The organism is Pseudocolwellia agarivorans (assembly GCF_002000085.1).
Lineage (GTDB): Bacteria > Pseudomonadota > Gammaproteobacteria > Enterobacterales > Alteromonadaceae > Pseudocolwellia > Pseudocolwellia agarivorans.
Map to the genome: position 1 here is coordinate 115,344 of NZ_MUZU01000003.1, position 230,686 is coordinate 346,029.

A 230,686-nucleotide genomic window follows, 5' to 3' on the forward strand; every position below is an offset into this window, starting at 1 on the left:
TTTTTCTATGAATGTTAGTAAAGAAGATGAAAACGCTTACTTAATGGTATTAGAAAACACAGAAACTAAAGAGATAATGGGCACTGCGGGTGTTTATAGCAATATAGGTAAAGAATCACCTTTTTATACTTTTCAAATACTGTCTCGCTATAAACACTCTTTTGAAACAAACAACAAAGTTCCTTCTAAAACACTACACGTAGTTAACGAATTTACTGGCGATACTGAAATAGGTACCTTAATTTTAGATCCTGACTATCGTGGACATGGCTACGGTAAACTTATCGCCAAATGTCGCTACATGCTTATTGCACAATTTAGCGAATTATTCGGATCGCGTCTTATTGCTGAATTACGTGGTTGGTCAGACGAAAAAGCCATATCTCCATTTTGGGAAAGTGTAGGTAAACACTTCTTTGGCGGCATGTCATACGATCATGCTGATTACTTATGCGCAACAACAAACAACCAGTTTATTGCCGATCTAATGCCGGAATACCCAATTTATATTGACCTGTTACCGCAAGACGCTAAAGCCGTTATTGGAAAACCACATAATCAAGGAAAGCCCGCTTTACAAATGTTACTCAACGAAGGTTTTAGGTATGAAAATTTTGTAGATATTTTTGATGCAGGCCCAACAGTACATGCCTACATAGAAAATGTAGACACCATAAAAAATAGCAAAATAGTAACCGTTGCTGAGTTTACCGAAAGCGAAGAAGCATCAACACATTGTTTAGTATGCAACACAGCAATAGACAACTTTAAAGTAACTTATATTCCTGTACATATATTACTTAATGGTACGGTGGCTATTAGCGCAAAAGCTGCTGAAGTTTTATCAGTTAACCTACAAGACAACATCCGTATTTACCCACTCAGTCATTAATATATTTACTCCAACTTATGAAGTCTGCAATACACTTGAATGGCAGACTTCATAACTTAATCCTCTCATAGATTAAAAGACCTGATCTTAGCATCATGCCTACCACATAAATAAATACCATTAAGTAAAAAAATTACATCATCACCACTTTTTTAAATCTATGTCTATACTCAGAATAACTGGCTGCACTAACCTCGCTGTGAATGCTTTATTTCAACCAGTAAACACCGTCAATTTATGAGTGGAATAGGTACTAACATCTTCTGTATACAGATACGGTAAGTTACGTACGAAATTTTGACATTTATCAATTACATTAAACTTTTACAGTATTAGTTGATTGTATACAGTGTTAGATTGATTAAAAAAACAACCACCACAATTTGTACGTACAAATTAAACATGAAAAGGTAGACCTATGAATTTTATAAGAAAAAGACTGGCTACAGGGATAAGTTTAGCGTTATTAACAACGGTTCATTGCGTAAGTGCTGAAGAAATTTCTTCGGAAGAGTCAGCAACAGAGCAAATAGAAAAAATTACCGTAACCGGTCGAAAAAAAGAAGAATTTCTACAAGACACACCCCTTTCAATCTCTGCATTTTCTGCCTCCGACATAGCCGACTCAGGATTAAGTGATGCTCGCGACATTGCTGACTTAACACCAGGGCTACAAATAAGTGGTGACTTTGGCCGAAATTCAGAGCGACCGGTAATACGTGGTATTTCAAACTTAAGACCTGAAACACCTCAACCTGTTGGTTTATTTATCGATGGCGTATTCATACGTACTGGTATTATTTCATCTATTTTAGACAACGTGCAACGAGTAGAAGTACTTAAAGGCCCTCAATCTGCCTTATACGGTCGTTCCACTTACGGTGGTGTTATTAACTACATTACTAAAACACCAAGCGATGAATTTAGCGGTAATTTTACCGGCAGTGTTGGCCAACATGGTCATCAAGATATTAGTGGTAATATTTCAGGCCCGCTATCAGAAAACGTAAAAGGTTCTTTTGGTGGTCGTATTTATAGCTACGACGGTGAATATGAAAACAGAAGTGAAAAAACAGCAGGCGCAAGAGATGTAGGCGAAGAAAGTACAACAGCCCTGCATGGCTCATTAAATATTCTAGCAAGCGACGACCTTGAACTAAACATTAGAGCTTTTTATTCAAAAGACGAAGACGGACAATTTGCAGGGTACCTATACGACTCAACTTATAATAATAGTGTTCCAGCAGGAGGAACAGCTTGTCCTAATGTTATTCGCTCATTTTTTTGTGGCGAAGTATCAGTACCTGATTTCACGAATATTGCCACCTCAATTGATAAAGGTGAAAACACAACAACCTTCTTCGGTGGTAGACCAGCACAATGGGATTTCAGAGCAGGCTTAGATCGCGAAGTTAAACGTATCACCGGTGATGCAACTTACGCATTATCAGATAACTTTGACGCACAATGGTTATGGGGATATACCTCAGAAGAAACAGAAATAGTAACCAACCAATCATACTCCGATGTATTTGTAAGCAACCCTTTTGGTTCATTTCCTGCCGATTGGACCTCACAAGATATATCAGAACGTGACTACTTTTCACATGAACTTAGAATTTACGGTGATATTACCGACAACTTAAGCGTTTTAGGTGGAGTATTCTTTTATAACGAACAGTTAGAAACCATCGACCGAGAACTTACCGCACCCGACTTAGAATTTGACGGCTCAACAGAAAACGAAGAAATTAAACTGTTTGGTTTAGCTGAATATAAATTTACTGACGACTTTAGCATTACTGCAGAAGTAGGTATTTATAAAGAAGATGTAAATACATTAACAGCTACCGCAGGACCTGATGGCGAAAAACTAACAGAAACCTTTGACGGCGCAGACTTTCGTTTAACGGCTGCATACCATGTTAGCGAAGACCTATTTGTATATGGTAACGTTGCTCGCGGACACAAAGCAGGTGGATTCAACGCAGGAATAGATCAAAACAACCCTGACGAAGCCCCACTATTAAGCTTTGATGAAGAAGTTGTTATTCAATATGAAGCCGGAATGAAATACTCGTTCGAAAAAGGTATTTTCAACTTAGCATTATACGCGCTTGACTTAAGCGACCAACAACTAAGCCAAGTAGTCGTATTACGCCAAGGGCAACCTGACCAAGTACAAGTCACTGTAGTACAAAATATTGGTGAGTCTGAAATTAGAGGGCTTGAAGCTTCATTTTCTTATTACCTAACAGATAGTCTCACTTTAAGTGCCTCTTATGCATTAGCAGATACAGAAATTACTGAAGGAACCGACGTAGATCAAGGCACCACTTTGGGTGATGAAAGCTTAGTAGGCTTTGAAATTCCAAGAGTATCTAAAAATACCGGTGTAGTGAGTGCCGCTTATAACGCACCTATTTCTGACAGCTGGAACTTTAAAGCCAAATTAGACGGTATTTATGCATCGTCTCGTTACGCACAAGTACATAACCTACAAGAAACCGGCGACAGCTTTAAAGTTAACTTAAGAGCAGGAGTTGAAAACGACAGCTACGAAGTAACCCTTTGGGCGAAAAACCTACTTGATGACGATACCGCAGGTAACATTTTCCGCTACGTTGATCCGGGCGACTTCCGCTTCTTTTCTAGAGCTCACATGGTATTTTTACCAAGAGGAAGACAAGTGGGTTTAACCGCCAAAGTTAAATTCTAGAAAAATAAAGCATTAAAAAAGGCACTTATAATAGTTAACTATTGTAAGTGCCTTTTTTTGTTTTTGAGAGATAATTATTCGATATTCTAAAGTTAATTATTCAAAAAATTCCTTCATAGAAGGTAACTCTTCAATTTCTTTATTTATCTCTTCAGCGGCTTCATTGATAATTTCAATACATAAATCGATATGCTCTATTTCTACTACTGATAAGCCTTGTTCTAATGCCTTACCTTTCGCTATGTTTACTCCGTTGCGTACTGACTTTACCACTTGGCTCATCAGTAATTGCATGCGAGATAATGATATTTTAAACTCATCAGCAAAGTCGGCTAACATATACGCTGAAATGGGAGAGTTAAAGTTACCTGCAGTTCCAGTATCACACTCTCCAATTGACATCGCATAGTGTTGTGGGATCCCGATGTTTTGAGCATGTCTGACGCCGATTTTTGACTTTTCTATTTCTCGAATAATCGCCTCTATATTCACAAGATCATAAAAAGGTGCTAGCTCTAATCCTTGCTTACCTACAAAAAAACTTATGTTTTTACCATGTGCATCATAGTTACGTACTAAAATATTAAACGTCATCCAACGAACAAGTTGGGCCTGATAAGCTGTAGAGTTAGTGGTTTCAACTGCAAATAATTTTGGGAACGAAGCACCATCCCGAATATAAATACCATCCCCTTCATCACCATATTGACGCTCATATTTATAAGATGGAGGAAGGTTAGTCGCTTGGCAGCCATCAATAACATGTCGGCGTAATACTCTGTTTCCTTCAGGCACAACACGTCTATCAAAACGCTCAATAACAAAGGCTCTCACACCACCATATGTACGCAGTTCAACAGAAGGGACATTAATGCCAGCCTCTCCAGCAAGTAACATGGTGAATAGTTCATTTACCGCAATGAATGGTGCTTTACCTGTTTCAAACTTAACAATTTTGTTAGAGCATAATTCGCCTTCACCAAAACCAAGCTTTCCGTCTATTTCCAATAAATTAAGTTTATCTTGAACACCAGCAACCGATAGTCGAGTTCTACCATCCCAATAGGTAATTGATTCACCAACATCTTTAAAACGAATAAGTTTTTCATTTAACTCCTCTACCGTAACTTCTCGAAAAGTAGTTTCTTTGACATCACTCTCTGGACCTCTGAAAGAAAGTGCACCAGAGGTTTCCTCGCCAATTATTTTGATCAATCCAAATGTATTATTTTTAGAAATAATAGTATTACTGGTGATTTCTTCAAACCCTTTACCTTCAGGTAATAAGTTTTGTAAATAATTTCTAACGGCTCGATGATCAAAGTTACCATCTACTGGAAGGTAAGGGATATTGCAAAGCCTTCTTCAACCCATTCAGGTTCATAAGTTAATGATATATCAGTGTCTGAGCCCACAGGAATACTAATTGTAGCAATTTTTTTATGAAGCCCTATAAACACATACAAATTATTTACATTAGTACCAATCGTCATCACTCACTCCAATTGTACTTTTATTTTTGATGAGTTCATCGGAGATAATACTGAATGACAAACCAAGATATTCCATCACTTTAAGTATATTGACGAGTTTAACGTTGATATCACCCTTTTCAATTTTTATCAAAGTAGGCTTTGAGAGTGAAAGAGCTTCAGATACATCAACCAATGTCAGCTTCATACCTGTGCGCTTAGCTGTAATCGCGTCAGCTAATTGTTCAGGTGAAAAATTTTTTGTTAAATCTGGCATGTTAGTACTTTTAACGACTCGACCTAATGTTTTCTTTACTGACATAGAACACCATAAGTTAACTTTAGATTACTTTTAAATACAAATTAATCAAAAAAAAACCAAAAGTCAACAGTGGTTGACTTTTGGTATGGATATGCTGATTTAAGACCTATAAGTAAACTATATTTAGCTTTTGATTAACTAAACTATTTGAACATACCTAAAGTAAATCATTATTTACTTTAGGTTACTTTATATCTATTCCGTAACTGGAAATTTTGCCATTGGAAGAATCAATTTCGCTACGAGCATATTCCCAAGAGTAAGTAGAGCTATCAAACTGAGCGACTAATTCATTTTGAACAAAATTTTCTGCGATATACCCTTTATAGTTAAAACGTTGATTTCGCTGTTTATCTTGATCCATCTAATAAAACAGGTTTTCTTGAATTTTGATTTTTCCAAGTGGCAGCTTATTTAACACTAATCGTTTCATTTTCATTCTCAATTCATCACTTAAAGAAAATACACTTTTATGCGCATAAAAAGTAAAATCAGTACACTTTATTGCGCATAAAAATGATGCATGAGAACTTTTATAAGTACAAATTAAAACTCCCCCTATAAAATTAGCAACTGAACTGAGAAATTAATCAACCATAAAATGCTTAGGATAAACAAATAGAACTATCAAAAAAAACAATAAAAAAAACACTTATCTGTACACTAAAAAATGCAATATCACGCAACATAAAATTTACTATGTTATTAACAAAAGACATAAGACACTAATAAATAACAATTTAAAACACCAATCCGACTCTACACAACACTATTCTATATTCTGAATTTGCTCTCTCATTTGCTCAATCAACACCTTCAATTCAACAGCTGAATTGGTAATGTCTGAGTTGATAGATTTAGAACCTAAGGTATTAGCTTCGCGATTAAACTCTTGCATCATAAAGTCTAAACGACGACCTTGAGCGCCACCCTTTTTAAGGATACTTTTGGTTTCTTTTACGTGGCTGTATAGGCGATCTATTTCTTCGTCTACATCCATTTTTTGTGCAAGCAGTACAAGTTCTTGTTCTACTCGGGTAGATTCTAGTTCTATTTTAGCGCTGGTAAATTTGTCGATTATGCGATTGCGTTGCCATTCAATAATTTCAGGCATGAAGGTTTTAACTTTTTCAGCTTCAGCCGTTATTCCATCTAAGCGCTGTTCAATAAGCACTTTCATGTTTTCGCCTTCACTTGCTCTTGCCGCAATAAAGTCGGTAAGCGCTTGATCAAAACCTGCGAGTATTTCCGTTTGAATTTTACTCATGTCAGCTTCTTCAGCTTCCATTACACCTGGCCAGCGCATTATATCAACAGGGTTAAGTTGGCTATTTAGCGTTTGTTCGTTAACCCAGCCAGCATGTTCAATTAATTGCAGGGCAAGGTCTTTGTTTAATGTTAGGTTGTTTTTTTCTGATGCGTTGGCGTTAAAGCGCAGGTTACATTCAACTTTTCCGCGATTAAGCTGTTTTCTAAAACGTTCTCTTAATACGGGTTCAATACTACGAAATTGCTCGGGCAGTCTAAAGTACGTTTCTAAGAATCGTTGATTTACGCTACGAATTTCCCAAACGGCGTTGCCCCAATCACCTTTTACTTCTACGCGTGAAAATGCGGTCATGCTGTGGATCATAATTTAACCTAATAAAGTATTTTGTATAATTATGCCCGAACAAGGTAGATGCTGCTAGTATCTACCTTGTTAATGTACCGTATTTACGGCGCTTGAAATTGTAAATCACCAAAGTTAGCGTTGAAGTCAATACACCACACGCTAAGGTATTCAAGATCATCTAATGTTTTATTGTTAGGTAATTTTAATGTGATACTTTCATTTTCATATGCAACACTGTCATCTCGTAAAATTCCACCGATTGTAAACGCATTATCTGATAAAAAGTTGCTACTTGTATCACCATAAAAGTACACAATAGGAGCACTGGCATCATAATTAAAGTTTTCAATTTGCAAAGTACAATTATCAAGAATAGTTACAGTGCCTGAAACATTGTGAGCAAAGGTGCTAAAAGTACCTGTGTAACCTACTTTTGCGTGGTCGTTACCACAGCCAGATGGCGTTGGCTTATTTAACATTAATGTATTACTAAAGTGCAGTACGGCGCTTTCTGCACTTATTAAACTATTGTTGATACCTGTGTATGAGGCTAACGCTGCATCAATCAAAGAGGTAAAATTGTTATCTGTAAAATTTACTGTTACATTTTCAGCTAATGTATGTGCTAACTCAATAATTTTAATACCATTTTCAGGCATACCATCTTCATCTAACGATTGCAGTAATCTCAGCATGTTTACTACACCTTGATCAGACAAGTCTTGAGTATTAAATATATCTAAAGGTGTTAATTGTGCTTTTACTGCAACGGGCGGAAAGCTAATACCACCAATAGAGAAAGTAACCATTTCACCAAGTTGATAAATAAACTCGCCTTTGTCGTTAGTTCTTCCTTCTTGAGTTTCTGTTTTGTATGTTAACCCTTCTACGGCGGAATCAATAAAAACTCCCGTATAAGTGGTAGGCGCTGGTGGAGGTGTTACAACAGGTGGTTTTGCTGGGGGAGGCGTTGGGGTAGCACTAGGAGCCGAATCTCCCCCGCCGCCACAGGCGGAAACAACTAAGCCAATAACAATAGATGGTATTAATTTATTTTTCATAACAGACTCAATTTATAGGATTATATGAGTAAATTGTGAACTATTAAAATCGTTAAGTCTTAACAAAAGTATCACAATTTAGTGTTAATTTTGCCTTAAAAAAATTAAACACCTCAATATCATCTACATGAAAATTTAACGCTATATTTTAAAATACTTAACCGTCATTATGTCAAAATTCTGATTGAACGATTATAATGCCCAGCAATTATTTAATGTTAGGAATTTAAACATGCGTCCAAGCGGCAGAACTCTAGGGCAAATTCGTCCTGTTACCATTACTCGTCAATTTACTACTCATGCTGAAGGCTCAGTGTTAATTGAGTTTGGCGATACTAAAGTTATTTGTACTGCCTCAGTTGAAGTAGGTGTTCCTCGCTTTTTAAAAGGCCAAGGTAAAGGTTGGGTTACTGCAGAATACGGCATGTTACCTCGTTCAACGCATACACGTATGAGAAGGGAAGCTGCAAACGGTAAGCAAAGTGGTCGCACGTTAGAAATTTCTCGCTTAATCGCTCGTTCATTACGCGCAGCGATTGATTTAAAAGCCTTAGGTGAAAATACAATTAGTATTGACTGTGATGTTATTCAGGCTGATGGTGGTACACGTACGGCATCAATTACAGGTGCTTGTGTGGCATTAGTTGATGCCCTTAACTACATGCGCGCTAAAGACATTATTAAAACAAATCCGTTAAAACATATGATTGCCGCTGTATCAGTTGGTATTTATAAAGGCGAAGCTGTAGCCGATTTAGATTACCCAGAAGATTCAGCCGCTGAAACGGATTTAAATGTGGTAATGACAGATACAGGTAAGCTAATTGAAGTACAAGGTACTGCAGAAGAAGAGCCGTTTAGCTTTGATGAGTTACAAGAAATGCTAGCACTTGCTAAAGCAGGCATTAACGAATTATTTGACGCACAAAAAGCCGCTTTAAATTAATTAGGACACGATATTCATGAAAAACTATCAACGCGAATTTATCGAATTTGCTTTAGCTAAAAATGTATTACGCTTTGGTGAATTTACTTTAAAGTCTGGCCGTACTAGCCCTTATTTTTTTAATGCCGGTTTGTTTAACACAGGTGGCGATTTAGCTAAACTAGGTCGTTATTATGCTTCGGCATTAACTGATTCAACCATTGAGTTTGATTTACTCTTTGGCCCTGCTTACAAAGGTATTCCTATTGCGACAACTACAGCAGTAGCATTAGCCGATCATCATAATATGGACTTACCTTATTGTTTTAACCGTAAAGAAGCTAAAACACATGGCGAAGGCGGCTCTTTAGTGGGTTCTCCACTTGAAGGTAAAATAATGTTAGTTGATGATGTAATTACGGCAGGTACCGCTATTCGTGAATCAATGGAAATTATTAAAGATCATGGCGCTGAATTATCAGGTGTACTTATTGCGTTAGACCGCCAAGAAAAAGGCCAAGGTGAGTTATCTGCTATTCAAGAAGTTGAACGAGACTTTGGTACAAAGGTAATCTCTATTGTAACGTTAGCCGATTTAATTAGTTATTTAGAAGAAAAAGTCGACCAAGACCCAAGCCTAATCGATAGTTTAAATAGTATTAAGCTATACAGAGAAAACTACGGTATTTAGCTTTTTATAACTAACCGGAACTTCTAATAAGAAACCCGCTAAATAGCGGGTTTCTTTTTATAAATAATAACTAAGCAGTTAATTCGAATTGATACGAACTTTGTTTCTCGTAAGCTTGCGTTATTCCTGAATAAAACCCTTCAATGCGTTGAGACCTTGCTTTTACGTCATTAGAAATTGACGGAGCTATTTCCTCTTGTGCTTTTAATGTTTGATTTATTTGCTCGTCAAACGACTTGCTTTGTACATTAGTGCTTTTTTCTTTATTAAACACTTCGCTAGCATCGTTATAAGGAGCCGATACACTTGCTTGATTTTCACTTTCAGAAAACTCTAAACCTAAAGCAATTAAATCGCTTTGCGCTTGAGTAATTAACTCTGCGGCTTTCGCTGCGACTTTAGTATCTTGAACCGAAGGATTTGCTGGCGCTAAAGCTGCTGCATGTACCTTCTGCATTTTAGCTATAGTCGCTTGAGGATTTCCCTCAACGGGAGATAAATCAACAGACACTTCACCGTTTACAGCATATTTTTTACCATCAGGTCCTACTTGAAATTCATACGACGGTGCACCAGTAGATGCTCCACCAACAGAAGCATGAGCGAGCTCGTGCGAACGTACTTCTTGATCACGTTGTTTAAGTTGCTGAATTTCTTTTTCGTGCTGAAATGCCTCTAAATTATTAGGCTCAGGAGATGTGTTTTCTGCACTTTCACCTTCTGTATTCTTTTTATCACTTTCTTGAGCACCTTGCTGATGCTCATTATTTTCTTGATGTTCTTGTTCTGCATTACCATTTATTTGGCTAGCATTTTTTTCAGCTGATTTTTGTAATTCAGCAAAATTAAATTGGTCACCCGTTTGACCTGAGGCTTTTTCTTTCTCTGCTGTACTTTTTTCTGCCGGTGATCCACTCGTTGCTGTAGGGGCAGTAATGATAGGTCGCTGAACATTTTCACGGCGCAAGTTATCTGTTGGCGGATTAACCGCTGTAGCAACAGGTAAGTTTTGAATATGCGGCGTAATGTTCATTTTATACTCGAACGTCTAATAGCGTGCCTAATGCTTCATCTGCTGTTTTTATAACTTCAGCAGAACCTTTCGCTTGGTATTCAGCTACTTTTAAATTAACAATTGATTGCGTTAAATTAGGTTGAGCCTCAGTGCTTTGTTGCGAGTTAGATTGAGTGCTAGGTTGAATAGCTTGTTGGCTTTCAGTAGCAGCCTGTTGATCAAGAACAGTACTCGATACTATATCAGACGCGGCTTTATTGGCGTCTTCAGTCGCTTTTTGAAAACCTTGTATCCCACTGTTAAATGCAGATTGAATTTCCACGGTTATCTCCTTCGTACAACATGAGTGTAAAACACTCAAAACAAACATATAAGCTAATGTTTAATTATTGACCATATATGCTAAAAAGTAAATGAATTAAACCCGTTTCATTATTGTTCTGTCCCCCTTTATACAAGGGTAAATCATCAAATACAGGCGTTTATTTAACTAACTCGCTGTTCTAATTATCAAATAAGTAACGCAACAGTTAATGCCTTTAACCAAAAAATATTAAACTATTTTTATGTATTACAACTGTCCCAACCATTCTAAAAGCACCTCATTAAACTCTTCAGGGTGTGAAATAAAGGGTGCGTGCGATGCTTTAGGAAAAATATGTTTTTGACTATGAGGCAATAAAGCATCAATGGGTTCGATTGCCGATTTAGGCACCAAACTATCGAGCTTTCCATATAGTCGTAAAAAAGGCATTTTTAGCGATGATAACTGCTCGCGTAAATCAACGGTTTCTAATAATTGTAACGAATCAGCTAACGTTTGCTCTGTAGGTAGCGAGTGTTGCATCACTAAGTCACGAATAGTTTTTATGTCTTGCCTAACATGAGGGCTACCCATGGCTTGAATTTTTAAAAAACCTTCAAGAGTTTTTTGTGTGTTTTGCGCCAGTTGCTGATAAAACATTTTCAACACGTTAGGTAATATACCTGGCCATATCGGTTCTTCATCAGATTTATTTAAAAAGCAAGGAGAGCTTGCCACAGTAACGCAAGCAACCACTTTTTCAGGAAAACTATAAGCTAATTGTGTGGCAACTAAGCCACCTAAAGACCAACCTAAATATATCGCAGGAGTATTAATAGCCGACTGAATTTCGTTAACAACATTGATTAACGAATAATCTGCTAATGGTTTATTTATATTTAAACCAAAGCCAGGTAAATCAACAGTAATAATATCAATATGTTGATGTAACTTTTGAATAGTCGGTTCCCAAACAGCAGAGTTAAGCCCCCAACCATGAATCAAAACTAAAGGTGTCTTTTGTTCTCGATTGCTGTGATTATTTGATATATATTTTTTCGTAATTAGCGAATTACTCATTTTATTTCTATACTGATTAACAATGGAATTAAGTTTACTTGAAGGGTATTAAAAATGGAATTTGATGCTGTAAATATTAAGCATGGCGCGTTTAGTTTTTTTGATAAAATTAAACAACTTATTCACGCATCAAAGCTTGCGCTATCGTCATGCGACTTATGTGGTAACCAATGTGAGGAACATCCTCTACTTTGCCAATTTTGCTTACGTGATTTACCTAAGTTTAATTATCAACTTATTTCTGCTGATTTACTTAATTGGCCAGCCATTAATAAAATAATTCCTAAACAATCATTCGATCACCTGCACAGTTTATCTCCACATACTTGGCCTTACACACAATGGATATCGTCATTAAAATATAAAGGTCGATTTGAGCTTGCCGATTTATTAGGTAAGTTACTTTACGAAAGTTGGAAAAAAGGCGTAGAGAGCGCCAATACACTTGATCAAACGGAGCAACCAGAGCTTATATTATCTGTGCCCTTATACATCACAAAATGGCAATACCGTGGTTATAATCAAGCGCATTTAATTGCCAAAAAATTCGCCAATTACAGCGGTATTAACTATCAGCACAATATTATTAGTCGAATATTGGAAACGGAAAGCCAAGTAGGTAAATCGGGAAGCCAACGACGCAATAACATGAAAAATGCGTTCGATATAAAACTCGATACCATAAAGTTACCTAAGCATGTCATATTAATTGATGATGTTGTAACAACAGGAACAACGGTTAATGAAATTTCAATTTTACTCAAAAAGCATGGTGTACAAACGGTAAGTGTTCTCAGTGTTACTATTGCATTACCTGACACAATATAAAACTATCATAACTTTTAATTAAGCTTCTCAGTTGAGATCATGTTTTTTACTTATTGATAAAATTTAAATGCTTGTTCTCAGGTCTGTTTATCTTCAATGTTTTAACAACAAGGCCATTATGAAAAACAATATTATTTTACTCATACTTATCGCTTTATTTACCAGCTTCAATCTATCAGCCAAAAACACCATTTTAACAGCTGGCTTTAATCATGTGGGTTTAACGGTAAAAGACCTAAAAGCCTCAACGCATTTTTTTGTTGAGACTTTAGGCTGGAACTTAAAGAAGGAAGATACAAGCTACCCTGCAAGTTTTGTAAGCGATGGCAAAATGTTTGTTACGTTATGGCAAGCAACTACACCTGAAAAAGCCATTAATTTTGATCGAAAAAATAATGTTGGTTTACATCACCTAGCAATATCAGTTGAAAACTCAAAAGATTTAGATGAATTATATCAGCGTTTTAAACGGGTTCCCTCGATTGTTATTGAGTTTGCACCTGAACTTGCTAATGGTGGTCCAGCTAAGCATATGATGATCAGAGAACCTAGCGGCAACCGATTAGAATTTAAATCGTTAAATTAATCAGCCGAAAATAACGTGTAGTGATGATTAAAACCACTACACGCTTAATTAAATTTAGCGTGTAGCAGGTGCATGAAACGCCTTGCCAAAGAAAATACTATTAGTTAATAACTTAACGCTACCATACCAGTAACCTCTAAAAGCTAAATTGTCTGTTGTTGCAATAACACGCCCTCTTCCCACATTATGTGCAACCAATGAAGAGGTGTTTGCAATTCGCTTAATTAAGTTTTTATCGGTATATCCACTCAATAAGGGCTCAGATGAATATGTGCCTACATTAGTAAATGGGTAATGTAGAGGCTCCATGATTAAGGTGTTATTTCTAAATACAGGTAATGTTTTTTTAGAAAACCCAAAGGCTAATGGATGCGTTATATCGAGTTGAGTTTCGTATATTGCCCCTGCAATGCGCTGTCTAGCGGCCAAATCACTTTTGTCTTCATAATTTAAGCTAGAACTATCAAATAACTGACGAAGCTGATTATTACTTACAAAAGAGGCTCTTAATATATCTTTTTCAGCCAACCATTTAGCCGCATGTTTTTGGGCAAATACAACGCCACCTAATTTCAACCAACTTTCTAACTTAATAACAACGCTTGGATTAAGAGATTGATAGTTACCATCTACCATTACAATATGTGTGTAAGTATTAAAATCGATAGCGCCTAAACGATCTTTTTCAACAACAGTAAGCGGTATATGTTGCGTATCGTCTAAATAAAATTTAACTTCTGCAGCTTCCCATTCAGAAACACCTTTCCCCCCTATCATTAACACTTTAACAGGGGGAGTTGTTTTTAAAGATGGACTACCAAAATCAACACCTTGGCTTGTATAACCAGACGATAAGGCAACAAGCTCAATATTGTTTTCTTGAGCTATGTTTATCGCCTGTTTTTGCCAATAAGTTTGTGTTTGAATGTTGGTAGGAATAATAATTGTGCCAGCTTTAAATTCTCGTTCTTTTCCTGCAACTTTAATAGCAAAGTTTTCCGTGGTTACTTTGGTTTTAATATTGTTTTGCTGTAATTGATTTAATAGCTTTGGCGCTAAAAAATGATGCCATTCAAAAGCATAAGCGTAGGCGTTATTGCCGTTTTCAACTTGAGTAATTTGATGTTCTTCTGTTTTAAAATCCCAAGCGTTTTTACTTAACTCTAGCCCCCAAGTGCTATCAACCTGATGATATTCAATATTCATCGCTAAGGGTAATGTCCAACCAGAAACATCATAAAAAGTGTTATCTTCAAACTCTTTTGGCGTATCGAATAACGCTTTAATCACTTTATATTTTGGCTGTTCCAGAGGAATGTAATAACTATATGATGGGCTAAACTCTTTAGACTTAAATTTAAAGCTTTCTGCTAAGCCGTATACTTCTATTTTATGCTGCTTCAGTTTGTCTAAAAACGCATTTAAACGATAATGATCATTTTTCTCTGTAATGATATATCCGCTAAAATTTTCTTTTTTCGCCTGCTTTTTAGCATTTTTGTAAAATGTTTTTCTATGCTCAATAAATTGTTCTTTATTATTCCATGCGCCTTCTATTGTTGATAAAGACGTTAACACATGGTTTTTAATACCATATTCGAAGGTTAACAACCCATTAATGGTGTCAACTTGCATACCTCGACTGGTAGCTTGCTCGAACAAAACCCCCACACTACCGTTAATATCTGGATAAGTAGAACCTTTGCCATAATAGAAGTCGTCAAAATTTTCTTCACTAAAATATAAACGATTTTCTTTATCTAAAGCTTTAGCGTGGTAGGTTGCGAGTAAATGCGTTAATTTAATATTATTTTTAGGCGTTAAAGGATTATTACGTGTAGCTACTCCTGGCTGAAAAAAATAACTGTTGTCTGACACCATTTCATGAAAATCGCCAACAACATGCGGCTGATAACGTTGAAAGAACGCCATTCTATTTTGTGTTTCAATTTGCGAAAGTGGTAACCAGTCACGATTTAAATCAAAACCAAAATGATTTGATCGCCCTGTTCTCCAATCTTGATGGTGTTCAATATGATTAGGATCAGCATTAGGAGCTGTTCCTCTATTATCGCTTACCCAACTTACAAAGCGATCCATTCCATCTGGATTTATGCTCGGCTCTAGCACAATAACCGTATTATCTAACCATGCTTTTACCTTTTCGTCTTCACTTGCCGCCAAGTAATAAGCTACCACCATAGCTGCATTAGCGCCGCTTAATTCATCGCCATGTACGCTATAACCTAACCAAATAACAAGAGGCTCGTCGCTGTTTTTACTCGACAAATTATTACGTGAATTTAAAATATTGTTAAGATTTTCAATATTTTTTTCGCTTGAAATAGTCACTAATATTTGATTTCGTAGCTGATGCGTTTGCCCCATAGAAGTTATTTTTAAACGATTAGAACTATCATCTAGCGCTTCAAAATAGTTTAGTAGTTGGTCGTAACGTACATGTCTGTCGCCCAAACCAAAACCTATAATACTCTTAGGAGTAGGAACTGTTTTATTGTATGTATGATTTTCAGGTAGATAGGTGGTTACGGATGCTGCTTGAGAAAAATAAACAAAAAAGAGGGTGAACATTAATACAATGGTTCGAAAAAAAGACATCTAATCATCCTAAAGTGATATTTATAGAAGGTATATAAAGTTGTTTTCTATCCAACGAGAATTTTATAGAGTTGAGTATTACAAAGCATTGCCTTTAATTGATATCACTCAAGTACTCTGAAATACGCATCTTGATTGGTAACGGTTTATATAAAAATACCAAACTATTAGCCTTGAAACTAGAACTAAAAACTAAATTAGAGCTTTTATTTTAATCTACCACTAGCACCAATCATCTTTGCAGAGTAAAATACACATACTTGAGTAATTTACTCGGGTATTTTTTACCTTTTTTGTTAACGTATATCTAGAGAGTAGAACACTGTTATGATCAATATTTCTGAAACCGCTCAAGAGCATTTTGTTAAGCTATTATCACAACAAGCTGAAGGCACAAGTATTCGTGTATTTGTTGTAAACCCTGGAACTGCTAGTGCTGAATGTGGTGTGTCTTATTGTCCTGCTGATGCTATCGAGCCTGAAGATATTGAAATACCTTTTGAAAAATTTTCTGCTTACGTAGATGGCGATAGCAAACTTTTCCTAGAAGATGCCGAAATAGATTTTACTACCGACCAAATGGGATCTCAGCTTACGTTAAAAGCACCTAATGCAAAATTACGCAAAGTCGGTGACGACGCTCCATTATTCGAACGTGTTGATTACTTTTTAAAAGCAGAGGTTAATCCTCAACTAGCCGGCCACGGCGGTGAATGTACATTAATGGAAATTACCGAAGACGGTTATGCAGTATTACAGTTTGGCGGTGGTTGTAATGGCTGTAGCCAAATTGATGTAACGGTAAAAGACGGTATTGAAAAACAGTTAATTGATATGATGGGCGATGAAATTAAAGGTGTTAAAGATATGACTGAACACGAACGTGGCGATCATTCTTACTATTAAACACTATTAGTTTTAGTTTATTAAGTAAAATTAATTGAATAGATTATTAGAAAAATTAGGCCGAAACCCACAACGCAGTTTGTCATTTTTTATGCGTGGGCTTGGCCTTTTTGCTATTGGCGCATTATTTATTTTTGTTGGTTACTATTTTCATTATTACTGGCAAATACTAGGACTGTGCTTTTTAGTACCTGCCATATTATTCGCCGCTTATGGATACATAGGAATGTTTGCTAATAGGTTGCTAAACATCTTTCAAAGAAATAAACCTTAACACTTATTCATTTAATCTAAACTTCTTATAGCGGACTCATAGAAAAATGATGACTCGCAATAATAAAGCCTTCACGTAAATAAAATTTATGCGCCATGTAGCGCTGCACACCTGAATCTATATGTAATTGCTGACAACCATTCGCTTTAGCATGTTCTTTCAGCCATTTAACGATTGTTGCTCCTGCAGATTTAGAGCGTGTATATTCGTTGGTAATAAGATCGTCAACATAAATGTGCTTACCCCAAGCGAGTTTTTGTCCAAATCTAAACCCTGCTACACAAACTACTTCATTATCTTCCTCAATGTAGGCAATTTGGTAACCTTCTTTCATCTGTTCAGTTATTTGCGTTTTAATATAGGCAACGGGAAATTGAGTACGTAACTGTTGTAAAACAACCGCAATGCCATATAAATCTGAATGACTATCAGCTAGCTTTACTTCCATTTTCATTCCTTAATTAGATTATGTAGGTTTGACACACTAAGAAAATAAACTGTAACGTTTATTTATATAAAAGTCCCTCTCATATGTAATATAATTTAAAGGTATTTCACCTTTCCTCTTATTTACCAGCTGAGATTATTATGTTTACAAAACTACTCACATTCGTTGTTTTTATATCTTCAGTATTATTTTCATTGCTTATAACATGTGAAGCTGCGGTAATTTTACAATATCATCACGTTAGTGATACAACACCTAAAAGCACTTCTATTTCGCCAAACCAATTTGAGCGCCATTTACAATACTTAACCGATCATCAATTCAATGTTGTGCCTTTACCTGAGTTGGTTAGCGCACTTAAAAGCAAGCAAACCTTACCGGATAAAACTGTTGCCATAACCTTTGATGATGCTTACAACGATATTCTCTTACAAGCGAAGCCTTTACTTGATAAGTTTGGTTTCCCTTTTACTATTTTTATTAACCCTAAACTACTTAGTAACAATGCCAATCATTATCTTTCTTGGTCGCAAATTACAGCACTAGCTAAGTTACCTAATCAACAAGTCACCTTAGCCAACCATGGTTTAACTCATGATTCGTTTGCAAGAAAGCCAAAAAACAGGACTAAAGATGAGTGGTTTGAACAACAAACTCAAGATTTACTACTCGCTGAAAAACTCATTGCAAAACACACAGGCCAAACATGGCGGTTTTTCGCTTATCCATATGGTGAATATACATTAGAACTGCAAACATGGCTGAGAGAAAATCAGTTTACCGCCTTTACTCAGCAATCTGGCGCTGTAGGTTTACATACTGACTTAACCATTATTCCACGCTTTCCAGCTTCTCAACCTTACGATCAATTAGATAGCTTAAAAGATAAATTATATTCATTACCTCTTAACATATCGGTTATTAATGAAACCATTAACAATAAAATAAGTGAAACAAAAACGATTGCACGTTACAACACCATAAGTAGTGTGAACTTTGAAGTACAAACTAAAGATTTTTATCCAAAATCTTTAAATTGCTATGTATCAGGGTTAGGAAAACAAAAGATAAAATGGCTAAGCCAAGAACGGTTCAGTATTGAATTTTCAGGGCCATTACCTATTGGCCGAGTACGTAGTAATTGTACAGCCCCAAGTATTAATAACCCTGAAAGATACTACTGGTTTTCACAACCTTGGTTTATTTTAAATACCGATGGTTCGTGGTATCCGTTGTAATAATTCAAAAAGGAATAAATTAATTCGCGTTAAAGCCACTCAGGTTAACTATTTTAGCGAAGTCGCTTACCAAGTCATCACCTTCAACGGTGGGTAATCTTCCTAACACTTGATGAGGCTGGAAAATAGCAGCTATATTGCCATTAGGGTTAATTAATACAATCGACGCACTGTGATCTACTGTGTACATGTTGTTTTCTGCTCGTTCGCCGTCATTCATGGCATACATGAGACCTAAGTTACGAGCGAATGGAAAGAGCACGTCATGCCCACTATTTAGAGCAATAAATTCTTTATTAAAATATTTAATGTAACCCGCTAGTTTTTCTGTAGTGTCGCGTTTCGGATCAACAGAAACTAAAATAACTTGCGTATTTGAGGCGATATTTTTCATATCATCGTAAACAAAATTTAGCTCTTGTAATGTTGTTGGACAAACATCGGGACAAGAAGTATAACCAAAAAACACCCACGACCACTTGCCCTTTAACTCTTCATTTGAAAAATTATTTCCGTTTTGATCTGTCATAACAAATGGTTTTATTTCTCTTGCTTGTTCATAAAATAAAGCATGTTCTGGCTGGTTCTGTTGGTTCAGCTGAGTAAATAATAAAACACCTGTTGTTAAGGCGGCTAATGCAATCACAACGTATATAATTTTAGTCATAACTTAAGTGGCTCTCATCATGTTTTATAGTAAATCATCAAGGTTATGATATAGGTAACATGTAATGATCTACTAATAAAATAATAAAAAGTAACATTAAATGTATGATAGAAAACTTAAACGTATCCATTGCTGTATTTTCATCGGCATTAAATTTAAGTTTCCATGCGTACATAAAGAAAATGAAATTTAAAGATACTGCCCCTATCAAGTACAACCAATTACACATACCAACCAAATAAGGTAATAACCCCACTACAAACAACAAAACGGTATAAAGTAAAATTTGAGTTTTAGTGAAGTTTACACCATGAGTTACAGGCATCATGGGAATATTTACTTTAGCGTATTCGTCTTTACGATGAATCGCTAACGCCCAAAAGTGTGGTGGCGTCCATGTAAAAACAATTAATACCAATAGCAAAGCATGCGGATGTATCTCATTTGTCATAGCGGTCCAACCTAACAAGGGAGGTATTGCTCCGGCTAATCCACCAATGGTAATATTTTGCGGAGTAGCACGCTTTAGGTACATTGTATAAATAAAGCTATAACCAACCAATCCCGACAAAGTAAGCCAAGCCGTTAACGGGTTAACCAAACCATATAAAACCACAAAACCGATGACCGCCATACTTACAGCAAAAATAATGGCATTTTTTGATGTTAAGCGTCCATTGGGTAACGGCCTATTATAAGTACGTCCCATTTCACTATCTATTTTTTCATCAACAATATGATTAATGGCTGCAGCGGCCGAAGAAAGCAAACCTATACCCAACATTGACGGGATCAATAATTGCCATGGAATAGTACCAGGAACCGACAAACTCATTCCCACCAAAGCAGTTAAAACAAGTAAGGCGACAACTTTTGGTTTAGTAATATCATAATAGTCACGCCATGTAGCATGTGAAATTTTAGCACTTAACTCGGTCGTAGCTGTATTCATATTAACCTCTATATTTTGCGCTGTAAGCCGTACGTGAGAAGGATCAAAGTTAGCATTAAACATGCTGCCACTACATTATGGGCAACAGCAACTCCTAGTGGTAACGAAAACCACACGTTACTAACACCTAACCCTATTTGACAAAATAAAACTGTAATTAGCCCTAAAGATGCCTGTTGAAAAAATTGTGAAGAAGCCCTGCGCATAACAGAAAACACAAGCCATAATAAATATATAGCCGTTACAATAGCGCCAAAGCGATGCATAACGTGAATAGTGAGTCTGGAAGCATGATTTAAATGACCAAATTCATAGGTGTCACGCTCTGGGGGAATAAGATCAAACGAGTTTTCAAACGTCAACTCTTGTTCCCACCCTGCTTGGCAAATAGGTAACTCTGTACAAACAAGTGCCGCATAATTAGAAGATGTCCAACCGCCTAGCGCTATTTGTCCTGTTAATATAACAATGCCAATAAAGCCAAATTTTGCAAATTTTCTTAAACTAGTATTACCTTCACGTACATGAAATCGTTTAAGTCTTAAATATAATAGAAACAATAAACTTAAAGTCGTTAATCCACCAAGTAAATGCCCCATTACAACAATAGGCATTAATTTCATTGTAACCGTCCACATACCTAATGCGGCCTGAAAAATAACAACTCCAAGTATCAATATGGGCAGAAAAACAGGTGTACCAACTTCTCTATTTTTAATCGATAAAAAAGTAATAACGAGTATCAGTAATCCTAAAGTACCAGCAAAATATCGGTGGATCATTTCATTCCATGCTTTTTCTGGCTCAACGGTTCTATCAGGAAAAGCCGCTTGTGCTTTTAAAATTTCTTCACTCGTATGAGGTACGTCATGAAAACCATAGCAACCAGGCCAATCTGGGCAACCTAATCCTGCATGAGTCAATCGTGTGTATGCACCTAAACTAACAACTACAATTGCTAATAAAATACTAACCAACACTAATTTTCTTATATTTTTAATGTTACGACTCATCACTGTTATCCACTTCTTAATAATTAACTAAATTCTTATTTAACCACTTTAATGTTTAACCAATTTTTGAATACTTTAATAACTTTTTCATGTCTGCCAGAATGTTTTTTCCAAACAGTGTTTGTTGTTCAAATAATTTAGGGGGTTGGTGCTCTAAAATAATATTGCCGAGAGGATCTACAATTAAAACTTTTTGTTGCTGAATAAGAGAATGGGGATTGCTTGGCGATAAGATAACGGACCATTTTGAAGGTTCTAAATGACTTAACTGTTTTTCTAATAAAGGTGATTTATAAAGGGCTACGTTTCTTACTTTTGGCATTTCGCGCCCTAACGCAATAAAAGTATTATTTACACTCAGTAGTGTTTGTTCACATTGCTCATTACAAATATCAGGTAACACATATAAAATCAGCCATTTATTATCAAGTTCAGAATTATTGATACCTATATCTTTTAAGGTTAACTCACTTTCAACTAACTTCCCTTTATTAGTAACTCCATAATCTAGCCAGTTTTGAGTTAAGGCGAGTTTGGCTAAAACAATGGGCAGCACAAACGCCCCTAAGACCATCAATAAATTACGACGAGATTTTGATTTTTGCGTTTCACTCATACATCTAAATCCTTAGTATTATTATTTTCACTCTTTGTTTTATTATTGTCGGTTTTATCAGCTTTATTAAATTTAATTGAAGCCCAAAACATCAATATTAACCATACTATGGCTAAACTAAACCACTGAAACGCATAAGCCCTGTGCTTCTCTGGTGGCATAACAATCGGCTGCCAATTTTTTTTATACCCTAAACTTTCATCTTCATTTACATAAACAACAAAAGGTAAAAGTGTTTTTTGGGCAACAAGCGACAATTTATCAATTTCAACTTGTTGTATTCTTAACGGCCACGACACGTTACTAAATTGCTGCTCCATCAACAGTATTCCTTTTTCAATCAAACGTATATGCCCATTCAATTCAAAAGAACCAGTAATCGCTTTAACATTAGGTAATTCATTCCTATTGATTGAACCTACAATCCAACCTAAATTCACTAATAATGATTGATTATTCGCATTAAATATTTGATAAACACGATAACCCAATTGCCCGTTGTTAGTTTGATTGTCTAACAAAAACAATACGCCCTTTTCAAATTCACCTTTAAGTTTAATGGGAAAGTCGTTGATATTGGTTAACGGGAGCTTTTGTATTTCTGACAAAGACAAAGCGGTGGTTTGGCTTAGTTGAGCAATATTATGTAAACGTTCTTCTTTTTCGATAGCTCTAGCACTTTGCCAAAACCCTAATTTTACTAATGCAGAAAAAACCAGTAGGGTAAAGATTAACCAAGGTAAACGAATGTTTGATAGTACATGTTTCAAACAACTACTTCCTTACAGCAAAAGATCTGGAGATTTAGCATTGATCATTAAAATAATACTCATTGGTTGCTTAATTTTTATGGTGTACAACCTTTTTAGAGCTTTGTTTATTATGAATAAAAACGATCCTAATCAGCCTTCGATGTCAAAATTTATAGGTCGTAGAGTTATGATTTCAGCATTTATTGTTATTTTAATGCTGATAGGCATTATGACAGGCCTTATAACCCCAAACCCAACGCCTTACTAAAAAGTACCTACTCGAAACAAGTAAGTACTTTGTTTTAACTCAATCAAACTTATAAAATATATACAAACACAAATAGCATTACCCAAACTACATCAACAAAATGCCAATACCAGCTAGCCGCTTCAAAGGCGAACGCGTTAGTTGATGTAAAGTGCCCTTTTAATACTCTCAAAAACACTACAATCAACATAATAGTACCAAGGGTTACATGCATACCATGAAAGCCCGTTAGTAAATAAAACGTTGAACCATATATCCCACTGGTCATATACAGCTTCATTTCTTCAGAATAACCATGAGCATATTCTTGTACTTGAAAAAACAAGAAAGTTACACCTAACAAAATGGTTAAACCTAACCAAATTTTTATACCTTTTCTGTTGTTTTTTTCTAATGCTGAATGTGCAAAATGAGCCGTAATTGAAGAAGTTAATAACAAAATCGTATTAATTAATGGTAAACCATACCAACCCATTTGAGTGGTTTCAGTTCCACCTGGTGTTTTAAGCAAAGGCCATGCTGCCGTAAATTCAGGCCATAACACTGCACCTGTCATTTCATTATTACCTGCACCGCCTAACCATGGCACCGACAATGTACGGGCATAAAACAAGGCACCAAAAAAAGCTGCAAAAAACATAACTTCTGAAAAAATAAACCAGCTCATGCCCTGTCTAAACGAATTATCCATTTGATGGCTATATTTACCTGCCATAGATTCATTTATAACATTACTAAACCATCCGTAAAGCATATAAACAACTAAACAAATACCAGCAAGTAAAAAGTACCCGCCCCTACTTTCTTCAGAGTTTAGTGTAGATACATAATTAGCTGCACCAACGGCAATTAAAAACAACGCGATAGCGCCTACTATTGGCCAATGACTTTGCGATGGTACGTAATAACTTTCATATTCTTTGGTAGTCATTAAATTTCCCCTCATTTATGCGTAAAACGCAATATTCTTTTTATGAGTCAACTTTGCCTGTTACATCGTACAAAGTATAAGACAAGGTAAGCGTTGAGATATCTTTAGGTAATTCAGGATCCACATAAAACTGTAACCCCATTTCTACTTCTTCATTACCTTTTAACGGTTGTTGGGTAAAACAAAAACATTCAATTTTTTGAAAGTATGCCGCAGCTAAACCCGGTGATACCGAAGGAACAGCTTGTCCGATAATATCTCGATTAGACTCATTTTTAGCGTAAAATTTTACAAATTTCGTTTCACCAGGATGAACAGTAATTTCGCGTTGAACAGGCTCAAATTTCCAAGGAATTCCTTGAGCGGTTCTACTAATAAATTGCACATTAACAGTGCGGCTTGTATCAATACCGTCGGTATACGTGGTCGCTGCAGACTCATTGGTTTTACCGTTTAGCCCTGTAATATCACAAAAAACGTCATATAAAGGCACTAACGCAAACCCAAAACCAAACATTCCAAAAACAATAAGCATTAATTTAGATAATACTTTTTTGTTATTTTTATTTCGTTCAGTTTGCTCTACAGTCACATTAATACCTTTATCAACATTAATTACTATTCAAACAATCACTAATCAATTTTTGGTGGTGTTGAAAACGTGTGATACGGTGCTGGGCTAGCCACAGTCCATTCTAGTCCTTCTGCTCCATCCCACGGTTTAGCTTCGGCTTTTGCTCCGCCCCTAATGCACTTAATAACAACCGCTAAGAATATTAATTGCGATAAGCCAAAGGCGAACCCGCCAATACTTACCCATTTGTTAAAATCAGCAAACTGTAAAGCATAGTCAGGTATACGACGTGGCATACCCGCTAAACCTAAGAAATGCATTGGGAAGAATAGTAAGTTTACTGAGATAAGAGAGCACCAAAAATGCCATTTAGATAATGACTCGCTATACATATGCCCCGTCCACTTAGGTAACCAATAATAAGCCCCTGCATAGATAGAGAATAACGAACCCGTAACTAAAACATAATGGAAATGAGCTACAACAAAATAGGTATCGTGATATTGAAAATCAACAGGCGTCATCGCTAACATCAAGCCTGAAAATCCACCAATGGTAAATAAAATAACAAAGGCAATTGAAAACAGCATAGGGGTTTCAAACGTTAAAGAACCGCGCCACATAGTCGCTACCCAGTTAAATACTTTTACACCCGTTGGAACCGCGATCAGCATAGTACAATACATAAAGAACAGTTCGCCAAATAACGGCATACCTGTTGTAAACATATGATGAGCCCAAACGATAAAAGAGAGTAATGCGATAGACGAGGTTGCGTAAACCATTGACGCATAACCAAACAGCTTCTTACGAGAAAACGCTGGAATGATAGTAGACACAATACCAAACGCTGGCAGGATCATAATATAAACTTCGGGGTGACCAAAAAACCAAAATATATGTTGGAACATTACCGGGTCGCCACCACCTGCAGCATCAAAGAAGCTGGTGCCAAAGTAAGTATCGGTTAAGAGCATGGTTACCACTCCGGCGAGCACCGGCATTACCGCTATTAATAAATAAGCTGTGATGAAAAATGTCCAAACAAATAATGGCATTTTCATGTAAGTCATACCTGGCGCACGTAAATTCATTATGGTTACAACAATATTGATTGCCCCCATGATGGATGAAATACCCATAATATGAACAGCAAAAACAAAGAATGCTGTACTACCATTTGAATACGTTGTTGATAATGGAGCGTAGAAAGTCCAACCAAAGTTTGGCGCACCTGATTCCATAAAAAACGAACTCAATAAAATAGCGAAAGCAAAAGGTAATATCCAAAAGCTCCAGTTATTCATACGCGGTAACGCCATATCTGGAGCACCGATCATCATAGGTAGCATCCAATTAGCAAAACCGGTAAAGGCAGGCATAATGGCGCCAAACACCATAATTAAACCATGAACGGTTGTTAACTGATTAAAAAAGTCTGGTTCAACAATTTGTAAGCCGGGCTGAAATAACTCAGCTCGAATTACCATAGCTAACGCACCGCCCGTAAGTAACATAATAAACGAGAACCACAAGTACAGCGTACCTATGTCTTTATGGTTAGTGGTATACAACCAACGTTTTATCCCCGTCATCTTGTGATCGTGATGCTCGTCGTGCGAATCGTGATCAGACTGTTCTGTTGTTATATTTTCTGTTGTCATGTCTACCTCCTACTTCGCACTGGCAGCATCAACTGCTGCGGGTTGCACTAAATCGCCTGTGTCGTTACCCCAAGCATTACGCTCATAAGTAACCACTGCAGCAATTTGAGTTTTAGTTAATTGACTACCGAACGCTGCCATCGCTGGATTTTTCTTACTACCATTAACAACCATATCGATATGAACCGCTACGTCGCCAAGAGCAATAGCACTACCTTTAAGGGCAGGAAATGCAGGTGGAATACCAGAACCCGTAGGTTGATGACAAGCAGCACACGAAGCTGTGTAAACTTCTTGGCCCATTTTCATCAATTCGTCTTTTGAATATTCTTTTGATAGGTCTTCTGCAGGAACTGCTTCTTCAACAAGCGCTGCTATATCTGCAACTTTGTCTTCAACTACAGCAGCCGCTTCTTTCGCCATATCTTTAACGTTATCAACAGAACCGCCAACCGCCGCTTGAACATCAGCCGCTTGCACAGCATCGCCCGTATTGTTACCCCAAGCATTACGCTCATAAGTAACAACAGCAGCAATTTGTTTTAACGAAAGCTGTTTGCCGTAACCTTGCATACCTGTACCAGCTTTACCATTAAATACCGTTGAGATATGAGTCGCTATATCACCCGTAGCAACTGGGCTGTCTTTAAGTGCAGGGAATGCAGGAGGAAGACCTGTACCACCCACTTGATGACACGCAGCACAATAAGCAACATAAGTTGTTTCACCTAACGTCATTAACTCTTCCATAGGAATAGAGGCATTTAACGAGGCTTTTTCAGCTTCAGCAGCTTGTGCAAGTAACTCATGTTGTTCATCAAGCCACTTGGCGTAATCTTCTTCAGATTTCACCTCAACCACAATGGGCATAAATCCATGGTCTTTACCACAAAGCTCAGCACACTGGCCTCGGTAAATACCTGGCTTATCAACATTTGTCCAAGCTTCGTTGATAAAACCGGGGTTAGCATCTTGCTTAACAGCAAACGCTGGCACCCACCAAGCATGAATAACATCGTCAGACGTAATTAAAAAACGCACTTTTTTATTAGCAGGAATAACAAGATGCTTATCTACCTCAAGTAAATAATGCTCGCCTTTAGCCGCTGAAGTACCTGATTGGTTTTCGTATTGATCGCGAGGTGTTGCTAAAACAGAATAAAACTCAATGTTTTGATCAAAGTATTTATAGTGCCATTTCCACTGAGAGGCCGTTACTTGAATGGTAACGTCTGAATCGTCGTTATTTTCCATTTCAATTAACGTTTTAGTGGCCGGAATAGCCATAGCAATTAGAATTACTATTGGAATAGCGGTCCAAAGTATTTCTACCTTAGTGCTTTCGTGAAAAGATGCAGCCTTTGCGCCTTTAGATTTTCGGTGAAAGACCATTGACCAGAACATGGCACCAAAAACAAAGATACCAATAACAGTACAAATATACATAACCAACATATGTAGATCATAAACATCTCTACTTACCTCGGTTACCCCCTTAGTTAGATTTAACTGCATATCTGCTAATACTGAACTCGAAAATAAACTCCCCAAGATCAGCCAACATAGGTTACGTCCCATAACTCGACATCCCCCTCACTCCTCTGTTAACGCAAAAAAGGCAAAACCTGCTCAATGAACAGTCATACTTTGAACGTTTTCGCTATTCTATATTTATTATTATTCGCTCTACGAGTGTATAAGTACCAAACATCAACTCAATATCATTTTGTATACTTTCTATTCTAGAATTACCCAAATATTAATCTAGGTCAAATTTTAAATTAGAGTGATTACATTAATAAATATTAATAAATACAATAGAGTAACAACTCTAAGGTGCTGAGAGCCTTACTTACAATGAGGCTAACGATTGTTTTATTTTTAAACAACCCTTTTATTTAAGACAATTATTTATTTTATTTCAAGAAATGCGAGGTGGTTGATTTTTAACCAGGTGGTAGGCAATTGCCTAATTTAAATGAATTGAAGTATTAAAACGAGGAACTAACCTCAAAAATAGGATTAAAAGGAGATAAAACAGAATTTACTTTCAATTAAAAACGATTAAAAAGCAAACTCTGCGGATTTATGAAACTAATAGCTTTGTGTACAAACAAAAATAAATATTACATCCAATCAGCTGATCGAATAACACCTACTGCAATACCCTCAACATTAAATTGCTGCGTAGTTAAATCAACAACAATAGGTGAAAACTCTTCATTTTCAGCATGTAAATACACAACATTACCTTCACGTTTAAAACGCTTAACCGTAACATCATCTTCTACTCTTGCTACAATTACCTGCCCGTTTTTTACATCAGTGGTTTGATGCACAGCGAGTAAATCGCCATCAAGAATACCAATATCTTTCATACTCTCACCATTTACACGGAGTAAATAGTCGGCGCACGGTTTAAACATAGTGCCATCAATTTTGTAATGCTCTTCAACATGCTCTTGCGCAAGAATTGGCTCTCCAGCAGCAACCCTGCCAATTAAAGGCAATCCATCTTGCTCTACAAATTGCTCGGTAAGTCGAATACCACGAGAAGTGCCCGGTAGCATATCTATATAACCTTTTTTAGCTAACGCTTTAAGGTGTTCTTCAGCAGCATTAGCCGACTTAAAACCAAAAAAGTCAGCTATTTCAGCACGTGTAGGTGGCATACCCGTTTCAGATATTTTTTCTTTAATCAGATCAAATATTTGTTCTTGTCTGGGAGTTAATGGGCGCATTATATTCCTTAGGTTATAACCTGTGTTTTTCAACAGTGATAACTGTTAGTATATACAGCCTGTAAATAAACGCAACCCTGTTGTATTTATTGGGGTTTGTGTGGAATTTAGATTCAGTGAGTTTTTCCAAATATGAGGTTACTCCCTTATTAGAAAAGGTCTAAAAATAAGTTAATAGCTCCAATCTTCATAAGCCAGAGGTAAACTATTGAGTAAATCTCTGCGTTCACGCCAATTAGGCATGTGTTTATTCATTAATAAACGAAAACGATCATTATGGTGCCGTTCAAGCAAATGAATTAACTCGTGTACCAAGATATACTCCATACATTCAGGAGGTTTTTTGGCGAGTTCAAGGTTAAGCCAAATTCGTTTAGATTGAATATTGCAACTTCCCCATTTGGTTTTCATCTTCTTAATGTTAAGAAAATCCGCTTCGACACCGAGTTTCTTTTGCCATAATGGAACCAACTTCTCTAATGAACGCTGCATTTCATCTCGGTAAAAGCGATTTAGCAGCTTTAGACGATTATCGGTTGAAGTCGCTTCACTCACTTTAAGTTCTAATTGACCATTTCCTTTTGCATTTACAGCATACTTACCTTGAGGCAGCTGAATGGCTAATCGATACTTCTTACCCCAAAGATAGTGGCATTCACCATTAACCATTTCACGAATAGATTGACGTTCTTGCCCAGCAAAATCCGCTTGCTGCTTTTTAATCCATGCAAGTTTATTAACAATAGCAAGTCTAATGGCTTGTTCTGTGGTTTTATTTGGTACAGATAGCCTAACTCTGCCGTTTGGCGGTAATACGCTCAAGTGAATATTTTTAATGTCTCTACGGTTAATATCGACATTAATACCGCCTATTTTTGTCACTTCAATATCAGCTTTAACCACTAACGATATTCCTTTTGCGCTTTTATAAGCTCCATTACATCAACAATATCCACTTGGTAACTAGCCGTTTCTTCTCGAATAGCATTGGCAATCTCACGTTCTTTAAATCTATCACCATTCCATTCAGCTTTTTTTGTATATCGCACAGCTGTATCTATTTTAGTTGTTAATACTTCATCATTACCAAAGTTATCGTAAATGGCCTGCTTGGCTGGCGTATCTACAGTTTCAGGGTAATTATGCGTACTATTTCCTGTCGGATTAACGACTTTTTTTGCTAAGGCTCTAATTTGTTCTAAATACTCTTGATAACTAATTGCTTGCTCTCTACGTTGCTTAATAATTGCATCAAGTAATGTTGCCATGCTATCAAAATACTTAGGGTTTACTGGATTTTCATCAACAATGGTTTTTCTAACATTATTCTCAATAGCTTCAGCCATTGCATCTTCATCTTCCCTAAGGCTTTCAGGTAAAGACTCAAGTCCTTTGCCGTTGTTATTTATCACTAAATCAATTAAACCAAGCTCCTCAAAGTCCATAAGCACCTCACTATCATCAGCGCGAATATACATATCAAGTAAATGACGCATTGCTGGTTCAAACTGTTTCATGTCAAGGTTATCGCCACTAGCCCACTTTACCTCATCTCTTACTTTTTCAAAATAAGCGACTTCTTTCTTAACCTTTTCTGACTCAGCTTGTGTATAACCAGCTTGTTCCATTTCATTTGCAACGTTGGTGTATGCACGAATAAGTTTGGCAACTGTTTGATAAAGCGTTAAGCGTAGTTCTTCTTTTTCATTTCGTTCATTTTCATCTTCAGGCTCTACACCCGATATACCACAGAAAAAATGAATGAAATCTTTAGTGTCTCTTGGTGCTTTTACTGGCTCACATAAAGTTCTAACGGCTTCCAAAGCATTGTCTAAATCCGATCTAGATTCTTTTAGTCGGTCTTTTAATAAACCAGCAACATCTTCTTCATCATAACCATCGAAAGCTTCTGCTGTGAAATCTTTTATGGCTTTATCTAAAGAGCGAAACAAATCTTTATAATCTACGATGTAACCGTAATCTTTATCTTCGCCATCAAGCCTATTAACACGGCAAATCGCTTGGAAAAGGTTATGATCAGCCATCTTTTTATCAATGTATAAATAGGTAGCAGAAGGTGCATCAAAACCGGTAAGCAACTTATCAACTACAATCAATAACCGCATTTGTCCAGGTTCTTCAACAAACCGCTTTTTAACCGCTTTTTCAAACTCTTCAACACGTTTAGCTGCTTCGTCTTCAGTTTGTTCAAAATAGTCAGCAAGCATTTTGCGATAAGTATCATACTTAAATAATTTTTCAGTTAATCCTTCGCCTGATTCTTCACCTTTTATAGTACTGGCTGTGGGCTGATAGCTTGTTACCACAGCACACTTACCCGCAAGATCTGTCTTGCTGAACAAATCATAAACAACACAAGCCTGATGAACACTTGCACAAACTAACATGGCGTTACCCCTGCCAGACATAAGGGCAGGTTTGATCTCCATATCCATTAAAATATCACTAACAATTTGTTCTAAGCGAGACTTGCTAGAGAGCACTTTTTGCATTGTGCCCCATTTCTGTTTGAGCTGCATTTTGGCAAGATTTGAAAGCCCTTTAGTTTTTGCTTCAAACCATTGATCGACTTTTTTCTCTGAGGTTAAATATTGGTCGATATCTCTTGCTTCATAGCGTAAATCGAGTACAACACCATCATTTACAGCTTCATCAAATTTATAAGTATGAATATAAGGTCCAAATACCTCTAAAGACTTTTTCTTATCCTTTTTCATCAAAGGTGTACCTGTAAAACCAACAAACATGGCTTCAGGACCTTTTCCATTATTGAGCAGAGCCTTCATGGCTTCGTGTAATTTTCCTGATTGTGTTCTGTGGCACTCATCAACAAAAACAAATAAATTACCTTTAGCAGCAAAGTCATTGGGTAAATTTTGGGTGAGGGCATCAAGGTAATCTTTAGTGGCGGCCTCATCATCTTCATCACTAGGAGCTTCACCATTACGTCCGAATTTATGCACCAGCGAACAAAATAACCAAGGGTTAGGTTGATTTAAGGTAGCAACCAGATCTCTACCACTTTTGGTACGATAAATTTCTTCATCAACGCCAGAGAACACCTTTTCAATTTGCTCATCAAGTTCTGTTCTATCCGTTACAATCAAAACACGAGAATCAGTGACATTTTCACGGATCCATTTAGCCAACCACACCATGGTTAGGCTTTTACCTGAGCCCTGCGTATGCCAAATAATGCCATCTTGTTTTGATTTAACATGCTTTTTCGCAGCTTGAATACCAAAAAACTGATTGTGCCGACAGGTCTTTTTAACCCCAGCATCAAATACAATAAAGTCGTGAATAAACTGTAAAAAACGTTTTTTATTACAGAGCTGAGCAATTTGAATATCTAATGGGGTTTCTACTGTTACACCAGCGCAACTGCTCTCTGGCTCTTTCCATTCTAAATAATATTTTTCTGAGGTTTCAATCGTGCCATAGCGAATACCTTGGGTATCGTTTCCCGCCATCACAAGTTGCATGGTGGTAAAGAAATTGCGGATAAACGCTTTCTTCTGGTTATCTAAGTTTTGGCGAATACCTTCACTGACTGATACCGATGAGCGCTTTAATTCAATCACGCCTAGCGCAATACCATTGACGTAAATCACAATATCAGGGCGTTTTCTTTTAGGTGAGAGCTGTTCGCCTTTTACGGTAACTTCTTCAGCGATGGCAAAGTTATTGGCTTCTGGGTTTTCCCAGTCAATTAGCCATACCGTTTGGTTTTGCTCACCCGTGCCTTCTTTTTCTTTCACGCCATAACGCAGCAGACGATATACTTCTTTATTGGCATCATAGAGCTTTTTACCTTCGCCAAGGGCTGCGGCAGCATCTAATTTTCTTAATGTGCGCTTAATAAGCGCATCGGATACTTTGCGATTTTTTAGCCACTTGGTAAGCAAGTCTGTTTCAATGTTGCTATTACCGTCACGGTATTCCCAATCACCTAAGTAATCATAATCAAGCTGTTCTTTAAAAAATTTAACAACTCGATTTTGGGTTTTACGTTCTAATTGGCCGACATTACTCATATTACTTCCTTTTAAAACTTTTCAATCAAGCAAGTATTGATTTAAAAAACACTTACTTTACAACAATTTAAGGACTTCGTATTAATGTAATACTTCCCTAATTGACAACTCAGTCAAGCAACGGTCAAGCAAATTAATACCAGTGTGGAACATAACGCATTGCTTTAGTTCCGGCATCGGCATCGTAAGGTTTAATTAGACCAGAATGGACTGTATCTTTTATTATTCTACTTACCATAGCGCTATTTTTTTCAGCAATAGCAAAGCGTTCACGCAAAGACTTGTTATTCATATGCTCCCTATTCACATGCTTCAAACAACAATGCTGATAACAAGCACGAATGCGATCTTCTTTATCCATTTCAGCAAACTCTCTATGGCCAAATAAAACGCTACGTGTGTGATTATCAGTTACTTCAAATAAAGGTGCGGGCAATTGATATAACTCAGTCTGAAATATCACTTTATCAATTCCCGTACCACGCTCTTCGCAAATATTAATGCGACGCATAAAAGAAGCTAAAGCTTCGTTTCTGCTTCGAGGTGGAGAATCTAAAAACCGATCGGTATCAACCAGCGGAATACCTGGGTTGGTTATTTCCATACGGGTATCGAATAACTCAACCATAGGCCCTGTTCCGGTTAACGAAAAGTCTTGATGGATAATAGCGTTAGCAGCTAATTCACGTATAGCAAGCTCAGGATACATAGGCACTTCTTTACGAAACGCTTTACCAATTTCTTCATTAGAGGGTAATAGGTTTTTTAAATAATCAATAAGTCCTTCAAAGCCAACGGCATAGCCTTTATTACCTTCAAGCTCTCGTACTGTTTCTACTCGGCTATTGCCCTTATATTGCACTAACCGAACAGCTTTACGAGCCAAGTGCTGAAAGTCTTGCAGTTTTTTGGCAAATAATATCGCACCAAGGTTCGTGATGTGCCATTTAGCTGATTCTGTTGCAATAATTAACTTATCAGCTTCAAGTGCATTTAAAATGCCTTGTCGTCCTTCAGGTAAAGGCAAACCAACTAAATCAAAATAAGCAGGGTAATCTATTAATTTAAGCACCTCTTCTACGCTACAGTTTTCAGCCGCTAATTGTTGCTCAAATGGGGTGTTATCAAACACACGCCATAATGCTCGCTCTTTCTCTGCAAACTCACGTAATTTCTTTTTATAACTACCGACACGAATATATTCTATGCCATCAAACTGAACAGGTGTATGAGTAGCCGCTTGAATCTCAACAATCACTACGTGCTTATCATTAGTATGAGTAAATTCATAAAACTGAAAGTGAATTTTGGGTGCGGTTTTTTGTAACAACCAGCTTTCTAACTCTTGCCCTTTGTGTTTTTGAATTAATGGCTTAAAAGTAGTACCAATTACCCCGTGGGTTTTATCATCAACACCATAAACTAAGTACGCAGTTTGCTTACCAAGGAGTGCTGCAGAGTTTGCTAGCGCTGAGATATATTCGCCAATTTTAATCACATCAGGATTATGTTTAAACTCCACCCATTCGGTTTCGTTAGGTAAATGACATAACTCTTTTAACAGAGCATGCAATTGTGTAAGGCTTTGTTCAGTTGGCATTTTCGACCTCCTGCTTGCCTTCAAAAGCATTTTCAAAATCACCTTTAGGGGCTGAATCAAATGGTAAGCGTGTGCGGCCTGTCAGTAGCTGTTGCATCATGCCTTGTTTGATTTGGCGGGTTTTCGCCAAGCGCTTTTCAAGGGTTTGGATTTCGTTATCCATATCCGAGAGGATAGTGGCGATAGCGGTTTGTTCTTCTTTTGATGGTAGTGTAATCAACATATCAGCAATCATTTCTCTGCGAACAGAATCCACAGACGACTTTGCTGTCATAGACATGATCCTATCGTAGAAAAAATTGCTAAAATAAATATAAAAGTAATAACCGTCAATTCGGTCACCAAAGTTATACATCAAATAAACTCTTTGGTGATAATCAAATTTTCCATTCATGTAATGAAAAATTTTGCCTGTACCAACCCCGTCACCAGCAGTAAGTACTGCTTCGCCATCAAAAGAGTAAGTATTAATACGCTCAATTGTTTGTGATCTCACAAAAAAAGGATATTGACCATCCGATAATTTATCCTGTGTATTTCTACTACCAGTGGTGATTGATAATACTGAGCCAATATTACTAACATCCCAATCCTCAGGTATTTCGCCTAGTTCACTGGATTTTGTGCCTTTAGGTTGACCTTGCTTTTCGCCTTCACTATAAGTAGCAAACTGCGGTAAACGGGTTTTACCTGTTAGCAGCTGCTGCATGGTGGCGGTTTTAATCGCTTGTTTTTTCGCAATCAGCTTTTCCAATTCCGTTAATAGTGCATCGACATCGGATAATGCATTGGCAATGGCGGCTTGTTCTTCACTAGTTTCAGGAAAAGATGCTACAACACTCTCAATAGTGCTCGCATTCAGGCTTGGTACTCCTGACGCTTCATTGTATTGCATCCAGTCAATCATGCAGAATTTGTAGTAAATAAACTTGGCTGATTCCTTTTTAGAGACTTCAGAGTAAAACAGTGTATCAACTGTCCAAAACGGAGTATCAATAAAGCGAGGTTTATTGATTGTTCCTTTTCTTCCAATAAGTACCGAAGGTTTGTCGTAAAGGGCTGTATTAGTTTCGCCCATCTTACCGCCAGTCCCAAATATTGGATAACGCCCATCGCTAACTTGCACTGCTTTTTGATCTTTACCATGCCTAATCTGCATTACCTGACCAAAAGTTTTTGCATTCCAATCATTAGGAATTACCCCAACATCAGTTTGCTTGTAACCATCAGGAATCACTTGCTCTAAAGCACTCATAACGACCACTCCAAGCCCATTGCTTTTAAGTGGTATGCGACTTTATCGCTTAAGTCATCAACCGATTTAGAAAGGGTTGGTAAGGGTGTGCTATAACGTTCTTCCAGCTCTTTAACTCGGTTTGCCATTTGTTGTGTGACACGTTCAATCTCAGCAACGATATTGGCTTGTAATGTGGCTAACCACTTATCATCAACAATCAGATTTTTAATTTCATTAATAGTCAGTTTTGGATATTGGTTAAATACGGCTAAATCCAAAGCCTCTTGCGCTTCTTTGACTGATTTTTTAGCGGCAGTTTCAGCGTTAAACAACTTAGTTGCTTGTTTAAGTACTTTAACTTCATCACTGTCAGTTGCTAGCTTAGCTCTGGCAGCAACACTGGCTTTAGTGATTTTGTCTTTGTCGTTGATGGCATCAACTAGTGAACCATCTTCACCACCATTTTCCTCTAGGTAGTTTTCTAGTACTTGAGTGGCTTCATCTTGTTTCGCTTGTAGCGCATCAACCTTGGCTTGTTCATCAGAAAAATAACGAGCGACAATAAGGCTTGGCGGAATAAGTTCAGCTTTGTACTTTTTCTTGTTAATGATTAAATCAGCCGTTTCTTTGAGCTTTTCGCCTTTTTTAGCAATCAGTTCTCGCAGGGTGTTGCCTGCTTGCCAATCATCTTGCGCCAATACATATACATCGTCTTGTAGGGTTTCAGCCCAGTAATCCATAAGGATTTGGTAAATGTCGTATTTACTTAATAAGTCGCTATTGGCATAAGCATTCAGTAAGTTTTCTGAAATGTTAAAGATAAAGTTTTTCGGGTTATCACCAACTTTAATGTCTTTAAGCTTTGCCTCAGGTATCCATTTTTTGAATGGTAATAAACTACGGCTGGCAAAGTCTTTAAACTCTTGATGAGCAAGAATGCTACTTTTAACTTGGCTGGCTTCAAGCATACAGAGACTGTAACCGTTGCGTTTAGGTTCTGGCGCTGGTTTGAATAGGGTTGCACGAATACTTGGGAATACTTGCCAGTAATGTTCTAGCGCATCAATATCACGGTTCGGAATGCCGCCTTGCAGGTGTGCGCTTAAATCGTGTAAATCTTCTGGCTCAGACGAGTCGATATAACGCGGAATATTAAGGTTGTAATCATTCTTAGCTATTTCATCAAGTGGCACTAAACGGCTAAAACGTTCAAGCTCTAACCCTTTGTTAAATACATCAACCACTTTATGAATGTCTTGGCTACGCAGGCGGTTTTTGTTGCCATCTTTAATAAAACCTTTAGAAGCATCAATCATAAAGATTGGGCGGCCTGAAATTGTTGGTAGGTTTTCATCATCTTCGTTAAAGTTAGTTACCGCTTGTTGCGCATGTTCTTTATCGATGATTATGATGCAAGCAGGAATACCAGTCCCGTAAAACAAGTTGGCGGGCAAACCAATAATGCCTTTTATGTAACCTTGCTTTATAAGGTTCGCGCGAATATTAGCTTCAGCGTTACCACGAAATAGCACGCCATGGGGTAAGATTACCGCACCTTTACCTGTGTTTTTTAAGCTTTTGATAATATGTAATAAAAAGGTGTAGTCACCATTTTTCTCTGGAGGTGTACCCCATGTGAAACGGTTATATTGATCTGCTGCGGGATTTAAGCCGCTGGTCCAGTTTTTGTTTGAAAATGGTGGGTTGGCAACAGCAAAATCAAACGTTTTTAGTTGTCCATCGGAGTTTTTCCATTGCGGGTCTGAAAGCGTATTGCCTTTCCAAATTTTTGCCGTTTCAGTATTATGCAAAATCATGTTCATACGGGCTAATGCGCTGGTGGCATTATCCATTTCTTGCCCGTAGATAGACAATCCACGAGGTGCTTCGTCACTGGCTTTTAATAATAAAGAACCTGAACCACAGGTTGGATCATAAGCGGTTGCATCTTGTGGTGTATTGTCTTTAATACCTACGACTTTAGCTAATATTTGTGACACTTCAGACGGTGTATAAAATTGACCTTTAGATTTACCTGACTCCGTAGCAAAATGACGCATTAGGTACTCGTAAGCATCTCCTAATAAATCATCACCGCCAGCGCGGTTGGCTGTTAGGTCTAAACCTTGAAAAATACCAACCAACTTGGTGAGGCGGTCAATCATTTCTTTGCCTTTGCCTAGCTTGTCTTCATCGTTGAAATCGGCAACGTCAATAACGCCTTTAAGGTCGTTTTCTTCGGCAAGGGCTGAGATGATTTTATTAATTTTATCGCCAATCTCTTTATCGCCTTTGGCTGCTACCATATCGTCATAACTTGCGCCTTTTGGTACAACAATCATACCGTAAGGGTCGCCTTTAAATTTGTCGCTCACGTACTTCATAAATAACATGGTGAGTACGTAGTCTTTGTATTGGCTGGCATCCATTCCGCCACGTAGCTCGTCACAGCTTGCCCATAATGATGAATAAAGTTCTGTTTTTTTAATTGCCATGGGAAATTTGTTTAATCCTTTTTAAGTTAGCCGTATTAAAGCTGGTTTGTGTTTAAACCAGCGGCTTTTAATCGCTGAGTGAGATTACGCATTTTTGAAAATTCAGTGCCGAAACTAGGTTTAAGACCAACACCTTCACAAAACTCTTTAGCGGTAATGCTTTTAAGATTATCAGCGTATTTGATCATTTGAAGATGCATTTCAGTGGTGAACTGATTGCGTGGTGCTTCGCCTAATGCATGTTTGATATTGTCGAATATTTTTTGTTCGTTCATAGGACGATTATTCTTTTTATGGAGATTTAGCTAATTTATCTAATTTATATAAATTAGCAAGAGAATAATTGTGAAACTTTATTTGCAGTTAATTATGAGTAAACAACGCGGCTATTCACAAACGGCACTGTGTCCTTATCTATTTGTGTTTTGTCCTTATCTCGACTAACATAAGGACAAAACCAAAAATAAATGTCCTTATCTTATGAATCTAAAAAAAAGATTACAGCAAGAATATAGCGTAATGCTAAATATTTTACGTAACGCATTTATTCCTTTGAGCCTTGGTGACATTAATACAGAAATAAATAAAAGCACTGAAAAAACAATACATAAAAAAACTATTCAACGCCGATTAAAAGATTTAATTGAAGAGGGTTTGGTACAAAAAGAAGGTAAAGGCCGTAATCAAAAATACTACGTAAATAAAAATAACAACTCTGTATTAGCCTATTCAAATAAGGACAAAGTGAGTTCTACTATAGGTGCATATGATATTGATGAAGACAAAAATCATCCTATATTTTCAAATAACGCCTTGTCTCTCTTAAGCTATTTAGAAACGCCCTCTTACGGCAGAATAAAAACCAGCTATCAAGTAAATTTAATTGAGAGTTATGTTCCTAATCAAACCCAATACGTTCCTGATGTTGTTCGTGAACAATTATTTCAATTAGGTAAACGCTTTGATCAAACGTTAGCGGCAGGCACTTATGCTAAGCACATTGGACAAAGGTTGTTAGTTGATCTTTCTTATCATTCAAGCCGTTTAGAAGGCAATACCTATTCAAAACTTGATACGCAAAACCTAATCGAAAATGGTTTTACGGCCGACGGTAAAATACATGAAGAAACTGTGATGATAATGAATCATAAAGAGGCTATTTTATTCTTAGTTGAAAATGCTGATGAGATTCCACTTTCTACATTCACTATACGTAATATTCATTACTTATTGGCACAAGATTTACTTAAAAACCCAAATGCCTGTGGCAGAGTTCGTGAGGTTGAAGTAAAAGTGGGTAAATCGTCTTATTTACCTTTAAATAACCCGCATCAATTAACTGAACATTTGGCGTTATTGTTAAGAAAGGCAGCTCAAATAGACGATGCCTTTGAACAAAGTTTTTTCTTACTGATTCATATTTCATATTTACAAGCATTTGAAGATGTTAATAAACGTACGGCTCGACTTACTTGCAATATACCTTTTATTAAAGGCAACCTTTGCCCCTTAAGCTTTATTGATGTACCGCAAGAAGATTACTTTAAAGCATTATTGTACTTTTATGAAAAGAATGATTTTCTTCCCGCGTTAGAGCTTTTTCAATGGGCGTATATAAAGTCGTGCGAGCAATATGATGTAGTTAAAGACTCGTTAGGAGAGATAGACAGCTATCGAATTCAGTACAGAGCCGAACGAAAAGAAGTGATTGCAAAGATCATTCGTAGCAGAATTCAGGGTAGTAAAATTGAACCTGCCATTACACGTTACTGCCACGAAAATAATATAGCCTCACCAGATAAGTTTATTACTATGGTATTACAAGAAATTGAAACTCTGCATTCTGGCGCTCTGGTAAGCTTGGGAGTAACAGAGTCGATATTTAAAGCGTGGAAGATTAGCTAGCGCTATATGTGAAAACGGCTCATGTAAGAGCCGTTCTGTTCAAGTTATTTAAATTTTATAACAACGAAATAAATCGCTTAGACAAACTATTTACCTGCTGAGTTTCTGCTACGTTGCCATCTTCTTAACGACATGGCAATACCGGTATACACCAATAAACACGCGAGTAATGACGCTAATCCCGCTAAGGTTTGCCCCACTAAACCGTATATTTCGCCTGTGTGTAAAAAACGTATGTAACTTCTTGCTTTGCGATAGGTTGAATAGTCTTCAAAGTTTTGCTCTGCAATAAAGTCTCCGTTTAAAGTGTTTACTAATACACTTTTACGCTTTTGTGGTTCGCCGCCATTACCCATATCTACTTGAAACGTTTGAATGCTTTGCGGTACGGCTGAAAGTGAAAGACTTACGGTTTGCCAATCAGGATTGTCTTTATTCACCTGTAACCATAGTGTTTGCATGCTAAGTTGTTGAGCTAAGCTTTCTTGCTTTAATGGTTGTGCCTTCGGCAGGGCTTCTTCATGTGAAGACACGTATGTTTTAAGGGTGTTACCCGGCCATTTAAATGAGAAAAAGAAGGCGGTAAATGTAATTACAATTAACAGTGGAGCCATATAAAAGCCAAAAGTATTATGCCATTGGTAATCTCTAGCTTGGCCATTTTTGTGATTTTTAGTGATTATAAGCTTTTGTTTAAAAGCTCTTTTTTTGAATTTAGCGGGTAACCATAAATATAACCCCGTTAAGGCAAGTAAACAAAAAATAACATTTGATATACCATTAACCCAACGACCGGTTTCGCTAAACTTTCCGTCAAGCGTTAACCACCGATGAAATGCTCTTAACTTGCCGAAAAACACCTTGGTTTGTTGGCCCGGTTCTAACATTTCTTTCCCTGTAAACGGATTTAAATAAGCCAGTGTTTTACGGCCTTCTTTAACAATAAAGGGTGCGTTGTTTTCGTTAGAAAAACTAATAGAGGGTTCTTTTTCAGTGTCATATGTTTTTGCTATTGCAATCACGTTATCAAGTGATAAGCGCGTGGCATTTTCGCTAGGTGCTACAGGAAAATCAGCCACTTGTGCTGATTGGATCATTTGTCTTTCGTAAGTAAGTCCAACGCCGGTAATCGACATAAGAAAAATAAAAATAGCTGCACTACAGCCAATAATAAGGTGGAACCAAAAAAAGAATTTTCTAATATTCATTTGCTTTTCTTACGTTAAAGCACCCCGAAGGGTGCTTGATTTGTTTAATAATAATTTACAGTATTTAGCTATTCTAGCATTAACAGCGACCGTTTTTAAAAAGAGGTTTTCACTTCAAAACGAGCCGTAGCACCATCGCCAATGGTTACGTTGTTAATACCACCGCCGGCAAGGTAGTCAGCATCAAATAAGTTTTCTACGTTTAGTCGTAAATCAACTTTTTTGCCCATTATTCTTGTTTGGTAAGTAGCACCAACATCTACTCGGCTGTATGAGTCTTTAGATACGGTATTATCGTTATCAGCAAAGCGTTCACCTTGGTAAAAAATACCTGCGTTTAACGCTAATTGTTCTGTTAATTCGTAACGCGACCATAACGATGCAGACCACTCTGGTGCATCAACAGGTGTGTTTCCTTGATACTTTGCATCTTCTTCGTAGTTAGCATCTAAATACATAACCGATGTGATCACAAACCATTTATCTGTAATAGCGCCTTGTGCTGAAAGCTCTACACCTTTATGTTTTTGAAGTCCGGCTTGCGTGGTAACCGTATCAAATAGCGGATCATCAAGTAGTCTTTCTGAAATTAACGTTCCACTTTTTTCAATATCAAAAATAGCCGCATTTAATAATAAGCGATTAGACACTTGCCACTTTGCACCTATTTCTATTTGCTTAGAGGTGGTTGCGTCGATTTTCATTCCGTCATTTCTATCACGAACATCATCTATATGTTCACGTGCTTGTGGCTCAAAACCTTCAGAATAGTTAACATAAATCGTACTATTTTCAGCAGGATGATACAGCACGCCTACTTTAGGTAATAACGATTCGTTGTCGGCATTTTCTTTATTTTGTTTGTCGTAACGACCACCAATAGCCACTTGCCAACGTTCGTTGAAAGACATTAGATCTTGAAAGTAAATGCCATAATAATCATATTCTGTAGTACTTAAACTTGTATCCGTTTTATAGCTAACATTAGGTCTCATTGGCTCAGTTTGACCTGGCGTATAACTAATGCTATCTGCTGATGTTCTTAACTGACCATAGTAATAATCAAGGCTGTTGGCACCAATTAAGATGTTGTGTTCAACACCACCAAAAGATACTTCACCGTTAATATCAATAAATGCTGTTTTGAATTTCCAATCATCGTGGCGATCATAAGGGTTAGATGAGTAACTATCACCTTGTTGGTAATTTGAAGGCATTTTAGGTGATGATTCAAAACGTTGACGTTCAAAGTCTTGTTCGTTGTAGCCTACTTTAACTTGCCATTCAGGGTTAACAAAGTACGTTAATTTAAGGCCTTTGTTTTCAACCGTAATATCTGTAAATGCCCAAGAGAAGTCATTAATGGTATGTTCATTACTGATCACATCGCCATCAGCATTTAACCATGCGCCGGTATCTAAACCTGCTTTGTCATTCGTTCGGTCGTAATAAGCATTTACAATAAAATTATCGCTAACTTGATGTTCAACAATAAGCGAACCTAAAAAACGATCACGCTCACGTTTTTCACCATTTTGGTATTCACGATCAAAATTTACGTCTTGCTTAACCAAAACCGCACGGTAATTGGTGTCAGCCATTATCTCTCCACCCGCATCAAGCATAAAGCGTGTTGAACCGTTTTGATCGGTGTCTGCACTGACTTCTAATAACGATGTTGACGTTGGTTGCTTGGTTACCATGTTAATCAAGCCACCTGGAGCCGATTGACCATATAAAATACTTGAGGGGCCTTTAATAACTTCTACACGTGATAAGGTTTCGATAGGTTGTTGATAATGAGACCAATGTTGATGACCATCGCGTAAATATCCGGTAGAAGAGCTTAATTCAAAGCCGCGCGAGCTAAATACTTCACGGTTTCTTTGCTTAGAACCCGGCGATAAACTTGCGTCGTTATTGAGTACTTCACCTAATGTCGTCGCTAGCTGCTCATCAATAATAGTTTCTGGAATAACCGTAACAGCCTGCGCAGTTTCAAGTAGTGAAACATTAGCACGCATAGCGCCTGAAGCATTATCGACCTGATAATTATTAAAGTAACTACCTTTAATTTTTATCACTTCAATATCTTTTTTATTATTGTTTTTGTCTTGCAGTTCGGCTGAACTTGATAGAGCAACCAGCCCTAAACTAACACCAATAAAAATTTGACTTAACTTCATTACGCTTCCACTAATTTGTTCAATTATGATAATTAGCGCAGATATTAACATAAACGCGAATGATATCAATTCTTATTTAGATATTATGATGAATTATCTTTAAATATTCTTAGCTTGGATATGAAAATAAAAATAAAAAAGCTCTGCGGCATATTGATATGCCGCACATAGTTACTGGAATACAAGCATAAAAGGTAAGCCATTAGGCGATATTAACCACGCTAATGCACAACAATTAATAATAACGGTAAGCCAAAAAACAAACCTAAAGTCTTTTTTCTGAGATTTATGCCTAAGTAATTGTTGCGCAATGGCTGCACCTGGCCAGCCGCCCACTAAGGCTAAGGCATGTAAAGTACTTTCTGGAGTACGCCACGCCCCTCGTTTTGCTTTAGACTTATCAAGCGCATACGCAAAAAAGGTAACAAAGCTCATACCTAAATATATAAATACAATATTTTCAGGTAAATATCCCATCATTAAAGCTAATGTTAAGCCCACTAAAAAGATCACAGATAAATAAATTGAAAACTTATTACTACCTTTAGCTTGTTTTACTTTTAACTTTTCGCCTGCATACGTTGCATCGTTTGCACAATAGCGACCTTGCTTATCTTTACTTATAGAAAAGGTTATAACATCGTTTATTTGAGGAGTGCGTATACGGTTTGAAAAACCCGTTCTGTGAATAAAAACCTGATCACCACCGCCATTAGGTGCAATAAAGCCAAAGGCTTTTTCGTTATTCCACTTTATTAACTTCCCTTTTAAACGCATTTTTAAGTCCTTATAAGCAATATAAACCGAGATAATATCATTTAGTTTGCAACTATCAATTTAGCTTTCTAGTAACGTCCACTCTTGAGATGATATGAGTATTTCTCAAGGTGGTATTCATTTATGTAAGAGCATAGTTAAGATATAGTTTCCTTATGTTATTTAAGCTTATATTTACAAGTCTCTAAGACTTTGCAGGAAATAAAATGAAGACCATATTAATCATTGCTTTATCAGCTGTGCTATTTACTCAAAGTGCAAACGCAACTAAAGCAAATAACTGGGAGCAATACGAACAGCTTGCAGAAAAAGTTGAGGCGAATATAACAACGGCTTCATTTAAAGAATTAACCGAAAAAAGTATTGAGCTTGTTAATCTGTCAAAACAACTATTACCTGAATTTATGAGTAAAGAAAGCGCATGTAAAAACTACTTATCAGCTGTTTTGTCTGCCTCTGATGAAATGCTCACCATTTCGCTTGATGACATTGAACGCGATTATCATTCTGACGGAAAACTACCTAAAGTAGATTCGCCTATTTGTTACTACGCTAAAGACTTATTAGTGCATCCAACCACCATGGCAATAGTGGCTAATACTCAAAACGATACAAAAAAAGCACGTGCTCAAATAAAACTAGAGCTTGAAGAAGTACTAACCCATTTTAGTTTTGTTAAACAAGCAGCGGGTTATAGATAACAACGGTTCGAGTAAGTTATTTAACCCTAAACACAAACCAAATCCCCTATAGGTTTAACTGTAGGGGAAATATTATTATCTCAACTTAACCAACACCGCACTTGCCGATGGTGTTACTACCTTTATTACCGTTACTTTTTCATAGCTATCCCCCTTATCATTAAGTTCCTTTAAAATAGATAGGTCAGCGATGCTTTTATGTTTCTCCCCTGCCCAGGAAAATATCGCTCATTCGTAAATAACGTGTAGTCAGCACGTTCGGCATAACGTTTGTCGGTTAAATTAAGAATATTTAGCGCAACAGATAATGAAGTTCCTATGTTGTAAGCAGCTCTTGCATGCATTAAAAAGTGCCCTTGATATTCATGTTCGTTTTCTACATCAAGAAAGTATTTACTGGTGTATTGACCATGAATTTCAGCGGTAAAGTCATTATGGTTATAGGTAATAAAGGCATTAGCCAGTTTACGAGGCGCTGTATCTACGTCATTACCCACAATGTTTTTGGCGCTAATGTTAGGATTGTTTCTATATTGATGAATATTATAAGTGCCATTAACCAACAGCGTAATTGACTCAGTTAACTTGTCAGAAACAGCTAGCTCTAATCCCTTATGTGATGTTTCTCCGCCATTAATATTAAAAAAGTCGCTGTTACGTACAATCACGTTCTTTTTATCGAAATAATAAGCGTTGGTTTCTACCTTAAAAGCATCGTTTATGTATTTCCACGATGCTTCTATGCCTTTAATTTTTTCAGGAGATAAATCTGCGACTTCTTGCTCGCGCTGTAATCTATACAACTCTGAAACTTGAGGTATTCTATAACCATGGCTGATATTGATAAACGCTGATTGTTGGCTATTTATTTGGTAAATAGCACCTAACTTCGGCGATACAACAGTAAAGTTATCGTCACTACTTGCAGGGCGCGTATATCTACAACCGCCAAAACCACAAGTATTGCCATTTTCATCAACGCGACCTGCGTTCATATTATTGGTGTAATCGAAGCGAGTATATTCTGCTCTTGCGCCAGCAATTAAACGCAATTTAGTAGTAAGCTGGGCATCAAACTGAACAAAAGGAGCGGCCGTTAAAGTGTTTACCGAAAAGTCGTAATGTTTACCGCTAGGAATAGTTGCCTGTAAAAAAGCAGAACCTTGTGTTGGGCTATTTTGATATTGCAGTAAATCGATTTTAGCGACTTCTGTATCTAACCCGTAGCTCATTGTTAAGGTATCAGAGATATCAGTACGTGTTTGATATTGAAAGCCTGCACTGGTTTGTTTGCTTTCTTCCGTTGGTTTACCCGGTAAAAAGTGCTGTAAAAATTCCATATTCGATGAGCGAAAATAAGGTTTGAAAGTAGCTCCTGAATCGAATTGATAAACTTGATGAACTCTTAACCCTTTTGCTTTGCGGTAAGCTTCTGGGTTTGGATTGGTTTTACTTAAAGTTTCGCTTTTATAGCTGTCTTTTCCTGTTAAATATCCTGCAGTGTCTTGGTCTAAATTAAACGCCGTAAAATAAGTATTAAGGTGTACATTATTGAACACGCTATTGTTAAGGCTGGTTTTGTGTTGTAACGAAAGCTTTTGTTGATCAAATCCTGAACCGTCTCTAAAACCCCCGTCATGTTTAATGGTTGTTGAAACCGCAAAGTTTTCGCTGCTGGCATTAACACCTAATTGCGCATAGTCGTTTTCACCTAACGAAACCTTTAAAGCATTTGAAGCGTCAAAACTAGCAGGTTCAACTATATTCACCACACCATGTAAGCCATTAGAGCCATAATGTGCAGTAGCTGGCCCACGTAAAATTTCAATTTGTTGTGCTTGCTCGCTGTGAGCTTCAAACAATTCATTTACGTTACATAGGCCATTCGGGCGTAAAGGAATACCGTTTTCTAACATTAAAAAGCTACCGCAAGATCCAGATCCAGTTAATACCGGAGAACGCACCGCAGGTAAATATTCTTGCCCATTATTACGCTGAAAATTTACCCCTGCCACACGGTTAAGTACTTGCTGAATATGATTAGCATCTACCGTTTGAATGGTACTGCTGTTTATAACAGAAATAGCGTTATTTACTTGAGTAATACTTTGCTTGGTTCGTGTTGCTGTAACGGTAATTACGTCATCTATTTCTTTAGGATTCGCGCTATCAACGTCGCTACGGGTTTGTATTTCTGCATAAAGTGGTGTGCTAACTAGGTTAAAAATAATAAGAGAAATAAGTTTTTTTTTCATGTTGTGCATGGAATAAGCTCGAGAAGAAGAATTAAGCCCTGACAATTCAGGGCATGAAGAAAATAAAGTATGAAGCTAAGCTATACGTTGTTATTTAACAGGGTCTAAACGATAAATTTTTCCGTTAGCCTTGCTGTTGTCGTTAACTACAATGTAAACATTACCGTCTGGCGAAACAGCTACATCGCGAACACGACCATCGTCTTGTAGTAAAATTTCATCTTCAATAACCTTGTCGCCTTCAATTACCACTCGGTGTAATTCTTTTGACACTAAACCCGTTGCAAATAAGTTGTTTTTCCATTGTGGAAATACACTACCTTTATAAAATTCGATACCGGCAGTTGCGATAGATGGCACCCAAAAATGTTTAGGTTGTTCCATGCCTTCTTGTGCTGTTTTTTCTGAAATAGGTTCGCCATTATAGTTAATGCCGTGGGTAATAATTGGCCAGCCGTAGTTTAAACTCGGTTTAATTAAATTAACTTCGTCGCCACCACGTGGGCCATGTTCAGTTGACCATAACTCACCCGTTTCAGGATGACGCGCCAAACCTTGAGGATTACGATGGCCGTAGCTCCAAATACTTTTAACGGCATCTTTTGTGTTAACAAATGGGTTGTCTTTTGGAATGCTGCCATCGTGATGAACACGGTGAATTTTCCCGTTAGGACGCGTAAGATCTTGCGCCATTTCCATACGACCACGCTCACCAATCGAAAAGAATAAGTAATCGTCATCAATGACAAAACGTGAACCAAAGTGAACACCTCGGCTAATTTGAAATTTATCTTGGGCAGAAAAAACCATTTGCTGCTCAGTCCATTCACCGTTTACAATTTTACCACGTGCTACAGCTGTCATGCCTGCAGGTTTACCATCTTCTTTCACGCCTTTATTTTCAGCGTAGCTAATATAAACCCAACCTTTTTTAGCGTAATCAGGATCAGCAATTACGTCGAATAATCCCCCTTGCTTAAATTGCCATGTGTCTGGCGTGCCTTTAATTAAACGTTTAGGTTGGTTGTTTTCTTTGTACCATAAGCGCCCTTCTCTTTCGGTAGCAAACCAACTGCCATCAGGTAAAAAGCTTAGCCCCCACACTAATCCTTCAAACGAATCGACTAACGATAAAGTAAAGTTATGTTTTTCAGTGTTGTACACGCCATTATTAGGTTTTAGGCTTTCTTTAACTTGTTCTTGTAATGAAAGAAATTTTTTCTCACTAATAAAAACCACCATCGCACGGATTTGATCTTCTGTGAGTGTTTTTTGCCAAGCTGGCATACCTGCATCTAAATTACCTAAACGAATACTGTTAGCAACGTCTTTGTCACTACTACCATGCAACCAAGTGTCATCAATTAAGTTAGGTCCCAAACCACCTTCTAGGTTGACACCATGACAGCTCGCACAGTAGGTTTCATAGCTTTTTTTAATTTCGCCTTGGCCTAAAACGCCTGCACTTGCAGATGCCATAAACCCAGTAACAAAAAATAACGGCGCTATATCAAGTAAACGGCGTGATAAAATATGTTTCATGTGTGCCTTCCTATATAAAAAGAACTGATTATGATTAATTTAGATTTATTCTCTATGCAAAAAACAATCAGCTACTAAAAATTAAATTGCTATACATCCTTTTGAATATGCCCATAATATACTCTAACTGGCTCCTAAAACAAATGTTCAAACAAAATTAGTTTTATCGACAAAAGTACTAAAAACCTCACAAAAACAAAACAAACCCCATAAAAAACAACAACAAAAATAAAACAAAATTTATTTAATGTAATAAAAAACACATTTATTAATTTATAAACATATTGATAAGCAATTCATCATATGTTTTGATGTATAACGTTCTAGGTTACTCGTTATTTAATATATTAATAAATCAAAATGAGTATAAATAAGTTTTAAAGGTTGGTTTTTAAATTTTTAATTAAAAGCCTGATAATTTTCACAATACTTAACCCCTTTAAATCATGCTATTTAACTATGCATTAAATACGCTGCTATATAGGTATCAAATGCAAGAATGTAATTTTTCAATCAAACAATTTCAGTTGGGGAAAGCTATGAAATTAAAAAAATTATTATTAGCAACTTGTGGCGCGTTGGTTATCAACTCTGCATGTGCATTAGAAAAAGGTATTGTAAACAATACCGATAGTCCGTACATCAAACTAAAAAGTATTAACATTGGCGACGCTCAATGGACCGAAGGTTTTTGGGCAGACAAGTGGAAAATGGCTGAACAAACCATGATCCCAAACCTAGGCGAAATATTTAAAGGGCCTGTAGGATTCGCTTACGATAACTTTAAACTACTTGCTTCAGGTAAAAAAGGCGAAGCAGGCGGTAAATATTGGCATGACGGCGACTTCTATAAATGGATGGAGTCAATGACCTATCTTTATGCACAAAATAAAGATGAAAAAATACTTGCCGAATTAGACGAAATTATTGCCGTAATAGGTAAAGCTCAAGCAGACGATGGTTACCTTTCAACGCATGTTCAAATTCGTGGTTTAAAGCGCTACGGTAACATTCATTATCACGAGCTTTATAATAGTGGCCATTTAATCACCAGTGCGGTAATTCATCATCGTATAACGGGTAAAACTAATTTTTTAAAGATTGCGTTAAAAAATGCTAACTTTCTTTATAAAACTTTTCAGCCGCAAGACCCTGAATTAGCACGCTTTGGTTTTAACCCATCTCAAATTATGGCTTTGGTTGAGCTTTATCGCGAAACAAAAGAAAGAAAATTTTTAGAGCTGGCTGAAATATTTGTCAACATGCGTGGCTCTGTACCTAACGAAGAACACCCTAGTGTTGCTGATCATTTCCGTGGCGACTTCAACCAAATGGCAACCCCTATTCGCGAAGAAAAAGATGCTGTAGGTCACGTTGTTTTAGCTATGTACTTATATGCGGGTACCGCTGATGTTTATGGCGAAACGGGCGAGCAAGCATTACTAGATGCTTTGGATCGTATTTGGTCGAGTGCGGTTGAACGTAAAATGTATGTAACAGGCGCTATGGGACAAGCACATCACGGTGCTAGCGGTAAATACGACATGGTACATGAGGCCTTCCAAGAAGATTACTTAATGCCAAACAAAACCGCTTACAACGAAACCTGTGCAAACATTTCAAATGCTATGTTTAACTGGCGTATGTTAGGTATTAAAGGGGAAGCTAAGTACGGCGACGTAATGGAACGCGTAATGTACAACAGTGCGTTAGTTGGCGTAAGTGTTGAAGGTAAAGACTTTTTCTACTCAAACCCACTTCGTATGATTGAAGGTGGAATTGACCCTACTAAGAAAGGCGTAACAACTGAGCGTGACGAACGTGTGCCTTATATTCCTGTATTTTGTTGTCCACCTAACTTAGCAAGAACATTGGCTAAGCTATCGGGTTGGTCTTACAGCTTATCTAAAGATGGTGTAGCCGTTAACCTTTATGGCGGTAACAAACTTAATACTAAACTGGTTGATGGTTCTGCTTTATCACTTACGCAAGAAACCAACTACCCATGGGACGGTAAAGTTAAAATTACCGTGAATAAAGCAAAATCTTCACCGTTCGACGTAATGTTACGTATTCCTGAATGGGCCGAAGGTTCTGTGATTAAAATTAACGGCAAAGCATTTAGCGGAAAAGTTGAAGCAGGCAAATTTGCAACGGTAATACGTAAATGGTCGAAAGGCGATGTAATTACCCTTGATATGCCAATGGAAGTTAACTTTATTGAAGGCGACCCACGTATAGAAGAAGTACGTAACCAAGTTGCTGTTCAACGTGGACCTGTTGTTTATGCAATAGAATCACCAGACTTACCTAAAAGCAGCGACATTCTTGATGTATACCTAAAAGAAGATACACAATTTAAAGTACATTACCGCCCTGACTTTTTAGGTGGTGTTGCAACACTTGATGGTACTTTAATGCTACGTAACGATGAAGGCACAGGCATGTACCGTAAGCTGAAAAAAGCTGAATTTACACCTTACGAAACTAAGCTAGTACCTTACTTTGCTTGGAGTAACCGCGGTAAAGCAGAAATGACTATATTCATGCCGCTAATGTGGGATAAATAACCCCTTCCCACTTTACTAAAAGCATTAATAAAGCAGTTAATAGCGTAAGTTATTAGCTGCTTTTTTATACTTAATATTGGGAATGTAATGCCAAACACATTAATAAATGATGAAATAAATTAAACAAGTACAAATGAGCGCTTGCTATAACACTTGTTTTTAATCAACCTCAACTCGGGTTAATGAATGTTAGATAATGAATTAAAAATCTTATTTATCAAAACCTTAATCTGTATCGTTGTTTTCCTAAGTTATATTAGTCTCTCAACATTGATATTTTTGTGTATAACAAGGCGAATTTAGGCATAAAAATAGCTTGTTGAGTAACTTTGCTTATCCCGAGCTGAGGTTAATCAGTATAATGTTAAACCATACCACCATTAACACGTAATGTTTGCCCATTAATCCACCCTCCTTCTTTGCTTACTAAAAAAGACACTGTATTAGCAACATCATCTGGTTCAGCTAAACGTTCTAATGGATTCATTTTAGATAATTTTTCTATTTGTTCATCAGATTTTCCATCAAGAAACAGCTTTGTCGCTGTTGGACCTGGAGCAACCGTATTAACCGTTATAGCACGTCCTCTCATTTCTTTTGAAAGAATTGCGGTCATTGTTTCAACGGCAGCTTTACTTGCAGCATAAATTGAATAGGTGGGTAAATTAACCCCAATAACTGAAGTAGAAAAATTAATAATTCGCCCACCGTTTTTCATTCTTTTTGCGGCTTCACGCAATGTATTAAAAGTTCCTTTAAAATTAACAGCCACTACTTTATCGAAAAGTTCATCGCTTGTTTCAGCTACAGTAGCTAGCTGCATAATGCCTGCTGAATTTACTAATACAGTAGGTATTCCTAACATTGCTTCAGTACGATCAAAAAGTTGTGTAACTTCATGCGGTTTTGATACATCACACTGAATAGCAACAGCTTCACCACCCAATACTTTAATTTCGTCTACCACATCAAGTGCATTTTTTTCATTACTCGCAAAATTAATTACTACAGAAAAACCTTCTTTAGCTAACTGTTTTGCAACAGCAGCCCCTATTCCTTTCGATGAGCCAGTAACAATTGCAACAGGGTTAATATTTAACATCGTTTTCTTCTTAATAAAAAGTTGTTATTGATAACCCGTATTTTATGTTTGCAAGCAACTTTTATTAATACACAAGCTAACTATATTATTGCCTAATTCTATTAATGAGGATTTTAAGTTATAAAAAGTATTTCATTTGATATACATTAAAGCCATATAAATAAAGGCATTTAATAATGGAACAAGAAAACACATTCATAGAGCTAGTCGAAATAATGACTAAATATTCTAAAAATGACGGTATTAATAATACTAAAATAGATGGTTTACATTGCTTTAAGATGTCTGAACTCCACATTCGATTACCTGTAATTTATCGCCCCTCTATTTTTATAGTCGCTCAGGGATCTAAGCAGGTATTACTTGAGAAAGAGATTTTCCAATATTCGCAAGGTCAATATCTTGTCGTTTCAGTTGACTTACCATTAATTGGTGAAGTAACCACAGCCAGTCAAAATAAGCCTTACCTATGCGCTCAAATAGATATTGATGCACAAGTCATGAACGAAATAGCGATTTCACTTAATTCAAAAAAATCATTACCGAGTACAACAGATAAAGGGATTTTTGTTGGCGATGTAAATAACAATCTAATGAGTTGCGTTTTGAGATTAATACGCCTGTTAGATACTCCTGAAGATATTCCTTATTTAGCACCTATGCTTTTTCAGGAAATATACTACCGTCTTTTAAGTGGGCCACACGGTGCAACAATTATTCAAACATGCTTACATGAGAGTAATACACAACGAATAGCTAAAGCCATTAACAAAATGAAGATGGACATCACAAAACCATTAGATATAAAAGAATTAGCAAGATTAATTAATACAAGTACCTCTAACTTTTACAGTATATTTAAAAAAGTAACAGGCTTAAGTCCTTTACAGTATTTGAAACGTTTAAGGCTAACAGAGGCACGTAACATATTAATATCGAATAATATTGACGTAACAAGAACAGCTTATTTAGTGGGTTACGAAAGCCCTACGCAATTTAACCGCGAATATGCCCGCCTATTCGGTACCCCACCGTTAAGGGACGTAAAAAATTTAAAGTATAAAACCCCTTATTAAACCGAGTTATATAAGGAGGGTTATATTTACTCCCTTTGATCTCTCGGATAAAATATCAGCAAATATTCAGCAAGGATAGCAAATGAATAAACGCAGAAAACGCACTTCTCTTTCTCGCCCTCGTTTTATCTTGTTATTACTTATTCCATGTATGCTTGCTTTTCCTATTATAAGTCAAGGAGTTGATATGTTTGGTTGGTTTAAAAAACAAGACGTATTTTTATGTTCTGAAGTCAATGGCATAGTCACCGAAAATGGCGAGCCTGTTGCTAATTTAGAAGTTATTCGTAAGTTAATATATACAGATGAAAAAGTAAGGAAAGACGTCGCTGTTACAGACAGCACAGGACACTTTTATTTTCCACAAAAAAATATTCGCTCTACTTTACCCAATAAGCCTTTTATTGAGGATAGTGTATGGCAAGAGATTTTTATTGACCGAGAAGGGAGACTTATTCCTTTTTGGGTTGCAAGCTCCCCTGGATCTAAAGAAACCCCAGAGTACTCCAAAAAATTAGCTTTTTTGAATTGTGAATTAACCAATAAACGCGTAAGTTTTCAGTTCAAAAATAACAAGAATGAACACCTTAACCATACAGCCTCTAGCATTTGCCGTTGGGATGAGGATTATATACCAACTTGGTTACATATTGATAATGAAACAAAATACCGCATCCATGATGGTAATTTTAATAAACTAACAGAACGCTATACAACGGAGGCATTATGACATACACCAGCCTATTTATAGGGTTTGTCTTACAACTTACCGTCGCTCCAATATGTGCCGTCTTTTTTTTAATAAGCGCAATCATAATATCGAGTAAATTTTCTTTACCGAGTATTATTTTAGATATTCTACTCAATGTAGGAATTTATACATTCCCAATCTCATGGTTTTTAAGTTTCTATATGATGTACGATACCTATGTGCGGAGTAACGATACATATAATACGCTTTGGCACGCTTTTCCATTTGCTGTCGTTTTTATTAGCTCAATTTTGGTGGGGATATATATAAAATTTATGCGGACACCTAGGTAACAAATTCAGTTTATTGATAGGCAAAAACTATCTATCAACATGAAGATTTTATAGAAACTACCTCAGGTAAATCAGGTAAAATAAAGGAGGGGCATATTTACTTTTTTTGATCTCTCGGATAAAATATCGGCAAATATTCAGCAAGGATAGCAAATGAATAAACGCAGAAAACGCACATCTCTTTCTCGCCCTCGTTTTATCTTGTTATTACTTATTCCATGTATGCTTGCTTTTCCTATTATAAGTCAAGGAGTTGATATGTTCGGTTGGTTTAAAAAACAAGACGTATTTTTATGTTCTGAAGTCAATGGCATAGTCACCGAAAATGGTGAACCTGTTGCTAGTATTGAGATTAAACGTTCGTTAATGTATATCGATGGCAAAGATCATATAGACACGGCTATTACGGATAATAAAGGGCATTTTTATTTTCCGCAAAAGAGTATTCGCTCTTCCATTCCGAGCAAACCTTTTTCAGAAGACAGGGTATCGCAACACATTACTATTGATCGTGACGGAGCCCCAATCCCTCTCTGGATAGCAACTCAACGAGGTTATCATGAGATACCCGAATTCACTAAAAAACTCAATTTTTTGAATTGTGAATTAACTAACAGACGCGTTCGATTTGATTTTAAAAATAATAACAATGAACATCTTAATCACGTAGCTTCAAGTATTTGCCGTTGGGATGAAGATTATACGCCTACTTGGCTTTATGGTGATGATGGTGAAGAGCAATATCGTATCCATGATGGTGACTTTAATAAACTAACAGATCGATTTACAGGGAAGGCAGTTAAATTATGAATGGAGTAATATCACCAAGCACAGCAGCGAGCGTTGCAGATAGAGTCTATGACATCAGAAAATCAGCCGATATTAATGGGGTATTTCATGATGACTTCCTTAATAACTTCAAAATCACCAACAGCCAAATACAAGGCATAAGTGGTGGCTTAGTTAATCAGTTACTTAACCGCAGTACGGGGTTTGCGTTAACCGCAGAAGGCACTTCACCACAATTTAAAAAACACCATATTATTGGTGTTCGCGGGACTAAATTTTCCGCCCCTGCTGACTGGTTAACTAACTTAAACGTAGGAGTTACCCTTGGGCCTAAAAATTTAGCAGTACATGCTGGGTTTCATAAAGCATTCAGTAGTATGCGCCCTGCATTTAATCAATATATAACTCAACACAAACCCCGTTGCTTACATGTTGTTGGGCATAGTTTAGGTGGCGCTATTGCTGAATTAACGGCTATTTGGGCAAGTGAATCGGGCATTAAAACAAAGCTCTATACCTTTGGCTCCCCTCGTGTTGTACTTCGAGATTCAGTTCATCGAGCAGCCATGAATATTGAGCACTACCGCGTAACTCATGGGGCAGATCCTGTACCTTGTGTGCCTACTTGGCCCTTTACTCATACGGTAGGTGAATATCAAACCGCGATGAATGATGGTTCCTTTTTTGCCTTTTCAGCACACTCTATGGCAAAGTCAGCACCGGGTTATATCAATACAGTAGCAGCTTATAAAGATTATAAGAGTATGGGTAGCTCACTTAAAACCATGCATTATAGACACACAGTACTTAAATATGAACAACGTCATAACGCCTCATTCTCTAAGCGTTGGCAGCAAATTATTACTGATGCATTATTAACGCTATTAAAAACAACAGGGCAATATGGGTTTATTGCTGGACAAGCAGCTCTAGGTGTTGGCTTGTCGTTTTACGACATTCTCGCACGTTGTTTACATGAATCTATAGTTAAGTCTCCTGAAGTTGCCGAAGAATTAAGAGGGGTTTTAGGACACATGTTAGTGTTTGTAGGAAAAAGAACACAAGCGGTTACAGAAATGAGTGCTAAGTTTATTCGTTGGGTATTAGGTTTAATGATAAAAACCTTATATACCGCAGCAAAACAAGCGATTGACCGTGTTTTTTAAAGATACACTACATTGGTAATTAATACTTTTAACTATTAATGTGAAAAAATCCGATGAGCCTGAGCCCATCGGATTTTTTATTTCTACAAGTTATTTATATACAAGACAATTAACTATCTATGTCGCTAACTTATTAATCGGATAACTTAGTAGTTTGCTAACTGAATATCGCCTTCGCCAATGGTATTACCGTCAGCATCTACTGCAAATATTTTAGCGGCATATCTATGTGTTTGGCTTGCTACAGAACACGGTGGTAAATACCCTAGAGATGTCCAAGCACCAAAACCTTTGTTGTTTTGTACTAAGCGTGTGCCTGTTGGATAACCTGTATCAATATCGCCCGGAACTTTAATTAACGTCGCTTCTGTACCGCCAGCATGCGTATAACCAATAATACCGTGGAAGCCTCCTGTTTCTTCACCTCTGAAATCTAGGTCGTTGTATTCAACCTGAAATTCAACTGTGCCAGCAGGTACGTTAGTTAAGCTCATTTCTGGTGTAGATCCGTCGCCGCCGTTTTTCTTACATTCTTGGCCTGCGGGTAATGTTACACCGTCCCAAATGGGATCAACAAAACTTACATTCATTGTTACTAATGTTAGTTCTTCAATTACAGGATCGGTTTTGCCCGAAAGCTCGCCTGATATAACTAACGAGTACTCATCAATACTTACCTGAGTCCCTACTGTTGGGGTGAATCCTCTAAACTCAGCAACCATAGGTGCAGGGCTGTCTTGAGAGAAACGTCTCCATGTTGTAGGAATGGTATACGTGTTACTTACCGGATCTGAACCTGAAACGGTAAACTCTTTATATACCCATTGGTTATTTTCAGCTGCTGTAATAGTAGCTTCTAAAATAACACCAGCTGCTCTACGTGCGCCAATATTACCACCATCAATAGATGACTCAGGGTAAATACCATGTAATAAGGTGTAGTCTGCCGCGGTTTCTTGCGTCACTTTAACCCATGCAGATATTTTAATTTGACGGCCTTGGTTTGGCGCTGTGCTTAATTGATCAAAAAAGTTAGCCTCGCTCCAATCACGGCTATTATTACTTAAGTCGTAATTAAAACCGTTGTTAAATGCATTAGCGCCACCTGCCGTTTTATTCCATAAAATAGCATTACCAATAACGCCTTCGTTACTTAATGAAACTTCACCAAACGCTGTACCGTTAATAGCGGTCCAAAGTGGGTCTAGTGTTGTAGTTTCAAAGTTAGCGTCTAATGTGTAAGTTGAGTCAACATCAGGTGCTGGTGTGTAACACGCTAAGTTTTCTTCAACGGTGTAAGTAAGTGTTTTTACATGCTCGTTGCTACCGTCGTTGTAAGTTGCAGTTACAATAATTTCTGTACCTGTAGTTACGTCATTCGTAGCAATTAGTACACTTTCGTTACCATTAGCTTTTACTTCAGAGTTAGCAACTACATTACCGCCTGTAGCAATGCTAAAGGTTACATCGTATTCAGCAACAAAACTTTCGCCTTCAATAGGGCTAGCGACTAATTGAATAGGTGTACATGAAGGAATAGTTTTGTTTGTTACGCCGCCATCTAGTTGTAATACATTAACAACGGGTGTTTCAGGCTCAGTAGGCGCTGGTGGTGTTACGGGTACTTCCGGAGTCTCAGGTTCAACAATTGAATCGGATGTTGATGAGCCGCCACAAGCGACTAACGTTAAAGCAACTAAGCTTACAATTATTTTTTTCATAGTTCTTCTTTTTTAAATGAGTTATTAACGGGCATATAACCCGCCAAAATATGGCTTACGTTAAATTTTGCCCGAATAAAAGCTCTCAGCCTATTCAATAAAATAGGCTAAGTCGCTCAAAATTACGGTGAGTCATACCAAAGAGGTTTGGCACCTGAATAACCTGAGTTCGGCTTAATAAATGTTCTTCTAGCGGCTATTTTTACTTACTTCGGCGTTAAATTTACTTGCAATAGGCCAGCTATTGACGCGTAAATTTGCCTTGAATTAAGTAAAAATATCAAGCTAGAAACAAGTCGAAATTTTAATGTTTATTTTTTCAAATAGTTAACTACTTATTAAACTGAACTCTGTTAAATTAGTATTTCGCTAGTTGAATTTTTCCTTCAGCAAGCTGCTTACCATTTACGTCTATAGCAAATACTTTTGCTTCGTAGGTGTGAGTTTGTTTCTTTGTAGAGCATGGAGGCATGTAGCCTTTATGTATTTTCCATGCACCAAAGCCACGGTTAGCTTTAACTAAGCGAGTGCCTTGTGGGTAACCTGTTACAATATCGCCCGGAACAGAAATTAAAGACGCTTTGTTTCCACCGGTATGTGTATGACCCACAACGCCATGAAAACCACCTTTTCCGCCTTCCCAACTGATATCACTATATTCAACTTGTAGCTCTACAGTGCCTGTTGGAACATTACTTACTGTCATTGCAGGTGTAGAACCTTTACCACCATTCTTTTTACATTGTTGCCCTGCTGGAAGCTTTATACCGTTCCAAGCAGAATCAGCAAAGCTAACGCTTAAAGCCGGTGCTTCGCTGCTATTAGCAACATCATTGCTTGCGCATGCACTTGTTAATGCAATAACAGCCAATAAACTCAGTGTTTTTTTCATATTGAAATCCTATTAATTTTATTTTTGATCAAATGTTTCAAGCATATATTTATGCGTTATATGTTTGAAAAACTCGTATTTTAAAATTATAACCAACTGAATTAATGAGCTAATTCAGTTGGTTTAGGATGTTTTACTTTCTTACGTCCTCAAACAGCTCTCCGCCAATACCCCAGTTCTCTTTTGGAACTTCTCTAATGAGTACACGAACAGCCTGTTTAGGCGCGCCTAAGCTTTCACAAATTGCATTAGTTACATTAGCAATTAAGGCTTTTTTCATTTCTTTACTTCGACCTTCAACAATTGAAATTTCAGCAATAGGCATGGTTATGCTCCTACTTTAAAGCCGACACTGCCTAAAGATTGAAATTGAGTTTCAATACTTTGGCCCGGCGCTAAAGCAATAGCTGCCGTAGCACTACCGGCTAAAACAATATCGCCAGCGTATAGTTTTTCACCTGCAGACGCGACAACACGTGCTGCTGAAACTAATGAACGGATAGGGTCACCTAAAATGGCCGCGGTAGACCCTACTTCAGCTGCGTGGCCGTTAACGGTCATCACAATACCTAAGTTACGAAAGTCTGTTTCTTTAGGAAACCAATTGCCTAATACAAAACCTGACGACGATGAGTTATCGGCAACTACATCACCTAAATCAAACTTAAAGTTATCGTAACGTGAATCAATAATTTCCATCGCTGGAGCAATAGCTTCAACCGCAGCAAGTGCTTCGGCTGGTGTTACGTCGCCCGATAAATCAGTTTTCAATAAAAATGCAATTTCAGGCTCTACACGAGGATGAATATAGTTAGCTAACGAAATTATGCCTCCATCTTCAACTCGCATGGTATTGGTTAAACGTCCCCAAATAAGGTCGTGTACACCCATTTGGATCATTTTAGCTCGGCTAGTAAAACCCATTTTAATACCAACACGCTTTTCGCCACGTGCGTAACGACGTTGCATAGACAGCGCTTGAACTGCGTATGCTTCATCAATCGAAAGAGGTTTTTCTGTCGAAAATTGTTTAATAGCACTGGCTGTTCTTGCGCCTTCGTCAACAATTTCAGCTATTTTTGCAAGATCACTCATCTTACGATTCCTTACTGTTTAATAAATCTAAAGCCACATCAACAATCATATCTTCTTGGCCGCCTACCATTTTACGAGCACCTAATTCGATAAGAATATCTCGTGTGTCTACACCATAAATTTTAGAGGCTTTTTCAGCATGACGAAGGAAGCTAGAATAAACACCGGCATAACCTAACGAAAGGCTTTCGCGGTCAACTCGCACTGGGCGATCTTGTAATGGACGAACTTGATCATCTGCCGCGTCCATTAATTTAAATAAGTCGCAACCTGTTTCAATATTCATACGGTTAAGTACGGCAATTAATACTTCTAATGGGGCATTACCTGCGCCTGCACCGTTACCAGCTAATGAAGCGTCTACTCGTACAGCACCTTCACGTATGGCAGCAACAGAGTTAGCTACCCCTAGTGATAAGTTGTGATGGGTATGAATACCAATTTCAGTATTAGCATTAAGTTCTGCACGTAATAGTTTAACGCGTGCTGTTACATCGTCGGGCAATAAATAACCTGCGCTATCAACCACATAAACACATTCTGCGCCGTAACTTTCCATTAACTTAGCTTGAGTCAGTAATTGCTCAGGCGTGATCATGTGCGACATCATTAAAAAGCCACAAGTGTCCATACCTAAATGTCGTGCGGCTTCAATGTGCTGTTTTGAAATGTCGCCTTCAGTACAATGCGTTGCGACACGAATTGATCGAGCGCCAGCGCTATAAGCTGCTTTTAAATCGCTAATAGTCGCGATGCCCGGAATTTGTAAAATAGTAACGCGTGAATGGTCAACAACATCAGCCACGGCTGATATCCATTCAAGATCTGAATGACTACCAAAACCGTAGTTGAATGAACTCCCCGCTAAGCCGTCACCATGGGTAATTTCAATAGCATCAACTTTTGCTTCATCTAACGATTTAGCAATAGACTGAACGGTGTCTAAGTCAAATTGATGACGTACGGCATGCATACCGTCACGTAATGTTACGTCTTGAACATAAAGTTTATTAGGATTTGAAATACTCATCTTAAACCGCCTTATTGTTCTGGTTGGAATGATTCAGTTTAATGTCTACCCAACGTTCAGCAGTCGATTTAGCCGCTGAAGTCATAATGTCTAAATTTCCAGCATAAGCTGGTAGGTAATGTGCCGCGCCTTCAACTTCTAAAAAGATGGTTGTTTTTAGGCCTGTCATTAACCCTTTACCCGGAATATTTACTGGTGCGTCAGCAGTAATATGCTCAAACTGTACCTCTTGCTTTAATCGGTAACCCGGCACATAGCTTTGTACTTTTTCAACCATGTCGTGCACGCTTTGTCGAATAGCGTCTTCATCACCACCTTGCGATAAAGTAAATACGGTATCGCGCATCATTACGGGCGGCTCTGCTGGATTCATAATGATAATAGCTTTACCAATTTCAGCGCCACCAATAAGCTCAATCGCTTTAGAAGTAGTTTCAGTAAATTCATCAATATTAGCGCGTGTACCCGGACCTGCTGATTTAGACGAAATTGAAGCAACAATTTCACCATAAATAACTTTATCAGTTGCTTGGCTTACCGCAGCAACCATAGGAATAGTGGCTTGTCCGCCACAGGTCACCATGTTTACGTTTGGCGCATCAATGTTTTTATCAAGGTTTACAACCGGAATGGTATACGGGCCAATCGCCGCAGGTGTTAAATCAATAACCTTTTTACCGTCAGCTTGTAAACGCTCGTTATGATATTTATGAGCGCCTGCCGATGTGGCATCAAATACCACTTTAATATCGTCGTAACACGGTAATTTAGTTAAACCTTCTAACCCTTCATGCGTAATAGCTACACCCATTCGACTGGCACGAGCTAAACCGTCTGATTCTGGGTCTATACCGACCATAGCGGCCATTTCTAAATTAGTAGAGTCGCGCAATATTTTGATCATAAGATCGGTACCAATGTTACCTGACCCTATGATGGCTACTTTAGTTTTCATCATCAGCTCCTATTTATCTTCACTTGAAAATACAGCACGAACAGAACCTAAACCTTCAATGCGCGCTTCATATACACCACCCGGTTCAGCAACAACCATAGGACCTAATGCGCCCGACAACACAACATCGCCTGCACGTAAGGGATAACCAGATTTAGCCATAACTTTTGCTAACCATAAGGTGGCATTTAGCGGGCTACCTAAACAAGCCGCGCCAGCGCCAACCGATACAGGTTCGCCATCTTTAAATATTGCCATGCCACATAAACGTGGATCAAAATCACCAATTAATACCGGCGTTTGACCTAATACGTAGAAGCCTGAAGAAGCGTTGTCTGCAATGGTGTCTGTAATTTTAATGTCCCAATCTTTTACGCGAGAACCTACCACTTCAATCGCAGGTAAGGCGTAATCAATGGCTGATATAATATCAACCATGGTTAATTGCTCTTCGGTTAAATCGTGTGCGATAACAAAAGCAATTTCAGCTTCAACTTTAGGTTGAAAACATTTGCTGTACGGGATTTCTTCACCGTCAGCAATGTCCATATCGGCATACAACATACCGTAATCTGGTTGGTCGACACCCAGTTGTTTTTGTACAACTTTAGCGGTTAAACCAATTTTTCTCCCCGTTAAACGACGACCACTTTCAACTAATCGTTTAGTATTAATTTCTTGTACGGCGTATGCGGCATCAACGTCTGATTCACCAATAAATTCACGAATTGGCGCAACTGGCGCTCCTGTTTCCCAAGCAGACCAAAGCTGATCGGCTGCTAGCTTTATATTTTCTTCTTGTGACATGTGTAAATAACCTCTATAACTTTGCTAAATTTTTCTACGTAAATAAGCGAGCCACATAAGCTCAGCTGCATAAAAACGGGTTTATTTCGATTTAACTAATGAATATCAGGATCTGGCACAGGTGCGCCAAAATCTGTTCTTAAAAAGTCAAAATCACAGCCTTTATCTGCTTGCTCAACATGCTTATTAAAAGCATAGCCATAGCCGCGTTCGTATCTCGGTGGTGGAGCTACCCAAGCTTTTTGACGTTTAGCTAACTCTTCTTCAGACACCTCCATATTTAAAATGCGTTTATCAACATCAAGGGTAATAATGTCGCCTGTTTTTAATAGGGCTAACGGGCCACCAATATAAGATTCTGGTGCTACGTGTAGTACGCAGGCACCAAATGAAGTACCCGACATACGCGCGTCAGAAAGACGAAGCATATCTCTTTGGCCTAATTTCAATAACGCTTTAGGCATAGGTAACATGCCCCACTCTGGCATTCCTGCACCTTGCGGGCCTGCGTTACGTAACACTAAAACGGTATCTGGTGTCATGGGATAATCAGGGTCATCTACAATAGCTTTTAACTCTTCATAACTATTAGCAACTAATGCGGGGCCTGAATGTTGATGATATTTTTTATCACAAGCAGCGGGTTTAATTACTGCGCCATTTGGCGCTAAGTTACCTTTTAATACCGCTAACGAACCTTCGTGATAAACAGGATTTTCAAGGGGGCGAATAACATCGTCGTTAAATACTTCAGCACCTTCGAGCTCAGTACCTAAAGTGCGCCCGCTCACCGTTAAGGTATTCAAGTCAAGCTTACTGCCTAAGGTTTTCATTAATGCAGGTAAGCCGCCCGCATAGAAAAAATCTTCCATTAGGTATTCATCACCCGTTGGACGAACATTAGCAATAACGGGTGTTGTACGACTTACCGCGTCTAAATCTTCTAAGCTCAGGTTAATACCAGCCCGTTGTGCCATCGCTAATAAATGGATGATGGCGTTAGTTGAACAGCCCGTAGCCATAGCAACAACAACTGCGTTATTAATCGCTTCAGGAGTAATAATTTTATTCGGTGTTAAGTCTTCCCACACCATGTCAACCGCACGGCTACCACAAGCTGCAGCCATGCGTTTATGACCAGAGTCAGCAGCAGGAATTGAAGAAGCGCCTGTGAATGACAAACCCATTGCATCGGCAATTGCCGTCATGGTGCTAGCTGTTCCCATAGTCATACATGTACCGTAACTACGGTTAATGCCGCCTTCTACGCCTTGCCATTCTTTAACTGAAATAGTGCCTGCTCGGCGTTCATCCCAATATTTCCAAGCGTCAGTACCTGAACCTAATGTTTTGCCTGCATAGTTACCGCGCAACATTGGCCCTGCTGGCATATAAATAAAAGGCAAGCCCATGCTTACAGCCCCCATAGCAAGTGCAGGTGTTGTTTTGTCGCAACCGCCCATTAACACTACGCCATCAACAGGGTGAGAGCGTAATAACTCTTCAGTTTCCATGGCTAACAAATTGCGATACATCATGGTTGTAGGTTTAACAAAGCTTTCTGATAAAGACAGCGCAGGGAGCTCCATAGGAAATCCCCCTGCTTGCCAAACACCACGTTTTACCGCTTCAACACGGTTTTTAAAGTGAGCATGACAAGGTTGTGCATCAGACCACGTATTGATAATGGCAATTATAGGTTTACCTACCCACTCTTCAGGTGAATATCCCATTTGCATTTGACGAGAACGATGACCAGAAGCTCTTAAATTATCAGGTGCCATCCAGCGAGCGGAGCGTAAATCTTCATATTTTTTATTTTTATCTGTCATCTTAGTTACCTGTATTAGTTCCTTTTTTTACATCCTGACGTCTTTGGAAAAGTATAATGACGAGAAGCACCGCCGAAAGCCCCAGTAAAGTTGCGCTGATAGGTCGCGTTAAAAACTGTGTCCAATCACCATCAAACAGCAACATGCCTCTTCGTAAATTAGATTCAACTAAAGTCCCTAGAATTAAACCTAAAATTACTGGCGCTGTACCAAAGCCATAGCGATTTAGAAAGAAACCTAAAACACCAAAACCTAGCATTAACCACAGTTCGAAAAAGTTACCGCTTACGCCATAAACGCCAATTACACAAAACATTAAAATAAGCGGTGTTAATATTTTTGCTGGCACTTTCAACACACGAACAAATAATTTAATACCCATTAACTGTGTTAAAAACATAAAGATATTAGCAATAATAAAAGCGAAGAATATGCCGTAAGCTAACGTTGTTTGTTGCTCAAATAAGGCCGGCCCTGGGCGAACACCTTGAATAGTTAACCCACCCATTAATACAGCCGTAGCGACTTCACCCGGAACACCTAACGTTAATACAGGAATAAGCGCTCCGCCTGCCATAGAGTTATTGGCGCTTTCAGAAGCGATAAGACCTTCGTCGTGTCCTTTACCAAATTTTTCAGGTGTTTTAGAAAAACGTTTAGCTTGGTCGTAAGCCATAAAAGAAGAGATTGAACCGCCAGCGCCGGGAATAGCACCCACAATAGTACCGATAAGCGTTGAGCTAGTGAGTATTTTCCACGAGCGCCCTAAAATGCCCCAATAAGGTTTTGCGTCGGCAACGTTGTTCGCTATGTTTAATTCTTTTTTGTCTTTTTTATGGGTGGCTAAATCTTGTAATACTTGCGCAACGGCAAACAAACCAATTAATGCAGGTAATAAACTAATCCCCATAATGAGCGCAGGTTCGTCGCCCGTAAAACGTAAATTAGCGTTAATACGATCAGCACCTACAGTTGATAACAGCAAACCAATTAAGCCAGCAACCAAGCCTTTCGACATTGAATTACCTGATACTGAGGCAATAATAACCAGCCCAAAAACACCTAAAGCAAAGAACTCGGCAGAGCCAAAACGTAACGCAAAATTAGCGATGGGCGGAGCAACTAACAACAAGAGTATGGCGCCAACTAAGCCGCCAACAAAAGATGATGAAATAGCAATACCTAAAGCCTTACCTGCTTGACCATTTTTTGCCATTGGGTAACCGTCTAAGGTAGTAGCCACTGATGAAGGCGTACCAGGAATACCTAATAAAATGGCAGGAATCGCACCACCAGCAACGGCGCCAACAAAACCGCCAAGCAACATACCAATACCTTGAATAGGCTCTAACCCAAAAGTTAATGGTATGAGTAATGCAATAGTCATCGCCGCGGTTAAACCCGGTAAGGCGCCCATAACTAAACCTAAAATAGTACCTGCTGCTATCATTAAAATAACGGTGGGGTCGAGTAACAGCTGAAAAGCGTCTACGTAATTAGTTAACATACTCATGATTAAAATTTACCTTTAAACATTTAATACAAACTCAAACCAAAACCGTGCACAAACACAGCATGGGTAAGCAAGGTAACGACAACAGAGGCAAGTGCTGCAGATAGTGTGTAACGTTTACTTGGAAGTAAATTTTTTAGTTGATCGTCATCGGCTTTCGTTAACGTGATATGGGATACCATCATGGCAGCAAACAAAAACACCATAGTGGCTAACCTAAAACCTATGCCTTCTATTAAAAAGATATAAATAACTAATAACGCCAATACAGCTAAGGCACCCAAAGCAGAACGCGGATCCATTTTTTCAACAGACTCACCATGGGTTCGTAACTCACGAAAGTCAGTCCACAGTACATTGAGCATCAGCACCATTAGCAAGCCACTGACAATGCTAGGAAAGAAAGATGACGTAATATGTTCTTGCATAAAAGACTCAGGGAATGCCTGAGCGGCACTAAAGGCCCAGCCCGTAATAGCAAGAATAACGACATCGAAAATAATTCGACCATTGATCATTTATGTCTCCTAAGACACGGTAAAAATGAATAAGCTTGAATCTAAAAGGTTATTTAGCCAGTGCAGTTCTTGTTAATGTAATCAGTTTTTCTGAACCGTCTTGTACAAAACGCTCAAGTTGCTCGCCGTAAGCTGGATTGACATCTACTCCAATATTACGAACCGCTTTTTTGAAATCTTCATCTTGAATAGCTTGAGCAATCGCATTTACCCATTTAGCTTTAACGTCAGGCGCTAAGCCCGCAGGTGCTGCAATACCACGCCACTGCAATGTATCTATTGAATAACCTTGCTCGGTAAATAAAGTAACATCAGGTAATTGAGTCGATGTACCCGTAGCAGCAATAGCGGTAAGTTTTCCGCTTTCTAAACCTGAAGCGACCCCAGCAGGAGTTAACACTACGCCGTCAATATGTCCGCCAAGTGTTGCTGCAACGGCAGCTGAACCACCACCAAAAGGAATAAGTTTGGCTTTTATGCCTAACTCGTTAGTGATTGCCTGCGCCATAATATGTGTTGAAGAGCCAACTCCGGCATAACCTAAAGTAATAGAATTTTTAGAAGCTGATTGAACGAAACGTTTAAGACTGCTCCATTCATCTCTTGTTTTAACTGCCAATACATAAGGTTCAGTTGCAACACGCGCGATTACATCAAGGTCTGAAGTTTTAAATTTCACATTCCCTAAACCTTGCAAGGTATACAGCGCATTACTCGTAATAGTAACTGTGTAACCGTCTGGTTTGTGGGCAAGTGCGATCATAGTACCAACCGCTCCACCGCCCCCCGAAACATTACGAACAACAATATTAGTACCAAAAGCTTTTTTTAAGGGCCTTGTTAATGCCCTAACAAAATTATCGTTACTTCCGCCCGCGCCATAAGGCACAATGATAGTAATAGGTTTACGGGGAAATTCTGCAGAAATAGCAGCAACAGGTAAGAAAGAAAAGCTTAATGCGATACTCATTATTATTTTGATACAGCTGCGCATATATTTACCTATTAAATAAATGATTAACTTTAAATGGTGTCAATTAAACAAGAGATAGTTGAATAAGTGATCGAACTGAAATCTACTACCACCACCTAACCAAGTCAATTATAAGTTTAAATAAATTCACAACTAAAAATAAATAACGAACAAAAACAACAAATTAAAAATAACACTTGACTAACACAAGAACTAATTTAAACTAATGACTACCAATTCAATGATTAAGAAGACTAAAAAACAATGACTGATCAATTAACTGAATTAGCCACTCAGAGGCTCCGTGAAGTAATAAATCACCCTAAATGGAAAACAGGTGGGCGTTTACCCCCTGAAGAAAAACTGGCACGTAGTATTGGTTTATCGAGATCGGCACTTAGGCGAGCACTTGTTCGTTTAAGGGAAGAAGGTCTTATTGTTTCTAAACGAGGTTCTGGCAATTACGTATTACCTAGCGTAAATAACGACAACAATGCCTTTATTGAACTGGGGATTGGTAACTTATCTGACGTAGAAAACTGCGTACGTTTTCGGTACGGATTAGAAGTGGCTATGTGTGGTGAAGCCGCAGAACGCGCAACTGACGAAGATATAGAAGCTATTATTGCAGCTAACCAACATCTGGCAGAAAATCAGGTAGATGGCTCTTTATTTGAGGCAGATTTTCAAGTGCATTTGAGTATTGCCAAGGCCACTCAAAACCCTTATTACCGTGCCGCAATGGAAAGCTTACGTACACCAATGCAAGTGTGTTATGAAATTGGGCGTCGCTTAAGAGATATTCCATTAAACGAAGCATCTCACCGTGTACACAATGAGCATGACCAGTTAATACAAGCGATTAAACAACGCAATCCTGTTGCAGCAAAAGCAGCAATGGACATACATTTAAGTGCTACCTTAAATCGTTTTCTTGGAAAGAGTGAAACTTGATCGTATAGCATTAACTCATTAAATAAACGGTTTACAGATGGGAAAACAGTTTATTTAGATAGGTTTTTAATTATGTTTTTTATTCCAGACTGTAACCCTGTCTTTGCCGTGGTTTTTAGAGTAATACATTGCTTCATCGGCACACTTAAGCAAGTCATCAGGGGTTACAGCATGCTCAGGAAAAAGACTAATGCCAATACTTAAAGTTACAATGCACTTGTTTCCTTCGAGTTCATATTTTCTATTGCATTTGGTCAGTAAGTTTTCAGCAACATTTTTTGCCTCGTCAGCATTGTTGATACCTTGCACAACCACCACAAACTCATCACCACCTATACGGTAAATTGAATCTTGCTTTCTAACACTGTTTGTTAATCGCGTGGATAGCTTTTGTAATAACTTATCGCCAATATCGTGACCATAAGTATCATTAACCCCTTTAAATCCATCTAAATCAATAAAAAGTAAAGAGAATTTCTGTCCATATTTAACATGTGAAGCCATAAACATGGGTAAGTTTTCAATTAACTTTTTCCTGTTGTATAAACCGGTAAGTGGATCTGTTATTCCTGCAGCTCTATGCTCATCAATAGTGCGGTATAACAAATAGAAGAGTAAAAACAAGGTCACCAGCGTAATAACAAGTATCAACGTGAATGTTAAAATTTGAGATTTAATCGTTTCATGCTTTGCATCGGTTTTAACGTAAATTAACGAGAGTTCATCAAACAAAGTTGTTAATAAGTCACTATGCTCAGCATTGAAAAATGCATCTCTTGCTTGGTGTGATAACACGATTTGATTATTCAATATTTTTAAATGCTTGTTGATTGCATTTACTGTTTTTATTTGCTGCTCAGTGCAATGAACACATTGATTAAAACTGTTCGGTTCTTTAAGGTTAATTCTTTGATTTAATGCTATTGATTTTGATAATTGATATTGCGCATCAGCAAGAAATTTAAGAATAAATTTGTCATTTTCGGCTTCTTTATTTAGAGAAAAAAGCAGAGTATCTAGATACTTTAAAGAATTTCGAATGATTGCGACTTCGGATAAATAATCATTCATTCTACTCTTTTTTTGTCGCGACAACGTAGGCAACAGCGTAGTGAAGTTATCGAAAGGTTCTTTAATATTTCTTGATATATCAAGGAACAACATCATTTCCTTGTGATAATGGTTAGCGGCTTTGTTAACACGATCAAAATGAGGAAAATTGTCACTATGAATACTATTTAATTCGTAATTCCAAACCGCGTCAGCCGATTTTAATTTAACTAACTGAAAAATAGTATTTTGAATATCCATTGTGTTTTGTAAATTACTGTAACGCTTGTAAGTACTGTAAATAGATATAATGAGCGTGCTAGACAATACAATTAATATGAGTATCAGTTTCTTTCTGTTCATAATACGCTACTCAATGATACTCGTTAGGGTTTTGAGAAAGTCATGTATTTGATCAACTTCAGTGTCTGTTAAGGTTTGACCCAACTGATACTTTGCCATGAGCTTTATAACCCCTTTTAATGATTTAACTGAGCCATCATGCAAGTACGGGGAAGTTACTGCTACATTTCTTAATGATGGCACTCGTAGCGTTTTAGTTGCGTAGTTACCATTCTCTCCTGAGAATGTATTAATAACACCAAGTTTTTGAAAAACATTTCCGCCAACATTAGCGCCTTGATGACAAGAAGCACAACCGTAATCTTTAAACTTTTCGTAACCTTTTTTTGCAGAAGCACTAATCGCGTTGATATCTCCTAATAAAAACGCATCAAATTTAGAGGGAAGAATTAAGTTTTCTTCATAATAAAGAAGTGCATTTATAATATTAGTTTTTGACACCCCTGTTTTATAAATTACCTTAAAAAGCTTCGTGTATACCACATCATTTGCAAGGGCATTGATTGTAAAGGCCCAATCAATGTTCATAACTTTAGGGTTATTGAGTATCATTTCTAAATGGGGTTTTAACTGATTATATTTACCCAACCAACCTAGGTAATAATTTTTACTCACATTAAAAACGGTTGGCGAATTAGTTGAAAGGTTTATAGAGGTTTTTAACCCGTCATCTCCTCCTGCTGTAAGGTTATGGCAAGAATAACAAGAGGTATTTTGATTTCCAGATAAACGATTGTCTTTAAATAATAATTCACCTAATTCAAATTTTTCTGTATCGATAGAGGGATTTTTAACGATTGGAATAATAGGCTCTATTGCTATGCAGCTAAAAGTAATACATGAGAAAAAAAAACATAAGTAAATACGTTTATTGATAAGCGTATTTAAAAGTAAATAGATCAAATTATAGTTTCCTAAACGACATCGCACACTCTAATTAGTATACAGTAAAGTTACAATCCGCAAGCAAAACTACATTTAAAGTTTAAACCTGATAGCTCAACACCTCCTTATTATGCCGCTTAACCACCTGACCACCAAATTAAATATTAGCGCTTTAGATAAAAAAAAGAGCTCCTAATTTTACTCAGAAGCTCTTTTACAGGGGGACTATTTTTACTAACGTAAGTGCTAACTAAAAGCTTGTACGAACACCAAATGCATAACGACGTCCGGTATCATCTAATTGTAAAAACTGGCTTTCGTAACGCCCATGTTGTTTAACAACCGAATCCGTTAAGTTAGTTCCTTCAATAAATATTTGTGTTGTTTCATTAAAGTTATAAGCAACACGTACATCAATTTGATCGTATTCTTCAGTAAACCATGGCTCTATGCCTTGGAATCGAGAGAAGAACTTAGAACGTTTGTTGTAAGCAATACGAGCTTCAATAGTTTCATCGTCATAAAACAATACAATGTTTTTCGAATCACCCAAGCCTGGTAACGCTAAGTTGTTATCAGTTTTAGATACATCAAAATCATGGTCTGAATCAACGTAAGTTAAGTTAGCTGAAACACCAATAGCATTGAATGGCGCAGGCAACATATCAAACACTTGTTGAAAAGCTATTTCAACACCATCAACACTGGTTTCTTCTAAGTTACGAGGACGTGTAACGTCTAAAAACAGAGTATTATTCGCAACATCTATTTTATTATCAGGGTCTGGATAACCGATAAGTGCGTCTAATTTAGGTATGGTTAACCCTTCTCGCTCAACGCCACTTACAATAAAACCATTGATGTCTTTACGGAAGAAACCTGCTGTTAAGAAACCTGTTTCGCTGTAATACCACTCTAACGATAAATCAAAGTTGTCAGCTACGAATGGTTCTAAATCAGGATTACCTGCTGTTGCCTCTAATCCTGTGTAACGAATTTCTTGAGCGGTAACTGCTGCTGGATTTAACATCGTCATTTCTGGACGCGTTAAAGTTTTAGAATAAGCTAAACGAGCCACAAAGTTATCAGTAATGTCTAAACGTGCATTAATGCTCGGTAAAAATTCACTGTAATCTGATGAAGCAATAAGAGGTGTTACTTCGCTCGACCGTTGTACTACCAATGAATCAGTTACTGACGGGCTTGGCTTAACTTCAACAAAAGCTTGCGCATAACCCAACGAGTCTAATTTAGTTTCGGTATAACGTACGCCAGCATTAATCACTAATGGCATATCAGCGACTTCCATTTCGAAAGTACCATTGACATAAGCTGACACAATGTCTTCTTCAATGTTATATGATCTTGGCGAGTCTTGAACAACATTGTAACCGCCCGGTAAAAAGTCACTTGCTGATGTGCCTGGTGCTAAGCCATTTTCTGTATCACGTTGAGCAAGTGTTTCTGGACGTTCTAAATATTCAAACCATGCTTCTTGGTTAAAATAAAGTGCATCAGATCTAAAGTCGCCTTTAGCGCCAGATAAGAAACCACTACGATTTACTGGCGTAAAAATATTAGCGGGTAAATCCACACGGCCATTTAGATAAAAGCCTGCATTAGGTGAAGTCGTATCATATTTAGATTTTTCTTGCGTTGATGTAATAGCACCAAAGGTAACTTCGGTAAGAAATTCACTATCAACAACCCAAGTAAAATCAGCTTTTAGCTCGGTAATATCATCTTTAAAATTTTCACCTTTACGTTTACCAAACCACGAACGTTGGTCATTAGGATCAGCAGCTAACACTTCAGAACCTAGCGTATAATCAAAACTATCAATATTGCCATCTTGATTCGTATCGGTTGAATTAGGCGTAAATTTAAATACTTGCATGATTGGTGCATCGCCACCTTGTGTATTATCTACACGTAAAATATGGTCGCTTGCACGAGATACTACGTAGTAATCTTTACCGCCGGCTTTCATTTCAGCCGTTGATTTTGATACATCAAATACAGCAGACAAATTATCAGAAAGCTCCCATTCTAATTTGGCACCAAATTGCTTAGCCGTTGACGGACGATTATTAGAGAACTGCACATACATAGGCGATTCAATCATGTCGTAACTAGTGATCACGTTATTTTCGTCGGCAACTAAATTATGTATAGCTGGTGGACTACGGTGTGAAAATCGGTCATTAATTGTTGATTCAACATCTAACTTCGAATAAAGCGCATCAATGGTTAATACCATATTATCGTTTGGCGTATATTGGAAAACCCCTGTAGCGCCTGTGCGGCTTCTATCTTCTAAACTACGAGCATAGTTATATTGTCTTTGGTAAGTATATTTACCGGCACCGTTACCTTGGTTATCTCTGAATTTCCATAAATCACTTCCAGTGTAATTTTGAGTATCCCAACGACCTGATTCCGGTGTTGTTCCCGTAAGAATTGAATCTTGAGTGGAAACACGCTCTTGATGAGAAACCGATAATAAAAGACCTACAGTATCATCAGCAAACGTATTGCTAATAAAACCGAAGATGTTAGGACTTAGCTCGCTCGATTTGTCTTCGTACATCCCCTTTGCACTAGCAACGGCTTTAAATTTTCCTATATCTAATGGCTTTTGAGTTTTTAAATTAATGGTTGAGCCAATACCTCCTTCTTGTAAAGCAACACTTGATGTTTTGAACACATCAGCAGCACCAATAAGCTCTGAAGAAAGTAAATCAAAATGGAATGCTCTACCTGGAGAGTCTGACGCCATACGACGACCGTTTAATAATACCGTATTAAATTCTGGACCAAAGCCACGCACTGTCACTTTTTGACCTTCGCCACCATTACGGTCAATTGATACACCAGAAATACGTTGTAAAGATTCAGCCACGTTTGAGTCTGGAAATTTACCAATGTCTTCTGACACTATGCTGTCTTTAATAAAGTTGCTGTCTTTTTTTAATGCGGCAACAGCAACCAAACTATTTTTAAGACCTGTAACGGTAATAACCTCAACATTTTCTTTAGCTTCTTCGGCTAGTAGTGGCGCGGTATTTAATGCACTCAATACAGTAATAACGGCAGCTGCAACTTTCGTTTTTTTAATGAACATATTGTCCCCTCGATGTCTTTGCTTTTTGTTGTATGTGTTTGTTGTATTAATTTTCAGATGCTGATGGTCTAAAGCTAAGCGACGCAAAACTCAAATTTCTATTCATTTAGCAGATAACAAACAGCACCTTTTTATTATTTTTTTTAGCAGGCTATTCATAACGTATTTAGTAAAAAACAGTTTATTAAATAGCTGTATAAAACTTACTCTTGAGAGATATATAAGTCAATATAAGTTAATTAAAATATTTAAAAGCACTAAAACTCAATAAGATACAATTAAACACAAAACAAAATAAAACCAATTAAAACTAATTTAAGTTAATCGTACGTGATTTAGTCAGAAAAATTAGCAGTAAAAATATAAATATTTGAGGAGGTTTTACAATGAATACGAAGATATTAGTAACAAGCTGAATTAAAAAAGGGAAAACGTAAATGAATAATAATGTGTGTTTTTATTAGAAATAAAAAAGGATAAACATAACGTTTATCCTTTAATACATATTTGGCTTAGTAAGCAGGTTATGAATCTTTAACGCTTTGTGTATTGCTGGTACATTTGCGATAAATCCACTTGATCTTCAAGGCTATTTTGTAATGTTATCAACTCTGAAAATAAATCATTAACTTTTGATAAATACATTGCGTTATTAGCTAGATCTTGCATTTCGTTAGGGTCTTTTTTCAGATCAAATAATTTCACTTTATTAGCGTCCGGATAAACAATCAGTTTATATCCGTCTTTTTTGATCATTCTTTGACTATTGATATAAGCACCATAAATAGCATCGTAATGGCTTTTAGTGGCATTCCCCTTAGCTAGGTCGATAATCGAATTAAAAAATACATACTCAGGCTTATCGGCACCGGCTAACTCTAAGCTGGTTGCCATAGCGTCTTGCAGGTAAATGTTAGCATCAACTTTATGTCCGCCTTCAATACCTGGCCCCCAAATAATGAATGGGGCTTTAATACTTTCTTCATACATGTTTTGCTTACCAAATAAACCATGCTCACCTACCGCTAAACCATGATCTGCAGTATAAATAATATAAGTATTATCCATTTTCCCGCTGGCTTTTAGGGCTGACATAATTTCACCAACTTGCGCATCTAAATGAGTAATAAGTGCATAGTATTCTTTTAGATGCGCACGCGTTGCATATTCGGTTCGAGGAAATGGTGCTAAAGCCGCGTCTCGTAAACTAGGACCATTACCTATTAAATCTTTATCTGGATAATTGTCTTGCCAGCTTTTAGGTAACGATAAATCTGCTGCTGTGTATTTGTCTTGATACGCTTTTGGAGCTTGTCGTGGATCATGAGGCGCATTAAAAGCAATATACATAAAGAATGGATCAGGTTTAGTTGCCACTTGTTCAATAAAAGATACCGCGTCATCTTTTAGTACTTCACTCCAATGTTTACCACCTTTATAAAATCCACCATGCTTTGGATCCGTTGGCGACCATGAGTGATCGTCAGGGCCTAATGGGCGGTTATAACCTACAGGCATAAACTCTTGTACTGATTTATATTGGGTTTTACCCGCGTAAAAATCGCTAAACAGCTGAACCATTTTATAATGGTCCCAGTGGTCTTTTGGCATGCCCGGCCTAACGTGAGTGCTGGTATTAAAAACTTTGTCTGCCTTTGCTGCAACATGCCATTTACCTGTCATGTAGGTATCATAACCTTGTGCTTCAAGTAGTTTTGCCCATGTTTGGTCTATCCCTTTGCCTTGGCTAAACTCCATATCCATTTTATGGGCTTGCCACACTGAACGACCAGAATTTAGCATGGTACGCGATGCTTGACATACCGCACCATTCCAAGCCCCCATATTATGAGCATTAGTAAAGTTAACGCCTTTTTGCGCAAGTTTATCTAAGTTAGGGGTTTGTATTTCGGTATTACCGTATGCACCTATTGTTTTAGCTGATTGGTCATCAGCGAATATAAACACAATATTAGGCTTTGTTGACTTAACAGATGCTTCGTTTTGCTCTCTATTTAATTCTGCCACTTTTTTAGCATTAACCGTGTTATTACTGCTAGGTTCTGAACACCCCATGAAAGTAAAAATAGCCGCTATCACAAGAGTAAACATGTTAATTTTTATAGTTTTATTTGGCATGGAGAGTAACCTCGTTACTTTTCAATTGTTCTGAATATGTAGATATTTAGCTAAGTCCTTGTGCATTTTTAGGTAAGGTAAATTTTTTACGCTACCAATCGCTTGCTAAGCACTGCCGTCGATTGTTGGGGATTAAGCGCCAGCTAAGCTCCCTTTTGAAAATACCGTGTCGTTATTAAAATCTTGTTTAACGCCAATTAACTCTCATGCATAAAGTAATCTAGAAAGCTTTATAATAATAAGTCCGATAAAAATAATGCTATACCATGTTAACTGCCTTGCCTCCCTTTAAGGGGGAAACTATTGGGCTATACATGTCATCTCTTTAAGATAAAATACAGTTCAATAATTAATTTATTGTATGACAATTTATATACTAAATAAATACATCAAATATAAAACAATATGTACAACCTAGTTTCTCACACAATTTAAAGCGAAATGAATAAATGCTATTAACGCCAAAAAATACAAATAAATTACAGCTCATAATTAAATTGCGTTTTATCGCCGTTTTTATTCAAATTATTTTAATTTTATTTGTTAATTTAGGTTTAGATTACCACCTACCTACTGTCCCTTTATTTGCCATTATTTGTGCTGAGTTGGTATTTACTAGCGCGAGTTTTTTCTATCACAAAAGTAATATTTACACCCTAACGGCACTTTCAAACACGAAAGCTATTTTTATTCAAATTTGTGCTGATTTGTTGTTTCTATCCTTAATTTTATATTTCAGTGGCGGAGCAACTAACGCATTTGTTTCTTTATTATTAATTCCTATTGCCATTGCTGCGGTGTCATTAACATCTACATTACTGGTAATAATCGCAATACTTGCCGCTGTATCATACAGCTTACTTTTATGGCAATTACCTATGAGTGTGATGCATGGCAACATGGAAGGACATTTCATAGGAATGTGGATCAATTTTTTACTGTCAGCCAGTGTCGTTGCATTAGTTGTAGGCAAAATGGCACGCAATATTAATCAACACAAAATTGCTATTGCCACATACCGTGAGAACCTATTAAAACAAGAGCAAGTAATGTCTTTAGGGGTTGCCTCTGCTCAAGTAACTCATCAACTAGCGACACCAATATCAACGGTTCAATTACTTGCCGATGAGCTTTTAGAAGACATGCCAGAAAATAGCATTGTTAAGGATATGCAAACGGAGTTACTCCGATGTAAAAAAAGTTTAGAGGCATTCAGGCAAATAACATTCAATATAAAAGCACAAACTTTATTACCTACCTTATGTGAAGATATTCTCAAACAAATTGCTGATCACATTGCGTTAAATTATCCCGACATAATATTAAAACAAACTCACAATAATAAGGTATTAACGGATAAGGCCATTGAAGCAGACGCTTCTTTACTCCCTGCTATTTTAAACTTGATGAATAATGCCATTAGGGCAACTAAAGCAAATAATAACAATACTATTGAATTATCAAGCGACATAAATACTCATTTATGGCAACTTGAAATTAGAGATTTTGGCACTGGGTTTAGTACAGAAAAAATGGCAGAATTAGGTACAAAACCTGTAGAGAGTAAGCAAGGTTTAGGCATGGCTGTTTTTTTAAGTTATACAACATTAGAAAGGTTAGGCGGTAAGCTAACACTTACAAACCATAAAGGTGGTGGCGCACTCGTCACCCTGACTTTACCCATATATGTTAAAAAGCGTTAAAGGAATCGTACTTGAAATTACTCGTTGTAGAAGATGATCAGATATTTGCTAATACCGTAAAACGAAGAGTTGAAAAAAACGGTTTTGCTTGTATACATGCAGATAATGTTTCTGATGCTTTATTGGCATGCCATAGAGAATTGCCAAGCCATATTTTACTCGATATGAAACTGCATACAGAAAGTGGTTTAAGCTTAATAACCCCCATTAGAAAACTATTGCCTAATAGCCGTATTGTTTTGTTAACAGGTTACGCCAGCATAGGTACAGCGGTAGATGCTATAAAACTTGGTGCAGACGACTATTTAAGTAAACCCATAGATACAAAAACCCTTTTAGCCACGCTGAATAACTGCAGTGTGAATAATTTATCGAGCATAACACAAGTCGAAGAAGACGAGCTCACCCTATCGCCAGAAGAAGTAGAGTGGCAGTATATTCAGCAAGCATTGAAAGTAAACAAGGGGAATATTTCGGCTACAGCAAGGCAGCTTTCAATGCACCGACGTACCCTGCAACGTAAACTACAAAAGCGTACTGCGCCTGCTGAAAGTTAAAGAATTATTAGGTTGTTTTATAAAAGCCACTTCCTAAGCAGAGCGGGTTCTACTAAGCCACTTTTACCATGAAACGTCCCTTTTGTATCAACAAAGTAACTGCGTGGTAACTCACCATACCATGTAGGGTCTATAACATAACGATTACGATCAGCGGTTCCTTCTTCAAAAAAATACGTGGTGATATCTAATAATTGATACTTTTCCATCACCTGATAGCTTTCAGCATTTGCTTCATCGTCACCATCGGTATTAACAATAATCACATCAATATTAGGGTTTTCTTTACGTAAGCTTTTAATTAACGCTAACTCTTTATAACAAGCAGGACAATCAACTGACCAGAGCACCATTAACCATTGTTTACCTAGATTTTTATTTTTAATTCGATTAAAAACATCACCATTAAAAGGGGCTACATTGGCCAGAACGCTATAACTACAAAAAGCGATACCACATATAATAATATTTAAAATTTTACTCATAATGCTTGTATCCAATGACCTTGGTTAGGACGTTGCCACGATACATAGTTCACCTTGTTGTGCTTAATAATAAAGGGTCTATCAATACCATTTTTTGCTGTTTGCAATACCTCAGCTTTACCAAATGATTGACCGTAATTGGTTGAACGTTGATGCCACAATGTATGCTCTATGCCGTTAAATTGTGTCCAAACAATATCAACAATATTCCCATTAGACATAACGTTACCATAAGCGGCTTGTTTAGATAATTCACCGATTGATAAAGGAATTGAATGCGTTGCGCCCATGTCATCAGTTTGTGCATAAAAAATACCTTTGCCTTTTTCACCTTGGTTAAACCAAACGGTGTGGTAAGTATTATTGTCATCAACTGAAATTCCCCCACCTTGGTGTGGGCAACCAGCTATATGCCAATAGTCTTGGCTATATTGCTGAATTTTTGGCTTTTCGTTTAGGGTTATCATGGCGAATTCTCGAATGTTATCTCCGAATACATGCCGCCACAAAATAGCTAAGTTGCCTGATTTGTTTTCGTCCATAGCAATTCGGCAACATTGACACGTACCGTCGGCAAGCTCTTCATTGGTAAAGCTACTTGATGTATTGTTTCTAAAATTAGCTTGAGCTAAATAAAGCGCAGATCCTTTCGATGATTTACCCTGTTTACGTAATGCGTGAGATTTACGACCATCTAACCAAACAATGCTTACATCTCCTTTTTTTGAAACATGCATTTCGTTAAAACTATGGCCCGCTAATAGGTTGTCGTTGTTCACAGTAATAGGAGCTGAAAAGCTTTTTCCGTAGTTGTTAGAATATGAAAAACGAACATTCGCGGTATATTTTTGAGACAACGGTGAAGCCCAAGAAAAATAAACACCATTAGCGTTATCAAAGGCTATTTTAGGTCTGTTTTCATTGCGTGCTGATACTTTTTCAGCCGGTATACCCACCTGCTTAGCTTGAGCAAAAGTAGTGCCTTTATCGAGCGATATTTGGTAGTAAATAGCACTGTCCGCCGCCCATACTCGCCATAAATCACCATTAGGTGCAAAAGCTAAAGTGACTGTTTTAGCGCATGTAATATCAACACCTTCACATACATTTTTATCTGGCTTTTCCATTGCTGCATGATTGTGTGCTGCCAGTACTGATGCAGATATACACAACAACAGCGATAACAAACTTAATACCTGTGTAATGCTTTTACTAACTGTATTCATGTGTTTTTCCATTTAAATAATTACGTTGTTGTCTATACCCGTTACCAATTGTAGTTAAACCCGACATACAAAGTACGAGGAGCACCTGCCGAAATTGAGTTTCTACCGTAGGTATATTCAATTTCTTGAATATATGCTTTATCGGTTAAATTAAGTACACGTGCATTTAATGTTAACTGAGGCGACACTTGGTAATAAGCTTTAAGGTTTGCAACGGTATAACCATTGTTAGTGCGTGCTTTATTGGTTGCGGGATCTGTTGAATTAGCATCGTCAAGCCAGTATTCACCAATAGATTGCACTTCTAACATGGTAGAAAGTTCAGGTAAGGTTTCAGGGCTGTATCTAAAACGCACATTAGCAATATATTCAGGTGCTGATTGCATTTTATTACCTGAAAGATCATTACCTGAAGCATCTATAAACTCATCAAATTCATGCTTACTTTTAGTGTAAGTTACACTCATATCAAAGGTATCGGTTACTTGCCAATCAACAGCAAATTCAATACCTTTATGAATAACACGACTGGCATTGGTTAAGTAGCGCTGTCCATTTGCCTTGTAAGCATGAACAATACCGTCATCTACGTCCATATAATATATAGCGGCATCAAATGTTACCTGCTCAAAATTCGCTTTATAGCCTATTTCAAACGTGTCTGATACTTCAGGATCTACCGACTGAGCTACACCATTATCTTTTGCTGTTAAGTGAAATAAGCTCCCTGCTGTAGGTAATCTAAAACTATTGGCATAACGAAAATAGGTACTGCTGTTAGCGTCAATATTATAATTTATACTTGCTTTAGGGCTTAAATGTGTGAAGCTGTCATCGGTATCTTCAATACTCCAATTTCCATGACCTATATCGCCGTAAACGCCTAACTTATTATCAAAATCATAGGTTGCGTAGTCAAAGCGAGCCCCTACAGTTAATACAATTTTTTCACTTAAATGTCTGGTGTGTTGAACATAAGGCGATATGCCTGTGTAAGTTGTTGTATCGTCATAAAACTTCTCACCTTTTACAAAAGTATCTGCTCCCCAGTCGGTTGTTGTAAAGTCTAATGGTTGATACGAAAATTGATCACCATTGGTGTATTCAGCATCAAACCCCACCGTTGTTTCACTGTTCGAATCATGTTCAAAATTAGCTAAACCTAACAAACCCAATGTAAGTACATTAGATTCAATGGCTGGCATGTTTTTGTTCCACGTAGCCGTGTAATTATTGGTGCGATAACGCGCGTAAGGAATTAATGAGTAAAACGCATCACCGCTTGATTTATCCCATTGTGTAGATAAACGCATGTATTGTGTTTTACGTAACGGGTCATTATTTAATACCGCTTCAGATAAACCTGAATTTGTGCGATCGTTCGCGTATAAGTCGTCGGTTAAACTACCCGCCATTTCTTGTTCTAAGTCTGATGCGATAAAAGACGTGGCTAGCGTTTCGTTATTATCAATATTGTATTCATGACGAATGTTAATCTCACCACGTTTTGAACCGGTATGATCACGCCAACCACCATTATTTAAATAAGACGCTGACACTCTAATAGCATTTTTACTGTCTATTTTTTGAGAATGACTTGCTTGAACTTTGCCGTAGTCGTCTTCACCTAAGGTTACGCCTAAACTGGTTTCAGTTTCATCGGCAATAGGTTTCGACAATATATTGATGGTTGCAGCAACAGCACCTGATCCATACAAAGCAGTACCGGCACCTTTAAGTACTTCCATACGAGAAACGTTTGAGTTAAAGCTAGACCACCACAAACCATTGTGATTAAAAAAAGCGGGTGACTGTAGAGGAATATTGTCTTGCAAAAAAAGGTAATAACCACTGGTATTCATGGGCATACGAATAGCCGTTTGATGACCTTGCCCACCTGATAACTGATTAACTAATACACCACTTATACTATTAAGTGATTCAGCAACATGCTGGCCGTTATCAATATTAAGTTCGTCTTGTCCAATTCCATGAACCGACATAGCTAAGTCTGTATCTAACATTTCTTTACGGTTTGACGTAACAGTCAATCGCTCAATTTGACTGGTTTTATTAGTATCAGCAATAACTTCAGGTGAGACATAAGCGAGTGTAGAGAAAGACAATGGGGCAAGAATAAGAGACAGCGCTGAGAGTTTAAATGATTGGTTCATAAGTAAATAACACGAGTTAACAAAAATAAAAAGTTAACGCTATGTTATCTACTTATGATCTATTTGAAATGTGACAAAATGTCTCACTTTTTCATTTAATTAATGAAATAGCTCTTTTTAAATCTAAAAACAGTATGAATAACCTAATCAATTAAATAAACAGCGTAGATATGTTGCACCACATCAATAGAACCAGCTTCAAACGCACCATCGACAACATTAGCAGGAGCTGATTTTAAGCTCGCCATTTCCATCATACCGCGACTTGAATACGGCGCTTCGCCTTGAATAGGCTCTTTTGATGCACGATATAATTGCCCTAAGTTTACTTCAAAGCCTTTTGCTAGATCTTTTGCTGACTGTTTAGCATCAGCAATAGCCAGTAGCGAGGCTTTTTTATTAAGCGCTTCCATATTTGAAGCAATAAGTTGTACGCCATGCATTTCGGTAACACCAGCATTCACTAAGCTTTGTACTAGGTGTGAATAACGTTCTAAATCTTTAAGATATAGCTGAACGGAACGAGTAACTTTGTGACCTATAAACACTTGTTTACGCGTTATATTGTCGTATTGAGTTTCGCGTTGAATATATAGCTCAGACGCTGAAATGTCTTTTTTATCAAGACGGTAATCTTTCGCTATTTTGATCACTTTAGCTGATAACGTATCGGCTTCTTTTTTGGCTTTGATCAGGTCTTTATCACGCGTAGTAATTGAAAAGGATATTTTTGCCGTATCAGGCACTACGGTAATTTTTCCCGTACCTTGTACGTAAAAATGTGGCACATTGGGTAATGAAGCTGCCGCAGTAAAAAAGCTCATACAACCTAAAAGTATGATGGTGTTTCGCAGTAAATATCGCATAGTGTTTCCTTTTTTATTAATGCTTAAATATCTTATAAATTATGACCCGTTTTATAACCTAGAATTCATTTAACAATTGTATCAATTTGTACATTTCATTCAGGCTCTGTTCATCTTTTTCCTTCAATTATTTCCGATTAAACTGAAACTCTACCTGCAATGCTTTACCTAAAGATGATTCAGGAGCATAACGCCATTGCGATAATGCTTCTTGAGCTGATCTTTCTAGATCTCGGTTCACGTTACTCTCTACCACGGCTATGTTTTCTACCGTGCCCTCGTCAGACAAAGTATACGTAAGTTTAACTCTCCCTGACTGACGTGATGCACTATGTCGGCTTAAGTCAGGCATCACCTTAAATGTAGGATGCACGAGATGAGGTTGTAATTTATTTGGCACTAGGGCTATTGCTTCAACATTTAGACTGTTTATGCTTATTGCCTTGGCAGGTTTAGGTTTAACTTGAATGTCTCTATTAATTTCAAAGTTTCTTGTTGGCTGCTCGGCTAGCGTTTGTCGTACCTTTTTTTGTTCTTTCGGCGGCGTTACATTAATAGGCTGATTCGCTTTATCAAATTTATCTATATCAATAACTTCAACAAGTGTCATTGATTCATTTGGCGACTGTGGTGTATTTTCGGGAAGCTGTGCTAAATGATTAATTACAGCAAAAATTCCAAACGAAGCAACGCCTCCTAACATTAATATCGAAATAACTTCTTTCATTCGATACCTTTTTTTAGGTGAATTTTCTGCCACAGCTCCTTCAAAGGTTATATGAGGTGCTTGAATGTTATTTTTTCGCTGTAAATAAAGAGCGTCGATATCTTTATCAAACTTATCGCTACCCTTTTCGGTACTCATGATGTGGTTCCTATTTTATTTTTTAAATGATTACGTGCATAACGTAATCGGCTTTTTATGGTTTCTTGCGACTCGCTCGTTAAGTCACTTATTTGAGATAACGAAAAACCTTCTTGTTGCAATATAAAAGCTTCTTTTTGTAAAAAAGGAAGTGTTGATAAAGCTTGATTAAATTGCGCTAGTTTATCTTTTGTTTCAAGCTGTTGTTCAAGACTATTTTCAGTGGCTATTTGGTCTTCAAATTCTATATGTTGCCATCGATTTTGTTTACGTAGTTCGTCAATTAAGGTATTTCTCGCTATGGTAAACAACCAACTTTTAACGTGAGTTGGGGTAACCGAGCTTTGCGTTTTCATGACTTTAAGCCAAGTTATTTGTACGACATCTTCTGCAGTCGCTTTGTCTGACTGACTTAATAAATAGTGATACAGAGCAAGATTAAACTCCCCAACTAATAAGCTTAAGTACTGTTTTTTACCTGTCGCAATATATTGCGCCATCACCTTTTCAGGGCTAGCGCTCATATCTACATTTGTTAGGCTGGTTTGTGTAGAATTAAACCAGCCTCTAATTTTTGAAGGTAAATTCAAATGATTCCCTAGCAAGTCAACAATCTAAATTTGTTGGTCCATATTAAAATCTAATTGCACCGTTTGATGTGTTTGATATACGGTTTTTCCGTTTAATAATTTTGCTTTATATTTCCACCTTTTTAAGGCTTGTTTGGCTGCTTTATCAAATGTACGTTTAGGATAAGAGTCAAGTATTGAAATATTAACCACTTCACCTACTTTGTTAATATCGAATGCTAACTTAACCCAACCTTCAATACCATCTCGCGCTGCTGTTATCGGATATTTAGGACTAATACGTACAATAGGTCGAGCATCGTGATCGGGTTTTGTAAAAATATCTCCTGTACCTAATGTTGTTGATGGTACTTTTACATTCACAAGTATTTCACCTATTCCATCTGTGGGTAAAGTTGGATCAATTTCAGTCATTACTTTAGGCATAGGCTCTGGTGCTTTGGGTGGTTCAGGTAGTTTTTTAACTCTGTCTACTGCCGGTTTTTCAGGTTTAGTTTGGTATACATCAACAATGACATCAGGTAATGGGTCAACAATATTAACCTCATCGCTGTTAACTAAATACGCCATAAATACAAATAAACTAAAAGTAACAATACTCGCTAACGATATAACACTCAGTAATTTTTTCATTTTAAATCCTCTATATACCCGTTACCATTCAAGATGCAGGTTTCAGTGGGAACTAAAAACAATTTAGGCAAGGCATTAAGTTTCAGTAATGGTTATTCCCTTACTAAAGTTAATAACGCGGCATAAATTGTTTTTAGACCCATCGAAGAAGCGCTTGAGCAAAATCACTTCTTCGTTAATGCTTTTTATAAGGGAACGACCATTATTACAAAGCATTGCCTTGAATTGATATCGCTCAAGCACTCTGAAATAGCCTCTTGAGTGGTAACGGGTATAAAACATTAAAGAGGTGTGATCACACAACAATTGATAGTAAACATGTTCCGTCATGTTCAGATATATAACGTTTGGGAATTAAGAAAGGGGTTAAATAAATTTAACTTTTTTATAGGAGGTTTTATTTGAGAAAGAAAATAAGATAATAATAAGTGAAAAAATCTCGTTATTACCTTATTAAAATATCATTACTGGTAAGTGGTAAAGTACAAATTAATGGATAGTATTAAACTTAATCAAGCGTCGACATTTTTTTACGCTTTTCAAAAGCAGAGCCTAATCCTTGAGAAAAATACACATCAGATTTAAGAAAGTACTCTGTGTCTCTCATTGAAGGTTCGTTTACTTCTTGGTGAAGATCGCAATCAAAACGAGCCAAAATACTGTGCCTATGTTGTCGACTACCTTGATGAGCAAAATGTGAAAGTCCCCATAAAATCCCTTTACCATTTTTGGTATCAATAAAAGCATCTGGTATGTATGGGCCTGCAGCAACAGGCATTAAGGATACTGAGCTTTTTACTTCAAAATTTACGCCGTCGGGAGCGTATTGAATCGTGTTATTCTCGTTGCCGTGCCTAATGCTTAAAGCGGCTATACCTTCTTTCCATGGAAATAGAGTTGTTTCATGACCTGAATTTAATACAGGGTTGAGTTCATGCTTATCAAAAGGCCCTAATGGATTTTCGGCAATGGCCAAACCTTGAGCACGATGTAATATACCGCTTTTACCAAAATCAGATTTATAATATAAGTAGATCTTGCCGTTATGTACTAATGGATAAGGGTCATGTATAGATTTAGAATCCCAAGCACCTTCAGGCCCATTAGGAATAACAACTTTATGAGTAGGTGTCCAAGGCCCTGTAGGAGAATCTGCAACTGAAACCGTTACGGGACAATCGTCTCCTCGCTTTCCTGACATTTCCATAAACCCTTGATAGTAAAGGTAGTACTTGTTTTTCCACACTAAAATATCAGGTGTAGAAACTGAACGCCAACCCACATTAGGTTTCTCAGGTCGCTTAATGGCAACACCTTGTTCTTTCCAAGTAAAACCATCTTTGCTGGTGGCATACCATACTTCGGCAAGATCCCAATCGCTAGACGGAATAACATCACTCCCCCCTTTAGCTCCTCGTGGCGGTATTGGGGTATCACGCTTTGTATACCAAACATAATATTCACCATCGACTTTGATAATTTTACTGGGATCACGACGACTAATAGTTCCGTTACCTTGTTTGTAATCAAACCCTTTTAAACGTGTGTAACGAAATAAGCTATGAAGTTCATTTTCACGATACGACGGTGCTTCATAATGCTCGTAAGCTCTTTCCATAGCTTTGCTAAGAGCCATATCAGGTTTTTTATCAGGCATATAAAATGGAAAGGGAATCAGATCTTCAGCATGAGAAACTAAAGTACAACAAAACAGTAAGCACGTTAAAAAATTTAACATCCTATTCTTATTAATTAAATGATAATACATAACCCATCTCATATTTATTTTAATCACACACCACTTAATCATAAAATTATCAATTTATATATAAATAACACTTGAGATTACAAAATATTACAATACAAAAATAAGGTTTAATTTAGAAAAAAGCTATACTACGGGGCATTGCTCGTACTAACAACGACAACATTTTACTTATAAATCTCTTATGTCTTCACAATTAAAAACTTTACTTATATTTATTAAAGTTTAACTAAAAAAAGCCGACTCTACTGTCATCATAAAATTAATCGTTTAACAATATTTTCTATGCGCTTTACTTCTCTTATTAGGATCACTATAAAATGTCAAAAGTAACTCAATTATTCACTTACCTCTTAATCGTTTTATTTATTGAGTCACTAGCACTTGCTTCTATTAACGAGACATTCGTTGAAGCCTTTGTTATTGGTCTCCCTAGCCTATTAATACCAATATGGATGTTTAAAAAACTCCCAAATTCATCTTTAACTCAACATACCGCAGCATTAGCAACCATGATATTTGCTTGCTTACATATACATCAATTAAGTGGCCTAATAGAAATTCACTTTGAAATATTTATACTTATGGCCTTTCTCATTGTATTTAGTAATTGGACCGTATTTATTTCTGCAGTAGGTTTGGTGGCTGTGCACCACCTATCTTTTTATTTTTTACAAACAGAAAATTACGGCGTTTATATATTTGATCAAGATAGGCTTATGTTCAGTACGGTATTAATTCATGCCGTTTATGCAGTCATTGAAGCGTTTATTGCAGGCTATGTTGCAAAATTAATGTACGACGAAAGTTATGTGGGTAAACAATTATCATACGTTTCTGAAATAATAACTCATAACCCTGAATCGATTGACGTACATGTTCGCGCAGAAGCAAAATCAAATGCGATTTTAGCTAACTTTAACAAACTACTCTCACTTTTTAGTTCTATGGTCATCCAAGTCAAAAACATATCAAATGATCTCGAAAAAAATGCTTATGCTTTAAATGATGCTAAAAATGAATTACATCATTCAATAAAACAACGCCAAGTAGAAACTGAAATTATTGCAACTTCCGCTGAAGAAATGTCAGTAACAGTGGCATCAATTGCACAAGACGCCTCTCAACTGAGTCAACAGATGCAAGAAGCAAACACTCTTACACTAGATGCGAATAAACAAATCTGTGAAGTAAATATTAATAATTCAGAGCTAACATCTTCATTACAAAAAACGAACGAGGAAATTAGTGAATTAGTCAATTCTAGTGCTGATATAGCTACTGTGTTATCTGAAATAACTAGCATTGCAGAACAAACCAATTTATTAGCATTAAACGCAGCCATTGAAGCAGCTAGGGCTGGTGAGCAAGGCCGAGGGTTTGCTGTTGTTGCTGATGAAGTGCGAGCTTTAGCCAATAGAACTAAAGAAAGTACAGATAAAATAGCTGATACTGTTAATAAACTATCATCTTATTCAAAACGCTCTACAGACTCTATGGATATGAGTATTAGTGCAATTAATATTATTATTGCGCGAACTCAAGAAGTAAGTGAAATAATTAATCAAGCATCTAGCCTCGTCTCTGACTCTAGTAATATTGCAATTAATTTAGCCGCATCGGTAGAAGAACAATCAGCCACTACAAATAGTATTGCTCAAAGTACAGAAAACTTAAATGCAATGGGCCATCAAGATTCGGAAAAGGTAATAGTATTAGCTAACGAGGCGGAAAAAATTAATGACTCAGCAGCAGCAATGGGTGTGAGTGTTGCCAACTTTAAATAACTCAATAACACATAATGCTAAAGCCACTAAGTATCATTATGGTGTTATTTGTATTTGGTTAATATTTACCATTTTTACTGCAAGCTATTTCATTCGCGATCGCCTAACGCTATTTGATCCTCAAGAGAAACTCACTAATTTAACTCAACGCATGTTAGTTAAAAATATTTTGGAGGAACTAAATTTACCAAAACATTTACCAAATACCCTCATCAATATTATTGATGAGGGTTGTCGTTGTAATCTTATTAGCAGAGATCATTTAGCTGATGTAAAACGCAATGCAATTAACAATAATATGACTGTAATCAATATAACTTTGCCGGCTCGCTTTAACGGTATTATCCCTTCAACGCCTTCCGTATTAGCATTAGATCATAACAGCGCACTTATTTATTTTGGTCCCTACTCTGAAGGTTTAGCTTGTGGGAAAGGTGAAGGTATAATTGATTTAGTATTATCAAATTATAAAAAAGGTTTTAATGCTCAACTGATAATGGCAAACTCTGAAGGCTGTTATTGCAACACACTATAAAATTTATTCAGTCATAAGGTATTCAAATGTTTGGTACATACAAACGCAAGACTAAACCGCTTTTATTTCACATAAGTACAATTGTATTGTTTTTTTTACTGACCATTATTAGTTCATATTCACACGCCGAAAATAACCCCAACAATGATCATATTACGTTTACCAAACCTTGGGTAAGACTACTTCCTCCTACAGTAATGAGCACAGCAGGATACGTTGAAATAAACAATTCAAGCACCGAAGCTGATAAATTGCTAGATGTTTGGAGTTCTACTATGAATAAAGTATCTGTTCATCAAACGAAAGAAGTTGATGGCCTTTTAAAAATGTTAGAAGCCGAAAATACAACAATTCCACCTATGGGGAAATTAGTATTGCAACCAGGTGGCTATCATTTAATGTTAATGGGTATCAAAAAGCCTTTAGTAGAAAATGACACGGTTACAATTCATTTTGAATTTGAAAGAGCGGGTGTAATCAATATTAATTTTCCGGTGCTTAAAAAATAGAATACCGCAGCATGAAACGACTGAGTGTTTATTTATTTTCATTACTATTAGCGAGCTGCGGCACGTCTGATATTTACACTTCAGAAGCTGTCTCATCAACACCTCAAACAGATACATTAGTTGAAACGTCTGATATTTCTTATGATGGTAAATACACGCTTATTGCTGACGATAAGCACGTATGTTTATGGAATAACCTCACTCAAAAGCTGCAGTTAAATTGCTTAGTTGGCAAAGCAAAAGACTATATAGAAATAGTGAAAATTGCTAAAAATAATCAATACTTTATAACATCTAATCGTGTATCAGTACGTTTATATTCATTAAAAAATGGAGCATTAATTGGTGAATGGTCGCTGCAAGATCACATCATTAACGACATAGCGTTATCAAAGAATTCAGACGTAATTTTATTAGGCTTTAGAAGCGGAAAAGTGAGCGTAATTAATCCATTTACTAAAGCGATGGCAACTTATCAAAAACATAAACTTGATATTAATTCGGTGAGTATTTCTGACGATGGCATGGTGGCTTTTACAGGAGCAAGCGACAAAACGGCTAAATTTTGGAGTACATTAACAGGCGAAACTATTCATACTTTTAAGCATATGTCGCGTGTTAATCATGTTGCAATCAGTGCCGATAACAGCGTAGGTTTTTCAATTGATGGAATTAAAGACAAAAATATATGGAATTTAAAAACGGGTAAACTTATCTCTGAGCTAGATTCAATCGAACGCTTTAAGGTAATTTACGACGCTGAAATTTCCACAGACAAAACATTGTTACTTACGGCCTCGCCTAAACAAACCCTGCAACTTTGGCGTATAGCTGACGGAAGATTAATCGCACAATGGCAAACAACTCACCTTAAAAAACGTGCGTCAGTTTTAAGTGCCGCCTTTAAAGAAAATACCGTGCTAAGTAGTACTAGCGACGGTATTTTAGAAGAGTGGAAACTGCCACCTTTAGCCGTTATTAATCAACCATGAACATGGGCGGCTTTAGCTTTAAAGCCACTAATATAAACAAACACTAAACGTAATAAGAGTACGGCTAATATTATAGACGTTAAGTAAGTTAACCACAGTGGTAATACTTCATGATGTTCACCCAACATAGGAGCCACTTGAATATGGTAATGCTCAACTAAATAATCGGTTAATAAGCCAAACAGTACCGCAACACCAACAACGCCAACTAAATAAGCCACAACAGCTCTTCTACCGAGTTCATTCGCCACTATGCCTAAGGTAGCAATATTTGTTGCCGGCCCTGCTAGCATAAATACTAATACAGCTCCGGGTGATACTCCCGACAGCAACAATCCTGCAGCAATAGGTGTAGAAGCAGTAGCACAAATATACATAGGAATACTCACTAAAATAACCACTACCATAGCTAATATGCCACTACCCCACTGTAGAAAGAAATCAGCAGGTATATAAGTTTGTACCAAGGCCGCAAAAAATAACCCAACCATCAACCACTTTGCTGTATCGGCTAATAAAGTCGTACTGCTATAAACAACCGCTTGGCTAAACTTATTCCAATGACTGTTAGCTGTGAGATCGGATATGTCTGATTTAGCACAACACGATTTTTCCACAGGTTCAGGCTCTTTACTGCAACAAGATTTTTCTACAGGCTCCGATTTTTTACTACAACATGAAACACTTTCAGCTTTCTCGCTACCGCTATCTTTATGCTCTACAGGTATTATTTTCTCACTACCAACTAATACCCCCGCAACAATAGCACTACATATGGCAGCAATAGGACGAATAATCGCCATAAAAGGCCCCAACAACACATAAGATACAGATATAGAATCAACGCCCGTTTCAGGGGTAGACACTAAAAAAGCCGTAGTCGCACTTTTTGACGCTCCGGCTCGTCTTAATCCCAATGCAGCAGGTATAACGCCACAAGAACACAATGGCATTGGTGCCCCTATTAAAGCGGCTTTAACTGTTGTTAAAAAACCCTCTTTACCTAAATGTTTAAGTAAAAAATCTTTAGGTAAATACACATTAATTAAACCGGCAATAAATAAACCTAGTAACAACCAAGGCGCTGATATTAAAAATAATTGACCAAAATTAGTGAGTAATTCCATTATCATCCTCCAAGGTAGAAAGTATTGAGCAATGTGCTGCACTTTCGTTACCGCCACAACAAGCTTCAACCAATTTTTTCAACGAAGACTGAATAGCAACAAGCTCGCTTATTTTATCTTCAACCTGTTGCAGTTTGTGTTCCGTAAACGACTTAACCTCATGGCAACTATGGCTACTTTTATCTACCTGAATAGACAAAAGTTCTTGAATATCGTTTAACGTAAAGCCACATTTTTTCGCGCTAATAATAAATTGTAAACTACGTAAGTTACCGTCGTTATATAAACGATAACCCGTATCAGATCGAGAACACGGTGAAAGCAGTCCATGCTTTTCGTAATATCTTAATGTATCTGTTGTTACAGACAGTTTTTTTGCTAACTCACCTATTTGATACATAATTACTCGCCTATGTCTCAGCCCAAATTTCTATAAACTCAGGGCACTATTTGTTGATAATACACCTACTGTACACCTTAGTCTTTACTCCAAGGTCAAATGTTTTTTTACTCACAACAAAATTTACAACATAGAGAATAAGAAGAGGTATTAAATACAGGCTTTTTGAATATCAGTAATGGTACAAGAAATCGCTTTTACATTTTCATAGCCTAAGCGCTGTAACTGTTCAGCGGCAAATAAAGCTCTAACACCTGAAGCACAATGAATATAGATAGGTTGAGTTGCATCAGGATAAAGCTGCAATATTTTCATTTCTAATACCCCTCTTGGAATATTTACAGCGTCTGGCACAACACTTTCTATTATTTCAGCAGGTTCTCGCACATCGATAACAATGCCATTATTGGTTTTGCTTTCATTAAAAGCAGCACTGGCTGTTATTGTGGTAACACTTTCTTTTATGGTATCAACTAATGAAGGGATTGATTTTAACATGGTCTACTCTTTCAATTTTATGGGGTTCAACTCATTATATTAGAAAAAACTAATATAACAAGTAACAATAAATTTATGTACTTTTAAAATATGATACCCATTCTATTATTGAGATAAGTAGATGAAATAAAAATTTCCGTTATAATCAATTAAATATACACCTACCATTCAAGATAAATGTACTTATAACTTTATGCTTCCATCCCTTGTTGAAAAATTAATAGAAAGTTGTACCCGAGAAGATCACATTGACATTAAAGCCTTCTGTGAAGCTTTAGGTGTAAATATTGCCATTAGACCTAAATTAAAAAACCTCTGTGAAATACATTTAGAAGGAGAAACAGATAAACCGGTTATTTCTTTAAGCCCAACATTAGATAAAAAAACTAAATTTACCTTTGTTGCTATCGCATTAGCAGAATACATATTGACACCTGAAAGAGTGGCTCGAACCGGTATTTGCTACGACATGTTTTTTCTAGAAGATATTTACCATCAACGCCATGGCTATAGAATGTTGCTTGCTACTCGTATTGCTGTACCTAAACATTTAATCAATTTAATTAGTTCAACCAGCCCAGAAGCAGAAAAATTGATCGCTCAAGCGAATTATTTACCTAAATTTTTAAGGTGTTGTGTAAGTAATAGCTCAGCGTTGTTTTTACTGGCAAATTTTAGTGATCTGCCACAAAGTTAATACGACGAAAGTTAAGCTTTGTAAGGTATATAACGAATTCTAGGAATGATCTGTTTTAACTCACTTAACTTAAGTTTATTAAATTGAACTAAGTACTTTGATAACTCATCTCTAGAAGGAATAATATTTACACTACAAACAACAACAACGTTCTTGTACTCATCAAAATCAATTAAAGCAATGTAAGGGAAATGTTTTTTAATTTCGTGCAGAGCCAGCAATAACTGCTCATCGGTTTCGACATACATGTTTAATAGCACCACACTTTTATCTAACGTTATCGTTTTTAAGCGCTGATAAAACGCTTCGTTAAACAAAAAGCTCGGGCTTTTTTCTTCAATAAACATGTCACACAAAACAACATCATATTTAGCTTGTGTATTAGCAATAAATTGTTCTGCACTTTGGCATTGTGCGTGTACCTTTTGCGGTAATTTAAAATACCGTTTTGCAATATCAAGAACAGGTTTCGATACTTCAACAGATGTTAGTAACACACTAGGAATCGTTGCCAGTGTGCGCTCAAAAGCCGCTCCACCTAGGCCTAAGTTAAGTACTTTTAATGGCGTTTTTTTCCATAAAAGAAACAGCAACATAGATTGAGGAATAGGTAAAACAAGTTCTTCAGGATTTTGCAAACTCATTAACGACTGAACCGCTTGCCCGCCATATTCGAACCAACGGTATTCTGCGGTTTCTTTAACCGTTAGCATATGCCCATCAACATCTTGCTGATGTACTGTGGTATTTTTTTTCGCGAGTAGCTTATTTAAATCCATAGAGCTTTATAATATTAAAAATATGTAAGTTGATGTTGTCGCTATATTATTAACTATTATTCATATATTTACTTACCCTTTCAAAAAATTAATTATTATTAAAGATAGTTAAAAACAAAAAAGCACATACATATTGCTAAATTAATAACATATATACGTGCTTCTTTTAAATCAGTTGAACTCTGCTATAAACAGGATTATCTACTTTCGTGTAACTAACCACAAAGCATGCAATATCCCCGGTATATAGAAAAATATACAGAGTAAAATATTAATCAATAAATGCTTACCTGCGCCGTTATTTAAAAACACAGCTAAAGGTGGAAGTAAGATTGAAAGTATAATTAGCACTAATTTATTCATTTTTTATTATCCTATTAGTAATAAAGAAAATTCAGTAAACAACTTACCTGTAAACCCACTGAATGTAAATATAATGTTAACAACTGGTAATTTACATTATATTTACATAAACAAAACCGCTATAAAAGCGGTTTTAATAATACATCAAAAAGTTAAGAATTAATTACAGTGACTTGGCTCACGTATATAAACACCATTTAATCTTGTTCTCAATGTTGCAGATAACGATTCCAACTCAGTACAATCTACCAATGGGTTAGAATATATCTCTAAGCCGAAAACAGCACTTGTGTTTGAATCAGTCAGGCGTGTTAAAGGTGATAAATCACTCACATTATTATAATCTAAGTCTATGCTTTTTAATGATGAAAGTAATTCAAAACTGCTAATATCAGTGACATTATTACTTTCCAAATCAATTATTTGAAGATTAGTTAACGATGACAATCCGCTAATATCAGTTATATCATTATTACTCAAATCTACGATTATTAGTTTTTCATAATTACCAGAAAAATCAGCCGTTGTTAATTTGTTATTTCTTAAGTAAAGCTCCTTTAAATTCGGCATCGAAGAAAAGTCAGGTATCGTTGTTAGCGCTTGATCGTTAATAGAAATTCGATTTAATGAAGTAAGACTATTTAATGGCTCATAATCCGTAATTTTAGTTCTGGAAAAAGAAATGCTCGTTAACGCTATAAACTGCTCGATACCTGATATGTCTAAAATTTCATTCGAATAACCTGAACAATCAATACTAGTAACGCGAAATACATCAAATCGATTATTTAAGCATTGTGTAAAACCTTCATCTTTAATTAAATTCCAATCTATTGGCAGCTGAACACAATTATAATATTTTCTAATAGTCGCATTTGGATAAGCTGTAGCTAATGCATCTAAATCAGAGCATGTTATAGAGCGTCCGTAATCTAAATTAATATTAGTAAGTTTAGGTTTACCCTCTAAGTATGAAACATACTCCAACTTGTCCATATTAGTTAATTGAACATCTTTTAATTCCATTAAATCACTCAGAAATGCTAATGATGTTAGGTTGTTATTTTCTGATATTTTAAGTGTCTCTAACTGGGTTAAACCACTTAATGCATCAAAATTTTTCAGCAAAGGAATCTTACCTAAATCTAAATATTTCAAAGCTATTAGAGATGACAAAGCCGAAATATCTTCAATCGAACTATTATAATTAGATATTACAAGCTCTTCTAAGTTTATTGCTCCTTCAATACCTGTTAAAGATTTTATAAAACGATTATTTGATAATGTTAATGCTTTAAGAGAAATTAATGGAGAGAAGTCAAATAATGACTCTAGATTATTTGACGATAAGTCTAAGCTTTCAAGTAGAGCGAGTTCAGATAATCCAGAGATATCCATAAATCGATTATTTGATATATCTAATGTAGTTAAACCTGTTATTTTAGTAATTGGCGTTAAATCTAATGATGAATTACTATAAAGGTTTGCCATTTTAAGCGATGTTACCTTAGTCAAAGACGCCAAAGGTAATAACTCACTTAAGTTACGATTAGATGAAATATTAAGTTTTTTCAATTCAGTTAAGCCAGCTAATGCGCTTATATCTGACAAGCGACCATTTCCACTAATGTCCAAAGTTTCTAAGTTTTGTAATTCATTTAAAAAACTTAACGTTGATAAATCAGTTGAAACTAATGAGAGTGTTTTTAACTCTGTTAACTTAGCTAACGAATTCAAATTTTTAGGTATATTACCTGAAAGATACAACTCTTCTAACGCTGTCGCATTTTCAACAATAGATAAATCAACACTATTACTTATATTTGTTAAATGAAGCTCCTTAAGATTAGTCAAGCCCGACACTGGCGATAAATCATCGACATTTAATCGGCTTACATTTAAAGTTGTAAGTAAAGGGACATTTATTAAGGCGCTTAAATCATTGATATTATAATTATTACTAATATCTAAGCTTTCTAATAACGGCATTTTAGATAAAAACGCCAATGAATTAAAATCACTACTAACATCACTCATTTTTAATGTAGTTAATTGAGTTAGTTCGGATAAAAATGCAGTATTAGTAACCCTGATTCCGTTTAGAGTTAATTCAACTAAGTTAACCAATGAACTTAAGTTTTCAATATTTAAATACAAATATACATTACCTCGTTCAAGCGATAATTTTTCAAGATTATTTAGATTTTTGATCTCTGAAGAAATACTATTTATTCGATTAAAGCCCAAGTTAAGTTCTTTCAAGTTTTTAAGACCATAAACAGTACTTATATCTACAATTCCATTATTCGATAAATTTAAAACCTCTAAAGACGTTAATTCTGATACAGCAGAAATATCAACAAGATTCGCATTTGTTATTGATACATTCTTTAATTGTTCAAATCCTTTCAAATCTTCTAACGAAGTAATATTAACTCCGTCACAATTAATACTAGTAATAGCAACATCGTTTTTAGCATCTGCTACAAGGCAAGATTGTAAGCCACTATCTACAAACGTCATTGTATCTATAGCGTCGTAAGTATTAACTAATATATCTACTGATTTTTTAGCGGTAGCGCCATCATCATCCGTTACGGTTACTTCAAAAGATAAGGTTTCTTCTGCCGTTAATGACGGGGCATTAAAAAAAAGGGTTTTACTATCGCTTACTAGTTCTACAACAGGCGTTCCTGCTGTTTGTGACCAAACATAAGAGCTTATAGAACCATCGCTATCGCTCGCTTCAAGTTCTAAACTATAAGTACCTCTTTCATTAACCGAAGATGCAGAAACTTCAGCAATAACAGGGGCTACATTTTGAGGTGTAGGTGGAGTGGGCGGTGTTGATGGGGTATCTTCACCACCGCCGCCACAACCGTATAAACTAAGTGCTAAACAACTTAAAAGAAGACCTTTGGCAGGCTGAAAACTCATTAAAATATCCTTTTATCAAATAACAATATGCAAAAGAATATGAAAATTATAACGAAAGAGTTCATTCCTTTGCCTCATGGCGCGCAATTCTATAGTGCTGAGCCATTAAATACAATTTTCCTTATAATACTTTACTCATATAAAGCCCATAAAAACTAAACGTTAAATTTCCCTCTATCACGTAAAAACACATTTAAAAGTTTGGCTAAACTCCGTACTATAGTAAAAAACAATACTTAAACCTTATGACTGCAGAACGATTTATTCCTTTTACTAAGCAAGATGTTATTACTTTATGTACGCGTGAAATCACTGAAAGTACTTCTTATGATGTTGATTCATTCACACAGGTATGCCAAATATTATCTAGCTTGCTGCATTTCCAATACCACGACTTACTTGAAAACCTTAAACGTTCATATACACCATTCGATCCCAATGCAGATACGCGCCAGCTTATTACTTTATCTGACAGTCAAATTGCGGAGCATCAACAAAGCTTTGCCGAAAATTTTGAAAAAGTATTAAACGCCGCGAATTTTGAAAAAATAACAGAAGCTGATATTCAAGCGGCGTTAAATGAAGAGTCGTTATTTAAAGTGAGGCTTGAAGTTGCTTTCGACGACTTTGACGAAATTGTGTTTTATCGCCGTGGCGAATCTCAAAAAACTGAAGTGCTACGCCAATTTTTTGGGCTAAAGAAAAAGTCACTCACTTTCACCAATTACGACCGAGTTGCTGTTTATATAAAATTTAAAGGCAAAGAACACTTTATCAATAAACAATTACCCATAGGTTTTGAAGCGGGTGCAACGGTGATCAAGTTATTTCAAAATGTACCTAAAGCTGATTTAGAAATGCTATTTCCTAATAGTGAAATACGTATGCGCCCTATCGATAAAGTGATTATTGGCGCTTCAGCTATTGTTGGCGGTGCTGTAGTATTAATTACTAAATTAGGTGCGTCACTCATTTTACTGGCAACACTCTTCGCTTTTTGGATAGGTATGAGTGATGAGTCGGTAGAAATTAACCAAAAACAACTTATCGCGCTAGCTTTAGGCATGGGTGTATTTGGTAGTTTTATTTTTAAAGAATGGAGTAAATTTAAGAATCGAAAAATTAAATTTATGAAGGCCCTTGCTGATAACTTGTATTACAAAAATTTAGATAATAACGCTGGTGTATTTCATACCTTAGTGAACGAAGCCGAAGAAGAAGACTTTAAAGAAGCCCTTATCGCTTACACCTTTTTATTAAAGCATCCAAATGGGCTAACAGAACAAGCGTTAGATCACGAAATAGAAGCTTGGTTTAAAAATAAATATCAATGTACTTTAGATTTTGAAGTGGATGATGCTTTAGGTAAATTAGAAAAGTTAGGCTTAGTTTTATCACAAGAAAACGTTTATCAAGCTATTGATGTAAACTCGTCAAAAATTGTATTAGATCAACATTGGGATAAAATTTTTCAATATTAACAACCCCTGATTTACCTTCATTACAATTGATTACATTCATTATCAATTAACAACAGAATCTATTCTCTCCCTCACTATAATTAACTCACTTTCTTTATTGTTGATTACTGATGAGGGCAACACAATGAAACACCATTCTGCAATAACATTAGGGATAATTTTCTTATGTTTAAGCGCATGCGATAACGATATTATTGATTTAAAAGATGAACGACATGTGCGTGTATATCAAGACGATAAAGCCATTGCCTGCCAAGATACCGGACAGATTTCACTAGCAACTCATGGTGAACTATTGGTTGACAAAAATATTGAAATTCATTGTTCTCAGAAGGGGCACGATGGAATGAATTACACTGAATCATGCGGTTCAGAAACTGGTTCAATTAATATATTTACCATACACGCAAAAGACCTACACACAGCAGAGTCTTTAGGTTTTTCGCAACTATCTGACTTACCAGACGCTCAACTAGATAAACAGTGTGAATTTAAAGTAATTTCAGACGTAAGAAAGTATGGTTTAATCAACCAATTACGTGATAAGTACGCTATATGGAAAGCCAAAAAAGCCCCAGATTATCAGTTTGAATTTAATATGAACTTCAGTGATTGCCCCAGCTTTGCCCCTACGCCTAATGTAAAAATAACAGTAAGTAACAACACAATAGACACAGTCTACGATCTTGATAACGAAACATTTCTTACAGATATTAATCATTACATGACCATTGATGAGTTATTTAAAACACTTAATTTACAGTTAGAACTCACACCAATTGAGGCAGGCTTAAACGCGAATACACCTAAGTTAGCGCCTGTGTTTCATGACTTAGGTGCACCAAAACAATACTTTATCGATTCAGGCGGAGAAGACTGCGATGCCGTTAATTACGCTATCAGCCATGTAATACTCCCGGAGAATTAATACTGCAATTTTTGAGATTTCCATGAATTGCCTAATCGTTGGCACCGAACACTACCTTTCTTTACTTAGTGTTCGGTTTTTTATGCTAAATTTCCTTAGGATATTGTCCAAACAGCGTATAAAAATCATGAGAAAATCGCCCAATATTCACAATTCCATATTTAGAAACCACCTCTTTAATCGTACATTGTTGCCTATGTATTAATTCTCTACGGATCAAATGCATTCGGCGAATTTTTAAATATCGCTGCGGCGAAATGCCAATAATTGAGTTAAAGGCGTATTCTAAACTGCGTAAGCTACAATGAGAAAAATCCAGTATACGCGGAATAGGAATATTAACATTAGGCTCTGAATCGATATAATTAATAGCCCTTTGCACAATAACCAATCGATGGTTAAAACAGGGCTGTGGGATAAGTTTGTTTGAATTTATTTCTAATAATTGACATATCATTACAGATAATTGTTCTTCAATGTCAATTAACGATTGTTGGCTAAACACTTCTCTTTGATGAAAAATTTGAATGATGTAACGATACAGCTCTATTTTTATTCTTTTCATTTTACAAAATTCTATTTTGCCATCGCGGATCAACGTCAGCCCATCAAGTAATTGACTTACCTTCTCTTCACCTAGGTAGCTGATTAAATGATTTTTTGATACGCCAATTGTTGCAATTGTACGTGCACAATAAGATCGCGTGTAAACATACTCACCAGGACCAATAATATTAAGTGCGTTGATATGCACACATACTCCATTAATAATGTGCAATGGCCCTTCAATACGTAACGGTATTACAAATTCGTCATCGGAAAATTTCCCTTTATGTAAAATAGTACATTCGTTTTTACTTTGGATCGATAAACGTATATTCGGTAAAAGAAAACAAGACGTTTTACCTTTATAGAGTCCATTAGACAGTTGTAATACTTCGAGTGTTTGTACGTTAAGTTGCTGCAACATCTCTTGATAACTTTCAATTGAGTTGTTTTCAAATGTAATAATCATCTAACCATACCTGGTATCATCCCTTAAATTTAAAGCTCCTGATCATTTAAAATTCTATTTAAACTGTAATTTTTAACGCCTCATTCGAAAATTTTGATGCTTTGTCAAACGTTTTAATTATTTTGTCCATGTTCCAGCAATACTCTCGAGAGAGACTGCTAACATCAAACCATTTGTTTTTTTCTATCATCTTACAAATCAATAATAAGTTCCCCACTACACCTTGGTGATATAACAATGATCGTGCGCAGTCTGATGATAAATTAAATTCAAAAAGTAACGTTTCAAAATCGGTTTCTAACATAACATCCAGTAATGAAATCAACCCCACTAAGTAACCAATATCGGTATATTCACCATGCTCTTCATTAAGCATTTCAATAATAAATTGCGCTCTAGCTAAACTAATAATAGAGAGTTTCGAGATGTTTTTTTCTACGGGGTTGGTCATCACCATAAGCATAAGGAATTGCTTAATCGCATCTTCCCCTATGTAAGTAATAGCCTGACTTATTGAGCTAAAACTAATATTTTTATCTTTTAATAAATTATTTGCGATCCTCAATAATCGCGTGGTTAAACCGACATCTTTTGCTATTTTTTGATAAATAAGAGGAAAGTTAAGCCGTTTATTATTTGCTAAGTTACTCAGTTCAATCATGATGTTTTGAGAGGGAACAATGTTGTTTAATTTCAACATTTCAGGCTTTTCAAAAAAGAATCCTTGAAAATAATCACATCCCGCATTTTTCAGTTGGCGAAAGGTGTTCTCATTTTCAATTCTCTCGACAATAATTTTTTTATTGGGATATTTGTATTTCAACTTTTTAATCTTAAAAAGCGTACGAATAAGAGGCTCTTCAACCTCTAATTTAATAAAGTCGACATCGCCTAAAATACCATCCCATTTTTCTGTACCATCGTAATCGTCTAAAGCAAATTTAACATGCTTCTTTTTTAAATCTTTAATCGCTCGATGAACTTCCACAATATTTTGAGTACGCTCAACAATTTCAACAACAAGATTATCAATGTTCAAGGTGGCTGCTATATAATTTAAAGAGTAATAATTAGACGTATTAATAAAAATCAACGCACCGTTAGATATACGCTCTATCTCTTGTACTAATAAAGAATTAAAAAGTAAGCGGCTTGTCGCAACGCTATCGTTTATATATGAAGGGAAAAAGTTGTTTTCAGAGTTTCTGTACAGAAGTTCATAAGCGAACACATTTTTTTTATTATCAACAATTCGATGTCTAGCAATATACTGAGTATCTAAGCAGCAAGTAAAATTCAGTGGATCTTCCATTATCAGCTAATAATTAAAATGAATATGTTGATTAATTACACCATATTTAATTATTGGATCATTTAAAAAAGACTCGTCTGATGCAAATGTTGCGTATACTGTATATTTTATGCCATTTTTCCACCTACAAAAGAACAAAAAACACACAAAAACAAAATATTTTTTTACAAAATAATGGTTTACTTTTTGGTTTCTTTTAATGCCATTTTAAAACCTAACTTTATTTTACTTTTCAGTTAGTTAAAACCTATAAAACTGATAACAACTTATTTACATTGTTAACATTATTACGCTATAAGTCTATTTTTATTTTAAAGTGTTTTATCAAATAAGTTAGGCCTAATACTGAACAGTATTAGGCCCTAGATTTAGACATAAAGATATGAGTAGCAAAATCTAAGGAATACGCGTACTTTTTTATAACGTTATCAACACTCCAGTCGTATTCTTTACAAAGCTTATTCACATCAAACCACTTATGATTTTCCATCATTTTACAAATTAACAATAAATTGCCTAAAACACCGTGATGATCGAGTAAAGCTCGCATAACATCTGAAGGTAAATGCAGTTGAAAAACAATAGATTCTATATCTTCGTCTAACATACAATCTAACAAAGAAAGCAGGCCAACTAAGTAGCCACTACCTCTATACTTTACGCCTTTTGATTTAAGCATAGCCGATATAAAGTGAGCTCGGGTTAAGCTTATAACAGATAAAGGCTTACTATTCTCACGACTTAATTCTTGCATCAAGGTGATCAAAATAACCTTTCTTAGCACGCTTTCACCAAGAAGAGTTACCATTTGTTTATAGCTTGTAAATTCAACTTTCTTCTTTTTAAAAAATACATTTAAAAAGTAATAAAATGGCTTAATTAAACCTTTATCTTGTATACATTTTTCGAACAATAATAAGAAGGGTATTTGTTTATCTAACACCGTTATAATTAATGCGAGGTCTACCATATTAGATTGGTTTTCATCTTTCGTCTTTTTAAACAATTGACGTGATACCTGCTTGCCTTGAAAATAATCACAGCCCTCTTCCTTTAACTGTTCCAAAGTATTTTCACTATCAATATGAGAAATAATAATCTTACTTTCTGGATACTGATGCTTTACTTTTTTTATTTTTAATAGCGTTCTAATGGTGGGGATTTCGGCTTTAAATTTAACAAAGGTTAAATCATGAAGTAGATCATTTACGTGACAACCTTTACCAAGCTGAACAGCGGGTATTTTTAGGCGAACGATTGAATCACCAAAAGACCCAAAGTTATTTATAAACTCAATCTCTTCTACTATTCTCTTTGCAACATTATGTTCTGTTGTAAATGTACACACAGGTAAACGAGTAAAAATTAAAATATGCTCAGGGATCTTTTCAATTTCATCAATAAATAACTTATTAATATACTCACGATGTTTTGAATTTAATAACACCGGTAGCGACTGCATTTTAGTATTAGAGTAGGTAACAAATAACTCGTAAGCAAAAACATTTTGGTAATGATCAACTATGGGTTCGCGAGTAATCTTCGGTGGTTTTATGGGAGCATCAGGAGAGATTAATTCAGAGTTCATCCGCAAGCTTTAGATTAGACATCATGTTTTATCAGACGGTTATCTTAATCTGCATCAAAACAAATCTGCTGTTGATTTCGTAAACAAATTATATCGCGTATAGTCTGGGTAAAATACGCTAATTACATTAAATTACAATTTAACCTATAAGCTTATATTGTAAGTCGTATACTAAATAACAGTATTGATAAAAGCTTTTAGTCGTTTACTATATCACCTTCATAAAAAGCATAATCCACAGGTATAACATGAAATCATTTGTTTTAGGTATCACCTTACTTTTCACCACTGCATATAGCTATACAATACAAGCTAACGAAATGGATACAGTAACGATTAAAACTCAGTCTGTGGCAGGCGATGTATACATGCTAGAAGGCGCCGGTGGAAATATTGGTGTATTAGCAACCCCAGACGGTTTGCTTTTGGTTGATGATCAATTTAAACCTTTAGCGGATAAAATTGAATCAGCTATGCAGAGCATTGTTGATAAACCTTTAAAGTATATTGTTAATACACATTTTCATGGCGATCATACTGGCAGTAATAGCTACTTCTCACATCATGCGCCTATATTTGCTCATCATAATGTCAGAAAGCGTTTATCGAGTAAAAGCGATCATGACCATGCCGCTCTCCCAGTTGTTACTTATGAAAACGGTATTACCATTCACTTAAGTGACGAAACAATTGAGTTATCTCACTACCCTAGCGGACATACCGATGGCGACACAGTCGTGTATTTTAAAAAAGCGAATGTATTACATATGGGTGACTTATTTTTTCAAGGTCGATTCCCATTTATAGATTTAAACAATGGTGGTTCGGTTAAAGGTTACTTGGCCAATGCAAAAAGTATTTTGAGTACCTTTCCTAGTACAACTAAAATTATTCCAGGTCATGGTAATTTAACAGATATGAATGGTTTAAAAGACTTAATAGCCATGCTTGAATTTAGTATTAGCCGTGTAGAAAAAGCGGTTGCAAACAAACTCAGCTTAGAACAAGTGATAAAACAAGGCATTGGTGAAAAGTATAAAAGTTTAGATTGGAATTTCATCACCGAAGAAAAATGGCTTACTACCTTATACACTGATTTAAAATAAAACCGCTTGTTTCGAACTTATACCAATTAACTACAGGCGATCAACTCGTTCGCCTGTTTAACTCAGCTCACAAACACTAAACCACAGTTAAATCGCAAGTAATTTAAACTCATCAACCAGAAAATCAATAAACTTTCTTAATAACATAGGCATATGTTCACGCGAACGATAAACACCGTGTATGTCTAAAGCAACACAGTCGTATTTAGGTAATATTTCGACTAACTCACCTTTTGCTATATGTTTCGATACTGAAGATAAAGGTAGCATGGCAATACCTGCATTTACCAATACAGCTTGTAACAACACGCTTGATTCGTTCGCATAAAAATTCCCCTGCACAGGGACACTTTCAACTTGACCGTTTACCAGTAACTTCCAGTGTGCATTACCAAAGTATGAATATGTTAAACAATTGTGTTTACTTATATCTTCTAGTGTTTTAATAGGGAGATTTTGCTTTATATACTCAGGCGTTGCACACAATTTAGAATGGCATTGCCCCAACTTACGGGCAATTAGGTTAGGATCTAAATCGTTACTAATACGAATAGCTAAATCGATTCTGTCTTCAATCAAATTAATGGTTTGATTGCTCACGTGTAAATCTAAAACCACTTTAGGATAAAGAACTAAAAATTTTTGCACCATCACCGCTAACACTTCTTCAGCTAAAAACTGAGAAGCACTTACGCGCAATACTCCGGTTATTTCTTTGTCTTTAGAAAGGGCTATATTTTCAATATTATCGGCAATTGCTAGCACTTGCTGACACTGGGCTAAGATTTGTTCACCTGCCGAAGTTAACGTAATACTACGAGTAGAGCGATGAAATAGCCTTGCGCCAGCCCAATCTTCCATCTCTTTTAAATAGCGAGTCACCATAGAGCGCGACATATCTAATGCTGTTGCGGCTGATGTCATACTGCCTTGTTCAACAATCGTTATAAACACTTTAGCCGACGTTATTCTATCCACAACTACCCCGTTATTTATACTTTATATTAAATTGATTTTACCGTTACTTCTCCGATTTAAGAAACAATAACACGGTTTAAAATACGCATTAGTCACGATTTGATAATAAAAAACCCGAATATACTTTCATATATTCAGGTTTTACTTAAAGTAAGTATTAATAACTCATTTTAGCTGTTCATAGTTCACTACATATTGTTTAGCTATGCCTTGTTGAACAAGATATTACTTAACCGCTTTCATTTCAATGTCGTCAATACGTAGTCTTGTACCCATGCGTTTTTTAGGTAAGTCCGCTTTATGAATCTCAATGCTTAACTTATCTTTAGCGCCAGAGTCTTTGGTAAAAGTTACTTTTTTCTCAAGTGTGATCCATTGACGTCTTTCTAATTTATCTATTTCGTCAAAGGTCACTTCTATGTCTTGCCCTTCAAAATTAATGTAAACATTTTTAGCAACACGGCCTTTATCAGCCCATACTTTCATCGATAAAATATAATCACCGGCAGGTAACTTAATTGCACCTTCTGGTGTAACCGCACGAATTTTATCAACTTCAACTGTTTCGTTTTTATCAATTTGTCTTAACTCTAGGCTATTAACACCTGTTGCATAATCACCTTCAATAATGCTTAAGTACTTCGCAGAGTTTTCATCAAAATCCCAAAACTTCTGATAATCGTTATTATCTGAATCCTCTGGTACCATAGTTAAAGGACGAGGGTTTTCTTCAAATAAAATAGGCCCTTCAAAACCAAAAAATGCCGGAGCTAGCAAGTTATCAATCGGTTTTTGCCAAACACGTAAATATTCAATTTCAAAATCTACCGGCAACTCTTCTTTATGTGGATAGCCTAACCAATGGAATATTTCTGAATCTAACCAGATTTCCATTGGATTATTTAAAACCCAATCTGTACCTACATCATCTTGAGTAAAATGATGCACTAAACGTCCATCAATAAATAATTTAAGAAAATCTACGCCCCACTCAGCACCATAAACATGAAACTCATCAGCTGTTCTAAACGGCAAGGGTTCAACATGTTGAAATACATTGGTAGGTCTTTGAGCTGGTGGACTCCAGTCATGTGCGGTAGCTAGAGAATTCATTTCTCTGATATTGCCTTTTTTATTTTTTGGATTACCCATTTGCTCGTAAATATCAAGCTCTTGTTCGTAACCTATTGCCCAAAAAGCGCCAGTAATAGCAGCATTGCCCACTTTAGACTTTACTTCCATATAACCGTGTAAAAAGCGCTTCTTAGTTAAAACACCTGCTGTGGTAACAGGCATTGGCGTACCGTCTTTTAACTTACCGTAAGGTGCAGACCCCATACCACCATCAGCGTAAGACTCTTTAATAAAATCGTAATCCGGTTCCCATTTGGTGCGTAATTTTAACTTACCATCTTCAACAATAACGTTTTCAGGAACAAACTGTGATGGCGCACGACCTTTCCAAATATAGTAATCGCCGTGTTGACCTTCAATAAACCATTTATCTTCGTCTAACTTTGTTCCTTCAAACTCATCACTAACATCTTGATTTAATACCCAACCACCTTGGTTAGTTTGATCACTAGCAGGCATTACTACACTTGATTGCGTCGCTTCAGAAACCACGGTTTCTGCTTCAGTTGTTTGACAGCCAGTCATAGCGCCCGTTAAACATAAGGTACTAAAGCATAAAGTAAACTTTTTTAAATTTAATTTTCTCATAGATTTTTCTTCTTTTTTCTCATCACTATAAAGTATTTAACTGATTAAACCTTAGCACAACAGCATACCTACATAAAGGTCATATGTTTATTTGAAATACAAATTTACAATATATGCATTTACCCTCAGCCTATAAAATAAAGCGTTTCCGCTAAGTAACTTAATATTATGAGGTTTATTCTACGACTCAAACACTCAACTCAATACCATCTATTTTAGTTGGGTGATGATCTATTCATGATTAATAATTTCATTGCCCCAATAATAGTTAAAACCTATCAATAAAATAGATTTATTCAATTATACCTATCGAGTGTCGTTCCATATACTTATCCCAACTTAAACAAAAGCACTGAACAAAACGTTCAAACTTACATTAACTTTGGAGAGCAACATGACTCAATCAATTATCAACTCAAAATTACTTCCATTTAAAGCAACAGCTTATAGCAAGGGTGACTTCATTGAAGTAACTGAAGCTGACTTAGCAGACAAATGGTCTGTAGTATTTTTCTACCCTGCTGACTTCACCTTTGTATGTCCTACAGAATTAGGCGACATGGCAGACCATTACGCACAACTTCAAGAAATGGGTGTTGAAGTTTACTCAGTATCAACTGATACACACTTTACACATAAAGCATGGCACGACAGCTCAGACACTATTGGCAAAATTCAATACCCAATGATTGGTGACCCAACAGGAAAAATTACACGTAACTTCGGTGTAATGATTGAAGAAGACGGTTTAGCACTTCGCGGGACATTTGTAATCAACCCAGAAGGCGAAATTAAAATTGCTGAAGTTCATGACTTAGGTATAGGCCGCTCTGCTAAAGAATTAGTTCGTAAAATTCAAGCAGCACAATATGTTGCAGCGCACGACGGTGAAGTTTGTCCTGCAGCTTGGGAGCCAGGTTTAGAAACATTAGCACCTTCTTTAGATTTAGTTGGAAAAATTTAATTACTCTTTTTTCCAATCATTACAAACCTTGTTTTAATGTTGTTTACTGTGCGTAAAACAAGGTTTGAATCTTTACTTTACATAGCAACATTCGCTAAGGATTTTCAACATGTTAGATACAAACTTAAAAGCCCAATTACAGAACTACCTACAAAATTTAACGTCGACAGTTGAATTAGCAGTGTTTTTAGATGACGGCGCAAAATCAAAAGAATTAAACGAATTAGTGCAAGAAATTGCAACCATGTCACCCCTTATCCAACTAGTAGAACTCGATGGTAGCAACGAACGCGCTCCATCAATGCTAGTAAGATCCGTAACCAACAACACTGAAATACGTTTTGCTGGGATCCCAATGGGACATGAATTTACCTCACTGGTATTAGCCTTGTTACACAGTGGCGGACACCCAATAAAATTAAGTGAAGAAATTATAGAACAGGTGCGTAATTTAGAAGGCGAATATGCCTTTGAAACCTACGTATCGTTAAGCTGTCAAAATTGCCCTGATGTTGTTCAGGCACTCAATATGATGTCAGCAATCAATCCACAAATTACCAATGTAATGGTAGATGGCTCGGTATTCTCACAAGAAGTTTACAGTAAAGATATTTTATCAGTTCCCGCAGTTTACCTAAACGGACAACCGTTTGCTCAAGGCAGAATGTCTGTGATAGAAATACTCAACAAAGTAGATGTAAATGCAGGTTCGCGCCAAGCAGACGCCATTAATAAAAAAGAAGCTTTTGATGTATTAGTGATAGGTGGCGGTCCAGCGGGTGCATCTTCAGCTATTTACAGCGCACGTAAAGGGATAAAAACAGGTGTAGTAGCCGACCGTTTTGGCGGACAACTACAAGACACCATGGCCATTGAAAACTTTATCTCGGTTAAAGCAACCGAAGGTCCAAAACTGGTTGCCAGCTTAGAAGAACACGTTAAAGAATACGACGTAGACATTATGAATGGTCAACGCGTTAAAAAGATCATTGAAAGTGATGTAGTGGGTGGGCTGATCCAAGTTCAACTTGAAAACGACGCCATTCTTCAAACTCGCTCAGCCATTATTGCCACAGGAGCAAGATGGAGAGAAATGAACGTACCGGGCGAGCAAGAATACAAAGGTAAAGGCGTAGCCTACTGCCCACATTGTGATGGCCCATTATTTAAAGGTAAGTCAGTCGCGGTCATTGGTGGTGGTAATTCAGGCATAGAAGCCGCAATCGATTTAGCGGGTATTGTAAGCCATGTAACGGTTTTAGAATTTGATTCAAGTTTGCGAGCTGATGCGGTTTTACAAAACAAAGCCCGATCATTAGGCAACGTGGAAATTATTATGAATGCACAAACCACCGAAGTATTAGGTAACGGCAATCATGTAACAGGTCTTAACTACTTAGACCGCCAAACCAATGAAACCAAAAGCGTTGAGTTAGCGGGTATATTTGTACAAATTGGTTTAGTGCCTAACTCGCAGTTTTTAGAAGGTACGGTAGACTTAACACCACGTGGTGAAATTATGACTAACAGCCATGGCGAAACAAGCGTTGCAGGTGTTTATGCGGCAGGTGATGTAACTCACACACCTTACAAGCAAATCATTATTGCAATGGGCAGTGGCGCAACAGCAGCACTAGGTGCTTTTGATTACTTAATTAGAACACCAAATGCAGCTGAAAAAATAGTGACCGAGAAAGAAACTCAAGCGGCTTAATTAAGTTCGCTCAGTTAAGCTAAGTAATTCAATAGCCATACCGTTATTTTAATTGAAGTAACGGTATAACTATTTTATTAGTCATGGGTATGTACGAGAAAATGCACAAAATCTTGTTCGGTTAGCGGTTTAGAAAACCAATATCCTTGAAAGTACAAACAGCCGTTATTCTTCAATTCAATGTATTGTTGTTCCGTCTCAACACCTTCGGCTATTACATCAAAATTATGAAGCTTAGCAATCGATAAAATAACATCAGACATTCCTCTAAGCGGAGATAAATTGTCCATATCTCCACTCACAAAGCTTCTATCTATTTTCAAACAATTTAAGGGATATTTTTTAAGTTGATTAAACGAGGTAAACCCCGTACCAAAGTCATCTAAAGATAGCCTAAAGCCTATTCTTCTTAGCGCTACTAATATTTCAATTACTTGTAAATCAGTCTCAACTAGGCTCGTTTCAGTAATTTCCAACTCTATTTTGTATGGGTCAATTCTATATCGATCAACCAATTGTTTTATTCGGGGTACAAACTCTTTATTACGGAGTTGATTGGCTGAAATATTGATCGAAAAAAAATCAATGTTTGATGACTTTAATACGTCGATTTTGGTAATTATGTTAAATGATTCATTAAGCACCCAAAAATCTATTTCTTCGATTAAACCATAAGACTCTGCTACAGGAATAAATGTATCAGGACCGTATTCAGAAAGCTCTTCTCTATCACACCTAAGGAGCAATTCAGCTCCAGCAACTTTTTTAGCACTGCAAAAAATAGGCATAAAAACCATATGAAACTGGTTGTTTTTAAGCGCTTTAACTAATTCCTTCGCTATATGTTTTTGCTCTACAAACTGTTGACCCAAAGACTCCTCAAATATTTGTACGTTATTTTTACCAAGCTGCTTAGCATGTCTCATGGTCATATCTAAGTTATCTATAATATTCGTAAACTTTCCATTTAAACGGTTTGTTCGTACAACAGCAACAGAAGCAAAAATTTTAGTTGGGTTCTCTAACATAATAGACAACTGGCTAACGGCTAATTTTAGCTCGTCAACAAGTGGAATTATGTCTAGTTCTTCAGGTAGGTTGGTTAAACCAATGATAAATTCATCACCAGAAAGCCTTGCTATATATTGTGATTTCGCGCTTTGAATTATTTCTTCTTTTTCTATAATGTTCAGTAACTTTCCTGCAAGTTGCTGAATCAACTTATCTCCTGTATCAAACCCAAAGGTATCATTAATTATACGAAAATTATCAATATCTAAAGTAATAGACGTAATAGACGTAATGTTGGTATTTACATGACATTCATCTAGCCACTCATTATACCCATGCCGATTAGCTACACCTGTTAGCGGATCTTTTTTGGACTCTTGATCTCGTGCATCTTTTTGATGCCTTGAAAAATAAGCAGAATAAGCTGTAAAAATAATAGTTAATATAAAAGACGAGGCAAGTTTTAAGGTATCAAGTTGCTCGCCATGCAAAATAGTCAGCGCCAAAAAAATAAATATAGAGGGTATTGAAATTAATAACGCTAACCGAATAGAAACTAAAAAGAAAAGCCCTACAATTGACGGAAATGTATAAAAAATACCATGAAGACCAATATAATAACTAGATAATGCTAAGCAGCACCACATCGAAATGATAATACTGGAGAGATTTTTATTACTGATTTTATTATCTTTGATGCTTTTAAAGTTAATAGCAAAAACAATTGCAGTAGTAACTAATGAAAATGCTAAAAGAAAATTCCCTTCTATGAAATGTACAACGGCAAATATAACGACAGGAATAAAACAAAGAACTAAAAACAATCGAGAATGACGCTGATTTAATACGAGCATCTGAGAATATTATCCTTAAAAATAGGTCCTTCTGTGAAGCCACGAGTATATAGTAACAAATATTTTAATTGCAAATTAATTATAAGCCTTACATATCAACAATTTAATCTATACAGTTGTTTTCCTAAGCTATATTAGCCTTTCAACATTGATATTTTTGTGTATAACAGGCGAATCTTTCCATCTAATAGCGGACTATTAGTAATAAATTCAACGAAGTTAGGCATAAAAATAGCTTGTTGAGTAACTTGGCTTATCCTGAGTTAATTAACAAAGCTTGATATAAATATACTCCTCCATTTGTTTTAATTGATCATACTTGTTCCCATTATTTCAGACGCTTCCATCACAATAACTAATGCTTGTTTATCGTGTTGGTTAATAATAGTTTTTAGCTTTTCAATTTCTCTAGAGCCTACCATAACAAAGAGTATTTCTTTAGAGCTCTCCATTGTTAAGTTTTGGCCTGATAATATTGTACCTGTTCTCCCTAGCTCTGCAGATATTTTACTTCCCAAAAATTGAGCATTATCTGAAACAATATGAACCACTTTTTCAGAAGCACCACCACTGAGCATTTTATCAATAATTTTTGCTGTAACATAAATACTTATTAAGCTCCATAACGCTAATTCCATATTTTGATAGATGATAGCAATAGCAATAATAATTAACGTATCTAATACAAGAATGGCTTGGGCAGGTTTAATAGATGAGTAGTTAGCAATTATTCTCGCTATTATTGTCGTACCGCCTGCAGAAGCCTGACCTTTTATAATTAAAGCGACGCCAACACCGATACAAATCCCCCCATAAAGAGTTGAAAGTAACATCTCTGAAATTGATGGAAATACAAATAAACTTGGATACACGCCAATAAATAGCGATGTCATTGAAACTGAAAAAACTGTTCTAACAGCAAAGGCAGATGAAATAAACTTCATCCCTGCCATTATGAGTGGAATATTAACGATTAACATAGCTAATGAAACAGGAATATCAGTAATATAATAAATAATTATCGACAAACCCGGAGTACCGCCAGTCGCAACCTTAGCCGGTAGCAAAAAGGCGGTAACCCCAAAAGCAAGCAAAGCAGACCCTAAGGTAATTAAAAGAATATTTTTTAACTCTGCTGTAACTACTTTCATTGTTATTTTTCCAAAGCATTGAACGTTTAAGACAATTGTATCACTTAACATCAATCATTAAGGTGGTTTACTTTCGAACTACCTATAATTTCACAGACATTAAGTGTCAGTAATATTGTTCAAATACCCCCTTTCATCGACCTTTTAACGCAACTAACAACAACTCTAATACATTCCATTTTTGAATAACCACTTTTTAGCATAATGGATAATTATTGAATTAGTTTTAGCTCAGTGAACAAAATAGAATTGATGCTATTGCAAATTGTTTTACTTCAGCTTACTAGCAATACTGGCCAGTTCGTTTATATCAAGCACGTTATAGTCAGGTTTTTCAGCAAGTGGAAATAACACTTTACCTTGGCGACGTACAAAAGCCGTTTGCAAGCCCGCCTTTTCAGCACCTGCAATGTCCCAACCATGTGCAGCCACCATTAATGCTTCATTAGTATTAATTCCTAAATGTTTAACTGCCCATTGGTAAGTAGTTAAATGTGGCTTAAATACACCAACAGATTCGATACTTAAATTTTCAGAAAAATACTGACTTAAATTGGCATTTTTAAGCTGTAGCTTAACCCCTTTTAACGACGAGTTCGTTAGAGTAACCAACTTGTAACCTTGCGCTTTTAATTTTGCTAAGCCTTGTGCTACATCATGATGCGCAGGCAATGAACGTAGTGGCGTTAAAATAGCATTTTTAGCTTGTTCTTGAGTTATAGCAATATCATTAATTTCAGCAACCATTTGCAATGAAGCAACTCCGATATTACCAAATGTTTGATAATCTCCAGTAGCAGAAACCACCAAAGAGTGATGTAACATAGTTGAAAACCATAGAGGTAATAGCTCTTCACGGCCATTCAGCGCCTTACCAACTGATGCTTTCATATTTTCAAGATCTAATAGTGTTTCATTAACATCAAAAATAATCACTTTAGGTTTAACTAAGTGAACCTCTAATGTATTGTTATTATTAGCTAATACATGACTACTCAGTATAGATAAAATGGTTAATAGTACTGATAAAAAACGTAATTTCATAAAACCTCAGGGTAAATATTATTGAATAAAATAAATGAGTGAGGATAGTAACATTAATTCTTGAACGATTGTTCAAGAATTTGAGGAATGAAAATAACGAATAAGTAATAAAATATTAATTTTTGTAGTTGATATAAACAATTCTAAACTCATAGCTTAAATATATTCATACCAACTACCTTCTATACTAATCTCTATGTACAATTATAATAATTAGCCACCATTTGTTCCCGGATCTTCTCCCCCTATACCAATTTCTTCCTCATGATATAACGATATCTTATAGCCAATAGCAAACTCACTTGGTACTGTTTTAGGCTGAGTAATAACTAAGCCTTGTCCGTTTAACTGCCAATCCACTCTTTCAGTGCTACCCAGCATTTCAATGCTTTTAATTTTTCCCTCAAGTACAGATAAATTAATATTAAATGTTTGTATTACAATATCTTGTGTTGGAGCGGCCATAACAAAAGCAAAAATTGTATTATTACCTTTTTTGGTAAAACGAATATCTTTATTCGTGTATTCAATTTTTTGTTTTTCAATTTTATGACCTCCGCGATTAATACGTGTAGGTCCTTCACCAAAAACAGCCCACGGGCGAGTTTCATAAATACCTTCACCATTAATTTCAAGCCACCCACCTAATTTGGCCAGCATACTTTTCATTTCAGGAGGTATTGATCCATCTGGATTAGGTGGAACGTTTAATAACATTAAACCGTTTTTAGCAACAATATCAATTAAGATATCTACAATTTCATTAGGGTTTACAAATTTAGCATTTTCGTAATAAAACCAAGCTCCTGGAGAGGTATCTGTCATCCAAAATTCATCTTTTAATTTATTCGGACGACCACGTTCATAATCTAAAACTCCTACGCTTTCTGGAAATGAGTTGTTTTTATAATTAATAACGACTTCTTTACCCCACTCTTTGCCTTTGTTGTAATAATAGGCGACAAACTTTTTACGGTATTCTTCATTCAGCACCTCAACCCACCAATCAAACCAAATAACATCTGGCTGATATTTGTCGATCACTTCTTTCAGCATAGCAAACCAACGTTCATGAAAGTTCTTATTGGGTGTAAAGTCAGTTAATTCATGTTGATCGGTATATAAATCTGCATTTTCTGCGGTAGCATCAAATTTATAAGCATTCGCATAATATACCCACGTAAAAGCATGGTGAAACGATGTTAAAAATTTTAAATCACGTTTTTCTAATGCTATTTTAAGTTCACCTGTTATATCTTTCCCGGTAAAATCTTTAGCATTCCAGCGTGTAACTTCACTGTCCCACATAGCAAAATTGTCGTGATGAACAGCAACAGGCCCTGCAAATTTAGCACCCGATAATTTAAATAAATCAGCCCACTCTTCAGCATCAAATTTATTTGGATTAAACTGCTTTATAATATCTTTATATCCAAATTCAGTAGGATTTCCGTGCGCTTCAACATGATGCTGATAAGCATAAGACGATTTAGGTTGTTTATCTTCCCCGTATAACTTTACTTCACCAGTTTTCCAGTCATACATTTCATCCATGTACATATCTAAGCCATACCAGCCAGAAGCCCATTTCATACCAATATTAGCAGTAGAAGTTGGCCCCCAGTGCGTATAAATACCTAATTTTGCATCTTGAAACCAGTCAGGTTTATGATTAACTTGGCTTAACGAATCCCAATCTTCTTGATAAGCATCTGCTTTTTTGGTGTTTATCTTTTGAGGTTCTGATTTTTGTATATTCGTAGGCTGATGAGGTTGCTCTTCGTTACATCCAGTTAAATTAAAAGCAGTTACTGAAATAATACTCAAAAAGCATAGTTTATAAAGTTTCATATGTGACAGTTGTTTTTATATTTAAATTTGTACTTTTAAATATAACAGTATATTACTTGTTTTAAAAGCGTATCTAATAAGTGCTCTAAGCATCGTCCCAGCAGTATGATTTATATACCCGTTATCATTCAAGGTGTAGGTTTTAGCCCCATAGAGAAGTGCTTAAGTGGTAACGAGTATAGATCAAATAACCCCTTTCATTGAGCCTTTAACGCAACTCACAACAGCTCGAATACATTCCATTCTTGAATAGCCTGTTCTCAACATAAGAGATATTTGTCGATTAGGCTTTGGATCAGTAAACGGAATATAGTTAATGGTATTGGTAGCCGTTTGATTAAGTGTTGCTAGCTGCGGCAATAAGGTAATACCCATATTGCTTGAAACCATATAACGTAAGGTTTCTAAGCTGGTAGCTTGAAAACGATGGTCTTCTTTAGCGCCAGCAGTAAAACAAAAACCTAATGCTTGGTCGCGTAAGCAGTGCCCGTCTTCTAGTGTGAGTATTTCGTAATTAGTTAATTGGTCTAAGTTTACCGTTTTTTTAGCCGACAATGGATGTTCATTTGAAGTAGCTAAAACTAAAGGTTCTTCAAATAAGTCGTATCTATCAAACTTATCCATCTCATCTAGCCAAGGTAAAATAAGTAAATCGAGCTTGCCCTCGTCTAGCGATTTTAAAAGATTTTTGGTTTTATCTTCATGTAAATAAAAGTTTATTTTCGGTAGTTTTTCATTTAAATCTTTCATTATATGAGGCAATAAATACGGCGCTAAAGTAGGTATTAACCCAATATGTAAATCGCCTGAAAAGGGATCTAACAAAGCTTTCGCTGAAGCTTCAAAACTTTGTGCTGCTCTTAATACATTGCGTGCTTCTGCCACTAAACGCTCACCTGCGGGTGTTAACATTACTTTTCGGGTTTGGCGTTCAACTAAAACAAGTCCAAGCTGCTCCTCTAACTTCATAATTTGACCACTTAACGTGGGTTGGCTAACAAAGCATGCTTCTGCTGCACGGCCAAAATGCCTATGTATATCAATAGCATCTAGGTATTCTAAATCACGAATTTTAATCATAGTACCTTCTACTTTAGTTACTTTATTTGTAAATAGCTAAAACCTATCACATAAATAAAATCAATCTATTTTAACTATAATACAGTAAGTCATATGATAAACGTACTAAAACAAACGAGGTACATATTATGGCTGAAGTAACGGTAAGAGAATTTATGTTAGAGCATCCACTAACAATCAAAGGTAATACGCCTTTAGTGGTTGCGGTAGAATTATTAATAAATAAGAAATTAGCCGGTTTAACTGTGGTTAATGAGGCAAATGAAGTAACAGGGTTTATCTCTGATTATGATTGTCATAAAGCCATGCTAATGAGCAGCTATCATTGCGATAATCCAGTATCAGTTGGTGATATTCAACATACGAATTTTGTAGCGATTGATCCTGACGACGGTATAGCAGACATTGCCATTAAATTATTGAAAGAGACATCAAGCTTATATTTAGTTATTGAAGATAAACAATTGATCGGTACGTTAACAAGACACAACATTTTAAATGCATTAAATAAAAACTTAACGCTATGTTCAAAAATTTCAGTAAACCGTTAACAACAAATAATAAATGCTTTTATCTATCTGTCATAAAAAGATAAAAGCATTTATTTTATGTTCCGCTTTAGTGCAACATTGATATCCCTCCGCCTATTTTAATGCACCCATCCTTCATTATATTTATCATAAAATAAAATTTCCAAATAAAAACAAGTAGTTAATTATTTGGTATTAGAATTGCTCTATTACTCACTACAACCTTCCAACATATTAATAATTAAAGTGAGAAATCATGGCTTATATTGAACCCAGTGAATTCGTAACCAAAATGGTCGATGCCGGTGAACAAAAAGTTTACATGTCGACTAAAGATACTATTATTCGTGCCTTTATGGCTGGCGCTATTCTTGGCTTAGCCGCTATTTTTGCGATTACCGTAGCAACTAAAACTGGCAGCCCTATTTTAGGCGCTTGTTTATTCCCTGTTGGCTTTATTATGTTGTACCTAATGAAGTTTGATTTACTCACCGGGGTATTTACGTTAGTGCCTTTAGCCTTATTTGATAAACGACCTGGCGTTACCTTTGGCGGTGTTATGCGCAATTGGGGCTTGGTGTTTGTCGGTAACTTTGCCGGCGCAATGACCACCGCTTTCTTTATGTCGTTTATTTTAACTTACGGTTATTCGGCTGATGGTGGTGCTATTGCCGCTAAAGTCGCTTCAATTGGTGAGTCGAGAACTTTAGGCTATCAAGAGCACGGTATTGGTGGTTGGTTGACTATTTTTATTCGCGGTATGTTGTGTAACTGGATGGTGTCTATGGGCGTGGTGGGTGCGATGATTTCAACTTCTGCTGGGGCTAAAATGGCGGCTATGTGGATGCCGGTTATGTTGTTCTTCTTCATGGGGTTTGAGCATTCTATTGTGAATATGTTTTTATTTCCGTTTTCTATGATCATGGGTGGTGACTTTACCGTTTACGATTACTTACTGTGGAATGAAATTCCTACAGTTTTAGGTAATTTAGCGGGTGGCTTGTTGTTGGTAGGTTTACCCCTTTATTTAACGCATGTTAGAACGTCGCCTGAGCGTAAAATTTCGTAAACGAATAACATTTTAGATTGTTAAAATATACAATGTTAGGCTTCGTAATTAGCGTTATGAAGCCTTTTTTTATTTATCTTTTACAACAAAGCGACTCTGGTAAACTAAGCTATCTTCTTTAGGAATAATACATGAGCAAATCACTGAGTGTCAGTATTGGTGGCGCAACCGATAAAGGTGTAAAAGCCGTTAATCAAGATTTCTTAGGTAGTATTACACCTAAAGAACCCATACTCAGTACTAAAGGTATTGTCCTTGCCATGGCTGATGGCATCAGCTCAAGTAAAGTAAGTCAAATAGCCAGCGAAAGTGCCGTGGGTAGCTTTTTAACCGATTATTATTGCACATCTGATTCTTGGTCGGTTAAAAGCTCAGTGCAAAAAGTGATTAAGTCGGTCAACTCGTGGCTTTATGCACAAACCCGCAATAGCCCTTATCGATTTGACAAAGACAAAGGCTATATTTGTACGTTTAGCGCCTTGGTTTTTAAATCAAATACTGCGCACCTATTCCACTCAGGCGATACCCGTATTTATCGTTTATCGGGTGATAATTTAGAACAACTAACTGAAGATCACCGTCGTATAGTTTCAGCTGATGTTACTTATTTAACACGTGCTTTGGGTATAGACCAAACCTTAGAAATAGACTATCAATCTCAAACCATCGAAAAAGGCGATATATTTATTATCGCCACCGATGGTGTATATGAATTTATTAAAGGTCCCGCAATTGTTGAAGCAATTAACTATTCTAAATCTTTAGATGACGCAGCTAATAACATTGTATTGAAAGCACTTGAATTAGGTAGTGACGACAATCTAAGCATACAAATCGCACGCGTTGAAAATGTTCCTCAATACCAACTAGATGAAGTTCATCAACTTACCATGCTGCCGTTACCGCCAAGATTAACGCCACGAATGGAGTTTGATGGTTATGAAATACTGCGCGAAATATACATTAGTAGCCGCAGCCACGTATTTTTAGCACGCGATAAAGACACCAACGAAACGGTTGTTATCAAAACCCCTTCAACCGAACTACGAAACGACACAAAATATTTAGAACGATTCATGTTGGAAGAATGGATAGCTAAACGGGTAAATAATCCCAATGTAGCTAAAGCGATTGAATCCAAACGTAAGCGTAACTATCTGTATTTAGTAACAGAATACATTGAAGGTATTTCGCTAAACCAGTGGATGATAGACAACCCTAAGCCAAAGTTAGAACAAGTTCGCGACATTATTGAACAAGTGGCTAAAGGGCTACAGGCTTTTCATCGTCAAGAAATGATCCATCAAGATTTACGTCCTAACAACATCATGATTGATAGCAGCAATACGGTAAAAATCATTGATTTTGGTTCAACGTTTATCGCTGGAGTGACGGATGCAAACACTGAAGACGTAATGCGTGGCACCATTCGATATTCAGCTCCCGAGTACTTTTTAGGGCAGCTAGGCACGCAACAATCCGACATATACTCACTAGCAGCCATCACCTATCAAATGCTCTCAGGTGAGTTCCCCTACGGAAATGCCATTGCACAAGCAAATAGTCTATCGGCTCAAGAAAGACTGACTTATCGTAGCTTGATCACTAAAGACTCAGAACTTCCTCTATGGTTAGACTATACTTTGAAAAGAGCGTTGCACATTAACCCATTAAAACGGTACACCGAATTATCAGAATTTATTCACGATATTCGTCACCCTAATAAAACCTATTTAGCTAAAACTAAACCTCCTTTAATGGAACGAGATCCGGTAATGTTTTGGCAGGGAATAAGTGTAATTTTATTTATTATTGTTATCGCTCAAGCCTTATAAATACTAGGATTAATACAGCGTGTATATTCAAATAAAAGCTTGTCACTTTATTTTCATGTTAGTGACTTAAAATACAAGAAAATAAACTATTTTAAAAAATAACGAATATTTATTTAAGATAGACGGTCTTATTCACAGAGCTTTGGAGATAAGTCCTCCAAAGCAGATAACATAAAAATATTACATAAATAACGAGGAATAATCATACACATGCTTACTAGCCAATTAGAAATTCTTGAGCAAGGACGCTTATATCTGAACAGTGTTACACAAGAAGATTACGTAGAAATTATTTCTCCAAACTTTATCAGTTCAGCAGGCTCTCATATTCGTCATATTATTGATCATTACCAATCCGTTATTACGGGAATGGAAACTGATCTTATCGACTACGATTTACGCTTACGTGGTAGTAAAGTGGAAGAAAATCCGCAATTAGCTATTAACAAACTTGATGAAATAGCCGCTTGGATGAAAAGTTTAACGAGTAGCGATTTAAACCGCACTATTCCTTTATCAACAGAAGTAAGCACCAGCAATAAAGAAGTGCAAGTAGTACAAACATCGGTGGCGAGAGAGCTTATTTTTGCAGGTAGCCATGCTGTTCATCATTACGCAATGATCACTCAAATAACCTTCGCACAAACCACTACCGCCAACACCGCATTTGGTATTGCGCCAGCTACAGCCACCTATTTACGTGAGAAAAACGCTGTAACTCAATAGTGATAAATAACTCATCACAATTTTAAATCGCTTCAAGTAGGTATGTAAAAATTTATCTTTACATACCTACTTAAATGTATATTTACTCTGGCTTATACCCGTTACCAATCAAGAGGCTATTTCAGAGCACTTGAGCGATATCAATTCAAGGCAATGCTTTGTAATAATGGTCGTTCCCTTATAAAAAGCATTAACGAAGAAGTGATTTTGCTCAAGCGCTTCTTCGATGGGTCTAAAAACAATTTATGCTTCGTTATTAACTTTAGTCAGGTTCCTACATGGATGTATGTACTTAGATTTTGTTTGGAACGTAAAATCTGTGCCTAAATTGTTTTTAGTTCCCACTGAAACCCGCATCTTGAATGGTAACGGGTATATAACTTAAATAAGCTTCTCTATCTTTACCCAAATACAACTTCAACAATTTGTCTGGTGCGTTAGGTAAATCAACACTTAACAATAATCCCGGTGTATGATTAAAATTAATATCTATCCCCGTACAATGGAAGTTAGCACCCAATTTATAATATTGTTTTAGTAATACGGGAATGTCTTTCCCGTCAGCTTCTATGCCTTCAACTAATGCTGATAACTGTTCTAAATTCACGGTATTTTCACGTAAAAAGTCTTGTGCTTCAGGGTGTAAGCTTCCTTTAAATGGAGCCTTAGCTTCAACACCTTCACGTTTGGTCACCACAACTTCATCAATTAAAGCCACTGATCTTGGATCATACAATTTACTTAGCGATACTGTGCCGTATAAAGTTCTGTATTTAGGATTTTTACACACATAAGCGCCTATGCCCTTCCAAAGCAATAACAAGCCATGAAAACTGTTTTGATGCTCTGCAACAATAAATGAACGCCCCATTTCTAAACATGGTTGATTTTGATTAATAAACTCAGGTTTAAAGTTAAACATTTGCGATAAATACAGCTTAGACACATCAGCGTCTTTTTGAAGTAAGTCGGTTTGGCCTATACGGTAAGCGCCAATAATTTCTTCATTTTGATGATCGAATATAAATAAGTGCATGTAAGTTGCGTCAAAGTGATCGGTATCGCACGCTTCGCCGCTACCCTCATTGAGTTCTCGAAAGGTTATTTCTCTCAAACGTGTAATTTCTTGCACACAGGTAGGTATTTGATGCTGATAACCGTAATACACAGTAAACGATTTAAACTTAACTAATTGCTGTTCTTCAGGTAATTCAGCGAGCTCTTTTGTCATTAATCCTTGGTCTGACATGGGAATAATATCTTTAAATTCTGTTACTTCATCGTCTTCTACCCAAGGTGTTAAATAGGTTTCGTCATTTAAATAACATTGTAATCTTACAAATTCGTTCATACTTTTAATACCACTAAATGCGTTAAGCTGTTCAGGCTTAATCAGGTTATTTGCCACTAAATTAATTTGATGTTGCTGTAGTTTTACCATTTCTCGGGCTAACATGAGCAAACGAAAACGGTAATAAATTTGCCCCATTTTATGAAACAGTTTGCTGTTAGTACCTGAAATAAACACAGGCAAAATTGGTGCTTTCTTTCTAACGGCAATTTGAATGGCAATTCGGTTCCATTCTGCGTCAGTTATACGTTGTTTTTCAGGCTGAAAAAACGAGACTCTTCCTGCCGGAAACACCACCAACAAACCTTCATTATCAACATGTTTAAAACATTGTTTTATCGCAGAAGTGTTTATAGGCGCTTTAGGTTTTAACGGGTTAGCAAAAATAAAATAATCTTCAATTTCTTTAAAAACGCGTAAACCTAAATTCGCCATTATTTTAGTGTCTGCGCGATAGGCGGTCAGTATTTTAGCAATAATAACGCCTTCTACCATGCCGTAAGGATGATTACATACAACAATACAGCGTCCTTCTTTAGGAATTTTAGATATAACGCCAGCACCACCGACAATTTGAACGCCTAATTGATTTAGTAGTCGCTCTGAGAATTCTTGTTTTTCTAATCCCCATAAATCACCTTTTACATAAAGCTGATGCAGCTTATCAATACCTAATATCTTATCTAACAAAGGTGAAATAGGCCTTAATACATTACCTAATAAGGTATCTGGTAGTAGCGACGCTAATCGTAAATCGGAAATATTTTCATTGGTTTTATTCATAAAGTTCGCTAACAACAAATTCTAAAATAGATATAAATTCAAGCTTATGCACAAAAGACCGAGTTTTCTACCAAAAGTATTCATTTCTCCTAATTAACGCTTAACTTCTTATTTCCTGACAATAATTGTACTAGGAGGTTACCTGTATATTGTTTACTATTGTTAACTGTCTACTATTTTAAAAAATACTATTGCAAGGGGATCATATGAAAACGGTTGTTATTACAGGAGCAAATCGCGGCATAGGCTTAGGTTTTTTAAATTATTATTTATCAAATGGTTGGCAGGTTATTGCGTTATCACGTAGTGCTATTGATCAATCAACATTAAATCGCAACATAGATGAATGCTTTCATAACCTAACAGTAAACTTACTCGATGAATCAAGCATTAATAATACGGCTAAAAGCATCAACAACTTGTGTAACGGTATTGATTTACTAATTAATAATGCGGGCGTGGCCGAACATGAAGTATTTGGTGAATGGTCACAAGCCGCTTTAACCACTAACTTTCAAGTGAACAGTGTAGCACCAGCCTTACTAACACAAGCGTTATCGCCTCAGCTCAACCAGCATTCAAAGGTTATTCAATTATCTTCTGGTTTAGCGTCTATCAAAAATAACTTAAGTCCACTTGAAGGTTTTGACAGCTATTGCATGAGTAAAGCCGCAGTTAATATTCTTTCAAGACGATTAGCTTTTAAACTTGCTGATAAAAAAATTATTGTTAATGCGATAAGTCCGGGTTGGGTAAAAACCGATATGGGCGGACCAGAAGCACCAGCTACCATTACTGAAGCGGTTAACACCTTAACTCAAACAATAGAAATGTTATCAATGGAAAATAGCGGTAAGTTTCTTGATGAAAATGGTAAAAAAATTGATTGGTAGCCATAACACTTGCATTGCATTACATTATTATTCACTTACACCGCTTAACATTATCTAAAGCGGTGTTATTCTCACACTTAATAAAAGTAACAAACACAAAAATAGGCTATTAAAATTCACCGTATGTTTCCCTGATGGATCACCAACATTTATGATAAATAAACGCTCAAAAAAATCATCATTAAAAAAACAGGCACGCCACATCATAAAAGCCGCCACGTTAAGCTTTACTTTATTGATTACCGCCTGCTCCTTTGCACAGCCTAGCGCACTAAAAATAAACACACAAAATAACACGAATACAATAAGTACCGAATCTTGCGCTGCGCTGAATCAACCTGACTCAAAACCTTTATCTGAACATTTAGCTCCTTTTTCACAAAAAATGGAAAATAGCACGGGTGTATATGTACTTGAAGAAGGCATTGAATCGCTATTGTCTCGTGGTTGGTTAACCCATAAAGCTGAAAAAACAATTGATATTCAGTATTTTATTTTTTCAGCAGACAATATTGGATTAATTGCTGCTGACTACTTAATACAAGCGGCTGACAGAGGTGTAAAAGTTCGTTTGTTAGTAGACGACTTAATGGTGGACGCGGAAGGTGATGAACTATTAAAACTCGACGCGCATAAAAATTTATCAATAAAAATATATAACCCTTTAGCAAATATAGGCAAAAATATTCTGCAAAAAATCGCCAACCTCACCACGAGTTTTCACGGCTTTAATCAACGTATGCATAACAAAACCTTTACCGTTGACGGAAAAATATCGATAACGGGTGGACGTAATGTGGCTGACGAATACTTTGGCTACGACCACAAATATAATTTTAGAGATCGTGACGTATTACTACTTGGCGGATCAGTCAGCACAATTGAAAACTCTTTTGAAGAGTTTTGGAATGATCCATTAAGCGTACCTGTAACTGAGCTAGTTAAAAGTGAGTTTGACTATACTGATGAAGCTGACTCTGGTTTTGGTAATTACGATGCACTTCACCAATACGCTTGTGATCCAGAAAACTATGTTCCGTCTGTACGTAAAAAAATGAATAAAATTCCTGAAGCATTTTTACAACAAGCGGCTAACGGCAAAGTACATTGGTTACAAAATGTTGAATACGTATCAGACATACCAGGTAAAAATAACCAAAATAAGTTTTTAGGTGGTAGCGGACTTTCTACTGACAAACTTATTGAGCTAGTGCGTAATGCGAAAAAATCAGTGATCATTCAAACCCCTTATTTAGTAACAACAGAACTCAGTAGAAATTTATTTAAAACACTTACCGATAAAGGTGTAGAAATAAAAATACTCACCAATAGCTTAGCCTCTAACGACAATTTAGAAGCTTTTAGCGGCTACCAACGTGACAGAAAAAAATTACTTAAAACAGGGGTTAAAATTTACGAATTTAGACCTGATGCAGCTATCCGACAAAAAATTATGTCGGAAGTTATGGATAAACAACTAACCACTCCGCCTATTTTTGGCTTACATTCGAAATCTATGGTGATAGACGATAACATAACCGTTATTGGTACTTTTAATTTAGACCCACGTAGCGCTAATTTAAATACCGAAAGTATTACTATCATCCCTTCAAAAGCGGTAACAAAAGACGTAAAGAAAGGTATGCTTGAAGAAATGGAACCACAAAACGCATGGCAAACTACATTAGATTGGAACCCAGATGACGAGGTTGGTTTACTAAAACGAATAAAAGTAAAGTTACGTAGAGTTGTACCTAAAAATATTCTTTAACTAATAGGTTTATGGATGAATAACGAAAGAGAAAACAAAATATACCTAAGCAGTCATATTGATGAACCGCTAAATGAATCAAATTAGCCGTATTTCAATACGTTCTTACACCAATAATATTCAGAGCCATGCACACAGTTATCATCAACTTGTGTTGCCCTTGCACGGCTCTATTGATATTAGCGTAGGTGAATTTTCTGGCTTAGTAAGTATGGGTGATTGCGTTATTATAAAGTCGGGTGAAACTCATCAATTTAAAGCGCACGAAAATGCTCGATTTATTGTGGTAGATACGCACATTCTGCCTGAAAACATTACAGATTCGCCTAACGAGAAAGTATCAATTAACGCCCCGCTGCTCGCCTTTATACAATTTATTGAAACGCAATTAAATCATCATATTAACCAAGAAATTGAAGCATTTACTTTCCAGTTTTTTTATCAGCTTTTAGCGCAACAACCGCTATCGAATAACATAGATAAACGTCTAAACAAAGTGCTCAGTTACATTAGCCAACATCTAACAACAGAGATCACCAATACACAGCTAGCGCAACTCGCCTTTCTTAGCGTTACACAATTTAAAAAAGTATTTAAAGACAACATAGGTGTAACCACTCAACAATACATCATTCAACAAAGAATGGACAAAGCTAAAACGCTACTGACTCATACCGACACGCCTATCGCCATAATTGCAGAGCAAGTGGGTTATCAAAGCCCTTCTGCTTTTAGCCGAAAATTTAAAGCCTATTTTGGTAATTCGCCAAAGGCGTTTAGTCGTTGGAAGTAGAAAAAACTGAATATTAACCACAGAGGTTGGTAAGGTTAAAAAAGAATAATCATTAATAACCCCGTCTTCTCAAACAAAAAAAGCGTCCTTTCTGCACACTTTAATTTATAAATAGTCAGATAATAGATCTTTTATAAAACACCTTGAGTCATATTGTTATGGCAACATTTTTTGGCATTTTAGCCATTGTTATGTGGAGCTGCTTAGCTTTGTTAGGCGTTAATACCGCTGATATTCCGGCGTTTCAGTTGTTGTCGATGTGTTTTTCTATTTCAGCTTTATTAATGTTTATTAAGCGACTCATTTTAAAAGAGCGTTTATTTGCTCAACCCAGTTTAGCTATTAAGCAATGGTTAGTCGGTATTGCTGGATTATTCGGTTTTCATTACTGTTATTTTGCTGCGCTGAAAGTAGCCCCAGCCATTGAAGTTAGCCTAATTGCTTATTTATGGCCAATGCTTTTAGCGTTATTTTTAGCAACTAAAGCGACTCGATTTAAAGCATTAATAGGTAGCTCAGTCGGTTTTATTGGTGTGAGTTTTATTATAGTGGGTGACGCTGATATTATGTATAACCCCACCTATGTAAAAGGCTATGTATTGGCCGCTTGTTGCGCGTTGTTATGGTCGACTTATTCTTGGTTCTTTTCAACGTCTGAGAGTGGCTCTGCTAATACTGTTGATAATATTGGTTGGCTATCGTTGGTTGTTGCTGTGCTTTCTCTTGTGGCACATTTTCAATTAGAGGCGAGTGATCCGTTAAACACATTAAATTGGCAGTTTACGAGTAAGCAATGGCTGAGTATTATTTTATTAGGTTTAGGCCCTGTTGGCGGTGCTTTTTACTTATGGGATATTGCATTAAAACAAGGTAACAAAAAACTATTAGCGTCTTTGAGTTTTTGTACTCCGCTAATATCTTCTGTTATTTTAGCTGTTGTAGGGCTTAACATGTGGTCTTCAAATATACTGATTTCGTTAAGCTTAATACTGTTAGGTGCGCTAATATCCAATATAAGTATTCAATCGATTACAAACTTTTCAATTAAAAATATAAGGCGAAAAAATGCAAATAAACTGGGATGATTTTCAAAAAGTCGATTTAAGAATTGGCACTATTATCGAAGTAACCGAATTCCCCGAAGCACGTAATCCTTCATATAAAATGAAAATAGACTTTGGTGAAGAAGTCGGCATTAAAAAGTCGAGCGCGCAAATTACGGTGTTATATAACTTAGAAGACTTATTAGGTAAGCAAGTACTTGCCGTGACTAATTTCCCGCCTAAACAAATTGGGCCTTTTATGTCGGAATGTTTAGTCACCGGCTTTTACGACAGCAATGGCGCGATAGCATTAGCCATGCCTGAATTTAATGTACCTAATGGCGCTAAGCTGATCTAATAATGAAATGGGTATAAGCTATTTTTTATAATATAAAAAAGAAAATCCCCATACTTACTACAACTGTTAACAAGGTATTGCGCGTAAAGTAAGCCAACAAGCAAGCGATAATCGCGCCTACTAAATAACTGTTATGAATACTTATATATAACGCATGCTCTTTTACAAAAACCAAAGGAGCAATAATAGCGGTAAGTACAGCCGGTGCTGCATAACTTAAAAATTGTAGTGTGCTTTTGTTTAATTTAAGTGGCAGCTTGGGCTCTAAAAACAAATAACGACTGATAAATATAATGAGGGTCATTAAGCCTAACGTTAACCAAATCATGATGCTTCACCTGTCATTTGAGCGTATAAGGTTCCGCATGCCATACCAATAAGGGCTGAAATTAATAAGCCAGCTTCAATATTTAACACGCTACATACTACCGAACCTACCAACGACACCAATACACAAACCAATATTGATTTAGCTTTGATCATAGGAATAATTAATGCGATAAAAGTAGAGGCAATAGCAAAGTCGAGCCCCCACTCTTCCATATTAGGAATGGCTTGTCCGGCAATAATACCGATGAGCGTGGCTATGTTCCAAAATACATAAAAACTTAACCCACCACCTAATGCATACCAGCGATCAAATGTATGCTGTTTATTCGGTGTTTTTCGTGTTGTAACTATGGCAAAGAGTTCGTCTGTTAATAAAAATCCTAACGATAAACGCCACTTTAGCGGTAAAGGGCTAATGTCTTTTCTTAGCGCCATACTATAAAGCAAATGCCGAGAGGTTATTAACAGCGTGGTAAGCAAAATACTGGTTAAGCCAATACCTGCCTTTATCATACCTAATGCAACCAACTGAGCAGCGCCCGCAAAAACAATGGCCGACATAGCTTGCGACTCTAACGATGTTAAGCCGACTTCAATGGCATAAGATCCGGCTAATATCCCCCACGGAATAACAGCAATACACAGCGGAAGCGTGGCAATAACACCTTGCCAAAAAGATTTATGATTTGATTGAGCAACATAAGTTTCAGGTTGAGTTAACGTAGACATATCAGCTTAAATTTAAGATAGAGAAAGTAAGAAAAGGAGAGTTTACCTTAAATTTATAATAGGGTCTGTTGATCTTTCAGGTATGCTTTTGTGAAATTAATTTTTTTTATAAATGAAATAAACAGAGAGCTTTAGCTCTCTGTTTATATATTGTTTGATGTTTATTATTTAATGCTGTGAATCAGCTTAAATGGGTAAATTTACTTACGCACTCATGCTAAAGTTTTCGTTATTTCTTGGGCTGCTTTTAGCAAAGCCGTGATGAACTTTGCTTTTTTCCACTGCCGCAAGATATTTCTTCCATAATGCCACAGGATATAAAGAGCTCGCATGAACTGATTCTAGATCACGCACAAATTGCGCTTCTTCTTCGTTTTCTGGTTGTAATAAACCATTAGCTAAGCCTTGCAGTGTATGTCCGTACTCTTCAAGTTCTAGCGACTCACGCTTATTAAAATAACCACTTCGAGAAAAACCGCGAGCAAACGTTCGATCGCCATAAAAAAATAAAGTGCCTTTACGAATTGTTGTATTCATACTATTCCCCTTTATCTGATGAGATAAATTCAATTAAACCGTTATATGAATTAAAAGTTTGATAAGCTGCCGTTATTAAATCTACATTAACGCAATCTAATAAGTATGTTTCCATATTAAAGTCATCTTGGTCTGAGTACTGTTTTTCTACACAAAAGTTGTAAATATTAAGCACAGTATCCAAATCAGGCGTTGACTCACTTAACTGCGATTCAAGGTCATTTGAATACCCGCTAAAACTAATCAAACTTAAAAGTAGTAAACAAGGTATAGTTTTCATTAAAATTCCTATTACGCAGTATTTGCCACTTGAATTTATGAAATATTTACCCTTTTGAAAAACAAAAAATATTTGTCGATAAGATAAGATTTATTTACAGTGTTGTTATAACCGATTATTAGGAATTTGGATGGATATCCGAGTATTTAAAACCTTTATTGCCGTTGCAGAAAATAAACACTTTGGGCGTGCAGCAGAAATGCTTTATATCACGCAAGCGGCAGTAAGTGCAAGAATCAAACAATTAGAAGAATTCTATGCTACACAACTACTTATAAGAGATAAAAACAATCTTAGGTTAACACCGTCTGGCGAAACTTTGCTTTCTCATGCACATTTAATGGTGAGTCAAATGGAGCAATCTAAAGTTGCGCTGTCTATCGCTAACCAACAAAAAATCAGCTTTAACATTGCTGCAACACCTAATATTTGGGATGCTTTTTTTAGTTCAAGAATTAAAGACGCTTTGGATCTATTTGAAAACCTAATGCTTGGCACAGAAATATCTGTAAGAGAAGCCATTCAACGCAAGCTCGATGACCGGACACTGGATGTTGGTTTACTGACAGATCCTATTAAAGACGATGGTTTTACCAATGAGCTTATTGGTCATTTTGATTTGTCGTTAGTCGGCACTCGACCTGAGTTTGATGCAGAGCTAACTGATTATATTTTAATAGATTGGGGAATAACGTTTCAAAAGGAGCATGTTTTACATCACAAAATTATTCCAAGCTTTAAATCATCAACCGCGATGATTGCATTAGAAGTTATTTTATCAAAAGGCGGATTTGCCTATTTGCCTAACGAATTTGTAGCAGATTTAGTTAACAAGAAAAAACTTTATGTTATTGAAAGCCCTATACAAATTAAAAGACCCATTTATATGGTGTACCGAAAAAATAACATTAACGAAAACCTGATCAATGAATTCAGACAATTATTTACTAACAGTCAGTAAACTCATTCATGAAGCTCTCAATTTATAAATAAGATTGAGAGCTTACAAATCAATTGCCAAAAGCTTTAATCAATAATTTGTACGGTTCCTGTTGTCCAAGCTTCTAACAATCCTTCCCAATACGTAACATCCCAGTTTCGGCTGTCGGCTTCATCAATCGCTGTTTTCATATATTTAACCACTTGGGAAAAATTACGATTTTTTCTATTTTTATGGGATATAGCTAATAAAAAGTAATACTCAGGATTCTCTTCTTTTATTTCGGTTTCTTCTATTTTTGCTAATAACTCAATTGCTTTGGGTACATCATGCAAGGTTTCATCAACCGCTAATAGTTTTAACTCAATCGCTTTTAACGTTGCACCTACATGACCTTTTTCGATCGCAGACTCGTACCAAAACAAAGCTTTTTTCTCATCATTAATCACCCAAGGGCTTTTATGTAAGATACTTCCTAGAACATATTCAGCTTTACTCATACCGTATTTACTGGCTTCTGAAAGCCAATGAATAGCCTCTTTAATATCTTTTTGTTCACGGTAAAGCTTAAAGCCGTACTCAAATTGCGCCTTCGGATGGCCACTTAAAGCCAACTTTTTCAATATGTTTTCAGCTTCATCTACTTCTTGTGGTAACCAAGTAAACGCCAATAACGCCATAGCATATTGATACTTGTCTGCCGTTGTAGTGCTTTTCCTAAGCTTTTTAGCTAAGCGACGAATACGGTCATACAAGCGTTCATTTTCCGCCTTCATTTGAAAGCCGCTATAGGTAGCGGTACCTAAATAACTACGATTAAAAAACTCAACTCGCGTACCTTCAAAAGTAGGCGGTGCTAGCGTACTACGCTCAATTAACTCAAGGCCACTACGTGGATAACCAATATTTTGCACACGCGATATATTACGTACCGAACCATCAGTTGCTACATCGTGATCTACAATTAAAAAATAAGGTCTACGGGTGAAATCAACCTCAGGACGACGAGAAAGTAACACGGCAGGATTGTCTGTTGGCTCTCGATCATATGTACTTAAACCATCATTAAGTCCAAATGCATCAGACCCTTCCTGAAAATCTAAAGGTGTTGCATCGTTAGCAGAAAAATTTTGGCTGAAACTTTCAAACATCATTTCAGGATCTTGATAATTATTTTCAAGTTTGCCTTCTCCACCAAAAGTGATTTTTTGAGGGAGGTTTTCAGTAACAATAATGGGGAAATATTGCTGATTTGTGGTTTGTTTCCCAAAGGTTTCTCTGAACACTAAAACAAGTTCATTGAAATAAGCTTGGTCCTCATTCGGCAAGCCCTTCAACATATCTTTTACAATTTTTTCAGCATCGTTAAATTGATATTCAGCCGCTAAAGCAAACCAAATCATCGCCTGTAGCTTATCGGCTTTAGTGCCTAAGCCTTTGTAATACATAGTACCTAATTGGTAATAAGCATGAGGACTACCTACGCCAGCAGCTTTTGAGTATTCTTTTTTAGCAAGTTCGTATTGTTGTGTAGAAAAGTAATCGTCTGCTTTAAAAACGTTAATAGCTAAAGCAGGGAAGGAAAAAGCGATTGTAAAACAAACAACCGTCCATAAATTTTTATGAAAATCCATTTTAATTATTCTTATCATTATTTTTGTTTTATTAAATAATTATAGCCGTTAATTATCACTTAAAAAATACAATAAACTTAAAAACAAATGTAACTTAATTTTTCAACCAAAAACGTAAGCCATTGATTAAAAACAAATATTTAAAAACTCATTAAAACTAAAAATAAATTAACCTATTTTATACAAAGAATAAATGGCCAGATTCACAAGCTCATCGTTCCAGGCTGAACCTAAGCACCTACTTCCTGTAGTTGAGGCATTTATTTTAATAATTAATTATCCTGATGATTAAATAAATAACGATGTAATTGACCATTTAGACGAGTATAAATACAAAAAAGCCAGCATATACCTTAATGGCAGCTGGCTTTAACGTTACACAATAACTTTAAAGATTACTGAGCGACTTTTACTCGAATTCTGTTACTAGCAATTCTTTTTTCATGCAAACTAGATAATGCTTTTTTTGCTTCGCCTTCATTAGGCATTTCTACAAAAGCAAAACCTTTTGATTTACCCGTTTCTTGGTCTAAAACAAGTGTACATTCTGTAACAGAACCATGAGCAGTAAATAAAATACGAATTTCTTGTTCTGTGGTTGAACGAGAAAGGTTACGAACTAAAAGTTTCATAATTAACCATTGGTGTGTTTCTTCTGCTGCAATTGTCTCACAAATACTCAACAGACTATATTCATTTGTGTATTTTATGAAAAATCTTCCTACTTACTCTATAACAGTCGCTTTATTATTTAGCGTATTAAAAAAGGTTTTTATTTCGTTAATTTCGTCTTTATTTAATTTAATGCCTAGCTGGTGCCAACCAGTATCTTCAATCGCTTGTTCTACCGTTGTTGCTGCTCCGTCGTGAAAGTAAGGTGCTGTGTTTAATATATTACGCAACGATGGAACTTTGAAAAAGTAGTTGTCGCCTGCTTTATCGGTGATAGCTCCTACGCCTTTATCTATTTTATTTGGATACGGATGAACGATGCCCATTTTCATAAACAACTGCCCTCCCAATAAAGGTCCGTTATGACAAGCCACACAACCTTTTTCGATAAAGGTGGTTAATCCTGATTTTTCTTCTGTGGTTATCGCCTTTTTGTCACCTAGCAAATATTCATCGAATCTGTCTTTAGTGATTAAAGTGCGCTGAAATGCCGCTAACGTTTTTGATATGTTTTTGATATTTATCGGCGTGGTCTCTAGAGGAAAAGCTTGTTTGAATTCGGTTAAATATCCTTTGTTGCTCAAACGGCTAGATACTTCTTTTTCAGAAGGCATAGCCATTTCTTTGGGATTAAATAAGGGAAATTTAACTTGTTGTTCTAGTGTTTTAGCTCGTCCATCCCAAAACTGAGCAACCTGCATACCCGCATTCCATGTAGAAGGGGAATTGCGTGTGCCAAATTTACCTAAAGCACCTATCGGCACGATCAGGTTATCGACTCCTGAAGCGTTATTAATAAGGTTATGACAGCTATTACATGACTGGGTTTGGTTTACTGAAAGCGCTGCTTCAAAGTACAGCTTTTTACCTAAGTTTATTTGTTGTGTCGTGTCCGTTTCGCTACCTTGCATAACCTTTGGAAGTGGTGCGAAAAACGATAAGGATACTGGGTTAATCGTGTTATTTGCGTAACTTTTACTTAAGGTAAGTAAAATAAGAAAGAGATAAAGTAACAGCGTTTTTTTATTCATAATTTTTAATGTACAGTTTTAATATACTGTTTTTAATGTAATTAATTTTCTGTAATAAAAAAAAGAGTTAGCACATAAGTATCGGCACTAACTCTTTTTATTTTATATCATGGTATTAACCTTTCAGCTCTATTTCAGGTCAAAGCGATCTAACTTCATCACTTTATCCCAAGCACTTACAAAGTCGTTTACAAACTTTTTATCGGCATCGGCAGAAGCATATACTTCAGCAATGGCTCTTAATTCAGAACTTGAGCCAAAAATAAGATCAACAGGTGTTGCCTTCCATTTTAACTCTCCTGAAGCACGGTCACGTCCTTCATAAATACCATTGTTAGATTTAGCCTTAACCCATTTATTCGACATATCTAATAAGTTAACAAAGAAGTCGTTAGTTAAAACGCCCGGTTTGTCTGTAAATATACCTAAAGATGAACCATCAAAGTTAGCGTTTAACGCACGCATACCACCAACAAGTACCGTCATTTCAGGAACATTTAAACCAAGTAAACTTGCTTTATCTACTAACATTTCTGTTGGCGACATATAGCTTTCGTCGCTGTAGTAGTTACGGAATCCGTCAGCATCTGGCTTTAAGTAATTAAACGACTTAACTTCTGTATTGGCTTGCGTTGCATCGGCACGGCCTGCTTTAAATGGTACTTCAACTTTATACCCTGCTTGTTTTGCTGCGCTTTCTACTGCGGCTGCGCCACCTAGTACAATAATGTCTGCTAACGATATTTGTGTACGAGACGATTTTTTATTGAACTGTTGTTGAATCGATTCAAGTTTAGCTAATACTCTGTTTAGTTCTTTAGGATTATTTACTTCCCAATTTACTTGCGGTTCAAGTTTAATACGCGCACCGTTAGCACCACCACGCATGTCAGTCACTCGATGGCTAGAGGCTGCTGCCCATGCCGTTCTTACTAATTCAGACGTTGTTAAACCAGAATCAAGAATTGTAGTTTTAAGCCTAGTGATATCTTTATCAGTCACTAGCTTATACGTAATTTCTGGAATAGGGTCTTGCCATGAAAGTACTTCGCTTGGTATGTCTGAACCCACATATCTTGCACGAGGTCCCATGTCACGATGCGTTAACTTAAACCATGCTTTAGCAAAGGCTTTATCAAACTCACGTGTGTCTTCTCTGAAACGTTCAACAATTTTACGGAACTCTGGATCTTCTTTTAACGCAATATCGGTTGTAAACATCATAGGGGCATGACGTTTGCCCGGAATATGCGCATCAGGCACTAAGTTAGCTGCTGCTGGATTGTCAGGCTTCCATTGAATCGCGCCAGCAGGGCTGTTAGTTTGTACCCAGTTAAAGTTCATTAAGTTATCTAAAAAGTTAGACGACCACTTTGTTGGTGTAACCGTCCAAGCACCTTCTAAACCACTGCCTGAAGCATCAGCGCCAACACCTGTACCACATTTATTTTTCCAGCCTAAGCCTTGTTCTTCAATTGGCGCGGCACCTGGCTCAACATCTAAACATTCAGATTTTTTAGCTCCATGAGCTTTACCTAGCGTATGACCACCGGCAATTAAAGCAACAATTTCTTCATCATTCATTGCCATACGCCCGAACGATGTTCTAATATCTTTTGCTGCTAATAATGGATCAGGTACACCATGCGGACCTACTGGGTTAACATAAATCAACCCCATTTCCATTGCACCTAATGGCTTTTTAAGTTTACCGTTTTTATCTCTTCGTTTGTCGGTCAGCATTTTTTTCTCAGGTCCCCAATATACTAAATCAGGTTCCCAATCATCGGCTCTACCGCCAGCAAAACCGAAAGTTTTAAAGCCCATAGATTCAAGTGCAACGTTACCCGAAAGCACCATTAAATCTGCCCACGAAATTTGACGACCGTATTTTTGTTTTACAGGCCAAAGTAATCTACGTGCTTTGTCTAGGTTTACATTGTCTGGCCAGCTGTTTAGCGGATCAAATCGTTGTTGTCCGCCCGATGCTCCGCCACGTCCGTCGTGTACGCGGTAAACACCTGAGCTATGCCAAGCCATGCGGATCATTAATGGTCCGTAATGTCCCCAATCAGCAGGCCACCAAGCTTTAGAATCAACTAAAGTGGTTTGAATATCTTTTTTCAACATCGCTATATCTATTTTTGCAAATTCTTTAGGGTAATTAAATTCATCACCATAAGGATTAGATTCAGCGCCGTGTTGACGTAACGGGCTAAGATTTAACTGTTCTGGCCACCAAAATTGATTGGTTTTAGCTTCACTTTCAGCAAAAGCTGTTGACGTGAAAGCCATAGAAGAAACAGCAACTGAAATTGCCGCCGTTATTGGAAGTGCTTTTTTTAACATGGTTAATCCCTCGTATTTCATCACTTTGTGTTAATTTGTTGTAGAAGTAATTTTCTGAATAAAGTGTAAATACGAGAGTATGTTTTGGATATTTGATTAACTGGAAGATAATGTTCTGTTTTTTGAATGAATGGAGTTTTTTCCTTTTAAATTATAGACTTGTTTTAATTTACAATTGATGTTTTGTATTTGTCATCCTATTCACTCCCCATAAACCACTGCCATTATTAGATAAAATTGATTAAAGTATCGATTACGTTCCGTTAAAACTAACATCAACTAGCATCAAATTATGATTTCATTCAAACAACTATATTATGCCTTGGCGATTGAAAAAACCTTACATTTCAAAAAAGCGGCTGAAGCTTGCAACGTTTCGCAATCAGCCCTTAGTACGGCAATAACCGAGCTTGAAAAGCAACTGGGGGTTACTATATTTGAGCGTAATAACAAACAAGTGCTTGTTACTCATAATGGGCAGCTGATTCTTACTAAAGCCAAAAAAGTAAAGCTTGAGTTAGATGAACTTTTACAAATATCGCAAACCAATAAACAACCTTTTTCTAACCCCATGAGTATTGGGGTTATTCCTACTATTGGCCCTTACCTTTTACCTAAAGTACTACCAGAAGTTAGAAAGCAACACCCAGATTTTAAATTAAGAATTATTGAAGAACAGTCTCACACCTTAGTAGATATGGTACGAACAGGCGACATCGATGCGGCTATACTCGCTCTACCTTTTCCTATTGAAGGGCTAATGAGTTTTAATTTTTGGAAAGAAGATTTTTACTGGATATGCCACAAAGATGAATGCCCAAGTAAGCTCCAAGAGATTACCAGCGAAGAATTAGAAATCGAAAAACTGATGCTATTAAAAGACGGACATTGCTTAAAAGAACATGCGCTCGCCGCTTGTAGCTTGCAAAATCAAACACAAAAATCAGACTTTGACTCAGCTACTCTACATACATTAATTCAAATGGTTGCAGGTAAGCTCGGTACAACATTGGTACCACATATGGCTTTAGATCAATTGATACACAACGAGTCTGAACTTAGAGCAATTCATTTAAATGAACCTAGCCCGCACCGCTCTATCGCCTTGGTAATAAGACCTAATTACGTAAGAACTAATGAAGTAACTGCCCTGATGAATATTTTTACAGAGCAGTTAACCAATAAGTGGGGATTGGCTCAAAAGTAATGTTTATTCAATTACATAAACGTGATTATGCGGCTATATTGAAAAGCCTTGAAGCCTTAATTAATAGGTCGACATACTTTGTGATAAGTTGGCAATTAAAAAGAAAAGTATAATGAAAAAGTTGTCACACCATAATTTAAAAACACTCAATCTTCATTTATAACAATACAAAGAAAATAATGATAATGACTAAAGGCTTTATAGTGATATTATGGGCTATTACATTCTCTTAAATTATCTACCCATGTTAGTTTTAATACCTAAGACAGGTTGCTGTTGACCTTACTTCATACCATTCATTCTGGCGATACAACATCGCTTTTTGAATCAATCACAAACGACATTATGGATAAGGGCTATAGCATTCGCCCTTATGCTTTACCTGAAAACTTAGCTCAATTGTTACTGCAACACGTTACGGTTATGTCTGACGAAAATTTTAAACGTGCAGGTATTGGCCGTGCTCAAGATCATACCGTTAACGACTTTGTTCGCACTGACGAAATATGTTGGATAACAGGCAACAGTGAAGCTGGTAGCGCTTGGATTAAGTGGACAGAGTCATTACGTGTTTTTTTAAACAAACGCTTATTTCTTGGATTGTTTTCGTTTGAAAGTCATTTTGCACATTATGCCAAAGGCGACTTTTACAAAAAGCATAAAGACGCTTTTAAAGGCGAAGATAACCGCATGTTATCGGTGGTGGTTTACCTTAATCAATTTTGGTCGCCTGACGATGGTGGCGAATTAGTGATTTACGATAATCAAGCCGAAGCGTCTACAATTATTGATAACAGCGTGATTAAAGTAACCCCTAATTTTGGTACTATCGTGGTGTTTTTAAGTGAAGACTTTCCACATGAAGTACTGCCTGCCAATAGAGATCGTTATTCAATTGCCGGCTGGTTTAGGTTGAATAACAGCATTGCGAATAATATTGATCCGCCAAGCTAAGTTTTGTGGATATCAGCCATTACGTCTGAATTAACAATATCATCCTTGTGGAAATTTTTGCTTCTGGTGTAAAACACGCATAATTCGGATTGTTTTTCCATCAACCCAATAAGATACAATCATTGAAACTTCAGGAATAATTAATAATCGCCCTCGAAATAGATCTCTTTGAACACCCATTAATGGGTGTTTGAGTAGACTTTTAACTTTAGCTTCAATAATTTGATCTTTTTTTCAGCTGAACAGGGGTAAAATCAAAAATACAGTTATACCTGCCCTCTAATTACGAAGCTTCTGTTTTCGATCTTCCATCTGAGCTTTAGCATCATCATGTGCGACAAAACGAGCTTTACCACTATCAAATTTATTAAATGCCGCATTTATTTGTTCTGATAACCATGCATCATGACCCATAGATTTTCGTTGCTTTTCAGCTCCCCTTTCAGCCATTAACTGTGCTAAACGTTTGGTTTCTTCATCAAGTCTAAACTGAATACGAGTGTCCATTGTAAGTGACCTTTTTACGTTTTTGTACCTACAATGTTAGCGCCTGCGAAACGTCAAGGAAACCTACAAACCTAACTCAGACAAGCTTGGAAAATCATCAGGTCGAACTGCGCCTTCCCATATGAATAATCGTTCTTTCTCGGTAATAGCTAAGTCGTTTATACACGCGAAGCGTTTACGCATTAAACCTAATTCATCAAATTCCCAGTTTTCGTTACCGTAAGCCCTGAACCATTGGTTTTCGGCATTTCGGTATTCGTAAGCAAAGCGTACTGCAATACGGTTTTCGGTAAATGCCCATAACTCTTTGATCAGCTTGTAGTCTAGCTCTTGTTGCCATTTACTTGTTAAAAACTCAACGATTTCGTCTCTGCCATTAATAAAGCTTGAGCGGTTGCGCCATTGACTATCTGCGCTATAAGCGAGAGACACTTTAAGTGGGTCTTTATTGTTCCAGCCATTTTCGGCGGCTCTTACTTTTATTTTTGCGCTATCTGCATCGAAGGGAGGTAAAGGTGGGCGTGAATTTTCCATTGTAATCATTCCAAATAGTAAATTAATAAAACAAAAAGTAGAACACTCTGTCTACCATTGAGTTATGGTAGACAACTTTGTATACTTACGCAACATTTTTATTTACCACCCTCCTTAATTGGAATTAATTTATGTCTGTAGCAAAAGCCAATGATAAACGCGTACAATTAGTTAATACCGCCTTACAGCTGTTTTATCAGCAAGGTATTCATGCCATTGGTATTAACGAAATATTGGCTAAGTCAGGCATTGCTAAAAAAACCTTATATAACCACTTTGCGAGTAAAGAGGCTTTGATACAAGCGTGTGTAATAGAGCGCGACAAACGTTTTATGCAATGGTTTAAAGCACGTTGTAGCAACACAAGTTCTACTGCTGAGTTTGTTGAACATCTGTTTAATGCATTGCATGATTGGATTAATAATCGCGAAACGATTTTAGAAAAATTTGATGGCTGTTTTTTTGTCAATACCGCTGCTGAATATGGCGATACAGGTAGTGAAATTTATCAATTATGTTTGCAGCATAAACTTAATATTAAGCAGTTTTTTCAACAACAACTAGCTATAAATATTAGTGATACAAAACAAGTAAATAGTTTAACTGATTTATTGGTACAGCTTAAAGAAGGCGTTATTAACTGCGCTTATGTAATGGATGATAAAGAAGCGGCATTAAAAGCAAAGCAACTCGCCTTAACGTTTTTAAAACATTAGTCTTACTTAATTTTCTGGTTTATCACGCTAAAAAACAATTACAAATACGCCACGCTTGTTTGATTTCGACCTGCATTTTTCGAACGGTAAAGTGCATCATCAGACAATTTTAAAAGGGCATCAAAACTGTTTTTTTCATTTTTATGGCTGACAACCAAGCCAATACTTATGGTGATACTGATGTTATCAATTACTTCATTTTCAACTTTTTTTCTCAGGTTTTCGGCTAATTTATAAGCATTAGCTTCATCTATGTCAGGTAATAGTAATACGAACTCTTCGCCACCAATTCTAGCGACTAGATCGTTTGCCCTGCGGTCTTCTTGCAATATAGTTGCTAGGTGCTTTAAAACTTTATCGCCAACGTGATGACCATAAGTGTCGTTAACCTGTTTGAAAAAATCGACATCAATTGACAATAATGCAAAGGTAGAAGGGTTTCGAGCAACCAAGTTAATGATTCTCGTTATCTGATTTTGTAGTTCGCGCCTGTTCATTAAACCGGTTAAGGGATCGGTTATAGCAAGCTGATAAAGCGCTTTAGATTGCTCTTCTAACTTGTCTTTAGCTTTTATTAATTCAGAATGAAGTTTATTCCGATTGCTGCATTCGTATAACGACCAATAAGATGTACCTTCTTCTCCTAATCTAATATTTACAACAACCGGTACCACTTGTTTGTTTTGATCTATAAAGGATAGCTGAATTTCTTGTGCAACGGTTTCAACAAGTAAAAGTGGGTAAATATAACTATCAATAAAAATATTAGATGCTTTTGTAAAACATGTAGCTATAGATGAATTAATCAATTCATTGTTAGGTTTAAAACTTAAATTGCAAATATAGTCATTACAAAAAATAATCTTGCGATATTTATTAACAATCATGTGCCCCGAACAAAAATCATTAAGATTTTGGCTGGCATTAATGGCGTTTAATGTTTTCAAATGAAACGGAGAATAATAGGAACAATGTCTTCATGATTGGTCATATGTAAGCAATGGCCTTCTGCATTAATCACTTCAAGCTCACAGTTATTTATATTTTCAGCCATGTATTTTCCAACTTGCACATCTGCCAATGAATCAGATTCACTTTGCAAAATAAGTGAAGGGCATGCAATGTCTTTTAGAATATGTCTGTAATCGGAGAAAAAAGTCGCTTTAGCAAAATTTTTCGCGATTAATGGATCTGTGCTACAAAAGCTTCCTGATAACTCAGCGATCAATTCAGGCGACTGAGAGCTTCCCATAACAAGTGGCGCTAAATAATTCGCCCAACCAATATAGTTTTTATCCATGAGTTCAACTAACTCTTCTAAATCACTTCGTTCAAATCCGCCTTCATAATCAGGAGGAACATTTAAGAAGCAAGGTGATGGACAGATCATAATAAGGTTAGTAATTATTTCAGGAATTTTGATTGAGGCAATTGAAGCGATAATGGAACTAACGGAGTGTCCGATAATACTGACATTGGTGAGTTTTAATTCGTGAATAATATCGATAATATCTTCAGCGTATCCTTCTAACGTTCCGTATTTTTCAGTCGAATAATCTGTCAATAACGACTTACCAGAACCCACATAATCAAAAAGTACGACTTGGTAATGTTTTTCTAATATGGGCTGCATAAATCGCCACATATTCTGATCACATCCAAATCCATGCGCAAGCATTAAGGTTGGACCATTTTTATTACCTGAAACTTTGACGTTATTTCTAATTTTTATGTTATTCATTACGACTAATTTTTAACAGCTCAATATTTGGAGTATAACCTAACTATTAAGCAAGACAAAACTAGCTGGTTTCGCCATGTTCAATATGAAAAGGGATGATGACTGACTCAATCGCCCTTTCAATAAAGAGCTCTGCAGCTTTAATACCTTTTTTCTCATTGTTCTGATGTATGGTTGTTAATTTAGGTTGAGAGCGTAACGCTTCGTCAATACCATCAAAGCCGACGATTCTTATGTCTTGAGGTATTTTAAGCCCCATAGCATTTATTTCTTGTATAGCGGCTAATGCAATCAGATCACTCATGCACAGTAAAACATTAGGGCGAGGCGTTGACGTTAAAGCTTCTCGCGCGGCTATCAATGCAAAGTGATGTTTGTTTTCAGGAATATTCCATACTCGATCAGAACGTAGCTCAACTCCAATCTCTTTAATCGCTCGGTTGTAACCATTCAAACGCTTGTGAGAAATAGAGCATTGATAATCTAAACCCGGTAAGTCATAAACACGCGAAGTTACGGTTGAGTCAAGTAACCTTAGGCCGAGAATAGCCACGGCATCGTCTTTTGAATGCAAAGCCAGTTTGGCTATTTCGTAAGCCGCTTGTTCGTTATCAATACCAACAGATGCTTTGCGATCTATGTCAAAGTCGGCAGTAACTACTTTTTTATTTGTAACTCTTAACTGCTCAATTAAGGCTGTATTGCGCGGGCTACCATAACAAATAAAGCCATCAACAAAGTCAGACACTGCATTAATATTTTCTGAAGTACCTGAAAACAATAACAAATTAACTTTGCTTTGTTCTAATACTGACGAGACCCCTTTAACAAACTTGCTTGCTACGGGGTCTGTAACCATATATTCAACACTGTCGGGCAGTACTAAAGCAACTATATTAAAGTGACCTTTTCTTAACGACTGTGCTGCTCTGTTTGGGCCTGAGTAACCAATTTCTTTGCAAGACTCAAGTATTTCATCTCGGCGCTTTTTAGAGAGTTGATCTGGCCGATTAAATGCATTAGAAACCGTGGCATTTGAAACACCCAATTTTTGGGCAACACTTTTTAGCGTCCAAGCTTTTTTATCTATCATGTTTACCTTTCATATTCTTGTTTGTCTAGAGTATCTGAATACTATGAAATCGACTTCAAATTAAACTTTATTTTTATGTTATTTATATGACATAAAAGCACTTTAAATAACATTAATTCCAGTAGGGTTACTTTGGCCTAAGTACATATTAATATCAACAAATTACTCATTTAAACTGATAAAATTACGGCTACTCATCAATTTAAAGCTTCATTTAAAAGCTTATCTAATTTGGTGGTACTGATGTCGTTGCCGTTTTTTATCTCGATCAATGCATTTCTATTAGTTAAATCAACAATTAAGGTAGCCATTTGTTCGTTATTTTTCCATGTCATTTTCAAAGTAGATTGGCCACTAGTTATGCTAAATTCACCATTAAATGCGTCACAGCTATTGCGCAATTTAATCAGCTGAATTAATGCTTTAGTAAAAGGCTTGTTTAGCGCTTGTTCAATACCATTCGTATCAAGATACGGACGGTTAATATCTCTGCCTACATTGGATTTTGATAATAATTCCATGGCATTTTTTTCAGCCAGCAAACCCGCGTAATAAACTTGTGGTGTACCAGGAGCAAAAAATTGAATAGCTCTTGCCACTAAATAATCAAAGTCGTTTTGTCCAAGTGCATCATAATATGTGCAATTTACTTGATACAAATCCACATTACTTGCCGCTGCGCCCGTAGCCATTTTACTTTCGCCAGCGCTATTCACATGAATAGTTTCAACCAACTTATCTATTTGCTCTTCGTTAAGTAATCCCGCTTTGCCATCCATAGGGCCTACATCAATAATGCCAATACCATCATGTGTATCTAACACGGTAATGCAGTTTCTTGGCGAAATAGTTAACCACTTTGTCAAAGCCGTAAAATCTTTACTAAAAATACTGTGTAACACTAAAGGAGGTAAGGCAAAATCGTAAACACGGTCTACACGTTTAGCTATTTCTATTTGTGTTTGATAATACGAATGAATTTCTACTAGGGTTTCAATGCCTAAATCGTTCGCTGTTTTGCTAAGGTCATCAATAAATTTGAAAGTTTCATCAAGCATAAAGCAACTGGTTCCGGCTTTTTTAAGCGCATAACCTGCAGCATCTAAACGAATGATCTTAATATTGTTTTCAGAAAAGGTTTTTAAAATGCGTGATAAATACTCTTTTCCTATTTCAGAAGTAACATCAATGTCTATTTGATTATCAGTAAATGTGGTCCAAAAATTTGCACTGTCATTATTGGGTAATGAAAATTCAGTGAAACAACTTCCCGGACGAGGTCGGTATATTTTTTCAGCCTGTTCTTCACTTAACCCATTTGGAAATACTTTTTCTTTTGTTAAAAATAAATCCCAAAATGGGGAATTTTTACCGTTTTTAAGTACATCTTTAAATTCTTTAGACTGCGCAGACATGTGATTTACAATAAGGTCAGCCATTAACTCATGCCCTTCGCCTAAGGCTTTTACATCATTCCAATCGCCTAATCGGCTATCAACCTGTGTATGGTCTATCGGGTCAAAACCTGCATCGCTGCCGTCAATTGGATAATAAAATGGCAACAAATGAACACCTGAAAATAAGCCAGCGAGCTGCTCATTTAAAAGATTGTTTAACGTTTGAGTATTTGAACCCGTTAACCTGTCTATATAGGTCATTAACTGAACATTGTTTTTCATAAGTTTACCGTATAATTTTAAGTTGCATCTTAATCGATTAAGAACTATCTTTATATACAATCTCATTTTAATCAAGAATAATTTTATATTTTATTTAAGTTGGCAAAACAATAAGAAAGAAAAATAGAGCGAAATAAAAGGTGAAACTTCTTTATTTATCAACTTTATAAAGTGCTATTTTTTAGTCATTAAAATGAGTAAGAATATATCGATATCAATAATAAAAATTAAATCATGCTTAAATTGTAATATATCCATATCAACTCAAAGTGCATGGTATATATAGAATGTAGTCAGGGGAAAATAAAATGACAACGAAATATAATTCACCACCCTTATCCTTCAAAGAAAAAGTCGGCTACGGCATGGGTGATATGGCGTCTAACTTCTACATGGGGTTCTTTTCACTCTTTCTGCTGTATTACTACACCGATGTTTATGGTATTTCAGCGGCAGCGGCAGCAACCATGTTATTAGTAACAAAAATTATTGATGCGGTAAGTGATCCTGCCATGGGATTAATTGCTGATAGAACCACGACTAAATGGGGGAAATATCGTCCTTATTTGCTTTGGATGGCGATTCCTTATGCATTACTGGGTTACCTTCTATTTCTAGGTCCTGAGTTTGGTGATACCGGAAAACTAATTTTTGCTTATATTACTTATTCGTTAATAATGCTCGCTTATACAGCCATTAACGTTCCTTACTCTGGCTTGATGGCTGTTATTCATCCGCAATCTGGTGAGCGAACAAAAGCGGCGCAATTTAGATTTATTTTTGCATCTGTAGGCTCTTTAGTGGTGGGCGCATCAGCCAAACCTTTGGTTGATTATTTAGGTGGAGGCGATGAGTTATTAGGTTTCCGCTTAACCATTATTTTATTTGCTATTCTGTCTGTCGCTGTGTTTTGGTATACCTTTGCTGTTACTAAAGAACGCGTTACACCTAAAAAGCATGAGTCGAGTATTAAAGAAGATTTCGCTACTTTATTAGAGAATAAGTCGTGGATAATACTCGTATTTACAGGGATATTCGTTGTGGTTGGCTTAGTGGCTCGCTTTGCTTCTATTGCCTATTACACTAAATACTATATGGGTGACGACGGTACTAATATATTCTTGTGGATGGATGAAACCACATTAATTATTTCATGTGGTTTACTCGGTCAACTATTTGGCGCACTTATTACCCCTAAATTAGTAACGCTTTTTGAAAAACACAAATTGATGTTCGCCATTAATTTAATTCATGCATTACTGCTGTTTTTCGCATTTACTATTTCCCCAGACAACCTTGCCCTGACAATTATTGTGCATACCTTAGGCATTATTACTTTTGGTATAGCAATTACTCTACTCTTTACTATGTATACCGATTGTGTGGAATATGGTGAATGGAAAACAGGTAATAATAGCGCCGGTTTAACGGTATCCGCCTCTATGTTCTCATTAAAGTTTGGTTCTGCTGTGGGTGGTGCACTACCTGGTTTTATACTAGCAGCCTTCGGGTTTATAGCTAACGAAACCCAAACGCCAGAGTCTATTGAAGGTATTCGCTATATGTTTAACATATTACCCGGCGTTTTCTTTTTATTCGGTGCTATTCTTATACTCTTCTACAAAATTGATCGGGCGCAATTAACTCAGATTGAAAACGATTTGGCCCAGCGCCGTAATTAACCTGAATTGTTTCTGCAAAAAATACATCACTTTTACTAAGTAATGTATTTTTTACTATGCGCCTCAATGTTATTAAGTGATTTTTAGGGTTTATTAACGCCCTATTTGTTATTTACAGTCTTGTGGCACATTAATTTCGTATATAAATCCAAACTAAATCGTTTTATTTTTCATCAGATTAATAGAAGAAACACAGTTTAAGAAAAAAAATATTTGCAAAATGCACTTGTTTAGTTAAATATTAACTTAATCGATTAAGTTCGAGTTAAAAATAACTATACTAAATAGATACACGGGGTGAACACATGAAACACATTACACATAAGAAATTAATACTAAGCACGTTAGCCATGGCGATATGTTCTAGCGTAAGCGCAGCAGATACCGCCACATCAGAAACAGTAGAAAAGAAAGGCTTAGACTTTGAACGCATTGTAGTAACAGGCTCGGCGGGTAAAGGCGCAACCGTTATGGCATCAAGTGTTTCAGTCAGTAGCTTATCTTCAGATCAAATAGAAGTGAGCACACCAAGAAGCTCAGCTGAAGCATTTAGATCTATACCAGGTATTCGTTCAGAGTCTTCTGGTGGCGAAGGCAATGCCAATATTGCAGTACGTGGGTTACCCGTTGCTGCTGGTGGTGCAAAGTTTTTACAAATTCAAGAAGACGGCTTACCGCTTTTACAATTTGGTGATATTGCTTTTGGTAACGCTGATATCTTTTTAAGATTAGACAGCACCATGGCATCTATCGAATCAATTCGTGGTGGTTCTGCCTCAACCTTAGCCACCAACTCACCGGGTGGTATTATTAATATCATCAGTAAAACAGGTGAATCTGAATCAGGTAGTGTAGCAACAACTATTGGCCTAGATTACGATCATACGCGTACCGATTTTGAATACGGCAGCGAAATTAGCGATAGCCTGTATTTTCATATTGGTGGTTTTTACCGTCAAGGCGAAGGCCCAAGAGAAGCTGGTTACACGGGTAATCAAGGCGGACAGATCAAAGCGAATATTACTAAAGAGTTTGATAAAGGCTACGTAAGACTTTATTACAAACATTTAGACGATAAAACTATTGCATATTTACCTATGCCGGCAACATCAAAAGGTAAATCAGTAGGTAGTTTTGACCCTTCTTCTGATACTCCACACTCAGCTTATTTTACGTCGTTATTAACAACTGATGCTAACAACAATCTACGTCGTTCAGACATGCGCGACGGTATGAGCCCAGAAGTTGATTCTGTAGGTGTTGAAGCCGTATTTGATTTAGGCAACGATTGGTCTATTGAAAACAGATTTAGAACATCAAGCACTAAAGGTGGCTTTACTTCTCCTATCCCTGAAAGTATTCAAAACAGCCAGACACTTGCTGAAAGTTTAGCGGGTACAGGTGCAACCTTGAGTTACGCAAACGGCCCTTCTGAAGGACAAGCCTATACGGGTAACAACTTAATGCGTATTCATACGTTTGATGTTGAAATGAATAACTTAGATTTTATGGTTAATGATTTAAAAATATTAAAATCATTTGGCGATACTAATGTAACTTTTGGTTACTACAAGTCATTACAAAACATTGAAACAACTTGGCTTTGGAATTCATACCTGCAAGAAGTTAAAGGCGACAACGCAGCACTTGTTGATGTAACCGCAGCTAACGGTACTCGTTTTTCTGATAACGGCTTAATTGCTTATGGTGTGCCAGCTTGGGGCAACTGTTGTACACGTAACTATGATCTTCAATACGATGTAACCGCACCTTATATTGCGGTTAATTCAATCTTTGGTGATTTAACTATTGATGCAAGTGTTCGTCATGACAGCGGAGAAGCAACCGGTACTTATACGGGTGCAGTACAAGCTGAATTAGATATGAACAGAGATGGTACAATTTCAGTTGCTGAACAAAGTGTTTCGGTATTAGATAACAGCAATCCTTCTTATGTAAATTACGATTGGAGTTACACCTCTTACTCTTTAGGTGCTAACTATATTTTAAATGATGATATGGCTGTATTTGCTCGCTTAAGTCATGGTGGAACAGCAAACGCTGACCGTTTAGCCTTTGGTAAAATTGCTACTGACGGTAGTGTAAATGATGAAGATGCAGTTGATGAAGTTGACCAATTCGAAGCGGGTATTAAGTATCGTCAAGACAGACTTTCGGTATTTGCTACGGCTTTCTTTGCTGAAACTCAAGAGCAAAACTTTGAAGCAAGCAGTCAACGATTTACTGACCGAGTATATGAGTCGTATGGTGTTGAGGTTGAAGCCGCATACTACATTGGCGACTTTGATATTCGAGGTAACTTTACATGGACTGACGCCGAAATTACGAAAGACAATAAAAACCCAGATCAAGTAGGCAATACACCAAGAAGACAAGCTGACTTAGTTTATTCATTAACAACACGTTATAACTTCGACGAAGGCTCTGCAGGTATTAGTTTAATAGGCACGACTGATGCTTATGCTCAAGATAACCTTGATCAAAGTGTAGATAATATTCTTAAATTCGACGGATACACGCAAGTAAATGCATTCGCTCAATATTATTTATCCGACGCATTTAGTGTTGCTTTAAACATTAACAATCTATTTGATACTACAGGTATTACCGAAGCTGAAGAAGGTACTGTTCCTGTAAATGACATTATCAGAGCTAGAACAATTAATGGTAGAACCAGCAGTATTACTCTTAAATACGATTTTTAATTTTTTCTAGTCAAAGCAATCAAAAGCCCATTTTTATGGGCTTTTTTTAAGGTGAATTTATGTGTTCTTTACTCAGTTATGGCGAAGTATTAGTCGACTTTTTACCCGCCTCAATCAACAACCCAAACTATATTCCACTTGCTGGAGGTGCTCCTGCTAATGTTGCAGTAGCTTTCGCTAAACTAGGCGGAGAAAGTTATTTTGCTGGAGGTATCAGCGAAGATAATTTTGGTAATATGCTTCTACAGCAACTAGAAAGCGAAGGCGTTAATACCTGTTTTACTCAAAAAATAAAAAATGCCAATACCGCTCTCGTATTAGTCAGTTTAGACGAGCACGGCGAAAGAGACTTTAACTTTTATCGCCACAACACAGCCGATACTTTATATACAAAAGCACATATCGATAATATTGAGTGGCAAGGCATTAGTTTATTTCACTATTGTTCAAACACGTTAACCAGTGAATCAATGAGCGATAACACCCTTTATGCCATTAAACAGGCCAAAGCTAACAATGTGTTAATAAGTTTTGATGTAAATTTACGCCAGCAACTCTGGAACGACCTCGCTTTATTACCTGAAAGAGTTGAAGCCTGCATTAAGCAAAGCGACATTATAAAATTAAGTAAAGACGAAGCGGAGTACTTAGCAAATATTCAACAACTTGATGTTCAAGATTACATACGATCTTTAATATCTCTAGGCGCTAAACTTATTGTAGTAACCGACGGGTCAAATGCAGTACAGGCTACCTGTAAGTATTTTTCAACCATGCATGAAGTGCCTAAAATAACACCAATTGACACAACAGGTGCAGGCGACAGCTTTATTTCAGGCTTTCTGTTTTATTTAACTCAAGAAACTTACAGTAATGAAAACAAAAAAACATTATTTGATGTTATAGAACAACCTGACCATATTTATGCTGCCGTATTATTTGCTGCAAAATGTGGGGCGTTTACTTGTCAGAAAAAAGGTGCATTTGCAGCACTCCCTAAAATAACAGACATTTAGTTTATCGCCAGCGGAATAATACTTTTGCTGGTAACTGTCCCTTTTATCTTACAAAAGGCGTGGCTTTACAAAATACGCCTTTAAATAATCAATTAACAAACGTAACTTTTTAGACTCTGCTCCACCTGGGGGAAATACGCCATACACATTAATGTCTTTCATTTTATAGTCATCAAGCACCGACACTAAAGTACCTTGCTGAATTTTAGGTTTGGCATCGTAAATTGGAATTCTTGCTAAACCATGTCCGCCTTCAACAAAAGCTGTGCGTGCTGCGGCATTGTTTGTGGTAATTGTGCCTTTCATTTCAATGCTAAACGAACGAGTACCTTTTGTTAACTCAATCGTGCCCGAGGTCAGTTTATACACCACCCATTGATGCTTATTTAAATCAGTTGGATGGGTAGGTACACCAAACTTTTCAAAATACGAGGGCGCTGCGCAAAGGCAAGTGCCTAGCGTAGAAAGCTTGATTGCTTGTAAGCCGGAATCCGCTAATGGCGCGCCACGTATAGCTAAATCAATCCCCTCTTTCATGATATTAACGACCTCGTCCGTTAGCATCACATCAAGTTCAATTTTAGGGTAAAGGGTTCTAAATTCGTTAAGTGCTGGCACAATAGTTTGTAAGCCAACATTGACTGGGCAAGTAATTTTAAGCAAGCCAACAGGTTCATGCTTTAAGTTTTCAATTTGCTGATTAGCCGCAGACGCTTGCTCGGCAATAACACGACAATGTTGATAATAATCGCTACCTGCTTCGGTGAGAGAAATGGTTCGGGTTGAACGATTAAGTAACTTTATCTCTAAGTGCGCTTCAAGCTTCTTAATATGATAGCTCACCACCGCACGCGACAAACCAAGGCGTTTAGCTGCACCGCTTAATGTACCTTGCTCAATAACTTGCGCAAATACCACCATACTTTTTAGTTGTTCAAATGAAATATCCATCACTTACTCGACTTAGCTTTAAAAAACACACGTCGCCATTGTATCATTTATTAATACAATGATATCAATTTTGTCTGCATTGTTAGCTACAACCAACAAGAGTAAACTGTTCCCAACTAGCAAAATACATGTAGCAAATTAAAATTATCGAGGTATAAAATGAATACGAAGAAAATATTAATGGTATTAACATCTCATGCTGATTTAGGTAACACAGGCGAAAAAACTGGCTTTTGGATAGAAGAATTTGCCGCTCCGTATTACACCTTTAAAGATGCAGGTATTGAAGTAACATTAGCGTCACCTCTTGGCGGACAACCACCTATCGATCCGAAGAGTGAACTAGACGATTTTCAAACGCCAGCAACGGTAAAATACTTTGCTGATTCAGAAACACAAAACCTTGTGGCTAACACACGCGTTTTAGCTGAATTAAACGCAGATGATTTTGATGCCGTTTTTTACCCCGGCGGTCACGGACCATTATGGGATTTAACTGAAAACACGACTTCTATTCAATTAATAGAGAACTTTTTAGCAAGTAACAAGCCTGTAGCCGCAGTATGTCATGCAACGGCCGCTTTCTTAAATGTTAAAAACAGCACAGGTGAATACGCCATTAAAGGTAAAGCTATCTCAGGATTTACCAATACTGAAGAAGCCGCTGTAGAGCTTACCGACATCGTACCTTTTTTACTTGAAGACGAGTTAATTAAGCGTGGTGGCGATTATCAAAAAGTTGAAGATTGGAATGCTTTTGCCGTGCAAGATGGCCTTATTATTTCAGGACAAAACCCTGCAAGCTCAACACTAGTAGCCCAAAAATTACTAAGCCAATTAAACGCTTAACTTTCCTTAATTACTATATTGCGAGGTATTACTTTGTTAAATTTTACATTTCATAGTCCAACAAAAATTCACTTCGGTGAAGATCAAATTAACGTTATTGCTGACGAAATTCCAGCAGACGCAAAAGTATTATTAGTTTACGGTGGTGGTTCAATTAAAAGTAACGGTGTTTACGACCAAGTAGTAGACGCATTAACTGACCATACTTGGTTTGAATTTTCAGGCATAGAACCAAACCCAAGTTACGACACATTAATGAAAGCGCAAGACATTATTAAACAGCAAGGCATTAATTACTTACTTGCTGTTGGTGGTGGTTCTGTTATTGATGGCGCTAAGTTTATATCTGCTGCGGCTTTGTTTGAAGGTGATGATCCGTGGGACATTCTCATCAAACAAGCGCCAGTAAAAAAAGTACTCCCTATTGGCGCAGTATTAACTTTACCTGCAACGGGTTCTGAAAGTAATGGTAACTCTGTTGTGACTCGCAATGGTACTAAGTTACCATTTTCGAGCGGCTTATTACGTCCACAATTTGCGGTGTTAGATCCAAAAGTTACCTTGTCGTTATCTGATCGCCAAATCAGTAATGGCGTAGTCGACGCTTTTGTTCATGTTATTGAACAATACTTAACTTATAGTGTTAATGGCAAAGTTCAAGACCGTTTTGCCGAAGGTTTATTACAAACCTTAATTGAAGAAGGCCCTAAAGCGTTAAATGCTGAAACTAAAGATGATTTAGCCATACGTGGCAACATCATGTGGTCAGCAACCATGGCGTTAAACGGACTTATCGGTGCTGGTGTTCCACAAGATTGGTCTACCCACATGATAGGACATGAATTAACGGGCGGCTTTGGTATTGATCACGCAAGAACCTTATCTATAATTTTACCTGCGGTTATGAAAGTAAAACGTACTGAAAAACATGAAAAGTTAGTGCAATTTGCAGAACGTGTTTGGCAGTTAACGGATAGCGACGACACCGTAAAAATAGATAAAGCGATTGCGTTAACTGAAGATTTTTTCAAACGTATGGATGTTCCAATCCGATTATCTGAAGTGGGTATTACACAAGATAATGTTGAAGGTTTATTAGAAAAACTACAGCAACACGGTATGACAGCGCTAGGCGAACATGGCGACATTAGCATAGACGTAAGTCGTAAAATATTAGAGCAAGCCCTTTAAAAAAAGAGGTAAGTGACATTAAGCTTACCTCACCAATTTCCTCAGCGACTCAAGCTAAAGCACTATTGGAGAAAAATCATGATAACAGTTCATCATTTAAACGAATCACGTTCAAGACGCGTATTATGGTTACTTGAAGAGTTAAAAACGCCTTATAATTTAGTTAATCATCAACGCGATGCAACAACACATTTAGCGCCTGACAGTTTGAAAAAAGTTCATCCTTTAGCAAAAGCCCCTGTTATTGTAGACGGAGACATAACCCTGTGTGAATCGGGTGCAGTTATCGAATATATTTTAAATACTTATTCACAAAATAGCTTACGCCCTGCCCCTAACACGCCTGAATATTACCAATATTTAGAATGGCTACATTTTGCTGAAGGGTCATTGAGCTTACCCGTTATTTCCTCTTTATTTATGCAAATGGAAAACAGAGACGGAACACAGCCGATGGACGGTTATATTGCGAAAGAAATAGCACTCGACTTTTCGTATATTGAAACCACACTAAAAAATAGAGATTATTTTGCTGGTGATGATTTCAGTGCGGCAGACATTATGATGGCCGTAATACTTGAAATAGCAGAAAAAAGAGGAATGTTAGACGGACGCACTCATACTCTTAACTACCTAGAAAAAGTACAACAACGCAGTGCATATCAAACGGCACTCAACTTAGGCTAAATACGCTAACCTCTTTGCTTATTAAAAAGTGGAATATTACGCACATTGTAATTGATTAGGTATAATAGCCTAATCAATTAAGCGTTATGCTTTCATATTTCAATTCAAAGATCATTCGTGACTGGAAAAACACATCATGCGAATAGCCGTTACTCAGCTTGCCACTTCATCTGATCCGCAAGAAACCTTAGCCAATTGCATTAGCGTTATAAGCCAAACCGCAGCGTGTAAACCATCACTTATTGTTCTTCCTGAACTGGGTAACATCTCTTTTTTACAAGAAATAGTCGAGCAAGCTAAAAAACATCATTGTTATATTACCCTTAGCCTAATTCAGCCAACGAAAAAGCATACGACTTCGTGTTTATTATCACCGCAAGGTGAAATTATTTATCCCGCAGAACAACAAGCATTAACGACGCCTTGGGTGAAACTTGGGCTTTTATCGAACAGCCAAGATACTAGCTTTGAAACATCGCGAGGTTTAACTTTACAAGGCGCACAGTTGTTATGCCATTCAATGAACACGTTTTCACTTGATCAACATAATATCCATGGCCCTGCTCGCGCCTGTGAAAATAAGGTATTTTTAGCTTCAGCAAATAAAATTGGACCATTTTTAACTGAAACTCAACAGACAAACGAACCGCTTGTTAGCCTTGGTCAAAGCCAAATAGTAGCCCCTAATGGTCAGCTATTAGCAAAAATAACGCACAATGAAACAGGCTTTGTTTTTGCCGATATAGACTTGGAAGACGCCCTTGAAAAACAACGCCCCGATGAAACAAATATTATTGAACAACGACGACCTCAACTTTATCAAGCGCTACAATCACAAATAAAAACAGCAACCTTAACTACAGACAATAACAAGGTTCCTGCAACCGCTAATGTTGCACTATTCACCACATACAAATCTAACGAACAAGCGATTGAAGATGTATGCCATTACATTGAAAATAACCTCAGCGATATTATTCAATTACCTGAGTTATTTTTTATTGCAGATAAAAGTATTACTCATAACACCGAACAACTCGCTGAAATAGAAAACTTAAGTACGCAACTTATCAGTCAAATAAGCGCTGAACTCAGACCGTTTCAATACGTGTGTACAAGTTTAGTGATTGGAGGAATACATCAAGCCGTAATAATCAACGAACAAGGGTTATTCGCTACGCAACAACAATTACATTTTTGCCAAAGATACTCGTGGAGTGCGCTAGGCAATAACTTACAGATTATTGAATTACCCTTAGAGCAAGGCAATATTAACATAGCCATGTTAACTGCCGACGATGCTAACATACCCGAAATAGTTAACCTTGCAGCATTAAATAACATTCACGTATTACTGGTTCCTTTTGATATTCAAGAGCCGTGCGAAGTAGAATATAACTTAATAGCTAAAGCCGCCGAGCACCGTATTTGTATTGTGGCAGCGAGTCGCGAAAAAAGCTTTGCAGCCGCAACACCTATTGATAAAACCGATAACAATATATTTAAGAAAAACAAAGTAAAAGCACAAAAATGTACAGGGTTTATTGCCAATTTAACAACAACGCCCACCCAACTTGAGCAGTGGCAGTTTAGAAAGTTTGAAGGTTACCTCAATCGACCTTTAGTTAAATATCAGCACGGTAAAATAACCAAAGCTTTGGTTTATCCGAGCGCGGCTTGTAATAAACTTACGATATTGCAAACGGATTAATCACTAACAGGCATTTTCTTGAAGCTCAGTAAAAGACTAAAACAAATAGATAAAATGGTTACAACACAGTATTCCCACATTTGGGATTGCTGTTGCGATCATGGCTTTTTAGGTGCTGCACTATTAAATAGACAAACTGATACTCATATTCATTTTGTTGATATTGTGCCTGAGTTAATGGCTGAACTAGACACTAAACTACAACGATTTTATTCAAACGCGGTTTCAAGGTGGGAAACACATTGCCTTGATGTAGCAACATTGCCTTTAGAAAAATACCAAGGTAATCACCTTGTGATTATTGCTGGAGTGGGTGGCGATTTAATGATCCAGTTTGTTGAAGCTATTTACCAAAAGCACCAAAATCTAGCTATAGATTTTTTACTATGCCCTGTGCATCACCAATTTGCATTACGCCATAAGCTAATAGAACTTAACTTTGGTTTGAAACAAGAAGTATTAGTGGAAGATAACAAACGTTTTTATGAGATTTTATTGGTTTCATCCGCACATAACGAGCATAAACCGATAACGGCAGTTGGCGATAAAATATGGCGTTCACAATCACCACAACAAGCTAAAGTAGTTGAAAGCTATTTACATAAAACGCTGAATCATTACCAACGTATTCAGCAAGGAGACGCCAGCAAAGTACAACATATAATTGATGCTTACCGTGCCCTAGTACCTGTGATTCATACTGATAGATAGTACCGATAAATAATAACTAACGTGCTAGCGATTTTAAACGAATGGTATTCATAAACAATGTTGGATCACTGATTTTATCCAGCATTGTGCTATCAGGCAAACAATCATCGTCTACGTAGTCGACATAATCCGCTGCTGAATCAAAAATTAAAATATCTAACGCTAATCGATCTAAACCATACAAACCTCGATGGATCATATCAGCCGAAAAAACGAGTAAATCACCTGCGGCTAACTCAATTTTTTTACCGTTAGATAAATCATCACTACTCAACCTACCCTTTCTTTCATCTCGTACATTAAATTCTTCTTCGCTGTCCCAGCGCTTATGTGTACCGGGAATAAGCTCCATACCGAGTTCGTCAAATAAAGGCACTCTAAGATGTAAAACCTGATCATCAAGAATCACTTTTTTTTGTGATTCTACATCATGATCATATTGACAATCTCTATGCCAAAAGTCTTTTTGTTGAGGGTTAACCGGATTAAAAAATAGCTGAGTGTTCATAAAGGCAGGGTTATTCGGTATAACCGAGTCAACCACTGCCATTACTTTTTTTGAGCTAATAAAGTTAAAAAGCTTTATTCGGTCGTCAAAACTCAAATATTGGCTGCCAGTAATTAAAGAAGAATTAAACGCTTCCGTTTGATAAAACTCAGCATTATCTTTTTTCCAGCGCTCATGAAATGTTAATATCACCTCTCTAAGAGACGACATTTCAGCAGTATTAAAATAATTTCGAATAACAAAGTAACCTTGCTCTTCATACTGGCTATTTAACGGGTTTATATTTTCTACCATTAACAACGTTGAACACTTTATTGTAGTAGGGCAACCCCATAATTTAATGAGATTGATAACCTATAATTAAAAACGCGTATTATCTTTATCGCTTGCTTGGCAGTCAAACATTAAACGAATTAAAACCTTTTATGCTTCTTGCGTTATTTGCTCTAATGCCTGTTTGAAGGTATTGGCACTTTGCCCACCCGATATCGAATATTTATTATTAATGATAAATGTAGGAACCGAATGAATACCGCGTTCTAAACTAAACTTTTGTTCTGTGCGCACTTGTTGTGAATAATCATCCGAATCAAGAACACGTTTCGCTTCTTCCACATCAAGACCAATAAAACCGACAAGATTAACTAAGTTTTCATTCTTATTTAACGGCATATTCTCAGTAAAATGCGCATCAAAAAAAGCCATTTTTAACTCATGCTGCTTACCTTGGGTTTTCGCCCATGCTAATAGTCGATGCAAATCAAAACTATTAATCATACGCATATCTTGCGAAAAGTTAAAAGTAAACCCAACGTCTTTACCTCTTTGAGTAAGCGTTTCTCTATTTGCATCACTTTGCTCTTGGGTAATACCGTATTTTTCCATTATATGTTGTGTAATATTTTGCCCTTCAGCCGGCATATCAGGATTAAGCTCAAAAGGCATCCAGTTAATGTTTGCTTCAATATTAGGAGCTAATTCTTTAAGTGCCGACTCTAAGCCTTTATAACCAACAATGCACCACGGACACATAATGTCTGACACAATATCAATTTGTACTTTGCTCATATTAAATCCTTACAATAAGTGACCTGTAGCCACTTATTTTTGAAAAATGTGGACTGATCGTTATAGTTTAACAATCAACTTACCTTTGTTTTCACCGGTAAAAAATAGATTTAAGCCATTAATAGCTGACTCTAACCCTTCTAATACATGCGATCTGTGTTTAATCTTACCAGCCATCACATAAGGGGTCATTTTTTCTAACAATGCTGGCACTTCATGAAAATGATCTGGCATAGTAAAACCTTGAATCGTAAGACGACGCTTAATTACATTGATCCAACTTGGCCCCGGTGTTGGTACTTCTTTATCGTAATCCGCTATCAAGCCACACACTACAACGCGACCATGAGCATTCATGCGATCTACAATTAAGCTTTGAATTGGACCACCTGTATTCTCAAAATACAAATCAATACCATCAACTGCGTGTTTAGCAAGTTGCCCATCTAAATCGTCACTTTTGTAATTAATCGCGGCATCAAAACCTAGTTCATTTACAATCCAATCGGCTTTTTCGTCTGTGCCTACAACACCAATAACTTTTAAGCCTTCCGCTTTTGCTAATTGACCAACAATTGACCCTACAGATCCTGCGGCGCCTGTAACAATAAGAGTTTCGCCTTTTTTAGGCTTGCCAACATTAAATAAGCCTTGTGTAGCAGTTAAACCCGGTAAAGCAAAAACCGACAATATGGTTTCGTCAGGTAGTGGAACGGTTATTTTATTAAGACCCTGGCCTTTACTTAAAAAATATTCTTGCCATCCCATTATCCCCATCACTCTATCTCCCACTTTAAATTCAGGGTGGTTACTTTCTATAACCTCTCCTACACCAGAGCTACGCATAACATCACCTAGAGCAACAGGTGGAATATAACTGTTAGTATCTGGGCTCATCCAGCCAAACATAGCAGGATCAAGTGACATATAATTTTGTTTAACTAAAAACTCGCCTTCGCCTAATGTAGGTATGTCTTTTTGTACCACTGCGAATAGCTCTGCATTGATTGGCTCACCAGCAATAGGACGTTTAATAAGATTAATAGCGGTATATGTTGTCATGTATGATCCCTCTCAATAAATTAATATGAATGTTTGTTAAGTGGGGTCATTATTCTCTTATTTTACTGTAAGATATATAAGCTAATTAGCGAATATTTATTGTTATAAAGACAATAATAAACAGGAGGATTTATGGATCAATTAAGAGCACTTAAATATTTTGTAAAAGTTGTAGAACACGGTAGCTTTAGTAAGGCCGCTGAGTTGTTTTCTGTACCCCCTTCATCACTATCGCGTAGAGTTGCAGACTTAGAGCAAAACTTAGGCGCAACATTGTTAAAGCGTACAACAAGAGCCGTCAGCCTAACTGAGATAGGGCAAATTTATTACCAACAAGTTACCGAAATACTCTCTTTATTAGCCTACAGCGACGAAACCGTAAGAAATTACCAAACAACCCCAATGGGCGTGCTAAACATAAGTTCAATGGTGGGTTTTGGTGAACGAATTCTACTACCATTACTTGATGAATTTAGTGAGCTATACCCACAAATTACATTAAACGTAAGCTTAAGTGACAACCTTACAACATTAGCTCGCGATGAAGTCGATTTAGCTATTCGCGGAGGTTATGCTCCCGACGAAAGAGTTATTGCAATAAAATTAATGCAAAACAATTTTATTGCCGTTGCCTCTCAAAGTTATTTAGAAAAATACGGTACCCCCGTAAATGCCATAGAGCTAAAACAGCACAAAGGCTTATACTTTAAAACGCCAAACGGACCAACCCCTTGGATTTGTGAAATAAACAATCAATGGCAAGACGTGTCGGCCGAGCAAGTTTTAATTAGTAATAACGGCAAATGGTTAGTCGATAAAGCTATTGCAGGAGCAGGTATTTTAATGATGCCTCGTTGGTCATTAAATCCAAGTATTCAATCAGGTGAATTAACTGAATTAACCATAACCCCTACAGTTCAAATATCTCAACAAGCAAACTTGGGAGTGTATTTGTTATACCAAAAACAGCGCTATCAAGTACCTAAAGTAAAGGCTGCAGTAGATTTTTTAGTTTCAAAAATAAAAGAAGTTGGCTAAGTTTGCTTACTAAGAAATTTTTATATGGTGAGATTAGTTTTACAGTAACTATTTGATACTTATAAAATCACCTTTTTTTGTTCCAGTAAGCACTCGCATAAAGCCTTGATTTATCGTAATTACAGCTTTCATTTAAATACTCTTTTAATTGTTTAACAACACTTGCCTCTGCTGCTATAAATATTGCTGTGCCCTTCAAGTTATTACCTCTTGATGCAAGCCCCGTTAAAAATTCATTGGTTAACTTATTAGGTGTTACAAGCCAATGCACTTTGATCCCTTTTGGTGCTTTTAATGGCTGAATATCTTCTTCACTTGGCACCTGTATGTAGGCATGTCCGGTTGCATTATTAGCCAACTTTTCTAAAGTAGTCGCTATAGCAGGTAATGCGGTTATATCACCAAAAAACAAATGGTTATCTGCCAATAAATCAGTATGTTTAGGCTCTCCTGGACCAGCGATACCAAGATAATCTCCCACTTTAGCTTGAAGCGCCCAATTACTTGCTAAGCCTTGATGATCATTTACCGCAAAATCTAGCGTTAGCGCTAAATTTTGTTTATCAAAAAATCGGATCGTATAAGAGCGCATCCACTTTCTAAAACCTAAGTACATACCAAGTTTTGGCTTTTTATCGTTTACCTCAGGATTAGGAAAAATAGCTTTAACATAGCCACCTTCTTTGTTTTCAGGAAAGTCAGAAAGATCATCGCCCGTTACAACAATTCGCTTCATATGTGGAGTTAGATCACACACGGATAAAACCTGTGTCATACGCATAGTAGGACCCATAATATATTTCTCCAATTCATAAATAATAAAACTCAAGTAGTTGATAGGGTCAACTATATTGACAATAGTAGACCTTGTCAACCAAATTGATTTTACACTTAATTTATTTCATGACTCACGTAAGTGTGAAATTACAAGAGAAAACAAGTTTATTAATTCGTAGAAAATGGCTATAGAGCAAATTACACAAGGTCTGTAGGAGTGAAAAACGGATTAACTAAGACACGAGATCTTGCTAAAACCATGTCTATAATTGGAACTAAAAAACCCAATATTCAGGAAAGCTATTAAACAGTTTTGATGCTAGTAAAGCATCGATGGCGACACAAGCTTGGAACTTTAAGTGCAAATGTCATATTGACGACTTTATCGGGTGGCCGTTAAAAATACTCTGGCGATTGCTCAGTTTAATGCCCTTATTTTTCGTTTACTCGGGCATATCTCTATGGGTAAAACGTAAATACAGCAGAGCGACATCAATTAAAAAGTCGCACTTACTCAAAATACTTAGCTTGTTTCAGTTATTTTAATTAATACGCCTGATTTGAACGTAAATATTATTAATGGAGCAGAATTAGATTTTTTAAATTTATAAATTAAATTTTCACTTTTTACTTCATTCCCTCCTGAAATAACCTCACTTTCTAATGGGGAACCACATAAATTAATCACCTTGTATTTATTCATTTCTTTTTTAACAAACCCACCTTTGCACCTTATAGAAAAAAGTTCACGGTTAAAACTGTCGGCTAAAGTAGAGATAGAGGTAAGCATTAACAAAAATAATAGCGTGTGTTTCATTTTTATATCCTTATATATAGTTACAGAGTAAATTATATGTTTGTTCACATTATTTATAATTAAATATCCATTCAAAAATATATTATCATCATTGATAAAGTTGCATCACAATAACATCAAACAAAGTATTTATGACAAAAACGGACTTTGCACTCAAAAGTCATTATATTTAATAAAAGACTCTTATGATATTAACTAAATCAATACTTTATCTTGAAGTTCGTAAAGGCCTTATAAAAGCGACAGAATTAAAGTCAGGCCGTACGACTACAAAAATCAGCAAAGCTTTAACTCACCCAAGATCATTGATGGGAGATTTTTTCGGCGTAACAAAATGTATCGAAAGTATTGTTAAAGAATTATCACCGAAAAAATTTCTAAGTGGGCCAACAACCATTATTATCCATTTGCTCGAAAATGGTGACGGTGGTTTTACCAATGTTGAAACTCGAGCGTTCAAAGAGGCCGCTTTAAGTGCTGGAGGACAAAGAATAAAATTTCCGAATAAGCCTATTGTTTTAAATAAAGATGAATTATTAAGTGGTAATTTTTCATGTTTAGATAATATTTAATCTACGTAAACACGCAAAAATAAAGCATTGTATTTCTAGGGATAGTCATGAAAAAATCGATCATATTTTTTATATTCTTCAGCTCAATAATAAATGCGTCAGAGTTTAATAAAGATATTGTTTTAAGTTTAATTGAAAGAACTACGCATAATATTAAATATGACGGTTCTTACTTATCAATTCCTTATCCAAATGGTGATGTTCCTCAAAATATTGGCGTTTGTACCGATGTCATAATCCGAGCTTATCGTAATTTAGGCACTGACTTACAAATGTTAGTTCATGAAGATATGGCATCTAATTTTGCGGTTTACCCTTCAAACAGAATATGGGGGTTAAACTCTCCAGACAAAAATATAGATCACCGTCGAGTTCCTAATTTACAAACTTTTTTTAAAAGGCACGGTGTCACTTTAACAAACAGTAATAATAAAAAAGATTACGCTGTGGGAGATATAGTGACTTGGATGTTACCTGGTAATCTTCCTCATATTGGCATCGTAATAGATAAAGTAAGCCCCATAACAGGTAATCCAATGATTGTTCATAATATTGGGGAAGGCCCTAAAATTGATGATATGATTTTTGATTATAAAATCACGGGCCATTACAGATATGAACCACCGAAATATAGCGAATCGAACAAGCAAAATTCAAAAGAGTAAATTATGTTTGTATCATAAAGTTTAGTCCAACAATTTAACCACTTAATAAACATTAAACCTTAAACTTCCTGCTATAATAACTACCGTTAATCTTATCGTTCAGAGTCGGCAACTCTGTATACATTTAACTAAATAATAAGGACATTTATGAAACACATTTTATTAGCCATGAGTATATTAGTGCTATGTGCTTGCGGTGGAAGTGCTGACGAAGAAGTTATCGACACCAATAACTCACCAGATGACACCAAAATTTTTACCTTACAAAATATCAGATTTGATGCAAGAGATTATTATGAAGGAGAAGAAATAACAGTTACTAAAGGTACAAGTTTTGAAGTTCAGTGGGTAGCACCCACCTCAGAATCTTACAGAATAGATTTACATTTATCCGCCAACGATCAAGAACCGTCTGACAACAATAAAATAGTTGGGCTTAAATGTGGTAATGCTTCTCTATCACTGTGTCCTAACGCAACAGGCGAAGTTCAATGTGAAATTGATAACAATGACCTATCTTGTTCAATTGGAAGTGACTTTCTAGGCAGTGAAAACTTTCTAGATAAAGACCTCTCAAGTCTAAAGTTTATGATCAAAGGTTGTGATGCCCTCAGTCATTGTGATGTAAAAACCTTTAATTTGTCGATACAAAATAAAACGAACGATTAAGAAAATTTAAAAACCTCCTAAGCGATTACTGAATGAACATTTTTAGCTAATCGCTGACATTAAGCCTTTGCAAATTAAGGAGCGTATTAGCCTAATATGCTGCTCATTTGTGGGGCTGTTTTTCGCTCCAAACGTTCGGTCAATTTTTCCATGATTTTATGCCAACACCAGACCTAAAGCAGATATTAAAAAACAGTTACCACTCTAAATTAATGGTGAGAAATTGTTTATATTGAGCGGTCAAAATAGATTAATTATTAAGAATTTAAGCCATAGTCACTTGTTAGGTGCTTGTGAAAGTAGACCAAAACTCTCGACTCACTGATTCAAAACTTTTTGAATCATCAAGGTATGCTGATTTATTCATAAGTTGATTTAACGTAAAAATAAATTCCTCTATTGTATTTAATATAGTTTCTGAGTCCGAAATTTGATGGCTATGATGCTCGACATTATAAAGTTGACCATTCTTAAAATCTTTATGTGCTACATATTTACGCCTTAAATCTCGCACTCTTTTATAAACATCGGATGAAATAAAACACTCATATTTATATAAAACATCTTTCCTTTTATTTTTAAATTCTACTTTTTTTTCTTCTATAAAAGGTTCATACCAAGAACTTGTATCAATGGTATTTAACTTTATTGTTTTAGGCGGTTTAGAATACCAATTTTCAAGGTATGAACTAAATGTATCATCTTTAAGTTTAGATATTACATGATGAAGACTTGCTGTCTGTTTATATTGATCAATAAACCACGAATTTATAGCTGTTATAGTGGAAAATAATAAAGCTTCTTGGATACATTTAACACCTAAACAAACAGTATTACTATTCAATTCCTTTATGTCATCAGAGTTTTTGGTTGACTCTTTCAACATTAAAACTTGACGCCAAACACTAAAATAACCGCAACATATCTCATTTAGCATATTTTGTGTCGTTGGAAAATTTTGTTTGAAATTCATTTATTAACCCTAATTATATTGAGCACCTGACAGTGTAATATCAAGATCTAATCCGCTTTCTTGTAGAACGAAGGATTTCTCGATGGCTGCATATAAAAATAGTACTTATTTGCTTTTTTAACTATTTAAGTCATTTAAACTTATGCTTGAATATGGATATTTTCATTTTTGATGAGATCGAATGTTCAAGCAGAATAGGCTGTAGAGAGAAGATGAAAAATTAAAAAAAGCCAACTTTTTTCATTAAGCGAGAGAATTTTATTCAAATTGTCATTAAGCCATAGAATTCTATGCAGCCCAGTAAAAATAAGGCATCTGCAATATTTATAATTACAAATATTCACGAAAAAAGCAAAAAAAAGTTAAGCAATTTGCTTAACTTTTGGCTCATAAATTTACTAGATTTAAATTTGAAGAGAAAGTTGTTTTCGCTTTTGGCAACTTGGGTGATAAAGGTTATTCAATATAGATACAAATTTAGGTGTTTTTTTATAAATCGAAGTCTCAAATATTGGGTCAATCTTATTTCTGATTAATGCGAGCATAATTGTATAAAGATCAACATTATGAATAGCACCCCATCTATCAATACATTCATAGTTTGCTAGAAAATTTGCAATGGATCTTCCTGTATATCTTTTGCTATCGGAAGATGGATCTAACTCAACTAGTATTCCCGCCTTGCCTAACTGACCAACTAGTGTTCTGGAAATACCAATAATCTTTGCTGTGGTGACTTTTGTAAAATTTGCACCAAATTTTTTTAAGTACTCAGTTTCCAAAAAATTAATAATAACCTTTTCATTAATCTTGATTGAATCAATTAACGAATTCTTAGTTTTATCGATATGCAAAGGTAATCTTGCTGCAATAATTTCAAATGCTAATAATTCATCAGAAAGTAAGTAATTGGACATCAACTCTTCAAGTTCTGAAAGGTATACAGTATTTTCTGGCACTTCAGTATCACATGTCCTGATCGAACTCATAAATAGGCGAATATCAATAATTGTATTTCTTCGGCTATTAATACTGTTCGTATTTTTAAAACACTCAAGCTTAAAAAGCTTGCGCGTAAGTGCTATACCACAGTTAAACATTTCGGCAAACCCTATAGGATCTAAATGATGGCGTAATTGCTCATTGGCTAGCTCATCGTTAAGCTCTTTTTTTGCCGATTCATTTCTGATCCTGCACGGTGAAATAGTGCTTTCATTTAAAAGCTCATTTTTAGGGGCAAACGAGACATAATTTGGTTTAACGCCTTTTATTAGCCAATTTCCTTGAAGTCTTTTTTGCAACTCATACACAGGAAAGTAGACGGCACGTTCACCTACAGCTTTATATTGATGCCTTACACTAGCTAACGATTGGCACCAAGTGTTTATTGCATTAATGTCTGTTAAAAGCGCATAACCCTGTTTAGCTGTATCACTCCAACTATCCACCATTGTAGGTAAAAGCTTTATTTTGTTATGCAGAGAGTCATATGGTCGAAGTACTCGATATATTGATTCCGCTAGATCTTCTAGAAAAGACGCTCGCTCTTCAAAACCTAAACTGTGAAAATGTAATACATGCTCTGGCATGATTTCAACTTGGCAGTGATTTGCAATATCATCCCAAGAACTAAGACATTTTGAACATCCGTATTCAATAAGGGTCGAATCCCAGTCAAACTTTTCCCCGCACGAGCACTTATTTATTAACTTGATTTGATGCTTCGCACAGTGGGTAATCGGCATCAACTGCCAATCTTTCACTAAATAATTCTGATCTCGCATACACATAGGACAAGCCACTGGATGTCTATCAATAAGGTATGACAAATGTTCTTGCTGTTCATCGGAAACAGGCCAAAATGAAGCATCTTCAACTGTATCAACGAGGTTACAAACGCATTCTATAATGCTGCTTTCACTACTCGCTATGTTGATAACCTTTATATTCCTGTAATGTGAAAATAGTTGCTTAACCTCAATGTAGTCATTTTCTGCTGACAGCCTAACAAGGTAGCTACGAGCACTTTCATTATTGTTGGGTAAGATTTGCGTCATTAATTCGTACATTCCGACTCCTTAGAACCATAGTAACTAATGATTTCGCCATCCAATTGTTTTGCACTCAGCTCAAAAGGGTTAAAAGTTAATGGGTTCTCAGTGCGATATTCATCGTAAGCTTTCACTAAGCACTCAATGTCGATAGTTTCAGTTGAACCAGCGATTTCAATCGCTTCCAAAAATAACGAAGATAAGTTTCTGAATAACCCATCTGTGGCTAGATAGAGGGCATCAGACATCCCAACTAAATCAAGCTCGCAGTTAAGAATCCCTTGGTAAAACTTTAGGATTTGAAACCAGCCCAAGTCCTCATTGCTATAAGGCGCTAAAATATGGTTTTTTCTGCAACGAGATTTAAGTTGCTGCTCTTCCTCAAATTTGCCCTTAACTTTGAGTAGTTCTATTGTTTTAGGCATGCCAACAAGGACTATCGGTATTTGTAATTCATTGATTATTTCTTTCAACGCATCTACATTGTCTTGCGTAATAGTCCCATTGCCTCGCAACAAGTGCTGTGATTCATCAAATATGATCAACTTCACTCTGGCTTTTCGCAATTTTCCGTAAATTTGTTTCGCAAGGTTATCTGTCCTTCCCGTCACGACTTTAGCGCCTGTTAAAGCCCTGAATATTTCAGCAGTAAGTGTCACGACTGTAGCTTTTTTGGGTACATCTAGAGATAAAACAGGCACGATTATTTGGTATCCTTCCTTGAACCTAGGGTACTTGTTTACATAACGCTTTATGGTTTGGCTCTTACCAACGCCAGCAACCCCTGACAGTACCATTGATCTAGGATTGCAGGTGTTCGCTGTTGCTTTACATTTATCAAATACTTCGTTCAAAAAACTAATACGAGGTGTTTTAGTTTTCTTTTCTAAAAATTCTCTAGTAGCAGGCAATAATTCTCGTTCGGTATTGTTTGAATGCACCTGTAAAATCTCGTTAGTTACCATTTCTCTTCTCCAAAGTCAGATTGATTTTCATCAGATTGAGGGACGGTACTTGAGTTATCTTCAGAATGATTTGTACTCGACTCTTCATTTTCAAAGTCTTCAGGCGTTAAGTACTCTTGAGGTACAGGTTCACCATTTCTACGCTTTCTGTTGATGATATTATGAGCTTTTTGGGCTGTTAATGGGTCTTCGGTATCTGGGCGAGTTTCCTCTTTTAACTGAGATTTTAATGTACTAAAGCTAACGTCTTTGAATTTATCTGAGCCTTTGCTATTCAGCAGCTCCAGCATCGTTCCATCAGGTAATATCGCTGTTACTGCTGAGGCATCAAAGTCATCAATTAGCACCGTAATTTTCTTCGCTTTACCCATTTGGTCGATGTATCCACCTAGAAAGCTCTTAAATTTAGAAGAATGGAATTGCTGTCCACGATGCTGAATTCCTGCCTTCAAAGATGGAGTTAGCCTCTTTTCACGGCCTCTTAACAATAGACGGTCATCCATATCTTCTAGCGTAATATGATCTGCAAATTGAATATTCTCATTCCATACCTCTAATGGGGTTTGGCGTTTTAAAGCCATTAGTGGTTTTTTGTGATAAACCTCATAAATGTAGTGTTCCAAACGCACTAAAAACTCTGTGACGGTGGTTCTAGCCATGCTTTTAAGGTTTTCTGCTGTAATATCCTCTTTGCGTTTTTTTGGAACATATCCTTTTATTTTAGTTAGTAGCTCCGCACGAATCTTTTTATTGAATGCCTCAACATATGGTTTTTCTTGTGGTGTCCTCGAAGCGCAAAATTTAATTTCTGCACCTAGCGCGCTTAAAAACCGTTTAGTCGCTTCAGCACGATAGCCGGGACCATTATCCAAAACATACGTTAAACCTATCCCACCTATTCCTTGACCAGAAGGCTTATTTTGAATTCGAACTGAATGAGAAAGTGAGTGCACAACTGCCGCTGATGATTCCCCTTTATCTAGTTGGACCGTATAACCAAGAATACAGCGCGTAAAGCAATCAATCACAAAAAAGAGAGAGACTTTTCCTGCATAACTACCATCATCATTAAGAAGCCCTAAATTTGGACTTAAACCGTCACACTCAACACGTTCTAATACGAATGTCGTCTCAATTGAAGACAGTACAGATCTATTTTCAAGCTTTGCGTAGGCTTTACCATGTCGTTTTTCATCAACAATATGCTTAGGTAACCTTTTAAGAAAACGTCTAATCTTCCCTTCAGTAGGACAAGTTTCAGGGTAAAACTCATTACGTTTTGCTTTGAATTTTCTTCCGACAATATCGATGAACTCACTCACAGGAGGCTGACTTCTAAGTAAATAATGCCTACACGCTAGTCTATATACAAAATCTTGGACTTCGGGAGACATCCGTTGGTCTCTAGCTCCGTGGTGACTATAAACTTGAGGTGCAATATCACGTCCATCGCTGATCCACTGTCTACGCCATTTATCACAAGTTTTAAAGGCTGGTTTTTTAGGGTGTTTGTCGTTAATTTTTTCGTAAACATTATCAATTACCTCGTTTGCATAAATCTCTACACAAGGGTTTGGTAATTTATCTAAAGCTTCGCAGTATGCTAGACGAAACTCGGCAACTTTTTGCTGTTCTTCATCAAGCGGAAAATATTTTAGAGAAATAGCATTCTCAACCAAGGTGTATTTATTGGAGTTTAAAGAGGAAATAAATTCACCCGTTTTAAGATGGTGATGCTTCCCATTATCAAATTCTAGAAAAACAACTTTTTCGTCAAAGTATTTAATGCTCCCAGACATAGTTGGGGTGTTAACTCTTTGGTGTGTTGATAGGTTAGCGATAGTAGCTCTCATTTTTATGCTCCTATCTCTAATTTTGTTTCGCTTGTTAATAATTCTGCATAATCAAAACGATACTTCTGATGAGCCAACATAAGCTTTGTCATACGAGGCGTAATGTTTAACTTTTTAGCGGTTTCCTGCATTGCTCCCCAAGTTGTTAACTTACCAACAGCATTTGCAAGCGTTAGAGCTTGCTCTTTGTTTAGAGATAACTTTCGTAAATGGCACAACCTTGTGAGGTTTTGCTGTGTAAACCCTTTACAAACCTCTTCATCCGTCAAATATTCAACTAGTTGATTTTTAGACTCTAAAAGCAATTCACGAAAATGTCGGAAACGTTGCTGTTCTGCGGGGTCATCAACAAAGACTTTTGGCTTTATCTCTAACTTTTTTATCGATTTCTCATTATCGATAACTTCCGTGTCTACGGTATAGCCAGTGTCTTTGCCATTTAGCCCCTCGTATATGTATTGCACTGGTTGTGCTTTATAGCTAACTATGTCGGCTTTAAAGTCGAGGTATCGATAGGACATAAGCTCTAGGTGGCTATCACACCATACTCGACTGCCATTTTTTACAGATTGGAAAAAACCTATCCCTCTTCCATTTCGATAGTTTGGTAAATATCTTGTTTTTTTAATTTGATTCATTTTCATCTCTTAGTTTCCAAAATCGGTAATTACTAAAAAATGCTAGACGATCAAAAAGGGGAATTCAATTTGGTTTCTAGTATAAAAATATCCGTAACGTATTGATAATAAAAAGCTATTATACAAATACGTATAATAGCGTTATACGTATTTGTATCTTTAAAGGTTAATAGAAAATAAGTAGCTTTTAGTTAAGTAAATGAAAAATAAGAATGAATTGATATTATTTTTTAATATATCAATTAGCCATTATTAGAAATTATGTATATAACGAAATTTATCTAATATCTCAAAAATTATAAGTAAACATTCTTAAGCCAAATCTGTCTTAAAACTCAATTTAGCGATGATTTTGAGTAAAACTTGCCATAGTTCTAAAATTTATATACTTTAGTTGCTGGCGCTAGCCACACTTGCACGCGAGTGAAAAACAGCAAATTAGTCTGAAAAGGCATAAAGAAAAACCAATATCTATTTAAATTTTGATTAATACATACATGGCTTGAGAGATCGTGTTGTAATCGCGTGTAGCAATGATTGATAACAGTTAACCACTGTCTCAAGCATATGGATATGTATATGAAAAATTTAAAACCTATCATCTTTACGGCTCATTCTGAGCTAAAAACAGTACTTCCATCGATTAAGAAAAGTCATTTATATGAAGCTTTTGCCTCATTTTGTGGCTTCAAAAGTTATGCTGCGTTTCAATCTGCGTTTAACGTTAATGTTGATAATCTTGAGCTAGCCAACAGACAGTGTTTTGAACGGTTGCAGGGGTTAGGGTTTGATGCAGGTGAGTCACTTCAAGTATGTCAGCATATTGAGCAAGCATGGGAGCACTTCAACAATGTTTCTTTAGATAACATTTACACGTTTTATATGAACGCGACTTTTGAAGAGGCATTAGCTTCAACGAGTATGCTCAATGTTTTAACGTCACTGGTTGACGAAAATGACACAGAAGCATCTTTAATGGGGTTAGTTTTTTCAGCGCAGCTATTAGCTGAATATGATGAGGACCCTGACAACAGAAGTGGGGAATATTGGTATAACAAGAAACTAGCTAACCATACGCTTAACGAGCTTCAGTCTGAAGTTGCTGGGCGATACAATTTAGTTAGCTCCTATCGCGAATTCTTTAATTCTTTGTTAAAAAAGCTTGAAGCGTGTGATGATATTGAGTTGCCCAGCCCTGAAGGTATAAAAGCATCCGCTTCGCTTTTTGAACCCAGTTACCAACAACATTGGACTAAATATTTCTCAGATGAACCACACCTTGTTCTAGAGGCTCAAGAGTATATTTTGAAACACGGTGATTTAGAATCGCCTTGCGTGTTCATAGATATGGACGATGCTTGGTTAAAAGCTGATGTATTGCAGTCACCTAGTCGATACAGCGTCATAGAATTAATTGATTCACTTGATAATAACGAAGAGAAATGGTTTTGGCATTATGTTGGTTTGTCAAAAGGTATCGATGTAACCAAATCTAATCTTCGCGCTATCAACGCTTATACTGGTGAAGATTATGATGATTATGGACCTATGGATGTTGTTGGTGATGAGGGTTTATCGCTTCCAGCCATTTCTGATGATAAAAAGGCGAAGATAGAGAGGCAAGTTAAAAAGCTTACACCTAGGTAGCTATGATGTGCCACAAAGGGGAAGCTCCCTTTTGTGGCAGTATCTATGACTAAAGAATTAATCTGAATTTAAAAAATTATAGGTATTATGCAACATATCTATAGTTTTTATTTTTTTCGTGACAACCCTTTTACTACATACTTTTTGGGACTTATTTTCTTGAGGTCCTTATAAAAACTTGCCAATTCATAATCCCCAGAATTATTTAAGTTTTCGATAATTTTCGGTTCTGTTACTTGTTCTACCATTTGATTATAGCGTTCTCTCATCCAAGAGTATTTTACTCGAACATCTGCTTTACTGTGATGGCTGGAACCCATCAATCCTTTGCGAATAATTGAACCTAGATTATTTATATATTCAGGAAAATCATATTCTGGATCATCGAGTTCAGACTGTGCTTTAAAGAAATAATCAATGTAATACATGCCATCTGAGTCTTGCTCTAATAACGACTTAACATATGCTAATTCTTCGCTAGTCTCATGCTCCATAATACTGTTCTGAGCACCTGCTTCAATTACTGTATGATCTAATATGACTCGTGGATACATAGCTGCTTTAGATTCTAAAGTATATGCTTCAACGAGAGCCGGGCCAAAAAGGTAGTGGTCAGTGTGAATAAATTTACCTAAAGAGACTGCACCTCTACACAATATTTTTCTCGAAATTAATCTCATAATTAACCACTTAATCTCTAATAAGGTGTAGAAAACTTGACTTGGTTGATTTACTTCGAATGAAACCACTAGGCAATCGGAAAAAATGGATACTTTTTTTGAGTCAGAAGATTGTGTGTCTAAATAATCAGATTTCTTATCTAAATCCCAAATATCTCTTATTGCTTCATAAGCGGATATGACAGCATTAATGGCTTTTTCGTCGTCAATTCCCTTCTTGTCAGTAGTTTCACTTAATAGTGATTTAAAGCCAAGAATGTCTATAAAAGCAACAATCCGTTGTTCGTATTTCATTTTACCATTTCCCTAAAATGTCTATTATCTATCGACGACCAGCGTCATTACCCTATGCTACCCATTTCTTATGATTTGCAGAAAAATCTACTACCAAATTATAAATCTTGTCGCACTTCTCTTTAAATTCAATTCGACCGTAGCTTTCAGGCAAGTCTTTATCTAACACTTCTTCAATGGCATTCTTAACCTGAAGCTGTGTTTGACCGTCTTTCCACCAATCTTGAACTAGTACTTTCGGATGCCCATCAAGTAACCTTAAAATCAGGTGCTTAGCTGCAAGTTTGACCTTTTGTTCTTCTGCCTTTGTAATTTTATCTTTTTTCAATAAATCAAAGAGTTCAAGTTCATCCTCGGTCAAACCTTCACGCATATGGCGCTCATCTTCTTCCTTCATGCTCTCGGTGAACTTCATCAAATCATCAAAGTAGTTTTCTGTTGATGAGCCGCCAGCATTATACTGCTCAACTATTTGTTGTAGTTTTTCTGCAAAGTCTGTTCGGGTATGATTTTGCTCCATCATTTTTCGAAGTTTATCTTCAATGAATGCCTTGAGTTCGGCAATCTCAACGTTTTTATATTTAGCTTCCTTAAAATCTTCCTTTAGCTTTTCGAAGTTAATTTTGGAGAGATCCCAAGTTTTACCTTTTTGAACAATTTGATAATTGGCTTTGTGTTCTTTAACAGCAAACTTTTCAGCGTTGTCTACAACAACACTTTCATCAAGCAACTCAGAGACTTTCTGTGTTAAATCATCTACATCAACTTGCTCGATGTGTGCATCAACAACACCTCTTAAATACTGGATAATTGCAATTAGAGGGCGACGAGCCTGTTTCAGTATTTCTGGTTTACATGCTTCGTATAAGGAAGAAACAGTATTGTCGTAAACATAAAAGTTTTTACGCCACTCATCCTTGCTTAGTAAGGTATCGGCATACTCTTCAAACAATTCGATGTTTTGAAATACATCCTCACTACCAGCAATAGCTTTAAGATTTATGTTTCTTTCCTTACACCAATTATTCGCTTGGGTTATTGCGTCATCCAATAAACGAAATAATTCTGACTTTTCTTGAACTGAAGGTGTTTCACCTTCTTTCTCGCCATCACCATCAACTTCGCCTTGTCCATAGTCTTTAAGTGCTTCTTTCATGTTACGGAAAACATTGTAGTAATCGACTATTTCGCCATTTTTCTTTTCGATGAATTTACCGCTATAACCTCTAATTTTGTGAGATGCTACTCGGTTTGCTCTCGCAATAGTCTGCATCAACGTGTGCCCCTTCATGGGCTTGTCCAAATAAAGTGTTGAAACAGTAGGGGCATCAAAACCTGTGAGCCACATGGCACAAACAAAAACTATCTGAAGAGGATGTTCTGGATCTTTAAAATTATACTCAACATCATGACCGTGTTTATCTAATTGTTCTAGTCGAGTTATATGCGGTTTTATATCTAAGTTAGCTTTCTCGAATTTTTCTTGATCTGCTTTAGGGTCGCTAATAACAACTGCCATCTCAACAGAGCGCATGTAATCAACAATTTTCTTGAAGCGAGCTTTCTCAATATCACTGGTAGACTTTTTGACAAGACCTCGAAGGCGCTTTATTTCTTCTTTCCAGTGATGCTGTACCTTGTCATACATTTTGACAGCGGTGAACTTGTCTAACGCTACCACCATGCCCTTGCCAAGATATCCGCGTCGAGGAAAATGGTAAACAATATCTTTGGCAAGTGTTTCAAGGCGATCATCACGAACTACAACTTGCATCTCTTTAGAAAATTTCTTTTCTAGCTTTTGTTGTTGCGCCTCATCTAAGTTTTCATCCTCTAGCAACTCATAAAACTCATCGCTTAAGTCATCATTTTGGATCAACATTTCAGGTACGCGCTTTTCATAATAAAGCGGTACTGTTGCACCGTCATCAGCAGCATCTTGGAAAGTATACTCAGAAACGTAATCACCAAACCACTCTTCAGTCTTACCAATAACTGAGCGATTTTTATATTTCTTACCTAAAAGAGGAGTACCAGAAAATGCTAAGAAGTGTGCCCCTTTTAATCCTTCCCTCATATTTTCCGCTAACGATTTATATTGGGTTCTATGTGCCTCATCAACGATAACGATTACTTCCCGTTTTTCCTTTTTCGGGTCAAACAATTGTGGGTATTGCTTACCTTTGTCGTAACGGAATTTTTGAATCAATGTAAATACAACTTTTTTATTTTTACCTAGGTAATCCCTTAACTCAGAAGAGTCAGCGGGTTGAGCCGCATCTTTTTTCTTAATAACTTCTGAATGCAAAAAGTTACGGTATATTTGATCGTCAAGGTCAGTTCTGTCTGTAACCACTACAAAGCTAAAGTTGCCAGTTACCTTTCTAAATATCTTCCTGACGTAAAACACCATTGAAAAGCTCTTACCTGAACCTTGCGTATGCCAGAAAATACCTAGTTTACCGTCTAATTCCCCGCGCCTTAAAAATCTTGAGTAAGCTTGATTAACCCCTATGAACTGATGGTTCTGAGCAATAATCTTGTTAGTTTCTTTATGAAACAATACAAAGTTTTCAATGTAGTCCAACAGTTTTTCAGGTGCCAACAAACCGTTAATGACGCGTTCTACACTAATCCCTTCTTCTTTAATCTGTTGGCGATTGATTTTTTCTTTTTCATTATCTACACGTAACCAACTAAAGAAATGCTCCCAACCAGCAGTGAAGCTGCCTATTTTCGACTCGATAGCATTGGACAAAACACAAAATGAGTTGCAATGAAAAAGCTGCGGGATGTCATGTTTATAGTTTTTTAAGTTGTCATCGTAAGCAGAACGTAATTTTACGTTAGAATTTTTAAGTTCAATAAAAACTAAAGGTAATCCATTGATGTACAAGATAACATCCGGTCTACGGTAGCCAGCCTTAGGTGCTTGAACTGATGACTTTATCCAAAGTTGTGTAACTGCAAGGTATTTATTTGGGCCGTCTTTAGGTGACGAATGGTTAAAGTCGATTAAGCGAACAGTCTCTTTTTGTTTTCTGCCGTTAGTATCATCAAATTCAACAGGGACACCATCACGGATAAAAATATCAAGTTCGCGGTTAGCCGCTATCGGGTTCATCGCGGCGCGACGATCAGTTATCTTCTCTATAACCTGCTCATCAATGACTTTTTCAGGAATATCAGGGTTTATAGCAAGGCAAGCTTCGCGTAAACGGTCGGCAAAAATCACATCTCGTTTATCTGTTCGGCCCGAACCATCGTTTAAATCGTCCGGTTTAGCTGTAAAACAATTTAATGAATCAATGCCATAAACATGCTGAAGTCGTTGAACCAATGTTTGTTCAATATCATCTTCACTGATAATATTTTTCACCTTGCCTTTGACCATAATATTCCTTGTTCTTATTCTTTGATTTCCTGCATGCTTGGTGGAAATTGTATATTTAAATCTGCCACTGCAAGTTTTCCTGAAATTAATCTTGGATGAAGCAATTCTTTAGTTTGCTTTAGCTCTTTTTGTAACTGATAAAATCCAACAATTTTCTCAAATATTGGTTTTACTTTGTCTTCAAAAATTACCAAAATTTCTTTTGGCGGCCTGATTACTTTCATTCGCTCAAGTCCTCTTTTCCAAACAGTGTAAGGCCTATCGGAACCATTGCTAATTTGCATTGCATAGTCGATCGTCGATTCTTTATATAGAGAAAGGTATAAATATGAATATAAATAGGCTTCTTTAGGCCTTATTACGAAGCAAGTTGTTCTAGTTATTCCATTAAACGGAGCAATATTAACTTTATGTTGATATGGGCGCATTGCTCCAAATATAAAATCACCTTGTTCAAAGGTAACTAAACTACTTTTTGCTTCCTCATAGCTATAGTCATCAATCGGCAAAAACTGCTTACCTCCCATTACATCTAATGGCAAGTAACGCCTCTCCCTCAAATGGTCGCCAGCTTTACAACTTTTGGAGCTTTCATCTGCTATTTGATTCAATTCAACAATGTCCCAGTCTTTAGGCATTCCCTTATAAAATTCAGTGTTTGCATGACCCGGAAAACGAAATCGGATAAACCACTCCTTGTAAATTTCAATAGCAATTTGTTGTAAAGCTTCAATTTTCTGCTTATTGCATTCTATTAATTCATCGTAGGAAGTCAAAATAGCAGCAATTTTATCTTTTCCGTTAGGTAATGGAGGGACTTTTATCTTGTGTAAATAATTTCTATTTACTCCGGGGACAGCTCCTGCGGAGTTAAAATTTTCACTTAAAACTGTTTGGAGATAATAATAAACAAATCTAGGGTTATTCCCTTTATAATCTTGCACGTACAAGCTTGTGTTTAAAGGCCAGTAATTTTCTTCTGTATAGAAAACCTCACCTAATGTCCCATATCGCCCAGTTACAACGCCCGGCGCTGTAACCATCGATTCATTATGCCAGCCAGTTAAACCGCTGGAGGACATAACAGGCACATTCCCTTCAACTCTATCTCTATGAGGTAAATCGTAACCACGTTTAAAATTTACAATATCACCAATAGTTAAGTTATTTTTGTTATTGGTCATCAGTAATCACTTTTAAATTATTGCGAATTATATCTGTAAGTTGACTTGATTGGTTCTCCAAGAAGTTTAACTGCTCTTGAGCAGAGATTAAGTCTGAAATAAACTCCTCTTCAGATTTCCCGTCCTCTTCAATTACAACACCAACGTATCGTCCCGGATTTAACGAATAATCTTGTTCTTTGACATCATCAGGGGAAGCCAATTTGCACAGGCCTGTAACGTCTTCATATTCAGCATTAGGAAACCTTTCTTGCAGCCAATGGATATGCTTAAAGAAGAGTTCCGCACTTTTTACTTCTTTATGTAGTTGTTCGAGAGCGGTTTTTAGCAACTTAGTTTGACGGTCAGTTGACGCTCTCTTTCCTTTAGCTTTCGCTACATCCGCTTTAGCTTTTTCTTGTTTGCGAACCGTTTTATCTATATTTTTTAAGCCTTGATGAAGAGCCTCAAAGAATGGCTCAAAGTTTTCTTGTAAGTTATACTGTTCTTTGTTGATTTCATCTACTTGATTTTTTTCTGCAAACTTTCCGTCTACCGAAGTTGTATAGGTTTGATATTTAGTTTGTAGCTGAGTTAACTCTTTCCATCGATTAACTAAATCACCAACAGCGATTTTTCCTTTTTCATCATCAAGAACTTCTAAAAGCTGTTCACTCACTGGCTCAACTTGCTTCTTATTTTCAACAAGCAGCTCCATACCTTTTTCGAAATAAGTATCAATTAAATGAACAAACTCTCTGCGCTTACCTTTGTGAAGCTTGCTAATAATTGCGAGGTTATTAATTTGTTCGGGACTAAACTCTCTATGTGCTCGATCTATTTGTGTAAATACATTGCGAGCGTCAATAAATAAGATATTGTCATCTTGTTTATCTTTATCAAAAAACCATAATGTTGCAGGTAATGTAACTGTGTAGAACATATTGGATGGCAAGGTTAACATACCATAGATAAGGTTATTTTCGATAAGCGTTTGACGAATATCAGCTTCAGAATGGCGAGCATCTGAAGCTGAGTTTGCCATTACCAGAGCAGCTCTACCTTTTTCTTTGAGCGAAGTGGCGAATAGATTAATCCAAAGGTAATTACCGTTAGGAACGGTTTCTTTGCCTTCGTCTTTTTTCTTAACTTTCGTTTTTTTCTTTGGGATGCCGTATTCATTAAAACGAATATCATCTTCTACATCGGTAACCGGAACATCATCGACATTGAAAGGTGGGTTGGCCAAGACGTAATCGAACTTTTGATAGGAGTCGAAAGGGTTTTCTTTATAACTATTTGCTTGCTGAATTTCTCCACGTAAGCCATTAACCGCGATGTTCATTTTGGCTAACTTTACCGTGTCTAACGTTTTTTCTTGCCCATATACGAATAGCTTGTTTTCATCATGTTTTTCGCCAAGTAGCTCAAGCTCTTCATTGTGATCTTCAATAAATTGCTGAGATTGAACAAACATGCCTGCTGAGCCACAAGCGGGGTCGAACACCGTCCCCTTGTATGGCTCAATCACCTCAACCATTAAACGAACAACAGAATTTGGCGTATAGAACACACCACCACCTTGACCTTCAGCAAGAGCGAATTTACCAAGGAAAAACTCGTAAATTTTACCAAGGATGTCGCCAGTTGCATCTCGCGGTATATCTGAGAATGTTTTTAGTAGCTGAGCTGGCAAAGTCCGGTCTGTACGAGTTAAAGCAAAGTATTCGTCTTTTGGCAAAATACCGTCGAGTTCTTTTTTATGCTCCTCGACGAGTTCCATTGCTCTTTTAATTGCTTTCGCCATATCTTCTTCTTCAGGACGATTAAGCAAATAGTCATAACGGGCATGCTCTGGTAAATAGAAACCGCATTTTTTAATTGCAACTTCTGACAAAGGCTTTTCTCTGCGACTACCTTTTAATTTGGCATGCTCTGCTACAATTTCATTTTCGACTTTTGAGTATTTGTTATCAGCAAACTTAAGAAAAATTAGCCCTAGAACGGGTGTGGCATATTCATTTGATTTAAGATCACTATTGGCTCTTAGGTTATCTGCTGCCGACCAGAGGCTTTTTTCTAATTGCTTTAATTGTTCAGTATTCATTTTTTCTCAGTCTTCAACTTCTTCAAAGCAGTCATCATTATAACTAAGTAATGTATAAACAAAGCCATCGTTTAACATTATTGAGCTTGTATATAACTCGGTTAAACGCAGCCCTTTTTTTTCAGGAGTTACCCAATCAATAGGGTCAACTACGTCAAAATCATTAGGGTAAGATTCTTGACTTACGTTAGTGCATAATTCTAGCTGTTCAGAAGTTAAGTTGGTTTGTTGAATATAAAAATCAAAGTGGTTCGTTGTTACGAATCGCTTAAATTGCTTGTTTTGGTGAATCACCATAGCTACAGATGCTTTTTCTAACCATGACAATCTACGAAATACGGCTTCTAAAGACGTGTCGCACTTATCCGATATTTGCTTAATGTTTTGCCAATTCACGTCGCCGTCAGTAAGCTTTTTAACAAGTAGTTTGGGCATTAATAGTCCTGCCGCAAAACCATTTGCTTGACGCTCTAACGGGTCGCGAAAATAATCACCTAGCTCTTGGTTTCCACATGAAAAGCTTTGAGATGTTCCCTGCATGACATGCATACAGACATGTCCAGCTTCATGAGCTGCGGTAAAGTTCAATCTTCGTGAATCAGGAATGTTGCTATTTATAATAATGCCAGCACCTTCATCGCTACCTATCGCTTTACCTAAAAATTGATCAGATGAAAATGCATGAAATTCCATCGTAATAGGAAAGCTGACATCTGACACGGCATCAATAAATTGCTTTACTTTTATGGGTAACTGGTCAAAGCCCAAGTCTTCTAATAGCGACTCCGCTTCCATTGCTCCTTTTTGTTCTTCCACTTGTACTCCTTTACTTCTTAGTGAAGCGCTCCATCATATCTCGTAGTATTTGCTGATCTTGTTCTGGTAATTTATCAAGATCTCCCCATTTACGAAAGAACTCGACCTTTTTATCTCCTGTATCTTCTGGAGCATCTTCACCAGTAATTTCGTAAGGTTTTACATTTAATGCTGAAGCAATTTTTCGCAATACAACGATCGTTGGCATTCGGCCATCACCTTTTTCAATTTTGCTTAGTGCTGCCGCAGTTACCCCAGCTTCGCTTGCAAGCTTTGCCTGCGTCCAACCAAGAGCTTCTCTCATATGTTTGATGTTTTTACTGATAAGCGCGGCTTGCTGATGTTTGTCAGCCATAATATATCCCTCCGTTAATTTAAATATTAACAGTTGTTGATCTATTTCGCTAGATGGATTACGATATTAACAGTTGTTAATACCTAAACTAAAGTTAATGAGGTGAATTATGGCTACAAATGGAAAAACAGGCGACAACAGACGACATGGCGCTGTCAAAAGTCGCTCTCAAACTAAAACCCCTTCTGGTCATTATGTTAAACGTGATGCAGAAACTGGAAGGTTTATGGATGTGAAAACATCAGATAAAACGCCATTTAAAGGCGTGCGGAAGGAGAAATAAATTTGGCAAATGGTCACGCACATAGCTTTGCAGGTACTGCTATAGGATTGGCAGTACCATTGCTAGATAAAGAAGCGATTAAAGAAACCCCTGAGCTTATAGTAGCAGGGCCTCTTGTTGGGAATTTTTTTGGCAAGCTGCCAGATATTATTGAGCCAGCATTTAAGAATCCTCACCATAGGCAGTTTTTCCATAGTATTACCATGCTAGCTGCTGTTGGATATGGAGTAAAGAAAGCTTATGACTGGCAACCTGAAGATAAATTTGAAAAAGTGATTCGCGGCATTTTGCTGTGTGCTGGTGCTGGATATTTAAGCCATTTGGCTTTAGATGCGATTACACCTAGAAGCCTTCCCTTGGTTGGTAAGTTGTAGGAGGCACTATGGCTACTGAAGTTACTCGACATATAAAACCAACTATAGAAAGAGAATTATGGGCAAGGTCTGCTGGTCGTTGCCAGTTTGACGGTTGTAATAAAATATTATTTCGATCTTCGGTAACCAATGAATCGGTGCATACTGCGCAAAAAGCACATATATATTCCTTTTCTGAAAACGGGCCGCGAGGCTGGGGACCATTTAAAACGGGTCTTGATAAGTTAAATGATATTAGCAATTTGATGTTAGCTTGCCATGAATGTCATTTGAAAATTGATAGAACGCCAGAACGTTATCCAGCGGATATGCTCATTGACTGGAAAAGTAAGCATGAAGACAGGGTAGAAATTGTTACTGGTATAGCTAGTGATAAAAAGTCGCATGTTGTTATGTATGGGGCAAATATAGGGCAAGAGTCATCACCATTGGTATTTCATGATTGTGTTTCGGCAATGTTTCCTGATTACTATCCCGCAAATGAAAAACCCGTTTTGTTGTCAATGCACTCATCACTTCGTGATGGTAGATACGAATATTGGCAGGCTGAAAATGCTCACTTAGAAGAAGAATTTAAAAACACAATTGCACGATATATTAAGCATGATGATTGTAAGCATTTTTCAGTTTTTGCATTAGCTCCCCAACCCCTTTTGATTAGGCTTGGAGCCTTGCTCACTGACAAAGTTGATGTTGAAACATTTCAGCCTCATCGAGAACCTAAAGGTTGGCGATGGCAAGCCTTCGATGGCGACTTTAAATTCATCGTAAAAGAACCCCAAGATAAGAATGCACCAGCAGTATTGTTATTATCATTGAGCGACAACGTTGACCATGAAAGAGTACGCACCGTATTAGGTGAGAACATCTCGTTGTGGGAAGTAACCGTTGAAGCGCCACATAACGACTTTCTTCAATCAAAGCTTCAACTCGTCTTATTTAGACAAGCTATACGAAAGCTTATGGTGAATATTAAAAAGCACCACGGTAACGCTACGCCATTGCACATATTTCCAGTTATGCCCGTAAGTTGCTGTATTGAGCTTGGAAGAGCAAGAATGCCGAAGGCAGATATGGACTGGGTAGTTTACGACCATAACCCTTCAAAACAGAAGTTTACCCAATCGTTAATAATATCAGGAGGCAGCAATGGCTGATAACTCAAGCAATGCAATTTTAGAGAATATTTTATCGGCTATTGAACTACCTGATAGCGCGTATGAAAGAGCAGAAGGTCGATATAAAGATCTTGGCGAATGGCTTCATCGCGAGGAATCAACGTGCTCAAGGTTTGAACCGAAAATTAGCCCACAAGGGTCATTTAGGTTAGGAACAGCGAACCGTCCACTTAAAGGTGAGCAATATGATCTTGATATGAGCTGTAATTTACAAGAAGGCATTACTAAAGACGTTGCTACTCAAGAGCATTTGAAAAATATTGTTGGCGATGACCTTGAACAATATCGAAAAGCTAGAGGCATACAAGCTGCCTTAGATGAGAAACGTCGCTGTTGGCGTTTAGATTATGCTGATGATATAAGCTTTCATATGGATATTGTTCCATGCATCCCGGAGGATTTGGATCAGAAATCTGTTCTGGAAAAGCGAATGATTGAATCTTCTAGTTTCAACAGTACTTTAGCTGAAGAGGTATCGGAACTAGCTGTATCAATAACGGATAACAGTGATCCACAATACAGCCTATATACCAATGATTGGCGTATCAGTAATCCCGAAGGATATGCCCAATGGTTTGAATCAAGAATGCGCTTAGCCGAAGTAACTCTTAATCAAAGAATGTTTGAAGCTAAAGCTAGTATAGAAGAGTTGCCTAATTACCAATGGAAGACACCGCTTCAGATGGTTATTAAACTGCTAAAGCGCCATCGCGATACTATGTTTGAAAACGACGATGATTCAAAGCCAATCTCAATTATTATCACAACACTAGCTGCAAAGGCTTATTCAGGTGAGTCGGATCTAGTATCTGCGATGGAAAATATCTTGAATAGAATGGGAACATTGATATCACCATCTATTCCTCGCGTTCCAAACCCCGTAAACCCAGTGGAGGATTTTGCTGATAAGTGGTACTCCGACGAGCACAGGCATTTAAGTCTAGAAAACAATTTCAATCGCTGGTTATTTCAGGCACAAGCAGACTTTGATGCTTTGCGCAGTAAAGAAAATGTCAAAAACATTCTTGAAGCGGCTAAAAGAGGCTTTAACCAAAGTCTAGATAGCACCTTTGTTTCTAAAACATTGGGGTTAGCTCCAGCGGTTGCTTCTTCGAAACCCAAAGCTATTCCTCAGTCCTCATCACGCCCTTGGTGCAAATTATAGATGACATGGCTAGAAGAATTAGGTGTGCGAGATTTTCTCGCTCACCACAGTACCCTCAGAATTACTCAATTGAGTGATGATTTTGTTGAGTTAGAAGGAACTTATGAGCTGTATGCACAGTTTGAAAACGGTCAAATAATAGATGATGTCATTGACCTAAAGATAGTAATACCAAGCAACTATCCGAATGATGTGCCTATTGTTTTTGAGACATCATACAAATTTCCCAGAACGCCTGACTTTCATACATATAAAGATGGCTCCCTATGCTTGACCTCTGAAGTTCGTTTGAGAATGGCTTGTTTTGACAATTCTAAATTTGAAGGTTTTTTTGCTTCAATTGTAGAGCCTTGCCTCTTTAGCATCGCATACAAGGTCAAATTTGGTAGCGCACCGTTTGGTGAGTTGGAGCATGGAGAAGAAGGGCTGATAGATGATTATGAAAGGCTATTCGGTGTAAACGGTAAGAAATCAGTGATGCTTGGGCTGAAGGCTTTGGGCTTAAAGTATAGAGAGGCAAACAAGTTGAAATGCCCTTGCTGTTGCGGCAAGAGGTTAGGGTGTTGCTCATTACGTTTTCGCTTGAAGTCTTTACGCAAGCTAGCAAAACGCAAATGGTTTAGGGAGCATTTAGCTAAGGGTTTTACGCCAATACCAAAACCGAAAAAGATTAAAACTAAACCTCGAAAACAAACTTTTTAGCACTTATGTGAAGGAAACTTTATGTCAGAAAAACAGACCGCCTTAACTCAACTTTTACCATTTGCAAAAATTGGCTCTGTATTAGCATTTATTGGTGGTGCGCTTGCCACTTTCAATCACTTTGCAGGGTACAGTTATTTAAAGGGTAGGCTTGAAGGAATGGGCCTTGGGTTGAGAGAAGTTGAAATTTCTCAGCAAGAAATTACGTTTCAAACGACTTTGTTTTTAAGAGATCTTCATCAAGAAACTTTGAAAGACACCGAATCGCTTTTTAGTATGGGATTCTGGCCCACTGTTATTTTTATAATTATTGGTGGATTATGGCTTGCCATTATATTCCCAAAGACAAAGAAGGTGCAGCCTGAAGAGAGTCAAAGAAAAGATAATCAAGAAAATAACTCTTCAAACAAAGCTAAGCTATGGCTAAAGAAAATTATTGCTTATCCTATAATGTTTGCTCTTGGGTTTTATGGGCTGGTACTTTTTCTGGTAACTTTTCTTATGTATTTAGCATGGGGGTTTTCTATGTCTTATGAGTACGGATTACAACGCGGAAAACTAGATATAGGCAGTGAAGTTTGCATTTTAATAAACAAGAACGATGAAAATAAAGGAAGGTTGGCTGGATGTTCAATTTTACATACCGACACTAATAAACAGTTGGTTGGTAGGGTGATACATAAAAATAAGGAGTTAACGGTTATGGTGACAAACACCGAAAGCCTTATTTTGGATCAGAAGGGTAAGTTCGTTGCATGCTCTCCAATTGTTGATTTATCTAAAAAAGAAGATGAGCAAGAACAACACCACTGTCTTATCCATTAAAACCTCAAGCATAGATGAATAGCCATTTCGAAGACAGGCTTATATTATTTGTCTTCGAAATAGTTACTAAAACACATGAATTGCTGATGCGTTTATTATATGACGGCATTTCAAGTTTACTGAAAGCTATATACGCCTAACTAACGAGTGCAATTACTACTGGTTGCAGTCAAAAATTGCTAGAAAACTAAAAGCCGACAGAAATTTGAAAAAAACGGATTTTAGAGCTAATTTTCATATTTTTTTAGTACAGCCCTTTAAAATTAAGGTGTTAAATTCTCCCCCAATGAAAAAATACTCTTGCCCAATGAATCTAACCAAATACTTCTGATTAAATCATATTTCCACAAATTATCCCTTTATTTAGAGTAAAAGCTTTACTTTACTAGAGTACATGCTCTATAATGCGCTTGTTCTTAGCGAACAGTTTATTGAATTTTAAGTTTTCCCCATAACTTATTCTTATTTGCCGGTACTTATTGTTATCGGCTTTTTTTTGCCTAAAATTTAGTTTTTCCTCTTTAATATCAAGTCAGTATAAAATTCATATTTACTATTCCTGCTTAAACGAACATAAAAAAGCCCTGCAGTATTATTGCAAGGCTTAGGGAATTACAGGTTGACTATTTATTATTTAATTATGCTCAAATTAGTCTTAAATAAGCTCGTCTTGCGCTAAATCTTCATCAAAGTCGTCTTCAAACCATGCTTGAATAACCGCAGTCGCTTGTTCTGAACCGGTGCGTTTTAATGATGAAAATGCTTGAACAGTAATATCAGCATTATATTCTTTTAGTATCTTTTTCACTTTAAGTACTTCAGTCGCGCTTTGCCCTAAAGATAATTTATCGCACTTCGTCAATAGAGCTAAAATAGGTAATTCGCTATCTACTGCCCATTGAATAAGATCTTTATCTAAGTCTTTTAACGGATGACGAATATCCATTAATATCACTAATCCTTTTAGGCATTCGCGTTTTTCTAGGTATTCGCCTAGTGCTTTTTGCCATTTCTTTTTCATTTCTAATGGCACTTGCGCAAAACCATAACCGGGTAAATCGATTAAACGTTTGTTTTCTGCGATTTCAAACACGTTAATTAATTGTGTTCTGCCGGGTGTTTTACTGGTTCGTGCTAAGCTTTTTTGATTAGTTAAGGTGTTCAAAGCGCTCGATTTTCCGGCATTAGATCGACCAGCAAATGCGACTTCTATCCCCGTATCATCAGGCAACCGACGAATGTCTGGCGCGCTAAGTGTAAATGTCGCTCTGTGTAAATTTATGCTTGATGATGACAAGGTAATTTCCAAATACTGTAATAATTATCGCCATTATATCTATTTTTTTCATTTATATTCAAAAAATAGATAAAAAATCACCTTATTTTTACTATGTTTATTACACGGTGCAATTATTTGTGTAAAATACTGCCAGTTTTTTTAAACACTTTTTTTTAATTAAGTAAGTTGCTTAGTTAAGGCAAGAAGAGATCTATTCAATGAAACGTTTTATTTTTTCACTATTAATAATTTTTACAGGTATGAATGTTGCTGCTGCCGCTTCTGGTGATGCTGAAGCAGGTAAAGGCAAGGTTGCTTTATGTGCTGGATGTCATGGTGCAAATGGCATTAGTGCGAGTGACGCATACCCTAACCTTGCGGGTCAGCATGCTGACTACATTGTTAAACAACTTAAAGCGTTAAAAAACAGTACTGACCGTAGCGATCCTGTAATGGGCCCTATGGCTGCAGGTTTATCTGAACAAGACATGGCTGACATTGGTGCATACTATAATAGTTTACCTCGTACAGCAGCTGACGCTGGTGCTGCAGGTGGCGATACAGGTGCGAGTGCTGCGGCTCCAGTAGCTAAATACGAACCTGATGCTGTAGCAGGTAAAAGTTTATACGAGTTAGGCGATGCTTCTCGTAGCATTGGTGCTTGTATTGGTTGTCATGGTAAAGACGGTAACAGTGAAGTACTTATTTATCCTAATCTTGCTAAGCAGCATCCTGAATATATTCAAAAACAATTACATAACTTTAAAGCAAATGAAAATCGTTCTAACTACCCGATGAATCAATTTGCTGGCCAAATGACTGATGAAGAAATTTTAGATATTGGTGCTTACTTTGCTGATACCAAAGCTGTTGCTAACATTAAACCTAAAAAGGTTACTGTAGCAGCCATTACTGAAGAAGTATTAGCAGGCGAAAAGAAAGCCGCAGTATGTGCAGCGTGTCATGGCACAGGTGGTAACGCGACTGTGGCGATTTATCCTAAATTAGCGGGCCAACATGCAAGTTATATTGTTAAGCAATTAAAAGAGCTTAAAAATGGTGACCGTAAAGACCCTGTTATGTCGGGTATGGCTGCTCCTCTTTCTGAGCAAGACATGGTTGAACTAGCTGCATATTTTTCAGCACAAAAACCTTTAGCAGGTAATGGCAAAGGTTCAGAGCTTGGTAGCAAAATTTATTACGGCGGTAAAGTTAACCATGTAAACCAATCTGTTACTGCTTGTGTTGCTTGTCATGGCGCTACAGGTAAAGGTATGGCTAACGCTGGTTTCCCTTCATTAGCAAACCAAAGTGTTGAGTATATTACGTCTCAATTAACCAAGTTTAAATCAGGTGAGCGTGCAAACGACAAATCAAAAATGATGCGTAACATTGCAATGAGCTTATCTGAAAAAGACATTGATGAGTTGGCTCAGTTTATTGCTACATTAAAATAAAACGCCTCTCACTTTAAAAAAACAGCATTTTATATGCTGTTTTTTTATGCCTAAATTTATATATTTAATCTTTGTTGTTATTTATCTACGTATTGTTACTATAATTTGCTTTACCTGTTTTAATTATTTAATCACAAGGAATAAGCTATTGTTTAATAAGTTACCTATTCAAATAAAATTCTTATTTATTAGCTTTTTTATTATTTTTGCACCTTCTTTTGTTGCCAATGCTACCAACACCCTTACCGTTAATGTCGTTGACACTAACCAAAAACCATTAGAAAACATGGTGGTATATGTTGAACCAATAGGTCATAAAGTCACATTAAAAAACACCAACACTTTAGAAATAGGTCAAGCAAACAAAGCCTTTATTCCTTACATCAGCGTTATGCAATTAGGCAGTAAAGTTAAATTTAATAACCAAGACAATATTACCCATCATATCTATTCCCCCGTTGGTGATAATAAGTTTTCCGTCAAAATTCGTTCTGGCCAAGAAGTCATTAAAAACGATTTTAACGAAGCAGGAGAAGTCTCTATGGGTTGCAACATTCATGACTGGATGAGTGGTTATATGCTTATTGTAGATACGCCTTTTTTCGCAAAATCGGATAAAAACGGTAATACTGAAATGGTTATCGATAAATCAGGTCAATATAAAGTAGTGGTTTGGCATCCTCAAATGACAGACATTAATAATAGAATAACCAAAACGATTAACCTAAATAGTGCTATGGCGGTCACTATGCAGTTATCAAAACCTATGGATGAAATTCCTAGCCAACAAAACGAAGACGACTTCGATTTTTTGTCTGATTATTAAATAACGATTAACTCATTAATTATACGTAAGGTAAAACCTTAATATGAAAAGCCTACAAACAAAGATATTTCTATTTTTTGTTTTATTACTGTTACTTGTACAGTCAATAGCGCTATGGACCTTAATTAAAGGTAATAACGCTCAAGAACAACAAGAAATTAGTAATAGGCTTACTACGGCTAAAACCATATTTACGGAACAGTTTAATAGTCGTCGCGATTATTTAGCAGCCTTTGCTGAAACTGCCGCAAAAGATTACGGTATAAAAGACGTATTTGAAGATGATACACGTAGCCTACTATTTGCTTTAAATAACCACCGTAAACGTATTAATGCAGATCTCGCTATGGCTATTTCAGCTAACGGTAACATAACCGCACAACTGCAAGTTTCTCATCTTGATAATGCGAAAACTAAAGTTCAAAAAGGTTCTGAACTCGGTAGCCAATTTAAACATACTGATTGGTTAGAAAGCCAAGAAAAGTCACACTTGTATATGCTTGACGGCACCTTGTATCAGTTAAGTTTATCGCCACTCTCTGTAGGCACTAGCACTATTGGCTGGTTAGCCTTTGGTTTTGAAATTAACCAAACACTAGCGACTCATTTTTTAGAAATTACACGTTTAGAGGTTGATTTTATTCTTAACCAAAATAATCAATGGTTGCTTATTGCCTCATCAAACCCTGATGCCGACATTAACTTTGCTAAAAACATTGTTAACGGACAAACTCCTGAGCAATACATAGCGATTGGTGAGTTAATTACAGAGTTTGACGATCAACAATTTGGTTTAGCTATGTACGGTTTAAGAGCCGATATTGTTAAATTACTGCAAGAACAATGGTGGCAGTTTTTAATTCTTACTTTCATCACGCTATTACTTTCATTAACAAGTGCTTATATTATTGCCGCTTCTATTACCAAGCCCATTAAACGTTTAGTAAAACAAGCTAAAATGATCGCCCGTGGTGATTATCAGCAAAAAATCGAATTAAAAGACAGCAGTGAACTTGGGCAACTTGCCGACGAATTTAACCTAATGCAACAAGCTGTACTTACGCGTGAGCAAGAAATTACACACAGAGCGAATCACGACCCTTTAACTGAACTACCCAATCGAAATATTTTAGTTAAAACCTTAAACCAGTGTATTAGTAACAAAACCAGCTTTCAGCTATTTCATCTTAATTTAAGTCGATTGAAAGACGTGAACGAAACACTAGGGCACGACGTAGGCGATTGGCTCATTCAACGTACTGCCGACAGACTAAAAAAACTTTCGCAATTTACCTTATTGTGTCACCTCGGTGGCGACGAATTTATTTTACTTTTTGAAAAAAAAGAAAAGCATTCAATTACTGAGCTCGTTAAAAATATTAATACGGCATTAGAAGCCCACTGTGACTACGGTGGAATTAACTTACAACTGCAAGTTCGTATTGGTATTTCGTCGTTTCCAGAACACAGCAATGTAGATAAAACACTACTACAAATGGCTGATACCGCTTTACAAAATGCCAGAAAAAACAACAAAAATTACCAATGTTATGATAAGTCGTTAGATGTAAATAGCGTAGAGCGCCTAAATCTGATTAACGATCTTAAACACGCTATTTCTGACAACCAACTAGAATTGCATTATCAACCTAAGCTTGATTTAAAAACCAACATTGTTACTCATGCTGAAGCCCTTGTACGGTGGTATCACCCCACATTAGGCATGATACCGCCAGACAGCTTCATTCATATTGCCGAACAAACGGGTCAAATTAATAGCCTAACACGCTGGGTTGTTGCTACTGCATTTAGCCAATCAGCCACTTGGCGAAAAGACAATATAGACATTAACGTGGCTGTTAATATTTCAGCTGAAAATTTAAAAGAGCCTGATTTTTACGAGTTTATTTGTAATACACTTACCGCCAATAAAGTACCAGCGAATAAAGTCACCTTAGAGGTTACCGAAAGCGCAGTTGTTGACAACCCTGAATCTGCCATTATGCTACTACAACGTTTTAAAGACGCCGGCATAAAAATATCGATAGACGATTACGGCACAGGCTATTCATCGTTAGCCCAGTTAAAACAGCTACCGGTACACGAATTAAAAATAGATAAGTCTTTTGTGCAACATTTACATGAAGATGAAGACGACCGAATTATTGTAAGATCAACCATTGAATTAGCTCATAATATGGGCTTATCTGTAGTATCAGAAGGAATTGAAGACGACTTCGCATTACGCTGGTTAGCAAAACAAGGCTGTGAACTTGGACAAGGTTATTTTATTAGTAGACCTAAACCCACAGACGACTTTACCGCTTGGATAAAAAAACAAGAAGTATTGAGCGTTGAAAAAGGCTAACGCGTGCAAAAACACTTTATCACTCTTTTATTTACCTTAAGCTTAACAGGACTTAATTTTGCTAATGCTTATGAAATGGAAACTACATTTCATGGGGTACTTGATTTAAGAGCAACAGTAACCGACTCCTTAACGGGTAACTATACACAAGGCGGATACGGAAAGTTTGCCCTAAACGATGGCGAAAGCTTTACCCTTGCGCAAGCAGGTGGAGAAATTGCATTAAATTGGGACAATGGTTTAAGTGTTCATGCTGTGGCTAACGCCTACAAAAACAACGGCGATTTTAAACTAGGCTTAACCGAAGGTTATATAAAATATTCAGGCTTACCCAATGCTTCTGGTTATCGATGGCAATCAAAATTAGGCGTGTTTTATCCTAAAATATCTCTCGAAAACAATGCCTACGCATGGGCCAGTAAAAACACCTTAAACTCATCAAGCTTGAATACTTGGATTGGTGAAGAAATAAGAGTTTTAGGTAACGAAATCACCCTAACCCGTTTAGGGAGAATAAATAAAGACCCATTCGATTTATCGCTAACCGTTAGCGCATTTGTAAATAACGACCCTGCAGGCAGCATGCTTTCTTGGCATGGCTGGACCATTAGTAATCGGCAAACCCTTTACACTGAAAAAATACAGCTCCCATACTTTAAAGCAAGAATGCAAGGCTACGACTTATACGAACAAGCCTCAAGCTCAGATCCTTTTTTAGAAGTAGACGATAGAGTTGGAGGTCATGTTCGAGCTGAAATTAAATTCCATAAAAAAGGCGCTATTTCTGCAGGCTATTACAACAACAACGGCAAACCTTATATTGTAGATAATGGTCAATATGCGTGGAAAACTCGCTTTACTCATATTGATTTAACGTGGTTATTACCACAAGGCATTGTACTAACGAGTCAGTTATTACATGGTGATACACTAATGCAAAGTCCTTTAAAAACCGATGTTGTAAATAACGATTACACTAATGGTTATATTGCCCTTTCAAAACGCATTAAAGCCCATAGAATCACCTCACGTATAGAACGATTCAACGTAAAAGATAACGACAAAACAGTAGGCGATAACAATACTGAACGCGGTAAAGCATTTACATTAAACTACACCTATCGCCTATCAAAACCTTGGTTTTTATCCACTGAATTTACTTGGATTGATAGCTACCGCCCAGGACGAATGTATACCAACCAGCCAATCAATTTAACCGAAAGACAACTTGCCTTTGCCGCTCGCTATTTTTATTAATTTTGTTGAATATACAAGGTAATATATTTAACAATCATTAAATTAGTGTAAAATGCGTTCATCTAGCGATACTAATCGAATTACTTAACCCATGACACGCTAATTATTAGCGATAAACAGAGAGTCATTTATGAAAAAAATACTTTTGACACTATTATTAGGACTAGGTGCACTTAACACGGCATCAGCTATTGAAGGCGACGCTGACGCAGGTAAAAATAAGTCAGCAGTATGTGCAGCATGTCATGGTGTAGACGGTAATGGAGCAGTTGCCATATACCCTAAACTGGCAGGACAAAGTGCAGATTATATTGCTAAACAACTTGCCGATTTTAAATTAGGTATGTCATCAGGCGGTAAAGAAGGTCGTGCAGATCCAATCATGGGCGGCATGACAATGGCGTTATCAGAACAAGACATGGCAGACTTAGGTGCATACTTTGCTTCACAAAAAATGGCTCCGGGTTCAGAAACAACAAATGAAACAGGCAAAAAACTTTATTTAGGTGGAGATGCTTCTCGTGGAATTACCGCTTGTGTAGCTTGTCATGGTGCTACTGGTAAAGGTATGGAAAAAGCAGGTTTCCCTGTTATTGGCCAACAAAGTGCAGCTTACATTAAGTCTCAGCTTGAAAAATTCCGTTCTGGTACACGCGCAAACGATAAAGCAAAAATGATGCGCAATATTGCTATGAAACTTGAAGACGCTGATATTGAAGCACTAACGCAATATATTGCTTCTTTGAAGTAAAAACGTTAACAAAACCAACATTAAAACCACTATTTATAGTGGTTTTTTTATCACTAAAATTTATCTTACTAAATCATACTGTTTTATTTAATATTTCTCCCTAAAAGATCAACAACCTCTAGCAAACCTCAACAAAACTGCTAATATTATACAATAACCCTATAAATTTTAATGTATTAAGAAAACAACCTTATACATCACAAACGTGGATCCCTTTATGAATGGACTCAGCAATGAAGTGACATTTTCTTCAACAGAACAATTAATTTCTATTACTGACTTAAAAGGTGATATTACCTACGTTAATGACAGCTTCTCTCAAATATCGGGATATTCGAGAGAAGAGCTTATTGGTCAACATCACAACATAGTTCGCCACCCTGAAATGCCGAAAGCAGCCTTTGAAGATCTTTGGGAGAAACTAAAACGAGGTGATTCATGGCGAGGCATGGTAAAAAATCTTTGTAAAAACAAAAAAGATTATTACTGGGTAGACGCTTATGTTACACCTGTATATGAAAACGATAAAATGATTGGTTATCAGTCTGTACGCACTTGTCCGACTCAAGCACAGAAAGTTGCAGCAACTAAATTATATGAAAGATTAAACAACGGAAAAGTATTATCTGAATTTTCTGTAAACATTCCACTGAAACGCCTTATCGCTATAATGCTTATTACTCTCAGTACCGCATTTATTGGGATAAATTACAGTATATCAGCTGCAATTATTCAGCTTATTAGCTTTATTTTATTTATCGCTATTTTTACTGAGGAAATGCTCGTATTACCTAAACAGGTAAAAAATATTAAAGAAAATTACGATAGCCCTTCTCGTTTATTATTCACCGGTACCGGTATTAGCGCATTATTAAGTTATCATTCATTTTTACTACAAGCTAAAGTACGTACTATTTTAGGCCGAAGTTATGACTCTGCTACAGTGCTAACAAGTTTAGCTTCTGGTCTTTCACAATCATCAGAACACACATTAAGTGGTTTACTTGAAGAAAATAATCAACTAGATCAATTAGCCACAGCCATTACAGAAATGAGCGCTACCATCAGTGATGTAAGCAAAAGCACAACAGAAGCCCATGATAAAGTAACTGATATTGTTGAGCAGTGTAATCAATCTATTTCAACCATTGATGAAAGCGAGATAAAAATTAACAAGCTTTCAAAAGAGGTGGAAAAGGCTTCCTCTAGCGCCCAAAGCTTAGTGAAAGACGCCGGTCACATAGCCAAGATAATGGCTGAGATTGAAGGCATAGCCGATCAAACAAACCTGCTAGCGCTTAATGCAGCGATTGAAGCAGCACGTGCGGGTGAGCAAGGAAGAGGCTTTGCTGTTGTTGCTGATGAAGTAAGAACGCTAGCAAGCAGAACACAGTCAGCCACCGAACACATTAGCCAATCAGTAGTTAAGTTACAAAATACATTAACCTCTTGGAGTAACATTATGCTGGTAAGCCATGATGATGCCAATAACTGTGTTGCAAATACCAATGAAGCTAAACTGAAGATGAACAGTATAAAATCTATGATAGATAATGTGAGTGATATTACCGCGCAAATCGCCACTGCTGCTGAAGAACAAAGTGTAGTAGCCAATGAAATCAATCAAAACATTTGTGCTATTGATAATATTTCAAAGCAAAATACAGAAAGTGCTGAGCAAGTAAACAAACACAGTATAAAAGTAAACGAAAATGCTAATGCGTTAGAAGCCCTGAGCTCAACATTTCGTTAGCCTGTATATACCCGTAACCAATCAAGATGCATATTTCAGAGCACTTGAGCGATATCAATTCAAGGCAATGCTTTGCAATAATGGTCGTTCCCTTATAAAAAGCATTAACGACGAAGTGATTTTGCTCAAGCGCTTCTACGATGGGTCTAAAAACAATTTATGCTGCGTTATTAACTTTAGTCAGGTTCCTACATGGATGTAGGACATTAGAGTAACGCAGGAGCAGTTACCGAGAATAACCATGACGTAAATTTAATGCCTTGCATACATGGATGTATGTACTTAGATTTTGTTTGGAACGTAAAATCTGTGCTTAAATTGTTTTTAGTTCCCACTGAAACCTGCATCTTGAATGGTAACGGGTATATGATAAAGAATATGTAGTTTGATCATTTAAAACAAAACGTACTTTATTATTATTTTTTTATATGTAATATCAAATTTAACATTACATATAATTGAAGAAATACAATGAAATTAAGTATTTTTATCATCCTATTAGCCTCTTTCGCAAGCCAAGCGGTACAGTTAAAAGAACAAGTAACTAATTTAGATCAACCTACAGATATAAAATTTTTCCCTAATTCAACTGAGCAATTACTCGTTGCAGGTAAAGAAGGACAACTAACCTTCACCAATTTATCAAATAAAAATAAGCATTTAGTACATGATTTTGATGTAAAAAGTGGTTCTGAGATGGGGCTTTTAGGGTTAGCATTTCATCCTTCTTATAGCGAGGATGAGCCTAAAAATAACTTCCTTTTTGTTAATTACTTTCCTAACAAAGGTGAACGTAGAACACGTGTTTCAAGGTTTTTACTTAATAAGTCAGGAAAAAACTACAGCTTAGCTAATGAAAAAATCATTCTAGAAATAAGTCAGCCATACGGTAATCATAATGGAGGTCAAATTGCTTTCGGCCCTGATGGTTATTTATATATTGGTATGGGTGATGGCGGCTCAGCTGGTGATCCTAAAGGGCATAGTCAAAATACTCAAACCCTGTTAGGTAATATGCTACGTATAGATATCAACACACCTGACAATATTCCTTATCGTATTCCGCAAGATAATCCTTTCGTGAAACAATCCAACTTCGAGCCTGAAATTTGGGCTTATGGTTTACGAAATCCATGGCGCTTTTCATTTTATCAAGGTGTATTAATTGCCGCAGATGTTGGGCAGTATAAATATGAAGAAATTTCAATTGTGGAAAAAGGTCAGAATTTAGGTTGGAATATTATGGAGGCTAGCCATTGCTTCAAACCTAAAAATAATTGTGATGCTATCGGCTTAACTTTACCGAAATTAGAATATGAACGTACTCAGGGTCAATCAATTACTGGTGGTTATGTTTATCAAGGTGAAATAAATACTGAGCTGAAAGATCATTATATTTATGGTGACTTCGTTTCAGGAAATATTTGGCGTGTTAAGTACCCTTCTTTCTCATCACCTACTAAGTTAATGTCGAACCAAGGGAATATTTCAGCCTTTGCATTAGATGCAAACGGTGAAATTTACATGGCTGAATTTGGTAAAGGTGTCATCTATCAACTTGTACCTTAAAAATCGACGCTTTAGGCACTACAAATAGATACTTAGCTATTTAAGGTTACTCTAGCATTTGTTGAAATAAAGCAACGGATGCTTCAGGATTTTCCGCTTCTGTAATAGCACTAACCACCGCAATACTGTCGACGCCTGTAGCTAAAACTTCAGGCGCTCTTTCATGATTAATACCACCAATTGCAACAACTGGAATGTCAGTGCTTAGCGCTAAAATATCTACAAGATTTTCAACGCCTTGAATTTGTCCTGTCATGTTTTTAGTTTTAGTTGGATAAATAGCGCCAATTGCCAAGTACGACGGTTTTAACTGTTGTGCTAATAAAAATTCGTAGCAACCATGGGTACTAATTCCTAAACGTATTCCTGCTTTATGTATTTGATCAAGTGGCGTGGTTTGTAAGTCTTCTTGGCCAATATGCACACCATAAGCACCATGTTTTATTGCCAACTGCCAGTAGTCGTTAATAAATAAGCGAGTATCAGGATAATTTTTTGCTAATGCGACTGCTTCAGCAATAATTACATCTAACTCGGCTTCAGTTTTATTTTTTACACGGAGCTGAATAATATGTAAACCCAAAGGTAACAAGCGCTCTAGCCAATAAAGCGAATCTATAACAGGATATAAACCTAATTTTTTTTCGCCTACATTATTTGGATCGCGGGTAAAATCTAACGATTTAAATGCGCTAAGTTCACAATATTTGTCGTTAGTCGCTGATGACACTACGGGGAAATATTTTTTTTGCACTGGCCAAGTTGTTTGTTCAAACGCGCCATAATGATCATGTTTGCCTTTATTTTTACTTAAACCTTGATTAATAAAGGCCTTCGCCAAAGTAAAGGCATCTCGCACCAAATGACCATGAGCAATAAAAGCAGCTAATGCGCTGGCAAAACTACAACCACCGCCATGGCTATAATCAGTATCAATTTTAATTGAACGTAAACCGTATTCGATGGTTTCGTCTTGACTCATTTTGCTTGAGTCGTCATCTGTTAAAGTATGTAGGCAGTAATCAAAACAAGAAATATTAGTTGGTACACACTTGGTTAATGGATGACCACCTTTTATAATGACCGAATTAACGCCTAAGCTAATAATACATTCAGCTAAGCTTTTTATGTTGTCGTGATCTAAACAGGCTAACCATTGTGCTTCTTGACTATTAGGCGTAATAACGTCGATAAGGTTTAATAATGGTGTAAGCTCAGCCACAGATACATTAGAAAACTTACCTCCTACCGATGCATGGCCTACAGGATCATAAACGACTTTGATTGAATGATGATGTTGCTTTAACGTCATTAAAAAATCAGTTAACCAAACAACTTGTTCAATATTCGCCAGTAAACCTATTTTGATCACATTCGGCATTTTATCGTTTAATAATAATTGTGCTTGCTGCGCTAAAATATCTACATCAACAGGATTAACCGACAGCAAGGTTTGAGAGTTTTGAACAGTATTCGCGGTACTTAAATGACAAACATCTACCCCAAGCGCATGACCTGTTTTAATGTCAGCGGCAATTCCAGCGCCACCAGAGCAATCGCTACCAGAGATAGTCCAAACAATCGGTTTATTGGATGTCGTCATATATTCAACTCTCAAATTATTTAACCCGAACTCGGGTTATTTAATGTTTATAATAAAAATATCACTCTATTTGATGTATTGATTTAGCAAGTAGTGAGCCAATAAAATAGTCAATTATTTATTACCATGGTATAGCTTAAGACTGAGTCTCTTTTGCACCAGAACAAAGCTAACATTCAAAATTTAATTAACTAAATAAACATATTTATCGCTACTACAGTGCGAACAACAAAGTTTCTATGCTTCATTTTGGTGCCAAAACGGCGTATCTAACGTGGGCGTTGATGGGTGTGCCGTTTGCCGCTCAGGCATAGTTCCACCTGAATACCCAAACTCTCCCGCTTGTAATGCCAATGCAAAAGCTTTCGCCATAACCACAGGATCATCCGCCAAGGCTACTGCACTATTAAGTAAAACTCCGTCGTAACCCATTTCCATGGCCAAACATGCGTCAGACGGTTTACCAATACCAGCATCTAAAATCAGCGTGGTATTAGGTAAGCGCAAACGTATAGTTTCAAGGTTATAAGGATTCATCAATCCTTTACCTGTTCCTATTGGCGAGGCCCAAGGCATAACCACCTCACAACCTAAATCACTCAGCCTTTGGCAAAGCACCAAATCATCGGTGCAATACGGTAAAACTTTAAAGCCTTCAGAAATCAGCTGCTCAGTTGCTTTTAATAATTCGATGGGATCTGGCTGTAAATTGTAATCGTCGCCAATAACTTCAAGTTTTATCCAATCGGTATTAAATATTTCTTGGCTCATTCGGGCGAGTGTTATGGCTTCTTTAGCATTTTTACAGCCGGCCGTATTCGGTAATAAAAATCCGTTAGTTTGGGTAACAATATCTTGTATGTATTGCCAAATTTTAGCGCCTGAGTTGTCAGCTGGATTTTGTCTTTTTAACGACAAAGTAACCACTTGCGAACCACTGGCTAAAATAGCCTCTTTCATTACTTGGGGTGAAGAATACAGCGCACTACCAATCAGTAAGCGACTATCTAATTGTTGTCCGTAAATTGTTAATGACATAAATTTATCCCTTCGCGTTAACCGCCTTGAATGGGAAATAGTACATCAATACTATCGCCATCTTTTATCGGAGTGTTGTCATAATCAGCTCTGCCAACAAAATCGCTATTTAGTGCAACTGCAAAAGTGGTTTGTTGCTGATCTTCATTTAAAAACTGCTGCAATGCTTGGTTGATAACACATTCATGCTGGTTATCTGAATGAGCAATAGTAAAATTTTTACCATTTATAAAAACATTCATCTTAATTAATACTCTTATTTTGAAGGAGGACTCTAGCTTATGGGCAATAAATGTGAATACTTAAAATGCGAGTAGTCACTATGCTTTAAAGAGCCACTACTATGATGCAAATTAATCAACTCGTTTACTTGAGCTAACACCACAGGGCTAATTAAATAGCCATGTCGGTATAAACCATTCACGTGTACTGTTTGATTATTCACAATAATTTGCGGCTGATTATGACTAAAAGCAGGTCGGCATTGACTAATGCTTTGCTCTATATGGGCTTCAGCAAAACCAGCATGAACACTATAAGCTGCGCTTAATAATTCCATAGCTGAACGTACTGTCATGGGCGACATATCATCACTTTCAATTTCAGTCGCACCAACGGCAAAATGGCCATCACCTTTAGGTGCAATATAAAGCTGATACCTTGGGTGCATTAACCTAATCGGTCGAGAAATATTAACGTTAGGCGCATAAAGTCGAAAGACTTCACCTCGTACTGCACGTAAGTCAGATAAGGTACTTTGCTTGTTATCCGTTAGATTTTTAACTGGCTTAGCACCTGTGCCTCGACAATCAATCACTAGATCAAATGTTTGCGTAACACATCCATTATTTAATGGTTCGACATCAAGGCCTTTATAACTCACCTGAGTATTTTCAATATTCGAGATAATTTCAACAACCTCGGTATTACTCAGCCATTGTATATCTGCTTGTTCAAGCTCAGTAGCTAATGCAATCAATAATTTACGATTATCTATCTGCCCTTCTTCTGGTAAAAACAATGCTTGGTTAAAAGCCCTGCCAATATCAGGTTCAAGTGCTTCAAGTTGTGAACGATTAAGGCTATTGACGTGATGCTGTGGGTAATGCTCTTTTATGTAACGAGCAAAATGTAAGTAATCACCTTGGTCTTGGGTGTGGCTGACCATAATAGCTCCATCTTGCTGAAAAAAGCTTTCACCGTTAAGTGTGGTTAATAATTCTGGCCACAACTTAAGAGATTCCATGCCCATTTCAACAATATTAGGCTCACAATGCATAGCTTCACCTAGTGGCGTAAGTAATCCAGCCGCCGCGTAAGCTGCACTATTGCGTGCATTGGTATCGTCTTTGTCTATCAAGGTTGGCTTATAACCTTGTCGTGTTAACGACAGGGCTATAAGTCTTCCCATTAAGCCAGCGCCAATAATGGCTATATTGATGTTCACAAAAATTATTACGCTTTAGCTGGGTGGTAAATTTCACTACCTGTGGCTTTAAATTCAGCTGATTTTTCTGCCATGCCCTTTTCTACTTCAGATTGGGCTTCTGCCGATGCGTCTAATACTATTGTTTCATCTAATAATTGAATTTCAATCTTCTGACCTGACTCTAAATCAGCGGCGTAATCACGCACTTCTTGAGATATTTTCATTGAACAGAATTTAGGACCACACATTGAACAAAAGTGAGCTACTTTTCCTGATTCTTGCGGTAAGGTTTCATCGTGGTAAGACTTAGCTGTTTCAGGGTCTAAACCTATATTGAATTGATCGTACCAACGGAATTCAAAACGCGCTTTACTCATCGCATTATCACGAATTTGAGCACCCGGATGACCTTTCGCTAAATCGCCAGCATGAGCCGCTATTTTGTAGGTAATTAAACCTTCTTTTACATCGTCTTTATTGGGTAAACCTAAATGCTCTTTAGGTGTTACATAACACAGCATGGCACAGCCATACCAACCAATGTTAGCCGCACCAATACCAGAAGTAATGTGGTCGTACCCCGGTGCAATATCAGTCGTTAATGGGCCTAAGGTATAAAATGGCGCTTCGCCACAGTGTTCAAGTTGCTCTTCCATGTTGGCTTTTATCATGTGCAATGGCACGTGACCTGGACCTTCAATAATGGTTTGAACATCATGCTTCCAAGCGATTTTAGTTAATTCGCCTAGCGTATGTAGTTCAGCAAATTGTGCTTCGTCGTTAGCGTCTGCCACCGAACCGGGACGTAAACCATCGCCTAACGAGAATGAAACATCGTACTGTTTTAAAATTTCACAAATGTCTTCAAAGTGAGTGTATAAAAAGTTTTCTTTATGATGCGCTAAACACCATTTAGCCATGATAGAACCACCGCGCGAAACAATACCTGTTACACGTTTAGCCGTCATAGGTACGTAACGTAATAATACGCCGGCATGAATAGTAAAGTAATCAACACCCTGCTCAGCTTGTTCAATTAAGGTATCGCGGAAAATTTCCCACGTTAAGTCTTCAGCTACACCGTTTACTTTTTCTAACGCTTGGTAAATAGGTACGGTGCCAATTGGTACTGGCGAGTTACGTAAAATCCACTCACGAGTTTCATGAATGTTACGCCCTGTTGATAAATCCATTACGGTGTCAGCGCCCCATTTAGCTGACCAAACCAGCTTTTCAACTTCCTCTTCAATGGAAGAAGTTACCGCTGAGTTACCAATGTTGGCGTTTACTTTAATTAAAAAGTTACGACCAATAATCATAGGTTCACATTCAGGGTGGTTAATATTTACAGGAATAATTGCGCGACCACGAGCCACTTCATCACGTACAAATTCAGGGGTAATTTGCTCGGGAATGCTAGCACCAAAAGACTGACCTTTGTGCTGTTGCAGTAACATTTCGTCTTTAACTTCTTCACGCTTGAGGTTTTCACGAATGGCGATGTATTCCATTTCTGGCGTGATAATACCTTGTTTGGCGTAATGCATTTGCGAAACGTTTTTACCCTTTTTAGCACGCAGTACTTTAGGTAAATGCTCAAAACGTAGATGGTCTAAGCCTTCGTCAGCTAAACGTTGCTGGGTATAAACCGATGTTTTTGAATCAAGTACTTCAACGTCGTTACGACCTTCAATCCAACTTTCACGTAAACGCGGAATACCTTTGTGTACATCAATTTCTACGTTTTCATCCGTATAAAAACCTGAGGTGTCGTACACACATAAAGGTGCATTTTTTTCGTATTGAGGGTTATCTTTAGGGCTACCGGGTAATAAGGTATCGGTTAAGGTAATTTCACGCATCCCCACTTTAATATCGTGAATTTTGCCTGGCACATACACTTTTTTTGAATTAGGAAACGATTGGTCTGACACGTTTTTTAGAAAAGCTTCAGCAGCTTCACGTTTTTCGCGTCTGGTTTGTGGTTTATTTTCTGTTGTCATTTCTCTCACCTGATTTAATTGTAATCAATAAAAAATAGGCGGAGCTGTATTGGGTATATTTTTGGTATAAACGAGTGAAACACCAAGCAATAGATACTCGATGTTTGTACTTGTTCCCTTCGCAGATGTTAATCTAATCAGGTTCTACGGTTCCCGCTTTCGCGATCTCAGCCCTTTGGCACTCCGACAAGTTTTCTACGTTAGCCTAAGCTAAACGCAGCATGATTCTAACGTGAACACTTAAGCGCACGCAAATGTTATTTCAACGGTTATGGTGTTGTAATGCCCAATATCGTTGATATTATCTTTAAAGGATAACAACTGATATGTAACAACTATGACAATAACTACTCTATTGAGCTCGCTGATCGTTTTTATTTTACTCTTAGCACCACAAGCTTTCGCCAAACAACTTTTTTCTGCTACCGATGAAGTTTCACAACAAGATATTTTACGTGGTTCAATTACACCAGAACGCGCGTGGTGGGATTTAACTCATTATCATCTTAATATTAAAGTTGATCCTGTAAGTAAGTCTATTTCAGGTACTAACACCATGAAGTATCGTGTGTTAAGCCAACAAAAACCTCTGCAAATAGAACTTCAGCAACCTTTGATATTAGAAAAAGTCACACAAAATGGCCAAGCTTTAACCTTTACTCAACAAGGTTATTCATATTTTATTAATACTCAGCCTAATGCCGAAATAGGTAAAGAATATGCAGTCGTCATGCATTTTTCAGGTATACCGAAAGAAGCTGTAAAAGCACCTTGGGATGGCGGAATCACATGGAATAAAGACGAAAACGATATCGATTTCATTGCTTCATCTTGCCAAGGTTTAGGCGCAAGTATCTGGTGGCCGAATAAAGATCATGCATACGACGAACCTGATAACGGCGTGTTGATGAGTGTGGAAGTACCTGAACATTTGTTTGATGTATCCAACGGTCGCTTAATCAAAATTGAACATAACAAAACCGCTAAAACGAAAACCTACTACTGGCAGGTTACCAATCCAATCAACAACTACGGGGTAAATATTAATATTGGCGATTACGTTAATTTTAATGAAACTTACCAAGGCGAAAACGGCAAGCTTGATATGAATTATTATGTTTTACGCGATAATTTAACCAAAGCAAAACAGCAATTTAAAGAAGCCAAACGCACCATTGAAGCACTCGAATATTGGTTTGGCCCTTATCCTTTTTATGAAGATAGCTACAAGCTAGTTGAAGCGCCCTATTTAGGTATGGAACATCAAAGTTCAGTGACTTATGGCAATGGTTATAAAAACGGTTATTTAGGTTCAGATCGTAGCCAAACAGGTGTTGGCTTACTGTTTGATTTTATTATTGTGCATGAAACAGGACACGAATGGTTTGCCAATAATATTACCAGTGTTGATATTGCCGACATGTGGATACATGAAAGCTTTACGAGCTATTCAGAAAACCTGTTTGTTGAATACCATTTTGGCAAAGAAAAAGCTTCTGAATATGTCAGGGGCCAACGAATGAATATTCAAAATACGAGCCCAATTATTGGCCAGTATAATATTCACCAAGAAGGTTCTAGCGATATGTACGACAAAGGCGCCAATATGTTACATACCATTCGACAAATCGTGAATAACGATACCACTTGGCGTAATCTATTACGCGGTTTGAATAAAGAATTTTTCCATAAAACGGTGACTACTCAACAAGTAGAACATTATATTAACGAGCATACTGGCCACGATTTTTCTAAAGTATTTGACCAATTTTTACGAGATGTACGAATTCCTACCTTTGAGTTTTTTGTTAAAAATAAAATATTAAAAATAAAATGGAGTAACGTGGTTAAAGATTTTACTATGCCTGTTAAAATATTTATTAATAACAAAGAAAAATGGATCACGCCTACGCCAGAGTGGGCTGAAATTGAATTAACAGAAGTTAATCCATCCATTACCATAGACCCTAATTTTTATGTGAATACATTAAACATATTAGGCAATCATTAGATTTAAACTCTACACTTTAAAAAATTTAACCGTGAAAGGTATCAAGCATGACAGACCAATTTATTAAATCAAAAGCCGCTATCGCATGGGGTCCAAACCAACCGCTAAGTATTGAAGAAGTGGATGTAATGCTGCCACGAAAAGGCGAAGTATTAGTTAAAATTATCGCTTCAGGTGTTTGTCATACCGACGCATTTACCCTTTCGGGTGAAGATCCAGAAGGCATTTTTCCTGCTATTTTAGGTCATGAAGGCGGTGGTATTGTTGAACAAGTTGGTGAAGGCGTAACGAGCGTTGCGGTTGGCGATCATGTTATTCCACTTTACACACCTGAGTGCCGCGAGTGTAAGTTTTGTTTGTCAGGTAAAACCAACTTATGTCAGCAAATACGTGAAACGCAAGGTAAAGGTTTAATGCCAGATGGCACTACCCGTTTTTATAAAGATGGCCAACCTATTTATCATTACATGGGCTGTTCAACGTTTTCTGAGTACACCGTTTTACCTGAAATATCACTCGCTAAAGTAAACCCTAAAGCACCACTTGAAGAAGTATGTTTATTAGGTTGTGGCGTTACTACAGGCATGGGCGCAGTAATGAATACCGCTAAAGTTGAAGAAGGCGACACGGTTGCTATTTTCGGTTTAGGTGGTATTGGTCTTTCAGCCGTTATTGGCGCAACTATGGCAAAAGCTTCACGCATTATTGTTATAGACATTAACGAAAGTAAATTTGAACTTGCTAAGAAACTAGGCGCAACGGATTGTATTAACCCGAAGGATCACGACAAACCAATTCAAGACGTTATTGTAGAGTTAACCGATGGCGGCGTAGATTACTCATTTGAATGTATTGGTAATGTAGACATTATGCGCTCAGCTCTTGAGTGTTGCCATAAAGGTTGGGGCGAGTCGGTTATTATTGGTGTAGCGGGTGCAGGTAAAGAAATTTCAACCCGCCCGTTCCAATTAGTAACTGGTCGAGTATGGCGTGGTACAGCATTTGGTGGGGTTAAAGGCCGCACTGAATTACCTGAATATGTAGAGCGTTACTTAGCGGGCGAATTTAAGTTAGACGACTTTATTACTCATACTATGTCGCTTGAAGACATTAACGATGCTTTTGATTTAATGCATGAAGGTAAGAGTATTCGCAGCGTAATTCACTTTGATCATAAATAAAATGGCTGAAAATAAAATTATGTTAACTAATTCTACTTTAACAAAAGTAAGCGAAGCTAAAATTTTTGAAGGTAAACAGCAACAGTTTACCCATCAATCAAGTACAACAAACTGTGTTATGCAATTTGCTATTTACTTGCCACCTCAAGCCAGCGAAACCGATAAAGTTCCTGTTTTATACTGGCTTTCAGGCTTAACCTGTACTGATGAAAACTTTGTACAAAAAGCCGGAGCGCAACGTATTGCCGCCGAATTAGGCATGGCAATTGTATGTCCGGACACTAGCCCGCGTGGCGAAGATGTCGCCAATGATGAAGGCTACGATTTAGGACAAGGTGCTGGTTTTTATGTAAATGCAACCCAAGCACCTTGGGCGGATCATTACCAAATGTATGATTACGTGGTAAACGAGTTGCCTGATTTAATTGAAGCTAATTTTCCTGTTTCAAACCAGCGAGCCATTAGCGGACATTCAATGGGCGGCCATGGCGCATTAACTATTGCACTTAAAAACCCATCGCGCTATTCATCAGTATCTGCTTTTAGCCCTATTGTTAACCCTATTGACTGTCCTTGGGGTCAAAAAGCCTTAACAGCATACTTAGGTGACAATGTAGAAGCTTGGCGAGAATACGACACATGTGAACTCATCAAAAAATCAGCACAACACTTACCCATGTTAATTGAGCAAGGCTTAGCTGATAATTTTTTAGTTGAACAGCTTAAACCTGAAAATTTATTAGTAGCAGCGAAAAGTGTTAACTACGACCTGATGCTAAATCAGCATGAGGGTTATGACCACAGCTACTTTTTTATCGCCAGTTTTATTGAGGAACATTTACGTTTTCATGCTAAATACTTCAATTAATTAGTTTACTGAGAAACATGTGATAGAAATTATTTCCCCTAAACAATTTAAAACAGTTCCGTGGAAAAACGGCTTAGGTGAAACCACTGAACTGGCGATTAATCCAGGGGGAATATTAGATAATTTCGATTGGCGTTTAAGTATAGCCAATGTGGTTGAAGATGGACTATTTTCAAACTTTACTGGCTACACCCGCAACCTAATTTTAATAGAGGGTAACGGTATTAACTTACAACACAACGACAGTAAAATAGACAAATTAAGTAACCTGCTCGATATGGCTACCTTTAACGGTGGCGATAAAACCGTGGGTAATTTACATTCAGGCGATATTACAGATTTTAATATTATTACCCGTACTAAACGTTTTAATACAAACGTAATAGCTAAACATAAACTGGTTGATTATCCGCTAGAAAAAGCCGATTTATGTTTTGTTTACAGTTTATATCGTGATGCTGAGTTGATCATTAGTGATACAAAAGAAGTGATTAGTTTACCTGCGGGTCACTTATTAAAAATACAGCCGATCTGCCAAACTCAAAACAATATCTTCGCGAGCCTAACAGGCACACATTTAATTGTGGTTTATTTATACCAACAATAAAGTCACACTTACTTCATAAAATATCCTTTTTGCAAACCAATATACATGCAACATATTGAAAAAGTTATATGGTTTGTTTAATACCTACAATAATAAACATGACTTTAACCTGCCACAGATAAATGGTAACTTATTGATATTAAAGTATTGTCATGTATCTGACGTGTTAGTGACGTGGTGCAAAGCATCATTTATCAGCCAAACTACGAAACAGATAACAGCTAAGGAAGAAATAATGATAGTTAGAAAATTAAGATTGCAGCAAGGCTGGTCTCAAGAACAATTATCTGAATTTAGCGGTTTAAGTATTCGCACCATTCAGAGAATTGAACGAGGTCAAAATGCCAGTGTTGAATCTTTAAAGTCTTTAGCTGCTGTTTTTGAAGTAGAGATAACTGATTTAACACAGGAGAAAGACATGCACGACAATACAATAGAAACGCCACACACGGTTCATGCAACATTAACAAAAGATGAACAATCTGCCATTGAATACGTAAAAGATATCAAAGGTTTTTATTCACACTTAATTACTTATGTATGTGTAATTACTGGTTTAGTTATTCTTAACCTAATGACCGCACCGAATTATATGTGGTCAGTATGGCCTGCGTTAGGCTGGGGGATTGGTATCGTTTCTCACGGACTTTCAGTTTTTGAAGTGTTTAATTTTTTCAGCCCAGACTGGGAAAAGAAACAAATTGAAAAAAGATTGGGCCGTAAGTTATAACACTTGTCTTTTAAGCTTAAAACGATAAAAAAACAAGCCCACTTTTGTTCATTAGTAGGCTTGTTCATTTAAAGAGTCTCATCTCAATTTATACTAAAATAAAGTGATATTAGTTTACTCTGCCCAATTATCAGTTCGAAATGATGTAGCAGGAAGACCTTCTGTATTATAAAGCGTCGCTACCGGGCAATTTTCAAATCCATAACGAACAGCCACCGGTTTTTTAACTTTTTTCGCCCAAACCGTCACACTTTTATTTTTTTCAATTTTAACTTCTGCAGGATGAAATACTTTATCTTTTCCAGCAATAGAAAAACCAGTGAGCTTTTTACCGAAACTTGTTAACCCATAATCAGCATACTTGAATTTAATAGACATTTTATTATCAAGCGTTTCAAATGTATCTAAAATCGGTCCACTATAAGCAATAGCATTATAATTATAGTTCTTAGCAAGTGCCCAGTACGCCAACCTATCACCCACAACTTTTTTGTATGGTGGATGAATAAAATTGCACATACCAGAATCCATTAACGACACCATACCTGTATTTTCAACATTAAGCATTGTTTGCAACTGAGTTTCTCTTAATAACGCACCATCTATATCTTTATTGTTGCCATAAGGTGCTAATTGAGCAAAATAAAATGGTAGGCTACCTTGTTTCCATTTATTACGCCACGAATGGATCATGGCTGAAAATAACTCGGTATATTGACTAGCCCTTGGTCGATTATTTTCACCTTGATACCAAGTAAACCCTTTAATGGTATAACCAATAAATGGATGAATCATTGCATTATATAATGCGGTTGGTGTTGTTTGCGGGCGTACTTTACGGATATCAGACTCTAATGGAGTAAAACCTAATGTAGAAAGAACCTCATTAGGAGTCCATGCTTCGGCACTTGAAGCACCATATGCACTTAAAATTAAACCCACAGGACTATCAAGTACATCATTTAATTTTTTCCCAAAAAAATAACAGGTGGCACCAAAGGTAGCAACACTTGCAGGGGTAGCTTGCTCCCACTCTCCGGCTACATCATTTTCAGGTGTTAAACTTAGAGTTTCTGCTACTTTAAATAAACGAATATTTTTATTTTCTGCATTTAAAATAGCTTCATTGCTGCCGATAACCGCTTGGTTAATGTTTCCTTTTAATGAGAATTTCATATTAGACTGACCAGAACAAAGCCAAACATCACCAATACTGACATTTTTAATTTTCTTAACACTACTTCCTTTAATCGTTATATCATGATTTAAACCTGCTGATGGGGTAGGTATTTTAATGCGCCAGCTTCCTCTACTGTCTGTTATCGTAGAGAGCTCTTTCCCCCAACTACCTAATACTGACACTTTGGTATTAGGTTCATCTTCTCCCCATATAGAAACATTTTCATTTTGTTGTAGCATCATGTTGTCGCTAAAAAATGACGGTAATTTCAATTCAGCAAAACAAGAGTAGGAAGTAAATAAAAGACTTATGATCAATAAATGATTTTTCATGAGAGTTGTATGTTGTTTTAATTAAATTCAGATTAAATTATCACAAACCAAAGCCATTTGATAGATTAAAAAACACATTAATTACATACACATAGAGAGAAAAACCATCACTTTTTGATGCTCAAATTTTTTGAAGGTATTAACATCGTTAAAGCTAGTGCTTGGCACTCAAAATGACTGATTCCCATCTCGAAGAGACAATAATAATAATATTAAATGTTTAAAAATAAATAGTCCACTGCCCTTACTTATGTAGCCTTGGTGTATATCAATTATTTAATAAATGCCATTACTGATTTAAGTACCATATCATCAGCTTTATTGATGTGATTAATAATGGATTTATGATCTCTGTTTTTTGCTTCAATCACTGCAATGTCGTTGTTTTGTATTTTCATGTTTTTAGCAAAATCTGCAATTTTAATGTCCATGTCTTTATGATCATTATCGCCATACATTATTAGCATGGGTATTTTATTTGGTGTTACGTATGAAGTTACCGATGCTGCGGCGTATACGCTTTTATCAGTTCCCCACACTTTTTGTAAATGATCAGGTTCAAGCCATTTAAGGTTCAATAATGGGCTAATAGGTATTGCCCCTTTAATTTTCCCTGCTAAATTTGGGTATTGCGCGTAATACTTATCATCAACTGAAAGTAATGCTGTTAAATATGCCCCTGCAGAATGGCCTGAAATGTACATATTAGAAGTATCGCAACCATGAGCGGCCATATTTTTTTCAGCCCAAGAAATGGCTGCTGTGGCGTCGTTAATTTGTGCTGGAAACTTATGTTGTGGTGCTAAACGGTAGTTAGGTGCTACAACGCATAAACCTTGTTTAGCAAAGGCTTTTGAGTATTCACGTGAACCTTTGTCTTTACTGCCCGATGTTAAACCACCGCCATGAAAATGTACTAGTACCGGTGCGTTTTTAGGATTTTGGGGTAAATACACATCTAACTTATCGCGATTGTCTTCATAGTCAACCGAAGTAAGGTAATCAATATCTTTTAGTACTGAAATGCCTTCAGCTGAATAAGCCTGATTCGTTAAGCCTGGTCCTAACAAAAACAATGGTATTAGCGCTAATTTTATAGTTGAAATTTTCATATGCTTCCCATGATATGTGATTTTATAGATTTTAATTTACTGTTATATAAATAAAAACCTGCATAATGCAGGTTTTTATCAAGTTGTTTTACCATTAAATATTGTGTTCTATCACTTCATACCCTAATGCTTCAAGTTGTGGCTTTAATACACTGGCATTACCTACCACCACCATCAACATTTCTTTTAAATTAAGATGTTTTTTAGCTAAAGCGTTAATTTCTTCAGCAGTTATAGTTTCTACAATTTCGGTACGTTTTTTCACAAAGTCAGGCGTTAAATCATGCTCTAAAATTTGCGCTAAAAAGCCTAATTTTGCATGAGGGGTTTCATACTTTAAGGCATCTTTTTGATTTATTGCTTTACGCATAAAGGCGAGCTCTTCTGCTGTAATACCGTTTTCAGCGTAATTTTTAATTTCTTTTACAAATTCAACAATCGACTTGTCGGTAACATCAGCTCTTACTTCAGCACTGGCTGTATAAGCACCGGCTAGTTTGTCTGCACTGAAGTATGAACGAGCACCGTAGGTATAACCTTTATCTTCACGTAAATTTAGGTTAATACGACTATTAAAAGCACCGCCTAAAGGAAAGTTCATTAAGTACGATTTATAAAACTCACCCGTAATGTCTTGTGTCATTGAGCGCTTACCTATTCGAATAACGGATTGTGCAGCGTCGTCTTTATTAACGAGGTAAATAACCCCCATTTTTGTATCAGGTATAGGTAACGTCAAATCAAGCTCTTCGCCTTTACCTTGCCATGTTTTAAATACATCAAATACTTTAAGTATGTCTTTTTCAGGTAAGTCAGATACAACAATAGCTTGTCCGTCTTTAGGTTTTACTTGTTTGTTATAAAATGCTTTTACGTCAGCTAAAGTAATATTTTTCAAGCTGGTTTCTGTACCGCTACTTGGTGTGGCTGCTATATTGTCTGCATGCAAAAGTTGGCGATAAGCTGTTGTAGCTAAGTAACCTGCATCCTTTTTATTGTTAATCGCACCTTGAATCGCATTATTTTGGTTACGTATAAAGTCGCTTTCTATAAAGGCCGGTTGCATCAGTTTTTCATTAACTAACGCCATTGTTTCCGTTAAATGTTTCGTTAACGCATTCACACTAATGGTTAAGTAATGATCCGTTGAAGAAATATTGACTGAACTGCCTAATTTCTCTAACTCGTTACTCATATCCTCGGCACTACGCGTGGTGGTTGATTCATTTAACATAGCGGCTAATAACGTGACTAAACCGGCTTTATCTTTAGACTCAAAGTAATGACCCGCTGGGATTTTAAGTAATAATGATGTAGTTGGGGTTTCAGTACTTTGAGTACCTAATATTTTAATACCATTAGCTAATTCGCTTTGCCACATTTGCGGAACATCAACAGGTTTATTGGCTTTCGCTATAGGCATAACGCTTCGATCAAAGTTGTCTTTTACTTTACGTACTTTAATTGCGTTTGCCGAGGTGGAAGCCGTTCGATCAAAGGTTCTTTCTTTTGGTTTAAAGGTGTCTTTTGCGGCAACCATATCAAGCTTACCTTTAGGCACAACACTCATAATAACGCCATGCTTACCCTTTAAATATTTTTTATACACACGCATAACATCAGCTTTAGTGACGCCAGCATAGCGAGCAATATCTTGTTCAATATAATTAGGGTTACCTTTAAAGGTTTGATTAGCGGCTAATTGACTTACTTTTCCTTGTACACTTTGTAAGCCAAAAACAAAGCTAGCTTCCATATTTGCTTTTGCTTTGATCAAATCATCGTCTTCTACGCCACGTGATTCAAATTCAACTAATGTTTCCCTCATTACTTTTTCTATATCCGCTAAAGACTTACCTGAAGCTGGATGAGGCAAAGCATACAAATTAAAAGTACAAGCAAGCTCTGAGCAAGGATGGCTGACCGATGCTTGTACCGTGAGTTGGTTTTTAACTAAGTTTTTATAAAACAATGACGTTTTACCACCGCCCAATATGCTTGATAATAAATCAAGTGGCGCTTCATCTTCGTCGCGTACTGAAACCGTTGGATACGACATATAAATAAGTGGGAGGTGAACATTATCTTCCATTGAAATATAACGGTCTTCTTTTATCTCAAAAGTGGGTTTTTCTGGCATTTTTACTTCAGGCCCACGAGGAATGCTACCGAAGTATTTTTTTACTAACGCTAACGTTTCGGTGGTATTAATATCTCCGCCAATAGTTAAGGTTGCGTTATTAGGGCCGTACCAACGTAAAAAGAAGGCTTTTAGGTCGTTTACATTCACGCGATCTAAATCTTCCATATAGCCTATAACGGGCCAAGAATAAGGATGCCCTTCTGGGTATAACGCTTGTGCAATACGTTCATTTACACGGCCATAAGGACGGTTATCAACACGTTGACCACGTTCATTTTTTACCGTTTCGCGTTGTACTTCAAATTTCTCTTGCGTAACTGCATCTACTAAAAAGCCCATGCGATCTGACTCTAGCCATAACATTTTTTCTAATTGATTGGCTGGAACCGTTTGAAAGTAGTTAGTACGGTCGTTATTAGTTGTACCATTCATGGTACCGCCCGCTTCAGTTACTAACTTAAAATGCTGTTCGTCAGCTACATGTTCAGATCCTTGAAACATCATGTGTTCAAAGAAATGAGCAAAACCTGATTTACCCGCCTCTTCTCTACCTGAACCTACGTGATAGGTCATGTCTACATGCACTAAAGGATCCGATTTATCCGTATGCAAAATTAATGTTAAACCGTTATCTAAAACATATTTTTCATATGGGATCACAGTTTCATGGCCGTCTTTTTTTACTTCTTCAACGAAGGTAATACCTGAAGCTGTTTGGCTGTCTGTTTTTGAATCTAAATGAGGTAAAGTGCTTTCGCAAGCGGCTAAGCAAGTAATAAGTAATGGCAGAGTCCATTTTTTCAACGTTAAAGCTCCTAAAGAAAACAATCGATGAGATTTGAATAGCAATAGCTTATTAAAACCGAAAAGCACACTATTAACCAGTAGTAGACATTTTTATTTACAATTAGTTGTTTAGCTTAAGTTAATAAAGGCGTTAGATCCTTTACAAATCTTTACATTACCTCGTATTTCCTTCTTATAAATTTAATGTAATATCGCGTTTTGTATCCATGCAATTTCAAAGTGACCATTTGTCACCGTAAAGAGGTATGGATACATGAAGCTATAACTGTGTAGCTGAAAAATTTATTATTGGAAGATAGAAGCATGAAAAATTTTCATAAAGCGTTAATTGTAGCCACAACTTTAGGCTTAGTTTTTACAGCCCAAGCAAAAGATGTAAGCAAAGCTGATTGGATAAAAAAGCAAGAAAGCAATGCTCAAAAGAAAGGCAAAGAGATGAAATCTGGAGCCTTAGAAAAAAGATGGAAAAAAATTGATACTAATGCTGATGGCGTCTTAAGCAAAGCAGAAGCGATGGAAGCTAAGAAAAATAGAAAAAAGAATCAATAAACAGACTTGCCTGATCCTGTAACAAATGTTGCTACAGCTCACTTACTTTTTAAAAGCCGCTTTAGAGCGGTTTTTAAACACTCAAAACATATTATTATGAAATTTTATTACATATTGTATATTTTTATTCTGTGTAGCGTTTTTCTTTTCATCAATAGATCTTCTACTTTTATACGCTAAATATTTGATCCGTTATCCCATATATTACACAATAAAAACGGATAAAAATTCCATAAATAATATTCTTGATGAATAAAACACTAAAAATAGATTTAAGCGAAGCAAGTGACATTCTGAATTATAGCGACTAAAAGTCGATATATAGAAGAAGTTAAAGAACAAGTCTGTCAATTAACATTGGTTGTAGCATAACGTTTATATAACTTTAATTTAGGCAAAAAAAAACCGACAACAGAGTCATCGGTATAGTTAGCTATGAGGAAAGCTTAAAATTACAATTATTACAACAAGCGTTCACATCAGGAACGAATTGAATTATAGAGCAAGAGCTCTATATATGTAAAGCAAAAATGTAAATTAATTACATTTTTGTACTTTTACACCAAATTAATCGATTTATTTATTCGAATCGGTATATGCAATAATTGCACTGCTAATAAAATCCATTTAGAGCCTTTAGCTAATGTGCTTCATCCCAGTTGTTACCAATACCTGCTTCGGCAATTAATGGCACACTTAAACTTACGGCATCATTCATAAGCTGAACAAGCTTTTCAGTAGTTTCTTCGACGATGTCTTGATGAATTTCAAAGATTAATTCATCGTGCACTTGCATAGTCATTTTAATGCGTGGATCATTTTGCTCTTCAATCCAAGCATCGACATTTAGCATAGCCTTTTTAATAATGTCAGCCGCTGTACCTTGCATAGGCGCATTTATTGCTGCGCGTTCGGCACCCTTTCTTCTCATACCATTTTTAGACTTAATGTCGGGTAGGTATAAACGTCTGCCAAATAAGGTTTCTACGTAACCATTTTCAGTAGCATTTTGACGTGTATCTTCCATGTAGTTTTGCACATTAGGATAACGCTCAAAATAGGTGTCCATGTACTCTTGTGCTTTATGGCGCGGAACATCAAGTTGTTTAGCTAAACCAAAAGCCGACATCCCATAAATTAAACCAAAGTTTACCGCTTTAGCACTGCGGCGTTGGTCGGTAGTTACTTCATCTAATGGTACTGAAAATATTTCAGCGGCTGTTGCCTTATGTACATCTAAGCCTTTGCTAAATGCGGAGACTAAGCCTGGATCATCAGATAAATGCGCCATAATACGTAATTCTATTTGAGAATAATCTATCGCTACAATTTTATGATTTTCTGGTGCAATAAAGGCTTGACGAATTTTTCGCCCTTCTTCACTTCGAATTGGAATATTTTGTAAATTTGGATCGGTTGAAGATAAGCGTCCGGTTGCGGTAACAGCCTGATGGTATGAGGTATGTACACGTCCTGATTTTTCGCCAACTAATAAAGGTAATTTGTCTGTATAAGTTGATTTAAGCTTACTTAGCCCTCTGTTTTCTAAAATAATTTTAGGTAAAGGATAATCAAGCGCTAGCTCTTGTAATACTTCTTCAGCGGTTGAAGGCGCGCCTTTTGGCGTTTTTTTAATCACTGGAATTTTTAACTCTTCAAACAATATTTTTTGTAATTGCTTAGGTGAACTCAAGTTAAAGTTTTGCCCTGCTATATTGTGTGCTTCAATTTCTAGTTCATTTAAACGCATACCCAGTGCATGGCTTTGTTCGTCAAGCAAATAACTATCAATCAATACACCATGTTGTTCCATTCGTGCTAATACGGGTAATAACGGCATTTCAATGTCACTGAATACTTTAAGCTGATCAGCAGATTGACTTAACTTAGGATAAATAGCTTGATGCAGTCTTAAGGTTATATCGGCATCTTCAGCAGCATAGTGACTGGCTTTTTCAATCTCAATTTGATTAAAAGTTAACTGTTTAGCTCCTTTGCCGGCAATATCTTCAAAATGAACGGTTTTATAACCTAAGTACTTATCGGCCAATGCATCCATGTTATGCCGTGTTGCTACGCTATTTAAACAATACGATTCAATCATGGTATCGAATTTAATGCCCTGCATTTGAATATTATAATGAGAAAGCACATTCGCGTCGTATTTTAGATTTTGTCCTATTTTAGCGAGGTTTTTATCTTCTAGTAATGGCTTAAGTTGTGCTAATACCCAGTCTAATTCAAGTTGCTCTGGAGCACCTTCATAGTCATGCGTAAGAGGTACATAGGCTGCTTTTCCGGCTTCTATACAAAACGACAAACCAACCAGTTTTGCTTTCATGTAATTAACGCTGGTAGTTTCAGTATCAAATGCAAAATATTCAGCTGATTTAAGCTTGCTTAACCAGTCTTCAAAAGCAGCTTTAGTTAATATAGTATCGTATTCTGATTCGATATCTGATGGTATTACACTGTCTTCTGTATTATTGGCAGAATCATCCGTAGTACTTTTTGTGTCCCCTTTAGATAGATCAGCTAATAAACGACGCAACTCATATTTAGTATAAAGCTCTGTTAGCTTTTCAACGTTACGCTCTTTAGGCGCTAGCGTTGTAGCGCTAACATCTAACTCTACATCTAACTTTATTGTCGCTAATTCATAAGATAAAGGCAGTTGTGTTAATGCATTACGTAGGTTTTCACCAATTTTACCTTTAACGCTATCAGCGTTCGCAATTACGTTGTCTAACGTTTCATGCTCAAGTAACCACTTAACAGCTGTTTTAGGGCCACATTTTTCAACACCCGGAATGTTATCTACCTTATCGCCCATTAAGGCTAAATAATCGATAATTTGATCAGGTCGAACACCAAACTTTTCTTTTACACCTTCAACGTCTAACTCTACGTTAGTCATAGTGTTAATTAAGCGCACATGCTCGGTAACAAGCTGAGCCATGTCTTTATCTCCGGTAGAGATAACAGTTTCTATTCCTGCATCGCTGGCTTGTTGAGCTAAAGTACCAATAACATCATCAGCCTCTACACCTTCAATCACTAATAGCGGTAATCCCATCGCTTCAACAATTTCATGTAGTGGCGCTATTTGGGTGCGCAAATCATCAGGCATTGGTGGACGATTTGCTTTGTATTCTGGGTATAAGTCGTTACGGAAGGTTTTTCCTTTCGCATCAAAAATAACGATGATATTTCCATTGGGATAGTCTTTTTTTAGGCTACCCAACATATTTAATACACCAGTTATTGCACCTGTTGCTTGTCCATCTGAAGTCGACAATGCTTGTAAATAAGGAACATGATATGCACGAAATAAATAGGAAGAACCATCCACTAAAATAAGCGGAGATAGAGATGATGTTGGCATGATAATCTTTTACTGACTGACAATTTGGAACAAGAATGCCATATTCCGCTAATTGTCTCTACTTATATGAAGTAAATTACGTAAAAAGTAAGTTTTAATTGTGGATAACTTTGTTGAAAACATCAGGAGTTCGCATAAAGATCTGATGACCGATACGCTAAAAAACAGGTAAACCTATGTTTTAAGTAACAAAATCAATAAAGATTGGCTTTAGTTAACTTATTATTATTTTTATACGTTATGTGGATAAACTTATTATTAGGCTTTTAAATGTGTTGTTCAATTTATGAACTACCTAATTAATTGTGACAAAAGATTACCAGAATTCTTGATGAATACCAGACAATTATTAAACTATTTTTAAAGAAATATTACATGGCTAAATAACAAAAAAACATAAGCGAGGAAACACGAGGCTTGTAGATATTTTTATTTTAGTTCAAATTAATTTAACAAAAAATTCACATAAAAAAATGAGATTTTATACTTTGCGATGAAGTGTATAATTCAATCGATAAAATACAAAAATCTCATTTCAAGATTAGGATTTACTAACCTTTAATAAACGCTATAAAAAGTTAACGCCTTTTTTCAACATTGCTGCAGCAGTACCGTAATTATTTTGTTCTAAATAACTCGTTACCGTATCTACTAATGGTAAAACGGTTTCTTTTGGAATACCTAATTTTTTAAATGCTGAATCTAAGTAACCCAAGCTTAAAGCTGCTTGACCTTCTTCACTGCCTTTACCTAAAGAAGAAGCTAAGCCACCTAATGAAGATTTAGCCGCTTCAGGAGCATTTTGAATATAGTTTTCTACACCCGGTATAGCTTCGCTTATTGAAGAAAAGTTGTCGCCTAAATTATCTTTAGCTACTTTAAAAAGCGCACCTAAAGCACCTGAAGTCATTTCTTTAGATAAACCTAATTGTTCTGCCGCATAACCAACAAGATCATTACTTGTTTGCGCCGCTTCTTCTTTCGCATCTTCAACTTTTTCTTTTGCACCAGCCGCACTTTGAACTTGTTCAGTTGATTGCTTTTCACCCATACCAAAAGCTTCTTTGATAGTGTCTAAAAAATCAAATGCGCTGGCTGAAAATGTTGTTGTCACTAACAGTGACGAAACTAAAATTGTACGTAATTTCATGTTATTCCTTAATTGTGTTTACTTTAAAATTGTTAAAACAGAGAGTTCAGCATATTGCTCAAATATTCGCTCTATTAATATTGTGGTTCGTTACCTGCTTTCCATTTTATATTACAACCTATAGAGGCTACTTGATTTTCACTTAACGTTTTTCCTGTTAATAACCCCTCTATTGCTGCTTTTAAATCTTCGCCAGTTGCCGGCGATTTACCTGAATCATAGTTACCTGAAGAAATACGTGTTGGACGTGTGCTGTCAAACTGGCCTCTGTAAGCAAGTTTTTGCTGTTGATCAAAAACAAAAATATCTGGCGTACAGGCTGCGTCAAATGCTTTAGCAACCGCTTGTGTTTCATCAAACAAATACGGGAATGAATAACCTCGTAAAGCTTTTTCTTTCACCATGTTTTCAAAGCTATCGGCTGGATAGGTATCTGTATCGTTACTGTTTATCGCAATAAATTGAACGCCTTGTTCTTTATATTGCTCAGCTAAATCAACTAATGTAGGTGCAATATGAATAACATAAGGACAGTGATTACAAATAAATAAAACAACCAATACTTTCGCGTTATCAAAGTCTGACAGCGATGTCATTGTGCCTTCTGTATTTTTTAGTGCGAATGCTGGAGCTTTAGTACCTAACGCCATCATTGTTGATTCTGTCATTGCCATGTCGTTCCCCTAAAATAGGATTGATCAATTTCACTGGCGCTATTTTGAAGGATTTCAATCAATAATAATAGCAGCTAATGATATTATTTTACTTTTTATTAACATTTCAAATTATGCATATATCCCCGTAACCATTCAAGGATGGAGGTTTCAGTGGTAACGGGTATATTCAACATATTCCAAAGTGATAGCTAATTAATATATGTCGTGACAGACAAATGCTACGATCAAATTTCATCCAGTATTTCAAAGGTGGTAATTTATGAGTAGTAATGGCGAGAGAATGCGTCGACAAGTAATGAGCGATGAGTTTGTAGATAGAGCGCTTAATAACGCTGATGAGTTTACCCAACCCATGCAAGATTATATTAATGACCACGGCTGGGGTTCTACTTGGCAACGTGAAGGCATAGACCTTAAAACACGCAGCTTAATTACTATTGCCATGCTCGCAGCACTTAAAGCCCCTACAGAATTAAAAGGCCATATATATGGCGCTTTACGTAATGGTGCAAGTAAACAAGAAATACAAGAAGTACTGCTGCACAGTGCTGTATATTGTGGTGCACCTGCAGCTCAAGAAGCCTTTAGAGCAGCTAAAGAAGTATTTGATAACCTTGTCGTTTAGCGGGCTAAGTAGTTCAATTGCTGAAACAGGTATTAACCTTAAGTTATTTCAGTGCAGACCAAGCTTTACTTAATAATACTCTTTGGCACTTTTGCCACTTCCTGTATACGCATTACCCATCAAAAGGCTATTTCAGAGTGCTTCTTAGATAGGTCTAAAAAATAATAAACCTATATAGAATCCTGTGAATCTTTATTCCCTTGAGGGCATATATCTTTATGCTTTTCTCTTCTTAATAACATCCAATTTACCCAACCAAACAATAACGTTAATAGCCAAATAAAATAATCAATCATCATTAATTCATTTCTTTTAATACCAATACTTCGAGTTAATGCACACCAGTTAAAAAAGCCGTTATTTTGCTTAAACTTAAAAACCTTTTCATCTTGAATAGCCCATAGGTAATTATATTTAAAACAAAAATCATGAATAATCACAGGAATTAACAATAAGCCTGTAGGTGAAAACAACAACCAAACAATCCAGGGGTATGAACTACCATCAAAAACAAAGCCTTTAGGAATAACAATCGTTCTATTATTAGGTAATTTATAACGCCAATCTTCAATAACTTGCCATTGACGTTTACGCATAAAAAGCTGCCATACTTTACTTAAAAAGCCCTGTTTTTGAGTTTTAATAGGGAAGGGTTGTAGCTTAGGCATTAACATAATAGTGATTAACTTAGATTTATCTATTGTTGAATTCTATATTAGGTCAGGTGAAATATTAAAACGTTAAATTTTTACCCTACGCATTAAAATTTTTTATGATAAGCAACATCAATCACGCTAAAAAATAGGCTCTGCGCATGCTTGTGATGCTGTGATTTAAATAGGTACTTTTGAATGGTTACAGGTATATAACCCTCCCTCTTATTCATCAAAATTTTTTATCTTCGAAACAAAAACATTTAGCTTTTCTTCTTCTTGTTTTCAACTCAATATCTAGCCAAATTCAATGGTGAATTTTTTTAGAGGAAAAGTTAATGAACGTGAGTGAATATGATGACGCAAGCTTAGATGAAGACATAAGCTTAGACGACGATTCGTATTTTAATTCAGGCATTTCAGGTTTTGAAATTGCCTATGGTTCTGGAAATAAGACCGCCATTAAGAAAAAAACAAAACATAAGCTTATTGTAAAAAAAAGGCTTGATATGCTGCGTGAAAAACGTTGGTTAGACCAAGAAACCAACACATTATTTGACGAGTGGGAACACTAAATTAGGACAACACACATGAAAAAATTATTATTAGTAACATTATTAACAGCCGTTAGCACATTTACATTTGCTGATGAAGACAACGAAGGCACAGAACAAGCTTCTGCAGCTTATATTCAATCTATTCTTACGGTATGTAAACAAGATGCTGCCGAAGATGAAGTAAGCGCTGAAGAATTAAATAATTATTTACTTGAATGTGTAAATGATGATTTAGTATCAAATGACTACAACGCGATAGATTCTTTACCTTCAAAAAAATAGTCAATCTTTGAAAGCAAATCAAAGTCGTGCATTTAAATAACTCATTTTATTTTGTCCGTTTTATGAAGCGAACAGGATAAGGTGAGTTATAATTTTACAAAAGGAAACAGCTCAATAGCCTGCTCAATCATTTCTACTTTTTGACTTTTTGCTAAATAATTTGCATAAATTTCGCGTGAATAAACAGGTGCATTTTCTACCACATAGAGTTTTTTCTTACGCACATATTCAAAAGTCATTTGCCTTGGTAAATAAGCACAACCGCCCACATCAAGTATAAAATTTAAAGCAACAATAGGTTGATTCATATGATGCTTAGCTGCTGGAGCATCTTGAAAGTCTCGCATATATTTCACGTTAACCGACTCCCCATAATCAACCATAATAAAATTTTCAAGATGATCTGCATTTTCAACATCGCTCGGATTAGTGGACACTAAATGCAAAGGTACTGTTGCCACTTTCTCGGTGATCAAATCTTCAACAAAAGAAGGTTCAAATAAAAAAGCAATATCAATAACCCGATTTAAAAGACTTTTTCTTAGCTCAATAGGACTGTAAGTTGCGGTAAGTAAACTGCAGTCATCCATATTTTTATGTAGTTTTTGCAGCCAGTCTTGTAGGGCAATATCCCATATAGACATCATAGAGCCGATCACCAACTGCGTCGTATTACTTTGCGCAATTCCTACATCTTGCTTCGTTTTTTGCCACATGAAAATTAATTCGTTCGCGTGCTTTATTAGCCTATGACCTTCAGGTGTTAATTTTAAATGTTTTTGACTGCGATCGAATAACAAAACACCTAAGTCATCTTCAAGTAATTTTATTCTGGCACTAACCGCAGATTGCGTTATAAATAAAGTTTCAGAAGCAACTCTAAAATGTAAGGTTCGGCTGACCTCAAGAAATGTTTTTAGCAATTCAATTTTCATCGTCTACGCTTAAACCAGTCTAATCAAAAATATTTGTTAAACAGTATAAAATATTTAGTTTTATTGTCCAGTTTGTAGTGTATACACTGCGGCTCATTAAGGCATTTAATGCATTTCGGCGGTTGTTAGTGTCACGCTTACTATTGAATGTCCCTTTATTCCAACTTCATTAATGAAGCTGGTATTACTTTTATTAGGAAGACGAACAACATGAAAATAGCCATTTTATCAAGAAACCCAAACCTATACTCTACTCGACGCTTAAAAGAAGCAGGTGAAGCACAAGGCCACGAAGTTGATGTTATAGACACATTACATTGCTACATGGATATTACGAGTAGCCGTCCAACGGTTCGTTACCACGGTAAAGAGTTACCAAAATACGATGCTATTATTCCTCGTATTGGTGCTTCTATTACTTTTTACGGTACCGCTGTAGCGCGCCAATTTGAAATGATGGGAACATTTAATGTGAACGAATCGGTAGCGATCAGTCGCTCTCGTGACAAATTACGCTCACTACAATTATTATCAAGAAAAGGCATTGGCTTACCAAGAACAGGTTTTGCAAGTAAGCCTGATAACATTAAAGATTTAATTAAAAATGTAGGTGGCGCACCATTAGTGATTAAACTACTTGAAGGTACTCAAGGCATAGGTGTTGTACTTGCTGATACCGCTAAAGCGGCTGAAAGTATTATCGAAGCCTTTATGGGACTAAAAGCCAACATATTGGTACAAGAATATATTAAAGAATCTGGCGGTGCTGATATTCGCTGTTTAGTGATTGGCGGACGCGTTGTTGCGGCAATGAAACGCCAAGGCGCTGAAGGCGAGTTTAGATCTAATTTACATCGAGGTGGCTCGGCCGAAGTAGTTAAATTAAGTAAAGCTGAAAGAGAAACAGCCGTTAATGCTGCAAAAGCAATGGGCTTAAATGTATGTGGTGTAGATTTATTACAATCCATTAACGGGCCTATGGTAATGGAAGTTAACTCATCTCCAGGTTTGGAAGGTATTGAAACGGCGACAGGTAAAAACATTGCCGGTATGGTTTTTGACTTCATTGAAAAAAATGAAAACAATGCGTCAAATAACAAAACACGCGGACAAGGATAATATCAACAATGAGTGATGTATTACGAATAGGTGAATTTGAAATTTTACCCGGAGAACAACGTAAAATTGAACTCCCTGTAGCTAAGTTATATACCGACGCGGATGTCTCTTTACCCATTCACATCATTCGCGCTAAAAAGCCAGGTCCAACAATATTTATCAGCGCAGCTGTGCATGGTGACGAGCTAAACGGTATTGAAATTATTAGACGTTTAATTAGTCAAAAGAATTTCAAAATTATTAGAGGTACCGTTATCGCGGTTCCTATGGTGAACGTATACGGTGTTGTTAACCAAAGTCGCTATATGCCTGATCGCAGAGACTTAAACCGCTGTTTTCCAGGCTCGGCTAAAGGTTCATTAGCTGCGCGTGTTGCACATATTTTTTTGAACGAAATAGTGAAACATTGCGACTATGGTATTGATTTACATACAGGTGCAATTCATCGCTCTAATTTGCCTCAAATTCGCGGTGATATGGAAGACGAAGAAACAAAATTACTTGCGCAAGTGTTTGGCGTACCCGTTGTTTTACACTCAACAATTATTGACGGCTCATTAAGAGATGCTGCAGTTAAAAACAACACCAAAGTGCTGCTTTACGAAGCCGGTGAAGCCTTACGCTTTGATGAGTTTTCAATTAGAGCCGGTATTAAGGGTATTGAAAATGTACTGCAACATTTAGGTCTTATGCGTAAAAAACCACGTAAAAAGAAACCAACAGACCCTTATATTGCAAATAGCAGTGGTTGGCACAGAGCCAATGCCAGTGGCATAGTAAATAACAAAGTCAATTTAGGCGACCAAATAACTAAAGGTGAACTATTAGCCGAAATTGGTAGCCCATATGGTGATGTGTTAGGCGTTGTAACCGCGTCACGTTCTGGCATATTAATTGGTAAACAAAATATACCGTTAGTACAAGAAGGCGAAGCAATGTTTCATATAGCTTACTTTAAAGAAAGTGATGAAGAGATTGCTGAGCACATAGAAACAGTACAAGATTTATTACTACCTGAAAGTGGTTTATACCTTTAACACATAAATCATTATTGGTTATAAAGACAATTTAGAGAATATTATGAATAGTGATACTAAAACAATTATCGGCCGATTAGAGTCTATCGAATTACCCGATCTTGCTATTACTGATTTACAAGTAAGAGTTGATACCGGCGCAAAAACTTCGTCGCTGCATGTGGACAACATTGTTAGATTAATGAAAAAAGGTAAACCTTACGTTACTTTTGATATTCATCCTGACATTCATAATGTTAGCCGACTGGTTTCTTGTACTGCACCGTTAAGCGATATCAGAAAAGTAAAATCGTCTAATGGTGAAGCTGAACAGCGCTACGTTATAAAAACACCGATAACACTGGGTGATAAAACATGGGCGATTGAAATTACCTTAACCGATAGATCTGACATGAACTACTTAATGTTACTCGGCAGAGAAGCACTTGGCGATCAATTTTTAGTTGACCCTTCACTTGTTTTTTTACAAACAATAACTAAAAATTAAAATATATAAGAGCACCTAAAATGAAATAGTTAAGTGCTCTTAAAATAAAACGGAGAACCTATGACGTTAGAGCAAGCAAGTACCTTCCTCAATACAAGTATTTTAGTAATAGGCGGACAACCTCTTACCTTGAAAAGCATTATTCTCATCCCTGTTTGGATAATGCTTGGTTTATGGCTAACCAAAATTCTGATTAAATTTATCTCAAGACGTTTAGTATCAAGACATACCGATCCTAATGTTATTCATCTTTTACAACGCCTATTCTATGTTGTTGCTATTACCATATTAGTCATCACCATACTCGACTTAATCAATGTTCCTATTACAGCCTTTGCGTTTCTATCAGGTGCCATCGCTATTGGATTTGGCTTCGGGGCACAAAATATTATTAATAACTTTATTAGCGGTTGGATATTAATGTGGGAAAAACCCATTCGTATAGGTGACTTTCTTGAAGTAGATAATGCAAAAGGTATTGTAGAAAAAATTAATACGCGTTCAACACGCATAAGAAGAACAGATGGCGTACATTTACTCATTCCAAATAGTAAGCTGTTAGAAAATACTGTTGTAAACTGGACGTTAGTTGACCGACTTGTACGTACTTCTGTGCGCATAGGTGTAGCTTATGGTACATCAGCAAAACTTGTGGCTAAGTTACTACAACAAGTTATTGATAACCAAGAGAACATTCTTAGTGACCCTAAACCTATCGTTACCTTTGAAGACTTTGGTGACAATGCATTGATTTTTGAAGCTGTATTCTGGATAAACTCTAATGTTGAAGGAGGATTACGAACAGCCAGAAGTGAAGTAAGGTTTCAAATTGACGAATTATTTACGCAGCATAATATTGTTATCGCCTTTCCGCAAAGAGATGTTCATATTGATGGTTCGTTAATGATTAAAAAGGTTATTGAGTAAAAAGGTTATTGAGTAAAAAACAACCCCGTTGCCTTATTTCAAGACAACGGGGTTGATATTTACATACTTTAGATTGAAAGATGTTTAGCTGCCCACAGGTGCATAAGTTCTAACCCTATAGTGGCTGCAGCTAACGCTGTAATTTCACTATTATCATAGGAAGGTGCAACTTCTACCACGTCCATTCCTACAATGTTAATACCTGAAAGACCACGTAATATCTTTAATACTTTATCTGTGGTTAATCCACCACATACTGGCGTTCCTGTGCCTGGCGCGTAAGCTGGATCTAAACAATCAATATCAAAGGTTAAATACACGGGCATATCTTTTACTCGTTCACGAATAATAGAAACAATGTCATCTGCCAGCATATCATTAGCTTCTGAGGCATTTATCACCTTAAAACCATGATCTTTCTGCTTGTAGTTTGTACGTATGCCTACTTGCACTGACGCATTCTTATCAATAAGCCCTTCTTTAGGTGCATGATAAAACATAGTGCCATGATCATAACGGCTACCATTACTGTAAGTATCGGTATGCGCATCAAAGTGTATTAACGCCATTTTTCCAAACTTTTTAGCGTACGCTCTTAATAGCGGCAAGGTAATAAAATGATCGCCGCCTAAAGCTAATATTGTCTTATCCGCTGATAATAACGTGCTGACTGCAGCATCTACCTGCTGACAAAACGCTTCTGAGTCGCCACAGTTATAAACCAAATCGCCAGCATCCACTATTTTACAGTGCTTAGTTAAGTTAAAAGACCACGGAAAACGCTTACCTTCCCACGCTAAGTTAACTGACGCATGCCTAATAGCAGTGGGACCCATTCGAGCCCCAGAACGTCCTGTAGTCGCCATATCAAAGGGAAAACCCAATACAACAATGTTTGAGTCGCTGTTGATTGGATCAACCACTAATGGCTGACGTAGAAACGTCATCGCATTAGAGTAGATTGAATTATCTACTTGGTTAAAAACACCTGCCATTTTATTCGTACTCACTTATAGCTCTTCTAAATAGGTATAACCCTTCAAGCCCGCAACAAGTTCTTTATAAATACTATCGCGTTCATGGCTTGGTAATTTGCTGTCTACTAATTCTTTGTATGTTTCTTTAAACGTTTCAGCATCTAAATGTACATAGTCCAGCATCTCTTCCACACTGTCACCTTCATTGATTTCTGACATTTCAATACTGCCATCTTCAGCTAGGTTAACAACAACACTATGGGTATCACCAAATAGGTTATGCATATCACCTAGTATTTCTTGATAAGCGCCTACTAAGAAAAATCCCATGTAATACGGTTTATCTTCTGTCCAAGCAGGTACTAATAAAGTACTTTCAATGCCTTGGCCGTCAACATAATGGTTAATTGCACCATCTGAATCACAGGTAATATCAAGTAAAACCGCGCGTTGTTTTTTCTCATTGTCTAAATGATTCAGAGGCAACACAGGGAAAACCTGATCAATACCCCAAGAATCTGGTAACGATTGAAACAATGAAAAATTAACAAAAAACTTAGCCGCTAATTTTTCAGATAGCTCATCCATAATCGGTCTATGGAAACGATTTTTAGAATCCATAAGTTGATTTAATTCAAAACAAATACGCAAGTTGACTTGCTCTGCCCACGAACGTTGCTCTAAGTTAATTAAACCTAACGCAAACTGATGATGCACTTCGCTAATATCGTTTTGTGTATCGTGATATATCTCAATTAACGCACGGTCATCATTACGCTCTTGTAATTGTTGCCACGATTGCCACATGTTAATCAATATTAATGGCACGGTTTCTAAAGGTTTAGCAATTTCTTCTGGCTCATAACATTCAGCACCAATAACGTTTGAAATAAGCACGGCATGATGTGCTGTTAACGAACGTCCTGATTCAGAAATAATCATCGGCATAGGTTGATTATAACTTTTACAAATATCACCAATGGTGTACACGATATTATTCGCGTACTCCGCTAGACTATAGTTCATAGAGTTATGAGATTGGCTTCGAGTACCATCGTAATCAACAGCTAACCCACCGCCCACATCCATACAAGAAAGTTCAGCGCCTAATTCTCTTAATTCACAGTAGAAACGCGCCGCTTCACTCACACCTAACCTAACATCGCGAATATTGGCAATTTGAGATCCTAAGTGAAAATGCACTAGCTTCAATGTATGTAGCTGCTTAGCCTCTTTCAACGTATTAATTACATGCAAAATTTGAGTAGCCGATAAACCAAATTTTGACTTTTCACCACCACTTGCTTGCCATTTTCCTTTCCCTTGCGACGCAAGTCGTACACGTATACCAAGCCTTGGTTCTACGTTTAACGCTTTAGCTTCAGCTAAGATCATTGCTAATTCAGACACTTTTTCTAAAACAATATGTACTTTATGACCAAGCTTTTCACCGATAAGTGCTAAACGAACATATTCTCTGTCTTTGTAACCGTTACAAACAATAACTGAAGACGCTTTTTGCGCTAATGCCAATACAGCTAATAGCTCTGGTTTGCTACCAGCTTCTAAACCCAATTGTTTGGTTTCATGGTTAAATTGACTCGAAATAATTTCATCAACCACTTCACGTTGTTGGTTCACCTTAATTGGGTATACCAATAAGTATTTTTCGTCGTAATTATAACGTTTAATCGCCTGATTAAAGGCGTCACACAAACTATGAACACGATGATGTAAGATTTGAGGAAAACGTACTAAAGCAGGTAAAGTTAACCCTTGCTCTTGAATTTTTTCCACAATATCACTCAAATCAGCTGTAATTTCAGGGCTGTCATTAATAGGTGCAACGTAAACGTTACCCTTATCGTTGATCCCATAATACCCCTGACTCCAATGACGTACGTTGTAGCATGCTCTTACTGCATCGAGAGAATTGTATTCTTTCATTGAATGTTCCAAATTGTATAATTACGTAATGATAGTATTAACTATCTAAAGATAAATCGTGAAGTGGAATTTAAGGAGCTATGAGATTAAAGTCCAACAAATAATAAAGTGTTTATCGAACAATAAATTTAATCACTTGTTTGTTGGGTATGTTATTCATTAAAACAAATAAGGAGAGATAGGATCTCTCCCTTATATGTAAAATGGTATTGACTGACCTGAATTCGCTTTAAGAGTTACTTAACAGGCTGGAATATAAGAAAAAATAGTTTTATTGAGCACCTAGCTTGATAGTTTTTCTTAATTCAAAGTAAATTTCGCGTCAATATCTGCTCTATTGCAAGTAACTTTAACGCAGAAATTAGGAAAAATGCGGCTAGAAAAGCATTTGTTAAACCGAGTTCCGGTTAACTATTTTTTTGCTGTTCAAACCAAAATTTCATCAAATCAGCCGTTAACTTTTGTTCTATATCCATGGCACGTTCTGTTGGGCAAAATATGGTAAACAAAATTTGCGTATCGCCCACGTCTGATGTGGCAACATGTATTTGCGGGTCTGGCCCTGCAATATTAATGTCTAAACGGCTTTCAATTAACTGATTGTAACGTATAGCAACTTCTTTAAAGTCGGCACAATATTCGTAAGCTTTTTTGTGTAATTCATCTAAAAAACTAAATGGGTTAACGCTGCCATCTCTCGTCACCGTAAAGTGATGCATGGCATAGCGTTTCAAAAAGTTTAGGTTTTTAATCGCTGAAGTGATTAATTGGCTATTGGGTAAATAAAGGGTTTTACCTGTGTATT

Annotated in this window: 204 protein-coding genes, 1 pseudogene and 1 riboswitch (2 of these 206 only partly in view); of the genes and pseudogenes, 82 read left to right on the forward strand and 123 right to left on the reverse strand. The window is 36.7% G+C overall.

The genetic code is table 11. The features are described 5' to 3' along the window. On the forward strand, window positions 1–892 hold the 3' portion of the coding sequence (locus B0X80_RS06185; RefSeq protein WP_077338978.1) for an arginine N-succinyltransferase. 137 nt of this gene lie to the left of the window's left edge; the window shows 892 of its 1,029 coding nt (coding positions 138–1,029); its start codon lies off the left edge, out of view; the stop codon is at window positions 890–892. A gap of 418 nt (window positions 893–1,310) precedes the next feature. Continuing rightward, window positions 1,311–3,611: a TonB-dependent receptor gene (locus tag B0X80_RS06190; RefSeq protein WP_077338979.1), complete on the forward strand. Its 2,301-nt coding sequence runs from the start codon at window positions 1,311–1,313 to the stop codon at window positions 3,609–3,611. 96 nt (window positions 3,612–3,707) lie between these two features. Here B0X80_RS06190 and B0X80_RS06195 read toward each other — a convergent pair whose 3' ends face one another. From B0X80_RS06195 to B0X80_RS06215, 7 genes and pseudogenes are all read right to left on the reverse strand, one after another. After that, a complete protein-coding gene (locus B0X80_RS06195) occupies window positions 3,708–4,826 on the reverse strand; it encodes a HipA domain-containing protein (RefSeq protein WP_245825404.1) in 1,119 nt (372 codons plus the stop codon). Between the two features lie 15 nt (window positions 4,827–4,841). Then, window positions 4,842–4,961 (reverse strand): annotated as a pseudogene (locus B0X80_RS20545) (hypothetical protein); the annotation flags it as partial. Next, entirely contained in the window at window positions 4,943–5,104 is a 162-nt protein-coding gene (locus B0X80_RS20550; protein ID WP_245825405.1) for a hypothetical protein, read from the reverse strand. The pseudogene B0X80_RS20545 and the gene B0X80_RS20550, both read right to left, overlap by 19 nt. Beyond that, window positions 5,088–5,405, reverse strand: coding sequence for a helix-turn-helix domain-containing protein (locus B0X80_RS06200; protein ID WP_077338980.1), 318 nt, complete (start codon window positions 5,403–5,405; stop codon window positions 5,088–5,090). Before B0X80_RS06200 ends, B0X80_RS20550 begins: the two co-directional genes overlap by 17 nt. 184 nt (window positions 5,406–5,589) lie before the next feature. Further along, window positions 5,590–5,769: a hypothetical protein gene (locus tag B0X80_RS06205; RefSeq protein WP_077338981.1), complete on the reverse strand. Its 180-nt coding sequence runs from the start codon at window positions 5,767–5,769 to the stop codon at window positions 5,590–5,592. A 405-nt stretch (window positions 5,770–6,174) separates the two neighbouring features. After that, complete coding sequence (locus B0X80_RS06210; RefSeq protein ID WP_077338982.1) at window positions 6,175–7,038, reverse strand: YicC/YloC family endoribonuclease; 864 nt, start codon at window positions 7,036–7,038, stop codon at window positions 6,175–6,177. Between the two features lie 83 nt (window positions 7,039–7,121). Further along, entirely contained in the window at window positions 7,122–8,081 is a 960-nt protein-coding gene (locus tag B0X80_RS06215; RefSeq protein WP_077338983.1) for a DM13 domain-containing protein, read from the reverse strand. Window positions 8,082–8,313: 232 nt separating this feature from the next. On the opposite strand from B0X80_RS06215, the gene rph reads away from it, so the two are divergent. Both rph and pyrE read left to right on the forward strand, forming a co-directional pair. After that, window positions 8,314–9,027, forward strand: a complete 714-nt coding sequence (rph, locus tag B0X80_RS06220) for a ribonuclease PH (protein ID WP_076417697.1) — start codon at window positions 8,314–8,316, stop codon at window positions 9,025–9,027. A gap of 16 nt (window positions 9,028–9,043) precedes the next feature. Further along, window positions 9,044–9,697, forward strand: coding sequence for an orotate phosphoribosyltransferase (pyrE, locus tag B0X80_RS06225; RefSeq protein ID WP_077338984.1), 654 nt, complete (start codon window positions 9,044–9,046; stop codon window positions 9,695–9,697). Window positions 9,698–9,767: 70 nt separating this feature from the next. On the opposite strand, the gene B0X80_RS06230 is transcribed toward pyrE, so the two are convergent. From B0X80_RS06230 to bioH, 3 genes are all read right to left on the reverse strand, one after another. Continuing rightward, window positions 9,768–10,730, reverse strand: a complete 963-nt coding sequence (locus tag B0X80_RS06230) for a putative metalloprotease CJM1_0395 family protein (RefSeq protein ID WP_077338985.1) — start codon at window positions 10,728–10,730, stop codon at window positions 9,768–9,770. A gap of 1 nt (window position 10,731) precedes the next feature. Beyond that, window positions 10,732–11,034 carry a hypothetical protein gene (locus tag B0X80_RS06235; RefSeq protein ID WP_077338986.1) on the reverse strand — a complete coding sequence of 101 codons (303 nt, stop codon included), beginning with the start codon at window positions 11,032–11,034 and terminating at the stop codon, window positions 10,732–10,734. A gap of 249 nt (window positions 11,035–11,283) precedes the next feature. Beyond that, window positions 11,284–12,096 (reverse strand): pimeloyl-ACP methyl ester esterase BioH, encoded by an 813-nt coding sequence (gene bioH / locus B0X80_RS06240; RefSeq protein ID WP_077338987.1) that lies wholly within the window; start codon window positions 12,094–12,096, stop codon window positions 11,284–11,286. A 54-nt stretch (window positions 12,097–12,150) separates the two neighbouring features. Between bioH and B0X80_RS06245 the strand changes: the two genes are divergently transcribed. Beyond that, window positions 12,151–12,924 carry a ComF family protein gene (locus B0X80_RS06245; protein ID WP_077338988.1) on the forward strand — a complete coding sequence of 258 codons (774 nt, stop codon included), beginning with the start codon at window positions 12,151–12,153 and terminating at the stop codon, window positions 12,922–12,924. A gap of 118 nt (window positions 12,925–13,042) precedes the next feature. Further along, on the forward strand, window positions 13,043–13,510 hold the full coding sequence (locus B0X80_RS06250) for a VOC family protein (protein ID WP_077338989.1): 468 nt from the start codon (window positions 13,043–13,045) through the stop codon (window positions 13,508–13,510). 54 nt (window positions 13,511–13,564) lie between these two features. Here B0X80_RS06250 and B0X80_RS06255 read toward each other — a convergent pair whose 3' ends face one another. After that, on the reverse strand, window positions 13,565–16,129 hold the full coding sequence (locus tag B0X80_RS06255; RefSeq protein WP_077338990.1) for a M14 family zinc carboxypeptidase: 2,565 nt from the start codon (window positions 16,127–16,129) through the stop codon (window positions 13,565–13,567). 327 nt (window positions 16,130–16,456) lie between these two features. Here B0X80_RS06255 and nfuA point away from each other — a divergent pair, with 327 nt between their 5' ends. Continuing rightward, complete coding sequence (gene nfuA, locus B0X80_RS06260; RefSeq protein ID WP_077338991.1) at window positions 16,457–17,035, forward strand: Fe-S biogenesis protein NfuA; 579 nt, start codon at window positions 16,457–16,459, stop codon at window positions 17,033–17,035. Window positions 17,036–17,334: 299 nt separating this feature from the next. Here the strand turns inward: nfuA and B0X80_RS06270 are convergent, their stop codons facing one another. Beyond that, window positions 17,335–17,757, reverse strand: a complete 423-nt coding sequence (locus tag B0X80_RS06270) for a GNAT family N-acetyltransferase (protein WP_077338992.1) — start codon at window positions 17,755–17,757, stop codon at window positions 17,335–17,337. A gap of 140 nt (window positions 17,758–17,897) precedes the next feature. Here B0X80_RS06270 and B0X80_RS06275 point away from each other — a divergent pair, with 140 nt between their 5' ends. After that, window positions 17,898–18,995 carry a polysaccharide deacetylase family protein gene (locus tag B0X80_RS06275; RefSeq protein WP_077338993.1) on the forward strand — a complete coding sequence of 366 codons (1,098 nt, stop codon included), beginning with the start codon at window positions 17,898–17,900 and terminating at the stop codon, window positions 18,993–18,995. 19 nt (window positions 18,996–19,014) lie between these two features. On the opposite strand, the gene B0X80_RS06280 is transcribed toward B0X80_RS06275, so the two are convergent. The 5 genes from B0X80_RS06280 to B0X80_RS06300 are packed head-to-tail and all read right to left on the reverse strand — an operon-like array spanning window position 19,015 to window position 23,013. Continuing rightward, entirely contained in the window at window positions 19,015–19,662 is a 648-nt protein-coding gene (locus tag B0X80_RS06280) for an SCO family protein (RefSeq protein WP_076417686.1), read from the reverse strand. A gap of 43 nt (window positions 19,663–19,705) precedes the next feature. Further along, window positions 19,706–20,614, reverse strand: coding sequence for a heme o synthase (gene cyoE, locus B0X80_RS06285; protein WP_076417685.1), 909 nt, complete (start codon window positions 20,612–20,614; stop codon window positions 19,706–19,708). Window positions 20,615–20,622: 8 nt separating this feature from the next. Continuing rightward, a complete protein-coding gene (locus B0X80_RS06290; protein WP_245825406.1) occupies window positions 20,623–21,627 on the reverse strand; it encodes a COX15/CtaA family protein in 1,005 nt (334 codons plus the stop codon). Between the two features lie 55 nt (window positions 21,628–21,682). Next, entirely contained in the window at window positions 21,683–22,243 is a 561-nt protein-coding gene (locus B0X80_RS06295) for a hypothetical protein (protein WP_077338994.1), read from the reverse strand. Further along, entirely contained in the window at window positions 22,240–23,013 is a 774-nt protein-coding gene (locus tag B0X80_RS06300) for an SURF1 family protein (protein ID WP_077338995.1), read from the reverse strand. The genes B0X80_RS06295 and B0X80_RS06300 overlap by 4 nt, the downstream gene beginning before the upstream one ends. Between B0X80_RS06300 and B0X80_RS06305 the strand changes: the two genes are divergently transcribed. Next, entirely contained in the window at window positions 22,991–23,263 is a 273-nt protein-coding gene (locus B0X80_RS06305; RefSeq protein WP_425439691.1) for a DUF2909 domain-containing protein, read from the forward strand. The genes B0X80_RS06300 and B0X80_RS06305 overlap by 23 nt on opposite strands. A 49-nt stretch (window positions 23,264–23,312) precedes the next feature. Here the strand turns inward: B0X80_RS06305 and B0X80_RS06310 are convergent, their stop codons facing one another. The 11 genes from B0X80_RS06310 to B0X80_RS06360 form a co-directional block, all read right to left on the reverse strand. Next, window positions 23,313–24,194 carry a cytochrome c oxidase subunit 3 gene (locus tag B0X80_RS06310; RefSeq protein WP_077338996.1) on the reverse strand — a complete coding sequence of 294 codons (882 nt, stop codon included), beginning with the start codon at window positions 24,192–24,194 and terminating at the stop codon, window positions 23,313–23,315. A gap of 40 nt (window positions 24,195–24,234) precedes the next feature. Then, a complete protein-coding gene (locus B0X80_RS06315) occupies window positions 24,235–24,786 on the reverse strand; it encodes a cytochrome c oxidase assembly protein (RefSeq protein WP_281252997.1) in 552 nt (183 codons plus the stop codon). A gap of 41 nt (window positions 24,787–24,827) precedes the next feature. Then, entirely contained in the window at window positions 24,828–26,363 is a 1,536-nt protein-coding gene (ctaD, locus tag B0X80_RS06320) for a cytochrome c oxidase subunit I (RefSeq protein WP_425439695.1), read from the reverse strand. 78 nt (window positions 26,364–26,441) lie between these two features. Beyond that, on the reverse strand, window positions 26,442–28,010 hold the full coding sequence (gene coxB, locus B0X80_RS06325; RefSeq protein WP_077338998.1) for a cytochrome c oxidase subunit II: 1,569 nt from the start codon (window positions 28,008–28,010) through the stop codon (window positions 26,442–26,444). Window positions 28,011–28,558: 548 nt separating this feature from the next. Then, the gene (gene lexA / locus B0X80_RS06330; RefSeq protein ID WP_077338999.1) at window positions 28,559–29,173 is read right to left on the reverse strand and encodes a transcriptional repressor LexA; all 615 of its coding nucleotides are present in this window, start codon (window positions 29,171–29,173) and stop codon (window positions 28,559–28,561) included. 171 nt (window positions 29,174–29,344) lie between these two features. Then, window positions 29,345–30,076, reverse strand: a complete 732-nt coding sequence (locus tag B0X80_RS06335) for a M48 family metallopeptidase (protein WP_245825407.1) — start codon at window positions 30,074–30,076, stop codon at window positions 29,345–29,347. Beyond that, window positions 30,076–33,231, reverse strand: a complete 3,156-nt coding sequence (locus B0X80_RS06340) for a type I restriction endonuclease subunit R (RefSeq protein ID WP_077339000.1) — start codon at window positions 33,229–33,231, stop codon at window positions 30,076–30,078. Before B0X80_RS06340 ends, B0X80_RS06335 begins: the two co-directional genes overlap by 1 nt. A 133-nt stretch (window positions 33,232–33,364) precedes the next feature. Further along, on the reverse strand, window positions 33,365–34,831 hold the full coding sequence (locus tag B0X80_RS06345; protein WP_077339001.1) for an ATP-binding protein: 1,467 nt from the start codon (window positions 34,829–34,831) through the stop codon (window positions 33,365–33,367). Then, complete coding sequence (locus tag B0X80_RS06350; protein WP_077339002.1) at window positions 34,821–36,086, reverse strand: restriction endonuclease subunit S; 1,266 nt, start codon at window positions 36,084–36,086, stop codon at window positions 34,821–34,823. The genes B0X80_RS06345 and B0X80_RS06350 overlap by 11 nt, the downstream gene beginning before the upstream one ends. Then, on the reverse strand, window positions 36,083–38,563 hold the full coding sequence (locus B0X80_RS06355) for a type I restriction-modification system subunit M (RefSeq protein ID WP_077339003.1): 2,481 nt from the start codon (window positions 38,561–38,563) through the stop codon (window positions 36,083–36,085). Before B0X80_RS06355 ends, B0X80_RS06350 begins: the two co-directional genes overlap by 4 nt. 35 nt (window positions 38,564–38,598) lie before the next feature. Beyond that, the gene (locus B0X80_RS06360) at window positions 38,599–38,838 is read right to left on the reverse strand and encodes an HTH-like domain-containing protein (protein WP_077339004.1); all 240 of its coding nucleotides are present in this window, start codon (window positions 38,836–38,838) and stop codon (window positions 38,599–38,601) included. Window positions 38,839–39,043: 205 nt separating this feature from the next. Between B0X80_RS06360 and B0X80_RS06365 the strand changes: the two genes are divergently transcribed. Then, on the forward strand, window positions 39,044–40,468 hold the full coding sequence (locus tag B0X80_RS06365; RefSeq protein ID WP_077339005.1) for a Fic family protein: 1,425 nt from the start codon (window positions 39,044–39,046) through the stop codon (window positions 40,466–40,468). A gap of 86 nt (window positions 40,469–40,554) precedes the next feature. Here the strand turns inward: B0X80_RS06365 and B0X80_RS06370 are convergent, their stop codons facing one another. From B0X80_RS06370 to B0X80_RS06380, 3 genes are all read right to left on the reverse strand, one after another. Continuing rightward, complete coding sequence (locus tag B0X80_RS06370; protein WP_077339006.1) at window positions 40,555–41,676, reverse strand: PepSY-associated TM helix domain-containing protein; 1,122 nt, start codon at window positions 41,674–41,676, stop codon at window positions 40,555–40,557. 95 nt (window positions 41,677–41,771) lie between these two features. Further along, the gene (locus tag B0X80_RS06375; RefSeq protein ID WP_077339188.1) at window positions 41,772–43,862 is read right to left on the reverse strand and encodes a TonB-dependent receptor; all 2,091 of its coding nucleotides are present in this window, start codon (window positions 43,860–43,862) and stop codon (window positions 41,772–41,774) included. A 171-nt stretch (window positions 43,863–44,033) separates the two neighbouring features. After that, complete coding sequence (locus B0X80_RS06380; protein WP_077339007.1) at window positions 44,034–44,639, reverse strand: DUF1294 domain-containing protein; 606 nt, start codon at window positions 44,637–44,639, stop codon at window positions 44,034–44,036. 206 nt (window positions 44,640–44,845) lie between these two features. Here B0X80_RS06380 and B0X80_RS06385 point away from each other — a divergent pair, with 206 nt between their 5' ends. After that, window positions 44,846–45,340 (forward strand): hypothetical protein, encoded by a 495-nt coding sequence (locus tag B0X80_RS06385; RefSeq protein ID WP_077339008.1) that lies wholly within the window; start codon window positions 44,846–44,848, stop codon window positions 45,338–45,340. Window positions 45,341–45,510: 170 nt separating this feature from the next. On the opposite strand, the gene B0X80_RS06390 is transcribed toward B0X80_RS06385, so the two are convergent. Together B0X80_RS06390 and B0X80_RS06395 are read right to left on the reverse strand one after the other, a co-directional pair. Next, entirely contained in the window at window positions 45,511–47,604 is a 2,094-nt protein-coding gene (locus B0X80_RS06390; RefSeq protein WP_077339009.1) for a TonB-dependent receptor, read from the reverse strand. An 81-nt stretch (window positions 47,605–47,685) separates the two neighbouring features. Continuing rightward, complete coding sequence (locus B0X80_RS06395; protein ID WP_077339010.1) at window positions 47,686–49,137, reverse strand: PQQ-dependent sugar dehydrogenase; 1,452 nt, start codon at window positions 49,135–49,137, stop codon at window positions 47,686–47,688. 539 nt (window positions 49,138–49,676) lie between these two features. Here B0X80_RS06395 and B0X80_RS06400 point away from each other — a divergent pair. Further along, entirely contained in the window at window positions 49,677–51,707 is a 2,031-nt protein-coding gene (locus tag B0X80_RS06400) for a glycoside hydrolase family 127 protein (protein ID WP_077339189.1), read from the forward strand. Between the two features lie 364 nt (window positions 51,708–52,071). On the opposite strand, the gene B0X80_RS06405 is transcribed toward B0X80_RS06400, so the two are convergent. Beyond that, window positions 52,072–52,809: an SDR family oxidoreductase gene (locus B0X80_RS06405; RefSeq protein WP_077339011.1), complete on the reverse strand. Its 738-nt coding sequence runs from the start codon at window positions 52,807–52,809 to the stop codon at window positions 52,072–52,074. Window positions 52,810–52,985: 176 nt separating this feature from the next. On the opposite strand from B0X80_RS06405, the gene B0X80_RS06410 reads away from it, so the two are divergent. The 4 genes from B0X80_RS06410 to B0X80_RS06425 all read left to right on the forward strand — a co-directional run bounded on the left by B0X80_RS06410 (window position 52,986) and on the right by B0X80_RS06425 (window position 56,884). Next, on the forward strand, window positions 52,986–53,885 hold the full coding sequence (locus tag B0X80_RS06410) for an AraC family transcriptional regulator (protein ID WP_077339012.1): 900 nt from the start codon (window positions 52,986–52,988) through the stop codon (window positions 53,883–53,885). Between the two features lie 82 nt (window positions 53,886–53,967). Beyond that, window positions 53,968–54,615 carry a DUF6795 domain-containing protein gene (locus B0X80_RS06415; RefSeq protein ID WP_077339013.1) on the forward strand — a complete coding sequence of 216 codons (648 nt, stop codon included), beginning with the start codon at window positions 53,968–53,970 and terminating at the stop codon, window positions 54,613–54,615. 467 nt (window positions 54,616–55,082) lie between these two features. Beyond that, the gene (locus B0X80_RS06420; protein ID WP_077339014.1) at window positions 55,083–55,739 is read left to right on the forward strand and encodes a DUF6795 domain-containing protein; all 657 of its coding nucleotides are present in this window, start codon (window positions 55,083–55,085) and stop codon (window positions 55,737–55,739) included. Continuing rightward, window positions 55,736–56,884, forward strand: a complete 1,149-nt coding sequence (locus B0X80_RS06425) for a lipase family protein (RefSeq protein ID WP_077339015.1) — start codon at window positions 55,736–55,738, stop codon at window positions 56,882–56,884. The genes B0X80_RS06420 and B0X80_RS06425 overlap by 4 nt, the downstream gene beginning before the upstream one ends. Window positions 56,885–57,030: 146 nt before the next feature. Here the strand turns inward: B0X80_RS06425 and B0X80_RS06430 are convergent, their stop codons facing one another. The 11 genes from B0X80_RS06430 to B0X80_RS06480 all read right to left on the reverse strand — a co-directional run bounded on the left by B0X80_RS06430 (window position 57,031) and on the right by B0X80_RS06480 (window position 68,241). Further along, window positions 57,031–58,605 carry a YbhB/YbcL family Raf kinase inhibitor-like protein gene (locus tag B0X80_RS06430; RefSeq protein ID WP_077339016.1) on the reverse strand — a complete coding sequence of 525 codons (1,575 nt, stop codon included), beginning with the start codon at window positions 58,603–58,605 and terminating at the stop codon, window positions 57,031–57,033. 358 nt (window positions 58,606–58,963) lie between these two features. Continuing rightward, window positions 58,964–59,497 carry a YbhB/YbcL family Raf kinase inhibitor-like protein gene (locus tag B0X80_RS06435; protein WP_077339017.1) on the reverse strand — a complete coding sequence of 178 codons (534 nt, stop codon included), beginning with the start codon at window positions 59,495–59,497 and terminating at the stop codon, window positions 58,964–58,966. Between the two features lie 133 nt (window positions 59,498–59,630). Continuing rightward, window positions 59,631–59,822, reverse strand: a complete 192-nt coding sequence (locus tag B0X80_RS06440; protein ID WP_077339018.1) for a 2-hydroxymuconate tautomerase — start codon at window positions 59,820–59,822, stop codon at window positions 59,631–59,633. A 2-nt stretch (window positions 59,823–59,824) separates the two neighbouring features. Then, a complete protein-coding gene (locus tag B0X80_RS06445; RefSeq protein WP_077339019.1) occupies window positions 59,825–60,592 on the reverse strand; it encodes a 2-keto-4-pentenoate hydratase in 768 nt (255 codons plus the stop codon). 1 nt (window position 60,593) lies between these two features. Then, window positions 60,594–61,622, reverse strand: coding sequence for a 4-hydroxy-2-oxovalerate aldolase (gene dmpG / locus B0X80_RS06450; RefSeq protein WP_077339020.1), 1,029 nt, complete (start codon window positions 61,620–61,622; stop codon window positions 60,594–60,596). 1 nt (window position 61,623) lies between these two features. Next, a complete protein-coding gene (locus B0X80_RS06455) occupies window positions 61,624–62,583 on the reverse strand; it encodes an acetaldehyde dehydrogenase (acetylating) (RefSeq protein ID WP_281252999.1) in 960 nt (319 codons plus the stop codon). A 3-nt stretch (window positions 62,584–62,586) separates the two neighbouring features. Continuing rightward, a complete protein-coding gene (locus tag B0X80_RS06460; RefSeq protein ID WP_077339022.1) occupies window positions 62,587–63,384 on the reverse strand; it encodes a 2-keto-4-pentenoate hydratase in 798 nt (265 codons plus the stop codon). 95 nt (window positions 63,385–63,479) lie between these two features. Continuing rightward, the gene (gene araD, locus B0X80_RS06465) at window positions 63,480–65,216 is read right to left on the reverse strand and encodes an L-arabinonate dehydratase (RefSeq protein ID WP_077339023.1); all 1,737 of its coding nucleotides are present in this window, start codon (window positions 65,214–65,216) and stop codon (window positions 63,480–63,482) included. A 1-nt stretch (window position 65,217) separates the two neighbouring features. Continuing rightward, complete coding sequence (locus B0X80_RS06470; RefSeq protein WP_217697136.1) at window positions 65,218–66,729, reverse strand: tripartite tricarboxylate transporter permease; 1,512 nt, start codon at window positions 66,727–66,729, stop codon at window positions 65,218–65,220. Between the two features lie 23 nt (window positions 66,730–66,752). Continuing rightward, entirely contained in the window at window positions 66,753–67,247 is a 495-nt protein-coding gene (locus B0X80_RS06475) for a tripartite tricarboxylate transporter TctB family protein (protein ID WP_077339024.1), read from the reverse strand. Window positions 67,248–67,296: 49 nt separating this feature from the next. Beyond that, window positions 67,297–68,241: a tripartite tricarboxylate transporter substrate binding protein gene (locus tag B0X80_RS06480; RefSeq protein ID WP_077339025.1), complete on the reverse strand. Its 945-nt coding sequence runs from the start codon at window positions 68,239–68,241 to the stop codon at window positions 67,297–67,299. 243 nt (window positions 68,242–68,484) lie between these two features. Here B0X80_RS06480 and B0X80_RS06485 point away from each other — a divergent pair, with 243 nt between their 5' ends. Further along, window positions 68,485–69,174: a FadR/GntR family transcriptional regulator gene (locus tag B0X80_RS06485; protein ID WP_077339026.1), complete on the forward strand. Its 690-nt coding sequence runs from the start codon at window positions 68,485–68,487 to the stop codon at window positions 69,172–69,174. A gap of 66 nt (window positions 69,175–69,240) precedes the next feature. Here the strand turns inward: B0X80_RS06485 and B0X80_RS06490 are convergent, their stop codons facing one another. From B0X80_RS06490 to B0X80_RS06505, 4 genes are all read right to left on the reverse strand, one after another. Then, window positions 69,241–70,587, reverse strand: a complete 1,347-nt coding sequence (locus B0X80_RS06490) for a diguanylate cyclase domain-containing protein (protein ID WP_077339027.1) — start codon at window positions 70,585–70,587, stop codon at window positions 69,241–69,243. Window positions 70,588–70,593: 6 nt separating this feature from the next. Further along, window positions 70,594–71,490 carry a cytochrome-c peroxidase gene (locus B0X80_RS06495; protein ID WP_175623888.1) on the reverse strand — a complete coding sequence of 299 codons (897 nt, stop codon included), beginning with the start codon at window positions 71,488–71,490 and terminating at the stop codon, window positions 70,594–70,596. Between the two features lie 232 nt (window positions 71,491–71,722). After that, the gene (locus B0X80_RS06500; protein ID WP_077339029.1) at window positions 71,723–74,596 is read right to left on the reverse strand and encodes a TonB-dependent receptor; all 2,874 of its coding nucleotides are present in this window, start codon (window positions 74,594–74,596) and stop codon (window positions 71,723–71,725) included. A gap of 534 nt (window positions 74,597–75,130) precedes the next feature. Beyond that, window positions 75,131–76,735: a sulfatase family protein gene (locus B0X80_RS06505; protein WP_217697137.1), complete on the reverse strand. Its 1,605-nt coding sequence runs from the start codon at window positions 76,733–76,735 to the stop codon at window positions 75,131–75,133. 449 nt (window positions 76,736–77,184) lie between these two features. Between B0X80_RS06505 and B0X80_RS06510 the strand changes: the two genes are divergently transcribed. Then, window positions 77,185–78,438 carry a sensor histidine kinase gene (locus tag B0X80_RS06510; RefSeq protein WP_077339030.1) on the forward strand — a complete coding sequence of 418 codons (1,254 nt, stop codon included), beginning with the start codon at window positions 77,185–77,187 and terminating at the stop codon, window positions 78,436–78,438. Window positions 78,439–78,449: 11 nt separating this feature from the next. Then, on the forward strand, window positions 78,450–78,995 hold the full coding sequence (locus B0X80_RS06515) for a response regulator transcription factor (protein ID WP_077339031.1): 546 nt from the start codon (window positions 78,450–78,452) through the stop codon (window positions 78,993–78,995). A 17-nt stretch (window positions 78,996–79,012) separates the two neighbouring features. Here B0X80_RS06515 and B0X80_RS06520 read toward each other — a convergent pair whose 3' ends face one another. The 8 genes from B0X80_RS06520 to B0X80_RS06555 all read right to left on the reverse strand — a co-directional run bounded on the left by B0X80_RS06520 (window position 79,013) and on the right by B0X80_RS06555 (window position 87,572). Then, on the reverse strand, window positions 79,013–79,480 hold the full coding sequence (locus B0X80_RS06520; RefSeq protein WP_077339032.1) for a TlpA family protein disulfide reductase: 468 nt from the start codon (window positions 79,478–79,480) through the stop codon (window positions 79,013–79,015). Then, complete coding sequence (locus tag B0X80_RS06525; RefSeq protein WP_077339033.1) at window positions 79,477–80,706, reverse strand: hypothetical protein; 1,230 nt, start codon at window positions 80,704–80,706, stop codon at window positions 79,477–79,479. The genes B0X80_RS06520 and B0X80_RS06525 overlap by 4 nt, the downstream gene beginning before the upstream one ends. Window positions 80,707–80,747: 41 nt before the next feature. Then, complete coding sequence (locus B0X80_RS06530; RefSeq protein ID WP_077339034.1) at window positions 80,748–82,880, reverse strand: TonB-dependent receptor; 2,133 nt, start codon at window positions 82,878–82,880, stop codon at window positions 80,748–80,750. Between the two features lie 143 nt (window positions 82,881–83,023). Beyond that, window positions 83,024–83,746 (reverse strand): SIMPL domain-containing protein, encoded by a 723-nt coding sequence (locus B0X80_RS06535; protein WP_077339035.1) that lies wholly within the window; start codon window positions 83,744–83,746, stop codon window positions 83,024–83,026. 127 nt (window positions 83,747–83,873) lie between these two features. Next, complete coding sequence (locus B0X80_RS06540; RefSeq protein ID WP_077339036.1) at window positions 83,874–84,611, reverse strand: energy transducer TonB; 738 nt, start codon at window positions 84,609–84,611, stop codon at window positions 83,874–83,876. Then, complete coding sequence (locus B0X80_RS06545) at window positions 84,608–85,201, reverse strand: RNA polymerase sigma factor (RefSeq protein WP_077339037.1); 594 nt, start codon at window positions 85,199–85,201, stop codon at window positions 84,608–84,610. Before B0X80_RS06545 ends, B0X80_RS06540 begins: the two co-directional genes overlap by 4 nt. A 24-nt stretch (window positions 85,202–85,225) precedes the next feature. Beyond that, window positions 85,226–85,834: an energy transducer TonB gene (locus B0X80_RS06550; RefSeq protein WP_077339038.1), complete on the reverse strand. Its 609-nt coding sequence runs from the start codon at window positions 85,832–85,834 to the stop codon at window positions 85,226–85,228. A 508-nt stretch (window positions 85,835–86,342) separates the two neighbouring features. Then, window positions 86,343–87,572, reverse strand: a complete 1,230-nt coding sequence (locus tag B0X80_RS06555; RefSeq protein ID WP_077339039.1) for a glycoside hydrolase family 117 protein — start codon at window positions 87,570–87,572, stop codon at window positions 86,343–86,345. Window positions 87,573–87,919: 347 nt separating this feature from the next. Between B0X80_RS06555 and B0X80_RS06560 the strand changes: the two genes are divergently transcribed. Genes B0X80_RS06560 through B0X80_RS06575 form a run of 4 tightly spaced genes read left to right on the forward strand, consistent with a single transcriptional unit; the run spans window position 87,920 to window position 91,422 of the window. After that, a complete protein-coding gene (locus B0X80_RS06560; protein WP_077339040.1) occupies window positions 87,920–89,386 on the forward strand; it encodes a methyl-accepting chemotaxis protein in 1,467 nt (488 codons plus the stop codon). Then, entirely contained in the window at window positions 89,370–89,921 is a 552-nt protein-coding gene (locus B0X80_RS06565; RefSeq protein ID WP_077339041.1) for a DUF6436 domain-containing protein, read from the forward strand. Before B0X80_RS06560 ends, B0X80_RS06565 begins: the two co-directional genes overlap by 17 nt. Before the next feature lie 26 nt (window positions 89,922–89,947). Next, window positions 89,948–90,430, forward strand: a complete 483-nt coding sequence (locus B0X80_RS06570) for a copper chaperone PCu(A)C (RefSeq protein WP_077339042.1) — start codon at window positions 89,948–89,950, stop codon at window positions 90,428–90,430. Window positions 90,431–90,441: 11 nt separating this feature from the next. Next, window positions 90,442–91,422 carry a WD40 repeat domain-containing protein gene (locus B0X80_RS06575; protein WP_077339043.1) on the forward strand — a complete coding sequence of 327 codons (981 nt, stop codon included), beginning with the start codon at window positions 90,442–90,444 and terminating at the stop codon, window positions 91,420–91,422. Here B0X80_RS06575 and B0X80_RS06580 read toward each other — a convergent pair. The 3 genes from B0X80_RS06580 to B0X80_RS06590 form a co-directional block, all read right to left on the reverse strand. After that, window positions 91,413–92,549 (reverse strand): SO_0444 family Cu/Zn efflux transporter, encoded by a 1,137-nt coding sequence (locus B0X80_RS06580; protein ID WP_175623889.1) that lies wholly within the window; start codon window positions 92,547–92,549, stop codon window positions 91,413–91,415. The genes B0X80_RS06575 and B0X80_RS06580 overlap by 10 nt on opposite strands. After that, on the reverse strand, window positions 92,533–92,949 hold the full coding sequence (gene zntR / locus B0X80_RS06585; protein WP_077339044.1) for a Zn(2+)-responsive transcriptional regulator: 417 nt from the start codon (window positions 92,947–92,949) through the stop codon (window positions 92,533–92,535). The genes B0X80_RS06580 and zntR overlap by 17 nt, the downstream gene beginning before the upstream one ends. A 150-nt stretch (window positions 92,950–93,099) precedes the next feature. After that, window positions 93,100–93,447: a rhodanese-like domain-containing protein gene (locus tag B0X80_RS06590; protein ID WP_077339045.1), complete on the reverse strand. Its 348-nt coding sequence runs from the start codon at window positions 93,445–93,447 to the stop codon at window positions 93,100–93,102. Between the two features lie 193 nt (window positions 93,448–93,640). Here B0X80_RS06590 and B0X80_RS06595 point away from each other — a divergent pair, with 193 nt between their 5' ends. After that, complete coding sequence (locus B0X80_RS06595) at window positions 93,641–94,144, forward strand: hypothetical protein (protein WP_077339046.1); 504 nt, start codon at window positions 93,641–93,643, stop codon at window positions 94,142–94,144. A gap of 11 nt (window positions 94,145–94,155) precedes the next feature. Here the strand turns inward: B0X80_RS06595 and B0X80_RS06600 are convergent, their stop codons facing one another. The 3 genes from B0X80_RS06600 to B0X80_RS06610 all read right to left on the reverse strand — a co-directional run bounded on the left by B0X80_RS06600 (window position 94,156) and on the right by B0X80_RS06610 (window position 98,223). Further along, the gene (locus tag B0X80_RS06600; protein ID WP_077339047.1) at window positions 94,156–94,923 is read right to left on the reverse strand and encodes a class I SAM-dependent methyltransferase; all 768 of its coding nucleotides are present in this window, start codon (window positions 94,921–94,923) and stop codon (window positions 94,156–94,158) included. Between the two features lie 201 nt (window positions 94,924–95,124). Beyond that, window positions 95,125–95,286, reverse strand: a complete 162-nt coding sequence (locus B0X80_RS06605; protein WP_076417636.1) for a YqaE/Pmp3 family membrane protein — start codon at window positions 95,284–95,286, stop codon at window positions 95,125–95,127. A gap of 159 nt (window positions 95,287–95,445) precedes the next feature. Then, window positions 95,446–98,223 (reverse strand): leucine-rich repeat domain-containing protein, encoded by a 2,778-nt coding sequence (locus B0X80_RS06610; protein WP_077339048.1) that lies wholly within the window; start codon window positions 98,221–98,223, stop codon window positions 95,446–95,448. A gap of 245 nt (window positions 98,224–98,468) precedes the next feature. Between B0X80_RS06610 and B0X80_RS06615 the strand changes: the two genes are divergently transcribed. Next, window positions 98,469–99,704, forward strand: a complete 1,236-nt coding sequence (locus B0X80_RS06615; protein WP_077339049.1) for a TMEM143 family protein — start codon at window positions 98,469–98,471, stop codon at window positions 99,702–99,704. Window positions 99,705–99,828: 124 nt separating this feature from the next. Next, window positions 99,829–100,632: a DUF6174 domain-containing protein gene (locus B0X80_RS06620; protein WP_077339050.1), complete on the forward strand. Its 804-nt coding sequence runs from the start codon at window positions 99,829–99,831 to the stop codon at window positions 100,630–100,632. An 85-nt stretch (window positions 100,633–100,717) separates the two neighbouring features. On the opposite strand, the gene B0X80_RS06625 is transcribed toward B0X80_RS06620, so the two are convergent. The 3 genes from B0X80_RS06625 to B0X80_RS06635 all read right to left on the reverse strand — a co-directional run bounded on the left by B0X80_RS06625 (window position 100,718) and on the right by B0X80_RS06635 (window position 104,547). Next, window positions 100,718–101,647 (reverse strand): helix-turn-helix domain-containing protein, encoded by a 930-nt coding sequence (locus B0X80_RS06625; protein ID WP_077339051.1) that lies wholly within the window; start codon window positions 101,645–101,647, stop codon window positions 100,718–100,720. 58 nt (window positions 101,648–101,705) lie between these two features. Further along, window positions 101,706–102,959, reverse strand: a complete 1,254-nt coding sequence (locus tag B0X80_RS06630; RefSeq protein WP_077339052.1) for an EAL and HDOD domain-containing protein — start codon at window positions 102,957–102,959, stop codon at window positions 101,706–101,708. Window positions 102,960–103,314: 355 nt separating this feature from the next. Further along, entirely contained in the window at window positions 103,315–104,547 is a 1,233-nt protein-coding gene (locus B0X80_RS06635; protein ID WP_077339053.1) for a YuxH family protein, read from the reverse strand. Between the two features lie 248 nt (window positions 104,548–104,795). Between B0X80_RS06635 and B0X80_RS06640 the strand changes: the two genes are divergently transcribed. Beyond that, on the forward strand, window positions 104,796–105,653 hold the full coding sequence (locus tag B0X80_RS06640; protein ID WP_077339054.1) for an MBL fold metallo-hydrolase: 858 nt from the start codon (window positions 104,796–104,798) through the stop codon (window positions 105,651–105,653). A gap of 87 nt (window positions 105,654–105,740) precedes the next feature. Here the strand turns inward: B0X80_RS06640 and B0X80_RS06645 are convergent, their stop codons facing one another. Beyond that, complete coding sequence (locus B0X80_RS06645) at window positions 105,741–106,631, reverse strand: LysR family transcriptional regulator (RefSeq protein ID WP_077339055.1); 891 nt, start codon at window positions 106,629–106,631, stop codon at window positions 105,741–105,743. Window positions 106,632–106,856: 225 nt separating this feature from the next. Next, window positions 106,857–108,353, reverse strand: coding sequence for a family 16 glycosylhydrolase (locus tag B0X80_RS06650; protein WP_077339056.1), 1,497 nt, complete (start codon window positions 108,351–108,353; stop codon window positions 106,857–106,859). A 394-nt stretch (window positions 108,354–108,747) separates the two neighbouring features. Between B0X80_RS06650 and ahpC the strand changes: the two genes are divergently transcribed. Both ahpC and ahpF read left to right on the forward strand, forming a co-directional pair. Beyond that, complete coding sequence (gene ahpC / locus B0X80_RS06655; RefSeq protein WP_077339057.1) at window positions 108,748–109,317, forward strand: alkyl hydroperoxide reductase subunit C; 570 nt, start codon at window positions 108,748–108,750, stop codon at window positions 109,315–109,317. 109 nt (window positions 109,318–109,426) lie between these two features. Next, window positions 109,427–111,031 (forward strand): alkyl hydroperoxide reductase subunit F, encoded by a 1,605-nt coding sequence (gene ahpF, locus B0X80_RS06660; RefSeq protein WP_077339058.1) that lies wholly within the window; start codon window positions 109,427–109,429, stop codon window positions 111,029–111,031. 77 nt (window positions 111,032–111,108) lie between these two features. On the opposite strand, the gene B0X80_RS06665 is transcribed toward ahpF, so the two are convergent. From B0X80_RS06665 to oxyR, 5 genes are all read right to left on the reverse strand, one after another. Continuing rightward, window positions 111,109–112,896, reverse strand: a complete 1,788-nt coding sequence (locus tag B0X80_RS06665) for a putative bifunctional diguanylate cyclase/phosphodiesterase (protein ID WP_077339059.1) — start codon at window positions 112,894–112,896, stop codon at window positions 111,109–111,111. Between the two features lie 305 nt (window positions 112,897–113,201). Beyond that, a complete protein-coding gene (locus tag B0X80_RS06670) occupies window positions 113,202–114,047 on the reverse strand; it encodes a YitT family protein (RefSeq protein ID WP_175623890.1) in 846 nt (281 codons plus the stop codon). Window positions 114,048–114,317: 270 nt separating this feature from the next. Then, the gene (locus tag B0X80_RS06675) at window positions 114,318–115,091 is read right to left on the reverse strand and encodes a haloacid dehalogenase type II (RefSeq protein ID WP_077339061.1); all 774 of its coding nucleotides are present in this window, start codon (window positions 115,089–115,091) and stop codon (window positions 114,318–114,320) included. Between the two features lie 213 nt (window positions 115,092–115,304). Then, window positions 115,305–116,942 (reverse strand): alpha-L-fucosidase, encoded by a 1,638-nt coding sequence (locus B0X80_RS06680; protein ID WP_077339062.1) that lies wholly within the window; start codon window positions 116,940–116,942, stop codon window positions 115,305–115,307. Window positions 116,943–117,125: 183 nt separating this feature from the next. After that, window positions 117,126–118,022, reverse strand: coding sequence for a DNA-binding transcriptional regulator OxyR (gene oxyR, locus B0X80_RS06685; RefSeq protein WP_077339063.1), 897 nt, complete (start codon window positions 118,020–118,022; stop codon window positions 117,126–117,128). 128 nt (window positions 118,023–118,150) lie between these two features. Between oxyR and B0X80_RS06690 the strand changes: the two genes are divergently transcribed. The 4 genes from B0X80_RS06690 (at window position 118,151) to B0X80_RS06705 (ending at window position 122,182) form a co-directional block, all read left to right on the forward strand. Beyond that, on the forward strand, window positions 118,151–118,573 hold the full coding sequence (locus B0X80_RS06690) for a CBS domain-containing protein (protein ID WP_077339064.1): 423 nt from the start codon (window positions 118,151–118,153) through the stop codon (window positions 118,571–118,573). Between the two features lie 235 nt (window positions 118,574–118,808). Next, the gene (locus B0X80_RS06695) at window positions 118,809–119,621 is read left to right on the forward strand and encodes a formate/nitrite transporter family protein (protein ID WP_077339065.1); all 813 of its coding nucleotides are present in this window, start codon (window positions 118,809–118,811) and stop codon (window positions 119,619–119,621) included. Between the two features lie 131 nt (window positions 119,622–119,752). Beyond that, window positions 119,753–121,456: a bifunctional protein-serine/threonine kinase/phosphatase gene (locus tag B0X80_RS06700; protein WP_077339066.1), complete on the forward strand. Its 1,704-nt coding sequence runs from the start codon at window positions 119,753–119,755 to the stop codon at window positions 121,454–121,456. Between the two features lie 210 nt (window positions 121,457–121,666). Further along, window positions 121,667–122,182, forward strand: a complete 516-nt coding sequence (locus B0X80_RS06705; protein ID WP_077339067.1) for a DinB family protein — start codon at window positions 121,667–121,669, stop codon at window positions 122,180–122,182. A 334-nt stretch (window positions 122,183–122,516) separates the two neighbouring features. Here the strand turns inward: B0X80_RS06705 and B0X80_RS06710 are convergent, their stop codons facing one another. Continuing rightward, window positions 122,517–124,316, reverse strand: coding sequence for a bifunctional lysophospholipid acyltransferase family protein/GNAT family N-acetyltransferase (locus B0X80_RS06710; protein WP_077339068.1), 1,800 nt, complete (start codon window positions 124,314–124,316; stop codon window positions 122,517–122,519). 206 nt (window positions 124,317–124,522) lie between these two features. Here B0X80_RS06710 and B0X80_RS06715 point away from each other — a divergent pair, with 206 nt between their 5' ends. From B0X80_RS06715 to B0X80_RS06735, 5 genes are all read left to right on the forward strand, one after another. Continuing rightward, entirely contained in the window at window positions 124,523–125,209 is a 687-nt protein-coding gene (locus B0X80_RS06715) for an SDR family NAD(P)-dependent oxidoreductase (RefSeq protein WP_077339069.1), read from the forward strand. Between the two features lie 151 nt (window positions 125,210–125,360). Continuing rightward, a complete protein-coding gene (locus tag B0X80_RS06720) occupies window positions 125,361–126,980 on the forward strand; it encodes a phospholipase D family protein (protein WP_077339070.1) in 1,620 nt (539 codons plus the stop codon). A 73-nt stretch (window positions 126,981–127,053) separates the two neighbouring features. Further along, a complete protein-coding gene (locus tag B0X80_RS06725; RefSeq protein ID WP_077339071.1) occupies window positions 127,054–127,773 on the forward strand; it encodes a helix-turn-helix domain-containing protein in 720 nt (239 codons plus the stop codon). Between the two features lie 158 nt (window positions 127,774–127,931). After that, window positions 127,932–128,858, forward strand: a complete 927-nt coding sequence (locus tag B0X80_RS06730) for a DMT family transporter (protein ID WP_077339072.1) — start codon at window positions 127,932–127,934, stop codon at window positions 128,856–128,858. Continuing rightward, window positions 128,839–129,174: a tRNA-binding protein gene (locus B0X80_RS06735; protein WP_077339073.1), complete on the forward strand. Its 336-nt coding sequence runs from the start codon at window positions 128,839–128,841 to the stop codon at window positions 129,172–129,174. The genes B0X80_RS06730 and B0X80_RS06735 overlap by 20 nt, the downstream gene beginning before the upstream one ends. Before the next feature lie 25 nt (window positions 129,175–129,199). Here B0X80_RS06735 and B0X80_RS06740 read toward each other — a convergent pair whose 3' ends face one another. The 4 genes from B0X80_RS06740 to B0X80_RS06755 form a co-directional block, all read right to left on the reverse strand. After that, window positions 129,200–129,502: an AzlD domain-containing protein gene (locus B0X80_RS06740; RefSeq protein WP_077339074.1), complete on the reverse strand. Its 303-nt coding sequence runs from the start codon at window positions 129,500–129,502 to the stop codon at window positions 129,200–129,202. Beyond that, window positions 129,499–130,233: an AzlC family ABC transporter permease gene (locus tag B0X80_RS06745; RefSeq protein ID WP_077339075.1), complete on the reverse strand. Its 735-nt coding sequence runs from the start codon at window positions 130,231–130,233 to the stop codon at window positions 129,499–129,501. The genes B0X80_RS06740 and B0X80_RS06745 overlap by 4 nt, the downstream gene beginning before the upstream one ends. A gap of 204 nt (window positions 130,234–130,437) precedes the next feature. Further along, on the reverse strand, window positions 130,438–130,770 hold the full coding sequence (gene maoP / locus B0X80_RS06750) for a DUF413 domain-containing protein (protein ID WP_077339076.1): 333 nt from the start codon (window positions 130,768–130,770) through the stop codon (window positions 130,438–130,440). 1 nt (window position 130,771) lies between these two features. Then, window positions 130,772–131,050, reverse strand: coding sequence for a hypothetical protein (locus B0X80_RS06755; protein WP_077339077.1), 279 nt, complete (start codon window positions 131,048–131,050; stop codon window positions 130,772–130,774). A 130-nt stretch (window positions 131,051–131,180) separates the two neighbouring features. Here B0X80_RS06755 and B0X80_RS06760 point away from each other — a divergent pair, with 130 nt between their 5' ends. After that, window positions 131,181–132,011: a LysR family transcriptional regulator gene (locus B0X80_RS06760; RefSeq protein ID WP_077339078.1), complete on the forward strand. Its 831-nt coding sequence runs from the start codon at window positions 131,181–131,183 to the stop codon at window positions 132,009–132,011. A 65-nt stretch (window positions 132,012–132,076) separates the two neighbouring features. Here B0X80_RS06760 and B0X80_RS06765 read toward each other — a convergent pair whose 3' ends face one another. The 4 genes from B0X80_RS06765 to katG form a co-directional block, all read right to left on the reverse strand. Further along, window positions 132,077–133,624, reverse strand: a complete 1,548-nt coding sequence (locus tag B0X80_RS06765) for a tetratricopeptide repeat protein (protein WP_175623891.1) — start codon at window positions 133,622–133,624, stop codon at window positions 132,077–132,079. A gap of 395 nt (window positions 133,625–134,019) precedes the next feature. Next, entirely contained in the window at window positions 134,020–134,256 is a 237-nt protein-coding gene (locus tag B0X80_RS06770) for an RNA recognition motif domain-containing protein (RefSeq protein ID WP_077339193.1), read from the reverse strand. A gap of 93 nt (window positions 134,257–134,349) precedes the next feature. Beyond that, window positions 134,350–135,327: a cytochrome-c peroxidase gene (locus tag B0X80_RS06775; RefSeq protein WP_077339080.1), complete on the reverse strand. Its 978-nt coding sequence runs from the start codon at window positions 135,325–135,327 to the stop codon at window positions 134,350–134,352. A 129-nt stretch (window positions 135,328–135,456) separates the two neighbouring features. Next, window positions 135,457–137,676 carry a catalase/peroxidase HPI gene (gene katG, locus B0X80_RS06780; protein WP_077339081.1) on the reverse strand — a complete coding sequence of 740 codons (2,220 nt, stop codon included), beginning with the start codon at window positions 137,674–137,676 and terminating at the stop codon, window positions 135,457–135,459. 292 nt (window positions 137,677–137,968) lie between these two features. Here katG and B0X80_RS06785 point away from each other — a divergent pair, with 292 nt between their 5' ends. Both B0X80_RS06785 and B0X80_RS06790 read left to right on the forward strand, forming a co-directional pair. Next, window positions 137,969–138,883 carry a hydrogen peroxide-inducible genes activator gene (locus B0X80_RS06785; RefSeq protein ID WP_077339082.1) on the forward strand — a complete coding sequence of 305 codons (915 nt, stop codon included), beginning with the start codon at window positions 137,969–137,971 and terminating at the stop codon, window positions 138,881–138,883. A gap of 270 nt (window positions 138,884–139,153) precedes the next feature. Next, window positions 139,154–139,837 carry a 2OG-Fe(II) oxygenase gene (locus B0X80_RS06790; RefSeq protein ID WP_245825408.1) on the forward strand — a complete coding sequence of 228 codons (684 nt, stop codon included), beginning with the start codon at window positions 139,154–139,156 and terminating at the stop codon, window positions 139,835–139,837. Window positions 139,838–139,876: 39 nt separating this feature from the next. On the opposite strand, the gene B0X80_RS20555 is transcribed toward B0X80_RS06790, so the two are convergent. The 3 genes from B0X80_RS20555 to B0X80_RS06800 all read right to left on the reverse strand — a co-directional run bounded on the left by B0X80_RS20555 (window position 139,877) and on the right by B0X80_RS06800 (window position 140,878). Further along, the gene (locus B0X80_RS20555) at window positions 139,877–140,017 is read right to left on the reverse strand and encodes a type II toxin-antitoxin system RelE/ParE family toxin (protein WP_089024843.1); all 141 of its coding nucleotides are present in this window, start codon (window positions 140,015–140,017) and stop codon (window positions 139,877–139,879) included. Between the two features lie 99 nt (window positions 140,018–140,116). Beyond that, a complete protein-coding gene (locus B0X80_RS20305; protein ID WP_089024844.1) occupies window positions 140,117–140,344 on the reverse strand; it encodes a damage-inducible protein J in 228 nt (75 codons plus the stop codon). A gap of 63 nt (window positions 140,345–140,407) precedes the next feature. Continuing rightward, entirely contained in the window at window positions 140,408–140,878 is a 471-nt protein-coding gene (locus tag B0X80_RS06800; protein WP_077339083.1) for a nuclear transport factor 2 family protein, read from the reverse strand. Window positions 140,879–141,009: 131 nt separating this feature from the next. Between B0X80_RS06800 and B0X80_RS06805 the strand changes: the two genes are divergently transcribed. Further along, window positions 141,010–141,594 (forward strand): TetR/AcrR family transcriptional regulator, encoded by a 585-nt coding sequence (locus tag B0X80_RS06805; RefSeq protein WP_077339084.1) that lies wholly within the window; start codon window positions 141,010–141,012, stop codon window positions 141,592–141,594. 38 nt (window positions 141,595–141,632) lie between these two features. Here the strand turns inward: B0X80_RS06805 and B0X80_RS06810 are convergent, their stop codons facing one another. The 4 genes from B0X80_RS06810 to gtfA all read right to left on the reverse strand — a co-directional run bounded on the left by B0X80_RS06810 (window position 141,633) and on the right by gtfA (window position 146,107). Further along, entirely contained in the window at window positions 141,633–142,481 is an 849-nt protein-coding gene (locus tag B0X80_RS06810) for a GGDEF domain-containing protein (RefSeq protein ID WP_077339085.1), read from the reverse strand. A 56-nt stretch (window positions 142,482–142,537) separates the two neighbouring features. After that, a complete protein-coding gene (locus B0X80_RS06815) occupies window positions 142,538–143,335 on the reverse strand; it encodes an alpha/beta fold hydrolase (protein ID WP_077339086.1) in 798 nt (265 codons plus the stop codon). 61 nt (window positions 143,336–143,396) lie between these two features. Continuing rightward, window positions 143,397–144,428, reverse strand: a complete 1,032-nt coding sequence (locus tag B0X80_RS06820) for a LacI family DNA-binding transcriptional regulator (protein ID WP_077339087.1) — start codon at window positions 144,426–144,428, stop codon at window positions 143,397–143,399. 197 nt (window positions 144,429–144,625) lie between these two features. Beyond that, window positions 144,626–146,107, reverse strand: coding sequence for a sucrose phosphorylase (gene gtfA, locus B0X80_RS06825; RefSeq protein ID WP_077339088.1), 1,482 nt, complete (start codon window positions 146,105–146,107; stop codon window positions 144,626–144,628). Between the two features lie 308 nt (window positions 146,108–146,415). On the opposite strand from gtfA, the gene B0X80_RS06830 reads away from it, so the two are divergent. The 3 genes from B0X80_RS06830 to B0X80_RS06840 all read left to right on the forward strand — a co-directional run bounded on the left by B0X80_RS06830 (window position 146,416) and on the right by B0X80_RS06840 (window position 151,531). Next, a complete protein-coding gene (locus B0X80_RS06830; protein WP_077339089.1) occupies window positions 146,416–147,789 on the forward strand; it encodes an MFS transporter in 1,374 nt (457 codons plus the stop codon). A gap of 305 nt (window positions 147,790–148,094) precedes the next feature. Beyond that, a complete protein-coding gene (locus B0X80_RS06835; RefSeq protein ID WP_077339090.1) occupies window positions 148,095–150,515 on the forward strand; it encodes a TonB-dependent receptor domain-containing protein in 2,421 nt (806 codons plus the stop codon). A gap of 59 nt (window positions 150,516–150,574) precedes the next feature. Beyond that, window positions 150,575–151,531 carry a carbohydrate kinase family protein gene (locus tag B0X80_RS06840; RefSeq protein ID WP_077339091.1) on the forward strand — a complete coding sequence of 319 codons (957 nt, stop codon included), beginning with the start codon at window positions 150,575–150,577 and terminating at the stop codon, window positions 151,529–151,531. 48 nt (window positions 151,532–151,579) lie between these two features. Here B0X80_RS06840 and B0X80_RS06845 read toward each other — a convergent pair whose 3' ends face one another. Further along, window positions 151,580–152,482, reverse strand: a complete 903-nt coding sequence (locus tag B0X80_RS06845; protein WP_077339092.1) for a LysR family transcriptional regulator — start codon at window positions 152,480–152,482, stop codon at window positions 151,580–151,582. A gap of 159 nt (window positions 152,483–152,641) precedes the next feature. On the opposite strand from B0X80_RS06845, the gene B0X80_RS06850 reads away from it, so the two are divergent. The 5 genes from B0X80_RS06850 to B0X80_RS06870 all read left to right on the forward strand — a co-directional run bounded on the left by B0X80_RS06850 (window position 152,642) and on the right by B0X80_RS06870 (window position 157,631). Continuing rightward, window positions 152,642–153,331 (forward strand): type 1 glutamine amidotransferase domain-containing protein, encoded by a 690-nt coding sequence (locus tag B0X80_RS06850; RefSeq protein ID WP_077339093.1) that lies wholly within the window; start codon window positions 152,642–152,644, stop codon window positions 153,329–153,331. A 33-nt stretch (window positions 153,332–153,364) separates the two neighbouring features. Further along, window positions 153,365–154,522, forward strand: coding sequence for an iron-containing alcohol dehydrogenase (locus tag B0X80_RS06855; RefSeq protein WP_077339094.1), 1,158 nt, complete (start codon window positions 153,365–153,367; stop codon window positions 154,520–154,522). 78 nt (window positions 154,523–154,600) lie between these two features. Continuing rightward, window positions 154,601–155,209, forward strand: a complete 609-nt coding sequence (locus B0X80_RS06860; RefSeq protein ID WP_077339095.1) for a glutathione S-transferase family protein — start codon at window positions 154,601–154,603, stop codon at window positions 155,207–155,209. Window positions 155,210–155,345: 136 nt separating this feature from the next. Next, window positions 155,346–156,920 (forward strand): nitrilase-related carbon-nitrogen hydrolase, encoded by a 1,575-nt coding sequence (locus B0X80_RS06865; protein WP_077339096.1) that lies wholly within the window; start codon window positions 155,346–155,348, stop codon window positions 156,918–156,920. An 18-nt stretch (window positions 156,921–156,938) separates the two neighbouring features. Further along, entirely contained in the window at window positions 156,939–157,631 is a 693-nt protein-coding gene (locus tag B0X80_RS06870; protein WP_077339097.1) for a tRNA (adenine(22)-N(1))-methyltransferase, read from the forward strand. Window positions 157,632–157,647: 16 nt separating this feature from the next. Here the strand turns inward: B0X80_RS06870 and B0X80_RS06875 are convergent, their stop codons facing one another. The 3 genes from B0X80_RS06875 to B0X80_RS06885 form a co-directional block, all read right to left on the reverse strand. Next, window positions 157,648–158,433 (reverse strand): phytanoyl-CoA dioxygenase family protein, encoded by a 786-nt coding sequence (locus tag B0X80_RS06875; RefSeq protein WP_077339098.1) that lies wholly within the window; start codon window positions 158,431–158,433, stop codon window positions 157,648–157,650. Between the two features lie 129 nt (window positions 158,434–158,562). Then, the gene (locus B0X80_RS06880) at window positions 158,563–159,207 is read right to left on the reverse strand and encodes a DsbA family oxidoreductase (RefSeq protein WP_077339099.1); all 645 of its coding nucleotides are present in this window, start codon (window positions 159,205–159,207) and stop codon (window positions 158,563–158,565) included. A 60-nt stretch (window positions 159,208–159,267) separates the two neighbouring features. Then, window positions 159,268–160,269 (reverse strand): NADP-dependent oxidoreductase, encoded by a 1,002-nt coding sequence (locus B0X80_RS06885; protein WP_077339100.1) that lies wholly within the window; start codon window positions 160,267–160,269, stop codon window positions 159,268–159,270. A gap of 132 nt (window positions 160,270–160,401) precedes the next feature. On the opposite strand from B0X80_RS06885, the gene B0X80_RS06890 reads away from it, so the two are divergent. After that, window positions 160,402–161,307 carry a LysR family transcriptional regulator gene (locus B0X80_RS06890; protein ID WP_077339101.1) on the forward strand — a complete coding sequence of 302 codons (906 nt, stop codon included), beginning with the start codon at window positions 160,402–160,404 and terminating at the stop codon, window positions 161,305–161,307. A 67-nt stretch (window positions 161,308–161,374) separates the two neighbouring features. On the opposite strand, the gene B0X80_RS06895 is transcribed toward B0X80_RS06890, so the two are convergent. Next, a complete protein-coding gene (locus B0X80_RS06895; protein WP_077339102.1) occupies window positions 161,375–162,100 on the reverse strand; it encodes a siderophore-interacting protein in 726 nt (241 codons plus the stop codon). Between the two features lie 317 nt (window positions 162,101–162,417). Here B0X80_RS06895 and B0X80_RS20705 point away from each other — a divergent pair, with 317 nt between their 5' ends. Next, entirely contained in the window at window positions 162,418–162,630 is a 213-nt protein-coding gene (locus tag B0X80_RS20705) for a PepSY domain-containing protein (protein WP_077339103.1), read from the forward strand. Here the strand turns inward: B0X80_RS20705 and B0X80_RS06905 are convergent. Then, entirely contained in the window at window positions 162,608–162,901 is a 294-nt protein-coding gene (locus tag B0X80_RS06905) for a DUF2845 domain-containing protein (RefSeq protein WP_077339104.1), read from the reverse strand. The two genes, B0X80_RS20705 and B0X80_RS06905, sit on opposite strands and share 23 nt — an antisense overlap. Window positions 162,902–163,086: 185 nt before the next feature. Here B0X80_RS06905 and B0X80_RS06910 point away from each other — a divergent pair, with 185 nt between their 5' ends. From B0X80_RS06910 to B0X80_RS06920, 3 genes are all read left to right on the forward strand, one after another. Further along, window positions 163,087–163,473, forward strand: a complete 387-nt coding sequence (locus B0X80_RS06910) for a hypothetical protein (protein WP_076417585.1) — start codon at window positions 163,087–163,089, stop codon at window positions 163,471–163,473. A 47-nt stretch (window positions 163,474–163,520) separates the two neighbouring features. Next, window positions 163,521–164,138 carry a DUF1287 domain-containing protein gene (locus B0X80_RS06915; RefSeq protein WP_077339105.1) on the forward strand — a complete coding sequence of 206 codons (618 nt, stop codon included), beginning with the start codon at window positions 163,521–163,523 and terminating at the stop codon, window positions 164,136–164,138. A gap of 147 nt (window positions 164,139–164,285) precedes the next feature. After that, window positions 164,286–164,807 carry a hypothetical protein gene (locus B0X80_RS06920; RefSeq protein ID WP_077339106.1) on the forward strand — a complete coding sequence of 174 codons (522 nt, stop codon included), beginning with the start codon at window positions 164,286–164,288 and terminating at the stop codon, window positions 164,805–164,807. Between the two features lie 283 nt (window positions 164,808–165,090). On the opposite strand, the gene B0X80_RS06925 is transcribed toward B0X80_RS06920, so the two are convergent. From B0X80_RS06925 to B0X80_RS06945, 5 genes are all read right to left on the reverse strand, one after another. After that, on the reverse strand, window positions 165,091–165,780 hold the full coding sequence (locus B0X80_RS06925) for an AbiU2 domain-containing protein (RefSeq protein ID WP_077339107.1): 690 nt from the start codon (window positions 165,778–165,780) through the stop codon (window positions 165,091–165,093). Window positions 165,781–166,184: 404 nt separating this feature from the next. Next, window positions 166,185–167,837 (reverse strand): TniQ family protein, encoded by a 1,653-nt coding sequence (locus tag B0X80_RS06930; RefSeq protein WP_175623892.1) that lies wholly within the window; start codon window positions 167,835–167,837, stop codon window positions 166,185–166,187. After that, window positions 167,837–168,796 carry a TniB family NTP-binding protein gene (locus tag B0X80_RS06935; protein WP_077339109.1) on the reverse strand — a complete coding sequence of 320 codons (960 nt, stop codon included), beginning with the start codon at window positions 168,794–168,796 and terminating at the stop codon, window positions 167,837–167,839. Before B0X80_RS06935 ends, B0X80_RS06930 begins: the two co-directional genes overlap by 1 nt. Then, a complete protein-coding gene (locus tag B0X80_RS06940; RefSeq protein WP_077339110.1) occupies window positions 168,790–170,649 on the reverse strand; it encodes a DDE-type integrase/transposase/recombinase in 1,860 nt (619 codons plus the stop codon). The genes B0X80_RS06935 and B0X80_RS06940 overlap by 7 nt, the downstream gene beginning before the upstream one ends. 2 nt (window positions 170,650–170,651) lie before the next feature. Then, window positions 170,652–171,287 carry a hypothetical protein gene (locus B0X80_RS06945; RefSeq protein WP_077339111.1) on the reverse strand — a complete coding sequence of 212 codons (636 nt, stop codon included), beginning with the start codon at window positions 171,285–171,287 and terminating at the stop codon, window positions 170,652–170,654. Window positions 171,288–171,866: 579 nt separating this feature from the next. Here B0X80_RS06945 and B0X80_RS06950 point away from each other — a divergent pair. Next, complete coding sequence (locus B0X80_RS06950) at window positions 171,867–172,934, forward strand: hypothetical protein (protein WP_077339112.1); 1,068 nt, start codon at window positions 171,867–171,869, stop codon at window positions 172,932–172,934. Window positions 172,935–173,041: 107 nt separating this feature from the next. Here the strand turns inward: B0X80_RS06950 and B0X80_RS06955 are convergent, their stop codons facing one another. Genes B0X80_RS06955 through B0X80_RS06980 form a run of 6 tightly spaced genes read right to left on the reverse strand, consistent with a single transcriptional unit; the run spans window position 173,042 to window position 181,743 of the window. Then, the gene (locus tag B0X80_RS06955) at window positions 173,042–173,908 is read right to left on the reverse strand and encodes a hypothetical protein (RefSeq protein ID WP_077339113.1); all 867 of its coding nucleotides are present in this window, start codon (window positions 173,906–173,908) and stop codon (window positions 173,042–173,044) included. A gap of 52 nt (window positions 173,909–173,960) precedes the next feature. Next, window positions 173,961–177,302, reverse strand: a complete 3,342-nt coding sequence (locus B0X80_RS06960) for a type I restriction endonuclease subunit R (protein ID WP_175623893.1) — start codon at window positions 177,300–177,302, stop codon at window positions 173,961–173,963. Window positions 177,303–177,316: 14 nt separating this feature from the next. Then, complete coding sequence (locus tag B0X80_RS06965; RefSeq protein WP_077339114.1) at window positions 177,317–178,486, reverse strand: restriction endonuclease subunit S; 1,170 nt, start codon at window positions 178,484–178,486, stop codon at window positions 177,317–177,319. Then, window positions 178,476–180,572 (reverse strand): type I restriction-modification system subunit M, encoded by a 2,097-nt coding sequence (locus B0X80_RS06970; protein ID WP_077339115.1) that lies wholly within the window; start codon window positions 180,570–180,572, stop codon window positions 178,476–178,478. Before B0X80_RS06970 ends, B0X80_RS06965 begins: the two co-directional genes overlap by 11 nt. A 6-nt stretch (window positions 180,573–180,578) precedes the next feature. Then, complete coding sequence (locus B0X80_RS06975; RefSeq protein WP_077339116.1) at window positions 180,579–181,388, reverse strand: ImmA/IrrE family metallo-endopeptidase; 810 nt, start codon at window positions 181,386–181,388, stop codon at window positions 180,579–180,581. A gap of 10 nt (window positions 181,389–181,398) precedes the next feature. After that, window positions 181,399–181,743 carry a helix-turn-helix domain-containing protein gene (locus B0X80_RS06980; protein WP_077339117.1) on the reverse strand — a complete coding sequence of 115 codons (345 nt, stop codon included), beginning with the start codon at window positions 181,741–181,743 and terminating at the stop codon, window positions 181,399–181,401. A 109-nt stretch (window positions 181,744–181,852) separates the two neighbouring features. Here B0X80_RS06980 and B0X80_RS20430 point away from each other — a divergent pair, with 109 nt between their 5' ends. The 6 genes from B0X80_RS20430 to B0X80_RS07005 are packed head-to-tail and all read left to right on the forward strand — an operon-like array spanning window position 181,853 to window position 186,270. Then, entirely contained in the window at window positions 181,853–182,026 is a 174-nt protein-coding gene (locus tag B0X80_RS20430) for a hypothetical protein (RefSeq protein ID WP_175623894.1), read from the forward strand. Window positions 182,027–182,028: 2 nt separating this feature from the next. Next, window positions 182,029–182,400 carry a metal-dependent hydrolase gene (locus B0X80_RS06985; RefSeq protein WP_077339118.1) on the forward strand — a complete coding sequence of 124 codons (372 nt, stop codon included), beginning with the start codon at window positions 182,029–182,031 and terminating at the stop codon, window positions 182,398–182,400. Between the two features lie 8 nt (window positions 182,401–182,408). Next, entirely contained in the window at window positions 182,409–183,557 is a 1,149-nt protein-coding gene (locus B0X80_RS06990; RefSeq protein ID WP_077339119.1) for an HNH endonuclease, read from the forward strand. Next, window positions 183,550–184,743 (forward strand): nucleotidyltransferase domain-containing protein, encoded by a 1,194-nt coding sequence (locus B0X80_RS06995; protein ID WP_077339120.1) that lies wholly within the window; start codon window positions 183,550–183,552, stop codon window positions 184,741–184,743. The genes B0X80_RS06990 and B0X80_RS06995 overlap by 8 nt, the downstream gene beginning before the upstream one ends. Beyond that, window positions 184,744–185,445 carry a hypothetical protein gene (locus tag B0X80_RS07000; protein WP_077339121.1) on the forward strand — a complete coding sequence of 234 codons (702 nt, stop codon included), beginning with the start codon at window positions 184,744–184,746 and terminating at the stop codon, window positions 185,443–185,445. 21 nt (window positions 185,446–185,466) lie between these two features. After that, a complete protein-coding gene (locus tag B0X80_RS07005; RefSeq protein ID WP_077339122.1) occupies window positions 185,467–186,270 on the forward strand; it encodes a hypothetical protein in 804 nt (267 codons plus the stop codon). Between the two features lie 655 nt (window positions 186,271–186,925). On the opposite strand, the gene yihA is transcribed toward B0X80_RS07005, so the two are convergent. Further along, window positions 186,926–187,567: a ribosome biogenesis GTP-binding protein YihA/YsxC gene (gene yihA, locus B0X80_RS07010; RefSeq protein ID WP_077339123.1), complete on the reverse strand. Its 642-nt coding sequence runs from the start codon at window positions 187,565–187,567 to the stop codon at window positions 186,926–186,928. Between the two features lie 200 nt (window positions 187,568–187,767). On the opposite strand from yihA, the gene B0X80_RS07015 reads away from it, so the two are divergent. The 7 genes from B0X80_RS07015 (at window position 187,768) to B0X80_RS07045 (ending at window position 197,530) form a co-directional block, all read left to right on the forward strand. Continuing rightward, window positions 187,768–189,006 (forward strand): c-type cytochrome, encoded by a 1,239-nt coding sequence (locus B0X80_RS07015; protein WP_077339124.1) that lies wholly within the window; start codon window positions 187,768–187,770, stop codon window positions 189,004–189,006. A gap of 148 nt (window positions 189,007–189,154) precedes the next feature. Further along, the gene (locus B0X80_RS07020) at window positions 189,155–189,832 is read left to right on the forward strand and encodes a cupredoxin domain-containing protein (RefSeq protein WP_077339125.1); all 678 of its coding nucleotides are present in this window, start codon (window positions 189,155–189,157) and stop codon (window positions 189,830–189,832) included. A gap of 43 nt (window positions 189,833–189,875) precedes the next feature. Then, window positions 189,876–192,200: a bifunctional diguanylate cyclase/phosphodiesterase gene (locus tag B0X80_RS07025; RefSeq protein WP_077339126.1), complete on the forward strand. Its 2,325-nt coding sequence runs from the start codon at window positions 189,876–189,878 to the stop codon at window positions 192,198–192,200. A gap of 3 nt (window positions 192,201–192,203) precedes the next feature. Next, on the forward strand, window positions 192,204–193,457 hold the full coding sequence (locus B0X80_RS07030) for a hypothetical protein (RefSeq protein ID WP_077339127.1): 1,254 nt from the start codon (window positions 192,204–192,206) through the stop codon (window positions 193,455–193,457). A 130-nt stretch (window positions 193,458–193,587) separates the two neighbouring features. Continuing rightward, a complete protein-coding gene (locus B0X80_RS07035) occupies window positions 193,588–194,208 on the forward strand; it encodes a c-type cytochrome (RefSeq protein ID WP_076417572.1) in 621 nt (206 codons plus the stop codon). A 217-nt stretch (window positions 194,209–194,425) separates the two neighbouring features. Next, window positions 194,426–195,961, forward strand: coding sequence for a methyl-accepting chemotaxis protein (locus tag B0X80_RS07040; RefSeq protein WP_077339128.1), 1,536 nt, complete (start codon window positions 194,426–194,428; stop codon window positions 195,959–195,961). 471 nt (window positions 195,962–196,432) lie between these two features. Continuing rightward, complete coding sequence (locus B0X80_RS07045; protein ID WP_077339129.1) at window positions 196,433–197,530, forward strand: PQQ-dependent sugar dehydrogenase; 1,098 nt, start codon at window positions 196,433–196,435, stop codon at window positions 197,528–197,530. A 46-nt stretch (window positions 197,531–197,576) separates the two neighbouring features. Here B0X80_RS07045 and thiE read toward each other — a convergent pair whose 3' ends face one another. The 5 genes from thiE to thiC form a co-directional block, all read right to left on the reverse strand. Next, complete coding sequence (gene thiE / locus B0X80_RS07050) at window positions 197,577–199,133, reverse strand: thiamine phosphate synthase (protein ID WP_077339130.1); 1,557 nt, start codon at window positions 199,131–199,133, stop codon at window positions 197,577–197,579. A 237-nt stretch (window positions 199,134–199,370) separates the two neighbouring features. After that, window positions 199,371–200,171, reverse strand: coding sequence for a thiazole synthase (locus B0X80_RS07055; RefSeq protein WP_077339131.1), 801 nt, complete (start codon window positions 200,169–200,171; stop codon window positions 199,371–199,373). A 17-nt stretch (window positions 200,172–200,188) separates the two neighbouring features. Then, window positions 200,189–200,413 carry a sulfur carrier protein ThiS gene (thiS, locus tag B0X80_RS07060; protein WP_076417568.1) on the reverse strand — a complete coding sequence of 75 codons (225 nt, stop codon included), beginning with the start codon at window positions 200,411–200,413 and terminating at the stop codon, window positions 200,189–200,191. A gap of 32 nt (window positions 200,414–200,445) precedes the next feature. Further along, window positions 200,446–201,618, reverse strand: a complete 1,173-nt coding sequence (locus B0X80_RS07065; RefSeq protein ID WP_245825409.1) for an FAD-dependent oxidoreductase — start codon at window positions 201,616–201,618, stop codon at window positions 200,446–200,448. A gap of 8 nt (window positions 201,619–201,626) precedes the next feature. After that, window positions 201,627–203,603, reverse strand: coding sequence for a phosphomethylpyrimidine synthase ThiC (thiC, locus tag B0X80_RS07070; RefSeq protein WP_077339132.1), 1,977 nt, complete (start codon window positions 203,601–203,603; stop codon window positions 201,627–201,629). Between the two features lie 97 nt (window positions 203,604–203,700). Then, a riboswitch (TPP riboswitch) is annotated at window positions 203,701–203,799 on the reverse strand. Window positions 203,800–203,940: 141 nt separating this feature from the next. Here thiC and B0X80_RS07075 point away from each other — a divergent pair. The 5 genes from B0X80_RS07075 (at window position 203,941) to B0X80_RS07095 (ending at window position 209,000) form a co-directional block, all read left to right on the forward strand. Then, window positions 203,941–205,614 (forward strand): M1 family metallopeptidase, encoded by a 1,674-nt coding sequence (locus B0X80_RS07075; protein ID WP_077339133.1) that lies wholly within the window; start codon window positions 203,941–203,943, stop codon window positions 205,612–205,614. Between the two features lie 47 nt (window positions 205,615–205,661). Then, a complete protein-coding gene (locus B0X80_RS07080; protein WP_077339134.1) occupies window positions 205,662–206,795 on the forward strand; it encodes an S-(hydroxymethyl)glutathione dehydrogenase/class III alcohol dehydrogenase in 1,134 nt (377 codons plus the stop codon). A 1-nt stretch (window position 206,796) separates the two neighbouring features. Then, a complete protein-coding gene (gene fghA, locus B0X80_RS07085) occupies window positions 206,797–207,663 on the forward strand; it encodes an S-formylglutathione hydrolase (protein WP_425439692.1) in 867 nt (288 codons plus the stop codon). Between the two features lie 19 nt (window positions 207,664–207,682). Beyond that, window positions 207,683–208,270, forward strand: a complete 588-nt coding sequence (locus tag B0X80_RS07090) for a HutD/Ves family protein (RefSeq protein ID WP_077339135.1) — start codon at window positions 207,683–207,685, stop codon at window positions 208,268–208,270. Between the two features lie 235 nt (window positions 208,271–208,505). After that, the gene (locus B0X80_RS07095) at window positions 208,506–209,000 is read left to right on the forward strand and encodes a 2TM domain-containing protein (protein WP_077339136.1); all 495 of its coding nucleotides are present in this window, start codon (window positions 208,506–208,508) and stop codon (window positions 208,998–209,000) included. Window positions 209,001–209,114: 114 nt separating this feature from the next. Here B0X80_RS07095 and B0X80_RS07100 read toward each other — a convergent pair whose 3' ends face one another. From B0X80_RS07100 to B0X80_RS07110, 3 genes are all read right to left on the reverse strand, one after another. After that, window positions 209,115–210,422 (reverse strand): sialate O-acetylesterase, encoded by a 1,308-nt coding sequence (locus B0X80_RS07100; RefSeq protein WP_175623895.1) that lies wholly within the window; start codon window positions 210,420–210,422, stop codon window positions 209,115–209,117. A 362-nt stretch (window positions 210,423–210,784) separates the two neighbouring features. Further along, window positions 210,785–211,624 (reverse strand): alpha/beta hydrolase, encoded by an 840-nt coding sequence (locus B0X80_RS07105; RefSeq protein ID WP_077339138.1) that lies wholly within the window; start codon window positions 211,622–211,624, stop codon window positions 210,785–210,787. Window positions 211,625–211,718: 94 nt separating this feature from the next. Beyond that, window positions 211,719–214,571: a M16 family metallopeptidase gene (locus B0X80_RS07110; protein ID WP_077339139.1), complete on the reverse strand. Its 2,853-nt coding sequence runs from the start codon at window positions 214,569–214,571 to the stop codon at window positions 211,719–211,721. Between the two features lie 306 nt (window positions 214,572–214,877). Between B0X80_RS07110 and B0X80_RS07115 the strand changes: the two genes are divergently transcribed. Beyond that, entirely contained in the window at window positions 214,878–215,123 is a 246-nt protein-coding gene (locus tag B0X80_RS07115) for a hypothetical protein (RefSeq protein WP_077339140.1), read from the forward strand. 640 nt (window positions 215,124–215,763) lie between these two features. Here the strand turns inward: B0X80_RS07115 and polA are convergent. The 3 genes from polA to B0X80_RS07130 form a co-directional block, all read right to left on the reverse strand. Further along, window positions 215,764–218,508, reverse strand: a complete 2,745-nt coding sequence (gene polA / locus B0X80_RS07120) for a DNA polymerase I (RefSeq protein WP_077339141.1) — start codon at window positions 218,506–218,508, stop codon at window positions 215,764–215,766. A 568-nt stretch (window positions 218,509–219,076) separates the two neighbouring features. Next, window positions 219,077–219,658 carry a DUF2780 domain-containing protein gene (locus B0X80_RS07125; protein WP_077339142.1) on the reverse strand — a complete coding sequence of 194 codons (582 nt, stop codon included), beginning with the start codon at window positions 219,656–219,658 and terminating at the stop codon, window positions 219,077–219,079. Between the two features lie 74 nt (window positions 219,659–219,732). Next, the gene (locus B0X80_RS07130; protein WP_245825410.1) at window positions 219,733–220,326 is read right to left on the reverse strand and encodes a thioredoxin family protein; all 594 of its coding nucleotides are present in this window, start codon (window positions 220,324–220,326) and stop codon (window positions 219,733–219,735) included. A gap of 268 nt (window positions 220,327–220,594) precedes the next feature. Between B0X80_RS07130 and B0X80_RS07135 the strand changes: the two genes are divergently transcribed. Beyond that, window positions 220,595–220,960 (forward strand): carboxymuconolactone decarboxylase family protein, encoded by a 366-nt coding sequence (locus tag B0X80_RS07135; protein WP_077339144.1) that lies wholly within the window; start codon window positions 220,595–220,597, stop codon window positions 220,958–220,960. Between the two features lie 170 nt (window positions 220,961–221,130). On the opposite strand, the gene B0X80_RS07140 is transcribed toward B0X80_RS07135, so the two are convergent. Further along, a complete protein-coding gene (locus tag B0X80_RS07140) occupies window positions 221,131–221,556 on the reverse strand; it encodes a DUF1353 domain-containing protein (protein WP_175623896.1) in 426 nt (141 codons plus the stop codon). Window positions 221,557–221,951: 395 nt separating this feature from the next. Here B0X80_RS07140 and B0X80_RS07145 point away from each other — a divergent pair, with 395 nt between their 5' ends. Both B0X80_RS07145 and B0X80_RS07150 read left to right on the forward strand, forming a co-directional pair. Continuing rightward, window positions 221,952–222,188, forward strand: a complete 237-nt coding sequence (locus tag B0X80_RS07145; protein WP_077339146.1) for a hypothetical protein — start codon at window positions 221,952–221,954, stop codon at window positions 222,186–222,188. Window positions 222,189–222,203: 15 nt separating this feature from the next. After that, window positions 222,204–222,452 (forward strand): hypothetical protein, encoded by a 249-nt coding sequence (locus B0X80_RS07150; protein WP_077339147.1) that lies wholly within the window; start codon window positions 222,204–222,206, stop codon window positions 222,450–222,452. An 86-nt stretch (window positions 222,453–222,538) separates the two neighbouring features. Here B0X80_RS07150 and B0X80_RS07155 read toward each other — a convergent pair whose 3' ends face one another. After that, the gene (locus B0X80_RS07155) at window positions 222,539–223,387 is read right to left on the reverse strand and encodes a LysR family transcriptional regulator (protein ID WP_077339148.1); all 849 of its coding nucleotides are present in this window, start codon (window positions 223,385–223,387) and stop codon (window positions 222,539–222,541) included. A gap of 210 nt (window positions 223,388–223,597) precedes the next feature. Between B0X80_RS07155 and rimK the strand changes: the two genes are divergently transcribed. Genes rimK through B0X80_RS07175 form a run of 4 tightly spaced genes read left to right on the forward strand, consistent with a single transcriptional unit; the run spans window position 223,598 to window position 226,957 of the window. Then, window positions 223,598–224,506, forward strand: coding sequence for a 30S ribosomal protein S6--L-glutamate ligase (gene rimK, locus B0X80_RS07160; protein WP_077339149.1), 909 nt, complete (start codon window positions 223,598–223,600; stop codon window positions 224,504–224,506). Between the two features lie 8 nt (window positions 224,507–224,514). After that, window positions 224,515–225,543 (forward strand): succinylglutamate desuccinylase/aspartoacylase family protein, encoded by a 1,029-nt coding sequence (locus tag B0X80_RS07165; protein WP_077339150.1) that lies wholly within the window; start codon window positions 224,515–224,517, stop codon window positions 225,541–225,543. A gap of 43 nt (window positions 225,544–225,586) precedes the next feature. Beyond that, window positions 225,587–226,030 carry an ATP-dependent zinc protease family protein gene (locus B0X80_RS07170; protein ID WP_077339151.1) on the forward strand — a complete coding sequence of 148 codons (444 nt, stop codon included), beginning with the start codon at window positions 225,587–225,589 and terminating at the stop codon, window positions 226,028–226,030. A gap of 60 nt (window positions 226,031–226,090) precedes the next feature. Then, window positions 226,091–226,957 (forward strand): mechanosensitive ion channel family protein, encoded by an 867-nt coding sequence (locus B0X80_RS07175; protein ID WP_077339152.1) that lies wholly within the window; start codon window positions 226,091–226,093, stop codon window positions 226,955–226,957. Between the two features lie 68 nt (window positions 226,958–227,025). On the opposite strand, the gene speB is transcribed toward B0X80_RS07175, so the two are convergent. From speB to B0X80_RS07190, 3 genes are all read right to left on the reverse strand, one after another. Further along, window positions 227,026–227,952 (reverse strand): agmatinase, encoded by a 927-nt coding sequence (gene speB, locus B0X80_RS07180; RefSeq protein ID WP_077339198.1) that lies wholly within the window; start codon window positions 227,950–227,952, stop codon window positions 227,026–227,028. Window positions 227,953–227,967: 15 nt separating this feature from the next. Continuing rightward, window positions 227,968–229,881: a biosynthetic arginine decarboxylase gene (gene speA, locus B0X80_RS07185; RefSeq protein WP_077339153.1), complete on the reverse strand. Its 1,914-nt coding sequence runs from the start codon at window positions 229,879–229,881 to the stop codon at window positions 227,968–227,970. 407 nt (window positions 229,882–230,288) lie between these two features. Then, a protein-coding gene (locus tag B0X80_RS07190; protein ID WP_077339199.1) for a mechanosensitive ion channel family protein crosses the window boundary here: on the reverse strand, window positions 230,289–230,686 show its 3' portion. It continues 442 nt past the right edge of the window; 398 of the gene's 840 nt are visible here — the last part of the coding sequence; its start codon lies off the right edge, out of view; its stop codon occupies window positions 230,289–230,291.

Excerpts from the sequence above, each read along its gene's own strand:
- B0X80_RS06190 (WP_077338979.1), top strand. The coding sequence starts at position 1,311 with ATGAATTTTATAAGAAAAAGACTGGCTACAGGGATAAGTTTAGCGTTA.
- B0X80_RS20550 (WP_245825405.1), bottom strand. The coding sequence starts at position 5,104 with ATGACGATTGGTACTAATGTAAATAATTTGTATGTGTTTATAGGGCTT.
- B0X80_RS06200 (WP_077338980.1), bottom strand. The coding sequence starts at position 5,405 with ATGTCAGTAAAGAAAACATTAGGTCGAGTCGTTAAAAGTACTAACATG.
- B0X80_RS06205 (WP_077338981.1), bottom strand. The coding sequence starts at position 5,769 with ATGGATCAAGATAAACAGCGAAATCAACGTTTTAACTATAAAGGGTAT.
- B0X80_RS06210 (WP_077338982.1), bottom strand. The coding sequence starts at position 7,038 with ATGATCCACAGCATGACCGCATTTTCACGCGTAGAAGTAAAAGGTGAT.
- B0X80_RS06215 (WP_077338983.1), bottom strand. The coding sequence starts at position 8,081 with ATGAAAAATAAATTAATACCATCTATTGTTATTGGCTTAGTTGTTTCC.
- rph (WP_076417697.1), top strand. The coding sequence starts at position 8,314 with ATGCGTCCAAGCGGCAGAACTCTAGGGCAAATTCGTCCTGTTACCATT.
- pyrE (WP_077338984.1), top strand. The coding sequence starts at position 9,044 with ATGAAAAACTATCAACGCGAATTTATCGAATTTGCTTTAGCTAAAAAT.
- B0X80_RS06230 (WP_077338985.1), bottom strand. The coding sequence starts at position 10,730 with ATGAACATTACGCCGCATATTCAAAACTTACCTGTTGCTACAGCGGTT.
- bioH (WP_077338987.1), bottom strand. The coding sequence starts at position 12,096 with ATGAGTAATTCGCTAATTACGAAAAAATATATATCAAATAATCACAGC.
- B0X80_RS06245 (WP_077338988.1), top strand. The coding sequence starts at position 12,151 with ATGGAATTTGATGCTGTAAATATTAAGCATGGCGCGTTTAGTTTTTTT.
- B0X80_RS06250 (WP_077338989.1), top strand. The coding sequence starts at position 13,043 with ATGAAAAACAATATTATTTTACTCATACTTATCGCTTTATTTACCAGC.
- B0X80_RS06255 (WP_077338990.1), bottom strand. The coding sequence starts at position 16,129 with ATGTCTTTTTTTCGAACCATTGTATTAATGTTCACCCTCTTTTTTGTT.
- nfuA (WP_077338991.1), top strand. The coding sequence starts at position 16,457 with ATGATCAATATTTCTGAAACCGCTCAAGAGCATTTTGTTAAGCTATTA.
- B0X80_RS06270 (WP_077338992.1), bottom strand. The coding sequence starts at position 17,757 with ATGGAAGTAAAGCTAGCTGATAGTCATTCAGATTTATATGGCATTGCG.
- B0X80_RS06275 (WP_077338993.1), top strand. The coding sequence starts at position 17,898 with ATGTTTACAAAACTACTCACATTCGTTGTTTTTATATCTTCAGTATTA.
- B0X80_RS06280 (WP_076417686.1), bottom strand. The coding sequence starts at position 19,662 with ATGACTAAAATTATATACGTTGTGATTGCATTAGCCGCCTTAACAACA.
- cyoE (WP_076417685.1), bottom strand. The coding sequence starts at position 20,614 with ATGAATACAGCTACGACCGAGTTAAGTGCTAAAATTTCACATGCTACA.
- B0X80_RS06290 (WP_245825406.1), bottom strand. The coding sequence starts at position 21,627 with ATGAGTCGTAACATTAAAAATATAAGAAAATTAGTGTTGGTTAGTATT.
- B0X80_RS06295 (WP_077338994.1), bottom strand. The coding sequence starts at position 22,243 with ATGAGTGAAACGCAAAAATCAAAATCTCGTCGTAATTTATTGATGGTC.
- B0X80_RS06305 (WP_425439691.1), top strand. The coding sequence starts at position 22,991 with ATGTTTGATAGTACATGTTTCAAACAACTACTTCCTTACAGCAAAAGA.
- B0X80_RS06310 (WP_077338996.1), bottom strand. The coding sequence starts at position 24,194 with ATGACTACCAAAGAATATGAAAGTTATTACGTACCATCGCAAAGTCAT.
- ctaD (WP_425439695.1), bottom strand. The coding sequence starts at position 26,363 with ATGACGGGGATAAAACGTTGGTTGTATACCACTAACCATAAAGACATA.
- coxB (WP_077338998.1), bottom strand. The coding sequence starts at position 28,010 with ATGGGACGTAACCTATGTTGGCTGATCTTGGGGAGTTTATTTTCGAGT.
- lexA (WP_077338999.1), bottom strand. The coding sequence starts at position 29,173 with ATGCGCCCATTAACTCCCAGACAAGAACAAATATTTGATCTGATTAAA.
- B0X80_RS06340 (WP_077339000.1), bottom strand. The coding sequence starts at position 33,231 with ATGAGTAATGTCGGCCAATTAGAACGTAAAACCCAAAATCGAGTTGTT.
- B0X80_RS06345 (WP_077339001.1), bottom strand. The coding sequence starts at position 34,831 with ATGCCAACTGAACAAAGCCTTACACAATTGCATGCTCTGTTAAAAGAG.
- B0X80_RS06350 (WP_077339002.1), bottom strand. The coding sequence starts at position 36,086 with ATGAGTGCTTTAGAGCAAGTGATTCCTGATGGTTACAAGCAAACTGAT.
- B0X80_RS06355 (WP_077339003.1), bottom strand. The coding sequence starts at position 38,563 with ATGGCAATTAAAAAAACAGAACTTTATTCATCATTATGGGCAAGCTGT.
- B0X80_RS06360 (WP_077339004.1), bottom strand. The coding sequence starts at position 38,838 with ATGAACGAACAAAAAATATTCGACAATATCAAACATGCATTAGGCGAA.
- B0X80_RS06365 (WP_077339005.1), top strand. The coding sequence starts at position 39,044 with ATGAATCTAAAAAAAAGATTACAGCAAGAATATAGCGTAATGCTAAAT.
- B0X80_RS06370 (WP_077339006.1), bottom strand. The coding sequence starts at position 41,676 with ATGAATATTAGAAAATTCTTTTTTTGGTTCCACCTTATTATTGGCTGT.
- B0X80_RS06375 (WP_077339188.1), bottom strand. The coding sequence starts at position 43,862 with ATGAAGTTAAGTCAAATTTTTATTGGTGTTAGTTTAGGGCTGGTTGCT.
- B0X80_RS06380 (WP_077339007.1), bottom strand. The coding sequence starts at position 44,639 with ATGCGTTTAAAAGGGAAGTTAATAAAGTGGAATAACGAAAAAGCCTTT.
- B0X80_RS06385 (WP_077339008.1), top strand. The coding sequence starts at position 44,846 with ATGAAGACCATATTAATCATTGCTTTATCAGCTGTGCTATTTACTCAA.
- B0X80_RS06390 (WP_077339009.1), bottom strand. The coding sequence starts at position 47,604 with ATGCACAACATGAAAAAAAAACTTATTTCTCTTATTATTTTTAACCTA.
- B0X80_RS06395 (WP_077339010.1), bottom strand. The coding sequence starts at position 49,137 with ATGAAACATATTTTATCACGCCGTTTACTTGATATAGCGCCGTTATTT.
- B0X80_RS06400 (WP_077339189.1), top strand. The coding sequence starts at position 49,677 with ATGAAATTAAAAAAATTATTATTAGCAACTTGTGGCGCGTTGGTTATC.
- B0X80_RS06405 (WP_077339011.1), bottom strand. The coding sequence starts at position 52,809 with ATGTTAAATATTAACCCTGTTGCAATTGTTACTGGCTCATCGAAAGGA.
- B0X80_RS06410 (WP_077339012.1), top strand. The coding sequence starts at position 52,986 with ATGGAACAAGAAAACACATTCATAGAGCTAGTCGAAATAATGACTAAA.
- B0X80_RS06415 (WP_077339013.1), top strand. The coding sequence starts at position 53,968 with ATGAATAAACGCAGAAAACGCACTTCTCTTTCTCGCCCTCGTTTTATC.
- B0X80_RS06420 (WP_077339014.1), top strand. The coding sequence starts at position 55,083 with ATGAATAAACGCAGAAAACGCACATCTCTTTCTCGCCCTCGTTTTATC.
- B0X80_RS06425 (WP_077339015.1), top strand. The coding sequence starts at position 55,736 with ATGAATGGAGTAATATCACCAAGCACAGCAGCGAGCGTTGCAGATAGA.
- B0X80_RS06430 (WP_077339016.1), bottom strand. The coding sequence starts at position 58,605 with ATGAAAAAAATAATTGTAAGCTTAGTTGCTTTAACGTTAGTCGCTTGT.
- B0X80_RS06435 (WP_077339017.1), bottom strand. The coding sequence starts at position 59,497 with ATGAAAAAAACACTGAGTTTATTGGCTGTTATTGCATTAACAAGTGCA.
- B0X80_RS06440 (WP_077339018.1), bottom strand. The coding sequence starts at position 59,822 with ATGCCTATTGCTGAAATTTCAATTGTTGAAGGTCGAAGTAAAGAAATG.
- B0X80_RS06445 (WP_077339019.1), bottom strand. The coding sequence starts at position 60,592 with ATGAGTGATCTTGCAAAAATAGCTGAAATTGTTGACGAAGGCGCAAGA.
- dmpG (WP_077339020.1), bottom strand. The coding sequence starts at position 61,622 with ATGAGTATTTCAAATCCTAATAAACTTTATGTTCAAGACGTAACATTA.
- B0X80_RS06460 (WP_077339022.1), bottom strand. The coding sequence starts at position 63,384 with ATGTCACAAGAAGAAAATATAAAGCTAGCAGCCGATCAGCTTTGGTCT.
- araD (WP_077339023.1), bottom strand. The coding sequence starts at position 65,216 with ATGACAGATAAAAATAAAAAATATGAAGATTTACGCTCCGCTCGCTGG.
- B0X80_RS06470 (WP_217697136.1), bottom strand. The coding sequence starts at position 66,729 with ATGAGTATGTTAACTAATTACGTAGACGCTTTTCAGCTGTTACTCGAC.
- B0X80_RS06475 (WP_077339024.1), bottom strand. The coding sequence starts at position 67,247 with ATGATCAATGGTCGAATTATTTTCGATGTCGTTATTCTTGCTATTACG.
- B0X80_RS06480 (WP_077339025.1), bottom strand. The coding sequence starts at position 68,241 with ATGCGCAGCTGTATCAAAATAATAATGAGTATCGCATTAAGCTTTTCT.
- B0X80_RS06485 (WP_077339026.1), top strand. The coding sequence starts at position 68,485 with ATGACTGATCAATTAACTGAATTAGCCACTCAGAGGCTCCGTGAAGTA.
- B0X80_RS06490 (WP_077339027.1), bottom strand. The coding sequence starts at position 70,587 with ATGAACAGAAAGAAACTGATACTCATATTAATTGTATTGTCTAGCACG.
- B0X80_RS06500 (WP_077339029.1), bottom strand. The coding sequence starts at position 74,596 with ATGTTCATTAAAAAAACGAAAGTTGCAGCTGCCGTTATTACTGTATTG.
- B0X80_RS06505 (WP_217697137.1), bottom strand. The coding sequence starts at position 76,735 with ATGCCAAATAAAACTATAAAAATTAACATGTTTACTCTTGTGATAGCG.
- B0X80_RS06510 (WP_077339030.1), top strand. The coding sequence starts at position 77,185 with ATGCTATTAACGCCAAAAAATACAAATAAATTACAGCTCATAATTAAA.
- B0X80_RS06520 (WP_077339032.1), bottom strand. The coding sequence starts at position 79,480 with ATGAGTAAAATTTTAAATATTATTATATGTGGTATCGCTTTTTGTAGT.
- B0X80_RS06525 (WP_077339033.1), bottom strand. The coding sequence starts at position 80,706 with ATGAATACAGTTAGTAAAAGCATTACACAGGTATTAAGTTTGTTATCG.
- B0X80_RS06530 (WP_077339034.1), bottom strand. The coding sequence starts at position 82,880 with ATGAACCAATCATTTAAACTCTCAGCGCTGTCTCTTATTCTTGCCCCA.
- B0X80_RS06535 (WP_077339035.1), bottom strand. The coding sequence starts at position 83,746 with ATGCGATATTTACTGCGAAACACCATCATACTTTTAGGTTGTATGAGC.
- B0X80_RS06540 (WP_077339036.1), bottom strand. The coding sequence starts at position 84,611 with ATGAGTACCGAAAAGGGTAGCGATAAGTTTGATAAAGATATCGACGCT.
- B0X80_RS06550 (WP_077339038.1), bottom strand. The coding sequence starts at position 85,834 with ATGAAAAAATTACTGAGTGTTATATCGTTAGCGAGTATTGTTACTTTT.
- B0X80_RS06555 (WP_077339039.1), bottom strand. The coding sequence starts at position 87,572 with ATGTTAAATTTTTTAACGTGCTTACTGTTTTGTTGTACTTTAGTTTCT.
- B0X80_RS06560 (WP_077339040.1), top strand. The coding sequence starts at position 87,920 with ATGTCAAAAGTAACTCAATTATTCACTTACCTCTTAATCGTTTTATTT.
- B0X80_RS06570 (WP_077339042.1), top strand. The coding sequence starts at position 89,948 with ATGTTTGGTACATACAAACGCAAGACTAAACCGCTTTTATTTCACATA.
- B0X80_RS06575 (WP_077339043.1), top strand. The coding sequence starts at position 90,442 with ATGAAACGACTGAGTGTTTATTTATTTTCATTACTATTAGCGAGCTGC.
- B0X80_RS06580 (WP_175623889.1), bottom strand. The coding sequence starts at position 92,549 with ATGGAATTACTCACTAATTTTGGTCAATTATTTTTAATATCAGCGCCT.
- zntR (WP_077339044.1), bottom strand. The coding sequence starts at position 92,949 with ATGTATCAAATAGGTGAGTTAGCAAAAAAACTGTCTGTAACAACAGAT.
- B0X80_RS06590 (WP_077339045.1), bottom strand. The coding sequence starts at position 93,447 with ATGTTAAAATCAATCCCTTCATTAGTTGATACCATAAAAGAAAGTGTT.
- B0X80_RS06595 (WP_077339046.1), top strand. The coding sequence starts at position 93,641 with ATGCTTCCATCCCTTGTTGAAAAATTAATAGAAAGTTGTACCCGAGAA.
- B0X80_RS06600 (WP_077339047.1), bottom strand. The coding sequence starts at position 94,923 with ATGGATTTAAATAAGCTACTCGCGAAAAAAAATACCACAGTACATCAG.
- B0X80_RS06605 (WP_076417636.1), bottom strand. The coding sequence starts at position 95,286 with ATGAATAAATTAGTGCTAATTATACTTTCAATCTTACTTCCACCTTTA.
- B0X80_RS06610 (WP_077339048.1), bottom strand. The coding sequence starts at position 98,223 with ATGAGTTTTCAGCCTGCCAAAGGTCTTCTTTTAAGTTGTTTAGCACTT.
- B0X80_RS06615 (WP_077339049.1), top strand. The coding sequence starts at position 98,469 with ATGACTGCAGAACGATTTATTCCTTTTACTAAGCAAGATGTTATTACT.
- B0X80_RS06620 (WP_077339050.1), top strand. The coding sequence starts at position 99,829 with ATGAAACACCATTCTGCAATAACATTAGGGATAATTTTCTTATGTTTA.
- B0X80_RS06625 (WP_077339051.1), bottom strand. The coding sequence starts at position 101,647 with ATGATTATTACATTTGAAAACAACTCAATTGAAAGTTATCAAGAGATG.
- B0X80_RS06630 (WP_077339052.1), bottom strand. The coding sequence starts at position 102,959 with ATGGAAGATCCACTGAATTTTACTTGCTGCTTAGATACTCAGTATATT.
- B0X80_RS06635 (WP_077339053.1), bottom strand. The coding sequence starts at position 104,547 with ATGAACTCTGAATTAATCTCTCCTGATGCTCCCATAAAACCACCGAAG.
- B0X80_RS06640 (WP_077339054.1), top strand. The coding sequence starts at position 104,796 with ATGAAATCATTTGTTTTAGGTATCACCTTACTTTTCACCACTGCATAT.
- B0X80_RS06650 (WP_077339056.1), bottom strand. The coding sequence starts at position 108,353 with ATGAGAAAATTAAATTTAAAAAAGTTTACTTTATGCTTTAGTACCTTA.
- ahpC (WP_077339057.1), top strand. The coding sequence starts at position 108,748 with ATGACTCAATCAATTATCAACTCAAAATTACTTCCATTTAAAGCAACA.
- ahpF (WP_077339058.1), top strand. The coding sequence starts at position 109,427 with ATGTTAGATACAAACTTAAAAGCCCAATTACAGAACTACCTACAAAAT.
- B0X80_RS06665 (WP_077339059.1), bottom strand. The coding sequence starts at position 112,896 with ATGCTCGTATTAAATCAGCGTCATTCTCGATTGTTTTTAGTTCTTTGT.
- B0X80_RS06670 (WP_175623890.1), bottom strand. The coding sequence starts at position 114,047 with ATGAAAGTAGTTACAGCAGAGTTAAAAAATATTCTTTTAATTACCTTA.
- B0X80_RS06675 (WP_077339061.1), bottom strand. The coding sequence starts at position 115,091 with ATGAAATTACGTTTTTTATCAGTACTATTAACCATTTTATCTATACTG.
- B0X80_RS06680 (WP_077339062.1), bottom strand. The coding sequence starts at position 116,942 with ATGAAACTTTATAAACTATGCTTTTTGAGTATTATTTCAGTAACTGCT.
- oxyR (WP_077339063.1), bottom strand. The coding sequence starts at position 118,022 with ATGATTAAAATTCGTGATTTAGAATACCTAGATGCTATTGATATACAT.
- B0X80_RS06690 (WP_077339064.1), top strand. The coding sequence starts at position 118,151 with ATGGCTGAAGTAACGGTAAGAGAATTTATGTTAGAGCATCCACTAACA.
- B0X80_RS06695 (WP_077339065.1), top strand. The coding sequence starts at position 118,809 with ATGGCTTATATTGAACCCAGTGAATTCGTAACCAAAATGGTCGATGCC.
- B0X80_RS06700 (WP_077339066.1), top strand. The coding sequence starts at position 119,753 with ATGAGCAAATCACTGAGTGTCAGTATTGGTGGCGCAACCGATAAAGGT.
- B0X80_RS06705 (WP_077339067.1), top strand. The coding sequence starts at position 121,667 with ATGCTTACTAGCCAATTAGAAATTCTTGAGCAAGGACGCTTATATCTG.
- B0X80_RS06710 (WP_077339068.1), bottom strand. The coding sequence starts at position 124,316 with ATGAATAAAACCAATGAAAATATTTCCGATTTACGATTAGCGTCGCTA.
- B0X80_RS06715 (WP_077339069.1), top strand. The coding sequence starts at position 124,523 with ATGAAAACGGTTGTTATTACAGGAGCAAATCGCGGCATAGGCTTAGGT.
- B0X80_RS06720 (WP_077339070.1), top strand. The coding sequence starts at position 125,361 with ATGATAAATAAACGCTCAAAAAAATCATCATTAAAAAAACAGGCACGC.
- B0X80_RS06725 (WP_077339071.1), top strand. The coding sequence starts at position 127,054 with ATGAATCAAATTAGCCGTATTTCAATACGTTCTTACACCAATAATATT.
- B0X80_RS06730 (WP_077339072.1), top strand. The coding sequence starts at position 127,932 with ATGGCAACATTTTTTGGCATTTTAGCCATTGTTATGTGGAGCTGCTTA.
- B0X80_RS06735 (WP_077339073.1), top strand. The coding sequence starts at position 128,839 with ATGCAAATAAACTGGGATGATTTTCAAAAAGTCGATTTAAGAATTGGC.
- B0X80_RS06740 (WP_077339074.1), bottom strand. The coding sequence starts at position 129,502 with ATGATTTGGTTAACGTTAGGCTTAATGACCCTCATTATATTTATCAGT.
- B0X80_RS06745 (WP_077339075.1), bottom strand. The coding sequence starts at position 130,233 with ATGTCTACGTTAACTCAACCTGAAACTTATGTTGCTCAATCAAATCAT.
- maoP (WP_077339076.1), bottom strand. The coding sequence starts at position 130,770 with ATGAATACAACAATTCGTAAAGGCACTTTATTTTTTTATGGCGATCGA.
- B0X80_RS06755 (WP_077339077.1), bottom strand. The coding sequence starts at position 131,050 with ATGAAAACTATACCTTGTTTACTACTTTTAAGTTTGATTAGTTTTAGC.
- B0X80_RS06760 (WP_077339078.1), top strand. The coding sequence starts at position 131,181 with ATGGATATCCGAGTATTTAAAACCTTTATTGCCGTTGCAGAAAATAAA.
- B0X80_RS06765 (WP_175623891.1), bottom strand. The coding sequence starts at position 133,624 with ATGGATTTTCATAAAAATTTATGGACGGTTGTTTGTTTTACAATCGCT.
- B0X80_RS06770 (WP_077339193.1), bottom strand. The coding sequence starts at position 134,256 with ATGAAACTTTTAGTTCGTAACCTTTCTCGTTCAACCACAGAACAAGAA.
- B0X80_RS06775 (WP_077339080.1), bottom strand. The coding sequence starts at position 135,327 with ATGAATAAAAAAACGCTGTTACTTTATCTCTTTCTTATTTTACTTACC.
- katG (WP_077339081.1), bottom strand. The coding sequence starts at position 137,676 with ATGTTAAAAAAAGCACTTCCAATAACGGCGGCAATTTCAGTTGCTGTT.
- B0X80_RS06785 (WP_077339082.1), top strand. The coding sequence starts at position 137,969 with ATGATTTCATTCAAACAACTATATTATGCCTTGGCGATTGAAAAAACC.
- B0X80_RS20555 (WP_089024843.1), bottom strand. The coding sequence starts at position 140,017 with ATGGGTGTTCAAAGAGATCTATTTCGAGGGCGATTATTAATTATTCCT.
- B0X80_RS20305 (WP_089024844.1), bottom strand. The coding sequence starts at position 140,344 with ATGGACACTCGTATTCAGTTTAGACTTGATGAAGAAACCAAACGTTTA.
- B0X80_RS06800 (WP_077339083.1), bottom strand. The coding sequence starts at position 140,878 with ATGGAAAATTCACGCCCACCTTTACCTCCCTTCGATGCAGATAGCGCA.
- B0X80_RS06805 (WP_077339084.1), top strand. The coding sequence starts at position 141,010 with ATGTCTGTAGCAAAAGCCAATGATAAACGCGTACAATTAGTTAATACC.
- B0X80_RS06810 (WP_077339085.1), bottom strand. The coding sequence starts at position 142,481 with ATGATTGTTAATAAATATCGCAAGATTATTTTTTGTAATGACTATATT.
- B0X80_RS06815 (WP_077339086.1), bottom strand. The coding sequence starts at position 143,335 with ATGAATAACATAAAAATTAGAAATAACGTCAAAGTTTCAGGTAATAAA.
- B0X80_RS06820 (WP_077339087.1), bottom strand. The coding sequence starts at position 144,428 with ATGATAGATAAAAAAGCTTGGACGCTAAAAAGTGTTGCCCAAAAATTG.
- gtfA (WP_077339088.1), bottom strand. The coding sequence starts at position 146,107 with ATGAAAAACAATGTTCAGTTAATGACCTATATAGACAGGTTAACGGGT.
- B0X80_RS06830 (WP_077339089.1), top strand. The coding sequence starts at position 146,416 with ATGACAACGAAATATAATTCACCACCCTTATCCTTCAAAGAAAAAGTC.
- B0X80_RS06835 (WP_077339090.1), top strand. The coding sequence starts at position 148,095 with ATGAAACACATTACACATAAGAAATTAATACTAAGCACGTTAGCCATG.
- B0X80_RS06840 (WP_077339091.1), top strand. The coding sequence starts at position 150,575 with ATGTGTTCTTTACTCAGTTATGGCGAAGTATTAGTCGACTTTTTACCC.
- B0X80_RS06845 (WP_077339092.1), bottom strand. The coding sequence starts at position 152,482 with ATGGATATTTCATTTGAACAACTAAAAAGTATGGTGGTATTTGCGCAA.
- B0X80_RS06850 (WP_077339093.1), top strand. The coding sequence starts at position 152,642 with ATGAATACGAAGAAAATATTAATGGTATTAACATCTCATGCTGATTTA.
- B0X80_RS06860 (WP_077339095.1), top strand. The coding sequence starts at position 154,601 with ATGATAACAGTTCATCATTTAAACGAATCACGTTCAAGACGCGTATTA.
- B0X80_RS06865 (WP_077339096.1), top strand. The coding sequence starts at position 155,346 with ATGCGAATAGCCGTTACTCAGCTTGCCACTTCATCTGATCCGCAAGAA.
- B0X80_RS06875 (WP_077339098.1), bottom strand. The coding sequence starts at position 158,433 with ATGGTAGAAAATATAAACCCGTTAAATAGCCAGTATGAAGAGCAAGGT.
- B0X80_RS06880 (WP_077339099.1), bottom strand. The coding sequence starts at position 159,207 with ATGAGCAAAGTACAAATTGATATTGTGTCAGACATTATGTGTCCGTGG.
- B0X80_RS06885 (WP_077339100.1), bottom strand. The coding sequence starts at position 160,269 with ATGACAACATATACCGCTATTAATCTTATTAAACGTCCTATTGCTGGT.
- B0X80_RS06890 (WP_077339101.1), top strand. The coding sequence starts at position 160,402 with ATGGATCAATTAAGAGCACTTAAATATTTTGTAAAAGTTGTAGAACAC.
- B0X80_RS06895 (WP_077339102.1), bottom strand. The coding sequence starts at position 162,100 with ATGGGTCCTACTATGCGTATGACACAGGTTTTATCCGTGTGTGATCTA.
- B0X80_RS20705 (WP_077339103.1), top strand. The coding sequence starts at position 162,418 with ATGGCGACACAAGCTTGGAACTTTAAGTGCAAATGTCATATTGACGAC.
- B0X80_RS06905 (WP_077339104.1), bottom strand. The coding sequence starts at position 162,901 with ATGAAACACACGCTATTATTTTTGTTAATGCTTACCTCTATCTCTACT.
- B0X80_RS06910 (WP_076417585.1), top strand. The coding sequence starts at position 163,087 with ATGATATTAACTAAATCAATACTTTATCTTGAAGTTCGTAAAGGCCTT.
- B0X80_RS06915 (WP_077339105.1), top strand. The coding sequence starts at position 163,521 with ATGAAAAAATCGATCATATTTTTTATATTCTTCAGCTCAATAATAAAT.
- B0X80_RS06920 (WP_077339106.1), top strand. The coding sequence starts at position 164,286 with ATGAAACACATTTTATTAGCCATGAGTATATTAGTGCTATGTGCTTGC.
- B0X80_RS06925 (WP_077339107.1), bottom strand. The coding sequence starts at position 165,780 with ATGAATTTCAAACAAAATTTTCCAACGACACAAAATATGCTAAATGAG.
- B0X80_RS06930 (WP_175623892.1), bottom strand. The coding sequence starts at position 167,837 with ATGACGCAAATCTTACCCAACAATAATGAAAGTGCTCGTAGCTACCTT.
- B0X80_RS06935 (WP_077339109.1), bottom strand. The coding sequence starts at position 168,796 with ATGGTAACTAACGAGATTTTACAGGTGCATTCAAACAATACCGAACGA.
- B0X80_RS06940 (WP_077339110.1), bottom strand. The coding sequence starts at position 170,649 with ATGAGAGCTACTATCGCTAACCTATCAACACACCAAAGAGTTAACACC.
- B0X80_RS06945 (WP_077339111.1), bottom strand. The coding sequence starts at position 171,287 with ATGAATCAAATTAAAAAAACAAGATATTTACCAAACTATCGAAATGGA.
- B0X80_RS06950 (WP_077339112.1), top strand. The coding sequence starts at position 171,867 with ATGAAAAATTTAAAACCTATCATCTTTACGGCTCATTCTGAGCTAAAA.
- B0X80_RS06955 (WP_077339113.1), bottom strand. The coding sequence starts at position 173,908 with ATGAAATACGAACAACGGATTGTTGCTTTTATAGACATTCTTGGCTTT.
- B0X80_RS06960 (WP_175623893.1), bottom strand. The coding sequence starts at position 177,302 with ATGGTCAAAGGCAAGGTGAAAAATATTATCAGTGAAGATGATATTGAA.
- B0X80_RS06965 (WP_077339114.1), bottom strand. The coding sequence starts at position 178,486 with ATGACCAATAACAAAAATAACTTAACTATTGGTGATATTGTAAATTTT.
- B0X80_RS06970 (WP_077339115.1), bottom strand. The coding sequence starts at position 180,572 with ATGAATACTGAACAATTAAAGCAATTAGAAAAAAGCCTCTGGTCGGCA.
- B0X80_RS06980 (WP_077339117.1), bottom strand. The coding sequence starts at position 181,743 with ATGGCTGACAAACATCAGCAAGCCGCGCTTATCAGTAAAAACATCAAA.
- B0X80_RS20430 (WP_175623894.1), top strand. The coding sequence starts at position 181,853 with ATGGCTACAAATGGAAAAACAGGCGACAACAGACGACATGGCGCTGTC.
- B0X80_RS06990 (WP_077339119.1), top strand. The coding sequence starts at position 182,409 with ATGGCTACTGAAGTTACTCGACATATAAAACCAACTATAGAAAGAGAA.
- B0X80_RS06995 (WP_077339120.1), top strand. The coding sequence starts at position 183,550 with ATGGCTGATAACTCAAGCAATGCAATTTTAGAGAATATTTTATCGGCT.
- B0X80_RS07000 (WP_077339121.1), top strand. The coding sequence starts at position 184,744 with ATGACATGGCTAGAAGAATTAGGTGTGCGAGATTTTCTCGCTCACCAC.
- B0X80_RS07005 (WP_077339122.1), top strand. The coding sequence starts at position 185,467 with ATGTCAGAAAAACAGACCGCCTTAACTCAACTTTTACCATTTGCAAAA.
- B0X80_RS07015 (WP_077339124.1), top strand. The coding sequence starts at position 187,768 with ATGAAACGTTTTATTTTTTCACTATTAATAATTTTTACAGGTATGAAT.
- B0X80_RS07025 (WP_077339126.1), top strand. The coding sequence starts at position 189,876 with ATGAAAAGCCTACAAACAAAGATATTTCTATTTTTTGTTTTATTACTG.
- B0X80_RS07035 (WP_076417572.1), top strand. The coding sequence starts at position 193,588 with ATGAAAAAAATACTTTTGACACTATTATTAGGACTAGGTGCACTTAAC.
- B0X80_RS07040 (WP_077339128.1), top strand. The coding sequence starts at position 194,426 with ATGAATGGACTCAGCAATGAAGTGACATTTTCTTCAACAGAACAATTA.
- B0X80_RS07045 (WP_077339129.1), top strand. The coding sequence starts at position 196,433 with ATGAAATTAAGTATTTTTATCATCCTATTAGCCTCTTTCGCAAGCCAA.
- thiE (WP_077339130.1), bottom strand. The coding sequence starts at position 199,133 with ATGACGACATCCAATAAACCGATTGTTTGGACTATCTCTGGTAGCGAT.
- B0X80_RS07055 (WP_077339131.1), bottom strand. The coding sequence starts at position 200,171 with ATGTCATTAACAATTTACGGACAACAATTAGATAGTCGCTTACTGATT.
- thiS (WP_076417568.1), bottom strand. The coding sequence starts at position 200,413 with ATGAATGTTTTTATAAATGGTAAAAATTTTACTATTGCTCATTCAGAT.
- thiC (WP_077339132.1), bottom strand. The coding sequence starts at position 203,603 with ATGACAACAGAAAATAAACCACAAACCAGACGCGAAAAACGTGAAGCT.
- B0X80_RS07075 (WP_077339133.1), top strand. The coding sequence starts at position 203,941 with ATGACAATAACTACTCTATTGAGCTCGCTGATCGTTTTTATTTTACTC.
- B0X80_RS07080 (WP_077339134.1), top strand. The coding sequence starts at position 205,662 with ATGACAGACCAATTTATTAAATCAAAAGCCGCTATCGCATGGGGTCCA.
- fghA (WP_425439692.1), top strand. The coding sequence starts at position 206,797 with ATGGCTGAAAATAAAATTATGTTAACTAATTCTACTTTAACAAAAGTA.
- B0X80_RS07095 (WP_077339136.1), top strand. The coding sequence starts at position 208,506 with ATGATAGTTAGAAAATTAAGATTGCAGCAAGGCTGGTCTCAAGAACAA.
- B0X80_RS07100 (WP_175623895.1), bottom strand. The coding sequence starts at position 210,422 with ATGATGCTACAACAAAATGAAAATGTTTCTATATGGGGAGAAGATGAA.
- B0X80_RS07105 (WP_077339138.1), bottom strand. The coding sequence starts at position 211,624 with ATGAAAATTTCAACTATAAAATTAGCGCTAATACCATTGTTTTTGTTA.
- B0X80_RS07115 (WP_077339140.1), top strand. The coding sequence starts at position 214,878 with ATGAAAAATTTTCATAAAGCGTTAATTGTAGCCACAACTTTAGGCTTA.
- polA (WP_077339141.1), bottom strand. The coding sequence starts at position 218,508 with ATGCCAACATCATCTCTATCTCCGCTTATTTTAGTGGATGGTTCTTCC.
- B0X80_RS07125 (WP_077339142.1), bottom strand. The coding sequence starts at position 219,658 with ATGAAATTACGTACAATTTTAGTTTCGTCACTGTTAGTGACAACAACA.
- B0X80_RS07130 (WP_245825410.1), bottom strand. The coding sequence starts at position 220,326 with ATGACAGAATCAACAATGATGGCGTTAGGTACTAAAGCTCCAGCATTC.
- B0X80_RS07135 (WP_077339144.1), top strand. The coding sequence starts at position 220,595 with ATGAGTAGTAATGGCGAGAGAATGCGTCGACAAGTAATGAGCGATGAG.
- B0X80_RS07140 (WP_175623896.1), bottom strand. The coding sequence starts at position 221,556 with ATGCGTAAACGTCAATGGCAAGTTATTGAAGATTGGCGTTATAAATTA.
- B0X80_RS07145 (WP_077339146.1), top strand. The coding sequence starts at position 221,952 with ATGAACGTGAGTGAATATGATGACGCAAGCTTAGATGAAGACATAAGC.
- B0X80_RS07150 (WP_077339147.1), top strand. The coding sequence starts at position 222,204 with ATGAAAAAATTATTATTAGTAACATTATTAACAGCCGTTAGCACATTT.
- B0X80_RS07155 (WP_077339148.1), bottom strand. The coding sequence starts at position 223,387 with ATGAAAATTGAATTGCTAAAAACATTTCTTGAGGTCAGCCGAACCTTA.
- rimK (WP_077339149.1), top strand. The coding sequence starts at position 223,598 with ATGAAAATAGCCATTTTATCAAGAAACCCAAACCTATACTCTACTCGA.
- B0X80_RS07165 (WP_077339150.1), top strand. The coding sequence starts at position 224,515 with ATGAGTGATGTATTACGAATAGGTGAATTTGAAATTTTACCCGGAGAA.
- B0X80_RS07170 (WP_077339151.1), top strand. The coding sequence starts at position 225,587 with ATGAATAGTGATACTAAAACAATTATCGGCCGATTAGAGTCTATCGAA.
- B0X80_RS07175 (WP_077339152.1), top strand. The coding sequence starts at position 226,091 with ATGACGTTAGAGCAAGCAAGTACCTTCCTCAATACAAGTATTTTAGTA.
- speB (WP_077339198.1), bottom strand. The coding sequence starts at position 227,952 with ATGGCAGGTGTTTTTAACCAAGTAGATAATTCAATCTACTCTAATGCG.
- speA (WP_077339153.1), bottom strand. The coding sequence starts at position 229,881 with ATGAAAGAATACAATTCTCTCGATGCAGTAAGAGCATGCTACAACGTA.